At 63.4% G+C, this 226,305-nt stretch carries 215 protein-coding genes, 3 tRNA genes, 1 pseudogene and 3 riboswitches (1 of these 222 cut by a window edge); of the genes and pseudogenes, 104 read left to right on the top strand and 115 right to left on the bottom strand.

Annotation, left to right across the window (positions count from 1 at the left end; genetic code table 11):
* Nucleotides 1-97: 97 nt before the first annotated feature.
* From J7655_RS01355 to J7655_RS01340, 4 genes are read right to left on the bottom strand one after another with little or no spacing between them, the layout of a single operon-like run.
* Nucleotides 98-1,285, bottom strand: coding sequence for a hybrid sensor histidine kinase/response regulator (locus J7655_RS01355; RefSeq protein WP_230926233.1), 1,188 nt, complete (start codon nt 1,283-1,285; stop codon nt 98-100).
* Nucleotides 1,279-1,890: a chemotaxis protein CheB gene (locus J7655_RS01350; protein ID WP_230926232.1), complete on the bottom strand. Its 612-nt coding sequence runs from the start codon at nt 1,888-1,890 to the stop codon at nt 1,279-1,281. Before J7655_RS01350 ends, J7655_RS01355 begins: the two co-directional genes overlap by 7 nt.
* The gene (locus tag J7655_RS01345; protein ID WP_230926231.1) at nt 1,887-2,696 is read right to left on the bottom strand and encodes a CheR family methyltransferase; all 810 of its coding nucleotides are present in this window, start codon (nt 2,694-2,696) and stop codon (nt 1,887-1,889) included. The genes J7655_RS01350 and J7655_RS01345 overlap by 4 nt, the downstream gene beginning before the upstream one ends.
* The gene (locus J7655_RS01340) at nt 2,696-6,178 is read right to left on the bottom strand and encodes a response regulator (RefSeq protein ID WP_230926230.1); all 3,483 of its coding nucleotides are present in this window, start codon (nt 6,176-6,178) and stop codon (nt 2,696-2,698) included. Before J7655_RS01340 ends, J7655_RS01345 begins: the two co-directional genes overlap by 1 nt.
* A gap of 130 nt (nt 6,179-6,308) precedes the next feature.
* On the opposite strand from J7655_RS01340, the gene J7655_RS01335 reads away from it, so the two are divergent.
* The gene (locus tag J7655_RS01335) at nt 6,309-6,704 is read left to right on the top strand and encodes a response regulator (protein WP_230926229.1); all 396 of its coding nucleotides are present in this window, start codon (nt 6,309-6,311) and stop codon (nt 6,702-6,704) included.
* Nucleotides 6,705-6,765: 61 nt separating this feature from the next.
* Here the strand turns inward: J7655_RS01335 and J7655_RS01330 are convergent, their stop codons facing one another.
* Both J7655_RS01330 and J7655_RS01325 read right to left on the bottom strand, forming a co-directional pair.
* Entirely contained in the window at nt 6,766-7,548 is a 783-nt protein-coding gene (locus tag J7655_RS01330) for an N-acetylmuramoyl-L-alanine amidase (protein ID WP_230926228.1), read from the bottom strand.
* Nucleotides 7,545-8,135, bottom strand: coding sequence for a MarC family protein (locus J7655_RS01325; RefSeq protein WP_230926227.1), 591 nt, complete (start codon nt 8,133-8,135; stop codon nt 7,545-7,547). The genes J7655_RS01330 and J7655_RS01325 overlap by 4 nt, the downstream gene beginning before the upstream one ends.
* A 226-nt stretch (nt 8,136-8,361) precedes the next feature.
* Between J7655_RS01325 and J7655_RS01320 the strand changes: the two genes are divergently transcribed.
* A complete protein-coding gene (locus J7655_RS01320; RefSeq protein WP_230926226.1) occupies nt 8,362-9,873 on the top strand; it encodes a nucleobase:cation symporter-2 family protein in 1,512 nt (503 codons plus the stop codon).
* A 38-nt stretch (nt 9,874-9,911) separates the two neighbouring features.
* On the opposite strand, the gene J7655_RS01315 is transcribed toward J7655_RS01320, so the two are convergent.
* The 5 genes from J7655_RS01315 to J7655_RS01295 form a co-directional block, all read right to left on the bottom strand.
* Complete coding sequence (locus J7655_RS01315; RefSeq protein ID WP_230926225.1) at nt 9,912-11,726, bottom strand: GGDEF domain-containing protein; 1,815 nt, start codon at nt 11,724-11,726, stop codon at nt 9,912-9,914.
* 5 nt (nt 11,727-11,731) lie between these two features.
* Nucleotides 11,732-12,604, bottom strand: a complete 873-nt coding sequence (locus J7655_RS01310; protein ID WP_230926224.1) for an endonuclease/exonuclease/phosphatase family protein — start codon at nt 12,602-12,604, stop codon at nt 11,732-11,734.
* 19 nt (nt 12,605-12,623) lie between these two features.
* On the bottom strand, nt 12,624-13,250 hold the full coding sequence (locus J7655_RS01305) for a thiol:disulfide interchange protein DsbA/DsbL (RefSeq protein WP_230926223.1): 627 nt from the start codon (nt 13,248-13,250) through the stop codon (nt 12,624-12,626).
* Between the two features lie 153 nt (nt 13,251-13,403).
* Complete coding sequence (locus J7655_RS01300) at nt 13,404-14,009, bottom strand: c-type cytochrome (RefSeq protein WP_147811455.1); 606 nt, start codon at nt 14,007-14,009, stop codon at nt 13,404-13,406.
* 50 nt (nt 14,010-14,059) lie between these two features.
* The gene (locus J7655_RS01295) at nt 14,060-14,350 is read right to left on the bottom strand and encodes a c-type cytochrome (protein ID WP_230926222.1); all 291 of its coding nucleotides are present in this window, start codon (nt 14,348-14,350) and stop codon (nt 14,060-14,062) included.
* A gap of 417 nt (nt 14,351-14,767) precedes the next feature.
* Between J7655_RS01295 and yihA the strand changes: the two genes are divergently transcribed.
* Complete coding sequence (yihA, locus tag J7655_RS01290; protein WP_230926221.1) at nt 14,768-15,415, top strand: ribosome biogenesis GTP-binding protein YihA/YsxC; 648 nt, start codon at nt 14,768-14,770, stop codon at nt 15,413-15,415.
* Nucleotides 15,416-15,511: 96 nt separating this feature from the next.
* Here the strand turns inward: yihA and J7655_RS01285 are convergent, their stop codons facing one another.
* Both J7655_RS01285 and J7655_RS01280 read right to left on the bottom strand, forming a co-directional pair.
* Complete coding sequence (locus J7655_RS01285; RefSeq protein WP_230926220.1) at nt 15,512-15,727, bottom strand: hypothetical protein; 216 nt, start codon at nt 15,725-15,727, stop codon at nt 15,512-15,514.
* A gap of 107 nt (nt 15,728-15,834) precedes the next feature.
* Nucleotides 15,835-16,524, bottom strand: a complete 690-nt coding sequence (locus J7655_RS01280) for an energy-coupling factor ABC transporter permease (protein ID WP_230926219.1) — start codon at nt 16,522-16,524, stop codon at nt 15,835-15,837.
* A gap of 227 nt (nt 16,525-16,751) precedes the next feature.
* Here J7655_RS01280 and J7655_RS01275 point away from each other — a divergent pair, with 227 nt between their 5' ends.
* The 4 genes from J7655_RS01275 to J7655_RS01260 all read left to right on the top strand — a co-directional run bounded on the left by J7655_RS01275 (nt 16,752) and on the right by J7655_RS01260 (nt 19,493).
* Entirely contained in the window at nt 16,752-17,381 is a 630-nt protein-coding gene (locus tag J7655_RS01275; protein ID WP_230926218.1) for a DUF1780 domain-containing protein, read from the top strand.
* Nucleotides 17,378-17,926: an MOSC domain-containing protein gene (locus J7655_RS01270; protein WP_230926217.1), complete on the top strand. Its 549-nt coding sequence runs from the start codon at nt 17,378-17,380 to the stop codon at nt 17,924-17,926. The genes J7655_RS01275 and J7655_RS01270 overlap by 4 nt, the downstream gene beginning before the upstream one ends.
* A gap of 25 nt (nt 17,927-17,951) precedes the next feature.
* Entirely contained in the window at nt 17,952-18,125 is a 174-nt protein-coding gene (locus J7655_RS01265; protein ID WP_230926216.1) for a DUF3094 family protein, read from the top strand.
* Nucleotides 18,126-18,191: 66 nt separating this feature from the next.
* The gene (locus J7655_RS01260; protein WP_230926215.1) at nt 18,192-19,493 is read left to right on the top strand and encodes an NAD(P)/FAD-dependent oxidoreductase; all 1,302 of its coding nucleotides are present in this window, start codon (nt 18,192-18,194) and stop codon (nt 19,491-19,493) included.
* A 310-nt stretch (nt 19,494-19,803) separates the two neighbouring features.
* On the opposite strand, the gene J7655_RS01255 is transcribed toward J7655_RS01260, so the two are convergent.
* From J7655_RS01255 to J7655_RS01245, 3 genes are all read right to left on the bottom strand, one after another.
* Nucleotides 19,804-19,879: transfer RNA gene (locus tag J7655_RS01255), tRNA-Lys, on the bottom strand.
* Nucleotides 19,880-19,884: 5 nt separating this feature from the next.
* Nucleotides 19,885-19,961, bottom strand: a tRNA-Pro gene (locus J7655_RS01250).
* A gap of 9 nt (nt 19,962-19,970) precedes the next feature.
* Nucleotides 19,971-20,046, bottom strand: a tRNA-Asn gene (locus tag J7655_RS01245).
* A 204-nt stretch (nt 20,047-20,250) separates the two neighbouring features.
* On the opposite strand from J7655_RS01245, the gene J7655_RS01240 reads away from it, so the two are divergent.
* The gene (locus J7655_RS01240) at nt 20,251-22,587 is read left to right on the top strand and encodes a DUF1631 domain-containing protein (RefSeq protein WP_230926214.1); all 2,337 of its coding nucleotides are present in this window, start codon (nt 20,251-20,253) and stop codon (nt 22,585-22,587) included.
* Between the two features lie 9 nt (nt 22,588-22,596).
* Nucleotides 22,597-22,929: a PilZ domain-containing protein gene (locus J7655_RS01235; protein ID WP_230926213.1), complete on the top strand. Its 333-nt coding sequence runs from the start codon at nt 22,597-22,599 to the stop codon at nt 22,927-22,929.
* A 457-nt stretch (nt 22,930-23,386) separates the two neighbouring features.
* On the opposite strand, the gene polA is transcribed toward J7655_RS01235, so the two are convergent.
* Nucleotides 23,387-26,182 carry a DNA polymerase I gene (gene polA, locus J7655_RS01230; protein WP_230926212.1) on the bottom strand — a complete coding sequence of 932 codons (2,796 nt, stop codon included), beginning with the start codon at nt 26,180-26,182 and terminating at the stop codon, nt 23,387-23,389.
* A gap of 75 nt (nt 26,183-26,257) precedes the next feature.
* Here polA and J7655_RS01225 point away from each other — a divergent pair, with 75 nt between their 5' ends.
* A complete protein-coding gene (locus tag J7655_RS01225; protein ID WP_230926211.1) occupies nt 26,258-26,542 on the top strand; it encodes a DUF2782 domain-containing protein in 285 nt (94 codons plus the stop codon).
* A gap of 16 nt (nt 26,543-26,558) precedes the next feature.
* On the top strand, nt 26,559-27,509 hold the full coding sequence (locus J7655_RS01220) for a homoserine kinase (protein WP_230926210.1): 951 nt from the start codon (nt 26,559-26,561) through the stop codon (nt 27,507-27,509).
* A gap of 105 nt (nt 27,510-27,614) precedes the next feature.
* Here the strand turns inward: J7655_RS01220 and znuA are convergent, their stop codons facing one another.
* Complete coding sequence (znuA, locus tag J7655_RS01215; RefSeq protein WP_230926209.1) at nt 27,615-28,565, bottom strand: zinc ABC transporter substrate-binding protein ZnuA; 951 nt, start codon at nt 28,563-28,565, stop codon at nt 27,615-27,617.
* Nucleotides 28,566-28,631: 66 nt separating this feature from the next.
* Between znuA and zur the strand changes: the two genes are divergently transcribed.
* The 7 genes from zur (at nt 28,632) to J7655_RS01180 (ending at nt 33,845) form a co-directional block, all read left to right on the top strand.
* Entirely contained in the window at nt 28,632-29,117 is a 486-nt protein-coding gene (gene zur / locus J7655_RS01210) for a zinc uptake transcriptional repressor Zur (protein WP_230926208.1), read from the top strand.
* Nucleotides 29,114-29,902 carry a zinc ABC transporter ATP-binding protein ZnuC gene (znuC, locus tag J7655_RS01205; protein ID WP_230926207.1) on the top strand — a complete coding sequence of 263 codons (789 nt, stop codon included), beginning with the start codon at nt 29,114-29,116 and terminating at the stop codon, nt 29,900-29,902. The genes zur and znuC overlap by 4 nt, the downstream gene beginning before the upstream one ends.
* Nucleotides 29,902-30,690 carry a zinc ABC transporter permease subunit ZnuB gene (znuB, locus tag J7655_RS01200; RefSeq protein WP_230926206.1) on the top strand — a complete coding sequence of 263 codons (789 nt, stop codon included), beginning with the start codon at nt 29,902-29,904 and terminating at the stop codon, nt 30,688-30,690. Before znuC ends, znuB begins: the two co-directional genes overlap by 1 nt.
* Before the next feature lie 109 nt (nt 30,691-30,799).
* Nucleotides 30,800-31,168 carry a hypothetical protein gene (locus J7655_RS01195; protein ID WP_230926205.1) on the top strand — a complete coding sequence of 123 codons (369 nt, stop codon included), beginning with the start codon at nt 30,800-30,802 and terminating at the stop codon, nt 31,166-31,168.
* 166 nt (nt 31,169-31,334) lie between these two features.
* Complete coding sequence (locus J7655_RS01190; protein ID WP_230926204.1) at nt 31,335-32,342, top strand: methionine ABC transporter ATP-binding protein; 1,008 nt, start codon at nt 31,335-31,337, stop codon at nt 32,340-32,342.
* Nucleotides 32,342-33,010, top strand: a complete 669-nt coding sequence (locus J7655_RS01185; protein ID WP_074676952.1) for a methionine ABC transporter permease — start codon at nt 32,342-32,344, stop codon at nt 33,008-33,010. The genes J7655_RS01190 and J7655_RS01185 overlap by 1 nt, the downstream gene beginning before the upstream one ends.
* A 64-nt stretch (nt 33,011-33,074) precedes the next feature.
* Nucleotides 33,075-33,845: a MetQ/NlpA family ABC transporter substrate-binding protein gene (locus tag J7655_RS01180; RefSeq protein ID WP_230926203.1), complete on the top strand. Its 771-nt coding sequence runs from the start codon at nt 33,075-33,077 to the stop codon at nt 33,843-33,845.
* Nucleotides 33,846-34,132: 287 nt separating this feature from the next.
* On the opposite strand, the gene J7655_RS01175 is transcribed toward J7655_RS01180, so the two are convergent.
* Nucleotides 34,133-34,990 carry a LysR family transcriptional regulator gene (locus tag J7655_RS01175; protein WP_230926202.1) on the bottom strand — a complete coding sequence of 286 codons (858 nt, stop codon included), beginning with the start codon at nt 34,988-34,990 and terminating at the stop codon, nt 34,133-34,135.
* Nucleotides 34,991-35,134: 144 nt separating this feature from the next.
* Between J7655_RS01175 and J7655_RS01170 the strand changes: the two genes are divergently transcribed.
* Entirely contained in the window at nt 35,135-35,560 is a 426-nt protein-coding gene (locus tag J7655_RS01170; protein WP_230926201.1) for a VOC family protein, read from the top strand.
* Between the two features lie 33 nt (nt 35,561-35,593).
* Here J7655_RS01170 and J7655_RS01165 read toward each other — a convergent pair whose 3' ends face one another.
* Entirely contained in the window at nt 35,594-38,476 is a 2,883-nt protein-coding gene (locus J7655_RS01165) for an EAL domain-containing protein (protein ID WP_230926200.1), read from the bottom strand.
* A 290-nt stretch (nt 38,477-38,766) separates the two neighbouring features.
* Here J7655_RS01165 and uvrD point away from each other — a divergent pair, with 290 nt between their 5' ends.
* The 5 genes from uvrD (at nt 38,767) to J7655_RS01140 (ending at nt 45,176) form a co-directional block, all read left to right on the top strand.
* Nucleotides 38,767-40,950 carry a DNA helicase II gene (gene uvrD, locus J7655_RS01160; RefSeq protein ID WP_230926199.1) on the top strand — a complete coding sequence of 728 codons (2,184 nt, stop codon included), beginning with the start codon at nt 38,767-38,769 and terminating at the stop codon, nt 40,948-40,950.
* Between the two features lie 23 nt (nt 40,951-40,973).
* A complete protein-coding gene (locus J7655_RS01155) occupies nt 40,974-42,068 on the top strand; it encodes a TRAP transporter substrate-binding protein (protein WP_230926198.1) in 1,095 nt (364 codons plus the stop codon).
* 230 nt (nt 42,069-42,298) lie between these two features.
* Complete coding sequence (locus J7655_RS01150) at nt 42,299-43,381, top strand: TRAP transporter substrate-binding protein (RefSeq protein WP_230926197.1); 1,083 nt, start codon at nt 42,299-42,301, stop codon at nt 43,379-43,381.
* A 181-nt stretch (nt 43,382-43,562) separates the two neighbouring features.
* Entirely contained in the window at nt 43,563-44,144 is a 582-nt protein-coding gene (locus J7655_RS01145) for a TetR/AcrR family transcriptional regulator (RefSeq protein WP_230926196.1), read from the top strand.
* 177 nt (nt 44,145-44,321) lie between these two features.
* On the top strand, nt 44,322-45,176 hold the full coding sequence (locus tag J7655_RS01140; RefSeq protein WP_230927647.1) for a Tim44 domain-containing protein: 855 nt from the start codon (nt 44,322-44,324) through the stop codon (nt 45,174-45,176).
* Between the two features lie 124 nt (nt 45,177-45,300).
* Here J7655_RS01140 and J7655_RS01135 read toward each other — a convergent pair whose 3' ends face one another.
* Nucleotides 45,301-45,771: a GNAT family N-acetyltransferase gene (locus J7655_RS01135; protein WP_230927646.1), complete on the bottom strand. Its 471-nt coding sequence runs from the start codon at nt 45,769-45,771 to the stop codon at nt 45,301-45,303.
* A 114-nt stretch (nt 45,772-45,885) separates the two neighbouring features.
* On the opposite strand from J7655_RS01135, the gene J7655_RS01130 reads away from it, so the two are divergent.
* Nucleotides 45,886-46,293, top strand: coding sequence for an SMI1/KNR4 family protein (locus J7655_RS01130; RefSeq protein ID WP_084341232.1), 408 nt, complete (start codon nt 45,886-45,888; stop codon nt 46,291-46,293).
* A 107-nt stretch (nt 46,294-46,400) separates the two neighbouring features.
* Here J7655_RS01130 and J7655_RS01125 read toward each other — a convergent pair whose 3' ends face one another.
* Nucleotides 46,401-47,054 carry a GntR family transcriptional regulator gene (locus J7655_RS01125; protein ID WP_230926195.1) on the bottom strand — a complete coding sequence of 218 codons (654 nt, stop codon included), beginning with the start codon at nt 47,052-47,054 and terminating at the stop codon, nt 46,401-46,403.
* 240 nt (nt 47,055-47,294) lie between these two features.
* Between J7655_RS01125 and J7655_RS01120 the strand changes: the two genes are divergently transcribed.
* From J7655_RS01120 to J7655_RS01105, 4 genes are all read left to right on the top strand, one after another.
* Entirely contained in the window at nt 47,295-48,686 is a 1,392-nt protein-coding gene (locus J7655_RS01120; protein WP_230926194.1) for an aspartate aminotransferase family protein, read from the top strand.
* Between the two features lie 189 nt (nt 48,687-48,875).
* The gene (locus J7655_RS01115) at nt 48,876-50,243 is read left to right on the top strand and encodes a glutamine synthetase family protein (protein ID WP_230926193.1); all 1,368 of its coding nucleotides are present in this window, start codon (nt 48,876-48,878) and stop codon (nt 50,241-50,243) included.
* Between the two features lie 142 nt (nt 50,244-50,385).
* A complete protein-coding gene (locus J7655_RS01110; RefSeq protein WP_230926192.1) occupies nt 50,386-50,883 on the top strand; it encodes an acyl-CoA thioesterase in 498 nt (165 codons plus the stop codon).
* Nucleotides 50,884-50,989: 106 nt separating this feature from the next.
* Nucleotides 50,990-51,382, top strand: coding sequence for a DUF3301 domain-containing protein (locus tag J7655_RS01105; RefSeq protein ID WP_147811480.1), 393 nt, complete (start codon nt 50,990-50,992; stop codon nt 51,380-51,382).
* Nucleotides 51,383-51,418: 36 nt separating this feature from the next.
* Here the strand turns inward: J7655_RS01105 and J7655_RS01100 are convergent, their stop codons facing one another.
* Both J7655_RS01100 and J7655_RS01095 read right to left on the bottom strand, forming a co-directional pair.
* Nucleotides 51,419-52,297, bottom strand: coding sequence for an alpha/beta fold hydrolase (locus J7655_RS01100; protein ID WP_230926191.1), 879 nt, complete (start codon nt 52,295-52,297; stop codon nt 51,419-51,421).
* Between the two features lie 37 nt (nt 52,298-52,334).
* A complete protein-coding gene (locus J7655_RS01095) occupies nt 52,335-53,312 on the bottom strand; it encodes a CobW family GTP-binding protein (RefSeq protein ID WP_230926190.1) in 978 nt (325 codons plus the stop codon).
* Between the two features lie 83 nt (nt 53,313-53,395).
* On the opposite strand from J7655_RS01095, the gene J7655_RS01090 reads away from it, so the two are divergent.
* On the top strand, nt 53,396-53,746 hold the full coding sequence (locus tag J7655_RS01090; protein WP_230926189.1) for an NADH:ubiquinone oxidoreductase: 351 nt from the start codon (nt 53,396-53,398) through the stop codon (nt 53,744-53,746).
* Between the two features lie 242 nt (nt 53,747-53,988).
* Here the strand turns inward: J7655_RS01090 and J7655_RS01085 are convergent, their stop codons facing one another.
* From J7655_RS01085 to dksA, 3 genes are read right to left on the bottom strand one after another with little or no spacing between them, the layout of a single operon-like run.
* Complete coding sequence (locus J7655_RS01085; protein ID WP_230926188.1) at nt 53,989-54,633, bottom strand: DUF1826 domain-containing protein; 645 nt, start codon at nt 54,631-54,633, stop codon at nt 53,989-53,991.
* Nucleotides 54,633-55,841 carry a zinc metallochaperone GTPase ZigA gene (gene zigA / locus J7655_RS01080; RefSeq protein WP_230926187.1) on the bottom strand — a complete coding sequence of 403 codons (1,209 nt, stop codon included), beginning with the start codon at nt 55,839-55,841 and terminating at the stop codon, nt 54,633-54,635. Before zigA ends, J7655_RS01085 begins: the two co-directional genes overlap by 1 nt.
* A gap of 15 nt (nt 55,842-55,856) precedes the next feature.
* Nucleotides 55,857-56,279, bottom strand: coding sequence for an RNA polymerase-binding protein DksA (gene dksA / locus J7655_RS01075; RefSeq protein ID WP_230926186.1), 423 nt, complete (start codon nt 56,277-56,279; stop codon nt 55,857-55,859).
* Nucleotides 56,280-56,350: 71 nt separating this feature from the next.
* Between dksA and folE2 the strand changes: the two genes are divergently transcribed.
* From folE2 to J7655_RS01055, 4 genes are all read left to right on the top strand, one after another.
* Nucleotides 56,351-57,241, top strand: coding sequence for a GTP cyclohydrolase FolE2 (gene folE2 / locus J7655_RS01070; RefSeq protein WP_230926185.1), 891 nt, complete (start codon nt 56,351-56,353; stop codon nt 57,239-57,241).
* 137 nt (nt 57,242-57,378) lie between these two features.
* Nucleotides 57,379-59,298: a DUF294 nucleotidyltransferase-like domain-containing protein gene (locus J7655_RS01065; protein WP_230926184.1), complete on the top strand. Its 1,920-nt coding sequence runs from the start codon at nt 57,379-57,381 to the stop codon at nt 59,296-59,298.
* Entirely contained in the window at nt 59,295-60,002 is a 708-nt protein-coding gene (locus tag J7655_RS01060) for a 3'-5' exonuclease (RefSeq protein ID WP_230926183.1), read from the top strand. The genes J7655_RS01065 and J7655_RS01060 overlap by 4 nt, the downstream gene beginning before the upstream one ends.
* Before the next feature lie 60 nt (nt 60,003-60,062).
* The gene (locus J7655_RS01055; RefSeq protein WP_017676211.1) at nt 60,063-60,224 is read left to right on the top strand and encodes a DUF2986 domain-containing protein; all 162 of its coding nucleotides are present in this window, start codon (nt 60,063-60,065) and stop codon (nt 60,222-60,224) included.
* 204 nt (nt 60,225-60,428) lie between these two features.
* Here the strand turns inward: J7655_RS01055 and J7655_RS01050 are convergent, their stop codons facing one another.
* Nucleotides 60,429-61,331, bottom strand: a complete 903-nt coding sequence (locus tag J7655_RS01050) for a LysR family transcriptional regulator (RefSeq protein ID WP_230926182.1) — start codon at nt 61,329-61,331, stop codon at nt 60,429-60,431.
* 182 nt (nt 61,332-61,513) lie between these two features.
* On the opposite strand from J7655_RS01050, the gene J7655_RS01045 reads away from it, so the two are divergent.
* Nucleotides 61,514-62,902 (top strand): L-serine ammonia-lyase, encoded by a 1,389-nt coding sequence (locus J7655_RS01045; protein ID WP_230926181.1) that lies wholly within the window; start codon nt 61,514-61,516, stop codon nt 62,900-62,902.
* Nucleotides 62,903-63,072: 170 nt separating this feature from the next.
* Here J7655_RS01045 and J7655_RS01040 read toward each other — a convergent pair whose 3' ends face one another.
* The 6 genes from J7655_RS01040 to purE form a co-directional block, all read right to left on the bottom strand.
* Nucleotides 63,073-63,540: an FAD/FMN-containing dehydrogenase gene (locus J7655_RS01040; RefSeq protein ID WP_230926180.1), complete on the bottom strand. Its 468-nt coding sequence runs from the start codon at nt 63,538-63,540 to the stop codon at nt 63,073-63,075.
* A gap of 18 nt (nt 63,541-63,558) precedes the next feature.
* On the bottom strand, nt 63,559-64,095 hold the full coding sequence (locus J7655_RS01035) for a DUF3299 domain-containing protein (protein WP_230926179.1): 537 nt from the start codon (nt 64,093-64,095) through the stop codon (nt 63,559-63,561).
* 64 nt (nt 64,096-64,159) lie between these two features.
* Nucleotides 64,160-64,405 carry a GlsB/YeaQ/YmgE family stress response membrane protein gene (locus J7655_RS01030; RefSeq protein WP_230926178.1) on the bottom strand — a complete coding sequence of 82 codons (246 nt, stop codon included), beginning with the start codon at nt 64,403-64,405 and terminating at the stop codon, nt 64,160-64,162.
* Between the two features lie 62 nt (nt 64,406-64,467).
* Nucleotides 64,468-65,235 carry a substrate-binding periplasmic protein gene (locus J7655_RS01025; protein WP_230926177.1) on the bottom strand — a complete coding sequence of 256 codons (768 nt, stop codon included), beginning with the start codon at nt 65,233-65,235 and terminating at the stop codon, nt 64,468-64,470.
* A gap of 56 nt (nt 65,236-65,291) precedes the next feature.
* Nucleotides 65,292-66,377: a 5-(carboxyamino)imidazole ribonucleotide synthase gene (locus J7655_RS01020; protein WP_230926176.1), complete on the bottom strand. Its 1,086-nt coding sequence runs from the start codon at nt 66,375-66,377 to the stop codon at nt 65,292-65,294.
* Nucleotides 66,377-66,868 carry a 5-(carboxyamino)imidazole ribonucleotide mutase gene (gene purE / locus J7655_RS01015; RefSeq protein ID WP_230926175.1) on the bottom strand — a complete coding sequence of 164 codons (492 nt, stop codon included), beginning with the start codon at nt 66,866-66,868 and terminating at the stop codon, nt 66,377-66,379. The genes J7655_RS01020 and purE overlap by 1 nt, the downstream gene beginning before the upstream one ends.
* A gap of 276 nt (nt 66,869-67,144) precedes the next feature.
* On the opposite strand from purE, the gene adhP reads away from it, so the two are divergent.
* The 3 genes from adhP (at nt 67,145) to J7655_RS01000 (ending at nt 70,155) form a co-directional block, all read left to right on the top strand.
* Complete coding sequence (adhP, locus tag J7655_RS01010; protein ID WP_230926174.1) at nt 67,145-68,167, top strand: alcohol dehydrogenase AdhP; 1,023 nt, start codon at nt 67,145-67,147, stop codon at nt 68,165-68,167.
* 119 nt (nt 68,168-68,286) lie between these two features.
* Complete coding sequence (locus J7655_RS01005; RefSeq protein WP_230926173.1) at nt 68,287-69,081, top strand: hypothetical protein; 795 nt, start codon at nt 68,287-68,289, stop codon at nt 69,079-69,081.
* Between the two features lie 81 nt (nt 69,082-69,162).
* Complete coding sequence (locus J7655_RS01000) at nt 69,163-70,155, top strand: AraC family transcriptional regulator (RefSeq protein WP_230926172.1); 993 nt, start codon at nt 69,163-69,165, stop codon at nt 70,153-70,155.
* A gap of 308 nt (nt 70,156-70,463) precedes the next feature.
* Here J7655_RS01000 and J7655_RS00995 read toward each other — a convergent pair whose 3' ends face one another.
* The 5 genes from J7655_RS00995 to J7655_RS00975 are packed head-to-tail and all read right to left on the bottom strand — an operon-like array spanning nt 70,464 to nt 74,981.
* Nucleotides 70,464-72,500: an LTA synthase family protein gene (locus tag J7655_RS00995; protein ID WP_230926171.1), complete on the bottom strand. Its 2,037-nt coding sequence runs from the start codon at nt 72,498-72,500 to the stop codon at nt 70,464-70,466.
* On the bottom strand, nt 72,497-73,087 hold the full coding sequence (locus tag J7655_RS00990; protein WP_230926170.1) for a hypothetical protein: 591 nt from the start codon (nt 73,085-73,087) through the stop codon (nt 72,497-72,499). Before J7655_RS00990 ends, J7655_RS00995 begins: the two co-directional genes overlap by 4 nt.
* Nucleotides 73,080-74,357 (bottom strand): sialidase family protein, encoded by a 1,278-nt coding sequence (locus tag J7655_RS00985; RefSeq protein WP_230926169.1) that lies wholly within the window; start codon nt 74,355-74,357, stop codon nt 73,080-73,082. Before J7655_RS00985 ends, J7655_RS00990 begins: the two co-directional genes overlap by 8 nt.
* A gap of 10 nt (nt 74,358-74,367) precedes the next feature.
* Nucleotides 74,368-74,670 (bottom strand): PepSY domain-containing protein, encoded by a 303-nt coding sequence (locus J7655_RS00980; protein WP_074859864.1) that lies wholly within the window; start codon nt 74,668-74,670, stop codon nt 74,368-74,370.
* Nucleotides 74,671-74,711: 41 nt separating this feature from the next.
* Complete coding sequence (locus J7655_RS00975) at nt 74,712-74,981, bottom strand: PepSY domain-containing protein (RefSeq protein WP_104727203.1); 270 nt, start codon at nt 74,979-74,981, stop codon at nt 74,712-74,714.
* 210 nt (nt 74,982-75,191) lie between these two features.
* On the opposite strand from J7655_RS00975, the gene J7655_RS00970 reads away from it, so the two are divergent.
* From J7655_RS00970 to J7655_RS00960, 3 genes are all read left to right on the top strand, one after another.
* On the top strand, nt 75,192-76,220 hold the full coding sequence (locus J7655_RS00970; protein WP_230926168.1) for a histone deacetylase family protein: 1,029 nt from the start codon (nt 75,192-75,194) through the stop codon (nt 76,218-76,220).
* Nucleotides 76,221-76,269: 49 nt separating this feature from the next.
* Nucleotides 76,270-77,364, top strand: a complete 1,095-nt coding sequence (locus J7655_RS00965) for a polyamine ABC transporter substrate-binding protein (RefSeq protein WP_230926167.1) — start codon at nt 76,270-76,272, stop codon at nt 77,362-77,364.
* Nucleotides 77,365-77,471: 107 nt separating this feature from the next.
* On the top strand, nt 77,472-78,572 hold the full coding sequence (locus J7655_RS00960; protein WP_230926166.1) for a restriction endonuclease: 1,101 nt from the start codon (nt 77,472-77,474) through the stop codon (nt 78,570-78,572).
* Between the two features lie 56 nt (nt 78,573-78,628).
* Here the strand turns inward: J7655_RS00960 and J7655_RS00955 are convergent, their stop codons facing one another.
* Complete coding sequence (locus tag J7655_RS00955) at nt 78,629-79,534, bottom strand: LysR substrate-binding domain-containing protein (protein ID WP_230926165.1); 906 nt, start codon at nt 79,532-79,534, stop codon at nt 78,629-78,631.
* A gap of 179 nt (nt 79,535-79,713) precedes the next feature.
* On the opposite strand from J7655_RS00955, the gene J7655_RS00950 reads away from it, so the two are divergent.
* Together J7655_RS00950 and J7655_RS20765 are read left to right on the top strand one after the other, a co-directional pair.
* Entirely contained in the window at nt 79,714-81,138 is a 1,425-nt protein-coding gene (locus J7655_RS00950) for an aspartate ammonia-lyase (protein ID WP_230926164.1), read from the top strand.
* Between the two features lie 12 nt (nt 81,139-81,150).
* Nucleotides 81,151-81,279, top strand: coding sequence for a hypothetical protein (locus tag J7655_RS20765; RefSeq protein WP_255311661.1), 129 nt, complete (start codon nt 81,151-81,153; stop codon nt 81,277-81,279).
* 256 nt (nt 81,280-81,535) lie between these two features.
* On the opposite strand, the gene J7655_RS00945 is transcribed toward J7655_RS20765, so the two are convergent.
* Entirely contained in the window at nt 81,536-82,354 is an 819-nt protein-coding gene (locus tag J7655_RS00945) for a helix-turn-helix domain-containing protein (RefSeq protein ID WP_230926163.1), read from the bottom strand.
* Between the two features lie 160 nt (nt 82,355-82,514).
* Here J7655_RS00945 and J7655_RS00940 point away from each other — a divergent pair, with 160 nt between their 5' ends.
* The 3 genes from J7655_RS00940 to J7655_RS00930 all read left to right on the top strand — a co-directional run bounded on the left by J7655_RS00940 (nt 82,515) and on the right by J7655_RS00930 (nt 85,481).
* Nucleotides 82,515-83,954 carry an alanine/glycine:cation symporter family protein gene (locus J7655_RS00940; RefSeq protein ID WP_147810058.1) on the top strand — a complete coding sequence of 480 codons (1,440 nt, stop codon included), beginning with the start codon at nt 82,515-82,517 and terminating at the stop codon, nt 83,952-83,954.
* Nucleotides 83,955-84,020: 66 nt separating this feature from the next.
* Nucleotides 84,021-85,010, top strand: coding sequence for an asparaginase (locus J7655_RS00935; protein WP_230926162.1), 990 nt, complete (start codon nt 84,021-84,023; stop codon nt 85,008-85,010).
* Between the two features lie 27 nt (nt 85,011-85,037).
* Complete coding sequence (locus J7655_RS00930) at nt 85,038-85,481, top strand: GNAT family N-acetyltransferase (protein WP_230926161.1); 444 nt, start codon at nt 85,038-85,040, stop codon at nt 85,479-85,481.
* Nucleotides 85,482-85,555: 74 nt separating this feature from the next.
* On the opposite strand, the gene glsB is transcribed toward J7655_RS00930, so the two are convergent.
* Complete coding sequence (gene glsB / locus J7655_RS00925) at nt 85,556-86,464, bottom strand: glutaminase B (protein WP_230926160.1); 909 nt, start codon at nt 86,462-86,464, stop codon at nt 85,556-85,558.
* Between the two features lie 284 nt (nt 86,465-86,748).
* Between glsB and J7655_RS00920 the strand changes: the two genes are divergently transcribed.
* A complete protein-coding gene (locus J7655_RS00920; RefSeq protein ID WP_230926159.1) occupies nt 86,749-87,678 on the top strand; it encodes an AEC family transporter in 930 nt (309 codons plus the stop codon).
* Here the strand turns inward: J7655_RS00920 and J7655_RS00915 are convergent.
* On the bottom strand, nt 87,668-88,309 hold the full coding sequence (locus J7655_RS00915; protein ID WP_230926158.1) for a hypothetical protein: 642 nt from the start codon (nt 88,307-88,309) through the stop codon (nt 87,668-87,670). The genes J7655_RS00920 and J7655_RS00915 overlap by 11 nt on opposite strands.
* A 403-nt stretch (nt 88,310-88,712) precedes the next feature.
* Between J7655_RS00915 and coxB the strand changes: the two genes are divergently transcribed.
* Genes coxB through J7655_RS00895 form a run of 4 tightly spaced genes read left to right on the top strand, consistent with a single transcriptional unit; the run spans nt 88,713 to nt 92,892 of the window.
* Nucleotides 88,713-89,837, top strand: a complete 1,125-nt coding sequence (gene coxB / locus J7655_RS00910; RefSeq protein WP_125873546.1) for a cytochrome c oxidase subunit II — start codon at nt 88,713-88,715, stop codon at nt 89,835-89,837.
* A 4-nt stretch (nt 89,838-89,841) separates the two neighbouring features.
* Nucleotides 89,842-91,425: a cytochrome c oxidase subunit I gene (ctaD, locus tag J7655_RS00905; RefSeq protein WP_230926157.1), complete on the top strand. Its 1,584-nt coding sequence runs from the start codon at nt 89,842-89,844 to the stop codon at nt 91,423-91,425.
* A gap of 10 nt (nt 91,426-91,435) precedes the next feature.
* Complete coding sequence (locus tag J7655_RS00900; RefSeq protein WP_230926156.1) at nt 91,436-91,984, top strand: cytochrome c oxidase assembly protein; 549 nt, start codon at nt 91,436-91,438, stop codon at nt 91,982-91,984.
* Between the two features lie 11 nt (nt 91,985-91,995).
* Nucleotides 91,996-92,892, top strand: coding sequence for a cytochrome c oxidase subunit 3 (locus J7655_RS00895; protein ID WP_230926155.1), 897 nt, complete (start codon nt 91,996-91,998; stop codon nt 92,890-92,892).
* Between the two features lie 6 nt (nt 92,893-92,898).
* Here the strand turns inward: J7655_RS00895 and J7655_RS00890 are convergent, their stop codons facing one another.
* Nucleotides 92,899-93,102, bottom strand: coding sequence for a twin transmembrane helix small protein (locus J7655_RS00890; protein WP_230926154.1), 204 nt, complete (start codon nt 93,100-93,102; stop codon nt 92,899-92,901).
* Nucleotides 93,103-93,173: 71 nt separating this feature from the next.
* On the opposite strand from J7655_RS00890, the gene J7655_RS00885 reads away from it, so the two are divergent.
* The 5 genes from J7655_RS00885 to J7655_RS00865 are packed head-to-tail and all read left to right on the top strand — an operon-like array spanning nt 93,174 to nt 97,119.
* Nucleotides 93,174-93,905 (top strand): SURF1 family protein, encoded by a 732-nt coding sequence (locus J7655_RS00885; protein WP_004423013.1) that lies wholly within the window; start codon nt 93,174-93,176, stop codon nt 93,903-93,905.
* The gene (locus J7655_RS00880) at nt 93,880-94,458 is read left to right on the top strand and encodes a hypothetical protein (protein WP_230926153.1); all 579 of its coding nucleotides are present in this window, start codon (nt 93,880-93,882) and stop codon (nt 94,456-94,458) included. The genes J7655_RS00885 and J7655_RS00880 overlap by 26 nt, the downstream gene beginning before the upstream one ends.
* Nucleotides 94,459-94,512: 54 nt before the next feature.
* Nucleotides 94,513-95,559, top strand: coding sequence for a COX15/CtaA family protein (locus tag J7655_RS00875; protein ID WP_230926152.1), 1,047 nt, complete (start codon nt 94,513-94,515; stop codon nt 95,557-95,559).
* Nucleotides 95,560-95,578: 19 nt separating this feature from the next.
* On the top strand, nt 95,579-96,478 hold the full coding sequence (cyoE, locus tag J7655_RS00870; RefSeq protein ID WP_230926151.1) for a heme o synthase: 900 nt from the start codon (nt 95,579-95,581) through the stop codon (nt 96,476-96,478).
* Nucleotides 96,479-96,486: 8 nt separating this feature from the next.
* Nucleotides 96,487-97,119 (top strand): SCO family protein, encoded by a 633-nt coding sequence (locus J7655_RS00865; RefSeq protein WP_230926150.1) that lies wholly within the window; start codon nt 96,487-96,489, stop codon nt 97,117-97,119.
* 179 nt (nt 97,120-97,298) lie between these two features.
* Here J7655_RS00865 and J7655_RS00860 read toward each other — a convergent pair whose 3' ends face one another.
* The 13 genes from J7655_RS00860 to cbiE form a co-directional block, all read right to left on the bottom strand.
* Nucleotides 97,299-97,706 carry a DUF1850 domain-containing protein gene (locus J7655_RS00860; protein WP_230926149.1) on the bottom strand — a complete coding sequence of 136 codons (408 nt, stop codon included), beginning with the start codon at nt 97,704-97,706 and terminating at the stop codon, nt 97,299-97,301.
* Nucleotides 97,703-99,730, bottom strand: coding sequence for a TRAP transporter permease (locus J7655_RS00855; RefSeq protein ID WP_230926148.1), 2,028 nt, complete (start codon nt 99,728-99,730; stop codon nt 97,703-97,705). Before J7655_RS00855 ends, J7655_RS00860 begins: the two co-directional genes overlap by 4 nt.
* Nucleotides 99,731-99,864: 134 nt before the next feature.
* Complete coding sequence (locus tag J7655_RS00850) at nt 99,865-100,818, bottom strand: TAXI family TRAP transporter solute-binding subunit (RefSeq protein WP_230926147.1); 954 nt, start codon at nt 100,816-100,818, stop codon at nt 99,865-99,867.
* A gap of 499 nt (nt 100,819-101,317) precedes the next feature.
* On the bottom strand, nt 101,318-102,658 hold the full coding sequence (locus tag J7655_RS00845) for a sigma-54-dependent transcriptional regulator (protein ID WP_230926146.1): 1,341 nt from the start codon (nt 102,656-102,658) through the stop codon (nt 101,318-101,320).
* A 137-nt stretch (nt 102,659-102,795) separates the two neighbouring features.
* A complete protein-coding gene (locus tag J7655_RS00840) occupies nt 102,796-103,776 on the bottom strand; it encodes an IS110 family RNA-guided transposase (RefSeq protein WP_230925834.1) in 981 nt (326 codons plus the stop codon).
* A 268-nt stretch (nt 103,777-104,044) separates the two neighbouring features.
* Entirely contained in the window at nt 104,045-105,796 is a 1,752-nt protein-coding gene (locus J7655_RS00835; protein ID WP_230926145.1) for a sensor histidine kinase, read from the bottom strand.
* A gap of 52 nt (nt 105,797-105,848) precedes the next feature.
* Nucleotides 105,849-106,856: a FecCD family ABC transporter permease gene (locus J7655_RS00830; protein ID WP_230926144.1), complete on the bottom strand. Its 1,008-nt coding sequence runs from the start codon at nt 106,854-106,856 to the stop codon at nt 105,849-105,851.
* Nucleotides 106,853-107,824, bottom strand: a complete 972-nt coding sequence (locus J7655_RS00825; RefSeq protein ID WP_230926143.1) for an ABC transporter substrate-binding protein — start codon at nt 107,822-107,824, stop codon at nt 106,853-106,855. Before J7655_RS00825 ends, J7655_RS00830 begins: the two co-directional genes overlap by 4 nt.
* On the bottom strand, nt 107,824-108,594 hold the full coding sequence (locus J7655_RS00820) for an ABC transporter ATP-binding protein (protein ID WP_230926142.1): 771 nt from the start codon (nt 108,592-108,594) through the stop codon (nt 107,824-107,826). The genes J7655_RS00825 and J7655_RS00820 overlap by 1 nt, the downstream gene beginning before the upstream one ends.
* The gene (locus J7655_RS00815; RefSeq protein ID WP_230926141.1) at nt 108,594-110,705 is read right to left on the bottom strand and encodes a TonB-dependent receptor; all 2,112 of its coding nucleotides are present in this window, start codon (nt 110,703-110,705) and stop codon (nt 108,594-108,596) included. Before J7655_RS00815 ends, J7655_RS00820 begins: the two co-directional genes overlap by 1 nt.
* Nucleotides 110,706-110,817: 112 nt before the next feature.
* A riboswitch (cobalamin riboswitch) is annotated at nt 110,818-111,011 on the bottom strand.
* 102 nt (nt 111,012-111,113) lie between these two features.
* Nucleotides 111,114-111,812, bottom strand: coding sequence for a (2Fe-2S) ferredoxin domain-containing protein (locus J7655_RS00810; RefSeq protein WP_230926140.1), 699 nt, complete (start codon nt 111,810-111,812; stop codon nt 111,114-111,116).
* A 201-nt stretch (nt 111,813-112,013) separates the two neighbouring features.
* Entirely contained in the window at nt 112,014-112,730 is a 717-nt protein-coding gene (locus J7655_RS00805; RefSeq protein WP_230926139.1) for a cobalt-precorrin-6A reductase, read from the bottom strand.
* Nucleotides 112,727-113,929 (bottom strand): precorrin-6y C5,15-methyltransferase (decarboxylating) subunit CbiE, encoded by a 1,203-nt coding sequence (cbiE, locus tag J7655_RS00800; protein WP_230926138.1) that lies wholly within the window; start codon nt 113,927-113,929, stop codon nt 112,727-112,729. Before cbiE ends, J7655_RS00805 begins: the two co-directional genes overlap by 4 nt.
* 56 nt (nt 113,930-113,985) lie before the next feature.
* A riboswitch (cobalamin riboswitch) is annotated at nt 113,986-114,192 on the top strand.
* Nucleotides 114,193-114,291: 99 nt separating this feature from the next.
* Between cbiE and cobG the strand changes: the two genes are divergently transcribed.
* From cobG to cobJ, 4 genes are all read left to right on the top strand, one after another.
* Nucleotides 114,292-115,629 carry a precorrin-3B synthase gene (gene cobG / locus J7655_RS00795; protein ID WP_230926137.1) on the top strand — a complete coding sequence of 446 codons (1,338 nt, stop codon included), beginning with the start codon at nt 114,292-114,294 and terminating at the stop codon, nt 115,627-115,629.
* Entirely contained in the window at nt 115,622-116,248 is a 627-nt protein-coding gene (locus J7655_RS00790) for a precorrin-8X methylmutase (RefSeq protein ID WP_230926136.1), read from the top strand. Before cobG ends, J7655_RS00790 begins: the two co-directional genes overlap by 8 nt.
* Nucleotides 116,245-116,988: a precorrin-2 C(20)-methyltransferase gene (locus J7655_RS00785; protein WP_230926135.1), complete on the top strand. Its 744-nt coding sequence runs from the start codon at nt 116,245-116,247 to the stop codon at nt 116,986-116,988. The genes J7655_RS00790 and J7655_RS00785 overlap by 4 nt, the downstream gene beginning before the upstream one ends.
* Before the next feature lie 211 nt (nt 116,989-117,199).
* The gene (cobJ, locus tag J7655_RS00780; protein ID WP_230926134.1) at nt 117,200-118,855 is read left to right on the top strand and encodes a precorrin-3B C(17)-methyltransferase; all 1,656 of its coding nucleotides are present in this window, start codon (nt 117,200-117,202) and stop codon (nt 118,853-118,855) included.
* 98 nt (nt 118,856-118,953) lie between these two features.
* On the opposite strand, the gene J7655_RS00775 is transcribed toward cobJ, so the two are convergent.
* A complete protein-coding gene (locus tag J7655_RS00775) occupies nt 118,954-119,934 on the bottom strand; it encodes a GlxA family transcriptional regulator (RefSeq protein ID WP_230926133.1) in 981 nt (326 codons plus the stop codon).
* A 95-nt stretch (nt 119,935-120,029) separates the two neighbouring features.
* Here J7655_RS00775 and J7655_RS00770 point away from each other — a divergent pair, with 95 nt between their 5' ends.
* From J7655_RS00770 to J7655_RS00760, 3 genes are all read left to right on the top strand, one after another.
* Nucleotides 120,030-120,641, top strand: a complete 612-nt coding sequence (locus J7655_RS00770) for a LysE family translocator (protein ID WP_230926132.1) — start codon at nt 120,030-120,032, stop codon at nt 120,639-120,641.
* Between the two features lie 166 nt (nt 120,642-120,807).
* Entirely contained in the window at nt 120,808-122,955 is a 2,148-nt protein-coding gene (locus J7655_RS00765) for a TonB-dependent receptor family protein (protein ID WP_230926131.1), read from the top strand.
* Entirely contained in the window at nt 122,955-123,461 is a 507-nt protein-coding gene (locus J7655_RS00760) for a GNAT family N-acetyltransferase (RefSeq protein WP_230926130.1), read from the top strand. The genes J7655_RS00765 and J7655_RS00760 overlap by 1 nt, the downstream gene beginning before the upstream one ends.
* A 104-nt stretch (nt 123,462-123,565) precedes the next feature.
* Here the strand turns inward: J7655_RS00760 and cobF are convergent, their stop codons facing one another.
* The 6 genes from cobF to cobW form a co-directional block, all read right to left on the bottom strand.
* Nucleotides 123,566-124,327 (bottom strand): precorrin-6A synthase (deacetylating), encoded by a 762-nt coding sequence (cobF, locus tag J7655_RS00755; RefSeq protein ID WP_230926129.1) that lies wholly within the window; start codon nt 124,325-124,327, stop codon nt 123,566-123,568.
* Complete coding sequence (locus tag J7655_RS00750; RefSeq protein ID WP_230926128.1) at nt 124,324-125,091, bottom strand: vWA domain-containing protein; 768 nt, start codon at nt 125,089-125,091, stop codon at nt 124,324-124,326. Before J7655_RS00750 ends, cobF begins: the two co-directional genes overlap by 4 nt.
* On the bottom strand, nt 125,016-126,023 hold the full coding sequence (locus J7655_RS00745; protein WP_230926127.1) for a magnesium chelatase ATPase subunit I: 1,008 nt from the start codon (nt 126,021-126,023) through the stop codon (nt 125,016-125,018). The genes J7655_RS00750 and J7655_RS00745 overlap by 76 nt, the downstream gene beginning before the upstream one ends.
* Before the next feature lie 98 nt (nt 126,024-126,121).
* Nucleotides 126,122-127,102 carry an IS110 family RNA-guided transposase gene (locus tag J7655_RS00740; protein ID WP_230925834.1) on the bottom strand — a complete coding sequence of 327 codons (981 nt, stop codon included), beginning with the start codon at nt 127,100-127,102 and terminating at the stop codon, nt 126,122-126,124.
* A gap of 362 nt (nt 127,103-127,464) precedes the next feature.
* Nucleotides 127,465-131,211 carry a cobaltochelatase subunit CobN gene (cobN, locus tag J7655_RS00735; protein ID WP_230926126.1) on the bottom strand — a complete coding sequence of 1,249 codons (3,747 nt, stop codon included), beginning with the start codon at nt 131,209-131,211 and terminating at the stop codon, nt 127,465-127,467.
* Nucleotides 131,212-131,281: 70 nt separating this feature from the next.
* Nucleotides 131,282-132,334: a cobalamin biosynthesis protein CobW gene (gene cobW / locus J7655_RS00730; RefSeq protein WP_230926125.1), complete on the bottom strand. Its 1,053-nt coding sequence runs from the start codon at nt 132,332-132,334 to the stop codon at nt 131,282-131,284.
* Nucleotides 132,335-132,428: 94 nt separating this feature from the next.
* Nucleotides 132,429-132,624, bottom strand: a riboswitch (cobalamin riboswitch).
* Between the two features lie 86 nt (nt 132,625-132,710).
* On the opposite strand from cobW, the gene J7655_RS00725 reads away from it, so the two are divergent.
* A complete protein-coding gene (locus tag J7655_RS00725) occupies nt 132,711-133,148 on the top strand; it encodes a cobalamin biosynthesis protein (RefSeq protein WP_230926124.1) in 438 nt (145 codons plus the stop codon).
* Complete coding sequence (cobM, locus tag J7655_RS00720) at nt 133,145-133,900, top strand: precorrin-4 C(11)-methyltransferase (RefSeq protein WP_230926123.1); 756 nt, start codon at nt 133,145-133,147, stop codon at nt 133,898-133,900. The genes J7655_RS00725 and cobM overlap by 4 nt, the downstream gene beginning before the upstream one ends.
* A gap of 222 nt (nt 133,901-134,122) precedes the next feature.
* Here the strand turns inward: cobM and J7655_RS00715 are convergent, their stop codons facing one another.
* Entirely contained in the window at nt 134,123-134,353 is a 231-nt protein-coding gene (locus J7655_RS00715) for a hypothetical protein (RefSeq protein ID WP_230926122.1), read from the bottom strand.
* Between the two features lie 187 nt (nt 134,354-134,540).
* Between J7655_RS00715 and J7655_RS00710 the strand changes: the two genes are divergently transcribed.
* On the top strand, nt 134,541-134,753 hold the full coding sequence (locus tag J7655_RS00710; RefSeq protein WP_039965463.1) for a ParD-like family protein: 213 nt from the start codon (nt 134,541-134,543) through the stop codon (nt 134,751-134,753).
* Complete coding sequence (map, locus tag J7655_RS00705) at nt 134,750-135,529, top strand: type I methionyl aminopeptidase (RefSeq protein WP_230926121.1); 780 nt, start codon at nt 134,750-134,752, stop codon at nt 135,527-135,529. The genes J7655_RS00710 and map overlap by 4 nt, the downstream gene beginning before the upstream one ends.
* 52 nt (nt 135,530-135,581) lie before the next feature.
* On the opposite strand, the gene glmS is transcribed toward map, so the two are convergent.
* The 22 genes from glmS to rpmH form a co-directional block, all read right to left on the bottom strand.
* The gene (glmS, locus tag J7655_RS00700; protein WP_230926120.1) at nt 135,582-137,432 is read right to left on the bottom strand and encodes a glutamine--fructose-6-phosphate transaminase (isomerizing); all 1,851 of its coding nucleotides are present in this window, start codon (nt 137,430-137,432) and stop codon (nt 135,582-135,584) included.
* A gap of 10 nt (nt 137,433-137,442) precedes the next feature.
* Entirely contained in the window at nt 137,443-138,213 is a 771-nt protein-coding gene (locus J7655_RS00695) for a DeoR/GlpR family DNA-binding transcription regulator (protein ID WP_230926119.1), read from the bottom strand.
* Between the two features lie 73 nt (nt 138,214-138,286).
* Nucleotides 138,287-138,898 carry a LysE family transporter gene (locus J7655_RS00690; RefSeq protein WP_230926118.1) on the bottom strand — a complete coding sequence of 204 codons (612 nt, stop codon included), beginning with the start codon at nt 138,896-138,898 and terminating at the stop codon, nt 138,287-138,289.
* A gap of 56 nt (nt 138,899-138,954) precedes the next feature.
* Nucleotides 138,955-140,313 carry a bifunctional UDP-N-acetylglucosamine diphosphorylase/glucosamine-1-phosphate N-acetyltransferase GlmU gene (gene glmU, locus J7655_RS00685; protein ID WP_230926117.1) on the bottom strand — a complete coding sequence of 453 codons (1,359 nt, stop codon included), beginning with the start codon at nt 140,311-140,313 and terminating at the stop codon, nt 138,955-138,957.
* A 125-nt stretch (nt 140,314-140,438) separates the two neighbouring features.
* On the bottom strand, nt 140,439-140,873 hold the full coding sequence (locus J7655_RS00680; protein WP_012020330.1) for a F0F1 ATP synthase subunit epsilon: 435 nt from the start codon (nt 140,871-140,873) through the stop codon (nt 140,439-140,441).
* 79 nt (nt 140,874-140,952) lie between these two features.
* A complete protein-coding gene (atpD, locus tag J7655_RS00675; RefSeq protein WP_230926116.1) occupies nt 140,953-142,329 on the bottom strand; it encodes a F0F1 ATP synthase subunit beta in 1,377 nt (458 codons plus the stop codon).
* A gap of 30 nt (nt 142,330-142,359) precedes the next feature.
* A complete protein-coding gene (gene atpG / locus J7655_RS00670; protein WP_059391034.1) occupies nt 142,360-143,223 on the bottom strand; it encodes a F0F1 ATP synthase subunit gamma in 864 nt (287 codons plus the stop codon).
* 48 nt (nt 143,224-143,271) lie between these two features.
* Nucleotides 143,272-144,816, bottom strand: coding sequence for a F0F1 ATP synthase subunit alpha (gene atpA / locus J7655_RS00665; RefSeq protein ID WP_230926115.1), 1,545 nt, complete (start codon nt 144,814-144,816; stop codon nt 143,272-143,274).
* Nucleotides 144,817-144,831: 15 nt separating this feature from the next.
* Nucleotides 144,832-145,368 carry a F0F1 ATP synthase subunit delta gene (locus J7655_RS00660; protein WP_084341359.1) on the bottom strand — a complete coding sequence of 179 codons (537 nt, stop codon included), beginning with the start codon at nt 145,366-145,368 and terminating at the stop codon, nt 144,832-144,834.
* Nucleotides 145,369-145,380: 12 nt separating this feature from the next.
* Nucleotides 145,381-145,851 carry a F0F1 ATP synthase subunit B gene (locus J7655_RS00655; RefSeq protein WP_024306123.1) on the bottom strand — a complete coding sequence of 157 codons (471 nt, stop codon included), beginning with the start codon at nt 145,849-145,851 and terminating at the stop codon, nt 145,381-145,383.
* Nucleotides 145,852-145,937: 86 nt separating this feature from the next.
* A complete protein-coding gene (atpE, locus tag J7655_RS00650; protein ID WP_003241387.1) occupies nt 145,938-146,165 on the bottom strand; it encodes a F0F1 ATP synthase subunit C in 228 nt (75 codons plus the stop codon).
* 65 nt (nt 146,166-146,230) lie between these two features.
* Entirely contained in the window at nt 146,231-147,049 is an 819-nt protein-coding gene (gene atpB / locus J7655_RS00645; RefSeq protein ID WP_230926114.1) for a F0F1 ATP synthase subunit A, read from the bottom strand.
* 24 nt (nt 147,050-147,073) lie between these two features.
* Nucleotides 147,074-147,463, bottom strand: a complete 390-nt coding sequence (locus tag J7655_RS00640) for a F0F1 ATP synthase subunit I (RefSeq protein WP_230926113.1) — start codon at nt 147,461-147,463, stop codon at nt 147,074-147,076.
* 130 nt (nt 147,464-147,593) lie between these two features.
* Complete coding sequence (locus J7655_RS00635) at nt 147,594-148,463, bottom strand: ParB/RepB/Spo0J family partition protein (RefSeq protein ID WP_230926112.1); 870 nt, start codon at nt 148,461-148,463, stop codon at nt 147,594-147,596.
* Between the two features lie 11 nt (nt 148,464-148,474).
* Nucleotides 148,475-149,263 (bottom strand): ParA family protein, encoded by a 789-nt coding sequence (locus J7655_RS00630; protein ID WP_230926111.1) that lies wholly within the window; start codon nt 149,261-149,263, stop codon nt 148,475-148,477.
* A gap of 12 nt (nt 149,264-149,275) precedes the next feature.
* A complete protein-coding gene (gene rsmG, locus J7655_RS00625) occupies nt 149,276-149,923 on the bottom strand; it encodes a 16S rRNA (guanine(527)-N(7))-methyltransferase RsmG (RefSeq protein WP_230927645.1) in 648 nt (215 codons plus the stop codon).
* On the bottom strand, nt 149,920-151,812 hold the full coding sequence (gene mnmG, locus J7655_RS00620; RefSeq protein WP_230926110.1) for a tRNA uridine-5-carboxymethylaminomethyl(34) synthesis enzyme MnmG: 1,893 nt from the start codon (nt 151,810-151,812) through the stop codon (nt 149,920-149,922). Before mnmG ends, rsmG begins: the two co-directional genes overlap by 4 nt.
* A gap of 690 nt (nt 151,813-152,502) precedes the next feature.
* A complete protein-coding gene (gene mnmE, locus J7655_RS00615; protein ID WP_230926109.1) occupies nt 152,503-153,870 on the bottom strand; it encodes a tRNA uridine-5-carboxymethylaminomethyl(34) synthesis GTPase MnmE in 1,368 nt (455 codons plus the stop codon).
* Between the two features lie 97 nt (nt 153,871-153,967).
* On the bottom strand, nt 153,968-155,713 hold the full coding sequence (gene yidC, locus J7655_RS00610) for a membrane protein insertase YidC (protein WP_230926108.1): 1,746 nt from the start codon (nt 155,711-155,713) through the stop codon (nt 153,968-153,970).
* A 2-nt stretch (nt 155,714-155,715) separates the two neighbouring features.
* The gene (yidD, locus tag J7655_RS00605) at nt 155,716-155,961 is read right to left on the bottom strand and encodes a membrane protein insertion efficiency factor YidD (RefSeq protein WP_147811214.1); all 246 of its coding nucleotides are present in this window, start codon (nt 155,959-155,961) and stop codon (nt 155,716-155,718) included.
* Complete coding sequence (rnpA, locus tag J7655_RS00600; protein WP_230926107.1) at nt 155,954-156,358, bottom strand: ribonuclease P protein component; 405 nt, start codon at nt 156,356-156,358, stop codon at nt 155,954-155,956. The genes yidD and rnpA overlap by 8 nt, the downstream gene beginning before the upstream one ends.
* 13 nt (nt 156,359-156,371) lie before the next feature.
* Entirely contained in the window at nt 156,372-156,506 is a 135-nt protein-coding gene (gene rpmH, locus J7655_RS00595) for a 50S ribosomal protein L34 (protein WP_230926106.1), read from the bottom strand.
* 517 nt (nt 156,507-157,023) lie between these two features.
* Between rpmH and dnaA the strand changes: the two genes are divergently transcribed.
* The 11 genes from dnaA (at nt 157,024) to J7655_RS00540 (ending at nt 170,544) form a co-directional block, all read left to right on the top strand.
* Complete coding sequence (dnaA, locus tag J7655_RS00590; protein WP_147811212.1) at nt 157,024-158,514, top strand: chromosomal replication initiator protein DnaA; 1,491 nt, start codon at nt 157,024-157,026, stop codon at nt 158,512-158,514.
* A 31-nt stretch (nt 158,515-158,545) separates the two neighbouring features.
* Entirely contained in the window at nt 158,546-159,649 is a 1,104-nt protein-coding gene (dnaN, locus tag J7655_RS00585; RefSeq protein WP_230926105.1) for a DNA polymerase III subunit beta, read from the top strand.
* Nucleotides 159,649-160,752, top strand: a complete 1,104-nt coding sequence (gene recF, locus J7655_RS00580; protein ID WP_230926104.1) for a DNA replication/repair protein RecF — start codon at nt 159,649-159,651, stop codon at nt 160,750-160,752. The genes dnaN and recF overlap by 1 nt, the downstream gene beginning before the upstream one ends.
* Nucleotides 160,753-160,756: 4 nt before the next feature.
* The gene (gene gyrB / locus J7655_RS00575; protein ID WP_230926103.1) at nt 160,757-163,177 is read left to right on the top strand and encodes a DNA topoisomerase (ATP-hydrolyzing) subunit B; all 2,421 of its coding nucleotides are present in this window, start codon (nt 160,757-160,759) and stop codon (nt 163,175-163,177) included.
* Between the two features lie 392 nt (nt 163,178-163,569).
* The gene (locus J7655_RS00570) at nt 163,570-164,043 is read left to right on the top strand and encodes a hypothetical protein (RefSeq protein ID WP_230926102.1); all 474 of its coding nucleotides are present in this window, start codon (nt 163,570-163,572) and stop codon (nt 164,041-164,043) included.
* Nucleotides 164,044-164,249: 206 nt separating this feature from the next.
* Nucleotides 164,250-165,749 carry an IS21-like element ISPst3 family transposase gene (gene istA, locus J7655_RS00565; protein WP_230927644.1) on the top strand — a complete coding sequence of 500 codons (1,500 nt, stop codon included), beginning with the start codon at nt 164,250-164,252 and terminating at the stop codon, nt 165,747-165,749.
* Complete coding sequence (gene istB, locus J7655_RS00560) at nt 165,742-166,545, top strand: IS21-like element ISPst3 family helper ATPase IstB (protein WP_010454871.1); 804 nt, start codon at nt 165,742-165,744, stop codon at nt 166,543-166,545. Before istA ends, istB begins: the two co-directional genes overlap by 8 nt.
* 225 nt (nt 166,546-166,770) lie before the next feature.
* Entirely contained in the window at nt 166,771-167,172 is a 402-nt protein-coding gene (locus J7655_RS00555) for a glycine-rich domain-containing protein (RefSeq protein WP_230926101.1), read from the top strand.
* Between the two features lie 429 nt (nt 167,173-167,601).
* On the top strand, nt 167,602-167,841 hold the full coding sequence (locus J7655_RS00550; RefSeq protein WP_084314717.1) for a type II toxin-antitoxin system RelB/DinJ family antitoxin: 240 nt from the start codon (nt 167,602-167,604) through the stop codon (nt 167,839-167,841).
* Nucleotides 167,831-168,118 carry a type II toxin-antitoxin system RelE family toxin gene (locus tag J7655_RS00545; RefSeq protein WP_230926100.1) on the top strand — a complete coding sequence of 96 codons (288 nt, stop codon included), beginning with the start codon at nt 167,831-167,833 and terminating at the stop codon, nt 168,116-168,118. The genes J7655_RS00550 and J7655_RS00545 overlap by 11 nt, the downstream gene beginning before the upstream one ends.
* A gap of 38 nt (nt 168,119-168,156) precedes the next feature.
* On the top strand, nt 168,157-170,544 hold the full coding sequence (locus J7655_RS00540; protein WP_230926099.1) for a TOTE conflict system archaeo-eukaryotic primase domain-containing protein: 2,388 nt from the start codon (nt 168,157-168,159) through the stop codon (nt 170,542-170,544).
* A 683-nt stretch (nt 170,545-171,227) separates the two neighbouring features.
* On the opposite strand, the gene J7655_RS00535 is transcribed toward J7655_RS00540, so the two are convergent.
* From J7655_RS00535 to glyQ, 7 genes are all read right to left on the bottom strand, one after another.
* On the bottom strand, nt 171,228-172,160 hold the full coding sequence (locus J7655_RS00535; protein ID WP_230926098.1) for a phosphatidate cytidylyltransferase: 933 nt from the start codon (nt 172,158-172,160) through the stop codon (nt 171,228-171,230).
* A gap of 1 nt (nt 172,161) precedes the next feature.
* Nucleotides 172,162-172,782 carry a lysophospholipid acyltransferase family protein gene (locus tag J7655_RS00530; protein WP_230926097.1) on the bottom strand — a complete coding sequence of 207 codons (621 nt, stop codon included), beginning with the start codon at nt 172,780-172,782 and terminating at the stop codon, nt 172,162-172,164.
* A 110-nt stretch (nt 172,783-172,892) separates the two neighbouring features.
* Nucleotides 172,893-173,498: a CDP-alcohol phosphatidyltransferase family protein gene (locus J7655_RS00525; protein ID WP_230926096.1), complete on the bottom strand. Its 606-nt coding sequence runs from the start codon at nt 173,496-173,498 to the stop codon at nt 172,893-172,895.
* 264 nt (nt 173,499-173,762) lie between these two features.
* A complete protein-coding gene (locus J7655_RS00520) occupies nt 173,763-174,530 on the bottom strand; it encodes a lysophospholipid acyltransferase family protein (RefSeq protein WP_230926095.1) in 768 nt (255 codons plus the stop codon).
* A gap of 13 nt (nt 174,531-174,543) precedes the next feature.
* Entirely contained in the window at nt 174,544-175,074 is a 531-nt protein-coding gene (gmhB, locus tag J7655_RS00515; protein WP_230926094.1) for a D-glycero-beta-D-manno-heptose 1,7-bisphosphate 7-phosphatase, read from the bottom strand.
* A gap of 69 nt (nt 175,075-175,143) precedes the next feature.
* Complete coding sequence (gene glyS, locus J7655_RS00510) at nt 175,144-177,198, bottom strand: glycine--tRNA ligase subunit beta (protein ID WP_230926093.1); 2,055 nt, start codon at nt 177,196-177,198, stop codon at nt 175,144-175,146.
* The gene (gene glyQ, locus J7655_RS00505; protein ID WP_230926092.1) at nt 177,195-178,142 is read right to left on the bottom strand and encodes a glycine--tRNA ligase subunit alpha; all 948 of its coding nucleotides are present in this window, start codon (nt 178,140-178,142) and stop codon (nt 177,195-177,197) included. The genes glyS and glyQ overlap by 4 nt, the downstream gene beginning before the upstream one ends.
* Before the next feature lie 171 nt (nt 178,143-178,313).
* Between glyQ and J7655_RS00500 the strand changes: the two genes are divergently transcribed.
* The 8 genes from J7655_RS00500 to J7655_RS00465 all read left to right on the top strand — a co-directional run bounded on the left by J7655_RS00500 (nt 178,314) and on the right by J7655_RS00465 (nt 186,538).
* Entirely contained in the window at nt 178,314-178,868 is a 555-nt protein-coding gene (locus tag J7655_RS00500) for a DNA-3-methyladenine glycosylase I (RefSeq protein ID WP_230926091.1), read from the top strand.
* Nucleotides 178,865-179,473, top strand: coding sequence for a pyridoxamine 5'-phosphate oxidase family protein (locus J7655_RS00495; RefSeq protein WP_230926090.1), 609 nt, complete (start codon nt 178,865-178,867; stop codon nt 179,471-179,473). Before J7655_RS00500 ends, J7655_RS00495 begins: the two co-directional genes overlap by 4 nt.
* Nucleotides 179,474-179,527: 54 nt before the next feature.
* Complete coding sequence (locus J7655_RS00490; RefSeq protein ID WP_230926089.1) at nt 179,528-180,415, top strand: lysophospholipid acyltransferase; 888 nt, start codon at nt 179,528-179,530, stop codon at nt 180,413-180,415.
* Nucleotides 180,416-180,541: 126 nt separating this feature from the next.
* Nucleotides 180,542-180,808 carry a PilZ domain-containing protein gene (locus J7655_RS00485; protein WP_230926088.1) on the top strand — a complete coding sequence of 89 codons (267 nt, stop codon included), beginning with the start codon at nt 180,542-180,544 and terminating at the stop codon, nt 180,806-180,808.
* Nucleotides 180,809-180,925: 117 nt separating this feature from the next.
* Nucleotides 180,926-183,562, top strand: a complete 2,637-nt coding sequence (mprF, locus tag J7655_RS00480; protein ID WP_230926087.1) for a bifunctional lysylphosphatidylglycerol flippase/synthetase MprF — start codon at nt 180,926-180,928, stop codon at nt 183,560-183,562.
* Nucleotide 183,563: 1 nt separating this feature from the next.
* Nucleotides 183,564-184,829: a virulence factor family protein gene (locus J7655_RS00475; protein WP_230926086.1), complete on the top strand. Its 1,266-nt coding sequence runs from the start codon at nt 183,564-183,566 to the stop codon at nt 184,827-184,829.
* 321 nt (nt 184,830-185,150) lie between these two features.
* A complete protein-coding gene (locus J7655_RS00470) occupies nt 185,151-185,657 on the top strand; it encodes a C40 family peptidase (RefSeq protein WP_420850902.1) in 507 nt (168 codons plus the stop codon).
* A 230-nt stretch (nt 185,658-185,887) separates the two neighbouring features.
* Nucleotides 185,888-186,538, top strand: coding sequence for a 7-cyano-7-deazaguanine/7-aminomethyl-7-deazaguanine transporter (locus tag J7655_RS00465; RefSeq protein WP_230926084.1), 651 nt, complete (start codon nt 185,888-185,890; stop codon nt 186,536-186,538).
* A gap of 152 nt (nt 186,539-186,690) precedes the next feature.
* On the opposite strand, the gene J7655_RS00460 is transcribed toward J7655_RS00465, so the two are convergent.
* The 5 genes from J7655_RS00460 to def all read right to left on the bottom strand — a co-directional run bounded on the left by J7655_RS00460 (nt 186,691) and on the right by def (nt 191,598).
* Nucleotides 186,691-187,017: a tetratricopeptide repeat protein gene (locus J7655_RS00460; RefSeq protein WP_230926083.1), complete on the bottom strand. Its 327-nt coding sequence runs from the start codon at nt 187,015-187,017 to the stop codon at nt 186,691-186,693.
* A 79-nt stretch (nt 187,018-187,096) separates the two neighbouring features.
* On the bottom strand, nt 187,097-188,470 hold the full coding sequence (trkA, locus tag J7655_RS00455) for a Trk system potassium transporter TrkA (protein ID WP_230926082.1): 1,374 nt from the start codon (nt 188,468-188,470) through the stop codon (nt 187,097-187,099).
* Nucleotides 188,471-188,631: 161 nt separating this feature from the next.
* A complete protein-coding gene (gene rsmB / locus J7655_RS00450; RefSeq protein ID WP_230926081.1) occupies nt 188,632-189,939 on the bottom strand; it encodes a 16S rRNA (cytosine(967)-C(5))-methyltransferase RsmB in 1,308 nt (435 codons plus the stop codon).
* Complete coding sequence (gene fmt, locus J7655_RS00445) at nt 189,936-190,880, bottom strand: methionyl-tRNA formyltransferase (RefSeq protein ID WP_230926080.1); 945 nt, start codon at nt 190,878-190,880, stop codon at nt 189,936-189,938. Before fmt ends, rsmB begins: the two co-directional genes overlap by 4 nt.
* Before the next feature lie 211 nt (nt 190,881-191,091).
* Nucleotides 191,092-191,598, bottom strand: a complete 507-nt coding sequence (gene def, locus J7655_RS00440; RefSeq protein ID WP_230926079.1) for a peptide deformylase — start codon at nt 191,596-191,598, stop codon at nt 191,092-191,094.
* 153 nt (nt 191,599-191,751) lie between these two features.
* Between def and J7655_RS00435 the strand changes: the two genes are divergently transcribed.
* The 3 genes from J7655_RS00435 (at nt 191,752) to tsaC (ending at nt 194,623) form a co-directional block, all read left to right on the top strand.
* A complete protein-coding gene (locus tag J7655_RS00435) occupies nt 191,752-192,789 on the top strand; it encodes a LysM peptidoglycan-binding domain-containing protein (protein ID WP_230926078.1) in 1,038 nt (345 codons plus the stop codon).
* Nucleotides 192,790-192,871: 82 nt separating this feature from the next.
* Nucleotides 192,872-193,990 (top strand): DNA-processing protein DprA, encoded by a 1,119-nt coding sequence (gene dprA, locus J7655_RS00430; protein WP_230926077.1) that lies wholly within the window; start codon nt 192,872-192,874, stop codon nt 193,988-193,990.
* Between the two features lie 75 nt (nt 193,991-194,065).
* Nucleotides 194,066-194,623 (top strand): L-threonylcarbamoyladenylate synthase type 1 TsaC, encoded by a 558-nt coding sequence (gene tsaC, locus J7655_RS00425; protein WP_230926076.1) that lies wholly within the window; start codon nt 194,066-194,068, stop codon nt 194,621-194,623.
* A gap of 86 nt (nt 194,624-194,709) precedes the next feature.
* Here the strand turns inward: tsaC and J7655_RS00420 are convergent, their stop codons facing one another.
* Complete coding sequence (locus tag J7655_RS00420; protein ID WP_230926075.1) at nt 194,710-195,687, bottom strand: NADPH:quinone reductase; 978 nt, start codon at nt 195,685-195,687, stop codon at nt 194,710-194,712.
* Between the two features lie 146 nt (nt 195,688-195,833).
* Between J7655_RS00420 and hemF the strand changes: the two genes are divergently transcribed.
* From hemF to J7655_RS00400, 4 genes are all read left to right on the top strand, one after another.
* Nucleotides 195,834-196,742, top strand: coding sequence for an oxygen-dependent coproporphyrinogen oxidase (hemF, locus tag J7655_RS00415; RefSeq protein ID WP_230926074.1), 909 nt, complete (start codon nt 195,834-195,836; stop codon nt 196,740-196,742).
* 207 nt (nt 196,743-196,949) lie between these two features.
* Nucleotides 196,950-197,771, top strand: a complete 822-nt coding sequence (gene aroE, locus J7655_RS00410) for a shikimate dehydrogenase (protein ID WP_230926073.1) — start codon at nt 196,950-196,952, stop codon at nt 197,769-197,771.
* Nucleotides 197,768-198,136 (top strand): DOPA 4,5-dioxygenase family protein, encoded by a 369-nt coding sequence (locus J7655_RS00405; protein ID WP_230927643.1) that lies wholly within the window; start codon nt 197,768-197,770, stop codon nt 198,134-198,136. The genes aroE and J7655_RS00405 overlap by 4 nt, the downstream gene beginning before the upstream one ends.
* A gap of 175 nt (nt 198,137-198,311) precedes the next feature.
* The gene (locus J7655_RS00400) at nt 198,312-199,730 is read left to right on the top strand and encodes a DASH family cryptochrome (RefSeq protein ID WP_230926072.1); all 1,419 of its coding nucleotides are present in this window, start codon (nt 198,312-198,314) and stop codon (nt 199,728-199,730) included.
* A 245-nt stretch (nt 199,731-199,975) separates the two neighbouring features.
* Here J7655_RS00400 and J7655_RS00395 read toward each other — a convergent pair whose 3' ends face one another.
* A complete protein-coding gene (locus J7655_RS00395) occupies nt 199,976-200,707 on the bottom strand; it encodes a substrate-binding periplasmic protein (RefSeq protein ID WP_230926071.1) in 732 nt (243 codons plus the stop codon).
* Between the two features lie 123 nt (nt 200,708-200,830).
* Nucleotides 200,831-202,270 (bottom strand): cardiolipin synthase, encoded by a 1,440-nt coding sequence (gene cls / locus J7655_RS00390; protein WP_230927642.1) that lies wholly within the window; start codon nt 202,268-202,270, stop codon nt 200,831-200,833.
* A gap of 292 nt (nt 202,271-202,562) precedes the next feature.
* Between cls and J7655_RS00385 the strand changes: the two genes are divergently transcribed.
* On the top strand, nt 202,563-204,224 hold the full coding sequence (locus tag J7655_RS00385) for a BCCT family transporter (protein WP_230926070.1): 1,662 nt from the start codon (nt 202,563-202,565) through the stop codon (nt 204,222-204,224).
* A 175-nt stretch (nt 204,225-204,399) separates the two neighbouring features.
* On the opposite strand, the gene J7655_RS00380 is transcribed toward J7655_RS00385, so the two are convergent.
* The 3 genes from J7655_RS00380 to J7655_RS00370 all read right to left on the bottom strand — a co-directional run bounded on the left by J7655_RS00380 (nt 204,400) and on the right by J7655_RS00370 (nt 207,311).
* Entirely contained in the window at nt 204,400-205,299 is a 900-nt protein-coding gene (locus J7655_RS00380; protein WP_230926069.1) for a D-hexose-6-phosphate mutarotase, read from the bottom strand.
* A 97-nt stretch (nt 205,300-205,396) separates the two neighbouring features.
* Nucleotides 205,397-206,773 carry a TRAP transporter large permease gene (locus tag J7655_RS00375; protein ID WP_116617584.1) on the bottom strand — a complete coding sequence of 459 codons (1,377 nt, stop codon included), beginning with the start codon at nt 206,771-206,773 and terminating at the stop codon, nt 205,397-205,399.
* Nucleotides 206,766-207,311 (bottom strand): TRAP transporter small permease subunit, encoded by a 546-nt coding sequence (locus J7655_RS00370; RefSeq protein WP_230926068.1) that lies wholly within the window; start codon nt 207,309-207,311, stop codon nt 206,766-206,768. Before J7655_RS00370 ends, J7655_RS00375 begins: the two co-directional genes overlap by 8 nt.
* 244 nt (nt 207,312-207,555) lie before the next feature.
* Between J7655_RS00370 and J7655_RS00365 the strand changes: the two genes are divergently transcribed.
* Entirely contained in the window at nt 207,556-208,656 is a 1,101-nt protein-coding gene (locus J7655_RS00365) for a TRAP transporter substrate-binding protein (protein ID WP_230926067.1), read from the top strand.
* Nucleotides 208,657-208,734: 78 nt separating this feature from the next.
* Here J7655_RS00365 and J7655_RS00360 read toward each other — a convergent pair whose 3' ends face one another.
* The gene (locus tag J7655_RS00360) at nt 208,735-209,139 is read right to left on the bottom strand and encodes an acyl-CoA thioesterase (protein WP_039964119.1); all 405 of its coding nucleotides are present in this window, start codon (nt 209,137-209,139) and stop codon (nt 208,735-208,737) included.
* A 392-nt stretch (nt 209,140-209,531) separates the two neighbouring features.
* Here J7655_RS00360 and J7655_RS00355 point away from each other — a divergent pair, with 392 nt between their 5' ends.
* The 3 genes from J7655_RS00355 (at nt 209,532) to J7655_RS00345 (ending at nt 211,559) form a co-directional block, all read left to right on the top strand.
* Nucleotides 209,532-209,696 carry a DUF1328 domain-containing protein gene (locus tag J7655_RS00355; protein WP_017676339.1) on the top strand — a complete coding sequence of 55 codons (165 nt, stop codon included), beginning with the start codon at nt 209,532-209,534 and terminating at the stop codon, nt 209,694-209,696.
* 13 nt (nt 209,697-209,709) lie between these two features.
* Complete coding sequence (locus tag J7655_RS00350) at nt 209,710-210,171, top strand: inhibitor of vertebrate lysozyme family protein (RefSeq protein ID WP_230926066.1); 462 nt, start codon at nt 209,710-209,712, stop codon at nt 210,169-210,171.
* Nucleotides 210,172-210,329: 158 nt separating this feature from the next.
* A complete protein-coding gene (locus J7655_RS00345) occupies nt 210,330-211,559 on the top strand; it encodes a nucleoside recognition domain-containing protein (protein WP_230926065.1) in 1,230 nt (409 codons plus the stop codon).
* A 22-nt stretch (nt 211,560-211,581) separates the two neighbouring features.
* Here J7655_RS00345 and J7655_RS00340 read toward each other — a convergent pair whose 3' ends face one another.
* The 4 genes and pseudogenes from J7655_RS00340 to J7655_RS00325 form a co-directional block, all read right to left on the bottom strand.
* The gene (locus J7655_RS00340) at nt 211,582-211,770 is read right to left on the bottom strand and encodes a hypothetical protein (RefSeq protein WP_230926064.1); all 189 of its coding nucleotides are present in this window, start codon (nt 211,768-211,770) and stop codon (nt 211,582-211,584) included.
* Nucleotides 211,771-211,872: 102 nt separating this feature from the next.
* Nucleotides 211,873-212,163 (bottom strand): hypothetical protein, encoded by a 291-nt coding sequence (locus tag J7655_RS00335; protein ID WP_230926063.1) that lies wholly within the window; start codon nt 212,161-212,163, stop codon nt 211,873-211,875.
* 134 nt (nt 212,164-212,297) lie between these two features.
* Nucleotides 212,298-212,513: pseudogene (locus J7655_RS00330) on the bottom strand (dodecin).
* 70 nt (nt 212,514-212,583) lie between these two features.
* The gene (locus tag J7655_RS00325; protein ID WP_230926062.1) at nt 212,584-213,483 is read right to left on the bottom strand and encodes a LysR family transcriptional regulator; all 900 of its coding nucleotides are present in this window, start codon (nt 213,481-213,483) and stop codon (nt 212,584-212,586) included.
* Nucleotides 213,484-213,607: 124 nt separating this feature from the next.
* Between J7655_RS00325 and trpB the strand changes: the two genes are divergently transcribed.
* Nucleotides 213,608-214,822 carry a tryptophan synthase subunit beta gene (gene trpB / locus J7655_RS00320; protein WP_230926061.1) on the top strand — a complete coding sequence of 405 codons (1,215 nt, stop codon included), beginning with the start codon at nt 213,608-213,610 and terminating at the stop codon, nt 214,820-214,822.
* A complete protein-coding gene (gene trpA / locus J7655_RS00315) occupies nt 214,819-215,628 on the top strand; it encodes a tryptophan synthase subunit alpha (RefSeq protein ID WP_230926060.1) in 810 nt (269 codons plus the stop codon). The genes trpB and trpA overlap by 4 nt, the downstream gene beginning before the upstream one ends.
* Before the next feature lie 103 nt (nt 215,629-215,731).
* Here the strand turns inward: trpA and J7655_RS00310 are convergent, their stop codons facing one another.
* The 3 genes from J7655_RS00310 to pbpG form a co-directional block, all read right to left on the bottom strand.
* Nucleotides 215,732-217,174 (bottom strand): SulP family inorganic anion transporter, encoded by a 1,443-nt coding sequence (locus J7655_RS00310; RefSeq protein WP_230926059.1) that lies wholly within the window; start codon nt 217,172-217,174, stop codon nt 215,732-215,734.
* Nucleotides 217,175-217,294: 120 nt separating this feature from the next.
* Nucleotides 217,295-219,022, bottom strand: coding sequence for a cation:proton antiporter domain-containing protein (locus tag J7655_RS00305; protein ID WP_230926058.1), 1,728 nt, complete (start codon nt 219,020-219,022; stop codon nt 217,295-217,297).
* Nucleotides 219,023-219,462: 440 nt separating this feature from the next.
* On the bottom strand, nt 219,463-220,365 hold the full coding sequence (gene pbpG, locus J7655_RS00300; RefSeq protein WP_230926057.1) for a D-alanyl-D-alanine endopeptidase: 903 nt from the start codon (nt 220,363-220,365) through the stop codon (nt 219,463-219,465).
* A gap of 238 nt (nt 220,366-220,603) precedes the next feature.
* On the opposite strand from pbpG, the gene J7655_RS00295 reads away from it, so the two are divergent.
* Nucleotides 220,604-222,175 carry a SulP family inorganic anion transporter gene (locus J7655_RS00295; protein WP_230926056.1) on the top strand — a complete coding sequence of 524 codons (1,572 nt, stop codon included), beginning with the start codon at nt 220,604-220,606 and terminating at the stop codon, nt 222,173-222,175.
* A gap of 28 nt (nt 222,176-222,203) precedes the next feature.
* Here J7655_RS00295 and J7655_RS00290 read toward each other — a convergent pair whose 3' ends face one another.
* Nucleotides 222,204-222,995 carry an AraC family transcriptional regulator gene (locus tag J7655_RS00290; RefSeq protein WP_230926055.1) on the bottom strand — a complete coding sequence of 264 codons (792 nt, stop codon included), beginning with the start codon at nt 222,993-222,995 and terminating at the stop codon, nt 222,204-222,206.
* Nucleotides 222,996-223,076: 81 nt separating this feature from the next.
* Here J7655_RS00290 and J7655_RS00285 point away from each other — a divergent pair, with 81 nt between their 5' ends.
* The 3 genes from J7655_RS00285 to J7655_RS00275 all read left to right on the top strand — a co-directional run bounded on the left by J7655_RS00285 (nt 223,077) and on the right by J7655_RS00275 (nt 226,067).
* Entirely contained in the window at nt 223,077-224,066 is a 990-nt protein-coding gene (locus tag J7655_RS00285; protein WP_230926054.1) for a bile acid:sodium symporter family protein, read from the top strand.
* A gap of 61 nt (nt 224,067-224,127) precedes the next feature.
* Nucleotides 224,128-225,189, top strand: coding sequence for a PA0069 family radical SAM protein (locus J7655_RS00280; RefSeq protein ID WP_230926053.1), 1,062 nt, complete (start codon nt 224,128-224,130; stop codon nt 225,187-225,189).
* Between the two features lie 149 nt (nt 225,190-225,338).
* Complete coding sequence (locus J7655_RS00275; protein ID WP_230926052.1) at nt 225,339-226,067, top strand: carbonic anhydrase; 729 nt, start codon at nt 225,339-225,341, stop codon at nt 226,065-226,067.
* A gap of 168 nt (nt 226,068-226,235) precedes the next feature.
* Here the strand turns inward: J7655_RS00275 and J7655_RS00270 are convergent, their stop codons facing one another.
* Nucleotides 226,236-226,305: the end of a P-II family nitrogen regulator gene (locus J7655_RS00270; RefSeq protein WP_230926051.1), read on the bottom strand. It continues 233 nt past the right edge of the window; only the last 70 of its 303 coding nucleotides appear in the window; the start codon falls outside the window, past its right edge — the gene reads right to left on this strand; it ends in the stop codon at nt 226,236-226,238.

The raw sequence follows: 226,305 nt of genomic DNA, 5'->3' as shown, positions 1-226,305 counted from the left end.
AAATATCGTTATAAATCAAATACTTAAACTATATTCACGACAGCGAAACCATGCACTTTGCAAGATGCATGATTTGCGATGCATGCAATTTGCACGATCAGCGCTGGCGCGGCAGCACCACGCTGAAGCAGGAACCCTCACCAAGCCGGCTGCTGAGTTCGATACGCCCGCCATGGGCCTGGACGATCTGCTCGCTGATGAACAGGCCAAGCCCCAACCCCTGGGCGACATGGGTGCCGGAAACGCGCTCGAACTGTTCGAACACCCGTCGCTGATCGGCCTCGGAAATACCCAGCCCCTGGTCACGCACCTCGGCACGCACCACATCGTCCAGCACCCGTACACGCACCGACACGGGCTTCCCTTCCCCGTAGCGCAGGGCATTGGTCAGCAGGTTGGCCAGTACCTGCTCGATGCGAAATTCGTCCATCAGCACCGGCGCCGGCCCCTCGACGTGCAGCTCGAGGTGGCTGCCGGTATGGGTGAACTGCGCGGCCAGCCCCTCGACCACGCTACCGGCCAGTTCACCGAGATCGCCCGGCTCAGGGCGCACGGACAGCTTGCCGGTGCGAATACGGGAGACGTCCAGCATGTCGTCGATCAGGCGGCTGAGGCTGCGAATCTGCCGCTCGTCACGGCGGATCATCTCCTGCAGCTTGTCGGCGCTGAAGGCGTCCATGCGCCCCTGCTCCAGACGCAGCCGGCGCAATTGCACGTCGAGGATCAGGCCATTGAGCGGGGTGCGCAGCTCGTGCGAAACGATGGACATGAACGCGTCACGCATCTGCACGGCTTTCTGCAATTCGGCCTGGGTCTCACGCAGCTCGGCAAGCAGCGCCTCCTGCTCACGGCGCGCCGCCTCGACCACCTCCAGTTGCAGGCTCAGCGCCTTGCGGTGGCGATACAGCTCGACGAACATCGCCACCTTGCTGCGCACTTCGAAGGGCGACAGTGGTTTGTGCAGGAAGTCCACCGCGCCGCTCTCGTAGCCACGGAAGGCGTAATCCATGTCACGCCCGACGGCGCTGACGAAGATGATCGGGATGTGCTTGGTCTTCTCCGTGCCGCGCATCAGCTCGGCCAGCTCGAAACCGTTCATGCCCGGCATCTTCACGTCGAGAATGGCCAGGGCAAATTCGTGCTCGAGCAGCAGCGACAGTGCTTCGTCGGCGCTGCTGGCCTGGAACAGGCTGCGATCCTCGCTCTTGATCAAGGCCTGCAGTGCCAGCAGGTTTTCCGGCAGGTCGTCGACGATCAACACCTTGGCTTCAATCTTCCTCAGCATGGCAGGGCATCCAGTTCGGCCAGCAGCAGGCGCATGGCGGTGATGGGTAGGAGAAAATCCGGTTCGAGCAATGCCAGCGCGGCGGCCGGCATGGTCGGCACCAGCGCATCGGCCGGTTCCTGTATGAGGGTCAGGCCACCGGCCTGTTGCACGGCCAGCAGGCCGGCTGCGCCATCCTCGTTGGCGCCAGTCAACAGCGCCGCCGCCAGTTGCTCGCCATAGGCATCGGCAGCGGACTCGAAGAGAATGTCGATCGACGGTCGCGAGAAATGCCGGGGCTCCTCACGGCTGAGGGAAAAGCTGTGGTCGCTTTCGATGGACAGGTGATAGCCAGCCGGCGCCACGTAGACCACACCAGGGCGCAGGTATTCCTTGTCCTCGGCTTCCTTGGCCGTCAGTTGCAGGCGCCGCTGCAGCAGGTCGGCGAGCAGGCTGTCGTTGCGATCCGGCACGTGCAGCAGGCACACCACCGGCAATCGATAGTCTGCCGGCAGGCCGTCGAGAAGGCCCAGCAGTGCTTCCACACCACCCGCCGAAGCGCCAATCAGCAGCGCCTGCAACGGCGCGCGAACCTGCCCACGCAGGTTGATGGATGGCCCGCTCATCGCTTGCGAAAAATCCGCTCGGGGCGCGACAGCGCCTCGAACTGCTGTGCGTAAGCGGAGAAGTCCAGACTTTCCTTGCTGCCCAGGCCGAGGAAGCCACGGTGGCAGAGCGACTCATGAAACAGGCCGAGGGCACGGTCCTGCAGGTCGCGGTTGAAGTAGATCAGCACATTGCGGCATGACACCAGATGGGTTTCGGCGAACACACTGTCGGTGGCCAGGCTGTGGTCGGCGAAGGTCACGTTGGCCCGCAGAAACTTGTCGAACAGCACCCGGTCGTAAGCCGCCGAGTAGTAGTCGGAAAACGCCCGCTTGCCGCCGGAGCGCTGATAATTCTGGGTATAGGTGCGCAGGTGGTCGAGGGCGAAGATGCCTTGCTCGGCCTTTTCCAGCGAGTGTGGATTGATGTCGGTGGCGTAGATCATGCTGCGTTCGAGCAGGCCTTCCTCATGCAGCAGGATGGCCAGCGAATACACCTCCTCGCCAGTGCTGCAGCCCGCTACCCAGATCTTCAGCGACGGGTAGGTGTGCAGCAGCGGCACCACCTGCTCACGCAGGGCAAGGAAGTATTCCGGGTCGCGGAACATCTCGCTGACCGGGATGGTGAGGTACTGCAACAACTGCATGAAGGCCTGCGGCTCGTGCAGGATGCGTTCCTGCAGCGCCGAGATGGTCGGGCAGTCGAGTTGCGTCTGCGCCTGACGCACACGGCGCTTGAGCGAGGCTTTCGAGTAGTCACGAAAGTCATAGCTGTAGCGCAGGTAGATCGCTTCGATCAGCAGGCGCAACTCGATCTCGTCCGGCATCAGAGACGCTCCAGTTTGGGCATCCACACGCGGATCAGGGAGAACAAACGATCCAGGTCGATGGGCTTGGCCAGGTAGTCATTGGCGCCGGCCTCGCGGCAGCGCTCCTGGTCATCCTTCATCGCCTTGGCGGTCACGGCGATGATCGGCAGGTTCTTCCAGCGTGGCTGCTGGCGGATCAGCCGGGTGGCCTCGTAGCCGTCCATCTCCGGCATCATCACGTCCATCAGTAACAGGTCGATGTCGTCGTGCTCGCGCAGCTTGGCCAGCGCCTCATGGCCGTTGCGCGCCACTTCCACCGAGGCGCCCTTCTGCTCCAGCGCGCTGGACAGGGCGAAGATGTTGCGCACATCGTCATCGACCAGCAGCAGGCGCCGACCCTCGAACAGCTTGTCGCGGCTGCGCGCGGTCTTGAGCATCTTCTGATGCTCGCTGGACAGCTCGGCCTCGACCTTGTGCAGGAACAGGGTGACCTCGTCGAGCAGGCGCTCCGGCGAGCGCGCGCCCTTGATGATGATCGAGCGCGAATACTTGAGCAGCTCGGCCTCTTCATCGCGGGTCAGGTTGCGCCCGGTGTAGACGATCACCGGCGGGAAGGAGCAGATGTCCTCCTCGGCCATGCGCCGCAGCAGCTCGTTGCCCTGCATGTCGGGCAGTTTGAGGTCGATGATCATGCAGTCGAAGACGGTCGTGCGCAGCTTCTCCAGCGCTTCGCCGGCCAGGGCCACGGCGGTGATCTCGATGTCTTCGTCGCCGATCAGGCGGGCCACGCTGTCGCGCTGCAGCGGGTCATCCTCGACCAGCAGCACGCGTTTGACCTGCTGGTTGAGCTTGGCCTCGAGCTTGCCGAACACGTCCTTGAGCTGGTCGCGGCTGGTAGGCTTGAGCGCGTAGCCGACGGCGCCCAGGTGCAGGGCGGCCTCGCTCTGATCCTCCACCGAAACGACGTGCACCGGAATATGCCGGGTCTGGGCGTCGTCCTTCAGACGCTGCAACACGCCGAGGCCGGAGCCGTCAGGCAGGCGCATGTCGAGCAGGATGGCGTCCGGGCGGTACTGCCGCGCCAGCTCCAGGCCTTCGTCGGCACAGGTGGCGACCAGGCAGGCGTAGCCCAGCTCGTGCGCCAGATCGAAGAGGATGCGGGCAAAGCGCACTTCGTCTTCGACCACCAGAATGCGGCGACCGCCACGCTCGTCGAGCTGTTCGCGATCATCGGCAAACGGCGCCGGGGTACGTGGCATGGGCGGCGCAGCAGGTGCTGGCGCGGGTTCGACCGCAGGCAAGGGCGCAGCGGACGGCAGGCTGACGGTGTTGGCCGGGCCCATGCGCTCAGGCAGCAACAGGGTGAAGGTACTGCCCTCACCCGGCACGCTGCTGACCGTGATCGAGCCACCCAGCAGCCTGGCCAGGTCACGCGAGATGGACAGCCCCAGGCCGGTGCCGCTGTAGCGACGATTGGTGGTGCCATCCGCCTGGCGGAAGGCCTCGAAGATCGCCTGCTGCTGATCCGCCGCAATGCCGATGCCGCTGTCGCGCACGGCGAAAGCCAGGGTCTGCTCATCCTGCCGCGACACGCTGAGCGTCACGCCACCACGGTCGGTGAACTTGAAGGCGTTGGACAGCAGGTTGCGCAGAATCTGCTCGGCACGCTGGCGATCGGTGAACAGTACCTGCGGCAGCTCGCCCTGCTGCACGATCTCGAAGTTCAGGCCGCGCTCGCCTGCCAGCGGCACGAACACATCGCGCAGGCCTTCCAGCATGCCCGCCAGCGGCGTGCGTTCCGGGCGCACCTCCAACTTGCCGGCTTCGACCTTGGCGATGTCGAGAATGTCATTGATCAGGTTGAGCAGATCGTTGCCGGCCGAGTAGATCGACTCGGCGAACTTGACCTGTTCCGCGTTGAGATTGCCCTCGGCGTTCTCGGCCAGCAGCTTGGCCAGGATCAGCGAGCTGTTGAGCGGCGTGCGCAGCTCATGACTCATGTTGGCGAGAAACTCGGACTTGTAGCGGCTGGCGCGCTGCAACTCTTCGGCACGCTCCTCCAGCTGCACCTGGATGCGACCCAGCGTGGTGTTGCGCTGGTCCAGCTCGTCACGCTGGTCAGCCAGGGTCTGCGCCTGTTCGGCGAGCTTCTCGTTGGTCTGCTCCAGCTCGGCCTGCTGAATTTCCAGATGCGCCTGGGACTCCTTGAGCACCCGCGCCTGCTGCTCCAGCTCCTCGTTGGCGGCGCGCAGTTCTTCCTGCTGGGTCTGCAGCTCCTCGTTGAGCTGCTGGGTCTGCGCCAGCACTTCCTGCAGGCGCTGGCGATAGCGCGCGGCCTCCAGAGCCACGCCGATATGGCTGGCGATGGCCTCGAGAAACTCGCGCTCACGGGGCTCCAGTACGCGCATGAAGGCCAGCTCGATCACGCCGTTGACCTGATCCTCGGACTGCAGCGGCAACAGGGCAACGCTTATCGGCTGGCCCTCCCCCAGACTCGAAGCGACCTTGATGTAATCGGCCGGCAGGTTATCCAGACAGACCAGACGACGACTGCGCGCAGCCTGGCCAACCAGCCCTTCACCACGATAGAAGTGCGCCCTGAGACTGGCATCGGCACTGAATCCGTAGCCGGCTAAACGCTGCAGATCACCGCTGCGGGCATCACGCAGGTACAGCGCACCGACGACACAATCGAGGTAGTCGGCCAGGAAGGCCAGGGAACGGTCGGCCAACTCCTGAACCTGCGGCTGGCCAAGCAGACGCTCCGACAGTTGCGTCTGGCCATCCCCCAGCCAGACCCGCCTGCGCTGCTGTTCGGCGTATTCGTCCTGCCTGGCCTTGGCCTGCGCATAGGTGTGCGAGAGGTTGAGCAGCTCGCGCCGGCCGAACAGGGCCAGCAGGGCGCTGAACAGGATGCTGACCACCAGATAGGTGCCTGCGCCCCAGAGCGTTCCGGTACTGACTTCACTGTTGCGCTGTTGGCGCAGCTCGCGCTCGCTGTTGATGAAGGCATCCAGCCCGCGGCGCATGCCATCGGTGAGGTTCTTGCCGCGCCCGCGCCCGACTTCAATCTGATAATTGCCACCCGCGCGCCGCTTTTCGATGACGTCCTGAGCGAACAGATCCCACTCTTCCTGCAGTGCCAACAGACGTTCGAGACGCTGCATCTGGGCCGGGTTGTCATCGACCATACCGATGAGCTGCTCGATCAGCGGGCGATACTTGCCACGCGCCTGCTCATAGGGCGCCAGGTAGTCCTCCTCGCCACTGAGCAGGTAGCCGCGCATGCCGGTTTCCAGATCCAGGGTCAGCTTGTACACCTCGCTGGCCCGGTTCAGCACCTGGTCCGTGTGCTCGACCCAGCGCACCACGTTCAGCAGGTAACCGATCAACAGCGCAAAGAACAGGGCACCCGCCAGCCCCAGGGCAAGCGGCAAGCCGACGTTACGATTGAGAATGCGGCGAAAACCCTGTTCGTCCATGGCGGACTCATTCGACATTGCACTGTCCATTGGCTGGTATCTCGCTTCTTCTTGTCGGTCCGGGGATGGCCTATGGCACACTCAACGCGCACCAACGCCGAAGTTTGCCAAACATTCGCGCATTCTGCGCACAGAAACAGAGAACCCCATGAGCGAAATCGACGCCCTCCCTGCCAAGACCATCCTGCTGGTGGAGGATGATCATGTGGTGCGCGAATTGACCACGGAAGTGCTCGCAGAGTTCGGTTATGGCGTGACGGCCCAACGCGACGCCGCCAGTGCGCTGGAACGGCTGCGCAGCGACCAGCATTTCGATCTGCTGATGACCGATATCGGCCTGCCCGGCATGGATGGTCGCGCCCTGGTCGCGGCGGCGCGGCAACTCAGGCCGGCTCTGCCCGTGCTGTTCGCCAGCGGCTATTACGAGCAGGAACTGCTCGACGAGGTGCGCGCACGCGACGCGAGCGCAGCGACCGACAGCATCGTCAAACCCTACGACTTCGGCCTGCTGGCCCAGCGTCTGAATGCGCTGCTGAACCAGTGAAACGCGCGCCGTCGATGCCGGCCTGCGCAGGCATGACGCCCCTGTCAGTGCTCCGTTCGGCTCAACCGGCAGCCTGCAGATTGAGCACCAGCAGGCGCGCGGCGGTTTCCGCATCCGGCTGGCCGTCATGGTTGGCTGGGCGATACTTCATCTGAAAGGCGGCGATGACGTTGCGTGTCGCTTCGTCCAGCTCACCATGCTGCGGCACCGTGTAGCCCTGCTGCGCCAGTTGTTCCTGGAACCACTGCACGCTGGGCAGGCTGGCGCTGAACAACGCCTGCTGGCGCGCCACGGCGTCCTCATCCGGCCAGGGCACCAGCCCTTCGTCAGCCAGACGCTTCCAGGGGAACAGCGGGCCCGGATCGACCTTACGCTGCGGCGCCACATCGCTGTGCGCGATGATCGAACCCAGCGGCAGCTGGTGGCGCTGGACGATATCCTTGAGCAGCACGATCAGGGTATCGATCTGCTGCGGCGAGAACGGCTGCCAGTAACGCCCGGCCGGCGTCTGGTAGTAGCCCTGGTTGACCAGCTCGATACCGATCGTGGTGCTGTTGAGCCAGGTGCGGCCCTTCCATTCGCTGACGCCAACATGCCAGGCGCGACGGTTCTCATCGACCAGACGATAGACGGTCGGCGGTGCATCACCGATCAGGTAGTGGCTGCTCACCTCGGTCTGCGTCAGCAGCTCGAGCGAGCGCTGCAGATCAGCGGAGGTGTAGTGCAGCACGACGTACTGCACGCGGCTGTTCTGGCCCGTCGCGGTGTGGCTGTCATCGATACGCAAGCCACCGCTACAGCCGGCAAGCAGAACGAGGGCAAGGGCAAGGCAAAGAGATTTCATGCGTGACCGAATACGCTCTGCAGGTTATCCAGCAGCATGTCGACGCTGAGCATGATCAGCAGCATGCCCATCAATCGTTCCACCGCCATCAACCCGCGATTACCGAGAAAACGCTGCAGGAACGACGCCTGCAACAGGATGAATGCCGTCGCCGCCCAGGCCAGGATCAGCGCCAGGTAAAGTTCCCAGAGCGGTCCGGTGTGGGTGTTGCGCAGGGTCATCAGCACTGCCAGGGCCGAAGGCCCGGCGACCGCCGGTGTAGCCAGCGGCACCAGCATCGGCTCACCGTCCGGTACATCACCGAGCAGGCCTTGCGGGCTGGGGAAAATCAGGCGCATGGCGATGACGAACAGGATGATAGCGCCGGCAATCGCCGTTGCCTCGCGTGACAACCCGAGGCTGCTGAGGAATTTGTCACCAAAGGTGAGGAATAGCAGCAGCAGGGCAAGGGCGAACAGCAGCTCGCGCGCGGCGATCCACAGGCGGCGACGCGGCTCGACGTTCTTCAGCGCGGCGATGTAGATGGCGATATTGCCAAATGGGTCGGTGACCAAAAAGATCAGCACGGCGATGCTGAAAATGTCCATGGGTATCTCCGCTGACAGGTGGACATAGTCTAGAGCCTGCGGGGGTCACCTCGCGAGTCGCACGCGTATTGGACTTGGCATTTTCAGCCGGCGTGAAATCTTAATGACCGAAAACGCAGCGACGGTCATGGGAACGACCATTCGTAAAATTGTATACAAAGTAGTAGCCAAGACAGCCACAAAATGTCTACATTGACCGCACAAGAACAACAGCGAGTAGTTTCCCATGACCTCCAACGCTCAGCGCCCCGAGGACGAGAACCTCGGTATCGGCTCCAATCTGCTCTATGGCCTGCAACACGTACTGACCATGTATGGCGGTATCGTCGCCGTGCCACTGATCGTCGGCCAGGCGGCTGGCCTGTCGCCGGCCGATATCGGCCTGCTGATCGCCGCCTCGCTTTTCGTCGGTGGCGCTGCCACTTTGCTGCAGACCATCGGCTTGCCGTTCTTCGGCTGTCAGTTACCGCTGGTGCAGGGCGTGTCGTTCGCCAGCGTCGCCACCATCGTGGCGATAGTCGGCGCCAATGGCGGTGAAGGCGGGCTGCCGGTGGTATTCGGCGCGGTGATAGGCGCAGCGGCGATCGGGCTGCTGATCACGCCGATCTTTTCCAAGATCACCAAGTTCTTCCCACCGCTGGTGACCGGCATCGTCATCACCACCATCGGCCTGACGCTGATGCCTGTCGCCGCGCGCTGGGCCATGGGCGGCAACAGCAGTGCAGCCGACTTTGGCAGCATGGCCAACATCGGCCTGGCCGCCTTCACCCTGACCACCGTGCTGCTGCTGAGCAAGGTCGGCAGCGCCACCATCTCGCGCCTGTCGATCCTGCTGGCCATGGTGATCGGCACCCTGGTGGCGGTGGCATTCGGCATGGCCGACTTTTCCAAGGTCAGCGAAGGGCCGGTGCTGGCCTTCCCGGCACCGCTACATTTCGGCATGCCGGTGTTCGAGGTGGCAGCGATCATCTCGATGCTGATCGTGGTGATGGTGATCCTGGTGGAAACCTCGGCCGACATCCTCGCCGTCGGCGACATCATCGACACCAAGGTCGACTCCAAACGCCTCGGCAACGGTTTGCGCGCGGACATGATCGCCAGTGTCGTTGCGCCGCTATTCGGCTCCTTCACCCAGAGCGCCTTCGCCCAGAACGTCGGCCTGGTTGCCGTGACTGGCGTGAAGAGCCGCTACGTGGTCGCCACCGGCGGGCTGATTCTGGTCACCCTTGGCCTGCTGCCCATCATGGGCCGGGTAATCGCTGCCGTGCCGACCTCGGTACTCGGTGGTGCCGGCATCGTGCTGTTCGGCACGGTCGCTGCCAGCGGTATCCGCACCCTGGCCAAGGTGGACTACCGCAACAACATGAACCTGGTGATCGTCGCCACCTCGATAGGTTTCGGCATGATTCCGATTGCCATGCCCAGCTTCTATCACCACTTCCCGGCCTGGTTCGAGACCATCTTCCACTCCGGCATCAGCTCGGCGGCGATCATGGCGATTCTGCTCAACCTGCTGTTCAACCACCTCACCGCGGGCAATTCCGACCAACAGTCGGTATTCGTCGCCGGCACTGAACGCAGCCTGCGTTACCGCGATATCGCCGCCCTGCACGACGGCGACCACTTCATCGGCGGCAAGCTGTATGACGCACAGGGTAATGAGGTGCCGCTGCGCGACGATGATGAGCACACGGCACCGGCGCGCACCAGCAGGACGCGAGCCGAGGTAACGACCTGAGCACGCCGGGCAGTTGATGGCGAACCGCAGCCGGGGGCTTAGGCCTGTTCGATGCGGTTACGCCCGGCGCCCTTGGCGCGATACAGCGCCTGATCGGCACGCTCGAAGGCCGCTTCGGGCGTTTCGCCATCGCGAAACTCGGCGATACCGGCAGAAAGGGTAATGGTCACCGGCTCGCCCTTGAAATGGAACGGGCAGGCCTCGATTGCCGCGCGCAGGATTTCCAGCAGCTGTACGCCACCCGCCAATGGCGTTGCCGGAATCAGCAGGACGAACTCCTCACCACCGAAGCGGGCCATGAAGTCGGTCTTGCGCAAACGCTTGCTGAGCTCGCCGGCGATGATCTTCAGCACCCGATCACCGGCCAGGTGACCATAGCCATCGTTGATGCGCTTGAAGTGATCGATATCCAGCACCGCCAGCAGCAACTGCCCGCCATAGCGCTGGCGCCGGGCAACTTCCAGCTCCAGCCGCTCGATCCAGGCCGCACGGTTGGGCAGCCCGGTAAGCGGGTCAAGCAAGGATTTCTGCCGCTGCTCCTCGATATGCTCGCGAAACTGCTGCGCCTCCTGCTCCATCTCGGCGACACGCCTGACCAGCCCCTGCAGACGCTCGGCCACCTCCGCTTCACTGCTGTCGCGCTGGCGCTGATGGTTGCTGACACTCTGCAGCAGGCCTTCCAGACGCTGCTCCAGCGCCTGTTTGAGAGATTCCAGATCGGACGCTTCCTGCACGCTGCTTTGCAGGTCACTGACCTGATCACGCAGTTGCTGGTTGAAGCTGCGCGTGCTTTCCAGCGATGCGCTGTAACCCTCGCTGGCGGCATTGAGTGTGCCGATGAAGACGGCCAGGCGCTCGTTGAGCTGCTTGAGATAACCGGCAAACTCACGCTGACCGCTGTCACTGACCGCCAACACCAGCACGGCCAGGTCATCGAGCACCGGTACCAGTTCATACCAGTTGAGGTTGCCTTGCAGGCGCAGGCGCAGGGCTTCGCCTTGCGGCTGGTGGCGCGCCGGCAGCTCGAGCTCATCCAGCAGATTGCGCAAGCTGCCGGCGATGTGCGGGGCGACCGCACTGTACCCAGGCTCACTGCTGGGCAGGGAAAACGGGCTGTCACCCGGCTCCTGCTGCGGCACCAGGCCAGGCGGCAGCGGCAAACTGTCGAGCGCAGGAGGGGCGTCAGGTAACGGGCGCGGAGCCGGCTCGCGAGTCAGCACAGCGGCACTGGCAGGCAACTGACTGGCGGGCGCCGAGGTCTCCGGGGTAGAAGCCAGCTCAGCGACCTCATCCGCCGCCTGCGCGCTGCTCTGCTCGTCGTCGCTGCTCTCGGCGCGCGCACCGAACAGCCGCTGCAACAACCCGGGCTGTTCCTGAACCGGGCTTTGCAGCACGGTCAGCGCCTGTCCTTGCAGATTGCTCAGCTGACTGAGCAGGGCCGGCAACAGATACTGATGACTGGTGGCATCCTGCAGTTGCTTGCCGAGGGACTTGAGCGCCTTACGTACTTCACGCGGCGGCTGCAGACGTTGCAGTTGCTCGATCAGCCCGGCCAGGGCCGTAGCCGCTTCACCGGCACGCTGCTGACGGCGCTGCTCGGAATCCAGCACGGCCTTTTCCAGACGCGGGATCAGCCCGCCGAGCGCGGCGTCCATGTCATCGCGGCGCAGGATTTCACGCATTTCCTGCATGCACTGATCAACCGCCTTGTCCGCACCCTCGGCCGCCAGAGTGCTGCGCACCAGGCCACGGCGCAGCAGATCCAGGCGCAACTCCCAACGGCGCTCGAGCTTTTCCTGCTGCTCAAGGCTGCTCAGGTACTTGTCTTTCCAGCGTTGCGCGTCATCGCTCATACGGCTTACTCGGGAGATGGCGTTTTCAGCATAGGCAGTTGCGCAGCATTCTGTGCTGCCGGCAAGCGAATTTCCACGGCTACCGGCAGGTGATCGGAAATTGGCTGGCTGAGTACGTCGACACGCCCCAGTTCAAGTTCGGAACTGAGCAGGATATGGTCAAGACAGCGCTGCGGTCGCCAACTCGGGAAGGTCGCCTCAACCTGCGGCGCGAGCAGGCCAAGATCACGCAGCGGCGAATTTTCCAGCAGGTCGACGGCATGGGTATTCATGTCGCCCATCAGCACCAGATGGCGAAACTCGCTGACCCGCTCACGGATATAGGCCAGTTGCCGGGTGCGGGTACGAGCGCCCAGGGCCAGGTGCATCATCACCACCCCCAGTGCGTGCTCGCCCTCTCCCAGCCGCAGAAAGATCGCACCGCGCCCAGGCGGCCCGGGCAGTGGATGATCTTCCAGCAAGGTGGGACGCAAGCGGCTGAGTACGCCGTTGCTGTGCTGGGCGAGGCGCCCGAGATTGCGATTGAGCTGTTGGTACCAGAAGGGAAAGGCGCCCTGCTGGGCCAGGTACTCGACCTGATTGATATAACCCGAGCGCAGGCTGCCGCCATCGACCTCCTGCAACGCCACCAGATCGAAATCGGCGAGCAGATCACCGATGCGCTGAAGATTGCCGGCACGCCCGGCATGAGGCAACAGATGCTGCCAACTGCGCGTCAGGTAGTGGTGGTAACGCTGGGTATTGATGCCGACCTGAACATTGAAACTGAGCAAGCGCAATAGGCCGTCAGCTGGCCAGTCGGCATGGGGCGAGGAGTACGGGTTGATCTGCGGGTCGCACAGACCAACCGCACGTGTCTTTCGCCAGCGGCGCAACATGCTTCGCGCCTGCGGCCGCTTAGAGCGCGGCACGCTCCTTGGCGATCAGGTGATCGGCGACTTCCAGCGTCTGCTGCGGGCCACCGGCCGAACCCAGGTCAAAGCGGTACTTGCCACCGACGATCATCACCGGCACACCCGTGATCTGGTAGGCCATGGCCAGTTTCTTGGCCTTTTCCATCTGGCCTTTGACGGCGAAGGAATTGAAGGTCTTGAGGAAGGCTTCGCGATCGACACCCTGAGTGGCGACGAAATCGGCGAACTCTTCAGCCGAGGCCAGTTTCTTCTTCTCCTGGTGGATGGCGGTGAACACGGCGTCATGCACCTTGTGCTCGACCTTCATGCTTTCCAGGGTGATGAACGCCTGACCGTGGACGTTCCAGATCCCACCGAACAGCGCCGGCACACGAACGAAGTTGACGTCATCCGGCAGTTTTTCGACCCAGGGGTTGAGGGTCGCTTCGAACTGGTAGCAATGCGGGCAGCCGTACCAGAACAGCTCGACCACTTCGACCTTGCCAGGCTTGGACACCGGCACCGGGCTCTTCAGCTCGACATACTGCTGGCCGGCCACCGGCTCGGCATGGGCAGTAAGACCGAACAGGCTGCTGATCGCCAGAGCGGCGCCAAAAATCAGGTTACGCATGGGGTACTCCTCAACTGGATAAGCGTCGCCCTGGTGGCGATTCGAGACTATGACTCGCTACCGCTGAGCCGGTTCCGCCCATTGTAGCCATCACGCCTATGAAAAAGGGTGGCCGCAGCCACCCTTTGTCTTGCCAAACGCAACAGCGGTCTATCAGTGCAGACCCTGGATAAAGCTGGCCAGCGCCTCGATATCCTTGTTGCTCAGCTTGGCCGCAATGGAACGCATGATCATCGCGTCGCCATCGTTGGTGCGGTTGCCTTCACGGAAATCGGTCAGCTGCTTGGCGGTGTACTGCGCATGCTGACCACCCAGGTGCGGGTAACCAGCGGCGGCAAGACCGGCACCGTTAGGCGCATGGCAACCAATGCAGGCCGGCATGCCTTCTTCCAGCTTGCCGCCACGGAACAGCGCTTCACCACGCTCGACCAGCTTGGGATCGGCAGCGCCGACGCTCATCTTCTGGCTGGCGAAATAGGCGGCGATGTCAGCCATGTCCTGATCGCTGAGATTGTCCAGCATACCGGTCATTTCAATGATCGGACGGGCGCCGGACTTGATGTCGTGCAGCTGCTTGAGCAAGTAACGCTCGCCCTGACCGGCCAGCTTGGGAAAGTTTGGCGCAGGGCTATTGCCATCGACACCATGGCAGGCACCACAGACAGCAACTTTGCCCTGACCGGCTTCGGCATCGCCAGCAGCCTGTGCCACGCCGGTGAGGCCCAGGGTCAACAGCAGACTCACGAGTACTTTGTTCATCAGCTAATCCAATTACGGCTAAGAGAGAAAGGGTTATCGGGCGGGATTGCTCATTCGGTCATCAACTTGATGACCGCCTGGTAATCCTCGGCCGAGCAGTCCATGCACAAACCACGCGGCGGCATGGCGTTCAAACCATTGGTGACGCTCTGCACCAGTGCATCCATACCCTTGGCCAGACGTGGTTCCCAAGCGGTCTTGTCGCCCTTCTTGGGCGCCGTGGGAATCTGGCCGTTGTGGCATACACCACAGGAACGGTCATACACAGCTTGCGCATCCTGTGCAGCATGGCCACTCAAGGACAGGGTCATGAGGGTAGCGGCGAGCAGCAGTTTCTTCATCAGATCAACCTCATCAGGGTGGGAACGTCCTGCTTTCTATCGAGCAGAGAGTTGATCGCTCCCGAAATTGGGTTCCTGCGGGTGGGACAAAGCGCACACAAAATCTGCGGCATTATATACTGGCAACACTGAAACGGAAACGACGCCACCTGCCGCCCCACCACCAGTGCAGCAGGTGCGCGGAAATGTCGCAAGCCCTGAACAGCACAAGAGCACGTCCAAATCCAGGCAAGGCAGTCAGCATAGCGCGCAACGATCAACGGCAATTACCATCAGGGTAGAGCTCGGCTGATACCGGCGCCGCGAGTTGGCCAACACCTCCACCTCATCACCAATACATGGCGCTGAGCGAGTATTTACCCTAGCACCGCCCCTGGCTGGTTTGGCAAAGCCCCTGACACATCACCGGATACCCCCATGCTCCCGAAGAACCCCATCATCGGCCTGTGCCAGCAGGCCAGCTTTCTCATCAGCGCTGCCAAGGTCGATCAATGCCCCGAGGACAGCGGCCTTGAGGTAGCCTTCGCCGGTCGCTCAAACGCCGGCAAGTCCAGCGCGCTCAATACTCTGACCCACGCCAGCCTGGCGCGCACCTCGAAGACGCCGGGGCGCACGCAGTTGCTCAACTTCTTCCGCTTAGATGACGAACGTCGTCTGGTCGACCTGCCGGGTTACGGCTATGCCAAGGTACCGATCCCGCTCAAGCAGCACTGGCAGAAACATCTGGAAGCGTATTTGGGCAGCCGCGAGAGCCTCTGCGGCCTGGTGCTGATGATGGACATCCGCCACCCACTGACCGAGTTCGACTGCATGATGCTCGACTGGTCGGTGGCCAGCGGCATGCCACTGCACATCCTGCTGACCAAGGCCGACAAGCTGGCCTTCGGCGCAGCGAAGAATGCGCTGCTCAAGGTACGCCAAGACATTCGCAAGCAATGGGGCGAAGGCATCAGCATCCAGCTGTTCTCGGCACCCAAGCGCATGGGCGTGGAAGAGGCGCAGATGGTCCTGGCCGGCTGGCTGGATCTGTTGCCGGGGGAAGATGAAGAAACCCCGGCGCAGTGAGTCGCAAGGTGCGCTGCGCGCAGCAAGCCCTTACGAGCATAGCCTCAATTGGCAGGAGCCCCGCCCCGGAGCGAAGCTCCGGGGCTCGACACTGACTCAGGGGCGCATGAAGCTGTAGTCGCGATCATCGTCGAGGTTGTCGGCGAGAAACTGCAATTCGCTGGCCAGCTCCTGGGGGTCACGCAGCGCCTTGTTCTGCTGCACGATTTCCGCCAGCAGCGCACGCAATACCATCAGGCGCTCGAAACCCTGGGCTTCGCCGTCGCGCAAATCATCGTGCAGGGCGTTTCTGGCCCAGCTGTGAATACTCATGTTCAAGTCCCTCGTAGGCGTTTTGCACAGCATGCCGGCAGGCCCGTTGCGACCCTTGATCCGGATCAATCCGACCAGCGCCATTCAACCGAGCAATACAACGCCATTCATGCGTCTCGATCGTTCTCCTTCCAGGGCGCCTGCAGGTAGCGGCTGCGATTGAAGGTTTCCAGCCAGTCTGGGTAGAACACCACCAGCGCGGTGACGATGGTGCCGTTGATAAAGGCTTCAGGGAACGCCACCAGCCACAGGTAGCCGGCGAAATCGTCGAGCCAGGGCGGCATTGGGAACAGCCCATCCATCCATAGCAGGGCAAGGCCGCCGAGCAGCGTCAGCAGCGTGGCCAGCGCCGCCGGGAAAAAGCCACAGAAGAAGATGTAGACAAACAGGTTGCGCGACTGTGCGCGCTCGACACGGATGGCGCACAACTCGGTAACCAACACGGGGATCAGCACCAGTAGCACGCCGTTGATACCGAGCGAAGCCAGGTCCATGCGTCCGACAGCCAGCAGGCCGAGCTGCGCGGCCAGACCGGCGAGCACGGCCAGTGGCCAGTCGAGCAGCAACGTCACAGCGGTCATGCCGATGAAGTGATAGGAGAGCCCGGAGTCGAAATCGCGACGCACCAACCACAGCAGAAACAGCGCCAGCATGGTGCCGAACAGCAGATGCTGGCGGCGCAAATCACTGAACAGCTCGACCCAGGGCGCCCGCGCCACCGCCCAAAACAGCGCCAGCCCGTAGATCAACCAGCCCCCGAGCAGGGTGGAGAAGGCCAGCAGGTTGGAAGCGATCATGCGTACGCACCCTTTTCTTCATTCGTTGGCGTGCCGGGCAGTTTACACCGGCCTCGTGGCGAAACGGACCGCCGCACAAACAGCACCCGGGAAACCGGCTCTGCCATTGCACTGTGCCGTATGGCTACCTGCCTGATTCGTCCCTGCACGGAAGTGACGCTGGTCTTCGGCGCTCAAGCCCCGCCGAGCACTGGCACGCAATGCAGCGCTGCGGCTAAGCTTTGGCCATGGACGACTCCGACTACCTGCGCCTACTCACGCATCAGGCCGAACAGGCCAACGCCTTCCTTTCCAACGCGAAGAAATGGGAGCGCGAACGCTGGGTTTGTCAGCGCCTGCTGCAAGCGCTGAACGTGCGCCATCATCACGACGATTTCGCCCCCAGCAGCCAGGAGCCGCCGGACGTGCTGTTTCGTGATGCCAATTTCGAGGTGTTCTTCGTCCTCGATGAAGGGCGGCGCCTCAATGACGAATGGCGTGCCGAACTGGAACGACGCCGCAGCGCCTTCTCCCTGAGCCAACTGGTGCGCCGCGAGGCCCGCCCCCGGCGGATTGCCGCCAGCGAAATGCAGGCACGCCTGGCGCCCACCTTGCGCAAGAAGGCGCATAACTACCGCGAGCGCGGCATCGATCCAGGCGAACTCGATCTGGTCGCCTTCGTCAGCCTCAAGCGCGCGGTGCTCGACTGCAACAGCCATTTCCCGCCACCCACCGAGTACCTGCGTCAGGGCTGGCGCTCGCTGTCACTGGTTGGCCCGCGCTTCGCCCGTGTGCTGTTCGCCCACCCGGATGCCCCGGATTTTCTGCGCCAGAACCTCGGCCGCAGCCTGCTGTTCGATATTGGTATCGGCCTGTGAGTATACTGCCGCAATTGCTCGCCGACGTACCGCAAGTCGGCCAGGTGCGCTGGCTGGGTGTACGCCCCAGACCACGCGAGGCGATGCTCGAAGTCGAGGCCGTGGAAGCCCGCCGCGAGGCCGGCCTGACCGGCGACCACAGCCGCCCCGGAGCGCGCAATGCACGACAGGTGACCCTGATTCAGTGGGAACACCTGGCCGTGGTCGCCGCCCTGCTCGGTCGTGGTGCGCCCATGCCGCCCGGCGAGCTACGCCGCAATATCGCGGTTGCCGGCATCAACCTGTTCAGCCTCAAGGGCCGGCGCTTTCGCATCGGCCAGGCGCTATTGGAAACCACTGGCTGGTGCCAACCCTGCGCAAAACTGGAGGAACGCCTGGGGCGCGGCACCTTCCAGGCCATGCGTGGCCATGGTGGCATCACGGCACGGGTGATCGAGGGCGGCATCATCCGCCTGCACGACAGCATCAGCGTACACCCCCTGCATGCACCCCTTGACCTGCAGGACAGCAGCGCTCGCCAAGGCTGGCGACCACGCCTAGAATGAGCGCATCACTGCAGAGGCCCTCCTCATGACCAGCCGCCTGAGCCCCGAAGATCAGCAGAAAGTCGACCAGTACCTGAGTGCACCGCAGCACCAGGTGGAGCGTCAGCCCTTTCGCGTCTGGCGCCTGCTCGGCGTGGTGTTGCTCATCGTCATCGGCCTGGGCCTGCTGAGCCGTTTTCTGAGTGGATTGGTGCTATGAGCTGCCTTGCGCTCGCCCTCTCGCACTCACACCGCCTTTATCAAAGCCTTGTGAGCATCATCATCCATGTCCCATCGTATCGTGATTGTCGGCGGCGGCGCCGGCGGCTCGGAGCTGGCCACCCGCCTGGGTAGAACACTCGGCAAGCGTGGCGCCGCGAAGATCATCCTGGTCGACGCCAACCTCACTCACATCTGGAAACCGCTGCTGCACGAAGTCGCTGCCGGCTCGCTGAACTCCTCGGAAGACGAACTGAACTACGTGGCCCAGGCCAAGTGGAATCATTTCGAGTTTCAGCTTGGGCGCATGTCCGGGCTCGACCGTGCCAGCAAGACCATCACCCTGGCGCCCACCCTGGACGATGACGGCCAGGTATTGGTGCCTGAACGGCGCATTCCCTATGACAGCCTGGTGCTCGCCGTCGGCAGCTCGACCAATGACTTCGGCACGCCAGGCGCCGCCGAGCACTGCATCTTCCTCGATACACGGGCGCAGGCCGAGCGCTTTCACCGGCGCATGCTCAGCCACTACTTGCGGGCGCATGCCAACGAAGGCACGAGTGGCTCGCAGATCGATATCGCCATCGTCGGCGCGGGCGCCACGGGCGTCGAACTGGCAGCCGAACTGCACCATGCCGCCAAGCAGCTAGCCGCCTATGGGCTCAACCGCATTCGCCCCGAGGACATGCGCATCACCCTCATCGAGGCCGGCCCGCGCGTGCTGCCGGCGCTACCCGAACGCATCGCCCGTCCAGTCCACCAGACCCTGGAAAAACTCGGTGTCACCGTACTGACCGGCGCAGCCGTCAGCGAGGTGACGGCCGAAGGCTTGCATACCGCCGACGGCAATTTCATCCCGGCCAGCCTGAAAGTCTGGGCTGCCGGTATTCGCGCCCCTGGCTTCCTCAAGGATCTCGATGGCCTGGAAAGCAACCGCATCAACCAGCTGCAGGTACGCCCAACCCTGCAAACCACGCTGGATGACGATGTATTTGCCTTCGGTGACTGCGCAGCCTGCCCACAGCCAGGCCAGGAAGGTCGCAACGTGCCGCCACGCGCCCAGGCCGCTCATCAGCAGGCATCGTTACTGGCCAAATCGCTGCGCCTGAAGATCGCCGGCCAGGCATTGCCGGAATATCGCTATCGCGACTATGGCTCGCTGATCTCGCTGTCGAGCTTCTCGGCAGTCGGCAACCTGATGGGCAACCTGACCGGTAGCGTGATGCTCGAAGGCTGGCTGGCGCGGATGTTCTACGTGTCGCTGTACCGCATGCACCAGATGGCACTGTATGGCGTACCTCGCACCCTGCTGCTGATGCTCAGCGACCGCCTCGGACGCAGCACCGAACCGCGCCTGAAGCTGCATTGATAGCGGCCGCCATGCGGCCTTCTGATGCCCGCCTCCCCCGTCCCGCAAGCGATAGAAGGGAAACAAGCAAGTCTCGTAGGGTGGGCTTCAGCCCACGTCCACCACAGCGGGTGGGCTAAAGCCCACCCTACGAGCTGAAGCGTCCGCACGGAGAATGTTGGAATTGCCGCTGCAGACAGTCGGTTGCCCGTGGTGCGCATGGCGCACCTAGGCGAAGCAGCCAGCGCGGCCGCGGCAATGCGAGGCGGCCTGTACCGCGTGAAACACAGAAACGACGAAGCCCGCACTAGGCGGGCTTCATCGTTGTATATGGTGGGTCGTGTAGGATTCGAACCTACGACCAATTGGTTAAAAGCCAACTGCTCTACCAACTGAGCTAACGACCCAAAAATGGTCGGGGTAGGGGGATTCGAACTCCCGACATCTTGCTCCCAAAGCAAGCGCGCTACCGGACTGCGCTATACCCCGATTGGAAGTTGGCTCCGCGACCTGGACTCGAACCAGGGACCCAATGATTAACAGTCATTTGCTCTACCGACTGAGCTATCGCGGAACTTCGGTCTTCCAGCTCTGCTGCGTTTGGCTTTCGCTTTACCGCATTAGAGGCGCGCCATTTTACGTAGCAAATTCCCCCTGTCAACCCCTGCAAACTGCTTTTATGACAATGCTTTGCAGCCAGACTATGAACTACTATAGATAGCATCGAACTGCAGCACGACGCAGGACGCGCCAGCCGACGACGTAGCCAGGACAGTCCATGAGCACCCAGGGCAAGCCCCCATCAGACCCCAAGGTAGTCAGCCTCGCCAGCCGTGGCATACAGCCACGCTTCAGCGATCTGGTGCAGGTCTGCCGCAAGCTGGTGATGAACCGCCTGGCAGAACACCTCGGCGGCGTGTTCGGCCAGGTCGACGACACCCTGTTCGAATGCGCGGAAAAGGCCGAGAACAACAAGGTGCAAACGCTGTTCTTCGACAACATGCGCGAAATTCGTCGCCAGCGTCCGCAGATCGAGCGCAGCTACCATCAGACCATCGCCAACAACTTCTCCAGTTTCCTCGACGGCAAATTGCAGCACCCGGCTGTAGCGAACAGCGACCCGGAACAACTGACGCTGGTCCAGAACGACGATTATGAAGAGACCCTGCAGGTCACCAATATGGTCAGCCGGGTCAAGGCGCGCTGTACGCAGCAGTTGTTCGCGCTGGATCAACGCCTGGCCTTGCTCAACAATGGCCAGAAGCTTGGCGAAGACAGCAATCCCTTCGGCCCACAGGCCATCGCCCAGGCGTTTCGTGATGCCCTGGCGCCCTGCCCCTTTCCCCTGCAGATCAAGACCATCCTCTACATGCTTTTCGACCGGCATGTGATGCAGAGCCTCGATGCGCTCTATGCCGCACTGAATCAGCGCCTGATAGACGCCGGCGTACTGCCGAACCTCAAGTACAGCGCACAACTGAAAGCGAGCCCAAACCGTCCGCAACCCGGTGGGAGCGAACCTCAGACGCCTCAGGCTGGCGCACAGAGTCAGACTCAGCCACGAGGCACATCCGGCCATCCGGTCGTCGATACGCCGCGATCTGACCTGGATCTCAGTGCACCGCCACCAAGCGACCCAGGCGCACTGTTCAGCGGCCTGTCCAGCCTGCTCGACGAACATCGCCACAGTCACCCGGATGCGCCACTGCTGGGTGGCACACGCAGCATCGTCAGCTTCTCCCCGCGCGAAGCCAGCCGTACCTACAGCGCCAGCGAGCTGCTCGCGGCGCTCAACCGCATGCAGCAGCAATCGGCCAGTGATCTGGCCCAGCGCCTGCACAAGCCGCAGGCCGTGGAGGGTCTCAAGGCCGATCTGCAACAGCAGCTCGAAGCCCACAGCAGCCTGCCAGGCGACAGCAAGGTGTCCGACCAGGAAGCCGACGTGATCGATCTGGTCGGCATGCTGTTCGACTTCATCCTCGATGACGAGAACCTGCCGGATGCCTGCAAGACCACGCTCTCGCACCTGCATACGCCTTATCTGAAAATCGCCCTGCAGGACAAGGCACTGTTCACCCAGCACCATCATCCGGCGCGGCGTCTGCTCAACAACATGGCTCAGGCCGGCGTCCTGTATGGCAGCGAGGGCGATGAACGCGGGCTGCTGGCCAAGATGCAGTGGGTGGTCGAGCGGGTCATACATGGCTTCAGCGGCGACCTGGGACTGTTCGACAGCCTGATCGAGGAATTCAACGAGTACGTCGAAACCCTGCGCCACAAGGTCGAATTGCGCGAGCGTCGCGCGGTCGAAGCGGCCAAGGGCCGGGATCGCCTGCTTGGTGCTCGCGAGCAGGCGCTGGAAGTGGTGCGCCAATGCGTCGAGCAACGCGACCTGCCCGCCATCATCCGCAATTTCCTGGAATTGACCTGGGCCGACGTACTGGTGTTCGTCCTGCTGCGCCATGGCGAGCAAAGCCCAGAATGGCAACGCGCTGGTGAATTAGCCGAACAACTGGCCTGGAGCGGCATGCCGCTCGGCGACGACGACAGGCAGCGCCTGCAGGAAATACGCGTGCCCATGCTCAGCGACCTGCGCAAAGGCCTGGAGCTACTGGGCGGTTACCACGAAGACGGAATTCGCCGTCTGCTGCAGGACATCGTCGCCTGCCAGCATGCGGTACAGGCCAAGCAGCCGCAGCTGGCGGCACAACTCAAACCGGAACTGCCGCAGAGCCCGCTCGGCGCCATGCTCGGTGAGGACGTCGACCTCGCGCGCCAGGCGCCTTCACGCAGCAAGCTCTCGGCGCGTGCGCAAACGCTGGCCAAGGAACTGGCCACTGTCGAGTTCGGCACCTGGTTCGAATTCGTCGGGGGCAGTAGCAGCCGCGTACTCAAGCTCTCCTGGTTCAGCCCGACCACGCACAACTACATGTTCGTCGACAACAGTGGTCAGCGTGTAGCGATCAAGCCACTGACCCTGCTGGCCAGCGAAATGGAAAAGGGCCTGGCCCGCATCGTCACCCCCGAACGCGCGACACCCCTGGTCGATCGCGCGCTGACTGCCATCTACCGTGTGCTGCAGCGTTTCACCGGGCGCACGGCCGAACCCCGCTGAGGAATTTCCATGGAAGAGCGTCGCCAACACAGCCGCCATGGCACCGAGATGCAGCTGGAGGTTTTCGACCTCAACAGCGGGCAACGCCTGGGGCGTATCGTCGACCTGTCTGCCGATGGTTTCATGCTGTTCAGTGATACGCCGCATAAGGTCGATGCCGTGCTGGAATGCCGCCTGGTCTGTACATCCGGCGATATCGACGCCCAGGAAGTACACCTGGGTGCAGACTGCCTGTGGAGCCGCCCCGGCGCCGATGGTCAGCATTGCTGGGCCGGTTTCCACATCATCGACCTGGCCGACGATCAGGCACGGGCACTGGAAAGCCTGCTGGCCAGGCTCTGAGCAGGCCAGCCCGTATGACACCCACTGAAAGCTGGTAATCACCCCCCCCCCCCTCGGGCAAAGCCGTTTTGACAACATTCGATGCCCAAGGCACATCCCATTAAGCTGCTACTCCGTTTTGACTTGAGAGCGAATCCAAGAAACGCTCTCCAGCCCCTCGGCAGAACATTTATCCGGCACTTTTCTCCAGGCAAAAAAAACCCCGAGCTTCGTATGGGGAGGGGGAAGTTCGGGGTTCAAGGTCTGAACCGCTAGGGCGGGGTTCAGATGTCTGCCAACACTTAACACAACAAAGGAGCATTGAAGGGCTTAACGGCCATTCATGAACTCTGACCGGGCGGCTTCGCGGAAAGTTCAGGATTTTTTTAAAAACCATTTGCAATAAGAAACCGCCTGTTGATTACCCGAAAGCCCAGCCTTAGAGCTGCCGCAGCGTTGCGCTGCGGCAACCGGGGCATCAGTGGGCTTCATCCCAGTTGGCGCCAACGCCGACTTCCACCAGCAGTGGCACGTCCAGCTCCGCTGCGCCGCTCATCAACCCCTTGAGTTGGGCGCTGACTTCGTCGATCAGGTCTTCACGCACTTCCAGCACCAGTTCGTCGTGCACCTGCAGGATGATGCGCGCGTCGATGCCGCTGTCCTGCAGCCAGTTGTCCACTTTGATCATGGCGCGCTTGATGATGTCAGCTGCAGTGCCTTGCATCGGCGCGTTGATCGCGGCGCGCTCGGCGCCCTTGCGCATGGCCTGGTTTTGCGCATGGATCTCCGGCAGGTACAGGCGGCGACCGTAGACCGTCTCCACGTAGCCCTGCTCGGCGGCCTGGGCGCGGGTGCTTTCCATATAGGTCAGCACGCCGGGATAGCGGGCGAAGTAACGATCGATATAGGCCTGCGCTTCCTTGCGTTCGACGTCGATCTGCTTGGCCAGGCCGAAGGCGCTCATGCCGTAGATCAGGCCGAAGTTGATCGCCTTTGCCTTGCGCCGCTGATCGCTGGTCACCTCCTCCAGCGCCACGCCAAACACCTCGGCGGCAGTGGCCCTGTGTACGTCCAGGTCATGGCGGAAGGCATCCAGCAGGCCTTCGTCCTTGGCCAGGTGGGCCATGATGCGCAGCTCGATCTGCGAGTAGTCCGCCGCCATCAGCTTGTAGCCCTTGGGCGCGACGAAGGCCTGGCGGATACGCCTTCCTTCGGCGGTGCGGATCGGGATGTTCTGCAGGTTCGGGTCGCTCGACGACAGGCGGCCAGTGGCAGCCACCGCCTGGTGATAGCTGGTGTGAATACGCCCGGTGCGCGGATTGATCTGCTCCGGCAGTCTATCGGTGTAAGTGCTCTTGAGCTTGCTCAGGCTGCGGTACTGCATCAGCACCTTAGGCAGCTCGAAGTCCTGCTCGGCCAGTTCGGCGAGCACCGCTTCGGCGGTGGACGGCTGGCCCTTGGCGGTCTTGCTGATCACCGGGTAGCCGAGTTTTTCGTAGAGGATCACGCCCAGTTGCTTGGGTGAGGCCAGGTTGAACTCTTCATCGGCGATCTCGAACGCCTTGCGCTCCAGCTCCACCAGTTTCTCGCCCAGCTCCACGCTCTGCTCGCCGAGCAGCTTGGCATCGACCAGCGCGCCATTGCGCTCTATACGCGCCAGCACCGGTACCAGTGGGATTTCGATGTCGCGCAGCACCTTGGCCAAGGAGGGTACGGCTTCGAGGCGACTCCACAGCTCCTGGTGCAGGCGCAGGGTCACGTCGGCGTCCTCGGCGGCGTAGGGGCCGGCCTGTTCCAGGGCGATCTGGTCGAAGGTCAGTTGCTTGGCACCCTTGCCAGCGATGTCCTCGAAGCGGATGGTGCTGTGGTTCAGGTACTTCAGCGCCAGGCTGTCCATGTCGTGACGAGTGGCGGTGGAGTCCAGCACGTAGGATTCGAGCATGGTGTCGAAGGCCACGCCCTGAACGGTAATCGGTGTGCTGGCGTTGGCCAGGACGTTGATGTCGTACTTGGCGTGCTGGCAAACCTTGGCCTTGGCCGGGTCTTCGAGGATCGGCTTGAGCGCCTTGAGCACTGCATCACGATCCAACTGCTGCGGCACGCCCATGTAGCTGTGGGCCAGCGGCACGTAGGCGGCCTCACCAGCCTTGACTGCGAAGGACAGGCCGACCAGTTGCGCCTGTTGGGCGTCGATGCTGGTGGTCTCGCTGTCGAAGGCGATCAGCTCGGCCTGTTCCAGCTTCTGCAGCCAGGCGTCGAAGTGCGCCTGCTCCAGCACCAGCTGGTAATCACCAACACTGGCTGGTTCTGCCTCTGGCGCTTGCTCGGTGGCTTCGCCAGCAGGCTCGGCGAACAGATCGCCAGCCGGCGCGGCAGCCTTGGCCGCCAGCGCCTTGTTCTGCCGCAGCAGGTCATCCAGCCAGTTCTTGAATTCCAGCTCGCCGTACAGCTCGACCAGCGCAGCCAGATCCGGCTCGCCGGGATGCAGCGAGTCGATCTCGATATTCAGCGGCACGTCGGTCTTGATGGTCGCCAGTTGATAGGACAGGTAAGCCATTTCGCGGTGTTCCTCGAGCTTGGCCGGCAAACCCTTGGCGCCACGGATCGGCAGCTCGGGCACCTTGTCGAGGTTGGCGTAGATCACGTCGAGGCCACCGCCGACACCGACCAGCAGGCCGAGCGCGGTTTTCTCACCCACACCGGGCACGCCGGGAATGTTGTCGACCTTGTCGCCCATCAGCGCCAGGTAATCGATGATCAGCTCAGGCCCGACACCGAATTTCTCTTTCACGCCATCGGCGTCGTAGACGCTTCCGGTCATGGTGTTGACCAGCGTAACGTGCGGGCAGACCAGCTGCGCCATGTCCTTGTCGCCGGTGGAGATGACCACATCGCGCTTTTCCCCGGCGGCCTGGCGCGCCAGGGTGCCGATCACGTCATCGGCTTCGACGCCTTCGACGCACAGCAGCGGCAGGCCGAGGGCACGCACGCTGGCATGCAGCGGCTCGACCTGGACGCGTAACTCGTCCGGCATGGACGGGCGATTGGCTTTGTATTCGGCGAACAGCTCGTCGCGAAAGGTGCCGCCCTTGGCGTCGAAGACCACCGCGAAGGGGCTGTTCGGGTACTGCTTGCGCAGGCTCTTGAGCATGTTCAGCACACCCTTCACCGCTCCGGTGGGCATGCCCCTGGAGGTGGTCAATGGCGGCAGGGCGTGGAAGGCGCGGTACAGATACGAGGAACCGTCGACCAGAACGAGAGGGGCTTGGCTCATGCGCGGGATCAACCTTTTCGGCGGGTGCAGCGGTAGAATGGCTGCATCGGTAAAAAACGAAGGAGCAAGGTTACCATGGGTACAGTCAATCGCTTGTTGCTGGTCGGCCTGCTGGCCTGTGTGTCACTTGCCGCTCACGCCGAAGATCCGGTGTCTGCCGATCCCGATGTGACTATCCGCCAGGACGGCGACCGCACCATTCAGGAATACCGGGTCAATGGCTTCCTCTATGCCATCAAGGTGATCCCGAAGAACGGCAAACCCTATTTTCTCGTGCGCGCCGATGGCAGCGACGGCAACTTCGTACGTTCGGACGATCCGGACATGCTGATCCCCTCGTGGGAAATCTTTAGCTGGTAAGTCATTAAGGTCTGATATGTCGGTATTCACCCCCCTGGAGCGTCATCAGCTCGAAGTCTTCCTGGCGCCCTATGGGCTTGGCCGCTTGCGTGACTTCCAGGGCATTGCGGCGGGCAGCGAAAACAGCAACTTCTTCGTCAGTCTGGAACAGGGCGAGTACGTCCTGACCCTGGTCGAACGCGGCCCGGTGGCCGACCTGCCGTTTTTCATCGAACTGCTCGACGTACTCCACGATGCCGGCCTGCCGGTGCCCTACGCCCTGCGCACGCAGGACGGCGAGGCGCTGCGCAGCCTGGCGGAAAAACCGGCGCTGCTGCAGCCAAGGCTGTCCGGCAAGCATGTGCGCGAGGCCAACGCCCATCACTGTCAGGAGGTGGGTGGCCTGCTGGCACGGATTCACCTGGCCACCCGTGACGCGCCCATCGAGCGGCGCAGTGACCGTGGCCTGGACTGGATGCTGGCCGAAGGCCCGAGCCAGGCACTGAAGCTCGATGACGAGGCTCAGCCACTATTGCGTGATGCACTGGCCGAGATCGCCGCGTCGAAGCCGCGCATCCTCGCATTGCCCCGGGCCAATCTGCATGCCGACCTGTTCCGCGACAACGCCCTGTTCGACGGCAACCACCTGGCCGGGGTGATCGACTTCTACAATGCCTGCTCGGGGCCGATGCTCTACGACCTGGCGATCACCCTCAACGACTGGTGCTCGCACGAAGACGGCAGCCTCGATGGCGCCCGCGCCCGCGCACTGCTCGGCGCCTATGCGACGCTGCGCCCCTTCACCGCAGCCGAAGCGGAGCTGTGGCCGGTCATGCTGCGCGTGGCCTGCGTGCGTTTCTGGCTGTCACGCCTGATCGCCGCCGCGTCATTCGCCGGGCAGGAAGTGCTGATTCATGATCCGGCTGAATTTCAACGGCGCCTGGCGCAACGCCAGCGGGTCGACCTGCCACTGCCGTTTGCCCTGTAGCGGGATCGGCGTGATTCGTCGCGACTTACCCGCTCAACACAGATAAACGCGTCACCCCTGAACACGGACGCAGGGCGAAGCGTATCTGGATGCCCTGCAGAGGCCTTACAGGCTATTGAGGCACTGACCAAGACCGGCAGCCAGGTTTTCCAGCAGTTGTTCGTAACCGCTGGCGTTGACCGGCAAGGTGCCACCCAACGCATCCAGCTCGGCCAGTTTTACCGGCAGCCCGGCAGTCAGGGTTTCTGCCAGGCGTGGGCGCAGCGGCGGCTCGCTGAACACGCAGCTCGGGCCAGCCTGTTGCAGCGTCTTTCGCATGGCCGCGACGTGTCGGGCACCCGGCTGCACTTCGGTCAGCACGCTGAACACCCCGGCGTGCTTGAGGCCGTAGGCAGCCTCGAAATAATCGAAGGCCTCGTGGAAGACGAAGTAGGGCTTGCCCTGCAAAGCGGCCATTTGCGGGCGAATGCGGCCATCGAGCGCCTCCAGGCGTGCCTCGAAGGCTTGCAGATTGGCGGCGTAGCGGTCGGCGTTGGCGGCATCCAGCTTGGCCAGGTCTGCCGCCATGCGCGCGGCGATTACCTTGGCATTGTCGGCGGCCAGCCACAGGTGGGCATCCAGACTGCCCGGACGATGATCGTGATCATGCCCCAGCTCATCGCCGGCATGTTCGTGGCCATGATCATGCTCGTCATGGTCATGGTCATGATCGTGTTCGTCGTGGCTATCGCCGAAGTGGCGCAGGGTAATACCGGGCAGGTTCTGCACTGCCACCTGTGGCTTGTCGCGGCTTTCCAGCACGCGCGGTAGGAAACCTTCCATGTCCGGGCCGATCCAGTACAGCAGGTCGGCATCACGCACGCGCCGTACGTCGGATGGGCGCAGCGCGTAGTGGTGCGGTGAGGCGCCCGGCGGAAGCAGCACGTCAGGTTCGCCGACACCGTCCTGCACCGCTGCGGCAATCAGTTGCAGCGGCTTGATACTGGTCAGGACACGCACCTCGGCTTGGGCGCTGGCGACGAAAAACAGGGTAATGAAACAGAAAACACGCAACACGGGGCATACTCGGATGGAAATGAACAGGTAACATAATAACGTCTCTTGCCAACGCCGTCCTTGCCCATGACCGACACTCCACTGGCTGCACGCCCTCACGATCACTCCCGCTGCGTCAGCCATGCGCTGGCTGAAGCCGAAGCCATCTGTGCGCGCCAGGGTCTGCGCCTGACTGCCCTGCGCAAGCGCGTGCTGGAGCTGGTCTGGGCCAGCCACAAGCCGCTCGGCGCCTATGACATCCTCGGCGTACTGAGCGACGAAGACGGTCGCCGCGCCGCGCCGCCCACCGTTTACCGCGCGCTGGACTTCCTTCTGGAAAACGGCCTGGTGCACCGCATCGCCTCGCTCAATGCCTTCGTCGGCTGCAGCCACCCGGAGCACGCGCACCAGGGCCAGTTCCTGATCTGCCGTAGCTGCCATGCGGCGACCGAGCTGGAGCAACCGGCCATCAGCCAGGCCATTGTCGACGGGGCCGCCGGTGTCGGTTTCGCCGTGGAAAGCCAGACCGTGGAAGTGGTTGGCCTCTGCGCAGGCTGCAAGGGCGCGGCATGAGCGAAGCATTGATCCGGCTCGACGGCGTCGCTGTCAGCTTCAATGGCCAGGCGGTGCTGGACGACGTGCAGCTGAGCGTACAACCCGGTGAGATCGTCACCCTGATCGGCCCCAACGGCGCCGGCAAGACGACTCTAGTGCGCGTGGTGCTCGGCCTGCTCCAGCCCGACAGCGGTAACGTGCGCCGGGCGCCACGCCTGCGCATCGGCTACATGCCGCAAAAACTGCATGTCGACGCCACCCTGCCGCTGTCGGTGCTGCGCTTCCTGCGCCTGGTACCGGGTGTGGATCGCCAGCGGGCGCTGGCAGCGCTGGCTGAAGTCGGCGCCGAGCAGGTGATCGACAGCCCGCTGCAGAGCATTTCCGGGGGCGAGATGCAGCGCGTGCTGCTGGCCCGCGCGCTGCTGCGCGAGCCGCAGTTGCTGGTGCTCGACGAGCCGGTGCAGGGCGTCGACGTCGCCGGTCAGGCCGAGCTGTACCGGCTGATCTCGCGGCTGCGCGAACGTCACGGCTGCGGCGTGCTGATGGTCTCGCACGACCTGCATCTGGTGATGAGCGCCACCGATCAGGTGGTCTGCCTCAACCGCCATGTCTGCTGCTCCGGCCACCCGGAGCAGGTCAGCGGCGACCCAGCCTTTATCGAACTGTTCGGCCAGGACGCCAAGAGCCTGGCCGTCTATCACCACCATCACGACCACGATCACGACCTGCATGGCGGCGTGGTCAAGCCCGGCCTGACCATTCACGGCCCGGCCCACGTCCACGGCCCGAACTGTAAACACTGATGCCTGACTTTCTCCTCAACGCCCTGCTCGCCGGCCTGGCGCTGGCCCTGGTGGCTGGCCCGCTCGGCTCCTTCGTGGTCTGGCGGCGCATGGCCTATTTTGGCGACACCCTGTCCCATGCCGCCCTGCTCGGCGTGGCGCTGGGGCTGATGCTCGACGTCAGCCCAACCCTGACGGTAACCGTCGGCTGCGTACTGCTCGCCGTGCTGCTGGTCACCCTGCAGCAGCGCCAGCCGCTGGCCTCCGACACCCTGCTGGGTATCCTTGCCCACAGCACCCTGTCGCTGGGCCTGGTGGCGCTGAGCTTCATGCATGACGTGCGCATCGACCTGATGAGCTACCTGTTCGGCGACCTGCTCGCCGTCAGCCCCACCGATCTAGCTTGGATCATCGGCGGCAGCGCCCTGGTACTGGCGCTGCTGGCCTGGCTGTGGCGACCGCTGCTGGCGATCACCGTGCACGAGGAACTGGCACGGGTCGAAGGCCTACCGGTGGCGGCGATTCGCCTGGCCCTGATGCTGCTGATTGCCGTGGTGATCGCCGTGGCGATGAAGATCGTCGGCGTACTGCTGATCACCTCGTTGCTGATCATCCCCGCCGCTGCTGCCCAGCGCCACGCGCGCACACCGGAACAGATGGCCGTGGGCGCCAGCCTGCTCGGCCTGCTGGCGGTGTGCTGCGGCCTGGCGCTGTCCTGGTATCAGGACACGCCGGCCGGGCCATCCATCGTGGTCAGTGCCGCTGCGTTGTTTCTGGCCAGCTTCGCCCTGCCCAAGCGCAACGGCTGATACTTGACCGCACGGCTCCGGCCGCCCGACGCTCGCCTAGGGCGGCGTGAAATCAGTGGGGTAACGCTGTATGATTGCGCATTTTTTGCACAACCTGAGACGTAGACGCATGAAGTCGTTCGTTTTTAACGGCCTGCTGATCGGCCTGGTACTGCTGCTGGCCGCTTGCCAAAGCACATCGTCCGGCATCGACACACTGACGCCCGCCTTCCAGCAGATCGAACAACGCCTCGACGCAGCCGACCTGGACGGTGCCCGTGAGCAGCTCGTTGCGCTTGAGCCGCGCGCCGGCCAGGACGAACGCCTGCTGCAGTATCAACGACGCCTGGCCGATGCCTACATGCTGCAAGGGCGCGAAGCGTTGCAGCGCGGCGATCTCGACGCCGCTGGCAAAGCCTTGAGCCAGGCACGCAGCCTGTTGCCTGACGCCCCCGCACTGGGCAGCGATGTGCGCCAGACGCTGGAACAGGCACAGTAATAAACCCGGCTTATTAATGCCATTTTGTAATAACCATAGGCCAACAAAGATTTTCTCGGCCTAAACAGCGCCGGGTAGACTAGCGGCCTTTTGCGCCCATCCGGCGCTGATCGGCCGCTTCAACCACCCAGACCCCGGCCCTGAACACACCCAAAAGGTCGTTCGCGTGATTCAGTTTCAATCCGTTCACAAAGCCTACCGCGTCGCCGGTCGCGAGATTCCGGCGCTGCAGCCCACCACGCTGCAGATCGGCAGCGGCCAGGTGTTCGGCATCATCGGCCACTCCGGCGCGGGCAAGAGCACCCTGCTGCGCCTGATCAACCGCCTGGAAGAGCCCACCGGTGGACGCATCGAGATCGACGGTGTCGATGTCACCGCCCTCGATGCCAATGGCCTGCGCCGCTTCCGCCAGCAGGTCGGGATGATCTTCCAGCACTTCAACCTGCTGTCGTCGAAGACCGTCGCCGACAACATCGCCATGCCGCTGCGCCTGGCCGGCGAGCTGAGCCGCGCCGAGATCGACGCCCGCGTCGCCGAACTGCTGACCCGCGTCGGCCTGCAGGATCACGCCAACAAATACCCGGCGCAGCTCTCCGGCGGGCAGAAACAGCGTGTCGGCATCGCCCGTGCGCTTAGCACGCGGCCAAAGATCCTCTTGTGCGACGAGGCCACCAGTGCCCTCGACCCGCAGACCACCACCGCCGTGCTGCAACTGCTGGCCGAGATCAATCGCGAGCTGGGCCTGACCATCGTGCTGATCACCCACGAGATGGACGTGATCCGCCGCGTCTGCGACCGCGTGGCGGTGATGGATGCCGGCGTCATCGTCGAGGAAGGCCCGGTGGCCGAGGTGTTCCTGCATCCGCGGCACCCGACAACCAAGCGTTTCGTGCAGGAGTCCGAGCACGTCGACGAGAACGACCAACGCGATGACTTCGCTCATGTTGAAGGCCGCATCCTGCGCCTGACCTTCCAGGGCGAAGCCACCTACGCCCCGCTGCTGGGCACCGTGGCCCGCGAAACCGGGGTGGACTACAGCATCCTGGCCGGGCGTATCGACCGCATCAAGGACACCCCCTACGGCCAGCTGACCCTGGCCCTGACCGGCGGAGACATCGACGCCGCGCTGGCGCGCTTCGAAGCCGCCGACGTGCATCTGGAGGTACTGCGCTGATGCTCGAACAACTGCTGCCCAACGTGTTCTGGCCGGAAATCTGGCAGGCCAGTCTCGACACCCTGAACATGCTGCTCGGCTCGATGCTGTTCACCGTGCTGCTCGGCCTGCCGCTCGGCGTGCTGCTGTTTCTGACCGGCCCGCGCCAGCTGTTCGAACAGAAGGCCCTGTATGGCGCGCTGTCGCTGGTGGTGAACATCCTGCGCTCGGTGCCCTTCGTCATCCTGCTGATCCTGATGATTCCCTTCACCGAGCTGCTGGTCGGCACCTCGCTGGGCGTCGCCGGCGCCATCCCGCCGCTGGTGGTGGGCGCCACGCCGTTCTTCGCGCGCCTGGTGGAAACCGCCCTGCGTGAAGTCGAGCGCGGCATCATCGAGGCGACCCAGGCGATGGGCGCCAGCACCTGGCAGATCATCACCCGCGCGCTGCTGCCCGAGGCGTTGCCCGGCCTGCTCGCGGCCACCACCGTCACCGCGATTACCCTGGTGTCCTACACCGCCATGAGCGGCCTGATCGGCGGCGGCGGCCTCGGCGACCTGGCCGTGCGCTACGGCTACCAGCGCTACCAGCCGGACGTGATGGCCGTGACCGTGATCCTGCTGTTGATCCTGGTGCAGGTGCTGCAGATGGTCGGTGATCGGCTGGTGGTGCATTTTTCTCGCAAGTAATCCCAACAAGCGACGACTCGCCACCCGCGAGAGCCGCGCCAACCTTCCCAAAAGGAATCTTGAAATGAAGAAGCTGCTGACTGCCATCGCCGCCTGCGCGGCCTTCTCGGCCCAGGCCGAAACCCTCAGCGTCGCCGCCACCCCGGTGCCGCACGCGGAGATCCTCGAGTTCGTCAAACCGGCCCTGGCCAAAGAAGGCGTGGAGCTGAAGGTGCGTGTGTTCACCGACTACGTGCAGCCCAACCTGCAGGTGCAGCAAGGCAACCTCGACGCCAACTTCTTCCAGCACCAGCCGTACCTGGACGAGTTCAACGCCAGCCGCAAGACCGAGCTGGTCAGCGTTGCCGGCGTGCACGTCGAGCCCTTCGGCGCCTACTCCAGCAAGATCAAGAACCTGAGCGAGCTGGCGCAAGGCGCTACCGTGGCCATCCCCAACGACGCCACCAACGGCGGCCGCGCCCTGCTGCTGCTGCAGAAAGCCGGCGTGATCACCCTCAAGCCGGAAGCCGGCATCCTCGCCACGCCGAAGGACATCGCCGAAAACCCGAAGGCGATCAAGGTGCGTGAACTGGAAGCAGCTACCCTGCCGCGCGTGCTGAGCCAGGTCGACCTCGCCCTGATCAACACCAACTACGCCCTGGAAGCCAAGCTGAACCCGACCCAGGACGCCCTGGCCATCGAAGGCAGCGACTCGCCGTACGTCAACATTCTGGTGACCCGCGCCGACAACAAGGACAGCGACGCCGTGCAGAAGCTGGTCAAGGCCCTGCACAGCGCCGAGGTCAAGCAGTTCATCGAAGAGAAGTACAAGGGCGCCGTCGTTCCGGCGTTCTGATCGCCGCCGACCGCTCTTGCTGTAACCAATGCCGCGCCGCTGCAAAGCCGCGCGGCATTTTTATGTGTGGAACCTAGGTTCTGTACGAAAAGTCGTCGAGCGAAAGTCAGGCGAGGCAAAAATGGGTGGGGAAGCGGAGTTTACGAGCTGTAAATGAGCATTCCGAACCTATTTTTAACGAAGCATCACCGAGCGCAGGCACTTTTCGTACAGAACCTAGCGGCCAGTCCCCCGCGATCCATAGCGCTCACCTGGCACCGCCGCCAGCGCCCCGGATTGCATCCGGGCTACAAGCGCCGCAAACACTCCAGCAGGCAATCCAGCGCCGGCTGGCGCTGCGCCCGCCGCACCAGGGCGACCAGTTCGCGATGGAAGGTCAGCGCGCCCAGCTCGATCACCCGCAGGCGCGTCGGCCGTTGCAGCCACAGGCCGGCGCGTGGCACCAGGGCGACGCCCATGCCGTTCTCCACCAGACGTACGATGGCTTCCAGCTCATCCAGCTCCAGTGCCTCGCGCACGTTCAGCTGCTGTTCACGCAGAAAGCGGATCACCTGGCGCCCACCGAACGAGGCGCGGTCGTAGCGCACGAAGGGTTGCTCGACCAGCAGGCGCAGCGGGTCGTCGCCGGTCACGTCCTGCGGCGCGATCAGCACGAAGGGCTCGCATGCCAGCGGCACCTCCAGCAGCTCCTTGGGCAGGGGGAACGGCGGCTTGATCAGCAGTGCCAGATCCAGCTCGCCGGCATCCAGCTGGCTGAACAGCTGCAAGGACACGCCCGGCACCAGCTTCAGCTCGACCAACGGCGCCAGTTGCCGAAAGCGCGGCAGCGCCTCGGCCAGCAGGCCGGTCTGCAGGGTGGCGATGGCGCCGACGCGCAGCTCGCCCTGCCACTGATCGGCCGCCTGCGGTAGCGCCATTTGCGCGTACAGCGCGAGCATCTGCTCGGCTAGCGGCAGGGCATGCCGGCCGGCCGCATTGAGCACGGCAGCGCGACCACTGCGGTCGAACAAGCGCACGCCGAGGTGCTGCTCCAGTACGCGCATCTGCGCGCTGACGGCAGATTGGGTCAGCCCCACTTGTTGACCGGCAGCGGCGAAGGTGCCCAAACGGGCGACGGTGATAAAGGTTTTCAGTTCACGCAGCATCGACGCCTCGAATGATCGAAATTATTTGAGCTTGTGCGAAAGAATATTCGCTTTTCGACAATTTCGCTGTTGATAGGCTGGAGCAACGAACATCGATGGCGGGGTTGCACCCGCCCTACCCACAACAATCAGAGGTAATCCGTGATGGCCCTTGCACCCTTTCACCTGGCGATTCCCGTGTACGACCTGGCTGCCGCGCGGCATTTCTACGGCGAGGTATTCGGCTGTGCCGAAGGCCGCAGCAGTGAGCACTGGGTGGATTTCGATTTCTTCGGCCACCAGTTGGTGATCCACGAGGCCCCGAAGATGGCTTATCAGGAAGCAGCCGCCAGCAACCCGGTGGACGGCCATGACGTGCCGGTGCCGCATTTCGGCGTGGTGCTCGCCTGGGACGATTGGGAGGCGCTGGCCGAGCGCCTGAGCAGCCGCAAGACGAAGTTCGTCATCGAACCCTATGTGCGTTTCAAGGGCCAGGTCGGCGAGCAGGCCACCTTGTTCCTCCTCGACCCCTGCGGCAACGCGCTGGAGTTCAAGGCGTTCAAGGACATCGGCCAGCTGTTCGCCAAGTAAGCGCACGCTGCCCGGGTAGCGAGCAAGCGCCGTTCAATCCAGTGGGTTGTCGATCTGCGCCCGCAGCAGCTCGGCGAAGGCACTGGCCTCCACCGGACGGCTGATCAGATAGCCCTGGATCTCGTCGCAGTTCTGGCTCTTGAGGAAATCCATCTGCGCCTGGGTTTCCACGCCCTCGGCCACCACCTTCAGTTCCAGGCTGTGGGCCATGGCGATGATGGCGCGGGTGATCGCCGCATCCTCGCCGCCGGGCGACAGGTCGCGGATGAAGGTCTGGTCGATCTTCACGTAATGCACCGGGAAGCGCTTGAGGTAACTGAGCGAGGAATAGCCGGTGCCAAAGTCGTCGATGGCCAGCTTGACCCCCAGTTCGCGCAGCTGGCGGAAGGTGACGATGACGCTGTCGACGTTGTCCAGCAGCTGGCTTTCGGTCAGCTCCAGTTCCAGATATTGCGGCGCCAGGCCGGTCTCTTCGAGCACCTGACGCACCAGGCTGGTGAGGTTGCCCTGGCGCAGCTGATGCACCGAGATGTTCACCGACACACGGATTTTCGCCAGCCCCTGACGCTGCCATTCACACGCCTGCTGGCAGGCCTGACGCAGCACGAACTCGCCAATCGGTGCGATCAGCCCGGTTTCCTCGGCCAGACCGATGAACTCGCTCGGCGGCACCATGCCCTGTTGCGGATGGCGCCAGCGCACCAGCGCCTCGGCAGCATTGAGCTGGTCGTCGGCGAGGTTCAGTTTGGGCTGGTAGAACACCTCCAGCTGGCCTTCGTCGATGGCCTTGCGCAGCTGGTTCTCCAGCTGCAGGCGCTCCAGGGTGCAGGCCTGCAGGTTATCGGTGAAGAACTGGAAGGTGTTGCCACCCAGGTGCTTGGCATGTTGCACGGCCATGTTGGCCTGGCTGATCAGTGCGCTGATCTCGCGGGCGTAGTCCGGCAGCAGACTGATGCCCAGCGAGGCACTGATCACCAGCTCGTGCCCGCCGACGGTCATCGGCACGCGCAACTTGGCCAGCAGCCGACTGGCAACCCGCGCCAGGCTGGAAAGGCTGCCATAGGCATCGAGGATGATGGCAAATTCATCAGCCGACAGCCGCGCGATGCAGTCGGCCTCGGGTACAGTCTGGGTCAGGCGGCGGCTTATCTGGCGCAGCAACTGGTCCGCCACCTCATGCCCGAGGCTGTCGTTGAGCAGCTTGAAGCGATCCAGATCGATGTGCACCAGGGCGATGCTGCGGCCACTCTGCCGTGCGCGCTGGCTGGCTTCATGCAGACGCTCCTTGAACAGGCTGCGATTGGCCAGGCCGGTGAGGTCGTCGTAGTGCGACAGGTAGCGCAGACGTTCCTCGGCCTCGCGCCGCGCGGTCAGGTCGGCGAAGAAGCCGACGATATGGCTGGGCCGCCCGCTGGTATCGCGCACCAGATTGAGCTGCAGCCATTGCGGGTAGAGCTCGCCGCTCTTGCGCGTCTCGATCAGTTCGCCCTGCCAGGTGCCGCTGCCGTCCAGCTCCTGGCGGATCATCTGGTATTGCCGGCTCATCTCACGACTGCCGAACAGGCTGGTCACCCTGCGCCCGACCACTTCCTCGCTGCTATAGCCGGTCACCGCGCTGAAGGCGCGGTTGACCGCCAGCACGCGGTAGTCGGGGTCGAGAATGAAGATGCCTTCGCTGGCCGCCTCGAACACGGTGGCGGCCAGAAGTTGCTGCTGCTCCTGCTGACGCCGCGCGCTGACGTCACGTCGCGTGCCGAGCATACGCCGTACACGGCCGGCGGCGTCGCGCTCGACGGCGCGGCCACGGTCTTCGACCCAGACCCAGTGGCCATCGACATGGCGCACGCGGTACTCGATCTGATAATCCTCGCTGCGCCCCTTGAGGTGCTGGACCAGCGCCCGCCGCAGCCGTGGCAGATCGTCCGGGTGCAGACGCGGGGTCAGGTCGCGCAGCATCACCTGCACCTGCTCCGGCTCCAGGCCGAACAGCTCGCGCAGGTGCGAATGGTGCACCTGGTCGCTGTCCAAGTCCCAGTCCCACAGGCCCAGCTCACTGGCCTCCAGGGCCAGGGCCAGGCGCGCCTGGCTCTTGCCCAGGGCGTGGGTCGCCTCGTCCAGTTCCAGCGTGCGCTCGGCCACGCGCATTTCCAGCGCGCCATGGGCGCCGCGCAATTCGCGTTCGGCACGACGGCGCTGCTCCACCTCGCGCGCCAGCTCCTCGTTGAGCCCCTCGGCACGCTGCTTGGCATGTTCCAGGTTGCTGATCAGCGCCAGGTTGTGAAAACGCTGCAGCAGGCTGCGCTGCACCAGGCGATTGACCTGCCAGGCCACCACCAGCAGGGCGAGAAACAGAATCACCCCGAGCAAACCCCAGCCGCGTTGCATGCTGTTGTCGGCCAGCAGCAGGAAGGCCGCCGAAGGCACCAGGCAGGGCAGGGCGAAACTCAGAAAGGCGGACAGGCTGACGGCATAGGCCACGCTGGCCGAAAGAATCGCCGCGGCGATCAGGCCATAGACCAGTGCCTGCTGATAGAACACTTCGGCCGGCACCAGCACGATCACGGCGAAGGCCAGGGTCAGGCCGGAGGCTCCGGCACCGAAGAGGAAGATGCGGCGCCAGTAGGGTTCGGCCTGGCGACTGGGCAGCGCCTGGTTGAAGGCATTCACCTGAGTCAGGCGCAACAGCACCAGCAACACCACCCAGCCCAGCCAGGCCGCAAGCAATGGCGCACTCTGCTGACTCCACAGCAAGAGGCTGCAGGCCAGCCCGACCAGCAGCATGAGCAAAGTGGGCAGACGCGAGCCCTGAAACAACAGTCGGGTACGCTCGACGGCAATATCCGTGGCGAACTGACGTTCAGCCTGATGCGGGTCCAGCGTCACCTCTTGAACTACGGCGCTAGTCGTGGCGGTCATAGGCGATGTTCTTGTAATGGTTGCCTAAGGGTGTGCGAGAGAACTATCGGCGCCCTCAACCCTGACGTCGCGGGAGAATACCCGAGACAGACGCTGTGCCCAACAAAGATGTGGGCAATTTCACAGCTTGGTGCCCAACTTTTGGTGAGCCCCTACCAGCCATAATGGCCTTTGGCCGCCAGACGCGCACCTCTGCGCCCTGACCTGCCGGTCGTCGGTTGCATCCGGCCGGTTTCGCTTCACCTGGCCGACGGTTTGCCCTCCCCTGCCCAGCCCCCTAGAATGCCGCGATGCAAAACGACCCCGAACTCCTCCTCGCTTCGCTCAACGACGCCCAGGTCCAGGCCGTGGCCGCTCCGCTCGGCCGCCAGCTGGTGCTGGCCGGCGCCGGCTCGGGCAAGACCCGCGTGCTGGTGCACCGCATCGCCTTCCTGATCCAGGCGATGGGCGCCTCGCCTCATTCGATCCTGTCGGTGACCTTTACCAACAAGGCAGCCGCCGAGATGCGCCACCGCATCGAACAGATGCTCGGCCACAACCCGGCCGGCATGTGGGTCGGCACCTTCCACGGCCTGGCCCATCGCCTGCTGCGGGCGCACTGGCAGGAAGCCGGGCTGGCCGAGAACTTCCAGATTCTCGACTCCGACGATCAGCAGCGCCTGATCAAGCGGGTGATTCGCGAGCTGGGCCTGGACGAACAGCGCTGGCCGGCCAAGCAGGCGCAGTGGTTCATCAACGGTCAGAAGGACGAAGGCATCCGCCCGCAGGGTATCCAGGCCAGCGGCGACCTGTTCCTGGCCACCATGCGCGGCATTTATGAAGCCTACGAGGCGGCCTGCGCGCGCACCGGCGTCATCGACTTCGCCGAACTGCTGCTGCGCGCCCTCGACCTCTGGCGCGACAACCCTGGCCTGCTGGAGCACTACCAGCGCCGCTTCCGCCATATCCTGGTCGACGAATTCCAGGACACCAACGCCGTGCAGTACGCCTGGCTGCGCATGCTCGCCAAGGGCGGCGAGAGCCTGATGGTGGTGGGCGACGACGACCAGTCGATCTACGGCTGGCGCGGGGCGAAGATCGAGAACATCCAGCAGTTCGACCAGGACTTTGCCGATGCCGAGATCATCCGCCTGGAGCAGAACTACCGCTCCACCGCCAACATCCTCAATGCCGCCAACGCGCTGATCGCCAACAACCAGGGGCGCCTCGGCAAGGAGCTGCGCACCGACGTCGGCGACGGCGAGCCGCTGGCCCTGTACGCCGCCTTCAACGAGCACGACGAAGCGCGCTACGTGGTCGAGACCATCGAGGACGCCCTGCGCAAGGACGGCCTCAAGCGCAGCGAGATCGCCATTCTCTATCGCTCCAACGCCCAGTCGCGGGTGCTGGAAGAGGCATTGCTACGCGAGAAGATCCCCTACCGCATCTACGGTGGTCAGCGCTTCTTCGAGCGTGCCGAAATCAAGAACGCCATGGCCTATCTGCGCCTGCTCGACGGGCGCGGCAACGATGCGGCGCTGGAGCGAATCATCAACGTGCCGGCGCGCGGCATCGGCGAGAAGACCATCGAGACCATCCGCGAGTACGCCCGCGCCCATGACGTGCACATGTGGGAGGCGATCCGCCTGATGCTCGCGGTCAAGGCGCTGCCCGCCCGCGCCTCGGGCGCCCTGGCCGGCTTTATCGAACTGATCGACAACCTGGCCGAGCAGGTGCTGGCCATGCCCCTGCACCAGATGACCCAGGTGGTCATCGAGAAAAGCGGCCTGCTCGCCTATCATGAGGCGGAAAAGGGCGAGAAGGGCCAGGCCCGGGTGGAGAACCTGGAGGAACTGGTCAGCGCCGCGCGCGCCTTCGAGAATGACGAAGACGACGAGCTGACCCCGCTGCAGGCCTTCCTCACCCACGCCTCGCTGGAGGCCGGCGACACCCAGGCCGCCGAGAACGAAGACAGCATTCAACTGATGACCCTGCACAGTGCCAAGGGCCTGGAATTTCCGCTGGTGTTCCTGGTGGGCATGGAAGAGGGTCTGTTCCCGCACAAGATGAGCCTGGAAGAACCGGGCCGACTGGAAGAAGAACGCCGCCTGGCCTATGTCGGCATTACCCGTGCCATGCAGAAGCTGGTGATCAGCTACGCCGAAACCCGGCGTCTCTACGGTAGCGAGACCTATAACAAGGTGTCGCGCTTCGTCCGCGAAATCCCCGCACCGCTGATTCAGGAAGTACGCCTGAGCAACAGCGTCAGCCGCCCGGTGAGCACCAGCTCGATGGGTGGCGGCAGTCTGTTCGCCGGCAGCGCCGTACCGCAAACGCCCTTCAACCTGGGCCAGCGCGTACGTCACAGCCTGTTCGGCGAGGGCACCATCCTCAATTTCGAGGGTTCTGGCGCCCAGGCGCGGGTTCAAGTGAATTTCGAAAACGAAGGCAGTAAGTGGCTGATGCTGGCGTACGCCAAGCTGGAAGCCTACTAGCACACCGTATCTGGAGAGAATCGATGAATCGCCGCAATCTGTTCGGCGCCGCCGTGGCACTGATCGCCGCCATCGGCCTGGTTGGCTGCAAAGAAGACAAGGCCGCCAGCGAACAAGCCGCTGCCAAGCCGGCAGAAACCTTCCACTGGAAGATGGTCACGTCCTGGCCGAAGAACTTCCCCGGTCTGGGCACCTCTGCCGAGCGCCTGGCCGAGCGCATCAACGCCATGAGCGCCGGGCGCCTGACCGTCAAGGTCTACGCCGCCGGTGAGCTGGTTCCCGCTCTGGAAGTGTTCGATGCCGTCTCGCGCGGCACCGCCGAGATGGGTCACGGTACGCCGTACTACTGGAAGGGCAAGGTGCCGGCCGCGCAGTTCTTCAGCAGCGTGCCATTCGGCCTGTCCACCTTGGAAATGAACGCCTGGTTGAGCAAGGGCGGCGGTCAGGCACTGTGGGACGAAACCTACGCACCTTTCGGCGTGAAACCGCTGTCGGCCGGCAACACCACCATGCAGATGGGCGGCTGGTTCAACAAGGAAATCAACAGCCTGGCCGACATCAAGGGCTTGAAGATCCGCATGCCGGGCCTCGGCGGCGAAGTCTGGAGCAAGCTCGGCGCGATCACCGTCAACCTGCCGGGTGGCGAGATCTTCACCTCCCTGCAGACCAGCGCCATCGATGCCACCGACTGGGTCGGCCCTTACAACGACCTGGCCTTCGGTCTGCACAAGGCGGCCAAATACTACTACTTCCCGGGCTGGCAGGAGCCGCAGGCCGTGGTCGAATCCATGGTCAACCAGAAAGCCTTCGACGCCCTGCCGGCCGACCTGCAGGCCATCGTCGTCGAAGCCGCGCGCGCCGCGACCCTGGACATGATGGACGACTACGTCTTCAACAACGCCAAGGCGCTGCAGAGCCTGAAGAGTGAAGGCGTGCAGTTCAAGCGCCTGCCGGATGAGGTACTGCAAGCCATGCGTGAGCAGTCCAACCTGGTGCTCGAAGCCCTGGCCGCCGAGAACGACCTCAACGGTCGCATCTGGGCCTCGCAGAAGGCCTTCCTCGAAGAGGCCAGCGCCATGCAGGCGCTGACCGAGAAAGAGCTGTACAACTGGCGTTGATTCAACAAGAGAGTCCCTTCAGGCTAGGCTCCCAACGCATTATTGTGTGTGGGAGCCCCGCCTCGGGGCGAAGCTTGTACCGCCCGCCATCGGCGCAACGATAGCCAAGAGCGCTCCTGGCGTTGTTTCGAGTCCTGGTTCGCGGCGAGGCGCCGCTCCAGACCCGGCGCGTAGCTTGACTAACAGGTATCGACCACCAAGAGCCCCGTTCTTCCTCAGGGATTCTGCCCATGCGTCTTCGCTCTCTGCTCCTCCTGCCCCTGCTCGCCCTCGGCCTGATCGGCTGCAAGGACGACTCCGCACCGGCCGACCAGGCCGCAGCCCCCGCCCAGACCTTCCACTGGAAGATGGTCACCACCTGGCCGAAGAACGCACCCGGCACCGGCACCGCGGCCGAACGCCTGGCCGAGCGCGTCAACGCCATGAGCGCCGGGCGCCTGACCATCAAGGTTTATGCCGCTGGCGAGCTGGTGCCGGCGCTGGAGGTGTTCGACGCGGTGTCGCGCGGCACCGCCGAACTCGGCCACGGCACGCCCTATTACTGGAAGGGCAAGGTGCCGGCCGCGCAGTTCTTTGGTGCGGTGCCCTTCGGCCTGTCCACCCTGGAAATGAACGCCTGGCTCAGCAAGGGCGGCGGTCAGGCACTGTGGGACGAAGCCTACGCGCCCTTCGGCCTCAAGCCGCTGACGGCGGGTAACAGCACCATGCAGATGGGTGGCTGGTTCAACAAGGAAATCAACAGCCTGGCTGACATCAAAGGCCTGAAGATCCGCATGCCGGGCCTCGGCGGCGAAGTCTGGAGCCGCCTAGGCGCGACCACCGTGGTAATGCCGGGTGGCGAAATCTTCACCTCGCTGCAGACCGGCGCCATCGACGCCACCGACTGGGTCAGCCCCTATAACGACCTGGCCTTCGGCCTGCACAAGGCCGCTAAGTACTATTACTACCCGGGCTGGCAGGAGCCGCAGTCGGTGCTCGAGCTGCTGATCAACCAGAAGGCCTTCGACGCCCTGCCCGCCGACCTGCAAGCCATTGTCAGCGAAGCGGCGCGCGCGGCGACCCAGGACATGATGGACGACTACGTCTACCACAACGCCCTGGCGCTGGATGAGCTGAAGCAGAGCGGCACGCTGCTCAAGCGCTTCCCCGACGAGGTGCTGCAGGCCATGCAAAAGGAGAGCGAACAGGTGCTCAGCGAGCTGGCCGCGCAGAGCGAGCTCAACGGCCGCATCTGGGCCTCCATGCAGGCCTTCCAGGCGCTGGCCATGCCGATGCAGGCCGTATCGGAAAAAGAGCTGTACGACTGGCGCTGAGCCGTTCAGCGCTATAGCCCTTGGCCTTGTCTTGTGGGAGCCCCGCCCCGGGGCGAAGCTTTTATTACTCAAGGTTCGCGGCGGGGCGCCGCGCCTACCCGCTCAGCGTGACGGCGTCGGTCTGCGGGCTCCGTTTGTCGTGCCAGGCCGCACCTCATGCCCTGGCGGCCATACTTCACGGATGAAGAACAAGCCAACCGACCCTGCCCAGATCCTCGACAGCGCCCTGCAACTGGCCGACCTCTGCGGCTGGGAGCGCCTGCACCTGTTCGACGTCGCCGCCGCGCTCGACATTGGCCTGGACGCTATCGCCCGTCACTACCGCGACAAGGACGATCTGGTGGAAGCCTGGTTCGACCGCGCCGACCTGGCCCTGCTCGCCCACGCCAGCAATCCCGACTTGCACGGGCTGAACGCCGAACAGCGTCTGGAAAGCTGTCTGCTGGCCTGGCTCGACAGCCTGGCGACGCATCGCGCGGTGACCGGGCAGATGCTGCTGTACAAGCTCGAACCCGGGCATATCCACCTGCAGGTGCTCGGCCTGATGCGCATCAGCCGCACCGTGCAGTGGTGGCGCGAAGCCGCTGGCCGACAAAGCCTGCACCTGCATCGCATCGCCGAAGAAACCCTGCTCACCGCTGCCTACCTGCGCAGCTTCATCCACTGGCTGCGCCACCCCGACGAAGACGCAGCCACCTTCCGCGCCTACCTGCGCCGCCAACTGCGCGCTGGCCCGCTGCCTCTGCTGCTGCAACGCCCGTAGCCCGGATGAAATCCGGGGCCATGGTTGCGGGCCTTCCCGGATTGCATCCGGGCTACGCGGACAAATCGCAGAATGGCCGCCCTGGCAGGCAAAAGCCGGAAACATTCTGTCACTGGTCATGTCCACCCATGACGGGCAAGATGCCGACCAAGCTTTTCCACAAGAGAGAAAACCGTGATGCAGCGTTTCCTCAGTATCGCCATGGTGCTGTGCCTGGCACTGACCTTCAGCTTCGAAGCCCACGCCAAACGTTTTGGCGGTGGCAAATCCTTCGGCTCCGCGCCCAGCCACCAGACCCGTCAGGCTACGCCGCCGGCACAGTCGGCTGCCCAGGCGCCAGGCCGTCAGCAACCTGCTGCTGCCGCCAGCGGTGCTTCGCGCTGGCTCGGCCCGCTGGCCGGTCTGGCCGCCGGTGGCCTGCTGGCCTCGATGTTCATGGGTGACGGCTTCGAAGGCCTGCAGATCATGGACATGCTGATCTTCGGCCTGATCGCCTTCCTGCTGTTCCGCTTCCTTGCCGCCCGCCGTGCACGCCAGCAGCCGCAAATGGCCGCTGCCGGTGCGCCGTACCAGCGTGAAATGCCGACCGCCGACAACGCGCCGGCCGCTGGCAGCAATATCTTCGGTGGTCGCCTGGCTTCGGCCGCTCCGGTGATCAACGCCCCGGCCTGGTTCAACGAGCAAAGCTTCATCGCCGCCGGTCGTGAGCACTTCATGAACCTGCAGCAGCACTGGGACGCCAACGAGATGGACAAGATCGCCGAGTTCGTCACGCCGCAGCTGCTGGACTTCCTCAAGCGCGAGCGCGCCGAACTGGGTGACGGCTTCCAGTCCACTTATGTCGATAACCTCGACGTGCAACTCGACGGTGTCGACGACAACGCCGAGAAGACCATCGCCACCCTGACCTTCAGCGGCGTGTCGAAAACCTCGCGCTTCGACCAGGGCGAGCCGTTCAACGAAAGCTGGCGCCTGGAGCGTGCCCAGGGCGACAACCAGCCGTGGCTGATCGCCGGCATTCGCCAGAACTGATCGCGACGACGCACAAGAAACCCGGGCTTGCCCGGGTTTCTTCATTTTAGCATTGGCTCGCCATCGCAGTTGAAGCCGCTCCCACGATCTGATCCGTGGGAGGCGCTTTAGCGGCGACGCCCCATTACGACAGATCAGTAGCCGCCCGGCGCATGCCGATATGCGCGATACCGTCCTCCAGATACACCTCGGTCACCGCCACGAAGCCATAGCGCCCGTAGTAACCCTGCAGGTGCGCCTGTGCCGACAGATACACCGGCACGCCCGGCCAGCGCCGGCTGCACTCGACCAGAGCATGCTCCATCAGCCGGTGACCCAGCCCGCTGCCGCGTGCCCGCTCGGCGGTCAGCACGCGACCGATCACCACCTCGCCGCTCATGCGCTGCGGATCGAGCAGGCGCAGATAGCCCACCAACCCCGACTCGTCGCGTACCAGCAGGTGGCAAGTGTCACCAATCAGATCCTGACCATCGGTTTCCAGGTAGGGGCAGTTCTGCTCGACCACGAACACCTGGGTGCGCAGCGCCAGCAGCTCATAGAGGGTGGCGGTATCGAGTTCGCGGTGGTGCAGGCAATGCCAGGTGACAGATGACAGATGACATGGGAAGGCTCCGCAAAAGCGCCACTATCCGATGGCGGCGACATGTTTACACTCGGCCCGCCAGCTACTGTATAAAGCCGATCCCACCACTGATGAGGAGCCGACGCCGTGGAAGAAGTCATCGAACAGCTGCGCGAACTCAACGAGCCGGTACCGGTACCGCTGGAGCTGCCGGAAGAAGAGACCCTGGTGGAGATTCAGGAGCAGATTCTCATCCACCTGCCGTTCGAGCTGCGCGAGTTCCTGCTCAAGGTCAGCGACGTGGTCTATGGTCGCCTGGAGCCGGTCACCGCCAGCGACCCGCACTCGCACACCTACCTGCCGGAAGTCGCCTCGGTGGCCTGGGACCTCGGCCTGCCGCGCGATCTGGTGCCGCTGTGCCAGGACGGCCGCAATTACTACGCGGTGGATGTGGAAGGTCAGGTCTGGCTATGGGACGGCGACGAAGGCGAGCTGACCGACGAAAGCTGGGACTCGGTCTGGCACTGGTGCCGTGACGTCTGGCTGGAGAGCTGACGGCAACGCCTTGTCGCCGCTGAAGCGCCGCCCACAGTTGGCAGTCACACGTGACCCGTGGGAGGGGCTTCAGCCGCGACCGGCACAACACATCAGCCAAACCCGGCTCACGCCTCACCCTGCTCCAACGCCAGCAGGTTGAGCAAAAAGCGCGCGAAGTAGATCAGATCCTGCTCCATGGCCTGGCGCGCGCCCTTGGCATCGCCAGCCTCGATGGCAGCAAAGGCATCTTCATGAAAGTCATTGAGCCGCAGCGACAGATCGGCTTCAGTGAACAGCCGATTGAAGAATGGTCCGATCTGCAACCAGAGCGATTCGATCGAACGCAATAACACCGGATTGCCGCAGGCGCCGTAAAGGTGCAGGTGAAACTGGCTGTTGGCGTTGAGATAAGCCTGCACCTGGCGCTGCTCGATAGCGCTGTCCATGCTGTTGACGCACTCGCGCAGCGTGGCCAGATCATCGGCCGTAAGACGCGGCGTCGCCAGTTCGACGGCCAGCCCCTCCAGTGCCAGGCGTACCTGAAAAATGCTTTCGTATCGCTCGCGGGTCATCGACGGCACGCGTACCGAGCGTTGCTGCTCACCCTCCAGCGCGCCCTCGGCCACCAACCGTTGCAGAGCCGCGCGCACCGGCATCGGGCTGGTGCCCCACTCGGCCGCCAGGTCGCGGATCTTCAAGGCTTGCCCCGGCTGGAAACGCCCGGCCAGCAATCCCTCACGAATACGTTGGTACAGCTGTTCCTGCAGATTATCGCTCATGGTTTCAACACCCCTTTGGCGGTGCAGGAAGCTGGGACAGGGTAAGCAGGCAGTCACGCATGAGTTTCTCCATTGAACGAAGATCGGGCCGACAGGAACGCGTGATCGCCGTTCGTCTGTTCCGATTATTTGTGATCACATAGTCAGGCAAATACTAACTTATATGAGTTCAATAAGTGGATATTGCGATTTCTGTGATCACAAAATATGATGTGCGGAAATTCGAACGAGGTGTTCAACATGACTGCCAGTGGTATCGCCGCAACCGCCGTGGAAACCTTCGCTGCCCGTGAGCGCGCGCGCTTCCTCGAACGCAACCCGAAGTCGGTGGCCCTGGCCGAGCGCGCCCGCCACTCGCTGTATGGCGGCGTGCCGATGCACTGGATGGCCGACTGGTCGACGCCGGTGCCACTGTTCGTCGAACGCGCCAAAGGCGCGCGCTTCTTCGACGTGGACGGTCACGAGTACGTCGATTTCTGCCTGGGCGACACCGGCACCATGTTCGGCCACTCGCCCGACCCGGTCGCGCGTGCCCTCACCGAGCAGGCCAACAATGGCCTGACCACCATGCTGCCCGGCGAGGATGCCGTGGTCTGCGGCGAGCTGCTGGCCAAGCGTTTCGGCCTGCCTTACTGGCAGGTGACCGCCACCGCCACCGACTCCAACCGCTACGTGCTGCGCTGGGCGCGCGCGATTACCCAGCGCAAGACGCTGCTGGTGTTCGACGGCTGCTACCACGGCACCGTCGACGACGTCATGGTGCGTCATCGCGATGGCCAGACCGTGCACCGCTCGGGCCTGGTCGGCCAGGCCTATGACCTGACCGAGCACAGCCGCGCCATCCCCTTCAACGATGTCGAGGCGCTGGAAACGGCGCTGGCGCAAGGCGATGTCTGCGCCCTGCTCTGCGAGCCGGCGATGACCAACATCGGCATGGTGCTGCCCGATCCGGGCTTCATGCACAAATGCCGCGAGCTGACGCGCCAGTACGGCAGCCTGCTGATCATCGACGAAACCCACACCATCTCCACCGACATCGGCGGCTGCACGCGCCTGTGGGGCCTGGATCCGGACTTCTTCGTGGTCGGCAAGCCCATCGCCGGCGGTGTGCCGTGTGGCATCTTCGGCTGCAGCGCAGCAATGGCCGATGCAATGACCCAGGCCCGCCAACGCGCCAGCGCAGAAAGCCACGGTCACGGCCACAGCGGCATGGGTACCACCCTGTCGGCCAACGCCCTGGCCATGCACTGCATGCGCGCCAACCTGGAACAGGTGATGACCCAGGCCGCCTACGACCACATGCTGCCGCTGGCCGCACGCCTGGCCGAGGGCTTCCGCCGGTTGATCGGCAAGCACGACCTGAAGTGGTCGGTGACCGAGCTGGGCGCGCGTTGCGAATTTCAGTTCTGCGCCACCCCGCCGCGCACCGGCGCCGATGCCGAAGCGGCATTCCATGACGAGCTGCAGATGGCCCTGCACCTGTACCTGATCAACCGCGGCATCCTGATCACGCCGTTCCACAATATGACCCTGTGCTGCCCCGCGACGACCGAGGCCGATGTGGACCAGCTAATCGCCACTCTGGATCAGGCCCTGGGCGAGCTGCTGGCCATTCCCGACGCGCGCGAATAACGCTTGATCGTCTTGATCGTTCCCACGCTCTGCGTGGGCATGCAGCCCCAGACGCTCTGCGTCTGCGGGGCGCGGAGCGTCCCTGGATAGGTTCCCACGCAGAGCATGGGAACCACCAAACCCGTAGAGTGCGCCGTGCGCACCGCTAACCCCCTGGTGCGCACGGCGCACCCTACGCGAGACTGAATCATGCAATTTGCCGATCCCCAGGAAGCCCGCGACTTCCTCGAACGCCATCCCGAGGTGCGCAGCATCGAGCTGATGCTGATCGACGCCAACGGCATTCCACGCGGCAAGCTGCTGCACCGCGACGAGTTGCTGGCCATCTACGAGAACGGCCGGCCGCTGCCCAGCTCCATCCTGTCGCTGACCATCCAGGGCGAGGACGTCGAGGAAAGCGGCCTGGTCTGGGAAGTGGCCGACGCCGACTGCTGGACGTATCCGCTACCCGGCAGCCTGACCCTGCAACCCTGGCGCGCGGTGCCCACCGGGCAGTTACAGGTGAGCATGCACCCGACCCAGGGCCTGCCGGCCACGCCGGGCGACCCGCGCCATGTGCTGGTGCGCGCCATCGAGGCGCTCAAGGCCGACGGCTACCACCCGGTGATGGCGGTGGAGCTGGAGTTCTACCTGCTGGACAAGCAACGCGACGCCAATGGCCGCCCGCAGCCGGCCGTGCAGATGAACGGCGTGCGCCCACAGGCGCCGCAGGTCTACGGCGTGTACGAGCTGGAGCAGGTACAGCCATTCCTCGACGACCTCTACGCCGCCTGCGAGGCGCAGGGCCTGCCGGTGCGCACGGCGATCTCCGAATACGCGCCGGGCCAACTGGAGCTGACCCTGGAGCACCGCTTCGATGCGCTGCAAGCCGTAGACGAAGGCGTACGCTACAAGCGCCTGGTCAAGGGCGTGGCCAATAAGCACGGCCTGCAGGCCTGCTTCATGGCCAAGCCATTTGGCGACCTGGCCGGCAGCGGCATGCACATGCACGTGTCACTGGCCGATGCCGAGGGCAACAACCTGATGGCCAGCGAAGATCCGCATGGCACGCCACTGTTGCGCCACGCCATCGGCGGCATGATGGCCACGCTCAATGACGCCCTGGCGATCTTCTGCCCCAACGCCAACTCCTTCCGCCGCTTCCAGGCCAACAGCTACGCGCCGCTGGCCAAGAGCTGGGGGGTGAACAACCGCACCGTATCCTTCCGCGTGCCGGGCGGGCCGGCGGGCAGCCGCCACGTCGAGCACCGCATCTGCGGCGCCGATGCCAACCCCTACCTGGCCGCAGCGGCGATTCTCGCCGGCATCCACAAGGGCATCCGCGAGCAGATCGATCCAGGCGAGGCCATCGTCGGCAATGGCTACGAGCAAGCCCGCGAAACCCTGCCCACCGCCTGGCTCACCGCCCTGCGCAACTTGGAAGGCTCAGCCTGGGCACGCGAAGCACTGGGCGAGGACTTCCTCAAGGTATTCCTGGCGATCAAGTGGGCCGAGTTCCGCCAGTTCATGGGCGAAGTGGGCGAGCAGGATTGGCGCTGGTACCTGAATCACGCCTGACCCAGCACTGCAGCGGTATAGAGCTGCCCGCCCATCGCGTGCAGCTCTGCTTCAACCGACGGTCACAGGCTTGTGCCATCATCTGTGGCACCAGCAGGCTTCTTGCATGCCCTGCGTTCTCCCCCATGCCTCTGGAGCATCCATGGAAGCCGGAACCGCACACCTGACGATGACCGTACTGATGACCCCGGACATGGCCAACTTCTCCGGCAATGTCCACGGCGGCACCTTGCTCAAGTACCTCGACGAAGTCGCCTACGCCTGCGCCAGCCGCTATGCCGGTTGCTACGTAGTGACCCTGTCGGTGGATCAGGTGATGTTTCGCGAGCCGGTACACGTCGGCGAACTGGTCACCTTCCTTGCCTCGGTCAACCACACCGGGCGTACTTCGATGGAGATCGGCATCAAGGTGATCACCGAGAACATCCGCGAGCGCTCGGTGCGCCACACCAACAGTTGCTTCTTCACCATGGTCGCGGTGGATGGCGAGGGGCGCCCGGTGCCGGTACCGGAGCTGCAACCGCACAGCCCCGATGGCCTGCGCCGCCAGCGCCAGGCCAAGCAACGCCGGCAGATTCGCGAGGAGTTGCAACAGCGTTATCAGGCGTTGAGCGAGGAGAAGAACCACCTGCAGGCCTGATGCTGGACTCAGCACGAACCAAGGAAAGCCCGACACACGGATCTGCCATGTGCTGAGAACTGCATGGCAGATAGGCTAATCTCTATCTCCCGGAGCCGGAGTCGCCATGATCAACCTGTTCGATGTCTTTCTGCTGATGCTGTTCGCTGCCGCCTGCGCCTGGTTGTGGCGCGGCCATGGCATTCGTGAGCGGGCCTTGGCATTCGCCAAGCAGCACTGCGCCAAACTCGACGTGGAGCTGCTCGATGGCGCCGTGGCCCTTCGCCGTCTGGCCATCCAGCGTGATGCCCGGGGTCATCGGCGTCTGGCACGACTGTATGATTTCGAATTTACCGTGACCGGCGAGCAGCGCCTGCGCGGCCAGATCAGCATGTTCGGTGCGCAGCTAGGGCGCATCGAGCTGGAACCGCATCCCGTGCTAGAGCCTCAGCCCGAGCCGGTATCGGTGCAGAGCCAGGGCAACGTGATCCACCTCGAAGACTGGCGCCGCAAGGCGTAACCCGCGAGGATGGCAGGTTTCACCCGCCCTACTCGATCAACTGCGCTGCAACAGGAAGTCCGCGACCCGTGCCGCGCTGTCTACCGGCTGCTCCTGCATGAAGCAGTGCCCACCCGGCACCACCTGACTGCGCACATGCGCGTTACTCGCACACCAACGCGCTACCGAACGGGCGACGAAGGGATAGGTGGTTGTGCCGTAAATCACCTCGGTGGGCGTCACGACCTTCGCCAGCGAAGGCCACAGGCGGCGCGGGAACGAGCCGAAGATATCCGCCTCACGGCTGGGCCGGCACTTGAGCTCGACACCGCCCTCGACCTCCTTCAGTGCATGCTCGATATAGGCGTCGAACGCGGCCTCGTCCCAGCCCCGGAACATGCCGCGGCCATGCAGCGCGGCATGTGCGCTGGCACGGTCCGGCCATTGCCGGCGGCGCTTCTGCGCCTTCTTCGCCATGCCGGTGCGCTGCGCCAGACCGACCACATCGGACAGCGCCATCACCCCGATCATCGCTGGGCTGAACAGCACCGGATCGAGCAGTACGGCGCGGCGGAACAGCTCGGGATGGCGCGCCAGAATCAGGCTGGTAAGTACACCGCCGAAGCTGTGGCCGAGGGCGAAGCGCGGCACATCGCCGAACGGCCCGCGCAGGGTGTCGAAAGCCTCCACCGCCAGCTCGGCGCTACGGTTCCAGCCATGGAAGCGGCCGCCATGGTCGCTGTCGCCATGGCCCTGCACGTCGCACAGCCAGAGATCGAAGTCCTCGGCCAGCAGCGCCAGCATCGGCGTGTAGACACGCCCGCAATAGCCATTGCCGTGCAGGAAATGCAGCAGCGGCTTGCCCGACGGCGGCGTGTGCCAGCCGCGCAGGGTGAAATCGGCAGAGGTGTCATGAGACCAAGGCAGCAGTTGCATTGAGGTTATCCACAGCGACGAAAGCGCGGCGAGTTTATCAGTCTGTCGCAGGGATTCGGCAGGTGGCGAAGGAGGTCGTCAGCACGTCGACGTTCTGTGCCTGATCGAAGATCAACTCCAGCCGTGAGTCCTTGCGCCATTCGCTCGGACTCCAGGCCGCCAACGCTTGCCCCTGCAAGGCATTCAACGAATGCCAGCCTTCAGCGCCATGCAGCACGGCCTTGGCCCTGCGCCAACCCAGGCTTTGCAGCCAGCGGCTGACCTGCTCGAGGTCGAAACGCTGGCTCGGGTGCCAGCGCCAGCCGATGCTCCAGCCTTCGACCTGGTCCTGCACCTGGCAGACAGGCTCGGCGGCGTTGCGCCAGATCTGCGCCAGGCCAGGTGCAGTTGTGGGTAACTCGGCGCTCACCTCGATGGGCGAGGCCTGCGCTGCCAGGCCCGGCAACAGGGCCAGGTCGAGCCGACCCTGCGCGGTCCAGTGCAGCGGCACGGATGGCAGATCGGTAGCAATCCGCGCTCGCGTTTCGGCGTCCAAGCCTTCGCTCTTGTTCAACAGCAGCAAGCCGGCCTCGTCCAGCGCCTGACGCTGCACGTCCGGCAGCAGCTGACCGCTAGCCAGCGCGGCAGCATCCAGCACCATCAGTGCCGGTTGCACGGCCAACACACCGCGCCAAGGCGGCTGACGCAACTGTGCCAGCAACTGCGCCGGATGCCCCAGGCCGGACGGCTCGATCAGCAAGCGGTCGGGCCGCGCCTTGCGCAGCAGACGGCCGAGGCCAACCTGAAACGGCGCGCCATTGACGCAGCACAGGCAACCACCGGCCACTTCGGCCAGGGCAATGCCGTCGTCGCCCTGTTCCAGCAGGGCGGCGTCCAGGCCGATCTGGCCAAATTCGTTGATCAGCACCGCCCAGCGCTCGTGCGCCGGTTTCTGCGCCAGCAACTGACGGATCAGCGTGGTCTTGCCGGCACCGAGCGACCCGGCAATCAGGTGAGTGGGGATTTGACTGAGCATGGGCCTATGGTCGGTGGTTCCGTACACAGACTGCAACGGGGCGGCATGCTAGATTCGCCAACTGTTTTTCTGGAGCCAACAAGATGCGTGCGTGGTTACTGCTGCTCTCTCTATTGCCCGGCCTGGCCCTGGCCGAAGCCTGCGTGGTGCATAGCCAGGCCGAGCGCCTGGACGTGAAGGTCTGCCAGGAAAATCGCAACATTCCCGCCACGCTGTTCCGCGAGGGCTTCTGCCAGCCGCAGTTGCAGGGTCAGACGGTCGAGGTGGAGTTCGTCGAGCAGTGCCCCAAGGGTGCCCATGGCATCTGCCAGAACGCCCGCGCCGGTAGCGGCATGTACCTGCAGGACATCCACTACTACGGCGTGGCCAGCGACGCGTTGTACCTGGAGCCGGCCTGCAAGACGCAGTATCAGGGCCAGTGGATCAAGCCCTGACATCAAAGCGTCATCCAACAAGCGCTTAATGACCGCGGGTACCTCACATGACCCTCATGTCGAGTCACGCGTCGACATGATCTCTTGGTGCTTAAGGCCGGGGCAGTCGCTCCGGCCTATTTTTTAAGGGCTTGCCGCTATCCGTAGGGTGTCGCGGGGCCGCCTAGGCTGTGCGCACCAGCAAGCGCCTCGGTGTTCGCGGTGCGCACAGCGCACCCTACGCAACTACGGTTTCGCGCGGCTCAGGCCAGCCAATCCAGGGTCAACAACAAGCGTCGCTCACCCGCTGGCAGCTGCGGCGAACGGTGAATCAATCCACGCCCTTCGTTACCCTGCCATTTCTCGCCCTTGGCCAGCGCCACATGGCCGGCGTCGAGATGCTGGATCAACACCTCGTCCTGCGGCTCGGCGCCCGGTTGACCGAGCTTGCTGCGCGGCATCGCGCTCTCCTCCAGCCAGTCGCTGCCGACACCGGCATAGCTGGTGATCAGCCGCACCGGCACGTGGTCGACGTGAAAACGCGGGCACATGGCCTTGTCCAGCGCGCGCAGGCGCAGGCCGATGCGCTGCGCGTCGAGCAGGCAGGCGTAGGCCCGCACCAGCCAGGCAACGTCGGCGAGAAAGGCCGTCTGGCCCGGCAGATCGGCGTACTGCGCCACCAGGCCATCGAGGTTCGGCTCGCTGCCGGCACGCGGCAGCTCCAGGGTGATGGACTGCGCCAGCGGCTCACCTTGCGCCAGTAGCGCGTCGGCGAAGTCGGCGATCTGTGCCGGCAGGAGACGCTGCCAGACGGCCAGATTGACGCCGTCATGCAGTACGTCGGTGAGCACCTGCATGTCTTCGCCCAGCACCTGACGCGGCGCGGGCGGCAGTTTGAGCGCGTACATCAGGCGGCCTCCTGCTGTTGCCAGGGGCCGAAGGGGTCAGCGAGCAGGCGCCAGGCCTCCGGGCCGCCGGCCATCTCCGCATCGGTGAGCAGGCAGTCGTCTAGCTCGCGCACCAGGCGGCCAAAGTCGATGTTCTGACCGATGAACACCAGCTCCTGGCGGCAGTCGCCCACTTCGGCGCTCCAGTGCTTCATGACCTCACGCAGGCCTTCCTCGTCCTGCGGCCAATGCTGCTTGGGCACGAAGCGCCACCAGCGTCCGGCCAGGCCATGGCGCATCAAGCCGCCAGCCTGCGACCAACTGCCGGCCTCCTGATATTTACTGGCCAGCCAGAAGAAGCCCTTGGAGCGCAGCAGGCGGCCATTCGTCCATTCCTGTGAGAGGAAGTCGAAGAAGCGCTGCGGATGGAAGGGCCGGCGCGCGCGGTAGGCGCTGGAGGCGATGCCGTATTCCTCGGTTTCCGGCACGTGCTCGCCGCGCAGCTCCTTGAGCCAACCCGGCGCCTGCGAGGCGCGCTCGAAATCGAAACGGCCGGTGTCAAGGATCGTGTCCAAAGCGATCTGGCCCATGCTCATGGCCTGGATCTCGGCATGGGTGTTGAGGCCACGGAGGATGGCCATCAGCTCCTCGCGCTCGGCCTGGCTGATCAGGTCGATCTTGCTGATCAGGATGACGTCGGCGAACTCCACCTGCTCGATCAGCAGGTCGGTGATCGAGCGTTCGTCTTCTTCGCCCAGTGTTTCGCCACGGCTGGCCAGGCTCTCGGCCTCATGGAAATCGCGCAGGAAGTTCACCCCGTCGACCACCGTGACCATGGTATCGAGCCGCGCCAGGTCGGACAGGCTGCGCCCCTGTTCGTCGCGGAAGGTGAAGGTCTCGGCCACCGGCAGCGGCTCGCTGATGCCGGTGGACTCGATCAGCAGATAGTCGAAGCGGCCGTCTCTGGCCAGGCGGGCGACCTCCTCGAGCAAGTCTTCACGCAGAGTGCAGCAGATGCAGCCGTTGCTCATCTCCACCAGTTTCTCTTCGGCGCGATTGAGGCTGACGTCGCGCTGCACTTCGCTGCCGTCAATATTGATTTCGCTCATGTCGTTGACGATCACCGCGACCTTGCGGCCTTCGCGGTTCTTCAGCACATGGTTGAGCAATGTGCTCTTGCCGGCACCGAGAAAGCCGGACAGCACGGTAACGGGTAGACGCTGATTCATGGGGGTGTTCCTCGTTCACTCACGGTCACGCTGATGTTTTTCGCGCTGCTCCTGACGCTCCTTGGCTTCGATGCACAGGGTCGCAGTCGGGCGCAGCAAGAGGCGTTTCAGGCCAATCGGTTCACCGGTCTCGGCGCACCAGCCGTATTCACCACGCGCCAGGCGTTGGAGCGCCTGGTCGATCTTGTCCAACAGCTTCTTCTCCCGCTCCAGCAGGCGCAGCTGCCACTGGCGCTGCTCCTCGGCGGCACCGATGTCGGCCACGTCGCTGCTGATCTCAGGCTGGCGCAGCTCGGTGAATTCCTCCTCGATACGCGCCTGCAACTCGGCTCGCTGAGTCAGCAGCAGCTCGCGAAAGAACTGCTGTTGGGCATCGTTCATGTAGTCATTGGCTGGCTGGGCCAGCAGCTCGGCTTCGGTGGTCGCGGTCAGGGTCATGGCAAATCGGCTAGCTTGTTTTAATCGTTATAACATAACATTTATTTCTGACCGCTACTCACGGATTTGCGATGAACGAACAGCCTCTGCCGGATATTGCCGCCCAAGCCACCCACCATGAGCTGCCGCTGGACTGGGTCGGCATGGCCGGCATCGCCCTGCCCATTCGTCTGGCGGACGCCGTCGTGACCGCCAGCGTCGATATCGGCGTGAGCCTCGACGATGCCGGCGCGCGCGGCATCCACATGTCGCGCCTATACCTGGCGGCGCAGCGGCTGGTGCATCAGCCATTGAACGTGCCGGCGGTGTTGCAGGTGCTGGACGACTGCCTGAGCAGTCACCAGGAGCTGTCCGACAGCGCCACCCTGACTCTGCGCGGCGAGGTACCACTCAAGCGTCCGGCGCTGGTCAGCCCGTTGAGTGGTTGGAAGGGCTACCCCTTCGAATTGCACGCCCGGCAGGATGGCCGGGGAGTGAACATCGAGCTGCAGGTCGAGGTCAGCTACTCGTCCACCTGCCCTTGCTCTGCCGCACTGGCACGGCAGCTGATCCAGCAACGCTTCGCCTGGGACTTTCCCGACCAGCAGGTGGATTACTCGAGCGTGCTCGACTGGCTCGGCTCGACCCAGGGCATCCTCGCCACACCGCACAGCCAGCGCAGCACGGCGACCCTGCAACTGCGCCTGGCGCCAGGCTGCGTCGACCTGCCCGTGTTGGCACTGATCGACAGCGCCGAACAGGCCCTCGGCACACCGGTGCAGACGGCAGTGAAGCGCGCCGACGAACAGGCTTTCTCCCTCGCCAACGGACAGAACCTGATGTTCTGCGAAGACGCCGCACGCCGTTTGCACCGCGCCCTGCGCCAGTTGCCGCAGGCCAGCGCCTTCCGCCTCAAGGTCGTCCACGCGGAAAGCCTGCACGCCCACGACGCGGTGGCCGAAAGCTGCTGGAATTGGTGTTGAACAGGCATGCGGTGGGCGCTGTGGCTATCCTGAACGGGTAACGGCCATTCCCGGAGCGGCTGCTTGATCGGCCTGGAACCGGGCAAAGCCGGCGGCGTCTGTGCTTAGATAGACGCCCACGCTGTAAAGGACACCGCATGCAGATCGAACTGATCGAGATCCGCGACCACCTGAATCGCTACGCCCCCTTCGACAACCTGCCGGAACAAACTCTCGACGAGATCGCCCGCCAGGTGCAGGTGGGCTACTTCAAGGCCGGTAGCGAAATCCTCGCCGTCGGTGCGCCGATCCACGAGCTGCATTACGTGCGCAGCGGCGCGGTGGAAATCCACCGGCGTGGCGGCGAACTGCACAACCGCCTCACCGAGGGCGACATCTTCGGCCAGGCCGGCCTGCTGCGCGGCAACAAGGTACGGCTGGGTGCCACCGCGATCGAAGACAGCCTGATCTACTTCATCCCCGGCGCGCTGTTCCATCAGCTCTGCGAGCAGTTCGACAGCTTCGCCGACTTCGTCGAGGCCGAAGGTCAGTCACGGCTCAAGTCCGCGCTGGAAGACAGCCACGGCAAAGCCAGCGAGTTGATGAAGATCAAGGTGCGCAAGCTGATCTCGCGTGGTGCGGTCAGCGTGCCGCTGGATACGCCGATCCAGCAGGTGGCGCAGGTGATGACCGAGCACAGTGTGTCCTCGGTCATCGTCGTCGATCCCGGCACGCGCTGGCCCGACCCGCACCAGGTGGACGTGACCGAGCAACAGACCCAAGTGATGGCCGGCATCCTCACCGACCGCGACCTGCGCACCCGCGTGGTCGCCGCCGGCCTGCCCAGCGACACCCCGGTCAGCCAGATCATGACGCCCAACCCCATCACCCTGCAGGCCGACGACTCGGTGTTCGAGGCCATGCTGTGCATGCTGCGCAACAACATCCACCACCTGCCGGTGCTGCATCGCCGCCGCCCGGTGGGCGTGGTGGCGCTGGCCGACATCATCCGCTACGAGTCGCGCAGCAGCCTGTATCTGGTCAACAGCATCTTCAACAAGACCTCGGTGGAGGGGCTCAAGAGCCTGCTGCCGGATCTACATGCCACTTTCGTGCGCATGGTCGCCGACGACGCCAGCGCACATATGGTCGGCAGCGCCATGAGCGGCATCGGCCGCGCCTTCAGTCAGCGCCTGCTGGAATTGGCCGAACAGAAGCTCGGCCCGCCACCGGTACCCTACTGCTTCATGGTCGCCGGCTCCATGGCCCGCGACGAGCAACTGCTGCTCACCGACCAGGACAACGCCCTGGTGCTCGACGACCGCTTCGATGCCGACGAACACGACGCCTACTTCGCCGAACTGGCGCAGTTCGTCAGCGACGGTCTGGCCGCTTGTGGCTACAGCTACTGCAAAGGCGGCATCATGGCCACCAACCCCAAGTGGCGACAGCCGCTGAAGGTGTGGCGACAATACTTCAGCGAATGGATCGAGCGGCCCAACCCGCAAACCCTGCTCAACGCCAGCATCTTCTTCGACCTCGACGGCCTCTACGGCGAAACCGAACTGGTGGAGAACCTCAAGGATCTGCTCGCCGCAAAAGCCAGCGCCAGCCCCGCTTTCCTCGCCGCACTGGCACGTAACGCGCTCAACCGCACGCCGCCGCTGGGCTTCTTCCGCACCTTCGTGATGGAAACCGACGGCCGCCACCGCAACATCATCAACCTCAAGGGCCGCGGTACTGCGCCGCTTACCGACCTGATCCGCGTACACGCCCTGGCCTGTGGTTCCAAGGCACAGAACTCGCTGGATCGTCTCGACGCCATCGCTGCCACCAAACTGCTGCCCAAAGAGGCACTGGAGCACCTGCGCTATGCCTTCGAGTTCCTCAGCCTGGTGCGCGTGCGCCACCAGGCCCGTGAAGTCGAGGCCGACAACGCGCCGAGCAACTACATCGAGCCGGAACAGTTCAGCTCCAGCGAACGCCACCACCTCAAGGAAGCCTTCCAGGTAGTGAGCAACGCCCAGAAATTCCTGCGTTTCCGCTACCCGGCCCAGCCCCTGCCTCGCCCGCAATGACCATGTATCAGAATCAGGACTGGCCGCAGCTCTTTGCTGAACGTGCCACCAGCAGCCAGGACGAACGCCTGCGCGCCTATTACCGCGCCGGTTGCATAGCCGCCGACACCCCGCTGGAGGATGCGCCGCTGGTCGCCCTGGACGTGGAGACCACCGGCCTCGACCCGCGTGAACATGCCATCGTCAGCCTTGGCCTGGTACCGCTGAACCTGCAACGCATCCGCTGCGCCGAGGCCCGTTACTGGGTGGTCAAACCCACCAGCGAGCTGAGTGCCGAATCGGTCACCTTTCACCACATCACCCACAGCGACATCCGCCACGCCCCGCGCCTGGCCAGTGTGCTGGACGAGTTGCTCGAAGCCCTGGCGGGCAAGGTGGTGGTGGCGCACTACCGCAACATCGAGCGCAGCTTCCTCGACCAGGCCGTGCGCCAGCACCTGGGCGAAGGGCTGATCTTCCCCATCATCGACACCATGGAACTGGAAGCCCGCCTGCACCCCAAGCGCACCGTAAGCTGGTGGGAGCGCCTGCGCGGCCGTGAACCCATCTCCATCCGCCTGGCCGACAGCCGCCTGCGCTACGGTCTGCCGCTGTACTCGGCGCACCATGCGCTGACCGACGCGCTGGCTTGTGGAGAGTTGCTGCAGGCGCAGGTGGCGAGTCACTATCCGGCGAATACACCGATTGGCGCGCTCTGGAGCTGAACGCCAACCTCCCACGCAACCCGTTGGTACCACTGAACCAGGACAAGCAGACACCCGCCCATGAATCGCCGCAAGAAGATCAAACAACTGCTCGAAGCCCACGCAAAAAAGGCCAATGCCAAGCTCGCGCCTAAAAGCAACAAACCCAAGTACATCAGCAAAGCCGACAGGGCGAAGTTGGAAGCTGAAGCGGCTCAAGAGCCCGTCACGCCCGCTGAGTAGAAGTCGGTTGATCGTTCCCACGCTCCGCGTGGGAACGCAGCCCAGGACGCTCTGCGTCCCGTCGCAGTTTAGGCAGAGTCCGCCGACGCAGAGCGTCTCGAAAAGAGGTGCCCACGCAGAGCGTGGGTACCATCGGCATAAAGAGCCAAAACATCGCGGCTAAAGCGGACTGCCGCCCAGCCGTTCCTACCCGGCGAGATGGCGTTAGCCGAGGACTTTGTCGGCGGTGTACACCGCCTCGTCGAGAAACACGTTCACTGCCGGGTGATCGCGCTCGCCCTTGCGGTAGGCGAGAAAGACGCCGCGCTGGATGTCCGGCAGCAGCGGCACAGCGGTGACGCCGGGTAGCGGTCGCACCAGACGCAGGCCGGAGACGATGGAGATGGAGTTGCCAGAGGCGACCATGGCCGCAACCATCTCGAAGCCGGCGCAGTGGGCGTTGATACGCGGCGCATAGCCCGAGCGCCGGCACAGGTTGGTGATGAATTCGCCGAACGAGCTGCCGGTGGAGTCCAGCGCCCAGGCTTCGTCGCGCAGCTCGGCGATGGTCAGGCTGTCACGCCGCGCCAGGGCATGGTCGATGGGTAGCAGGACGTGCAACTGATCCTGAGTCAGGGGAATCAGCGCGTAGTGTTCGCGGTTCTCGTCGGGCTGCACGGCCAGGTCGTCGATCACCGCCACGTCGATCTGCCAGGCGCCGAGGGCACTGAGGCTTTCCTGCGGCTCCAGCTCCAATACCACCACGTTCAGCCGCGGGTAGGCGCTGCGTAGCGCACGCACGGTTTGCGCGATCACCGCCACGGCAATCGAGGGGAAGGCGGCCACGCGCAATTCACCGGCGATTTCCCCGCGCAGCAGCGCCAGCTCCGAGCGCGCTTCGTCGAGCACCATGAGAATGCGTTCGGCATGCGCCACCAGGCGCTCGCCAGCCGGGGTGAGCACCACGCCGCGCCCGCGTCGCTCGATCAAAGCCATGTCCGCCTCGCGTTCGAGCTGGGCCACCTGCTGTGAGACGGCCGAAGGCGTCAGGTGCAGCGACTCGGCAGCCGCCGCCATGGTGCGGCAGCGCGCCAGTTCACGCAGGGTGCGCAGACGGGTGATGTCCATGGCGCGCTCTCAATAGTTAAGGATCGCTAACGAATAGGTTAAAAATAAATCAGTATACATAATGATATGGCCGGCCTTAGATAGAGATATCCACACGCGCTGAACCGGGCGCGTGGTTCACCCACATACAGGCATCGCTGAAACCCGGTTTTCAGCCGTGCCCACAGAAGAAGAATCTCGCCATGGCTATCAGCGTTTTCGACCTGTTCAAAGTCGGTATCGGCCCCTCCAGCTCCCACACCGTCGGCCCGATGCGCGCGGCCGCACTGTTCACCCACGCGCTGGAAAACCACGGCCATATGCCGCAGGTGACCCGCGTCGCCGCCGAGCTATATGGTTCGCTGGGCGCCACCGGCAAGGGCCACGGCAGTGACAAGGCAGTGTTGCTCGGCCTCAGCGGCCATGAGCCAGATACGGTCAACGTCGATCAAGTGCCCGAGTACATCGAGGCCATCCGCCGCGACAAGCGTATCGTCCTGGCCGGCAAGCATGCCGTGGCTTTCGACGAGAAAGCCGATCTGAAGATGTTCCGCAAGGCGCTGCCACTGCACGCCAACGGCCTGCGCTTCGCCGCCTTCGACGCCGCCGGCATACAGCTGCACGAGGCCACCTATTACTCGGTGGGCGGCGGTTTCGTGGTCAGCGAGGCGATTCTCGCCGACGGCTCCAAGCACAAGGTCATCGCCCCGGACGCCACCAGCCTGCCGCTGCCGTTTCGCAGTGGCGCCGATCTGCTGCGCCTGAGCCGCGAACACGGCATTGGCATCGCCGAAATCATGCGCCGTAACGAACGCCACTGGCGCAACGACGAAGAGACCGAAGCCGGCCTGCTGGAGATCTGGAAGGTGATGCAGGCCTGCGTGGAGCGAGGCTGCCGCACCGAGGGCATTCTCGCTGGCGGCTTCAAGGTGCGCCGCCGCGCGGCGATTCTGGCGCGCAAGTTGGGCGGCTTCCAGCGTAGTTACCTGGAAGACCCGCTGCGCATGCTCGACTGGGTCAACCTCTGGGCACTGGCGGTGAACGAGGAGAACGCCGCCGGGGGACGCGTGGTGACCGCGCCGACCAACGGCGCCGCCGGCATCATTCCGGCGGTGCTGCACTACTACGCCAACGCCATTTCCGGCGCCAGCGAGCGCGGCATCATCGATTTTCTGCTGACTGCCGGCGCCATCGGCATCCTCTACAAGGAAAATGCCTCGATCAGCGGCGCTGAAGTCGGCTGCCAGGGTGAAGTCGGCGTGGCCTGTTCGATGGCCGCCGGGGCGCTATGCGCGGTGCTCGGCGGCACCCCGGAGCAGGTCGAGAACGCCGCCGAAATCGGCATGGAGCACCACCTGGGCCTGACCTGCGACCCGGTCGGCGGCCTGGTGCAGATCCCCTGCATCGAGCGCAACGCCATCGCTTCGGTGAAAGCCATCAACGCCGCGCGCATGGCGCTGTACGGCGACGGCTCGCACTACGTCAGCCTGGACAAGGTGATCAAGACCATGCGCGAAACCGGCGCCGACATGCTGACCAAGTACAAGGAAACCGCCCGTGGCGGCCTGGCGGTGAACATCATCGAGTGCTGATGCTCCATTGCTGGATGTGAAAACGCCGCGAACCTGTGCAGGTTCGCGGCGTTTTCATGTGGGAAGCGATGATCGGACGCTGAAAGCCCCCTGATGCCTGTCAGTCAAACGTCGCCGCTGCGAAGGCGTAGGGGCGGGGCGCCTACGCAGGTTGGTGGCCTGCCAGCTCTTCATGGCACCTGCCCCTCCAGGGCTTGCCGCAGATCGTCTGCGCGAGTGAAGACCTGCTGCGCGACGATCTGCAGACCATCGAGTTGCAACCACAACACCTCCCCCTCGCCTGCCGGGTAGCGCGGCGCGATACGTGCGTCGCGGTCGAGGAGGATGCGGTAGTTGTAGTCGCGCATCTTCGGCAGGGCGAAGAGCGTGGCGATCACGCCAGGCATGCGGCTGACGTCGGCGAGGAACACCGCCTGGCGCTCGTCCAGGTAGCCCTTCGGCTTGCCCTGCAGAGCAGCATTGACCCGCTTGGCACCGTCCATGTCGCGGGCGACCAGCAGGATACGGGTCTCGTCGTTGAGGGTATAAGGCGCGTCGAACTGATCCAGCAGCGTCCAGGATGCCAGACGCTCGCCGGGCTCCAGAGCGAGCGCAGCGGTGGACAGCAGGCAGAGCAATAACAGGGCTGCAGCTTTCATGGGTGAACTCCGGTGCGCTCAGTAAAGGTCTTCGTCAGTTACCAGGCGCACTTCGCCTGCGTCCATGGCATAGGCGGCGTCGGCCAGGTCGTTGCTGACCTGCTCTACCTTCAGTTCGCCACTGACCCACAGCGGGGCGTAGATATCGTCGATGGCGATGCCCTTGGGGTAGCGCACCAGCACCAGTTGATTAGGCGGCGGTGGCGGCACGTGGATGCAGGCGCCCGGATAGGGCACCAGGAAGAACAGGGTGCTGTTGCCTTTCGCGTCGTTTTCCAGCGGTACCGGGTAGCCGCCCAGGCGGATGGCCTTGCCATCGAGTTCGGCCACGGTCTTGGCGGAATACATCACGGCCGGCAGATCCTGATCCTGCTGGCGCAGGCCGCCCTCGCCGTAGAAGGTGCTGTCACCTTCCGGGCTGTCGTGGCTGATCTCGGGCATCTCTTCGAGCGCCTTGCGGTCTTCGGGCGGCATCAGGTCGAGCCAGTCGGTTTCCGGCAATTCGGCGTGGGCCAGACCGGTGAACAGTAGCAGGGCAAGCAGCAGGTGGCGCATGGGGGATGGCATCTCATGACGGCGTATACGAGGGGCCGACAGTTCGGCCCCTGAGACGGGCGGGTCAGCCCTTCTTGATCGCGCCGTAGATTACCAGCAGAACGATGGCGCCGATCACTGCGCCGATAAAGCCGGCGGCCTGCCCGGCCTGGTAGATGCCCAGCGCCTGACCACCGTAGGTAGCGGCGATGGAGCCACCGATGCCGAGCAGGATGGTCATGATCCAGCCCATGCTGTCATCACCGGGTTTGAGAAAGCGTGCGATCAGACCAACGATCAGACCGATGAAAAGGGTGCCGATAATGCCCATTGGCGTATCTCCTGATGAGTGCTGCTCGTGCAGCAGGCCCGACATGAGACAGGTCGATGCGGCTATCGGTTCGCCTCATCGGGCGGCAGCACTTCATAGCGGCGGTAAATCAGTGCGACTTCACCCGTCTCGCGCATGCGCTCCAATTCGGCACCCAGGCGGTCATACAACGCTCGGCGGTCGCTCCGGTAGCGCTTGAGCGAGGCGCCGAAGTGGTTGCCCAGTGTTTGCTGATGAACGTACCGGGCATAGCTGTAGTCGCGAAACCCCATTGCCCTGAATTGCGCTTCCATGGGAATGCGGTCGAGCACGGCAATGGTATCGAGGCGCCCCGCGCGAAACATGCCCGCCAACTGTTCATCGTCGCTGGCGTAGACGCGCCCGAGCAGGCCGTCGCTATCGAACGGCTCGAAATACGCCGTACCACGCTTGACCCCCAAGGCCAGCTCGTACAGATCCTCGTAACGGCTCAGCCGCGCTTCCTGCCCGGGGCGCACGACGAAGCGCACATGCAACGGCTGATTGCCGATGCTGGGCAGGTAGTGGATGTATTCGCGGCGCTTCTCGGTCATGAGCACACGCGGCACCAGGTCGATGCGCCCGGAGCGCAGATCGTCGAGGCTGCGCAGGAAGGGTGCCTGGCGCCAGTGCAGCTCGACACCGACACGCTGGGCAGCGGTTTCCAGCACGCTGACCAGCGGCCCGCTGGGCAAGCCGTCAACCACGCGCATCTCTGGCGTACGCTCGCGGAAATCGACGCGTAGTACGTCGTCCGCCGCGTTGCAGGTCAGCGCGAATATCAGGGGCAGCAAGGCAGACAGGTACTTCATGCGGGACGCTCTTGAATGACTGCCATCATTCAAGAGCGTAGTCGCAAAATGCCGGCTCAGCCTTGTGCGATCAATGCCTGCACGGCCTTGATTGCAACATCCAGACTGGCGCGATCAGCACTGCGAAGCGTGGCATGCCCGACCTTGCGCCCGGCCTTGAAGGCCTTGCCGTAGTGGTGCAGATGGCAGTCGGCGATGCTGATCACCTGCTCCACCGGCGGTACTGCACCAATGAAGTTGAGCATCGCGCTCTCGCCCAGCTTGGCGGTGGAACCCAGCGGCAGGCCGGCGACGGCGCGCAGGTGGTTCTCGAACTGGCTGCACTCGGCACCTTCGATGGTCCAGTGCCCGGAGTTGTGCACGCGCGGGGCGATCTCGTTAGCCTTGAGGCCACCGTCGACTTCGAAGAATTCGAAGGCCAGCACGCCGACGTAGTCGAGTCGGTCCAGCACGCGACCGACGTAGTCCTCGGCCAGCGCCTGCAGCGGGTGATCGGTGCTGGCGATGGACAGGGCGAGGATGCCGCTGTCATGGGTGTTGTGCACCAGCGGGTAGAAACGGGTTTCGCCGTCACGGGCGCGCACGGCGATCAGCGACACCTCGCCAGTGAAGGGCACGAAGCCTTCGAGGATGCACGGCACGCTGCCCAGCTCGGCGAAGGCGCCGGTGACGTCTTCCGGCTTGCGCAGGACCTTCTGGCCCTTGCCGTCGTAGCCCAGGGTGCGGGTCTTCATCACCGCCGGCAGGCCGATGCTGGCTACTGCGGCGTCGAGGTCGGCCTGCGACTGGATATCGGCGAACTCGGGGGTGGGAATGCCCAGCTCGCGGAACATGGATTTTTCGAACCAGCGGTCACGGGCGATGCGCAGGGCTTCCGCGCTCGGGTAGACCGGCACGAACTGCGAGAGGAAGGCCACGGTCTCGGCCGGCACGCTCTCGAACTCGAAGGTGACCAGATCGACTTCGTCGGCCAGGTGGCGCAGGTGATCCTGATCGCCGTAATCGGCGCGGATATGCTCGCCGAGCGCCTGGGCGCAGGCGTCTGGCGCCGGGTCGAGGAAGGCGAAGTTCATGCCCAGCGGCGTACCTGCCAGGGCCATCATGCGGCCCAGCTGGCCGCCACCGATCACGCCGATCTTCATTACTGCGCCCTCGGGTCCGGATTTTCCAGCACGGTGTTGGTCTGCTCCTCGCGGAACTGCTTCAGCGCCGCGTGAAACTGCGGGTGCTGGTGACCTAGGATGCTGGCGGCGAGCAGGGCGGCATTGACCGCGCCGGCCTTGCCGATGGCCAGGGTGGCGACCGGAACGCCGGCCGGCATCTGCACGATCGACAGCAGCGAGTCGACGCCCGAGAGCATGGACGACTGCACCGGTACGCCAAGCACCGGCAGATGGGTCTTGGCCGCGCACATGCCCGGCAGGTGAGCGGCGCCACCGGCACCGGCGATGATCACCTGGATGCCACGGGCTTCGGCCTCTTCGGCGTACTGGAACAACAGGTCCGGGGTGCGGTGGGCAGAAACCACCTTGACCTCGTGGGGAATGCCCAGCTTGTCCAGCATCTCGGCGGTGTGGCTAAGGGTGAACCAATCGGACTTGGAGCCCATGATCACGCCAACCAGTGCGCTCATCGTCGTGCCTCTTCTCTCGGGCGCCTCGCGGCGCGTCAAAAACCAACAAGCCACGCGGGCGGGCCAGCGTGGCTTGTCATGATTCGTTGGCCGGGTGCTGCCGGCCGAAGGCCGCGCAGTATAACGCAAAGCCGCCGCTGGCGGGCAGTGGCGATGACCGTTTGTCACGCCGGCCGTGACCATGCGGCAAAAACGCCTAAACCTTGCTCTGGAGCAATGTAGGCGCGGGCTACGCACGCACACTGGCCTGACAATCGCAGGGAAGAGGAACAGCCCATGAACCCGACCATGAAAGCCGCCGTCGTCCACGCCTTCGGGCAGCCGTTGCGTATCGAGGAGGTGAACACCCCACTGCCCGGCCCCGGGCAGATTCTGGTGAAAATCGAGGCCTCGGGCGTGTGCCATACCGACCTGCACGCCGCCGAGGGTGACTGGCCGGTGAAACCGAGTCTGCCGTTCATCCCCGGTCACGAGAGCGTTGGCTACGTGGCGGCGGTCGGCAGTGGCGTGACCCGGGTGAAGGAAGGCGACCGCGTCGGCGTGCCCTGGCTGTACACCGCCTGCGGCTGCTGCGAGCACTGCCTGACCGGCTGGGAAACCCTGTGCGAGAGCCAGCAGAACACCGGTTATTCGATCAACGGTGGCTACGCCGAATACGTGCTGGCAGACCCGAACTATGTCGGTATCCTGCCGAAAAACGTCGATTTTCTGGAAATTGCGCCGATCCTTTGCGCCGGTGTAACGGTGTACAAGGGCCTCAAGGAAACCGGGGCACGCCCCGGCCAGTGGGTGGCCATCTCCGGTATCGGCGGCCTCGGCCACGTCGCCGTGCAATACGCCCGCGCCATGGGCCTGCACGTCATCGCGGTGGATGTCGACGACGCCAAACTGGAGCTGGCGCGCAAGCTTGGCGCCAGCCTGACCATCAACGCGCGCAAGGAAAATCCGGCCGAGGTGGTGCAACGCGATATCGGTGGCGCCCATGGCGTACTGGTCACGGCCGTATCCAACGCCGCCTTTGGCCAGGCCATCGGCATGGCGCGCCGGCACGGTACGGTGGCGCTGGTGGGCTTGCCGCCGGGTGACTTCCCCACGCCGATTTTCGACGTGGTGCTCAAGGCCATCACGATCACCGGCTCCATCGTCGGCACCCGCGCCGATTTGCAGGAGGCGCTGGATTTTGCCGGCGAAGGCCTGGTCAAGGCCACGGTGCACAGCGACAGCCTGGACAACATCAATGGCATCTTCGAGCAAATGCGCGGCGGGCAGATCGAGGGGCGCGTGGTGCTGCAGTTCTAATGCGACAGGGGCCACGGATTGGCAACTTTCCTACAGAACGGACGCCGACGGGCGCACAGATCGCCGCCAGACGGCTGGCTATACTGTGCGCCTCTTCATCCGTACAAGGACGTGTCGTCATGAAACAGTACGTTTCGCTCGTTGCTCTCTCCCTGCTCTCTCTTCAAGCCGCTGCACTGGATCTGGCCAAGCATCCGCAGGTCTTCGATGCCGGCCAGGGCGTGAGCCTGGCCATCGCGCCCACTGCCGATGGCAAACAGGCACTGGTACAGGTTCGCGGCATCAACCACCCGCTCGACGAAGTGGTGTTCCTGACCAACGTCCGCGAGCTGGGCAACGAGCAGCGCGACTATGGCATCCGTCTCGATGGCCGCGACTACAACCTGCTGAACAAGCGCCGCGCCTGGAGCGGCGAGAGCTACCAGCTCAACCTGCCGAACACCCAGGGCTTCGAGCTCAGCTACGACGAGGACAAGACCAAGGCGCTGAAGCCGAAGGATCTCCTGGCGATTTACCAGAAGCAGGAGAAGGATGGCCTGCAGGCGCGCCTCGCCGCCTTCGACCGCAAGCAGCGTGTTGCCGATTACAGCGCGCGCCTGCAGGAGATCGACGGCGAAGCCTCCAAGGCCTGCGCCACCCCGCTGAGCACCAAGGTGGACTGGAGCGCGATGTCCGATGAGCAACTGATCGGCCTCAGCGTGCCGAGTTTCTGCGGTGAAGTGGTCAACCAGATGGCCTACCTGTGTGACAAGGACGACCGCTACAAGGCTGAGGCCAAGACCCTCAAGGGTGTCGACTGCCGTTTCGGCGAGAGCATGAAGTTGCGCGAGCAGGACGGCCAACTGCAGTTCACCACCCTCAAGGACGAACCGAATCAGGGCGACTTCATCAACGCCATTCTGCGTAATCGCTGATCCTCTCGGGCGGGCTACGGCCCGCCGTCTCGCGGCATATTTCTTGCGTTCCTTTGCCTGATCACGCTTACGGAACGCATCATGCTGCACGCCCCACTGACCACCCTGCATGTGGTGTCCCTGATCCTCCAGCGCTTTGCCGAGCAGCCCGAGCTACACCCGCAACTGCTGGCCGGAAGCGGCATTGCTGCGGCTGACCTGGACAATGCCGACGCGCGCATCACCCGGGTGCAGGAGCTGCAAGTCTGTGCCAATGCTCTGACCTTGCGCGCCGACCTGGGCCTCGAACTGGGGCGCAGCCTGCATGTTTCCTCCTACGGGCTGCTCGGTTACGCCGCGCTGTCGGCTGCCACCTTTGGTGACGCCTGGCGCCTGCTGCTGCAGTACCCGGCACTGCTCGGCACCTATTTTCGTCTCGAGCTGCAGGTGGAAGGCGAGTGGGCCTGGATCAGCGCCAGCGGTTACCGCGATGCCGAGGCGCTGGAAGTGTTCAACGTGGAGATGTGCCTGGCGTCGCTGAAACTGATCGGCGACGAACTGCTGCGCCAGCCGCTGCCCCTGGCGAGCGCCGAGTTCACCTACGCCCGGCCAGACTACGTCGCGCGCTATGCACAGAGTTTTCCCTGCCCGCTGCGCTTCACGGCGCAGCGCAATGCCTTTGCCTTTCCCGCCGCGTTGCTGGAACAGCGCCTGCCGCTGGCCGACAGCGTGACCCACGGTGACATGGTGGAGCGCTGCCGCCGTCTGAATGCCGAGTTCAGCAGCCGTCAGGCCTGGCTGGAGCGGGTGCGTCAGTTACTCGCCGCGCAACTGGCCGAACCGCCGGGGCTGGAGAACCTGGCGCAGCAGATGCACTGCTCGCCGCGCACCCTGCGCCGTCATCTGCAGGAGCTGGGCACCAGCTACCAGGGCTTGCTCGACGAGCTGCGCTTCGAGCGCGCCAAGGCGTTGCTCAATGATGCGCAATGGCCGGTGTACCGCATCGCCGAGGTGCTCGGCTTCAGCGAAACCGCCAGCTTCCGTCATGCCTTTCAGCGCTGGAGCGGCGTGCCGCCAAGTCGCTTTCGCGCGTAGCTCGGATGTAATGCGGGAATATCCGTAATGCTCTTCATTTAAGGCGGCACACGCTTAGCTCCCCTCTCCCATTTATGGGAGAGGGGCTGGGGGAGAGGGTTGGAACGCAGCGGAACCGCCAATTTCCCCCTCTCCCTAACCCTCTCCCCGGAGGGGCGAGGGGACTGATCGCGTTTCCACCGCTTCTTATCGGACAGTATTGGGGAATGACCGTCACCTTTCCCCGGATTACATCCGGGCTACCGGCGATCATCACGATAAAGGCTCGTCGCTGAAGCGACTCCTACCCTACGCGGAAGCTGTGATCCTCATTCCTCCGCCTGCACGTTGCGATACATCTGCAGCCGCGCGGCTTCATGCAGGCCCCGGCTCAGCGCCAGCAGGCGCTGGAACTCTTGCGGGTGCTGCGCGGCCACGTTGTCACGCGGGGTCGGCGAGTGCAGGTCGTGCAGGGTTGGCGAGCTGCCGTCGTGCTGCATCTGCACGAGAAAATCTCGGGTTACTGCGCCGATCACCGGGAAGGTACCTTCCTGCAACACCAGCGGCACAACACGCTCGCCTTCCGGCGCCGGCAGTTGCAGGTCGCGACCAAGGCCGCCGTTGTCGAAGGGCACGCCGACCATGCCGGCCACGGTCGGCAGCAGGTCAGCCAGGCCCACGGCCGCATCGAACTCGCGCGGCGCCAGCCATTTCGGCGCGTGGATCAGCAGCGGCACGTTGTTGCTCTCCAGCCCCAGCTGCTCGAAGGCCGGCGCCATGTGCGGGATCTGACTGATGCGGGTGTTGTGGTCGCCGAAGAAGACGAAAATGGTGTCGTCGTAGAAGCCCTGCTCCTTGGCCAGCTCCATCAGGCGGCCGATGTTGAAGTCCAGCAGGCGCACCGCGTTGTACTGCTCGACGCTGCGCGAGCCGGCCTGCTGCACCTGTTCCAGCGGCAGGTCGAGCGCCTCGAAACCGTCGTTATCCTTGGGAATGGTGAAGGGCCGGTGGTTGCCGGAGGTCTGCAGGTAGGCGAAGAACGGCTTGTCCTTGGGCAGAGCGCCGAGAATGCGCGTGCTTTCCTTGAAGAAATCCAGGTCGGAGATACCCCACACGTCCACCTGGGGCGACTGCCAGTCACGCTCTTCATAGAGTTGCACGCCGTCGATGCTCTGGCGGATCAACGCATTGATGTTGGCCCAGCCGGCGTTGCCGCCGATCATGTAGAACTTCTCGTAGCCGTCGAGCGCGTTGATCAGCGTGCGCTGGCGGGCGATCAGCGGGTTGCGCGTGGCGGTCTCCTGGCGCGACACGTCAGGGATGCCGGTGATGCTCGCCCACACCGTCTTGGCGGTGCCGGTGACCGGCACGTAGAAGTGACGGAAGAACCAGCTTTCCTGAGCCAGACGATCCAGATTCGGCGTCGGGTTCAGCGGGTTGCCGTAGGCACCCACGGCGCTGGTGCCGAGCGATTCGAGCATGACGAAGACCACGTTGGGCTGGCGCTCGGTCTGGATGCGGTGCGCCTGCACAGGCTGATGACGGAAGAAATTCAACCCCTGCGCATCACGCTCGCTGACGCCCAGGTAATCGGCCACCACCTCGTAATGCTCGCGCGTGGCGGCTTCGTCGAAGGCGGCAGGCTCCAGCTTGAGGGTGTCGAAGAGAAACAGCGCCGGATTGATCCCGAGCGCACCGACCTGACTGTTACCGCTGTAGAAGGCATCGCTCCAGCGCAGCGGCACCGGGTTCTCCAGGTTCAGCGCGCTGGCGCGGCCGAGCAGGCCGAAGAACACCAGCACACCGACCACTGCCGCACCGCCGAGGGCCGGCAACACACCGACCTGCTGAGCCTGCGGCCGGTCCAGGGTCGCGCGCTCCAGGCGCAGCAGCGCCCAGGCCGACAGCGCTACACCGGCCAGCCAGGCCAGGGTTATCCACAGCACCGGGTAGGTCTGCCAGAGCATGCCGGCGGAGATCTGCGCGTCGCCGGCAAAGCGCAGCACCGTGGCGTTGAGGCGCACGCCCAGGTAGGCATAGTGGCCGAAGTCGATGATGTACAGCAGGCCCAGTGCCGCCACGGCCAACACCAGGTAACCGCGCAGCAGCCAGCGCATGGCACGAAAACGCGCCAGGCGCAGCTTGGGCAGCGCCAGCAGAATGCCGACCGGCAGCATCAGCAGCAGGGCCAGGCGCAGGTCGAAGCGCAGGCCGATGCCAAGCGTGGGCAACACGTCCGGGTCGCTGATGCTGTCGACAGCGGAAAAGCCCAGCAGGAACAGCATGCGCAGGGCGGCGAAGAGGACGAACAGCAGTACCGTCAGGCCTGCCAGGTAATGCAGGCGGCGGGATTTCAGCCAGCTCATGCGAGTTTCCTTGTCGGTCGGGCCAGCAGCCAGCGCACAGCGGCACTCAGCAGCGCACCCAGGCTATAGAGGGCCAGGTAGGGGTCGATCAGGTAGTCCCAGTAATTTTCCGAGGCGCCCAGGCGCAGGGCGAAGGCCAGGGTTGCCAGCACCAGCGCCAGGGCGCCGAGCCAGCTGCGCTGGACGATCAGCACCGCGCACAGCAAGCCCAGCACCAGCAGCATCGGCCGGGGTTCGAAGCCCAGCTGGTAGGGGTCGGCATAGCTCAGGCCGAGTGCTGCCGGATAGAGCAGCACGGCCAGACCGGCGAACAGCGCCAGGCTGGCCAGCCGATCACGCGAGCTGGCAGGCGCCAGGCCAAAGCGGCTCAGGGTCGCCCAGCCCAGCAGCACCAGGCTGGCCACCGACAGATCGCCGATATAGGTACGCAACTGCAGCGCCAGGCTGATGCCCTGCACCGGCAGCAGGCTGAGCAGCAGGCAGCCCGCCAGCAGGATGCCGCGCTGCAGGGCAGTACGCGCCAGCCGGGTGAAGATCAGGAACAGCAACAGGGTAAAGGCCAGGTGTGGCAGCCAGAAATCAGTCATGCGGGTGGCGCTCCGAGACCCAGGCCTCGTTGAAGGTCAGGTGCTTGATGAACATGTCGTTCCACGAATAGACCAGGTGATAGGCACCCTCGCGATCACGGACGAAGTAGGGATATTCGTAGTCGAAGGAACAACCGTCGTCGCTGCACATGCGCGCGGTCACCCGCTCGAGGAAAGTCGCCTGCTGCTCGGGCTTGCCGCCGCTGGCCAGGTATTTCTCACTGACCACGGCGGGAAATTCGTCCCGCGTGATCGGCTCGCCCCAGGGGTTGGGGCTTTCGTCGAGCTCACCCAGGTTACGCCAGTTGCTCAGGTTGGCGTCGGTGGCATAGAGCGTCAGGCGAAAGCGCCCGTCTTCAAGGTCATTCATCGCCACCAGCAGGCTGCCGTCCGGGCGACCGACCGCCGCCAGCGAAGAGTTGGGGTTGCTCGGTTCCACCGGCTCGGGCTGGCTCCAGTTGCGCCCGGCATCTTCGCTGTAGCTGGCCAGCACGCGATGGTGCTCCTCGCCGGCATAACGCAAGAGGGCCACGGCACGCTTGTCGTCCAGCGCCACTACGGTGGGCTGCAGCGAGTAGCGGCCCTTGCCGATACGGTGCTTGCCCAGCACTTCACCGTTCGCGCTCAGGTGCAGGTACTCGGGAAACTTGCCGAGAAACTCGTGATACACCGGCAAACCGATGCTGCCGTCGGCATGGAACACGGGGGTGGCACGTACCAGGGTGCTGATGTTGAGGAATGGGCTGGTGACCAGTTGCCGGGGCGTCGACCAGGTGACCCCGAAATCATCGGACACCATGGCGTTGACCGCACTGCCGGCCCAGCCGCCAATCGACACCGAGACGTAGAACAGCCACAGGCGATTGTCCGGTGCCAGGCTGATCACCGGGTTGCCCAACTTGCGGATGTGCTTGCCCACGGCCCGCTGGGTCGACTCGCGGCTGGCCAGCACGCGCTCGGCGCTCCACTGGCCACTGACGGCATCGAAGCGTGCGGCGCGGATCTGCACATCGGCGGCGCCTTCGCGTGTGCCGGCGAACCAGACCGCCATCAGATCACCGCCAGGCAGGTCGGTGATGGAGGCGGAATGAACGAAATCCTCCAGATCGGAGGAGGCAAAATGTGCCGCCATGGCGGGTGTCGTATTGCCCGGCAGCGCGGGGGCGCGGGCAAAGGGCGCCAATTCGTGCGAGCTGCCGGCGAGCCAGGCGTAGGCGAACACGGAGGCAGCGCCCAACAGCAGGGCGCAGGTCTTGAAGGTTGAGGCCATGGTCGCGGATTCAGGGATGTCGGGGCAATGCCAGCTGTGCGCTGGCCACGTCTTCTACAGGCTGGGCATCGACCGGATCGTAATAGATTTCCAGCTTGCGACCCTCACGGTCGAAGCCATAGATCTCGTAGCAATTACCGGGAGTGATGCGGAACTTGGTGATCTGCACGCCCTGGCGCTTCATCTGCTCGCGGAACTGCGATTCGGGCATCCAGGCGCTGCGATCAGGGCGGGCGCATTCGGTATCGGCCAGTAACGGTGTGGCGCACAGCATCAGCAGGCTGCCCAGTACGGCTCGGGCTAAACGGGGCATGGCAGATTCTCGTCAAGAAGGCATAACGCCTGGGGTGATGATCAGTCTTTGCTCTCGGTCTTCACGGCGTTGCCGCTGACCGGGTCATGGTAGATCTCGACTTTACGGCCTTCTCGATCAAAACCATAGATCTCGTAGCAATTGCCTTCGGTGATCTTGAACGTGTTGATTCTGTAACCATCGGCCACGAGTTTGGCCTGAAACTGCTCGGGGTCCTGCCAGGTTGAACGCTCGGCCGTGGTGCATTCGGTCTTGGCCAAGGCCGGTGCGGCGCATGCCAGCAGAACGGGAACGAGCAGTAGACGACGCATGAGAAGGCTCCTGATGTGGTGCGGTGGCGTCACTCTCGGCACAAAGGCTTAACGAAAACTTAAGACTCATACCGCGTTACATCTTCCAACCCCGTGCCGGTGACAAGGCAATTTGGCCATTTCGATCCCCTTTTGGCCGTTGCCAATGTTCTCGACGCTGGTCAGGCAGGCGAACAATGCAGGCACAACAACGAGCCTGGAGCGCTTTGCATGCTCACCTACTACAGCGACGACCACCATCTGCACCACGGCAAATGCGAGCTTATCGACGGGCAACTGATGCCCTGCTTCGAGAAGCCGCAGCGCGCTGACCATATCCTCGCCCGCGTCAAGGCTCGCCAGCTTGGCGAGGTTCGCGCACCCGGGGATTTCGGCCTGGCGCCCATCGCGCGCATCCACAGCAAGGCCTACCTGGAGTTCTTTCAGGGCGCCTGGGCGCGCTGGCAGGAACAGGGCGGCACCGGTGATCTGCTGCCCTTCACCTGGCCGGCGCGCACGCTGCGGCGGATGATCCCCAGTGACCTGCACGGCCAGCTCGGCTATTACAGCTTCGACGGCGGCGCGCCGATCACTGCCGGCACCTGGCAAGCCGCCTACAGCGCCGCCCAAGTCGCGCTCAGTGCCCAGCAGGAAATCGCCAACGGCGCCCACAGCGCCTTCGCCCTGTGCCGGCCGCCAGGCCACCATGCCGCCAGCGACGTGATGGGCGGTTACTGCTACCTGAACAACGCCGCCATCGCTGCCCAGGCCTTCCTCGACCAGGGACGCAGGAAGGTGGCCATCCTCGATGTCGACTACCACCACGGCAACGGCACCCAGGACATCTTCTACCAGCGCAACGACGTGCTGTTCGCCTCCATCCATGGCGACCCGGCCGAGGAATTTCCGTTCTTCCTCGGTTATGCCGACGAACTGGGCGAGGGCGCCGGCGAGGGCTGCAACTTCAACTACCCGTTGCCCATGGGCAGCGCCTGGGACACCTGGAGCGCGGCCCTGGAGCAGGCCTGCCAGCGCATCGCCGAGTACGGCGCGGAAGTCGTGGTGGTATCGCTGGGCGTGGACACCTACATGGAAGACCCGATCTCGCAGTTCAAACTCGACAGCCCGGACTACCTGGCCATGGGCCGGCGCATCGCCGCGCTGGGCCTGCCGACGTTGTTCATCATGGAAGGCGGCTACGCCGTGGAGGCCATCGGCATCAACGCGGTCAACGTGCTGGAAGGCTTCGAGGGCGCCTGAGCGGCGATCAACCTGCCAAACAAGAGCAACATTTCAGGGGTGAGAAACGATGAAAGCCATCAAACAGATGCTCGGCGTCGCCCTGTGCGGCGCCACCCTGCTCAGCGGCGCGGTGCAGGCCAAGGAGCTGCGCGTATACAACTGGGCCGACTACATCCTCCCGGAGGTGCCCAAGGATTTTCAGAAGGAGTCCGGCATCCAGATCACCTGGGACACCTTCGAGACCAACGAGGCGCTGGAGGCCAAGCTGCTCACCGGCAACTCCGGCTATGACCTGGTGATCCCGTCCAACCAGTTCCTCGAAACCCAGATCAAGGCCGGCGTATTCGCCCCGCTGGACAAGTCCAGGCTGCCCAACTGGAAGAACCTCGACCCGGCGCTGCTCAAGCTGCTGGAGACCAACGACCCCGGCAACCAGTACGGCGTGCCCTACATGTACGGCACCGTGCTGATCGGCTACAACCCGGACAAGGTCAAGGCCGCACTCGGTGAGGATGCTCCGGTGAACAGCTGGGATCTGGTGTTCAAACCCGAGAACATGGAGAAGCTGAAAGCCTGCGGCGTGGCCATGCTCGACTCGCCCACCGAGATCATCCCCATCGCCCTGCACTACCTGGGCCTGGACCCCAACAGCAGCAACCCGGCTGATTACGAAAAAGTCACCGAACTGCTGCTGAAAGTGCGCCCGTACGTAGCCTACTTCCATTCGGCCAAGTACATGACCGACATCGCCAACGGCGATATCTGCGTGGCCATTGGCTACTCCGGCAGCTTCTACCAGTTCGCCAACCGCGCCAGGGAAGCCGGCAACGGCGTGGTGGTCAACTGGCGCCTGCCGAAAGAAGGCGCGCCGATCTGGTTCGACACCTGGGCCATCCCCAAGAGCGCGCAGAACGTCGATGAGGCGCATGCCTTCATCAACCACCTGCTCGAACCCAAGGTCATCGCGCCGATCAGCGATTTTCTCGGTTACCCCAACCCCAATGTGCCGGGCATGCAACTGGTGGGCGCGGAAATCGCCGCCGACCCCGACCTGACGCCGACGCCGGAGCTGCAGAAGTCGCTGTACGTGGTGCAGCCGCTGCCGCAGAAGATCGAGCGCGTGCGTACGCGGGCGTGGACGTCGATCAAATCGGGCAAGTGATTCGTCGCTGACGGCTCGCGGCTGAAACGGCATGCCGCCCACGACGCTCTTTGTATCGATGGTGCCCACGCTCTGCGTGGGCACCTGCGTTTGTGGGGCTGCGCGTTATGCCTGGCTGCGCTGGTGACTATGAAGGTCGTACGGGCGCAGAGCGTCTTAGTCTGTGGTGCCGCGCGGAGCGTTGGAGCAATACAAAAAAGCAGCTTGCAGCCAATTATGGCCAGTGGTTATTGTGCGGTGAAAGACGCCGACTCCTTGGCCTCTATAACTGGAAAATACTACGCTTTGCATGTGTGCTACAACGCTGCAGAAGGCCGAGAATTAAAATGGATTTGCCAAAGTTTAATGAAACATTCATACCGATACTAGAAATACTGAGAGATGGCAAGATCATAAAGGGCCGAGAGTTAATAAGGCGCGTGGAGGAAAACTTCTACTCGCACTTACCTTATGAGCTACTACAACAAACAACTAAAAGCGGCGACAGGGTCATAGAAAATAGAATCGCCTGGGGAAAGTCTTACTTGAAAAAAGGCGGACTGGTTCATTACCCGCAGCGAGGGTTCGTCCAAATAACAGATAAAGGACTTTTTACAAAAGCAGAAAACATAACACTTCCTGAAATACAGGCTGACGTTATAAATTTCTATCAACCTGAAAATAGCAAACCTGAGAAACTTCTTATAGAAGAGGAAAGCGCTAGTCCACAGGATCTAATAGACACTGGCTTTGAGCGGATTGAACGCGAAATTAAAGACGAACTTCTATCAAAGTTGAAAACAATTGACCCATATGCCTTTGAAAAAATAATACTAATCCTTTTAAAAAAAATGGGCTATGGAGAATTCATTGAAACCTCTAAATCCGGCGATGGCGGCATTGATGGGATCATAAACGAGGATCAATTAGGGCTGGAAAAAATATATATCCAAGCCAAACGCTACAATGAAAACAAAGTCCGTGAAACGGACATTCGCAACTTTATTGGCGCAATGAGTGGCGACACACATAAAGGCATTTTTGTTACAACGTCATCGTTTGATGAAAAAGCTAAAAATAAAGCTCGCGACGCACACCATAAGATAATTTTACTTGATGGGTCAAAGCTTGTAGACCTCATGCATAAGTACAACGTAGGTGTTCAAGTAAAAAACATCTATGAGGTTAAAGCTGTTGATAATGATTTTTTCGACTCTGAAGATATATAACTCCTAAATCAGATGCACTCCGAAAGACAGGTGCAGAGCGCGAGCATGGCTAAAAATCAGCCCCCCACCTCCCCCGTCTCCAGCTTGCGCCACAGCAAGCGCACCGCCGCCTTGCGCGACATGCTCCAGCGGTACAGGCGGATCTCCAGTGGGATATACCAGTGCTCCTTGCCGCATACCACCAGTTCGCCACGCGCCAGTTCGGCAGCCATCGAAAGTCGTGGCACCCAGGCTACGCCGAGGCCTTGCAGGGCCATGGCCTTGAGACTGTCGGCCATGGCCGTTTCATGCACGGTGGTCGAGCGCAGGGCGCGTTGGCGCAGCAGCAGGTTGACCGAGCGACCGAGGAAGGTGCCGGCGCTGTAGGCTAGCAGCGGCACGCTCTGCCCGGAGTCCAGGTCGAACAGCGGCGCGCCGTCTTCATCCACGGCGCATACCGGCAGCATCTCGCTGTGCCCCAGGTGCAGGGACGGGAACATATCCGGCGCCAGTTGCACGGCGGCGTCCTGGTCGTGATAGGCGAGGATCAGGTCGCAGGTGCCCTCGCGCAGCGAGTGCACCGCCTCGCCGACGTTGGTGGCCACCAGGCGAGTGGTCAGTGGCAGGCCGTCTCGGCGCAGGCGGGCGATCCATTCCGGAAAGAAGCTGAACACCAGCGAATGCGCGGCCGCGATCTGCAGCGCTTCACCCTGTTGGCCTTCGAGGTGGTGCAGGTGGCGTACCACCTCGCCCAGTTGCTCAACCATACTGCGGGCGGTGAGCAGGAACAGCTGGCCGGACTCGGTCAGTTCGACTGGCGTGCGTGAGCGGTTGACCAGCGTCAGCCCCAACGCAGCTTCGAGACTCTGGATGCGCCGGCTGAATGCCGGCTGGGTGACGAATCGTTTCTGCGCCGCCTGGGAGAAGCTGCGGGTGGCGGCCAGGGTGACGAAGTCTTCCAGCCATTTGGTTTCCAGATTCACAGGGACATCCTCCACTCATGCCGGCGCCATGCACACGTTTGGTGCAATTCTGCGGTCACATCAACATTATGCCGATTGTGCATAGGACAGCAAACAACAGCATTGGCCACCAAAGGAGTGAAATCCTTAATCTATAGGTATCGCGGCACCTGCCGCACTTCCCGAGAGTCATCTCCATCATGTCCGCTGCTGCATCCTTCCGTGTCGAAAAAGACCTGCTTGGCACACTCGAAGTCCCTGCCGATGCCTATTACGGTATCCAGACCCTGCGCGCCGTGCAGAACTTCCGCCTGTCCGGTGTGCCGCTGTCGCATTACCCGAAGCTGGTAATCGGCCTGGCCATGGTCAAGCAGGCCTCGGCGGACGCCAACCGCGAGCTGGGCCATCTGTCCGCCGCCAAGCACACGGCAATCAGCACCGCCTGCGCACGCATCATTCAGGGCGAGTTCCACGAGCAGTTCGTGGTCGACATGATCCAGGGCGGCGCCGGCACCTCGACCAACATGAACGCCAACGAGGTCATCGCCAACATCGCGCTGGAGGCCATGGGCTTTGAGAAAGGCCAGTACCAGCACCTACACCCGAACAACGATGTGAACATGGCGCAGTCGACCAACGACGCCTACCCGACTGCCATTCGCCTGGGCCTGCTGCTCGGCCATGACAGCCTGCTGAGTGCGCTGGACAAGCTGATCCAGTCGTTCGCTTCCAAAGGTCTGGAGTTCGGCCACGTACTGAAGATGGGCCGCACCCAGTTGCAGGACGCCGTGCCGATGACTCTGGGTCAGGAATTCCACGCCTTCGCCACCACCCTGGGCGAAGACCTGCAGCACCTGAAGATGCTCGCCCCGGCGCTACTCACCGAGGTCAACCTGGGCGGCACCGCCATCGGTACCGGCATCAACGCCGACCCGAAATACCAGGCCCTGGCGGTCAAGCGCCTGAGCGTGATCAGCGGTCATCCGCTCAGGCCGGCGGCCGACCTGATCGAAGCCACCAGCGACATGGGCGCCTTCGTGCTGTTCTCCGGCATGCTCAAGCGTACCGCGGTGAAGCTGTCGAAGATCTGCAACGACCTGCGCCTGCTGTCCAGCGGCCCGCGTACCGGCATCAACGAAATCAACCTGCCACCGCGTCAGCCGGGTAGCTCGATCATGCCGGGTAAGGTCAATCCGGTGATCCCCGAGGCGGTCAACCAGGTGGCCTTCGAAGTGATCGGCAACGACCTGGCGCTGACCATGGCGGCCGAAGGCGGCCAGCTGCAGTTGAACGTGATGGAGCCGCTGATCGCCTACAAGATCTTCGACTCGATCCGCCTGCTGACCCGCGCCATGGACATGCTGCGCGAGCTGTGCATCGACGGCATCACCGCCAACGAAGCGCGCTGCCGCGAACTGATGGAAAACTCCATCGGCCTGATCACCGCGCTGAACCCTTACATCGGCTACGAGAACGCCACGCGCATCGCCAAGGTCGCCCTGGAAAGCGGGCGCGGCGTGCTGGAACTGGTGCGCGAGGAGCAGTTGCTGGATGAGGCCACCCTGGCTGACATCCTGCGCCCCGAGAACATGATCGCCCCACGCCTCGTGCCCCTGCAGCAGTAACGGAGAACGACCATGCAACCGTCACAGCCCCCCAGCGTCAAGTTCCTGTTCCGCACCCTGCATCCGCCGCGTCGCTTCTGGCCGGGCCTGGCGGGTTTCTACACTGGCGCGAGCCAGGCACCAGCCCGTCAACGCAGCTGAGCGTCTTTCATAGGAGGCATCACCAGCCTCGATCTTCAGGGATGGCTCGGCCATCCCTTTTTTTGACCTGCCACTCGGGAAAAGCTGCCGGCGGGTACACCGCCGCTCGACCGGCTTTCAGCGCCCGCACCCGGCATAGCCCCGGCACCGTCTGGACGATCTGCGCCAAGGGCATTGCGGCGGCCGCCAATCCGCATGATCGCGAGCTGACTGCACAGACGATGCATGGCCTGCGCGAAGGCAAACGCCGCAGGCCTCACTCCATCTCGAACAATCCACCCCGCAGCTGCGCGCCGCCCAGGCGCTGACGAATGTCGTCGTCGATGCGTGGGTCGTCGGGGGAGTAGAGCATCAGTTGGCGATAGGCGTTAACCCGGTTGATCTCGTTGCCCAGGTACTGCCAGACCACGCGGGTGCAGGCCGGCGTGCGCCGGTCGCCGCTGGAGACGCCGGTCTTGATGCCGTTGAGGCGGATGATGCGGCTCTTGAAGCTGGGGATGAGGATGGTCTGGCTCATCTCGTTGCCGGTGAGCGACTCGTAGTCCACCAGAAACAGGCGATCCTGCAGGAAGAACGCCGTGCCCAGGTAGCGACAACGCACCCAGTCCTCACTGCCGCCACGCGTGGGTTCCTGGCGCTCCTGGCGTTCCTGGCGCTCGAACAGGTAGTTGCCGCGCTCTTCGCGCAGGTGCACCAGTGACAGCAACACATGCCCCGGTACCGACATGCAGTTGGAGTACTCGAAGTAGTAGCCGCAATAGCGCTCCATCGGGCTGGCCTGACGGCGCAACGGGGCGAGCAGCTCCAGCAACGGGTCGCTGCCGCCGTGCGGTTGCGCGGCGCCGCTGCGTGCACCAATCAGGCGGGTGAACTGCTCGGCCGGCATGGCCAGCTCGAAGGGCTCAACGCCGAAGAAATCGCAGATGCGTTTGAGGTTGTGCGTGGTCGGCCGACTTTGCCCGGCCAGGTAGCGGTTGAACTGCGCACGGTTGATCGACAGCTTGCGACACACCTCGGCAATCGAGCGGTAGTGGCTGCAGAGCAGTTTCAGGTTGCTGCCGAGGGAATCGGACATATGACCGCTCCGGATGATGCGAATGACGCGATTCTAGCATCAACTCGCATCAGCTTGCCGCGACCTGCGAAATTGTCCGGCGAGGCCTCTATCACGAACTATTCCGCAATCCGCCCACAGCGGCGTATTCCCATTCAGAACAACAAGAGAGAAAGCCTCCATGCTCGATCTTCTCAATGACTTCATCTGGAGCAAGCTGCTGATCGTGATGCTGATCGGCCTTGGTCTGTACTTCACCGTCGCCTCGCGTTTCGTCCAGTTTCGCTACTTCAGCAGCATGTTCCGCATCTTCGGTGAGGCGTTCAAACGCCAGCCGGGTCAGCTCAGCTCGTTCCAGGCACTGATGCTGTCGGTGGCAGGCCGCGTCGGCGCCGGCAACATCGCCGGTGTATCCGTGGCAATCATGCTCGGTGGCCCGGGCGCCATCTTCTGGATGTGGGTCGTGGCGCTGGTCGGCATGGCCACCAGCTACTTCGAGTGTTCCCTGGCGCAGCTGTACAAGCGTCGTGAACCGGATGGCACCTACCGGGGCGGCCCGGCTTTCTACATCCAGCACGGCCTCGGCCAGCGCTGGCTGGGTATCGTCGTGTCGATCCTGCTGCTGGTGACCTTCGGCTTTGGCTTCAACGCTGTGCAGTCGTTCACCGTGGCCAGCTCGCTGCATGACACCTTCGGCCTGCCGACCATCGTCAGCGGCCTGATCCTGACCGGGGTGATCGGCGTGATCATCTTCGGCGGCATCAAGCGCATCGCCAGCATGGCCGACGTGCTGGTGCCGATCATGGCGTTCTCCTACATCGGTATGGCGCTGGTGGTGATCGGCATGAACCTGAGTGAGGTGCCGGCTACCTTCGCCATGATCTTCAAAGCGGCCTTCGGCCTGGAGCCGGCCTTTGCCGGCGGCATCGGCGCGGCCATCATGATGGGCGTCAAGCGCGGCCTGTTCTCCAACGAAGCCGGTCTGGGCAGCGCGCCGAACGTGGCGGCGGTGGCCGAGGTCAAGCACCCGGCGGCGCAGGGCATCGTGCAGGCGCTGAGCGTATTCATCGACACCCTGCTGGTGTGCACCAGCACCGCGCTGATCATCCTGCTCTCCGGGGTTTACCAGCCGGGCAGCGAAATGGCCGGTGTCGTCCTGACCCAGACCGCCCTGGCGGCCGAAGTCGGCGAGTGGGGCCGGGTGTTCGTCAGCATCGCCCTGCTGCTGTTCGTCTTCACCACCCTGATCTACAACTACTACCTGGGTGAAAACGCCCTGGGCTTCTTCAGCCAGAAACGTGGCCCGGTGGTGATCTACCGCGTGCTGGTGGTGGCCCTGGTGTTGTGGGGCTCGGTGCAGGATCTGGGCACCGTATTCGCCTTCGCCGACGTGACCATGGGCCTGCTGGCGATCTGCAACCTGATTGCCCTGGCACTGCTGTTCAAGGTGGGCCTGCGCCTGATGCGCGACTACGATGCTCAGATCAAGGCCGGGGTCGAGTCGCCGGTGTTCGATCCGCAGAAGTTCGCCGACCTGGATCTCGATCCCAAGGCCTGGCAGGCTCCGGCAGATGCTCCGGTAACCCACGCCGAACTGGGTGATCGCGTTTACCAGCGCTGATAGCCCCTGCTCGAAGAAGGGGGCGCTGCCCCCTTTTTTATCGCCCGCATTTCCCGAGGAGAGCCCATGGCGACCCCAGAAAAACTCCTGGTGCTGTACACCGGCGGCACCATCGGCATGCAAATGAGCGCAGATGGCCTGGCACCCGCCTCGGGTTTCGAGGCGCGTATGCGCACTCAGCAAGCCAGCGAGAACGCCAGCGAGCTGCCGCAGTGGAGCTTTCGCGAGCTGCTGCCGCTGATCGACAGCGCCAACATGAACACCGGCCACTGGCTGACGCTGCGCGACGAAATCGTCAGTGCCGTGCAGCACCACGGCCACGATGCCGTGCTGGTGCTGCACGGCACCGACACCCTGGCCTACAGCGCCGCGGCGCTGAGTTTTTTGCTCCTCGGCCTCGACGTGCCGGTGGTGCTGACCGGCGCCATGCAGCCGGCCGGCGTGGCCGGTGGCGATGCCTGGCCCAACCTGTTCGGCGCCATGCGCGCGCTGCATCGCGGTGTGGCGCCAGGCGTGCACCTGTACTTCAACAGCCAACTGCTGCATGGCGCGCGTTGCTCGAAGCTGCGCAGCGATGCCTTCGATGCCTTCCAGGTGCTGCCGCGTCAGCGTCAGGCCGAGCGGGCAGAGGTCACTGCACGGATCGACTATCGCCAGGCACGCAAGGCCGTGAACCTTGCCGTGTTGCCGCTGCATCCGGCCATGCAGGCCGGGCATCTGCACGCCCTGCTGGCCAGCGGCGTGCAGGGGCTGTTGCTGGAGTGCTACGGCAGCGGCACCGGCCCGGCCGGTGACGCGCACTTGATGAGCGTGCTGCGTGAGGCGCACCAGCGCGGCGTGGTGCTGGCGGCGATCAGCCAGTGCCCGCAAGGCCACGTGCAGTTCGGCGTGTACGCCGCCGGCAGCCGTCTGGCCGAGGTCGGCCTGGTCTCCTGCGGTGGCATGACCCGCGAGGCGGCGCTGGGCAAGCTGTTCGCCCTGCTCGGTGCCGGATTGACGCAGGCCGAGGTGGAGTACTGGCTGGCGCGCGATCTCTGTGGTGAGATGAGCGACTGATCCACCTGCCCAAACAGAGGAAGGACGATGAGTATCGACATTCGCCCTGTAGTCGCTGCCGATCATGCCGCCTGGCTGCCCTTGTGGCAGGGCTACCAGCGCTTTTACATGACCGAGATACCCGCCGAGACCGGCGCCGTCACCTGGCAGCGCTTTCTCGACCCCGCCGAACCCATGGGTGCCGCCCTGGCCTGGCAGGGTGACCAGGCCATTGGCCTGGTGCACTGGGTCATCCACCGCTCGACCTGGACCACCGGCGACTATTGCTACCTGCAGGACCTGTTCGTCGCCAAGGGCCAGCGCAGTGGCGGCGTTGGTCGTCAGCTGATTCAGCATGTCTACGAGCAGGCGCGTGCTGCCGGCTGTTCACGGGTGCACTGGCTAACGCACGAGACCAACAGCCAGGCCAAGCTGCTGTACGAGCGCATCGGTGAGCGCTCGGGCTTCGTGCAATACCGCAAGCTGTTGTAAGGCCTCGCATCACGTGCGGGCGGCGATTGGCCGCCCGACAGGGCGCGCCGTGCGCAGCAGCACTTATGCGCGGCTCAAAACACCGACCAGCCGATGCGCTCGCTGAGCAGCTCCAGCGCCTTGATCCCGGCCAGGGAGTTACCCGCAGCGTTCAACTCCGGTGACCACACGCACACACTGAACTGCCCGGGGACGACCGCGACGATGCCGCCGCCCACACCGCTCTTGCCCGGCAGGCCAACGCGGTAGGCGAAGTTGCCCGCTTCGTCATACAGGCCGCTGGTGGCCATGATGGCGTTGATCTGCTTGGTCTGGCGGGGCGACAGCACCTGCTCGCCGCTGTGCTGACAGAACCCCTGGTTGGCCAGGAAGCCGAAGGCGCGCGCCAGGTCGACGCAGCTCATGCGCAGCGCGCAGCAACTGAAATAGCTGCGCAATACCGCCTCGACTTCGTTATGAAAATTACCGAACGACTGCATCAGGTAGGCCGCTGCGGCATTGCGCGCGCGGTGCTGGTATTCCGACTCGGCGACGTGGTTGTCCACTGTCACATCCGGATTGCCCGACAGGCGCCGGACGAAATCGCGCATCGACAGCGCCGGTGCGGCATAGCGCGACTGGTTGATGTCGCAGATCACCAGGGCGCCGGCATTGATGAACGGATTGCGCGGCTTGCCCCGCTCGAACTCCAGCTGCACCAGCGAGTTGAACGGCTGCCCGGACGGCTCGTGGCCGAGGCGCTGCCAGATGCTTTCGCCGCTGTGGCCGATGGCCTGGACCAGGCTGAACACCTTGGAAATGCTCTGGATGGAAAACGGCGTGCGCGCATCGCCAGCGACATGCACCTGGCCGTCATTGCCGTACACGGCGATACCCAGTTGCTCGGGCACCACGCTGGCCAGCGCCGGGATGTAATTGGCCACCTTGCCCTGGCCGATCAGCGGGCGGACTTCATCGAGAATTTCGTTCAACAGCGCTTGCATGCGTAGAGCCTGTTCAAAGTCTCGCGAGCTAGAGCCATGCAAGGCAAAGACAGGCGAGGAAGCGGAGTTTACAAGCTGTAAATGAGCATTCCGAGCCTGTTTTTAACGCAGCATGGCCGACGCGCAGCAGACTTTGGGCTGGCTCTTCGGCTCGCGGCAGCGCCGGGTGCTTCCCGGCAGGTCAGTGCTAGACGCTTGCGAGCGCTGCGGAATCACAGCGCGCGGCTTGCTCTGCACGGTTCTGCGCCCTAGTCTCGGCCTCTTCCTGTCGACGGCGTAGCCTGATGTCCACCGTTCTCAACGTCCTGTTGCCGATCTTCGGTCTGATTCTGATCGGCTTCATCTGCCGGCGCAGCAATCGCCTGGGGCCGACCGCCGCCTCGGAAATGAATCGCTTCGTGGTCTGGCTCGGCCTGCCGGCCCTGCTCTTCAGCCTCACGGCCAAGGCCGACTGGGCGCAGATCTGGCAGCCCGGCTTTCTGCTCGCCTTCACCGGCGGCATGCTCGCGGTGTTTCTGCTCACCCTGGCGTATCGCTGGAAAACCACCGGCAGCCTGGTCGACGCCAGCATCGACGGGCTCAGTGCCGGTTATGCCAATACCGGCTACATCGGCATTCCGCTGTGCGTACTGGTGCTGGGCGAGGACGGCATGGCGCCGGCATTGATCGCCTCGCTGCTGGTGGTCTGTGTGCTGTTCGGCCTGGCGCTGGTATGCATCGAGGTGGGCCTGCATAGCAAGAAGGGGCTGGGTGGCGCCATCGTGCAGGTGGTCACCGCGCTGCTGAAGAACCCACTGGTGGTGGCCCCCCTGCTCGGTGCGGCCTGGGCAGTGGGCGGCATGCAAATGCCGGCAGCACTGGATGAATTCCTGCGCCTGCTCGGCGCCGCTACGGTGCCCTGCGCCCTGGTCTCACTGGGCTTGTTCCTGGCGCAGCGACAAAGTGGGCCGAGTGAGGGGGTATGGCCGCTGGTGGCACTCAAGCTGGTGCTGCAACCGCTGGTGACCTGGTTCATCGCCTTCGTGCTGCTCGACCTGCCGCCGTTCTGGGCGCATGCCGCCTTGCTGCTCAGCGCACTGCCCACCGGCACCGGGCCGTTCATGCTGGCCGAGTATTACCAGCGCCAGGCGGCGCTGGTGTCGCGGGCGATCCTGTTATCCACCCTCGGTTCGCTGCTGACCCTGTCGCTGATCCTGCTGGCGATCAGCCCTTGAGCTGCAGTTCCACGCCCAGTTGCTGTGACAGGCAGGGCCAACGCTGCCAGGCCGATGCGGTATCCGGCGCCGCCAGGCGCTCACGGTAGGCCTGCACCGAGGACTGGTCGAAGCTGGCGTCATCGAGCATGCCGGCCAGGGCGTGATGCACTGCTTCGTCGAGCTGGTTGGCGAAGGGTTCACCGATCAGTTGATGGGCGATCAGGTTGGCACGCGTGGTGTCCAGCGGGATCAGCGGCTGGCCGAAATGGGCGATGTAGCGGTCATTGACCTCCTCCACCAGGCGATGCGCCAGATAGGCTTCGTCGAGCAGACCCACGAGCCCTTCATGGCCTTGCATCAATGCCGGCGGCTGCAGGAAGAAATGCTCGGCGATCTTCAGCACGGGTTTTACCGCCGCCTCGATCCCCGCCTCCTGCGCCACCTTGGCAGCGGCATCGAGCACATCCGGCACCTGCTCGATATAGGCGATGACGAAAGCCGTCAGCGCATCCGGGGCAGCGTCCTGCGGCAAGCGGATGGCGGGGTGCAGACCATCCAGCTGAGCCTGCAGCATGCGCGCGAGCGCCTGGCTGCCATGTTCCTGCTGGCGCGCCTGGGCGATCAATTGACGAATGGCGACGGTGTTCATGACTACTCCTACATGCCTGGACATGGACGTGAACCTTAGCCGGCCGTTGTGGCGTGCTAAGACGCGATTGTCATAACTTTTTCATACTTATGCGAGTCCGCTATATCCAACTGTTTCAGAATAGCTACACCCCGCATCAGCCGTGGGGTTTAGGACAAAGCTTGCGCGTCTTCAGCCATTTTTGTCTGAACGTTGCGAGGTAAACCTCGCTGTCTATACTCGATTTCGAAAGGCAGTACCTGATGGAACCGGACGGGCTTTGGCACGGGAGGTTTCGGCAGCAGTCGCCAGCAGTCGAGCGTGGCCCGCGGACAGTGATTCCGCCGTACAGGCTCATGGCAGTCGATCCCTTAGCCGCAGGCTCAGCCGGCGGGATAACAAGAACAATCAAGGGGAACCCGCAATGATGCGACATCCACGAGTCTGGATGGGCCTCCTGCTGTGGCTGGCATTGGGCTCGGCGCATGCCCAGTGGACGGTCAACATGACGCCCGGTGTCACTGACGTCAGCCGCTCCGTCTTCGATCTGCACATGACCATCTTCTGGATCTGCGTCGTGATCGGCGTGATCGTGTTCGGCGCCATGTTCTGGTCGATGATCATGCACCGCCGCTCCACTGGCCAGGAGCCTGCGCACTTCCACGAAAGCACCACCGTCGAGATTCTCTGGACCGTGGTTCCCCTGGCCATCCTGGTGGTGATGGCGATTCCGGCGACCAAGACGCTGATCGAGATCTATGACACCTCGGAGTCCGAGCTGGATATCCAGGTCACGGGCTACCAATGGAAGTGGCACTACAAGTACCTGGGTCAGGACGTCGAGTTCTTCAGCAACCTGACCACGCCGCGTTCGCAGATCAACAACCACGAGGCCAAGGGCGAACACTACCTGCTGGAAGTCGACGAGCCGCTGGTGGTGCCGGTGGGCACCAAGGTGCGCTTCCTGATCACCGCCGCCGACGTCATTCACTCCTGGTGGGTGCCGGCACTGGCGGTGAAGAAGGACGCCATCCCCGGCTTTATCAACGAATCCTGGACACGCATCGAGGAGCCCGGCATCTACCGTGGCCAGTGCACCGAGCTGTGCGGCAAGGATCACGGCTTCATGCCGGTGGTGGTCGAGGCCAAGTCCAAGGAAGACTTCGCCGTCTGGCTGGCCGAACGCAAGGAGGCCGCTGCCGCCGAGCGCGAGCTGACCAGCAAGGAGTGGACCATGGACGAGCTGATGGCACGCGGCGAGAAGGCCTACACCACCGCCTGCGCGGCCTGCCACCAGCCCAATGGTGAAGGCTTGCCGCCGATGTTCCCGGCGCTCAAGGATTCGGCCATCGCCGTCGGCCCGGCCGAAGGGCATATCGACATCGTCTACAACGGCAAGCCGGGCACTTCCATGGCCGCTTTCGGCAAGCAGCTGTCGCCGGTCGACATGGCCGCCATCATCACCTACGAGCGCAACGCCTGGGGCAACAATGTCGGTGACATGGTCACGCCCAAGGACATCCTCGATTTCTCCAAGGCGCAGGAGTAAGGACATGAGTGCAGTGATCGACCACGGTCATACTGACCACCACCATGGCCCGGCCAAGGGCCTGATGCGCTGGGTGCTGACCACCAACCACAAGGATATCGGCACGATGTACCTGTGGTTCAGCTTCGCCATGTTCCTCCTCGGCGGCTCGATGGCCATGGTGATTCGCGCCGAGCTGTTCCAGCCGGGCCTGCAGATCGTGCAGCCGGAATTCTTCAACCAGATGACCACCATGCACGGCCTGATCATGGTCTTCGGTGCGGTGATGCCGGCCTTCGTCGGCCTGGCCAACTGGATGATCCCGCTGATGATCGGCGCGCCGGACATGGCCCTGCCACGCATGAACAACTTCAGCTTCTGGCTGTTGCCGGCGGCCTTCGGCCTGCTGGTCAGTACGCTGTTCATGGAGGGTGGCGGGCCGAACTTCGGCTGGACCTTCTATGCGCCGCTGTCGACCACCTACGGGCCGGAGAGCACCACCTTCTTCATCTTCGCCGTGCACCTGATGGGCATCAGCTCGATCATGGGGGCGATCAACGTGGTCGCCACCATCCTCAACCTGCGCGCCCCCGGCATGACCCTGATGAAGATGCCGCTGTTCGTCTGGACCTGGCTGATCACCGCCTTCCTGCTGATCGCGGTGATGCCGGTACTGGCCGGCTGCGTGACCATGATGCTGATGGATATCCATTTCGGCACCAGCTTCTTCAACGCCGCCGGTGGTGGTGACCCGGTGCTGTTCCAGCACGTGTTCTGGTTCTTCGGCCACCCCGAGGTGTACATCATGATCCTGCCCGCCTTCGGTGCGGTCAGCTCGATCATCCCGGCCTTCGCGCGCAAGCCGCTGTTCGGCTACACCTCGATGGTCTACGCCACGGCGGCGATCGCCTTCCTGTCGTTCATCGTCTGGGCGCACCACATGTTCACCGTCGGCATTCCGCTGACCGGCGAGCTGTTCTTCATGTACGCCACCATGCTGATCGCCGTACCCACCGGGGTGAAGGTGTTCAACTGGGCCAGCACCATGTGGCAGGGCTCGATGACCTTCGAGGCGCCGATGCTGTTCTCGGTGGCCTTCGTCATCCTGTTCACCATCGGTGGTTTCTCCGGGCTGATGCTGGCCATCGCCCCGGCGGACTTCCAGTACCACGACACCTACTTCGTGGTGGCGCACTTCCACTACGTGCTGGTACCCGGTGCGATCTTCGGCATCTTCGCTTCGGCCTATTACTGGCTGCCCAAGTGGACCGGCCACATGTATGACGAAACCCTGGCCAAGCTGCATTTCTGGATGAGTTTCATCGGCATGAACCTGGCGTTCTTCCCGATGCACTTCGTCGGCCTGGCCGGCATGCCACGGCGCATCCCCGACTACAACATGATGTTCGCCAACTTCAACATGGTCTCCAGCATCGGCGCCTTCATGTTCGGCGCCACCCAGTTGCTGTTCCTGTTCATCGTCATCAAGTGCATCCGTGGTGGCAAGCCGGCCCCGGCCAAACCCTGGGACGGTGCCGAAGGCCTGGAGTGGACGGTGCCGTCACCGGCGCCCTACCACACCTTCAGTACACCGCCGGAAGTGAAGTAGGAGGTCTGCCGTGAGCGAGGTCATTGCGACTCGTCGTCTGGTTAGCCGTCTGCTGGTCGTGGTGGTGGTGATGTTCTGCTTCGGCATCTTCGTCCTGCCGCCTTTCTACGACGCCATGTGCCGGGTATTCGGCATCAACGGCAAGACGGCAGGGGCCTACCAGGGTGAGCAGATCATCGACGTGGCTCGAGAGGTGCGCGTGCAGTTTCTCGCCACCAATTCGGCCGGGATGATCTGGGAGTTCGGCCCGCAAGCGGACGAAATAGTGGTTCACCCGGGCGAAGCACGCGACATGTTGTTCGTCGCCTACAACCCCAGCGACCAGCCGATGATGGCGCAGGCCGTCCCCAGCGTATCGCCATCGCGGGCGGCGGCCTTCTTTCACAAGACCGAGTGCTTCTGTTTCACCCAGCAGGTGCTGCAGCCAGGCGAACGCATCGAAATGCCGGTGCGCTTCATCGTCGACCGTGACCTGCCACAGGACGTGAAGCACCTGACGCTGGGCTACACGCTGTTCGATATCACGGCGAGCAAACCGCCAGTGGCACAGGCTCCATAAGGAGAACAACAATGTCGAGTCATGAAAGTCACGAGAATTATTACGTACCGGCGCAGAGCAAATGGCCCATCGTTGCCAGCATCGGTCTGTTGGTCAGCTTCTACGGTGTCGGCACCTGGTTCAACGATCTCTCGGCAGAGCGCGAGGGCTCCAACGGCCCACTGATCTTCTTCGTCGGCGGGCTGATTCTGGCCTGGATGCTGTTCGGCTGGTTCGGCAACGTCATCAAGGAAAGCCGCGCCGGCCTCTACAGTGCGCAGATGGATCGCTCGTTCCGCTGGGGCATGAGCTGGTTCATCTTCTCCGAGGTGATGTTCTTCGCCGCCTTCTTCGGCGCCCTGTTCTACATCCGCACCTTTGCAGGCCCCTGGCTCGGCGGCGAAGGTGACAAGGGCGTCACCAACATGCTCTGGGAAGGTTTCGAATACAGCTGGCCGCTGCTGCAAAACCCTGATTCCAAGCTGTTCACGCCACCCAGTGGGGTGATCGATCCGTGGCACCTGCCACTGCTCAATACCATCCTGCTGGTGTCATCGAGCGTCACCATCACCTTCGCCCACCATGCCCTGAAGAAGAACCACCGTGGCCCGCTCAAGGCCTGGCTGGCCGCGACCATCGTGCTGGCCCTGGCGTTCCTGTTCTTTCAGGTCGAGGAATACATCGAGGCCTACACCGAGCTTGGGCTGACCCTGGGCTCGGGCATCTACGGTGCGACCTTCTTCATGCTCACCGGCTTCCACGGTGCGCATGTGACCTTGGGCACCATCATCCTGATCGTGATGCTGATACGCATCATGCGCGGGCATTTCGCCCCTGATCAGCACTTCGGTTTCGAAGCCGCCGCCTGGTACTGGCACTTCGTCGACGTGGTCTGGCTGGGGCTGTTCATCTTCGTCTACGTCCTGTAGCGGGGGCTACCAGGTAACGTGGGATACCAGTTGCCCTGAGTAGAAGCCCCAGGCGATCAGGGCAACGGTGATACCGGTCAGGCCGACACGGACAGTCAGGGCGCCGACCACGCGGGAACCATGGCCTTCATCCCTGACCAGGAAGAACAGGCCGCTGAACAGGCTGACGAGAGTGGCCAACAGCATGAGGACGATCGCGGCCTTGAGCATGCGAGACTCCGGGGGATTGACGTGATGCACTGCAGTATAGCCAGCAACCCCAACCACAACGGCAGGCAGCCATGAACGCCTTCCGCCCCGGCTGGCTGCCCAGCCTGCTGGTCGCCCTGTTGCTGCCGGGCCTGCTCTGGCTGGGTGTCTGGCAATTGCAGCGCGGCGAGGAGAAGCGCCAGCTGCTGGCCAGCTTCGAGGCACGGCGGCAAGCCGAGCCGATCAGCCTCGAGCAGCTCGAACCCATGCCGGACCCTGCCTACCGCCGCGTCCAGCTGCGTGGTTTTCTCGACAGCGAACACAGCCTGCTGCTCGACAGCCGTATCCGCGATGGCCAGGCCGGTGTCGAGTTGCTGCAACCCTTCTATGACCAGCCCAGCGGACTCTGGGTATTGCTCAACCGTGGCTGGCTACCCTGGCCGGACCGGCGTACGCCACCACGCTTCGAGACCCCCGAAGGCATGCTGCAGCTCACTGCCTGGGTCTACGTGGCACCCGCCGCTGGAATGAACCTGGGCGCAGGTACAGCCTCCGAAGGCTGGCCACGGCTGATCACCCGGGTCGAGGCCGACAGCCTCTGGCAGCAGTTGGGCCGTGGCGGCCTGTCTTTCGAAACGCGCCTGCAGCCAGGCCCGGCCAGCTACCGCGTCGACTGGCCGGTGGTGGCCATGAGCCCGAGCAAACATCTCGGCTATGCAGTGCAGTGGTTCGCCCTGGCGGCCGCACTGCTGGGCCTGTTCATCTATCTCGGAATTCACAATGCACGGGAGCATCGTCATGAACCCAGCCATCGCCATGCCTGAAACGCAGCGCAAGGGGCGCGGGCGCCTGCAGCTTCTGCTGATTCTGGCCATCGCCATCGGCCCGATGTTTCTCGCCAGTGCCATGTATCAGTGGCGCTTCTGGGTGCCGGAAACGCGCAGCTACCACGGCGTACTGATCGGTGACGGGCGCACCCTGGCCGACCTCGGCGTGCAGGGTGAGGTGGCACCCCGCTGGCAGATTCTGGTCACGGCGCCGGGTGCATGCGAGGCGGACTGCCAGCAGTTGGTGTACCTGGCGCGGCAGATTCAGATCGGCCTCAACCGCGAGACCGCCCGCGCCAGCCACGGCCTGGCACTGGCCGAACCGCTGAACGCCGACTACGACGCCACACTCAAGCGCGAGTACCCGCAACTCGGTCGCTATCAGCTGGATCTGCAAGCCTATGCCAGGGCCGCCGAGGCCGCGCCGGGCGCACAACTGTGGCTGGTCGACCCGCACGGCAATCTGGTGCTGCGCTACCCGGCCGGCAGCAAGGGCAAGGCCATTCTCGATGATCTGCGCTACCTGCTGAAAATTTCCCTGATCGGTTGACGGCGTGCGCTGCCCCGAGAGGCAGAGCGCCGGCCCAGAGCCCAAGGAGTCGACATGCACAAGCCCGGTTACCGTCTAGCCTTGTTCGCCACCCTCCTGACCGTGGTGGTGGTGCTACTGGGTGCCTACACCCGCCTGACCCATGCCGGCCTGGGCTGCCCGGACTGGCCCGGCTGCTATGGCTTTCTCGGCGTACCGATGAGCGAGCACAAGCAGGCCATCGCCGAGGCACGCTTCCCCGATGCCCCGGTGGAAGTCGCCAAGGGCTGGTACGAGATGATCCACCGCTACTTCGCCGGCGCCCTGGGCCTGGTGATTCTCGTCATCGCGGCCCAGGCCGTGCGCCGCCGCACCGAGCCAGCCCAGCCGCTCAAGCTGCCGCTGGCGATTCTGGCGCTGGTGATCCTGCAGGGCGCATTCGGCATGTGGACGGTCACCCTGCAGCTATGGCCGCAGGTGGTTACCGCGCACCTGCTCGGCGGTTTCGCCACGCTCAGCCTGCTGACCCTGCTCACGCTGCGCCTGTCCGGACGCTTCGCCCCGCTGCAGTTGCCGGCACGCCTGCGCACATTGGCGGCAGCGTGTCTGCTATTGGTTATCGGGCAGATCGCCCTCGGCGGCTGGGTCAGCTCCAACTATGCGGCCGTGGCCTGCGTCGACCTGCCCACCTGTCACGGCGAGTGGTGGCCGGCGATGGATTTTGGCAAGGGCTTTCACCTGACCCAGCACATCGGCCCCAACTACCTGGGCGGGCAGCTCGACAGTGACGCGCGCACCGCCATTCACATGAGCCACCGCATCGGCGCGCTGCTGGTCACGCTGGCGCTGCTGGTGCTGGCCTGGCGGCTGCATGTGGCCGGGCTGTCGCGCCTGGCTGGCCTGCTGCTGCTGGCGCTGGCCGGGCAGGTGGGCCTAGGTATCAGCAACGTGATCTTCCACCTGCCGCTGCTGGTGGCGGTGGCGCACAACGCTGGCGGCGCGGCCCTGCTGCTGAGCATGGTGCTGATCAACTATCGCCTGCGTACGGCAGGTGAGCGCAGGCATGCCGTGCATGCCCACGCAGCTCTGGCGTCCAACGGCCTGCTGCAGGCCGGTAAATAACGAATCAGGGAGAAATGCCATGGCGACCATCCTGCAAGCCCATGCCGAACATGCCACCTGGCGCGATTATCTGGAGCTGACCAAACCTCGGGTGGTGCTGCTGATGCTGATCACCTCGCTGGTCGGCATGTTCCTCGCTACCCGTGCCGGGGTGCCCTGGACGGTGCTGCTGTTCGGCAACCTCGGTATCGGGCTGTGTGCCGGCGCGGCGGCGGCGGTCAACCATGTGGTGGATCGGCGTATCGACTCGATCATGGCGCGCACGCACAAACGGCCGGTCACCGCCGGGCGCGTCTCGCCCGCCGCCGCACTGACCTTCGCCCTGCTGCTGGCCATCGCCGGCATGAGCCTGCTGCTGCTGTTCACCAACGAACTAGCCGCCTGGCTGACGCTGGCCTCGTTGCTCGGCTATGCAGTGATCTACACCGGCTTTCTCAAGCGCGCCACGCCGCAGAACATCGTCATCGGCGGCCTGGCAGGCGCTGCGCCGCCGCTGCTCGGCTGGGTCGCGGTTACCGGCCACCTGAGTGCCGAGCCGCTGCTGCTGGTGCTGATCATCTTCGCCTGGACACCGCCGCACTTCTGGGCGCTGGCCATCCACCGCAAGGCCGAATACGCCAAGGCCGACATCCCCATGCTGCCGGTGACCCACGGCGAGCACTACACCAAGGTGCACATCCTGCTCTACACCCTGGTGATGTTCGCGGTAACCCTGCTGCCCTACGCCATCCACATGAGCGGGCCGCTGTACCTGGCCTGCGCCGTGCTGCTGGGCGTGCGCTTCCTGCATTGGGCCTGGGTGCTGTACCGTGACAGCAAACCGCACGCGGCGATCAACACCTTCAAGTACAGTATCTGGTATCTGTTCCTGCTGTTTATCGCGCTGCTGGCGGACCATTACCTGCTGCTGAATATCTAAGGTTTTTCATGACGCGTACCCACACAACGGTTTTCGTTCTTGTCGCCATCGTCGCCCTGGTGCTGGGGCTGACCGTCAACAAGGTGCTGAGCAGCAAGGGCCAGGGCGACCCGGCCGCGCTGCTCGACGCCGGTATCGTCCTGCTGCCGCAGAACCGCAGCCTGCCGGCGCTGAGCCTGATCGATCAGGACGGCCAGACCGTCGCGGTTGATCAGCTCAAGGGCAACTGGAAGCTGTTGTTCTTCGGCTACACCTTCTGCCCGGATATCTGCCCGGCCACCCTCGCCCAACTGCGCCAGTTGCAGACCCAACTGCCGGAAGAAACCCGCGCGCGACTCGAGGTGGTGATGGTCAGCGTCGATCCGCATCGTGATACGCCGGAGCAGCTGAGCAAGTACCTGGGCTTCTTCAATGCCGGCTTCAAGGGGCTGACCGGCGAAGAGGAAACCCTGCAGAAGTTCGCCAACTCGGTAAGCATTCCCTACATTCCGGCGGACACCAGCAAGGAAAACTACACCGTCGACCACAGCGGCAACCTGGTAATCATCGGCCCAGATGGCACCCAGCGCGGTTTCATCCGCGCACCGATCAACAACGCCAAGCTGGCCGAACAATTGCCGGGGCTGATTTCCGGCAGCTAAGTGTGGCTGTCGCTGACGTCCATCGCAGGTCCGCTCACGCAGAATCGGATTCGGCTGGCGCCAGGCGTGATACCCAGGGCGCACATGAACAAAACCCCCACAGGCTCGCGCCGCATGGGGGTTTCCTTCTTTTGATCCGGCACTTGTGGCACCGGGAGCCTGAGTCCGCTCGGGCGAACCTAACCCGCGTCGGCCGCAGGGGTGCTCAGCTCACAGCTCCAGAGTTCCAACGCCGGCTGGCTCGCTTTTGGCGGGCCGAGCCAGTCGCTCATCGGGCGACAACGCTGGTCAATACACAGTTGGTAATCCCCGGCTTCGGGCGTACGCCCGACTCGCAGGGGTTGCAAAGGCGGTAGCTGACGCTGGTAGTGCCAGCTGCCATTGCGCAGTTCGGCGCCGTCGGGAATCTCCATGCCGGCACCGGAACCCTTGACCCGCGCCTCACCGAGCAGCAGCCCCTCGGTGGTGACGCGGTAATCCTCTTCCCAGCGAACCTTTTCGATGCTGTGCGTCCAGGCCAGGGTGAAGGCCGGCGTGGGCAGCTCTGCCCACACCGCACCGGCCAAGCCCAGACACAGGCCGATCACGCTGTCGCGACCTCGGCGCGGCGAGCGCGCCAGAAGTGCTGAGCGATGAAGATGGCGCTGAGGGCAAAGCCGATTTCGTCACTGATCGGCGTGGCCAGGATCAGGCTGGCGCCAGCAGCGAAACCGAGAATGCGCTCCCACCAGCTCAGTTTGGCCTGCAGGAAGCCGGTGAACACCGCACCCCAGATGCCGATGGCCAGCAACGCCTTGAGACCGACGTAGACGGTTGCCAGCAGACTATCACCCTGCAGCATCAGCGCCGGCGAATACACCGCCATGTAGGGCACGACGAAACCGGCCACGGCGATACGCACGGCCCAGAAACTGATCTTCAGCCCGCGCTCCTTGGCAATCGGCGCGGCAGCGAAGCAGGCCAGTGCCACCGGTGGGGTGAGGTCGGCCATGATGCCGAAGTAGAAGACGAACATGTGCGAGACGATCAGCGGTACACCCAGTTCCAGCAGGGCCGGCGCAGCGATCGAGCTGGTGATGATGTAGTTGGGGATGGTCGGAATACCCATGCCCAGCACCAGGCAGGTGAGCATGGTCAGCACCAGCGACAGGAACAGGTTGTCCTGGCCAATGGCGAGGATGTAGCCGGCGAAGGTGGAGGCCACCCCGGTCAGCGACACCACACCGATGATCACGCCGACCAAGGCGCAGGCGATACCGACCGGCACCGCATGACGCGCACCTTCGACCAGCGCATGCAGGCACAGGGTCAGGGTTTCACGGCCACCCTTGACGAACCAGCAGATCGCCACCAGCGCGGCGATAACGCCAAACACCACGCCGATACCGAGCTGGAAGAAGCCGGCACAGAGTACGCCCAGGGCAATCCAGAAGGCGAAGCGCATGGCCTTCGACGACACCCGCAGGATGATCGCCGAGCCGAGGATGACCATGGCGGTCAGCGCCAGGCCGACAGTACCGGAGAACAATGGCGTGCGGCCAGAGAACAGCAGGTAGATAAGGATGAACAGCGGGATCAGCAGGAACCAGCGCTCACGCACGGCTTTCCACGGATTCGGGCATTCGTCCTTGGGCAGGCCGCGCAGGTTGGCACGCTTGGCCTCCAGGTGAACCATCCAGAATACCGAGCCGAAGTAGAGCAGCGCCGGGATCAGCGCGGCCTTGGCCACCTCGAAGAAGGGTACGTTGATGGTCTCGGCCATGATGAAGGCCACGGCGCCCATGATCGGCGGCATGATCTGGCTGCCCATCGACGAGGTCGCCTCGACGCCACCGGCGAAGGCCGGCTTGTAGCCGAAGCGCTTCATCAGCGGGATGGTGAACTGCCCGGTGGTAACCACGTTGGCCACGCCGGAGCCGGTGATGGTGCCCATCAGTGCCGAGGACACCACCGACACCTTGGCCGGGCCGCCGACCTTGTGGCCGAACAGGCCCATGGCGAAGTCGGTGAACAGCTTGATCATCCCGGCCTGCTCGAGGAAGGCACCAAACAGGATGAACAGGAAGATGTAGGTGGCCGAGACGTAGGTCGGCGTGCCGTACAGGCCTTCGGTGCCGAACGACAGCTGGTTGACGATCTGGTCGAGGCCGTAGCCGCGATGCATCAGATCACCCGGCAGATACTGGCCGAAAAGGCCATAAACGAGGAAGCAGGCACAGATGATCGGCAGGGCGATCCCCATGACCCGGCGCGCGGCTTCGAATACCAGCACGATCAGGGTCAGGCCGACGATCATGTCGCCAGTGGTCAGGTCACCGGAACGCTGAATCAGGTCCGCCTCGAAGTACCACTGGTAGATGGCCGTGGCCATGCCAGCCAGGCCCAGCAGCCAGGCCAGCGGTTGCCACGGACGCCCCTTGCCGAGGGCCGGGAAGCTGATGAACACCAGCAACAGCAGAAAGCCGACGTGTACCGCACGCAACACCTGAGTGGATACCGGATGGAAAGCGGCAGTAACGATCTGGAAGATGGAGAACAGCAGCGCAACGGCAAAAAGCGCCTTCGGCCAGTCAGACGGGCTGGCCGCCAGGCCGTTGTTTTGTTCACTCATGGAGTGCACACCTCATGACTACTTCGATTGCGGTGACAGAGTCGCCAACAAAACCCACCGCCAGCGGGCGACGGTTTTATTCGCGCTTCTGTGAGAGCCGGACCGCGACGGACTCGTCGCGGCCCGTGTCGTAATTACAGTGCGCCGGCTTCCTTGTAGAAGCGCTCGGCACCCGGGTGTAGCGGAATCGGCAGGTTCTTGGTAGCGCTTTCCAGCTTGATGTCCTTGGCCGCAGAGTGAGCGGTGCCCAGGCGGTCAAGGTTGTCGAACATCAGCTTGGTCATCTGGTAGGCCACTTCGTCGGAGACGCCCTCGTGAGTGACCAGAATGTTGTTGATCGCCACGGTGGGCACATCGGCGTCCTGACCATCATAGGTACCGGCCGGGATGGTGGCAGCCTCGTAGGCAGCGTTGTCGATCTTCGCGGTCACTTCGGCCGGAATGGCGACGAAGCTGATCTTCATGGTCGAAGCCAGATCACGAATGGCCGCCATGCCCAGACCGGAGGACTGCAGAGTGGCGTCCAGCTGACGGTTCTTGATCAGCTCGACCGACTCGGCATAGGGCAGGAACTCGACCTTGCCCATGTCCTGGTAGCTCAGGCCAGCGGCTTCGAAGATGGCGCGGGCGTTCAGCTCGGTGCCGGACTTCGGCGCGCCGACGGAGATGCGCTTGCCCTTGAGGTCTTCCAGAGTCTTGATACCGGATTCGGCGTTGGCGACGATCTGGATGTAGTTCGGGTAGGTGCCGGCAATGGCGCGGATCTTCTTCAGCGGCGTCTTGAAACCAGCGTCTTCGACACCGTTCCAGGCATCACCGACCGAGTCACCGAGGGCGAACGCCAGCTCGCCACGACCGGCCTGCAGCAGGTTGAGGTTCTCTACCGAGGCCTTGGTCGCCTGCACCGAGGTCTTGGAGCCTTCGATACCGTTGCTGTACAGCTGTGACAGGGCTACGCCAATCGGGTAGTAAACACCGCTGGTGCCGCCGGTAAGGACGTTGATGAAAGTCGGTGCGGCGAGCACGGCGGTGCTGGCAGTGATGGCCGCAGCAGCGGCAAACAGGCTGATTTTCTTGGTCAGACGCATGGAAGTATCTCCGTCGTTGTTATGGCTTTATGCAGAGTTTCACTTTAGACGACGCTACAAGGGCGACGTCGGCGTTACGCGATCAGCCGCGCAGGGCGCGACACAGGACAAGAGCCGCGACAGACGCGGTGGGGAGACGGCCCATGCACGGCAACGAGTGCGGCATGGCGCGAGGGACATGGCTGTTCATGGGCTGACCTCTTGTCATTGTTATGGTCGCCGCGTCGGCAAGGTGCTGCGCGGCTATATCTGCCGTAGCAGATGCCGTGCCAGAGCTGAAAAGCCCGAGATAGAGGGGGTTTATCCAGAGATCGCGCGGTCACTGAGCGGTAAACCGCCTACATCCGTGACAGAGTCGGCAAAAATCCGCTTATTGAGGTACGCACCCTGTAGGAGTCGCGCCTCGCGGCGAATTGCAGCCATCGCGAAATAGCAAAAGCTTCGCCCTGGGGCGGGGCTCCCACAGGTCAAGCCGGCTACCACACCGGCAGGCGGTACGTCATTCCTCTCCACCCGGCAGATAATCACCGCGCGTCAGGCCATGGCGCTGCATCTTCTCATTGAGGGTGCGACGCGGTAGCTGCAGCATCTCCATCACCGCCGTGATGTTGCCCTGACAGTGCAGCAGGGCGTTGTGCAGGCATTGCGCCTCGAAGGCCTCCATCTGCTGTGCCAGTGCCTGGCCGGCGAAGCGCTCGGCCGGCGGCGGGCTGGACAGCCCCAGGGCATGACGCTCAGCGGCGTTGATCAACTCGCGGACGTTGCCCGGCCAGTCATGCCCGAGCAGACGCGCCAGCTCGCTCGGCGCCAGCGGTGGCGCTTCGCGGCCATGACGCAGCGCCGCCTCATGCGCGAAGTGCTCGAACAACAGCGGGATATCCTCGCGGCGTTCGCGCAGCGGTGGAATGTGCAGGGTGGCGACGTTCAGGCGATACACCAGATCCTCGCGGAAACGTCCGGCCTTCACTTCATCGAGCAGATCCGGCTTGGCCGCGCTGATCACCCGTAGATCGACCTGAATGCTCTTATTCGAGCCGAGCCGTTCCAGGGTTTTTTCCTGCAGCACGCGCAGCAGTTTGACCTGCTGCGCCAGCGGCATGCTTTCCACCTCGTCGAGGAACAGGGTGCCGCCGTCGGCATGCTCGATGCGGCCGATACGTCGCGCCTGGGCACCGGTAAAGGCGCCGCTCTCGTGACCGAACAGCTCGCTTTCGAAGATGCTCTCGGGAATCGCCGCGCAGTTGAGCGCGGCAAAGGCCTTGCTCGCGCGCGAACTGAAGTCGTGCAGGCAGCGCGCGACGCGCTCCTTGCCGCTGCCGGTCTCCCCCCGGATCAGAACGTTGACCGAAGTACCGGCCAATTCGAGGATCTGCCGGCGCAGGTTTTCCATCGGCCGGGAAATACCGATCAACTGACTCTCGATACGCCCCTTGTCAGCCACCTGCTGGCGTAGCTGGCGGTTCTCACAGACCAGGCGGCGCTTGTCCAGGGCACGGCGCACGCTGTCGAGCAGGCGCTCGGGGGTGAAGGGTTTCTCGATGAAGTCATAGGCGCCCTGACGCAGTGCCTGCACGGCCATGGGCACATCGCCATGCCCCGTGACCAGGATCACCGGCAGGTCGGTATCGATCTGCAACAGCTTGTCGAGCAATTGCAGGCCATCAGTACCGGGCATGCGCACATCGCTGACGACGATGCCGGGGAAGTCACGGTCGACCAGGGCCAGGGCTTCGGCTGCACTGGCGCAGCTGCGCACCTCGAAACCGGACAGCTCCAGCCACTGCTGCACCGCTTCGCGAATCGCCGCTTCGTCGTCGACCACTATGACCTGAGCGCTCATGCCACCTCCTCTCGAGAACAGGCCGCAGTGTAGCCCGGATGAAATCCGCAGAGGCAACCCGCAGCCTAAGGATGAGAACCCGTAGGAGCGGCTTTAGCCGCGATGGCCGAGCCTGCAAACCCTGGTCGTAGATACTGTTATCTGGCGCAAGCGACATGGAGTTCGGGGTCGAACTTTCGTCCGGACTTCAGCACGCCAAAGGCCACATGCACGAGTTTGCGCATCATGGCACCGATGATGACTTTGGCTGGCTTGCCGTTACCGGCAAGCCGGTCACGATAGCGACGCCCCCAGTCGGTTCTGTACAGAGCCACCATCGCGGGCATGTACAGCGCACTGCGCAGCCGTGAGTGACCGACCTTGGACATCCGCGGCTTGCCCCTGACGCTGCTGCCAGACTCATACGCACGCACGCTCAAGCCGGCAAAGGCAACGAATTGGCGCGCCTTGTCGAAGCGTTCTCCTCCCAGGCCGTAGGCCAATAGAACGGATAAGGTGCGTTCCCCAAGACCAGGGATGGAGATCAGCAGCTCACGCTTGCCTCGTAACGTCGGGTCATCATCAAGCGTCTGGGATATCTGCAGTTCAATACGCTTGATCTCTTCGTCGAGCCATTGCAGGTGCTTGTCCAGACTTTCACGCACCGAGTCACGGGCCGACTCGATCCGGTTCTTTTCCTCGGTGCGCATGGTCACTAGGCCTTGAAGGCGCAGTACCAGCGCTTTTAACCGCTGCTCCGAAAGTGATGGAGCAACCCAAAGGGCAGGTTGTCGTTGCCGACAATAATCAGCCAACGCCTTTGCATCGATTGCATCAGTCTTGCTACGCAGACCCAGCGATTGAGCATGGGCTTTGGCCAGGGCTGGATTGATGACACTGACGCGATGCCCCGCATTGGCCAGATGTACAGCCACTGCCTCCCAGTAGATGCCCGTAGCCTCCATACAGATGTGCACTGTTGCTTGGGCGTGCTGATCGATCCAAGCGCACAACCCGACAAACCCTTCGGGGTTATTGGCGAAGACCTTGTTCTTGAATTTTGCACCCAGCATCAGGGCGCAATCGATTTTCTTCTTGGATATGTCGATTCCCAGAGGGATGAAGTCAAAAGAGCTCATGGCTTGCGCGATCCACCTTGTGAATGCTGACTCACGGCTTGGCCGGGTCGAAGATACTGTCCGATCTCTGGCAAGTTAAAGCAGGCAAACCGGTGCGAAATCTACATCACGGCCTTGTCGCCAAGGGTGGATACGGCATCCGGGTGCCTTGTGCTCAAGAGCGACTTGAGCAAAAACAAAATACAAGGGTGGATGACGCTGTTTTCATCCACCAAGATTGGGGGCCATCGGTGGATGGGTGAAGCGTCATCTACCCTACGCCACGGTATCAAGGCGCGGCCGGCAGCCTCATGGTGAATACCGCACCCCGTTCACCGTTGTGCGCCTCCAGGCTACCGCCCAGATCACGCACGATACCGTAGGACACCGCCAACCCGAGCCCCAGACCCTGCCCCACCGGCTTGGTGGTAAAGAAGGGCTCGAACAGGCGAGCCAGGGTTTCCTCGGCGATGCCGCCGCCGCTGTCCTCGACGCTGAGCAGGCAACCATTGCCTGCCCGGGCGATACGCACCAGCAACATGCGCGAATCGCTCTCGGCCATGGCATCGAGGGCGTTGTGCAGCAGGTTGAGAATCACCTGTTCGATGCGAATGGCATCGCCAAGCACTTCGACCTGGTCATCGATCTCTGTACGCAGCTCCACCTGCTCGCTGCGCATGCGCGGCGCCAGCAGTTGCAGCGCCTGCTCCAGTACGTCACCCAGGCACAGGCGCTCACTGAGGCCGGCCGGTGTCTTGCGGGCGAAGGTCTTGAGGTGGCTGGTCAGCGCGGCCATGCGCTGCAGCAGGCCATCGATACGCTGCAAGCCATCACGTGCGGCTTCCGGGCGGCCGCTGTCGAGCAAAAGGCGCAGGCTGCCGAGCTGCATCTGCAGGGCGGTCAGCGGCTGGTTGATCTCATGCGCCAGGGCCGCCGACATTTGCCCCAGGGCCGCCATCTTGGCGGCATGCACCAGGCCATCCTGGGCTTCACGCAGTTCGGCAGTGCGCAGCGCCACCTCACGCTCCAGGCGTTCGCGGATGCCGGCCTGCAAGCGCTGGTTCTTGCGCCGCTGGAAGAGAAACAGCAACAGAAAGGCGAAGGTCATCCACACCCCGGCAGCCGCCAGACGGTAACTGCGCATACTGTCGGCCAGGCCCAGCGGCTCGCTGAGCAGGTGCAGGGTCCAGCCCTCCTCGGGCAGGTGCAGGCGCTGCCAGAGATAATCCGCTGTACCGTCAGGGCCGTCGAAACCGGCCCAGTCGGCATCATCATCGACATGCCGGTGTACCTGATGCGCCAGCGGCTGCAGCGCCTGCTCGGCATAGCGGCGCACCTCCACCAGCTCGTCCCGCGCCCGCTCGTCGAGCGGCTGCAGGGCGCGGAAACGCCAGGCCGGCTTGTTGCTGAGAATCACCACCTGATAGCTGTCGGCGACCAGCAGCACACCGGGTTGATCGACCCATTGGCGCTGCAGCTCTTCCAGCTCCAGCTTGACCACCAGCACGCCAAGCAGCTCGCCGTCATCATCGCGAACCACATGCGACAGGAAGTAACCGGGAATGCCGGTGGTCACGCCCACCGCGAAGTAACGCGCGCCGCCTTCACGAACCGCGTTCTGGAAGTACGGACGGAAGGCGTAGTTGTTGCCGACGAAGCTGCTCCAGTCGCGCCAGTTGCTGGCCACCAGGGTTTCACCACGGGCATCGAGCAGGTACAGCACGGTGGAGCCGGCCGCCGCATTGAGCCGTTCCAGCCGCTGGTTCAGGGCCAGGCGCAGTTGGCGATCCTGTGGTGCGCGCAGCAGGCTGCGGATGTCACTGTCCAGCGCCAGCACCTCGGGCACCGAACTGAAGCGCTCGACCAGGGTGCGAATGGACTGCGCGTACAATTGCAGTTGCCCACGCGCCTCGACGCTGCGCTCATCCCAGGCGCGTTCCTCGGCATAGCGGCCACCGAGCCAGAGACTCAGCAGCAAGCCGGCGACAATGGCCAGTACGGTCAGCAGAACGCGATAGCGGGGGCGCTGCGGCAGGGGCATGAGCGGCTCGACTGATAGAAGACGAGCTGCATCTTACTGCATCGGGCCAGCACTAACGGCGCCGCAGCATCGCCAGGAAAAACACCCCGCCGATGGCCGCGGTGACGATGCCGATGGGCAAATCCTGCGGCGCCAGCCAGGTGCGCGCAGCGACATCGACCCAGACCAGGAACAGCGCCCCCAGCAGCGCCGCCACCGGCAGCAGGCGGCGATGCTCGGCGCCGACCAGAAAGCGCGCCACGTGCGGCAGCATCAGCCCGACGAAGCCAATGGCGCCGGACAGCGAGACCAGCACCCCGGTGAGCAAGGACGCTACCACGAATACCACGAGGCGCACGCGGCGCGGCTCCAGGCCCAGGCTCACCGCACTCTGCTCGCCGGCCATCAGCGCGTTCAGCGCGCGGCCCAGGCCGAGCAACACGGCCAGCGCCAGCACCAGGCACAGCGCCGGCAGCCAGAGCAGTTCCCAGCGCGCCAGGCCCAGGCCGCCGAGCATCCAGAACAGCACCGAGCTGGCCGCATGCGGGTTGCCCAGGTACAGCAGCAGGTTGCTCGCCGCCATCATCACGAACGACACCGCCACCCCAGCCAGCAGCAGGCGGTCGCTCTCCAGGCGCCCGCCCCGACTGGCGATGGCCAGCACCAGCAGCATGCTCGCCAGGGCGCCGATGAAGGCCGCCAGCGGCAGGCTGAGCAACCCGGCGAACTCGCCCAGGTAGAGCACCACAATCACCGCACCGAAGGCCGCACCGGAGCTGACACCGAGCAGATGCGGATCAGCCAGCGGGTTGCGCGTTACCGCCTGCAGCGCCGAGCCCACCAGCGCCAGCCCGGCGCCGACCAGCGCACCGAGCAACACCCGTGGCGCGCGCAGTTGCCAGACGATGCTGGCCTGACCGACGCTGACTGGCACCTCGGGCGCGATACCGAACAGGTGCTGGCCGAGAATCGCCCATACCCGTTCGAGCGGCACCTGCGCCGCGCCGAAAGCCAGCGACAGCGCACAGGACAGCGCCAGCAGCACGCCCAGGCCAAGCAGCAACAGCCGAAAACGCGTCAAGGCGCAAAGACCTCGGGATGCAGCGCAGTAGCCAGGGTTTCGACGGCGGCGGCGTTGTCCAGGCTCGGCGTGACGGCCAGATAGGGCAGCACCACAAAGCGCTTTTCTCGTATCGCGGTCACGCCCTGCAACGCCGGGTGCTGCAACAGGAAGTCGCGCTTCTGCGCCGCCGTGCGCTCGCCGTAGTCGACGATCAGGATGACCTCGGGGTCTTGCTCGACCACCGCCTCCCAGCCCACCTTGATCCAGCTGCCGGCCACACCATCCATCACGTTGTGCCCGCCGGCCGCCTCGATCAGCGGCTGCGGCATGCCCAGGCGCCCGGCGCTGAAAGGCAGGTCTTCGCCGCTGTCGTAGACGAACATCCGCGGTCGAGCGGGCTGCTCGCCCAGGCGCGCCTGCACCGCCGCCACCCGCATCTGCATGCCCTGCACCAAAGCCTCGGCGCGCGCCTCGACGGCGAAGATGCGGCCCAGATTGCGCAGATCGTTGTAGACATCCTCGAGACTGGCGACGCGGCCCGGTATGACGTGGGCGCAGGACTCGCTCAGCTCGTATACCGGGATGCCGAAGCGCGCCAGGCTGGTCGGGGTGATCTCACCGCCGATGCGCATGCCGTAGTTCCAGCCGGCAAAAACGAAGTCGGCGCCGGCACCCAGCAGGTTTTCCAGCGACGGATAACGCGCGGCCAGTTCAGGCAGGCCATCGAGCTGCTCGCGCATGCTCGGATCGAGGGTCTTCCAACCGCTGATGCCGGTGTAGCCGACCATACGCTCGCGCAAGCCGAGGGCCAGAAGCATGGCGGTCATGTTGACGTCATGGCTGACCGCGCGCTGCGGCGGCTGGGCGACGCTCACCTGACGGTCGCAACTGGTGACGGTCACGGCCCAGACGGGGCTGACCAGCAGCAGCGTAGAGAGCACGAGCGTGTGTAGGAGCGGCTTCAGCCGCGAATGGCACAGAGTCATCAAACAATCCAGGTAATACGCGGATGCCCCGCCAGTGGATGGGTATCGACCAGCGCCTGCACGCCAAACACCTGCTGCAGCAGCTCGGCGGTCAGCACTTCGGCAGGCGTACCAACGGCCACCAGGCGGCCCTGGTCGAGCACGCAGAGACGGTCGCAAAAGGCCGCCGCCAGGTTCAGGTCATGGAAGCTGGCCAGCGTTGCCAGGCCCAGCGATTTGATCTGCCGCAGCAGTTCGAGCTGATAGCGCGGGTCGAGGTGGTTGGTCGGCTCGTCGAGGATCAGCAGTTGCGGCTGCTGCACCAGGGCGCGGGCGAGCAGGGCGCGCTGCTTCTCGCCGCCCGAGAGGCAGGCGAAGGGCTGCTGCGCCAGGTCGCTCAGGCCAACACGGGCCAGCGCCTGATCCACCAGGCGCTGGTCCTCAGCATCGTCGCCATCGAACAGGCCCTTGTGCGGCGTACGGCCCATGGCCGCCACCTCGTGCACGCGCAGGCCGAAGTCCTGCGGAAATTCCTGCAGCAGCACCGCCACGCGCTGCGCGCTCCAGCGCGGCGGGCGCTGCCACAGCGCCTCGCCGTCCAGTTCGACCTGGCCACTGCATGGTCGCTGGAAACGGTAGGCGCAGCGCAGCAGGCTGGTCTTGCCGCTGCCGTTGGGGCCGATCAGCCCCAGCAGCTCGCCGTCGCCGACGTCCAGGTCGATGCCGTCGAGCAGCGGACGCTGGCCATCGGGCGACCAGGCCAGCGCCTTGATACGCAAACGCGGGGTCATCAGAAGCTGTAATCCGCCGTGACGAAGAACGAACGCGGCGCGCCCAGGTACCACTGCTCGCCGTCGCCGCTGGCGCTGGTGGCGTACTGGCGGTCGAACAGGTTGTTCAGCTCAAGGCCCAGGCGCACATCCGGCAACACCTGCCAGGCGATGTTGGCGTCGACCACGGTGTAGCCGGGCACCTTAGCGGTATTGGCGTTATCGACATAACGCGCATCGACATAACGCGCGCCGATGCCGGCCTCCACGCCGCCACCGAGCGCCTTGTTCAGCCACAGGTTGGCGGTGCGCCGCGGCACGTCGGTCGGGCGATTGCCGCTGCGGTCGCCGCCGCCATCGATGAAGTCGTCATACTCGGCGCGCACCAGGGCGGCGTTGGCCGACACCTGCCAGCCCTGACCCAGCGCCAGTTCCAGGGTGGCCTCCAGGCCATCGGACGACTGCTGGCCGATCTGCTCGGTGGGCGAGGTCGGCGTTTCGCGGCTGAGCAGCTTCTTCTTGACGATGTGATAGGCCGCCAGCGACCACTCGCCCTGGCCATTCCAGAACATCTGCTTGAGGCCGATTTCGCTCTGCCTGGCTTCGCTAAGGTCGAACTGCTGCTGAGTCGGGTTGAGGGTCAGCAGGTTGCTCACGCCCTCGGTGCTGGTGGCGTACTGGCCGTACAGCGACAGTTCCGGGGTCAGGGTGAAGACCAGGCCGGCGCGCCAGTTGTCGCCGCTGAGGCTGCGGTCGGCGCTGCTGCCATCGATCAGGTTGTCGCGCTGCAGATGCACCTGGTCGCGGCGCACGCCGGTGACCAGCGACAGGCGCTCGGTCAGCTGGGTGCGGTTCTCGGCGAACAGCGAGAACTGCCGCGCCAGGTTGCGCTCGCGCGGGCCGTAGCCGAGCGGATCGGTACTCTGGTACTGCCCGCCGTCGGAGCCGGCCAGCGGCACGCTGTCGCTGAAACTGCTGGAAAAATCATGCTGGCGGGCGAAGTGGATGCGGTTGTAATCCACCCCGGCCACCGTGCGGCTGTCGAGGCCGAACAGGGTGTGATCGAGGGTGAAGGTCTGGCGGTCGCCGACCTGTTCCTGCGTGTGCTTGATCCGGTAAAACTCGCCGCGCTCGACCGTATCGCCCGGCTGCCAGCGATAGGCCTCGGCATTGCGCCAGTAGCGCTGGGTCTTGATGTAGTAGAGCTGGTTGCTGGCGCTGAGCGTGTCGTTGATGCGCCAGTCCGTCACCAGGCGGGTGATCTGGTCGTTGTAGCGGATATCCGCGTCGGCGACGTTGTAATTGCGCTCGCGGATGCTCTCGCGGTACTTGCCTGCCACCAGCGGCGTGCCGAGATAACGCATCGGGCTCTGATCGCCATGGTCGTGGGACAGGGTGAAGCTCAGGTCGTCATTGGCGTCCCAGCGCAGGGCGGCGCTGAGCGCCAGGCTATCCGAATCACCCCGGTCGACCCAGCCATTGCTGGCCTGCTGATTGATGTTGAAGCGGTAGCTCAGTTCGTCACTCAGCGAACCGCCGCTATCCAGCGCGGCCTGGCGGCGGTCATCGCTGCCATAGCCGAGGCGCAGCTGGTTGCGGATCTCGCCGGCGAAGGGCTTCTTCGGCACCACGTTGATCACCGCGCCGGTGGCGCCCTCGCCGTAGAGCACCGAGGCCGGGCCGCGCAGCACGTCGATACGCGCCACCGACCAGGTGTCCACCGGGAAGGTCACGGTGCCGGCGCCGACGTACTGGCGAGTACCGTCGTATAGCTGCATGGTCGCCGCATGGCCGGTGAAGCCGCGCGCCGACAGCGCGGTGCCGCCATTGCCGGGCGAGCCGATGCTGCTGATGCCCGGTGTGCGGGTCACGGCGTCCTGCACCGAGAGGTTGTTGCGCCCACGTACCTCGGCGCCGCTCAGGCTGCTGGTGCTGGCCGGGGTTTGCAGGGCCGACAGCTGCAGGCGCGAGCCGGACGTGGTGGGTGTATGCAGATCGCTCTCGCCTTCCTCGGCAGCGTGCGCCTGGACGGTGACGTCAGGCAGATCGACTGGAGAGGCGCTGGCCATGGCTGAAGCAGCCAATAGCAACGCGAACGATGCACAGGTTTGGAACAGGGGATAGCGCGCCATATTGCTTCCATCGCAAAGAGAAAAGGCACGGCAATCCGATGGAAATGCGCAACAGCAGACAGGGGCACGGCGGCGCCCTACTGGAGTCAACGCCCGCCCACCGCGGGTTGCCAGACACAAACGACTCCAGGCCGGTCTCCGGGCTTGCGAGGGTCATGAACGCATCACCTTCCCATGCGCGTGGCGCACAGTGGCATCTCGATGCGGTCGCTCGCTTACCGTTGCGGGGGCAGCGTCGGACTTCAACCGACTTCCCGTTTCACCTCACGCGCGGCGGCGTGAGACACCTGAAGCGGGGCGGATATGACCACCCGCACCCGCTCAAGTCAAGGCGCGGGAACAATTGTGGGAGGCGCTTTAGCGGCGACTTCTCGTAGCCTGGATTGGCCGCAGGCGTAACCCGGATGCCTACTTGCCGCCCTGCTCATCGATCCGCAACTCCGGCAGCGCCTGGCCTGCCACCAGACGCTCATCGACCAGGCGAATCACCGCAGCCTCGTCGGCGATGCCGTACCACTCGCCCTGTGGATAAAGGCTCGCGGTCGGCCCCAGATCGCAAGGGAACTGACACTGACTGCGGGTGATATGCACACCGCCCTCGCACTCCAGCTTGCCGGCGGCCTTGAGCCGCTGGCGCAGGGTTTTCCACAGGCCCAGCGCGCCCTTGCGCGTGCAGCGCGGGCCGTTGCACAGCAGCAGGCGCTGCGCATGCGGCGGGATCTGCGACCAGGCGTGGTGTTCCGGTACAGGCGGCACGTCGCTGCAGGAAAGATGCGCTTCGCAATTCGCCAACAGCGCGCTCAGGCCATCGAGCCAGGTATCTTCAAGCGCCGTGCAGACCACGAACACCTCGGCTCCGTCACCGCGTTCGACGATACACTGGCGCAGCCAATCGCGGTGCGCAGCATCGGCGCGCGGCTCCAGATCCACTACCAGCAGTGGTCGCGGCGCCTGGTCGATGGCCTGCCAAAAATCGTCCTGCTCAATGTCGTGCAGGTGCGCTTCGCCCAGCAGCGCGGTGATGCGCTGTTGCAAGCGCTCGGACGAAGCTCCACGACCCAGGCCGGGGCCGATAAACAGGATGCGGGCGTAGGGGGCTTGGCTCATCAGCGGGCTCCGAAAGGGCCGGCAGTCTAACAGTCAGCCGTAGCCCGGATGCAATCCGGGGCGGTTTTACGGACGGAGGCAAGCCCGGTGCGCACGGCGCACCCTACGGAACTCGCGCGGCCCTCAGGGTGGATATCGCTTTTTACATCCAGCGCAACGGTGGATCGATGCATCGTCCCGTCATCGCGCTATTCACCCGCCCTACGACAGTGCCTGCCATAGGCTGTCCAGGTCCGCGAACTCGCGCGTTACCGCCGGCAACTGCGGGCGACGCACCAGCAAAACCGGCAATCCAAGCTCACGGGCGACCTGCAGCTTGGGCTCGGTGGAGGCGCTGCCGCTGTTCTTGCTCACCAGCACGTCGCAGCGGATGCGCGCGAATAGCGCGCGTTCCTCGTCCAGCGAGAACGGCCCACGCGCGCCGATGATCTCGGCACGTGGCGGCGCCGGCTCGGCCTGCAGGCAGCGCACCGTCCAGTGCTGGTGCTCGGGAATCTCGTGCAGATGGGCCAGCGGCTCGCGCCCCGAAGTGAAAAACGGCCGCTGGAACGGCGTCAGCGCACGGATCAGTTCATCCCAGTTATCCACCTCGCGCCAGTCGTCATCCGCGCCCGGCTGCCAGCCGGGTCGGCGCAGGGCCCAGCAGGGCACGCCGGCAATCTCCGCGGCGCGGGCGGCGTTATGGCTGATCTGTGCGGCATAGGGGTGAGTCAGATCCAGCAGTAGTTCGATGCCTTCGTCGGCGACAAAGGCTGCCAGGCCTTCAGCACCGCCAAAGCCGCCGACGCGCACGTGGCACGGCAGATCGTCCGGCACCCGGCCCAGCCCAGCCAGGCTGTAGATCGTCTCTGGCCCAAGCCGGCGCGCCAGGCGCAGCGCCTCAGTGGTGCCGCCGAGCAGCAGGATCCGCGCACTCATGGCTTGCGCACCGTCAGCAGGGTGATCGGCAGCGCCGCGCGCCAGGTGTCGAAGCCGCCCAGGGGCTGTGCCTGGGCCACGGTCAGGCGCAACAGCTCGCCGCCGTGCTGCTCGCGGAAACTTACCAGCGCCGCCTCGCTCTGGATGGTCACGGCATTGGCCAGCAGACGCCCGCCCGGCTTGAGCGCAGCCCAGCAGTCATCCAGCACACCGGGCACGGTGACGCCACCGCCGATAAAGATCGCGTCCGGCGCCGGCAGCCCCGCCAGCGCCTCGGGCGCATGCCCCGCGACCAGTTGCAGGGCCGGCACACCGAGGGCATCACGGTTGTGGCGGATATGCGCCTGGCGCCCCTCGTTGGCCTCGATGGCGATGGCGCGGCAGGCCGGGTGCGCGCGCATCCACTCGATGCCGATGGAGCCGCACCCCGCGCCGACATCCCACAGCAGCTCGCCAGGCAGCGGCGCCAGGCGCGCCAGGGTCACGGCACGCACGTCGCGCTTGGTCAGTTGGCCGTCGTGGCGGTAGGCGTCGTCCGGCAGGCCGCAGGTCGGCGGCAGCAGTTGTGCCCCGGCGTCGGCCAGGCACTCCACCGCCAGCAGGTTGAGATCGGCGCCGCGTGGCAGGTTCCAGCTCGCGGCCAGGCCATCGACACGGCGCTCATGCGGCCCGCCAAGGTGCTCCAGCAGGGTCAGGCGACTGGCGCCGAAACCACGTGCGCTGAGGGCTTCGGCGACCTGCGCAGGGGTATCGCCATCGGCGCTCAATACCAGCAGGCGCACGCCGGGGTAGAGTTTGCCGTTGAGCGTGGCCAGCGGCCGGCCAACCAGGGAGACCACCTCCGTCTCCTGCAGCGGCCAACCCAGACGCGCCGCCGCCAGCGATACCGAGGACGGCGCCGGCAATACCAGCAGCTCATCGGCCGGCACCTGGCGCGCCAGGCTGGCACCGACGCCGTAGAACATCGGGTCGCCACTGGCCAGCACGCACACCGCCTCGCCACGCCACGCCAGCAGTGGCTCAAGGTCGAAGGGGCTGGGCCAGCTTTCCCGCTCGCCACTGATGCACGGCGGCAGCAGCGCCAGTTGCCGTGGCGCACCGACGATGCGCGTGGCCGCCAGCAACGCACGACGTGCGGCCTTGCCCAGGCCCGAGTAGCCGTCTTCGCCAATGCCCACCAGGGTCAACCAGGGCTTCATCCAATATCCTCGCACAGGCCCGACAGACCGCCTGTCCGCGCTCCGGGCAAAGCGGGCATAATAGCGCCTTCGTCGGTGCCCTTGAGTCGATATGACTCTGCAACGGGCCTAAGAGGGAATCCGGAGCGATCATCGATCGTGACCGAGCTGCCCCCGCAACTGTAAACAGCGAGTCTGTCGCCACTGTGCCACTGGGAAACCGGGAAGGCCGCGCCAGATGAAGACCTGTCAGCCAGGAGACCTGCCGACGAACGCTGGTCGCGAGTGCCAACATCGGGCGGGGTGTACCGATGCCATTGAATTCCCCTGTCCCAGGGCGATTTCTGCTGGTTCGGTCGCCGCGCCTTAGTTTGGTGATTACCGTGCGCGACCGTCCAACCCGTGTTCATTTTCCCGTCCCGCGCCACAGTGCGTGTCCCGGTCTGCTGCGCATCGTCCCCGCGCTGGATGGCGGTATCTGCCGCATCAAGCTGCCCGGTGGCGTGCTGCGCAGCGCCCAGGCGCGAGCGATTGCCGAAGCGGCGCGGCAGCATGCCAGCGGCATGCTGGAGCTGACCAACCGCAGCAACCTGCAGATCCGGGGCGTCTTGCCCAGCCAGGAAAGCGCGCTGATCGATGCCCTGCTGAGCGCCGACCTTGGCCCACGCGTGGCCGCCGCCGATGACGTGCGCAATCTGCTGCTCAGCCCCGCCGCCGGCCTCGATCCGCAGGCGCGGATGGACGTGCACCCGCTGGCCGACCAGTTGCTCGACCTGCTGCAGGACACCCCGGCGTTGCATGCCCTGTCGGCCAAGTTCGCCCTGCAACTGGATGGCGGCGAAGCCCTGGCCATGCGCGAACACCCGCACGACCTGTGGCTCGCCGCCGAAGACGACCAGCACCTGCTGCTGGGCCTGGCCGGCTGCCCCGTTGACACGCCGCTGGCGCGTATCGATGTGACACAGACCATCGAATTGGTGCGCCAGCTGCTGCTGCTGTTCCTCGAACTGGCCACGCCCGAACAAACGCGCATGCGCCAGTTATTGGCACAGATCCCGGCCCGCGAGCTGTTGCAACGCCTGCAGACGCGTCTGGACTTTACCTTGCAGCCGGCACCGAGCAATTGGCAGGCTGTGGCGGTGATCAACCGGCCACCTGCCGGTATTTATCCACAGGCGCAAAGCGACCTGTGCATGGTCGCAGCCGGCGCCCGGTTGGGCCGCCTGTATGCCGAACAACTCCTGGTCCTCGCCGATCTGAGCGAGCGCCACGGCGACAGCGAGCTGCGCCTGACGCCCTGGCAGGGCCTGCTGCTGGGCAACATCCCAACAGCACGGGCCGCTGAGCTGCTGGCAGCGTTGAACACTCTGGGCCTGCTGACCCATGCCGACGAACCGCTGCTCGGCCTGGTCGCCTGCACCGGTTCGGCAGCGTGCGCGCGCGGCCTGGCCGACAGCAAGCAGCATGCCCTGCACCTGGCCGAACTGCTGCGCGCAAGCGGTGCTCGCCCGCAGGTGCACCTCAGCGCCTGCCCGCGCAGTTGCGCCAGCGCCCGCGTGCAGCCCTACACCCTGCTGGCCAGCACGCCCGAGCATTACCAGCTCTACCAACGTACGCCCGAGGCACCCGGTTTCGGCCGTCTGCTGGTGCCGGCCATGACCATCGACGAGGCCGGCGCCTGGTTCGCCCGCCACCACAGCGCAGGAACCCCCGATGCTTGATTACATCCGCGACGGCCAGGAAATCTACCGCCGCTCCTTCGCCACCATCCGCGCCGAAGCCAACCTCGACGGCATCCCCGCCGATATGGAAAAACTCGCCGTGCGGGTGATTCACGCCTGCGGCATGGTCGATGTGGTCGAGGATCTGCGCTTCTCCCCCGGCGCCGGCGTAGCTGGCCGCGCCGCGCTGCTGGCTGGCGCGCCGATCCTCTGCGACGCACGCATGGTTGCCGAAGGCATCACCCGCCCGCGCCTACCAGCGAACAACGAGGTGATCTGCACCCTGCACGACGCCGGCATACCGGAGCTGGCCCGTGAAGTCGGCAACACCCGCTCGGCGGTGGCCCTGGAGCATTGGCGCGAGCATCTGGAAGGCAGCGTGGTGGTGATCGGCAACGCCCCCACCGCGCTGTTCTACCTGCTGGAAATGCTCGATGCCGGCGCGCCGAAGCCGGCGCTGATCATCGGCATGCCGGTAGGCTTTATCGGCGCGGCGGAATCCAAGGACGCGCTGGCCGCAGACAGCCGTGGCGTACCCTACGTCATCGTCCGTGGCCGCCGTGGCGGCAGCGCCATGGCGGTGGCCGCAGTCAACGCCCTCGCCTCGGAGGTGGAATGATGGCGGGTCATCTGCTTGGCCTCGGCGTCGGTCCCGGCGACCCCGAGCTGCTCACCCTCAAGGCGCTGCGCCTGCTCAAATCGGCCCCTGTGGTGGCCTATTTCGTGGCCAAGGCCAAGCACAATGCCGGTCACGGCGGGAATGCCTTCAGCATCATCGAGCAGCACCTGAGCGATACCCAGCAGCGCCTGCCGCTGGTCTACCCGGTAACCACCGAGAAGCTCGCTCCGCCGCTGAGCTACGAGGATGTGATCGCCGATTTCTACGATACCTGCGCGCAACAGATCGCCGAGTTGCTCGATGCCGGTCAGGATGTGGCGGTGATCTGCGAAGGCGACCCGTTCTTCTACGGCTCCTACATGTACCTGCACGACCGCCTGGCCGAGCGCTACGAGGTGGAGGTGGTACCCGGCGTGTGCTCCATGCTCGGCTGCGCCTCGGTGCTCGGCACGCCGCTGGTGTACCGCAACCAGAGCCTGAGCGTGCTCTCCGGCGTGCTGCCGGAAGAGGAGCTGGAGCAGCGTCTGCGCGACGCCGAAGCAGCGGTGGTGATGAAACTCGGGCGCAACTTCGACAAGGTACGCCGCGTGCTGCGCAAGCTCGGCCTGGACGACCGCGCCCACTACGTCGAACGCGCCACCATGGCCAGCCAGAAGATCGTGCCGCTGGACGAGGTGGAGCCGATGGATTCGCCCTATTTCTCGATGATTTTGGTGCCCGGGCAGAAATGGCGGGGGTGAACACTCTCTTCCCCTGTAGGAGCGGCTTCAGCCGCGAAGCGCTTTCGCGGCTGAAGCCGCTCCTACAGTTCATAGGGAGAATGAAAACCCGTCACCACGCGCCCTACCCAATCGTTGCTGGGGCATCGTGGGAGGCGACAGTCGCCGCTAAAGCGCCTCCCACGGTTCGCGCCCATTCCCCGGATTGCATCCGGGCTACAGGATTTACCGCATGAACATCGTCATCCTCGGCGCCAGCGCGTTGGCCACTGCACAGCGCCTCAAGGCACTTTATCCACAGGCCGTAATCCATGGTCTGCGCGGGCGCGCCGACGGCGCAGAGCGCCACTACGACGAGTTCGGCGAACATCTGCGCGCCCTTTATCGCGCCGGTCAACCGCTGCTGGTGCTGTGCGCCACCGGTATCGTCATCCGCAGCCTGGCCGCACTGCTGGCGGAAAAAGGCGCCGAGCCGCCAGTGCTGACCCTGGCCGAAGACGGCAGCGCCGTGGTGCCGCTGCTTGGCGGCCTGGCCGGGGTCAACCGCCTGGCACGCGAGATCGCCGCATACCTGGGGGTAATGCCAGCCATCACCACCAGCGGCGAGCTGCGATTTGGCACCTGCCTGTTAGAACCACCGGCCGGCTACGTGCTGGCCGATCTACAGCAGGGCAAGCGCTTCGTCAGCGACCTGCTCGGCGGTGAAGCGGTACGTATCGAAGGCCAGGCGCCCTGGCTGCAAGCCGCGCAATTGCCTGTGGATAACGCCGCCCGCCGGGTCATCCACATCACGGCGCAGGCGCGTCCGGCGCAAGCCGACGAGTTGCTGATCCACCCGCGCTGCGCCGCTGCGCTGATCGAACGCCCCGGCGCCGACCTGTCGGCACGGCTGCAACAGGCGTTGAGCAGCGCCAACCTGGCGCCGCAAGCGCTGGCCTGCCTGCTGGCGGACAAAGGCTGGATGGTCAACGCCGAGCTACACGCCGTCACAGACGAGTTGAAGCTGCCGCTGCGCTTTATCCACAGCACGTCCGAACTGCCGCCCGAATACCATGCTGGCGACGGCCTGTGCCTGCTGCTGAGTGAACAACCACTGGATATCGAGCGCCTCGGCCAACGCCGTGGCCGCCTCAGCGTGGTCGGCCTGGGACCCGGTGCAGCAGAGCATATGACCCCCGCCGTGCGCCGCGCCCTCGACGAGGCCGAAGACCTGCTCGGCTACGACACCTACGTGAAGATGGCCGGCCCGCTGCGCGCCGATCAATGCCTGCATCCCAGCGATAACCGCGAGGAGCTGCAACGTGCCGCCCACGCCTTCGAACTGGCTGCCACGGGCCGCCGGGTGGTGATGATTTCCTCGGGCGATCCCGGCGTATTCGCCATGGCTGCCGCCGTGATGGAGGCGCTGGAAAGCCCACAGAACGAGGCCTGGCAAGGTGTCGAACTAGAAGTGCTGCCAGGCGTGTCCGCCGCCCTGGCCACCGCCGCCAAGGCCGGCGCGCCGCTGGGTCATGACTTCTGCCTGATCTCCCTGTCCGACAACCTCAAGCCCTGGGCGGTGATCGAGAAACGCCTGGAGCACGCCGCCATCGCCGATCTGGCCATGGCCTTCTACAACCCGATCTCCAAATCCCGCCCCTGGCAGCTCGGCCGCGCGCTCGACTTGCTGCGCCAGCACCGCACACCGCAAACCCTGGTAGTGCTGGGCCGCGACATCGGCCGCCCCGCCGAGGCGCTGCGCAACCTCACCCTCGGCGAGCTGACGCCAGAGATGGTCGACATGCGCACCCTGGTGATCATCGGCTCCAGCCAGACCCGCCGCTTCCCGCGAGCCGACGGTGGCGAGTGGGTGTATACGCCGCGCTGGTATCCCGATATCGAGTCATGATCCTCTCTGCCGCTGTCATCCCTGTTCCGTAGGCGCGTCGCCCCGGCGCGAAGCAATTGCAGCCGGCTATTCGCCACATTCGCCGCGAGGCGCGGCTCCTACAACGCGCCACCCTGACGGCGAAACGCGCCAGGCGCCACACCAAAGCGCTGGCGAAACAACTTGCCCAGGTGGCTGGTATCGCTGACGCCGACTTCATCGGCGATCTGCGCCAGGCTGTGGCTGGAATTGAGCAGGCGCCAGCGTACGTGCTGCAGACGCAGCTCGTTCCAGTATTCGCGCGCACTCATGCCCTGACTGGCGTGGAACAGACGGTCGAGCTGACGCCGGCTGATGCCGACGCTGGCCGCCAACTGCTCGATGCCGTCGGCGCTGGCCAGGCCGTGGCGCATCAGGGCGATGGCGCGGTCGACATGGCGCTCGCCGCTCGGTGTGCCATGCAGCGAACGTAGCGCGTGCTGGCCGCTGCGCGTCTCGTCCACCAGCATGTCGGCCAACCCCTTGAGCGCCCGCGCGCGGCCACTGCCCTGGGCCAGCAGCTCCACCGCCAGGTCGATGGCAGCCGTACCACCGGCGCAGGAGCTCCGCGTGCCATCGATGCAATACAGGCGCTCGCGAGCCAGGCGCAGATGAGGAAAGCTGGCACGAAATTCCGCCTCATGACGCCAGTGCACCGCCACCCGATGACCATTGAGCAGACCACAGGCGGCCAACAGGAAGCTGGCATTGTCGATCGCTACCAGCTTCACCCCGGCGCGGGCCGCACGACGCAGCAGCGGCTGGTAGAGCGGCGCCAACGCGGCGCTGGCCTGCGCGTTGCGCCCACCAAACAGCACCAGGTAGTCGTAGTCGGCCAGCGTCAGCTCGTCCGGCGTAGCCTCGATACGCAGCGCCGCGCCACTGCTGGACAACACATGCCCCGGCTGCAGACCGGCAATCGTCCAGGCGCAGTAGCGCTGGCGGCTGTAATCCTCGTCATCGGCGCTGAAGCGCAGCTTGTCGAGAAAGCCACCGAAGGGCAGCAGGGCGAACTCCGGCAGTGGCAACAGGAGAAAACGCAGATCAGGGCTTTCGCTCATAGCCATGTCCAAAATCAGCCCTTTAATGACCAGAATCTACCTTATTCACAACCCTGCCGCTGACTAGACTGGCCGCGCATTCACAGGAGATCCGCATGGCCCTCGAACTTTGGCTCGTCTACTTCGTCGCCACCCTCGGCCTGGCGCTGACGCCCGGCCCCAACAGCCTGCTGGCACTGACTCACGGCGGGCTGTACGGCGCACGCCTGGCGCTGGCCACCATCCTCGGCGGTGTGGTCGGCTTCAGCACGCTGATCGCCCTGGCCATGTTCGGTCTCAGCGCCCTGCTCAAGACCGCACCCGGCGCCTTGCTGGCGCTGAAGTGGCTCGGCGGCGCCTACCTGATCTGGCTGGGCATACAACTGTGGCGTTCGCCACCGCTGAACCTGACCCTGGCCGACAGCGGCACCCGCCCCAGCGCCGGCCGACTGTTTCGCCAGGGCCTGCTGTCGGCGCTGTCCAATCCCAAGGTGATTCTGTTCTACGGCGCCTTTCTGCCGCAGTTCGTTGACCCGCAGCGCGGCCTGGCCGTGCAGTTCGTGGTGATGGCCGCGACCTTCGCCGTGGTCGAGTTTCTCGTCGAGCTGCTGCTGGCGCTGCTGGCCTTCCGCGTGCGGCCCTGGCTGCAGCGCGGCGGACACGCCTTCAACCGCAGTTGCGGTGCACTCTTCGTATTGATCGGCGTGGCACTGCCGCTGGCGCGCTGAGTCGCCGCCGCCTGCCTCGGCCGCTTAGCCGCCTGCTACACAGCCTCGCACTGCACTGCACCGGCAAAACCGGCATGATGTGCCCCGCGCCAGCGCCTTGCTGGCGTGACGAAACCTCGTCGGCTTCCATCAGACACACTCGCCGCCCGCTCAACGGAGCCCTTGCATGCCGCCCCTGCCGTTTGCCCGCCTCACCCTGCTGACCCTTGCCAGCCTGAGCGTTCCCAACGCCCTGGCCGATGAGCCCGTGCAACTCGATCCGTTGCACGTCAGCGGTGTACGGATGAGTGAAGAGCACGTGGCGCGTGAAGACCTCGAAAAGCTACCCGGCGCCAGTAATCTGGTGAACATGAAGCAGGTCGAGCAGGGCCGCGTAGCCGGCACCGCCGACGTGCTGGCTTATCAGCCCGGCGTCTACGCCCAGTCTCCCGGCAACGAAGGCGTGAAGATCAGCGTGCGCGGCTCGGGCATCAACCGCGGCCCCGGCTCGCACGCCTCCGGCACCCATATCATGCTCGACGGCCTGCCACTGACCGGCTCCGGCGGCACGCCCTACGAACTACTGGAACCGCTGTGGATAAGTCGCGCCGAGGTGCTCCGTGGCGCCAATGGCTTCGACCGCGGCTCGCTGGCTCTGGGCAGCGCCATCGACTACATCACCCACACCGGCTACACCGCGCCCAAGCTGCAACTGCGCTATGAAACCGGCAGCCATGGCTACCAGAAGCGCAACATCGCATCGGGCCAGGTACTGGGCGATTTCGACTACTACCTGGCGCTGACCGACAGCCACACCGACGGCTATCAGGATCAGGCCTCCGGCAAGGGCAAAGGCATCGCCGCCAACTTCGGCTATCGGCTCAACGAGAATCTGGAAACGCGTTTCTACCTGCGTTACCGCGAGACCGCGCACGAAACGCCTGGCCGCCTGACCAAGGCTCAGCTCAAGGACGATCCGCGTCAGGCCGCAGCCAATAACCTGCTTATCGACGCCCACCGCGACCAGCCCGGCAGCACCTGGCTGGCCAACAAGACCACCTGGCAGATCGACGACGACTCGACCCTGGTCGCTGGCCTGGCTTACCACCACTACCCGATGGATATCACCGAGACCTTCTATCGAAGCGGCGCCTATCGCATCCGTGTGGACTACAGCGATATCAGTGGCACGCTGAACTACACGCGCCGCCATACCCTGTTCGGCCTGAACAGCGTGACCACCCTTGGACTGCGCAGCACCACCAACCTGCCGAGCAGCAAATCCAAAGAAACCGTGGCGCTGCCAATCACCGTAACACCAGTTGCTGGAACCCCAGTCACCTATCCCGCCGGCACCCTGATGCGCGACTACGAGCACCTGGGTTCGGACAACGTGCTGCACTTCAGCAACGACACGGAGCTGATGCCAGACCTGTGGCTGACCAGCGGCCTGGCGCTGATCTACACCCGCCGCGAAGCCGAAGTGACCTGGCCGGCCACCGACGACAGGCTCAGCGAACACACCTGGGACTACGCCCCGCGCCTCGGCCTGCGCTACCAGCTCAACCCCGACGTGCAGCTATTCGGCAATATCAGCCGCTCGATAGAACCGCCGCATGCCTGGTCGATGCTCTGGAGTTCGCCGCTGCGCTTCTCCAGCACCATCACAGAGCCCTATGCCGCTCGCCAACGCGCCGCCATCAGCCTGGATAACCAAACCGCCACCACCTTCGAGGTCGGCGGGCGGGGCGACTCCGCGCTCGGCCAGTGGGAACTGACCTACTACTACTCGCAGGTGCTCCACGAGCTGCTCACGGTCGAGATCGAGCCCAGCGTCTTCGCCGAATCCAACGCCAGCCCCACCGTGCACCAGGGCATCGAAGCCGGCCTAACCAGCCTGCTCTGGCAAGGCGGCGCCGCCGGCGCCCTGATCCTGCGCCAGGCCTACACTTTCAGCGACTTCCACTACCGTGACGATGATACCTTCGGCGACAACCGCCTGCCCGGCCTGCCGCGCCACTACTACCAGGCCGAGGTGCGCTACGACCACCCGAGCGGCTTCTACGCTGGCCTCAACACCCAGTACGCCTCCAAGGTGGCGGTGGACTACGCCAACTCCTACTACGCCGATGCCTACGCCACCTTCGGCGCCACCCTCGGCTACGCCTCACCCAAGGACGACTGGCAAGCCTGGCTCGACCTGCGCAACCTCACCGACAAACGCTATGCCGCTACTGTGACGCCGGGCTATGACGACAAAGGTGCGGATATAGCGCGCTCCACGCCTGGGGAAGGGTTTGGGGTGTATACGGGGGTTTCTTGGAGTTGGCTCTGATGGCGCAGACGTACACCACGTACTACCTGGAGATGACCTCGCCGGACCAGCTGAAGGCCAAGCCTCAGCGCAGCAACCTGCAAATCGTCGAATGCGAAGAGCCGCAACCGGCACTCAACCGTTTCCTCTATCAACTGGTCGGCTCGACCTGGAAATGGGGTGACCTGGACGACTGGAACGACGAACAGTGGCGCACCATGGTGGAAAACCCAGCACACCGAACCTGGGTCGCCTTCCACCGGGGTGCCATCGCTGGTTACTACGAGCTGTTCCGTCCTGACGGTCACAATGCGGAGATCCGCTACTTCGGCTTGGCTCCGCAGTTTCTCGACCGGGGCTTCGGCGGCGCTCTGCTCAGCCATGCCATTGAATCAGCCTGGCGGTGGCCAGGTACAGAGCGTGTTTGGGTACACACCTGCACCTTCGATCACCCAGCTGCACTGGCCAATTATCAGGCGCGCGGCATGCAGGTTTATCAGGAAGAAATCTGCGAATTACCCAGCTGAAGCAGATTTTTAACCATCTTCCGATACTGCTGCATCATCGGGGTGTGAACGATTGCAGGTAGGGTGGACAACGCTCTTCTTGTCCACCGCTTCTGACCTCAGCCCTACGCCGTACCTTCCTTGCGCAGCAAATAACTATCCATGATCCACCCATTGCGCTTCCGCGCCTCGGCGCGGGTCGTGGCGATGCGTTCGGCCACTTCGTCCAGCGGGCCGGCAATCAGGATTTCATCGGCCGTGCCGACGTAGGCGCCCCAGTAAATATGCAGGCCCTGGCCGACGAAGCGGCGGTAGGTGTCCTTGGCGTCGAGCATGACCGCAACGCTGTCCACGCCCTGCGGCCAGCCTTCGGCGAGCAGGCGACCGGTGGTGATTTCCACGGCGCGGCCGATGCTGTTGAGCGGGATGCGGTGGCGTGCGGTCAGCGCCTGCAGGCTGGTGATGCCGGGGATCACGTCATAGACGAAGTCGCTGCGCCGCGCGGCGATGGCCTCGATGATGCGGATGCTGCTGTCGTACAGCGATGGGTCGCCCCAGACCATAAAGGCCGCCGTTTCGCCATCGGCCATCTGCTCGTCGATCAGTTGCTCGAACACCGCCTGCTTGTCGCGGTTGAGCTCGTCGACGCTGGCACGGTAGTCCGCTGCCTCGCGTTCGCGCTCCGGTTGCAGGCCTTCGGCGAAGCGCGGCGTGTGGCCTTCGAGAAAGCGTGTGCAGATCTCGCGGCGCAGGGCGTTGAGCTTGTGCTTGGCCGCGCCCTTGTCCATCAGGAAGATCACGTCACTGCGGCGCAGCGCCTTGATTGCCTGGTAGGTGATGTAGTCCGGGTCGCCGGCGCCAATGCCGACCAGCAGCAGGGTTTTCATGAGGTTCTCCAGGTGCGTCCTGGCACGCCGGGCGCCAGGTCGTCGATATGGTGGTAGTCGGCCTGTAGCGCCTGCGCCAATTGACGCGCGCGGCCCAGACGGATGGGCGCGCGCTCGGTGTCGAGCAGCAGGGTTGGGCATGGCAGCGGCGTCAGATTTGGCAGGTCACGCAGGCGACCGTCGGTGAGGATCAGCAGGCGCTGGCGTTCGCTTGGTTTCGCTCGTTGCCGACGCAACAACCAGTCACCCGCCTGATTCAGCGCATCGAGCAACGGCGTGCCACCACCAGCACCCAATTCTTGAAGCCAGCGATGCAGCTCAGCACTGGCCTTGCGCCCCTGCCACAGCCATTGCGCCTCACGGCCACCGGCCTGCAGCACGGCCAGGCACGCGCGCTGGCGATAGGCGCTGTCGAACACTTCGGCGAGCACGCCTTTGGCTCGGCTCAAGGCACTGTGGCGGCGGGTCGAGGCGGAAGCATCCACCAGCACCAACCACAGCTCGTCGGCCTGCTGACTGCGCGGGCGCAACACCAGCTCTTCACGGCGTTGCGGTCTTCCCTGGCGCAGGGTCGCCGGCCAGTCGATACGCCCGTGCGCGCCCGTACGCGCAGCGCCACGCAGTCCACCGCCGAGTCGTCCAGGCCGGTTGCGGGCATCCGCGCCTGTGGCTGTGCGCGGGCGGATGCTCAGGGCTTTTTTGGCCAGCGCGGCGGTACGCGTCGTTCGCCCATGGCCTGCGGCTGCGCCGGCAGTTCGCCCCATTGGCCTTCAGCCTGATTCTGTTCCTGCGCCTGCTGCGGCGCCTGATTCTGCTCGGGCGGTGTGGCAGCCGGCGGTTGTGGCTGGCGACGGCGATGGCGCAGGACAAAGTCCTCCACCGCGTCGATATCCACAGGCTCGATGCCCGCCGCACCACGCCAGGCCGCATGAGCACGAGCGGCGCGCAGCCAGACCAGATCGGCACGCAAGCCGTCGACACCAGCGGCAAAGCAACGCTGGCTGATCTCACCTAGGGCGGCGTCATCCAGCGGGATATCGGCCAGGCGCTGGCGGGCGTTCTGGCAACGGGACGCGAGGGCAGCCTGCTCGGTTTGCCAACGTTGCAGGAAGGCGGCGGGATCAGCATCGAAGGCCAAACGGCGACGGACGATCTCGGCACGCTCAGCCGGTTGCGGCTGACCGTCCAGCGCCAGGTTGAGGCCGAAGCGATCTAACAGTTGCGGGCGCAGCTCGCCTTCCTCGGCGTTCATGGTGCCGATCAGCACGAAGCGCGCGGTATGCCGATGGGAAATGCCGTCACGCTCGACATGGTTGACGCCGCTGGCGGCGGCATCGAGCAGCAGATCGACCAGATGATCGGGCAGCAGGTTGACCTCATCGACATACAGCACGCCGCCATCGGCGCGGGCCAACAGGCCGGGAGAGAACTGCGCGCGGCCCTCGCCCAGCGCAGCGTCCAGATCCAGGGTGCCGACGATGCGCTCCTCACTCGCCCCCAGCGGTAGGGTGACGAAGCGCCCGCCATCGAGCAGATCGGCCAGGCCACGGGCCAGGGTCGACTTGGCCATACCGCGCGGGCCTTCGATCAGCACACCGCCGATGGCAGGATCGATGGCCGCCAGGCACAGCGCCAGCTTCAGCGAATCGGCGCCGACCACGGCGGCGAGGGGGAAGTGATGTTCGGTCATGGACATGATCCGTGGGTATGGACGTAGCCCGGATGCAATCCGGGGCCTTGGGGCGCGCAATTCCCGGATTGCATCCGGGCTGCGCGCTCGAACCGTAGATACTGTTATCTGGCGCAAGCGACATGGAGTTCGGGGTCGAACTTTCGTCCGGACTTCAGCACGCCAAAGGCCACATGCACGAGTTTGCGCATCATGGCACCGATGATGACTTTGGCTGGCTTGCCGTTACCGGCAAGCCGGTCACGATAGCGACGCCCCCAGTCGGTTCTGTACAGAGCCACCATCGCGGGCATGTACAGCGCACTGCGCAGCCGTGAGTGACCGACCTTGGACATCCGCGGCTTGCCCCTGACGCTGCTGCCAGACTCATACGCACGCACGCTCAAGCCGGCAAAGGCAACGAATTGGCGCGCCTTGTCGAAGCGTTCTCCTCCCAGGCCGTAGGCCAATAGAACGGATAAGGTGCGTTCCCCAAGACCAGGGATGGAGATCAGCAGCTCACGCTTGCCTCGTAACGTCGGGTCATCATCAAGCGTCTGGGATATCTGCAGTTCAATACGCTTGATCTCTTCGTCGAGCCATTGCAGGTGCTTGTCCAGACTTTCACGCACCGAGTCACGGGCCGACTCGATCCGGTTCTTTTCCTCGGTGCGCATGGTCACTAGGCCTTGAAGGCGCAGTACCAGCGCTTTTAACCGCTGCTCCGAAAGTGATGGAGCAACCCAAAGGGCAGGTTGTCGTTGCCGACAATAATCAGCCAACGCCTTTGCATCGATTGCATCAGTCTTGCTACGCAGACCCAGCGATTGAGCATGGGCTTTGGCCAGGGCTGGATTGATGACACTGACGCGATGCCCCGCATTGGCCAGATGTACAGCCACTGCCTCCCAGTAGATGCCCGTAGCCTCCATACAGATGTGCACTGTTGCTTGGGCGTGCTGATCGATCCAAGCGCACAACCCGACAAACCCTTCGGGGTTATTGGCGAAGACCTTGTTCTTGAATTTTGCACCCAGCATCAGGGCGCAATCGATTTTCTTCTTGGATATGTCGATTCCCAGAGGGATGAAGTCAAAAGAGCTCATGGCTTGCGCGATCCACCTTGTGAATGCTGACTCACGGCTTGGCCGGGTCGAAGATACTGTCCGATCTCTGGCAAGTTAAAGCAGGCAAACCGGTGCGAAATCTACATCACGGCCTTGTCGCCAAGGGTGGATACGGCATCCGGGTGCCTTGTGCTCAAGAGCGACTTGAGCAAAAACAAAATACAAGGGTGGGTTAGCGGCGCTGAACGCCGATCCTGCAGCCGCGCAGGAGAGCCGCGCGCCGCGTAACCCACCAGGCGATATACCGTGTGGCGCCGATGGTGGGTTACGCCGTACCCGCTTCGGAGCGAAACCTAGGCATTGCAACAGGCGGCTAACCCACCCTACGGGAACGGGTCGCCTCATGATTCCTCACTATCGAGCAGCAAGTTTTCCAGCGCTTCGCGGTAGTCGCCGGGATTCTCCCACAAGCCGCGTTGCTGGGCTTCCAGCAGGCGTTCGAGGATATCGTTGAGCGCGCCGGGATTGTGCTGCTGGATAAAGTCGCGGGTGTCTTTGTCGAGCAGGTAGGCATCGGTCAGCAGCGCGTACTGGTGGTCGTCGACCAGTTCGCTAGTGGCGTCGAAGGCGAACAGGTAGTCGATGGTCGCGGCCAGCTCGAAGGCGCCCTTGTAGTCGTGGCGCTTCATGCCCTCGATCCACTTGGGATTGGCGGCGCGAGCCCGTACCACGCGGTTGAGTTCTTCCTTCAAGGTGCGAATGCGCGGCGTATCCGGCTGGCTGTTATCGCCGTGATAGCTGGCCACCTTGAGCCCACGCAGGGTTTCCACTGCCGCCAGCATGCCGCCCTGAAACTGGTAGTAGTCGTTGGAATCGAGGATGTCGTGCTCACGGTTGTCCTGATTGTGCAGCACCGCCTGCATCTGCTCCAGGCGCTCGACGAAGCGCTGCCGCGCAGGCAGCCCCTCGGCGCCGCTGCCGTAGGCGTAGCCGCCCCAGTTCAGGTACACCTCGGCCAGATCCGCACGGCTTTGCCACAGCCGCTCCTCGATGGCGTTCTGTACCCCGGCGCCATAGGCGCCCGGTTTGGCGCCGAACACCCGCCAGCCGGCCTGGCGCCGCGCTTCGGCTTCATCCAGACCGTCGTCCTTGAGTGTCAGCGACTCGCGCCAGACCCGCGCCGACAGCGGATTCATGTCTTCCGGCTCGTCCAGCTCGATCACCGCCTGCACGGCCTCGTCGAACAGGCGAATCAGGTTACTGAAGGCATCGCGGAAGAACCCCGACACGCGCAGGGTGACGTCCACCCGTGGCCGACCGAGCTGTTCCAGCGATAAGACCTCGAAGCGTTCGACACGCTGACTGCCCGGCTGCCAGACCGGGCGCACGCCCAGCAGTGCCAGGGCCTGGGCGATATCGTCGCCACCGGTGCGCATGGTCGCCGTACCCCACACCGACAGGCCGAGCTGACGCAGGTGGTCGCCTTCATCCTGCAGATGGCGCTCCAGCAGGCGATCCGCCGCCTGCACGCCGAGGCGCCAGGCGGTGGGCGTGGGCAGGTGGCGCACGTCGACGGTGAAGAAGTTACGCCCGGTGGGCAGCACATCCAGACGCCCGCGACTCGGCGCGCCGCTCGGCCCGGCAGGGACGAAACGCCCCTCAAGCGCCGCCAGCAAGCCACCTATCTCGGCGTCGCCGCAGGCATCCAGCAGCGGCGCAACGTGCTCGGCCAGACCATCGAAGATCAGCGCCACCTCGGCGCCGAAAGCCTCGATGCGCTCGCCTGCCAGGCGCTGCTCGATCAGCCTCAGCGTCAACAGCTCCAGGCGTTCGCGGGTATCGCCGACGGTACGCCACAGGCTGTTATCCACAGCCTGCAAGGCCTGTGGACGCAGCCCTTGCCAGAGCTGGCCCATATCGCAATCCAGCGGATCGAGGCCCAGTTCCAGGCCACGGGCTAGCGCGCGCAGCAGGCTGGCATTGGCGCCCTGGCCATCGCCACGGGGGATGCGCAGCAGCGCTAGCAGGGTGTCACGGCGCAGTTGCCCGGCGGGTGACTCGCCAAACACATGCAGGCCATCGCGAATCTGCGATTCCTTGAGGTCGCACAGGTAGGCGTCGAGCTGCGGCAACCAGCTATCGGCATCGTCGTTGAGTTGCAGGCCCAGTTCGCGGTCGAGGCTGGCTTCGCGCACCTTGGCCAGAATCTCGCCACGCAGCTCAACGGCGCGGCGCTGGTCGAGCTGGCTGGCGTCGTAATACTCGTCGGCCAGCCGCTCCAGATCGCGCAGCGGGCCGTAGCTTTCGGCGCGGGTCAGCGGTGGCATCAGGTGATCGATGATCACCGCCTGGGTACGCCGCTTAGCCTGCGCGCCCTCGCCCGGGTCGTTGACGATAAAGGGGTAGACGTTGGGCAGCGGGCCGATCAGCGCCTGCGGCCAGCAGCCCTCGGAGAGGCCGACACTCTTGCCCGGCAGCCACTCCAGATTGCCGTGCTTGCCGACATGGATCAGCGCATCAGCAGCGAACGCTTTACGCAACCAGGCGTAGAAGGCGATATAGCCGTGTGGCGGCACCAGGTCGGGGTCGTGGTACACCGCCGCCGGGTCGAGCTGATAGCCGCGCGCCGGCTGGATGCCGACGAAAGTCAGGCCGAAGCGCAAGCCGGCCACCATCATCCGCCCGCTGCGGAACATCGGATCGTCCTGCGGCTCGCCCCAGCGCTCACGCACCGCCTGCTGGTTGGCCAGCGGCAGGCTGTGGAAAAACGCCAGATAGTCGTCCAGCGCCAGGCTTTGCGTACAGGGGCGCGTATCCAGGCCGTCCAGGTCGTTGGTAACGCCGCCGAGCAGGCTGTGGACAAGTGCGGTGCCGCTCTCCGGCAGGTTATCCACTGGATAGCCCTGGGCCTGTAGCGCGCGGAGAATATTCAGCGCAGCAGCCGGTGTATCCAGGCCGACGCCGTTACCAATGCGGCCATCGCGGGTCGGGTAGTTGGCCAGGATCAAGCCGATTCGCTTCTGATCGTTGCTTTTGATCGCCAACTGGCACCAGTTCCGCGCCAGTTCCGCGACATAAGCCATACCCTGCTCATGCGCCTGGTAGCACACCACGTCGCTCTGGCTGCGCTCGCTACGCCAGGCAAGCCCCTTGAAGCTGATGGCGGTGCCTATCAGCCGTCCATCCAGCTCAGGCAGCACCACGTGCATGGCCAGGTCGCGCGAACCCAGGCCCTGGGCGCTGGCCTGCCACTGCGCCTGGTTTTCCAGCGAGCAGATGGCCTGCAGCACCGGGATATCGCGACGGAACACCCGCGCCTGTGGCGCCTCGGGGTTGGACAGGGCGAAGCCGGTGGTATTGATGATCAGCGCAGCGCTGGTTTCGTCCAGCCAGGCCTGCACCTGATCCAGGCAGGCAGGCTCCTTGAGGCTGGCCACGGCAATCGGCAGCGGGTTGAGGCCCTGACTAACGAGGTGCGCGCAGAAGGTATCGACGAAGGCGGTGTTCGCCGATTGCACATGGTTGCGGTAAAACAGCAGCGCCACCACGGGCGCATCCGGCTGCCATTGCACCTGCCAGTCAGCCAGCTTCGCCGGGCTGCGCTGGGGGTGGTAAAGGCCGACACGCGGCAACGGCTGCGGCTCCTGCCACGTGTCATCACGCCCCAGCCAGCGGTTGCCGATGCAGCGGAACAACTGGCGGGCATTGTCCAAGCCGCCCTGGCGCAGGTACTGCCAGAGGCGTTGGCTGTCTTCTTCGCTGACATTACCGAGCGCATTCAGCTCCGGATCGGGCTTGTCGTCACCCGGCACCATGATCACCGTGGCACCGCGCGCGCCCAGCTCCACCAGGCGCTCGACGCCATAGCGCCAGTAACTCACCCCACCATGCACCGAGATCAGGATGACCTTGGCATGCTGCAGCACCTGCTCGACGTAGAAATCGATCGAGGCGTTGTTGCTCAGTTGCGCCGGGCTGGCCAGGCGCAGGCTGGGGTAGTCGTCCGGCAGTTGCCGGGCGGCTTCGGCCAGCAACGACAGGTGCGAATCCCCCGTGCACAGCAGCACCAGCTCGGCAGGCGTCTGGCCGAGGTCGGCGATGCTATCGGCCGGCAGTTGGGCGCCGGGCTGAGTGCGTAGTAAGTGCATCTACGAATCCAAGCACATCGCCCGCAAGCGGGCTCCTACAGGGTGTGTGGAGCCCGCTTGCGGGCGATCATTATCGAGCCAGCGCCGCTTTCAGCTCGGCCTCGATGGCCGCACGGTCGAGCTGCTGGCCGATCAGCACTAAGCGGCTTAGGCGAGGCTCGTCGGCTTGCCAGGCGCGGTCGAAGTGGCGGTCAAAGCGCTGGCCCACACCCTGCACCAGCAGGCGCATGGGCTTGCCCGGGATCGCCGCGAAGCCCTTAACGCGCAGGATGCCGTACTTGGCCACGGCGTCCTTCAACGCGGCGAGCAGGCGCGGCTCCTCGGTTTCCGGTAGTTCCACGTGGAACGAGTCGAATTCCTCGTGATCGTGATCCTCGTCTTCATCGTCGTGGTGGGTACGGCGGCTGTCGATGTGCAGCTCGGTTTCGCTGTTCAGGCCCAGCAGCACGCTGATGGGCAGATCACCGCCATGCGCCTCGATCACCTTGACCGCTGGCGGCAGTTCCTCGGCCACCTCGGCGCGCACGGCAGCCAACGCCTCGGCATCGAGCAGGTCAGCCTTATTGAGGATCACCAGGTCGGCGCTGGCCAACTGGTCGGCGAACAGTTCGTGCAGCGGCGATTCGTGATCCAGGTTAGGGTCGAGCTTGCGCTGCTCGTCCACTTGGTCGGGGAAGGCGGCGAAGGTGCCGGCAGCCACGGCCGGGCTGTCGACCACGGTGATCACCGCGTCGACCGTGCAGGCGTTGCGGATTTCCGGCCAGTTGAAGGCCTGCACCAGCGGTTTGGGCAGCGCCAGGCCACTGGTCTCGATCAGGATGTGGTCGAGATCGCCACGACGCGCCACCAGCTCGCGCATCACCGGGAAGAACTCTTCCTGCACGGTGCAGCACAGGCAGCCGTTGGCCAGCTCGAAGACGCGGCCCACAGCCTCTTCCTCGCTGCAGCCGATGGAACACTGCTTGAGGATCTCGCCATCGATGCCCAGCTCGCCGAATTCGTTGACGATCACCGCGATACGGCGGCCGCCGGCATTGGCCAGCAGGTGGCGCAGCAGAGTGGTTTTGCCGGCACCGAGAAAACCGGTGACGATGGTGACAGGCAGTTTGGCGAGGGTTTTCATCAGGGGTCCCGTGGCGTCGGTAAGTTCGGCGAACGGGTACGCGCAGACAGGCACGCAAGGGCATGCTGGCCGCGTCGGATCACCCCGTCCGAGCAGTTGGCTGATTATCGAGGCAGGTCTCCTGGCTCACGGTCTGCGCGTTGCGCGCCCTTCACCTTCCCGCTGTTGAGCAGTGGTGTATCGAAGGGTTTAAGACCGTTTACAGTTGCGGGGGCAGCCAGGGCATCGACCCTGTTCCCTCTTAGCTCCCCGGCGGCTAGCCGGGAAGAACCTCGAAAACGAGAAGGCTACGCAGGCCGCAGCGGCCGGTCAATCGCGGTTGACCGCTGGCAGGTGCCATGATGAGCTAGGCCACCGCTCAAGCCGAATGCCGCTCATGTTGCCAACCGCCTCTGATCGCCCATCCACCTCACCGATAAAGGTTGTTGCCGGGTTGGGGTGTCGCCGTGGCTGCAGCCAGGACGAACTGCTCGACCTGCTTATCCACAACCTGGTTCAACATGAGCTGACGGTGGACAACTTAGCCGGCCTGGCCAGCATCGCCCACAAGCGTAACGAAGCCGGCCTACATGGTCTGGCCGAGCATCTGGGCCTGGAGTTGGTGTTCTTCGCACCCGAGCAACTGAGTACCTATCAGGCCATGGCAATCGGCAATGCATTGACCTTGGCAGCTACAAGCAGCCCTGCCGTAGCCGAGCCTTGCGCCCTCGCACTGGCGGCGCGTATGGGCGCATCGCCCTGCCTGCTCGGCGAGAAAAACCGCAGTGCCAGCGCCACCTGTGCGCTGGCCACATTCGATAGAGAATCCGCATGACCGTCTACTTTATCGGCGCCGGCCCCGGCGACCCCGAACTGATCACCGTCAAAGGCCAGCGGCTTATCCACAAATGCCCGGTGATTCTCTATGCAGGGTCGCTGGTTCCCGAAGCCGTGTTGCAGGGCCACAGCGCCGAGCAGGTGGTGAACACTGCCGAACTGAATCTGGGCGAGATCATCACACTGCTGCACCAGGCCCATAAGCGTGGCCAGGACGTAGCCCGCGTGCACTCCGGCGACCCCTCGCTGTACGGCGCAATCGGCGAGCAGATTCGCGAGTTGCGCGCGCTCGATATCCCTTTCGAAATCATCCCCGGCGTCACCGCCACCGCTGCCTGCGCGGCGCTGCTGGAAAGCGAGCTGACCCTGCCGGGCATCGCCCAGACGGTGATCCTCACCCGCTACGGCAGCACTTCGCCGATGCCCGAGGGCGAGCAATTGCATGACCTGGCGCGACACCGCGCGACCATGGCCATCCACCTCGGCGTACGCCATCTGCCGGCCATCGTCGATGAACTGCTGCCACACTATGGCGCCGACTGCCCCATCGCGGTTATCCACCGAGCAAGCTGGCCGGATCAAGACTGGGTACTGGGCACCCTGGCCGATATCGAAGAAAGGGTCGCCACCAGGGATTTCCGCCGTACGGCGTTGATCCTGGTCGGGCGCGTGCTCGATCCGGGCGCCTTTGCCGAGTCGGCGCTGTACGACGCAGCCCATCGGCACCTCTATCGTCCCGGTCGTGACTGACCTGGCGATAAACTGCACAAATCGCTGAAAGCCCTGCCCGCAAAGGCTTTCGGCAACTTATCAACAAGAAAGTACGGAAGTTATCCCAGCATACTGTGGATAGCCATTCACTGCGGCTCAGTTTTTGTACAAATGCCTGAAGGCCCCAGCATCAGAGGGTTCCAGCCGGCTATCACCAGGATATCCACAGGATGATCCACGCCAATTGTTAGCAACTCTGGATCAGAGCTGTACCTCGACCCGCTTGATCCCCAACGCACGCAACTCCACCATCAGTTTGTTCAGGTTGGAGAAACTCTCCACCTGCTCGGCTTCGTCCACCAGAAAGAAGCTGCGACCTGCGTCTTTCTTGAAGAACACGATCCATTCGGCCGTATTGGCCGGATTGACCATGACCTGGGTGTCGAACAGCACCCCTTGGTCCGATCTGCGTTTCACATCTGCGCGCTTCATCCTTTCTCCTCTACACATGACTCCAGCGAGCCGACTCTGAACCGGGCCAGTCAGCGGATTTACCGCCCAGTTTAAGGGATCGAAGCACTAAGCGGCGCTGACGGCCATCAGACTCAGCGCATACCGGATGAAATTTACGGGTAAGCTCTATATGATTCATATACGAAACATATACGAGGAAGTTTCCATGGGCATCGTCAATATCGATGACGAACTGCATGACCAAATCCGCCGGGCGAGCAGCGTCTCCAGCCGTTCCATCAATGCCCAGGCAGGCTTTTGGATTCGTATCGGCATGCTCTGCGAGATGAACCCGACCCTGAGTTTCAACGAGGTCATGGCCGCCGAGATGCGTGCCGCCGGCCTGGTGGTTCCGCCAAGAATGGCGGATGCGTCATGAGAAAGACGCCCGCGCAGATTGCCCTGATGGCGGAATCCGGCCGGCTGCTGGCGTCCGTCTTCGGTTATCTGGATCGTCTGGATCTGCTCGGCATGTCCACTCTGCAGGTCAATAACCTTGTGGATAACTACATCGTGAACGAACTCAAGGCACGTCCGGCGAGCAAGGGGCAGTATGGTTTCGCCTACGCCATGAACACGTCGCGCAACGAGGTGGTGTGCCATGGCGTACCCAGCACCGACGATATCCTGCGCGATGGCGATCTGGTGAATTTCGACATCACCCTGGAAAAGAACGGCTATATCGCCGATTCGAGCAAGACCTACCTGATCGGCGAGGTCTCGGACCAGGCGCGTCAGCTCACTCGCGTGACCTATGAAGCGATGTGCAAAGGCATCGCAGCCGTCAAACCCGGCGCCCGCCTGGGCGATATCGGTCATGCCATCGAACGGCACGCTCGCGCCCACGGCTATACGGTGGTTCGCGACTACTGCGGCCACGGCATCGGCCAGGAAATGCATGAACCACCCGAAGTCCTGCACTGGGGCAAACCCGGCACCGGCCTGACGCTACGCGAAGGCATGACCTTCACCATCGAACCCATGCTCAACCAGGGCAAGGCGGACGTACGCACCCTGCGCGACGGCTGGACGGTGGTGACGCGCGACGGCCAGCTCTCGGCGCAGTTCGAACATACCGTGGCGGTCACCCGCGACGGTGTGCGCGTGCTGACGCTGCGCCCCGAGGAACTGCACCTGAGCAGCATTTCGGCATGACAGAAACGCAAAAGCCCGTCCATCTGGACGGGCTTTTTCTTCCCAGGCGGTCTTATTCGACCGTGACGCTCTTGGCCAGGTTGCGCGGCTGGTCGACGTCGGTGCCCTTGAGCACGGCGACGTAGTACGACAGCAGCTGCAGCGGCACGGTGTAGAGAATCGGCGCGAGCAGGTCGTGGATATGCGGCATGGCCACCACATGGGTGCCCTCGCCGTTGCTCATGCCGGCCTGCTGGTCAGCGAAGACGATCAGCTCACCGCCACGGGCGCGCACTTCCTGCAGGTTGGACTTGAGCTTTTCCAGCAGCTCGTTGTTCGGCGCCACGGTGACCACCGGCATGTCGGCATCCACCAGGGCCAGCGGGCCGTGCTTGAGCTCACCAGCCGGGTAGGCCTCGGCATGGATGTAGGAGATTTCCTTGAGCTTGAGCGCCCCTTCCATGGCCACCGGATACTGCGCGCCACGGCCGAGGAACAGGCTGTGGTGCTTCTCGGCGAACAGCTCGGAGATTTTCTCCACGGTCTTGTCCATGGCCAGCGCTTCACCCAGGCGGGTCGGCAGGCGACGCAGTTCTTCCACCAGTTCGGCAGCCAGCGGCTTGTCCAGCGTTCCATGCACTTGGCCGAGAGCCAGGGTCAGCAGCATCAGGCCGACCAGCTGGGTGGTGAAGGCCTTGGTCGAGGCCACGCCGATTTCCGGGCCGGCCTGGGTCAGCAGGCACAGGTCGGATTCGCGCACCAGCGAGCTGGTGCCGACGTTGCAGATCACCAGGCTGGCCAGGTAGCCACCCTGCCCCGGCGCCTTCTCCTTGGCGTTGCGCAGCGCGGCCAGGGTGTCGGCGGTTTCGCCGGACTGCGAGACGCTGACGAACAGGGTATCCGGCTGCACCACCACCTTGCGGTAACGGAACTCGCTGGCCACTTCGACCTGGCAGGGAATCCCGGCCAGCTCTTCCAGCCAGTAACGGGCGACCATGCCGGCGTGGTAGCTGGTGCCGCAGGCGACGATCTGCACGTTCTTCACCTTGGCGAACAGCTCGGCCGCCTGCGGGCCGAAGCCCTGCACCAGTACATGGTCGCTGCCCAGACGACCTTCCAAGGTGCGCTGCACCACCTTGGGCTGCTCGTGGATTTCCTTGAGCATGAAGTGGCGGTACTCGCCCTTGTCGGCGGCTTCGGCGCCTTCGTGGTACTGCACGGCTTCACGCTGCACCGGATTGCCGGCGGCGTCCCAGATCTGCACGCCGTCGCGGCGGATCTCGGCGATATCACCTTCTTCCAGGTACATGAAGCGGTCGGTGACCTGGCGCAGGGCCAGTTGATCGGAGGCAAGGAAGTTCTCCCCCAGACCCAGGCCGATCACCAGCGGGCTGCCACTGCGCGCGGCGAGCAGGCGATCCGGCTGCTTGGCGCTGATTACCGCCAGGCCGTATGCGCCGTGCAGCTCAGGGATGGCGGCCTTTAGAGCGGCGGTCAGGTCGCCGAGCTGCTGCAGCTTGTGCTCGAGCAGGTGGACGATGGTTTCGGTGTCGGTGTCGGAGCTGAACACGTAGCCAAGGCCCTTGAGGCGCTCGCGCAGTGCTTCGTGGTTCTCGATGATGCCGTTATGCACCACGGCCAGCTCATGGCCGGAGAAGTGTGGGTGGGCATTGCGCTCGCTCGGCGCGCCATGGGTGGCCCAGCGGGTGTGGGCGATGCCCAGACGCCCGGCCAGCGGCTCGGCCTGCAGGGCGGCCTGCAGTTCGCTGACCTTGCCCACGCGGCGGCGGCGATCCAGCGCGCCCTGCTCGGTCAGCAGCGCCACGCCGGCGCTGTCATAGCCGCGGTACTCCAGGCGCTTGAGGCCTTCGACCAGGACCGGGGTGATATTGCGCTCAGCGATGGCGCCTACGATTCCGCACATGGGGCTCTCCTTAGTTTTCCAGCGGCGCGAGGAACAGCTGGATGCCACGCGCGCGTATCTGTTCGGCGGCCTGGGCATCCAGGCGCTCGTCGGTAATCAGGGTATGGACGCTGCCCCAGGGCAGTTCCAGATTGGGAATGCGCCGACCGATCTTGTCGCTTTCGACCATGACGATGACTTCGCGAGCCACCTCGGCCATGACTCGCGACAGGCCGAGCAGCTCGTTGAAGGTGGTGGTACCACGCTCCAGGTCGATGCCGTCGGCGCCGATGAACAACTGGTCGAAGTCATAGGAACGCAGCACCTGCTCGGCCACCTGGCCCTGGAAGGATTCCGAATGCGGATCCCAGGTGCCACCGGTCATCAGCAGCACCGGCTCGTGCTCGATATCGCGCAGGGCGTTGGCTACGTTGAGCGAGTTGGTCATCACCACCAGCCCGGGCTTGTAGCCAAGCTGTGGGATCATCGCTGCCGTGGTGGTGCCGCTATCGATGATGATCCGCGCGTGCTCGCGGATGCGCGTCACACCGGCGCGGGCAATTGCCTGCTTGTACGGGGAGACAGCCTGCGTCGGCTCACTGAACAACTCCTGCGGCACCGGCACGGCACCGCCGTAACGACGCAATAACAGGCCGTTCTTTTCCAGCGCAGCAAGATCCTTGCGGATGGTCACTTCGCTGGTGGCAAAGTGCTGCGCCAGGGCGTCCACGCTCACTTCGCCCTGCTCGGCGAGCAGGGCGAGGATGGTGTGGCGACGTTGCGGCGTGTTGCGCTTCGACATGCTTAAGTTTCGATTCGAAAGATAACGGCGCGAATCAAAACATATGATCGAAAGCTCCGCAAGATTCCGTCGATCAGTTCAATGTCAGTTTGACCCCGAAGCCGACCAGGCACAGCCCCGCCAGCTTCTCGAGACCACGAGCGATACGCGGGTTGGCGCGCATACGCTCGGCGAGAAAGTGCGTCAGCAGTACGACGAGCAGGCCGTAGAGAAAGGTCAGCGCCATGATGGTCACGGCCATGAAAGCGAACGTAGTCAGTCCCTGATGCTTTTGCGGATCGATGAACAGCGGGAAGAAGGCCATGTAGAAAATGATGGCTTTGGGGTTGAAGACCGTGATCACCAGGGTTTGCCACAGGTACTGCCGCGGCTTGATCTCCAGTGTCGGCGCCGCCCCCGGCTTGGCCAGAATCATGCGCATGCCGAGGTAGACCAGGTAGGCCGCACCGAGCCACTGCACGACATGGAACGCCGCCGGATAGGCCTTGAGCAGCGCAGCAACGCCGGCCACCGCCAGCCACAGCAGCACCTGGTCGCCGAAGATGATACCGAAGGTCGAGGCCAGTCCGCCGCGAATACCGCCCTTGCCGGTGGAGAGGATCAACGCCAGGTTACCCGGGCCAGGAATGGCCAGGAGGATGATGAAGGCCACCACGAAGGCGGCGTAATCCGTCACACCGAGCATACAGAGCTGCCTCCGGCAGGTTATCCACAGGCCCGGTCACCCAGGCCCAATCGGGTTCACTTCTTGGTGGGGCGCTTCCAGCCTTCGATATTGCGCTGCTTGGCCCGACCCACTGCCAGCGTATCGGCCGGCACGTCGCTGGTCACCACCGAGCCGGCGCCCGTGGTGGCGCGGTCGCCTAGCGTTACCGGGGCCACCAGCGCACTGTTGGAGCCGATGAACACATCCTCGCCCATGACCGTGCGGAATTTGTTGGCACCGTCGTAATTGCAGGTGATGGTGCCGGCACCGATGTTGGTGCGGGCACCTATCTCGGCATCGCCCAGGTAGCTCAGGTGGCCGGCCTTGGCGCCCTCGCCCAGCACGGCGTTCTTCAGCTCGACGAAGTTACCCACATGGGCCTTGGCACCCAGCTTACTGCCAGGACGCAGGCGGGCAAACGGGCCACAATCGGCGCCCTCGCCCATCTCGGCGCCGTCCAGGTGGCTGTTGGCCTTGACGATGGCGCCTTTGCGCAACACCGAGTCCTTGATCACGCAGTTCGGGCCGATCTGCACATCGTCCTCGATGATCACCTTGCCTTCGAGGATGACGTTGATATCGATGGTCACGTCGCGGCCAACGCTGACTTCGCCGCGTACATCGAAGCGATGCGGATCGCGCAGGCTGACGCCCTGAGCCATCAGGCGACGGGCCATGCGCTGCTGGTAGTGGCATTCGAGCTGCGCGAGCTGGATGCGGTCGTTGGCACCGAGCACTTCCATTTCGTCCGCGGCACGCTCGGTGGCCACGGTCAGGCCATCGGCCACGGCCATGGCGATCACGTCGGTGAGGTAGTACTCACCCTGGGCGTTGCTGTTGGACAGACGGCCCAACCAGTCAGCCAGGCGCTTGCCGGGCACGGCGAGGATGCCGGTGTTGCCTTCGCGGATCTGCCGCTGCGCGTCGCTGGCGTCCTTGTGTTCGACGATGGCCTGCACCACACCGCTGCCATCGCGCACGATACGGCCGTAACCGGTCGGATCGGCCAGTTCGACGGTAAGCAGGCCCAGCTGGTTGTCGCTGACCAGCGCCAGCAGACGCTGCAAGGTAGCCGTTTCGATCAGCGGCACATCGCCGTAGAGGATCAGTACGGTATCAGCGCTGAGCTGCGGCAGCGCCTGAGCCACGGCATGACCGGTACCCAGCTGCTCGGCCTGGATGACGAAATTCAGGTCATCGGCGGCCAGGCGCTCACGCACGGTGTCGGCGCCATGGCCGATCACCACCTGGATGCTCTGCGGCTGCAGGCTGCGCGCGGTGTCGATGACATGCCCGAGCATGGGTTTGTCGGCGACCGGGTGCAGCACCTTGGGCAGCGCCGAACGCATCCGCGTGCCCTGGCCGGCGGCCAGAATGACGATATCCAGACTCATAGAAAGCTCCTTGCTGGGCAGAATGTGGCGGCGGCGGGAAAGAGCCGCAGACGAAAAACGCTATTTTGCCAGAAACGCAAAGGGGCGACCTAAGTCGCCCCTTTGCGTGATACCGCGATACGCGATCAGCGGCTGCGGCCGCCAAACTTCTTGCGCATCTCTTCGATGGTGCGCAGCTGGGCAGCAGCCTCGGCCAGGCGTGCTGCCGCACTGCCGTAGTCGAACTCGGTGCCCTTTTCGCTCAGCGCCTTCTCGGCCGCCTTGCGCGCCTCGATGGCAGCGGCTTCATCCAGGTCGCCGGCACGAACGGCGGTGTCGGCAAGTACCTTCACCATGCTCGGCTGAACTTCCAGGAAGCCACCGGAGATGTAGAACACCTCCTCGGTGCCACCCTGCTTGATCACTCGCACCGGACCCGGCTTGAGATCGGTCAGCAGCGGGGTGTGGCCCGGCAGGATACCCAGGTCACCGAGGTGACCGTGGGCGATGACCATTTCCACCAGCCCCGAGAACAGCTCTTCTTCCGCACTGACGATATCGCAGTGGACTGACATAGCCATAACAATGCCTCGGTTGAGAGGCCGGATCAGGCTGCAGCCCTATCCGGCCCGGACGCCCTCTGGAGGGCGCACCCGTTACTTACAGTTTCTTGGCTTTCTCGATGGCTTCGTCGATGCCGCCTACCATATAGAACGCTTGTTCTGGCAGGTGGTCGTAATCACCGTTCAGGATACCGCCGAAGCCACGAATAGTGTCTTTCAGGGAAACGAACTTACCTGGTGAACCGGTAAATACTTCAGCAACGAAGAATGGTTGAGACAGGAAGCGCTGGATCTTACGAGCACGAGCAACAACCAGTTTGTCTTCTTCAGACAGTTCATCCATACCCAGAATTGCAATGATATCTTTCAGTTCTTGGTAACGTTGCAGAATAGACTGAACGCCACGAGCGGTCTCGTAGTGCTCCTGGCCGATCACGTTCGGGTCCAGCTGACGGCTAGTAGAATCCAGAGGGTCAACCGCTGGGTAGATACCCAGAGATGCGATTTGACGGCTCAGTACAACAGTGGCGTCCAAGTGGGCGAAGGTGGTCGCCGGGCTCGGGTCGGTCAGGTCGTCCGCAGGTACGTAGACGGCCTGGATCGAAGTAATGGAGCCTTTCTTGGTGGAGGTAATACGTTCTTGCAGAACACCCATCTCTTCCGCCAGCGTTGGCTGATAACCTACCGCTGATGGCATACGACCTAACAGTGCTGATACTTCAGTACCTGCTAAGGTGTAACGATAAATGTTGTCAACGAACAGCAGTACGTCACGACCTTCGTCACGGAATTTCTCAGCCATAGTCAGACCAGTCAACGCAACGCGCAGACGGTTTCCTGGTGGCTCATTCATCTGGCCATAAACCAGTGATACTTTATCCAGAACGTTTGAGTCGGTCATTTCATGATAGAAGTCGTTCCCTTCACGAGTACGCTCACCAACACCCGCGAACACTGAGTAACCTGAGTGCTCAATCGCGATGTTACGGATCAGTTCCATCATGTTTACTGTTTTACCAACACCCGCACCACCGAACAGACCAACTTTACCGCCCTTGGCGAACGGGCAGACCAGGTCGATTACCTTGATGCCGGTTTCCAGCAGGTCGTTGCCACCGGCTTGCTCGGCGTAGCTCGGTGCAGCGCGGTGGATTTCCCACTGCTCTTCTTCACCGATGGGGCCGGCTTCGTCGATCGGGTTGCCCAGCACGTCCATGATCCGGCCCAGGGTCGCTTTACCGACCGGTACGGAGATGGCCTTGCCAGTGCTGTTGACGTCCAGGCCACGCTTGAGGCCTTCGGTCGAACCCATGGCAATGGTACGCACCACGCCGTCGCCCAGCTGCTGCTGAACTTCGAGGGTGGTTTCAGCGCCCTGTACCTTCAGGGCTTCGTATACGTTCGGCACCTGATCGCGCGGGAATTCCACGTCGATAACGGCGCCGATGATTTGAACGATACGTCCGCTACTCATCTTTGGTTCCTCTGAATATTTGAACCGTTCTTAAACCGCGGCAGCGCCGCCGACGATTTCCGAAATTTCCTGGGTGATCGCTGCCTGACGCGCCTTGTTGTAAACCAGCTGCAGGTCTTTGATGAGCTCACCGGCGTTGTCGGTTGCGTTCTTCATCGCGATCATCCGCGCAGCCTGTTCGCACGCGCTGTTCTCGACCACGGACTGATAGACCTGCGACTCGATGTAGCGTACCAACAGGGCATCCAGCAGTTGCTGGGCGTCCGGCTCGTACACGTAGTCCCACAGACCTTTCTGTACACCCTGCGCATCGCTGGCGGCCAGCGGCAGCAACTGCTGCACTTCCGGCTTCTGCGTCATGGTGTTGACGAACTTGTTCGACACCAGATACAGGCGGTCGATACGGCCCTCGGCGTAGGCATCCAGCACGACCTTGACGCTACCGATCAGGTCGTTGATGGACGGCTCTTCACCCAGCTTGCTGATGGCGGCAACCACGTTGCCCCCGTTGCTGCGGAAGAAGCTCGCGCCCTTGCTGCCCACCACGCAGAAATCGGCCTCGACCTTCTGGTCGCGCCATTCCTTCAGGCTTCTCAACAACGCCTTGAACAGGTTGATGTTCAAGCCACCGCACAGACCACGATCCGAGGTCACCACGATATAACCGACGCGCTTTACATCACGCTCCACCATAAACGAGTGGCGGTATTCCGGGTTCGCCTTGGCCAGGTGACCAATCACCTGACGAATACGCTCGGCGTAGGGGCGACCGGCAGCCATGCGCTGTTGAGCCTTGCGCATTTTGCTGACCGCCACTTTTTCCATGGCGCTGGTGATCTTTTGCGTGCTTTTGATGCTCGCAATCTTGCTGCGAATCTCTTTTGCGCCTGCCATTTCACACCTTTTGGTTCAAGCAGGCGGGGGCCGAAGCCCCCGCTGCGGTTACCAGGTTTGGGTGGCCTTGAACTTCTCGATACCGGCTTTCAGGCCAGCGTCGATCTCGTCGTTGAAGTCACCTTTCTCGTTGATCTTCGCCATCAGGTCGGCGTGATCACGCTTGAAGAAGGCGATCAAAGCCTGCTCGAAGCTGATGACCTTGGCGACTTCGACGTCCTGCAGGAAGCCACGCTCGGCTGCATACAGGGACACCGACATTTCGGCAATGGACATCGGCGCATACTGCTTCTGCTTCATCAGCTCGGTAACGCGCTGACCGTGCTCGAGCTGCTTGCGGGTGGCTTCGTCCAGGTCAGAAGCGAACTGGGCGAAAGCAGCCAGTTCACGATACTGAGCAAGTGCAGTACGGATACCACCAGACAGTTTCTTAATGATTTTAGTCTGAGCAGCACCACCAACACGAGATACTGAAATACCTGGGTTAACCGCTGGACGAATACCAGAGTTAAACAGGTTAGATTCCAGGAAGATCTGACCATCTGTAATCGAAATTACGTTTGTTGGTACGAATGCAGAAACGTCACCAGCTTGGGTTTCAATGATAGGCAGAGCCGTCAGCGAGCCAGTCTTGCCCTTCACGGCGCCATTGGTGAACTTCTCGACATACTCTTCGGAAACGCGGGAAGCGCGCTCCAGCAGACGGCTGTGGAGATAGAAAACGTCACCAGGGTAAGCTTCACGTCCTGGTGGACGACGTAACAACAGTGAAATTTGACGGTATGCAACAGCCTGTTTAGACAGGTCATCGTATACGATCAGTGCGTCTTCACCGCGGTCACGGAAATATTCACCCATGGTGCAGCCGGCGTACGGCGCCAGGAACTGCAGCGCAGCGGATTCAGAAGCCGAGGCTGCAACCACGATGGTGTTGGCCAGGGCGCCAGCTTCTTCCAGCTTGCGTACCACGTTGGCGATGGTCGATTGCTTCTGACCAATGGCGACGTAGACGCAGCGGATGCCGCTGTCTTTCTGGTTGATGATTGCGTCGACGGCCAGAGCAGTCTTACCGATCTGACGGTCACCGATGACAAGCTCACGCTGACCACGGCCTACCGGGATCATGGCATCGACCGACTTGTAACCGGTCTGCACCGGCTGGTCGACCGACTTACGCCAGATCACGCCCGGCGCAACCTTTTCAACGGCGTCGCTAGCGGCGGCGTTGATCGGGCCTTTGCCATCGATCGGGTTACCCAGTGCGTCGACCACACGACCCAGCAGTTCCGGACCAACCGGGACTTCCAGGATGCGGCCGGTGCACTTGGCGCTCATGCCTTCGGCGAGGGTCAGGTAGCTACCCAGTACCACGGCACCCACGGAGTCTTGCTCCAGGTTCAGGGCCATACCGTAGACGCCACCAGGGAATTCGATCATCTCGCCGTACATAACGTCGGCGAGGCCGTAAATGCGCACGATACCGTCGGAAACGCTGACGATGGTGCCTTCATTACGGGCTTGAGCGGTTACATCAAGCGACTCAATGCGCTGCTTGATGATTTCGCTAATTTCGGAAGGATTCAGTTGCTGCATGCCAGTTCCCTCAAATCAGGATTTCAACGCTTCGGCCAGCTTGTTCAGCTTGCCGCGGACCGAACCGTCGATGACCAGGTCACCTGCACGAATGACAACGCCGCCGATCAGGGCGGGATTGACTACGGGCTTGGGCTGGACGGTGCGATCGAGCCGCTTGGAAAGGGCGGCAGCCAGAGTTTGCAATTGTTCGGCATTAAGCTCGAAAGCCGACTCGACCTCGACATCGAGGGCGCGTTCGGCTTCAGCCTTCAGCACGGCGAATTGTTCGCGTACCACCGGCAACAGCGACAGTCGGTCGTTGCTGCCCAGCGAACGCAGGAAGTTGCTGAACGAAGCGTCGATGTGACCGGCACAAACCTGCGCCAGTACATTGACTTTCTGCTCATCGGTCAACGCCGGGTTGACCAACTGCTGAGCCACGGCCGGCGTCTGAACGGCAGCTGCCGACAACGACAGCATGTTCAGCCAGGCATCGGCCTGCTGTGCAGCACTGGCAAACTCAAACGCGGCTTTCGCGTAGGGCCGAGCGAGCGTGTTGGTATTGATCATCGCGAGCCTCGCTTAGAGTTGAGAGGCCAGTTTTGCGACCAGATCGTTGTGCGCAGCGCCGTCCACGGAGGACTGCAGGATCTGCTCGGCGCCGGTGACAGCCAGAGCTGCTACCTGCGAACGCAGTTGATCCTTGGCACGGTTCACTTCCAGATCGATTTCGGCTTTGGCGCCAGCGATCAGCTTTTCACCTTCGGAGCGGGCCTGAGCCTTGGCTTCTTCGACGATTGCGTTGGCGGTCTTGTTCGCCCGGTCGAGAATCTCGGCAGCTTGCTCTTTGGTTTCACGAAGCATCTGGGCAGCGCGTTCCTGGGCCAACTGCAGATCGCGCTCGGCGCGCCCGGCAGCATCCAGACCTTCTGCGATTTTCTTCTGGCGTTCCTGCATGGCCTGCGTCAGCGGCGGCCATACGAACTTCATGCAGAACCAGACGAAAATAGCGAAGGCAATCGTTTGACCGAACAGGGTCAGGTTAATGTTCACAGCGATTTACCTCGTGCTATCTCGTGTTCAGGGAAGAAAAGCCTGAAGAGGCAGCACTCATCATGCTGCCTCGAACTCAGGAACTCTTAACCCGCGACAACGAAGATCAGGTACATCGCGATACCCACACCGATCATCGGAACGGCGTCGAGCAGACCAGCCATCAGGAAGGTCTTGGTTTGCAGCTGCGGGCCCAGCTCAGGCTGGCGAGCGGTGGATTCCAGCAGCTTGCCGCCCAGCAGGGCGAAGCCGATACCGGTACCCAGGGCACCCAGACCGATCATGATGGCAGCGGCGATGTAGACGAGTTCCATAGTTAGCTCCAGAGTTTTTAGAGGTTAAGGTTACGAGTTAGGGGTTTTCGGGTTTTCGATGTCGATCAGTGGTGATCTTCGTGCGCAGCACTCAGATACACCACGGTCAGCACCATGAAAATGAACGCCTGCAGCGGGATTACCAGGATGTGGAAGATAGCCCATGGCACGTTGAGACCCCACTGAACGTAGAAGGGCAGCAACGCGATAAGGATAAACACCACTTCACCGGCATACATGTTGCCGAACAGACGCAGGGCCAGGCTCAGCGGCTTGGTCAGCAGGCCGATGATTTCCAGGAACAGGTTGAAAGGAATCAGCGCCCAGTGATTGAACGGGGTGAACGACAGTTCCTTGGTGAAGCCACCGATGCCCTTGACCTTGATGCTGTAGAAAATGATCAGCAGGAACACGCCCAGGGAGATACCGAAGGTACCGTTAGGGTCAGCGGTGGGAACGATCTTGAAGTACGGCAGGCCCAACAGCGAAGCCAGACCAGGAATGTAGTCGACCGGGATCCACTTCAGGCTGTTCATCAGGAACACCCAGACGAAGATGGTCAGGGCCAGCGGCGCAACCAGCGGGTTCTTGCCGTGGAAGGTGTCCTTGACGATACCCTGGACGAATTCGATGCACATCTCGGCCATGTTCTGCAGGCCGGTCGGCACACCAGTCACCGCGCGCTTGGCAGCCATGCGGAACAGGGTGACGAAGATCAGGCCCATGAACAGGGACCAGCCCAGGGTGTCCACGTGGACGGCCCAGAAGCCCATCGCTTTCACTTCTTCCGGGGTCTGGGCAATGATCCAGCCCTTGTCCGGATGAGCGCCGTAGACCAGGTTCTGCAGGTGATGCTGGATATATTCTGCTGGGGTATCAGCCATAAACGCCTCAAACGGTCCAATGCTTCAGAAAACTTTCATGAGCAGGGGTGCACAGGCTGCTGCCAACAGGGCCAGCAGATAACCGATGAACAGCTGCATCGGTGCAAGTGGTTCAACCCCTACGAACGCCAGTGCAAACAGCACTGCCGTGATAATCCATTTACCCATGGCCCCGGCCCAGATCGACTGGACGATGGCTCGGGCCGAACGCGCGCCAAAATAACGAAAGGCCTTGAATGCAAAATACGCGTTGGCCAACAGAGCGATCAGCCCACCCAACAATGCCGAATAGGCCGCAACCCATCCGCCACTGATGGCAAAAACCACTGCAATTACAGCCGTCACGATGGCCTGAAAAATCAGGATCGGAAAACCAGGCTGACGATGAAACGGGGCCTTACTCGGGATGCCCATCGACCTCTCCCATAAAGCCGCCGAATCTCGGCTCACAGCCGACAAAATTGCGCGGGGAGTATATGGGCCTGCCTACGCCTGATCAACCGTGCTGTAGTAGCAGTGGACCAGGACTACAGGCTGAATTGTTTCAACGAATGTGCGCCAGTACGCCCTGCAATTCGTCGAGTGAGCTGTAGCGAATTACCAGCTGCCCTTTGCCCTTGCTACCGTGCTTGATCTGTACCGGCGAGCCCAGACGCTCTGCGAGCTTCTGTTCCAGGCGGCTGATGTCCGGATCGGCCTTGGCCTTGACCGGGGCCGGTTTGGCACTCAGCCACTGGCGCACCAGCGCCTCGGTCTGACGAACGGTAAGGCCGCGTGCGACAACGTGTCGCGCCGCTTCGACCTGCTGTTCCAGGGGCAAACCGAGCAGCGCACGGGCATGGCCCATTTCCAGATCGCCATGAGCGAGCAGGGTCTTGATCTCTTCGGGCAGGGCGATCAGACGCAGCAGGTTGGTGATGGTGACGCGGGATTTGCCGACGGCATCGGCGACCTGCTGCTGGGTCAGCTCGAATTCCTGCTGCAGGCGCTGCAGGGCCACGGCTTCCTCGATGGGGTTGAGGTCTTCGCGCTGGATGTTCTCGATCAGCGCCATGGCGATGGCGGCTTCATCGGGCAGCTCACGGACCATGGCCGGGATCTTGTCCTGACCAGCCAGTTGGCTGGCCCGCCAACGGCGTTCACCGGCAACGATCTCGAAACGGCCGTTACCGATGGGACGCAGCACGATAGGTTGCATCACGCCCTGGGCGCGGATGGAGGCGGCGAGTTCTTCCAGCGCAGTCTGGTCCATGTCGCGACGCGGCTGGTACTTGCCTCGCTGGATCAACTCCAGCGGCACGTATTGCAGCTCACGGGTGTCGGCCTGGGCGGCTTCTTCCTGCAGTGCGCTGACGGTGTTGCCGCCAAGCAGGGCGTCTAGACCTCGACCCAGACCTCGTTTCTTCGCAGCCATGCGGATGTTCCTTAAGCGGTAGCGGTTTTCGCGGCGGCGCGCTGACGGCGCACCAGCTCGCCGGCCAAAGCCAGGTAGGCGATGGCCCCACGGGATTGTTTGTCGTAGACCAGCGCCGGCATGCCGAAGCTCGGCGCCTCGGCCAGGCGCACATTGCGCGGAATCACGGCGTCATACAGCTTGTCGCCGAAGTGTTCCTTGAGCTGAGCCGTGACGTCGTTGGTCAGGCTGATGCGCGGGTCGTACATGGTGCGCAGCAGACCTTCGATCTGCAGCTTGGGATTGAGCAGCTGGGCGATGCGCTGGATGCTGTTGACCAGATCGGACAAGCCCTCGAGCGCGTAATACTCGCACTGCATGGGAATGATCACGCCATCGGCGGCGACCAGGGCGTTGATGGTCAGCATGCTCAGCGACGGTGGGCAGTCGATGAGGATGTAGTCGTAGTTCTCGCGGATCGGCGCCAGGGCGTAACGCAGGCGGCTTTCCTTCATCTTCATTTCCAGCAATGCCACTTCCGCAGCGGTCAGATCGCGGTTGGCCGGCAGCAACTGGTAGCCGCCGTGCTCGGAAAACTGCATGGCCTGGCTCAGGTCGCATTCGCCGATCAGCACGTCGTAGATCGAGTGCTCGAGGGCGTGCTTGTCGATGCCGCTGCCCATGGTCGCGTTGCCCTGCGGGTCGAGGTCGATCAGCAGCACGCGGCGCTTGGTCGCTACCAGTGAAGCAGCCAGGTTGATGCACGTCGTGGTTTTGCCCACGCCGCCTTTCTGATTGGCGATCGCGAATACCTTGGCCATCTTCCTTTCCCCTTAGACCGAGCGACGCAGTATCAACAGATGGCGCTGGCCTTGGCAACCGGGAACCCGCAACACGTGCGTGGCACTGAGACGGAAGTCCGCCGGCAGCGCCTGCAGCTCGTCATCCGGGTGCACGCCCTTCATCGCCAGCCAATGGGTATCGGCGTTACCGAGGTGGCGCGTCCAGTTGCTGAAATCTTCCAGGCTGCTGAAAGCCCGCGAGCTGATGCCGTCGAAAGGCTGCTCTGGTCGATACGCTTCGACCCGGTTGTGGACAACCTCGAGGTTGGCGAGTTTCAGCTCCAGCTTCACCTGGACGAGAAAGCGGGTCTTCTTGCCGTTGGAGTCGAGCAGGGTGAAGTGGCGCTCGGGGAACATGATCGCCAGCGGAATACCGGGCATGCCGCCGCCGCTGCCGACGTCCAGCCAGTTGTCCCCACGTTCGGCCACGAACGGCACCACCGACAGGCTGTCGAGCAGATGGCGAGAGACCATCTCGTCCGGATCGCGCACGGCGGTCAGGTTGTAGGCCTTGTTCCACTTGATCAGCAGGCCCAGGTAGGCGAGCAGTTGTTCCTGCTGCAACGGGCTCAGCTCGATACCCAGTTCGCGGGCGCCCTGGAGCAGTTCTTCGGCGTGACGTTGAGTGACCGACATCAGGCGCTCTGCTCCAGTTTCTGACCCGCACTGCGCTTTTTCAGATTAATCAGCAACAGCGAGATGGCTGCCGGGGTAACGCCGGGGATGCGCCCAGCCTGACCAAGGGTGGCGGGGCGGGTATTGCCGAGCTTGAACTGGATCTCCTTGGACAACCCGGAAATGCTGCCGTAGTCCAGGTCTTCCGGCAGCTTGGTGTCCTCACTGGCGCGCAGCTTGGCGATTTCTTCCTGCTGACGGTCGATGTAACCGGCGTACTTGGTCTTGATCTCGACCTGTTCGGCCACCTGGTTATCCACAGCCGGGGAATCGGTGATCTGCGCCAGGGTGGCGTAATCGATCTCTGGGCGTGCCAGCAGGTTGAGCAGGTGGTATTCATGGGCCAGCGGCGTGCCGAAACGCGCGGCGATGGCATCACCCTGCGGTGTGCCCGGGCGCACCCAAGTGCTCTTCAGGCGCTGCTCTTCCTGAACGATGCCTTCGCGCTTGGCCTCGAAGGCTGCCCAGCGTTCATCATCGATCAACCCCAGCTCGCGGCCTTTTTCGGTCAGGCGCAGGTCGGCGTTGTCCTCGCGCAGGATCAGCCGGTATTCGGCGCGCGAGGTGAACATGCGGTAGGGCTCCTGAGTACCGAGGGTAATCAGGTCATCGACCAGGACACCGATATAGGCTTCGTCACGACGCGGGCACCAGGCTTCCTTGCCCTGTGCACGCAGCGCGGCGTTGCAGCCGGCCAGCAAGCCTTGGGCCCCGGCTTCTTCGTAGCCGGTGGTGCCATTGATCTGTCCGGCGAAGAACAGGCCGGCGATGACCTTGGTCTCCAGGCTGTACTTCAGGTCACGCGGATCGAAGTAGTCGTATTCGATGGCGTAGCCCGGGCGCACGATATGCGCATTCTCCATGCCACGGATGCTACGTACGATCTGCAGCTGCACATCGAACGGCAGTGAAGTGGAGATGCCGTTGGGGTACAGCTCATGGGTGGTCAGGCCTTCCGGCTCGATGAACACCTGATGGCTGTCCTTGTCGGCAAAGCGGTGGATCTTGTCCTCGATCGACGGGCAGTAGCGCGGGCCAACGCCTTCGATCACCCCGGAGTACATCGGCGAACGGTCGAGGTTGGCGGCGATGATCTCGTGGGTACGCGCGTTGGTATGAGTGATCCAGCAGCTGATCTGCTGCGGCTGGTGCTCACGCTTGCCAAGGAAGGACATCAGCGGCGTTGGTGTATCGCCTGGCTGCTCGGTCATCACCGAGAAATCCACGGAGCGGCCGTCGATGCGTGGCGGCGTACCGGTCTTCAGGCGACCGACACGCAGCGGCAGCTCACGCAGGCGATGCGCCAGAGCGATGGAAGGTGGGTCGCCAGCACGACCACCGGAGTAATTTTGCAGGCCAATGTGGATAAGTCCGCCGAGGAAGGTGCCTGTGGTCAACACCACGGAATCCGCATGGAACCTGAGGCCCATCTGGGTGACCACGCCTTTGACTTCGGCGTTTTCCACAATCAGGTCATCGGCTGCCTGTTGAAAAATCCACAGATTGGCCTGGTTTTCCAGAATCTGGCGAACAGCTGCTTTGTAGAGCACGCGGTCGGCCTGCGCACGTGTGGCACGCACGGCTGGGCCCTTGCGGCTGTTGAGAATACGGAACTGGATGCCGCCCTTGTCGGTAGCCGTGGCCATGGCGCCACCCAGGGCATCGATTTCCTTGACCAGGTGGCTCTTGCCGATCCCACCGATGGCCGGGTTGCAGCTCATCTGGCCGAGGGTCTCGACATTATGGGTGAGCAGCAGCGTCTTCACGCCCATGCGTGCTGCAGCCAGGGCTGCTTCGGTACCGGCATGACCGCCACCGATCACGATCACGTCAAAACGGGAAGGGAAATCCACCACGCACCTCGTGCCTGTTGAGAAGGGGTCTGAAAGAAAGGCGGCAAGTATAGGGACTTCAGCCTGCTGAATGAAGCCTTCTGCACAAAAAATAGCCAACCGGATAGCACGGGCCTTTCCCATCGACCTCCTTACCTGATCACCCTCCGCACCGTGAGAAATACGCTCAGGCTTATAAAGAATAGATAGAGAGAATTTTTATAAAGCTTGTTCTTTATGTTTATGTATAGAGCAAGCCATTTCTGTGGATAACCTTCTACAGCCCTTGCTGTTAGAGGTGTACAGCGAATGATAAGCCTGTGTCGATCCTGCTCACTTCCACTGAGAAAGCTGCTGAACCACTGTGGATGGAAGTGCCAGTTACCCACAGGGGTAGTTACGCCCAGCTTTGTCATAGGGTTATGGGCAGGGTTCAGGGGCGGTTTTCCACAGGGTTTATTTCGCTATGAATAACTCATCAGCTCAGCCGGATTCCGACTGAAAACCAGGCAATGTCAGCCCTTAATGCGTCGTAAGTTGATGAAAGGTGTGCAGAGTGATGCGGCCAGGGGGGCTGGCCTGCAGTTCGTAGCCCGGATGAAATCCGGGGAGGCAGGAAGAAAAGGATCAGTGGCGCGACCAGCGATGCCCTTTTCGCGGATGAATGCGCGCCTACAGGCGCGCTGTGGCCAAGGGCATGCTGGCGAAGGTTTACTTGCCGATGCAGAAACTGGAGAAGATCCGCCCCAGCAGGTCGTCGCTGCTGAAGGCGCCGGTGATCTCGCCCAGTGCCTGTTGCGCCATGCGCAGGTCTTCGGCCAGCAGCTCGCCGGCGCCCATCAGGGTGAGCTGGTTGCGGCCGTGCTCGAGGTACTGCTCGGCCTGATGCAGCGCCTCCAGGTGGCGGCGGCGGGCGCTGAAGCCGCTTTCTGCGGTCTGTTGATAACCCATGCAGGCTTTCAGGTGTTCGCGCAGCAGCTCGAGGCCTTCGGCGGACTTGGCCGACAGGCTGAGGGTGACATGGCCATCGGCACTGGTTTCTAGTGTCACTGCCTCGCCGGACAGGTCGGCCTTGTTGCGGATCAGGGTGACTCGTGCTGGATCCGGACGCTGCTCTAAAAACTCTGGCCAGAGGGCAAAGGGATCGGCGGCTTCCGGCGCAGTGGAGTCCACTACCAGCAGCACGCGATCCGCCTCGCTGATGGCCTTGAGCGCGCGCTCCACGCCGATACGCTCGACCTGGTCGTCGGTGTCGCGCAGACCGGCGGTGTCGACTACGTGCAGTGGCATGCCGTCGATGTGGATATGTTCACGCAGCACGTCACGGGTGGTGCCGGCGATATCGGTGACGATGGCTGCTTCGCGTCCAGCCAGGGCATTGAGCAGGCTGGATTTGCCGGCATTGGGGCGGCCGGCGATAACCACGGTCATGCCATCGCGCAGCAGGGCACCCTGACCCGCTTCACGCAGCACTGTGGATAAATTGGCACGCACGCCATCGAGCTGGTTCAGTACATGGCCATCGGCAAGAAAGTCGATTTCTTCCTCGGGGAAGTCGATGGCGGCTTCGACATAGATGCGCAGCTGAATCAGCGATTCGGTCAGCGCATGCACACGCCTGGAGAACTCGCCTTGCAACGAACGCAGGGCATTGCGTGCGGCCTGTTCGGAGCTGGCTTCGATCAGGTCGGCGATGGCTTCGGCCTGGGCCAGGTCGAGCTTGTCGTTGAGAAACGCACGCTCGCTGAACTCACCGGGCCGAGCCAGGCGTGCACCCAGCTCCATGCAACGGCGCAACAGCAGGTCGAGCACCACCGGGCCGCCATGGCCCTGCAACTCCAGCACGTCTTCGCCGGTGAAGGAGTTGGGGCCGGGGAAGTAGATGGCCAGGCCTTCGTCCAGCGTCAGTCCCTGTTCACCGAAGAAAGGGCCGTGATGGGCGAAGCGCGGCTTCAACTCGCGCCTGCAGATGGCCTGTGCCAGTTGTCCCGCCAATGGCCCGGATACGCGCACGATGCCCACACCGCCCCGACCTTGGGCAGTAGCGACAGCGGCGATGGTGTCTCGGGCATGGTTCATGGGGCTTCTCGCTACAGGTGAAGGTGTTGGCATTGTGCCGGATAGCAAAACGCCCCAATCATGGGGCGTTTGCTTGATGCTTGGAAGCCTTGGCGAATCAGGCGTTGGCCGTTTTCGCTGCTGCTTCGATCTTGCGCGTAATGTACCACTGCTGGGCGATGGACAGGATGTTGTTGACCACCCAGTACAGCACCAGACCAGCCGGGAACCACAGGAAGAAGAAGGTGAAGATGATCGGCATCAGCTTCAGCACACGGGCCTGCATGGGGTCCGGCGGAGTCGGGTTGAGCTGCTGCTGAATGAACATGGTCGCGCCCATGATGATCGGCAGGATGAAGAACGGATCCTTGATCGACAGGTCGGTGATCCACAGCAGCCAGGGCGCCTGACGCATCTCGACGGATTCCAGCAGCACCCAGTACAGGGCGAGGAATACCGGCATCTGCACCAGAATCGGCAAGCAGCCGCCCAGCGGATTGATCTTCTCTTTCTTGTACAGCTCCATCATCGCCTGGGACATCTTCTGGCGATCGTCACCGAACTGTTCCTTCAGCGCCTGCAGTTTCGGCGAGACGGCACGCATACGGGCCATCGAGCGGTAGCTGGCAGCCGACAGCGGGAAGAAGATCAGCTTGATGATGATGGTCAGGAAGATGATCGACCAACCCCAGTTACCGAGCAGACCATGGATCACTTCCAGCAGCCAGAAGATCGGCTGTGCGAGGAACCACAGGAAGCCGTAGTCAACAGTCAGCTCCAGGCCTGGAGACAGGGTGCCGAGATGTTCCTGCAGTTTGGGGCCAGCATACAGAATGGCGCCGGTTTCGCCCTGGGCGCCGGCAGCGATCTGCACGGACGGGCCGGTGAAACCAACGATGTAGTTACCCTGGCTGTCCTTGCGGGTCTGTACCAGGTTGGTGCTGTCCTTGCTCGGCACCCAGGCGGTGACGAAGTAGTGCTGCAGCCAGGCAACCCAGCCGCCCTGTACGGTTTCCTTGAAGGACTGCTTGTCGATGTCCTTCATCGACACCTTCTTATAGGGCTCTTCGCTGGTCCACAGCGCGGCGCCCAGATAGGTGGCGGTGCCAGTGGCGGTGGTCGAGGACGGATCACCACTGTTGTCGCGCTTGAGCTGGGCGAACAGATTGCCGCTCCAGGCCTGGTCGCTCTGGTTGTCGATCAGGTAACGCACGTCGACCTGGTAGGCGGACGGATCGATGCAGCCAGGTTTCTTCAGCTCTTGCTCGCGTGCCGAGCACTGCGGGTTGAGACCACGCTTGAAGCTGTAGCGCTTGATGTAGCTGACGCCATTTTCGCTGTAGGTCAGGTCGACCACCAGGCTGTTCTGGTCAGCCGCCATTTCATAGCTTTGCTTTTCGCTCGACCACAGGGCACGACGGCTGGAGCTGTCTGGTGCGTTCTGGCCGATCAGGCCGCTTTGCGCCAGGTAAGTCCGCTCGTTGCCGTTGTCGAACAGCTGGAAGGGGACGTCCGGACGATCCTGGCGACGCGGGTACTGCGGCAGACGCAGTTGCACGATATCGCCACCACGCGGGTCGATGGCCAGATCGAGCACGTCGGTTTTGACACGAATCAGCTCATCGCTGGCTGCGGCAGTCGGTGCAACGGCTGCTGCAGTTGGCTCGGCCACGGCAGTAGGAATGTCGTCGCTACCGGTGCTGGCGGTTGCAGCAGGTGTGTCGGGCAGAGCGGGCGTCGCAGCGGTCGAGGTACTAACCTCGGCTGGCAGGGCAGCCTGGCCATAGTCCTCATTCCATTGCAGGACCATGAGGTAGGACACGACTGCCAGGGCGACGATCAGGATCGAACGTTGGATATCCATGATTATTCGGCCATCGAAGGGGAACGGGATGTTTTAACGGGTGGAACCGGATCGTAACCGCCGGCATTCCAGGGGTGACAACGACCAAGACGGCGCGCTGTCAGCCAGCCACCACGCAGGAAGCCATGTTGCTCGATGGCTTCATAGGCATAGCAGGAGCAGCTGGGGTAGAAACGGCAGTGACTGGCCATCAGTGGGCTGATGGCGTAGCGATAAACCTGGATACAGGCAAGAGCCGCTTTACGCATGGGGATTGTCGCTTGTCCCGGAGGATAAGTCAGCGTCGCGACTGGGCCGGCTTCGGGCCAAGCGTTTCCAGAGTTTGCCGAACTGCTGAGCGAGTTCGCCATTCTCAAGATCGCCTAGCCCTTTGCGGGCGACCACCACGATGTCCCAGCCTGTCAGGTTGTCCTGATTGAGGCGGAAGGACTCGCGGATTTGACGCTTGATGCGGTTGCGCTCGACGGCGAGCTTGACGCTCTTCTTGCCGATCACCAAACCTAGCCGGGGATGATCAAGCTGGTTATCGCGCGCTAGCAGCAGGACATTCTTGCCCGGCGCCTTACCGCTTGGGGAGTCGAAGACTGCCTTGAATTGCCTGGGAGTCAGCAGTCGCTTGTCCCGGCCGAAGTCTCGACTCACCACCTGTCTGGATCAATTAGACAGTCAGACGCTTACGGCCCTTGGCGCGACGACGCGACAGGACGGTACGGCCGTTCTTGGTGGCCATGCGGGCACGGAAACCGTGGGTGCGAGCGCGCTTGATGGTGCTGGGTTGGAAAGTGCGTTTCATGGTGCGTTACCTGGGTGATCGACTAGGGTCGGAATGACCCCGGTTTTAAGAGACCAACAATTCTAGAGAAAGCCACGCGGCAGGTCAATTTCCAACCAACCTTATTCGTCGGATAGATAAAGAAAGAAGAGAAAGAATTTAAAGCTCTTTTTCTGTGTTTATGTTGATTAGCAGCGCCCCGATCTGTGGACAACCTGCTGACAGCATTGCTACCAGTGTCCTTGTCGGGATGATAACCCTGTCGAAAAGACGTGCTGCGCTTGTGCGATGCCTGCTTGGAAGCTGAGGATGGAATGCCCTTTTACCCACAGGCTGGTTATCCGTGGGCTCATCCCCAGGGTTTTACAGAGACTTGCAGGCGGATTATCCACAAGGTTTATTGCCCAGCTGATAAGCCTTGTGAATGTAACTAAGACTTTGATTTTGCGTGTCCATTGAGTTCAAGCTGTGTGGATAACTCAGTCATGGGCCGGTACAATGGCGGCTGTTTTTGCATCGCCGCCCAAGGGGATAGTCAGTGTCAGTGGAACTATGGCAGCAATGTGTCGAGCTTCTGCGCGATGAGTTGCCGGCCCAGCAATTCAACACCTGGATCCGTCCTCTGCAGGTCGAAGCCGAAGGCGATGAACTGCGCGTCTATGCGCCGAATCGCTTCGTTCTCGATTGGGTCAACGAAAAGTATCTGAGCCGCTTGCTCGAGCTGATTGGCGAGCGCGCCAACGGTATGGTGCCTGCGCTGTCCTTATTAATAGGTAGCAAGCGTGCCGCGACTGCCCGCGTTGCGCCAACCGCACCACTGCCGGCTGCCGCGCGTGCGGCTCAGGTACAGGTTGCCGCTGCCGTGAGCAAACCGTTGCCGCCTCCGGCGCAAACAGAACCTTCGCGGGCCAGCTTCGATTCGATGGCCGGTGCCGCACCGCAACCACCGACGCCAGCGGTTGCCCCGCGTACCGAACGCTCCGTGCAGGTCGAAGGTGGCCTCAAGCACACCAGTTACCTCAATCGTACCTTTACCTTCGATAACTTCGTCGAGGGCAAGTCGAACCAGTTGGCCCGTGCGGCTGCCTGGCAGGTGGCGGACAACCCCAAGCATGGCTACAACCCGCTGTTTCTGTATGGCGGTGTCGGCCTGGGCAAGACCCACCTGATGCATGCTGTGGGCAACCACCTGCTGGCGAAGAATCCCAATGCCAAGGTGGTGTACCTGCATTCCGAGCGTTTCGTCGCCGACATGGTCAAGGCGTTGCAACTCAACGCCATCAACGAGTTCAAGCGCTTCTACCGTTCGGTGGACGCACTGCTGATCGATGACATCCAGTTCTTCGCCAAGAAGGAACGCTCTCAGGAGGAGTTCTTCCACACCTTCAACGCATTGCTCGAAGGTGGTCAGCAGGTGATTCTCACCAGCGACCGTTACCCGAAGGAGATCGAAGGCCTGGAAGAGCGTCTCAAGTCGCGTTTCGGCTGGGGCCTGACCGTGGCCGTGGAACCGCCGGAACTGGAAACCCGTGTAGCGATCCTGATGAAGAAGGCCGACCAGGCCAAGGTCGATCTGCCGCACGATGCCGCTTTCTTCATCGCCCAGCGCATCCGTTCCAACGTGCGCGAGCTGGAAGGTGCGCTGAAGCGTGTGATCGCCCACTCGCATTTCATGGGGCGCGACATCACCATCGAGCTGATTCGCGAATCGCTCAAGGATCTGCTGGCCCTGCAGGACAAGCTGGTCAGCATCGACAACATCCAGCGCACCACGGCCGAGTACTACAAGATCAAGATCACCGATCTGCTCTCTAAGCGCCGCTCGCGTTCGATTGCTCGGCCGCGTCAGGTGGCCATGGCGTTATCCAAGGAACTGACCAATCACAGCCTGCCGGAAATCGGTGTGGCCTTCGGCGGTCGCGATCACACCACGGTGTTGCACGCATGCCGTAAGATTGCTGAACTTAGGGGATCCGATGCGGACATCCGCGAGGATTACAAGAACCTGCTGCGTACGCTTACAACCTGATTCGCAGCTCCACGAGGCAAGGGACTAGACCATGCATTTCACCATTCAACGCGAAGCCCTGTTGAAACCCCTGCAACTGGTCGCCGGTGTCGTGGAACGACGCCAGACGCTGCCGGTTCTGTCCAATGTGCTGCTGGTCGTCGAAGGCCAGCAATTATCGCTGACCGGTACCGACCTCGAAGTCGAACTGGTAGGTCGTGTGACGCTGGAAGACGCTGCCGAGCCGGGCGAGATCACCGTGCCGGCGCGTAAGCTGATGGACATTTGCAAGAGCTTGCCGAGCGATGCGCTGATCGACATCCGCGTCGATGATCAGAAGTTGCTGGTCAAGGCAGGCCGTAGCCGCTTTACCCTGTCCACCCTGCCGGCCAACGACTTCCCCACCGTCGAGGAAGGCCCGGGTTCGCTGACCTTCAACCTGCCGCAAGCCAAGCTGCGTCGCCTGGTAGAGCGCACCAGCTTCGCCATGGCCCAGCAGGACGTGCGCTACTACCTCAACGGCATGCTGCTGGAAGTGCAGAGCGGCCTGTTGCGAGCCGTGGCTACCGATGGTCACCGTCTGGCCATGTGCTCGATGGAGGCTGTGATTCAACAAGAAGGCAAGCATCAGGTCATCGTGCCGCGTAAAGGTATTCTTGAACTGGCGCGCTTGCTCACCGAGCAGGACGCTGAAGTCAGCATCGTACTGGGTCAGCATCACATCCGTGCCAACACCGGCGAGTTCACCTTCACCTCGAAGCTGGTAGATGGCAAGTTCCCGGATTACGAGCGTGTGCTGCCACGCGGTGGCGACAAGCTGGTACTGGCGGATCGTCAGGGCCTGCGTGAAGCCTTCAGCCGTACGGCGATTCTCTCCAACGAAAAATACCGTGGCATTCGCCTGACTCTGGCGGCTGGTCTGCTGAAAATTCAGGCCAACAACCCGGAACAGGAAGAGGCCGAGGAAGAAATCGTTGTCGACTATAACGGCGGTGGTCTGGAGATTGGTTTCAACGTCAGCTATCTGCTGGATGTACTGGGCGTAATGGGGACCGAGCAAGTGCGCCTGATCCTGTCCGATTCCAACAGCAGTGCTCTGTTGCAGGAAGCCGACAACGATGATTCTGCCTACGTTGTAATGCCGATGCGCCTTTAATGTCACTGAGCCGTATCACGGTCACCGCGGTGCGTAACCTGCACCCGGTGACCCTCTCCCCCTCCTCCCGCATCAACATCCTCCACGGCGACAACGGCAGCGGCAAGACCAGCGTGCTGGAAGCGATCCATCTGCTCGGCCTTGCCCGCTCCTTCCGCAGCACTCGCTTGCAGCCGGTGATTCATTACGAGCAACCGGCTTGTACCGTTTTTGGGCAGGTGCAATTGGCCGAGGGCGGCTCCAGCAATCTGGGCATTTCCCGTGATCGTCAGGGCGAACTGCAGATTCGTATCGATGGGCAGAACGCGCGCAGTGCTGCACAACTGGCTGACTTATTGCCACTTCAATTGATCAACCCGGATAGTTTTCGTCTGCTCGAAGGTGCGCCGAAGATCCGCCGGCAGTTTCTCGATTGGGGCGTGTTCCACGTGGAACATCGCTTTCTCGGCGCCTGGCAGCGCCTGCAGAAAGCCCTGCGGCAGCGGAACTCATGGCTGCGCCATGGTACACTTGACAGTGCTTCGCAGGTCGCGTGGGATCGCGAATTGTGCAGTGCGAGTGAGGAAATCGACACCTATCGCAGAGCCTACATTCAGGCGTTGAAGCCGGTGTTCGAACGAACTCTTGCCGAGCTGCTGCAGTTGGAAGGTCTGACCCTGAGTTACTACCGAGGTTGGGACAAGGATAGAGAGCTGAGCGAGGTGCTCGCCACTTCCCTGTTCCGTGACCAGCAACTCGGGCACACCCAGGCTGGCCCACAGCGCGCAGATTTGCGTCTGCGCCTGGCGGGGCATAACGCGGCAGAAATCCTGTCGCGAGGGCAACAGAAACTCGTGGTGTGTGCGTTACGCATCGCCCAGGGCCACTTGGTCAATGAAGCCAAGCGTGGCCAATGTATCTATCTGGTGGACGACCTACCGTCGGAACTGGATGAACAGCATCGACAGGCACTGTGCCGGTTGCTGGAAGATTTGCACTGCCAGGTGTTCATCACCTGTGTGGATCATGAATTGTTGAGGGAAGGCTGGCAGACGGATACGCCGGTTGCTGTGTTCCACGTGGAACATGGCCGTATCACCCAGACCCAAGACCATCGGGAGTGAAGGCATGAGCGAGAACCAAACGTACGACTCCTCCAGCATCAAAGTGCTGAAAGGACTGGACGCCGTACGCAAACGTCCCGGGATGTACATCGGTGACACTGACGATGGTAGTGGTCTGCACCACATGGTGTTCGAGGTGGTCGACAACTCGATCGACGAAGCGCTGGCCGGCTATTGCAGCGAAATCACCATTACCATCCACCCTGATGAGTCGATCAGTGTGCGCGATAACGGCCGTGGTATCCCGGTCGATGTGCACAAGGAAGAAGGTGTATCTGCAGCCGAGGTCATCATGACCGTGCTACATGCCGGCGGTAAGTTCGACGACAACAGCTACAAGGTGTCCGGCGGCCTGCATGGTGTGGGTGTGTCGGTGGTCAACGCCCTTTCCAAGGAACTGATTCTGACCATTCGCCGTAGCGGCAAGATCTGGGAACAGACCTACGTGCATGGTGTGCCGCAAGCCCCCCTAACTGCTGTAGGTGATACCGACAGTACCGGCACGCAAATCCACTTCAAGCCCTCCGAAGAAACCTTCGCCAACATTCACTTCAGCTGGGACATCCTGGCCAAGCGTCTGCGTGAGCTGTCCTTCCTCAACTCCGGTGTGGGCATCCTGCTGCGTGACGAACGCACCGGCAAGGAAGAGCTGTTCAAGTACGAGGGCGGCCTGAAAGCCTTCGTCGAGTACCTGAACACCAACAAGACCGTGGTCAACCAGGTGTTCCACTTCAATGTGCAGCGTGAAGAAGACGGTGTTGGTGTCGAAGTCGCCCTGCAGTGGAACGACAGCTTCAACGAGAACCTGCTCTGCTTCACCAACAACATTCCGCAGCGCGACGGTGGTACTCACCTGGCGGGCTTCCGCTCTGCCCTCACCCGCCACCTGAACAACTACATCGAGTCCGAAGGGCTGGCGAAAAAGTTCAAGGTGTCCACCACCGGTGACGACGCCCGCGAAGGCCTGACTGCAATTATCTCGGTCAAGGTGCCGGATCCTAAATTCAGCTCGCAGACCAAGGACAAGCTGGTCTCCAGCGAGGTGAAAACCGCAGTCGAACAGGAAATGGGCAAGTACTTCTCCGACTTCCTGCTGGAAAACCCCAACGAAGCCAAGGCCGTGGTCGGCAAGATGATCGATGCTGCCCGTGCCCGTGAGGCCGCGCGTAAGGCGCGTGAGATGACCCGCCGCAAGGGTGCGCTGGACATCGCCGGCCTGCCCGGCAAGCTGGCCGACTGCCAGGAAAAAGACCCGGCGCTGTCCGAACTCTACATCGTGGAGGGTGATTCCGCGGGCGGTTCTGCCAAGCAGGGCCGTAACCGCAAGACCCAGGCGATCCTGCCGCTCAAGGGCAAGATCCTCAACGTCGAACGCGCGCGTTTCGACCGCATGATTTCCTCGCAGGAAGTCGGCACGCTGATCACTGCGCTCGGCTGTGGTATCGGCCGTGACGAGTACAACATCGACAAGCTGCGCTACCACAACATCATCATCATGACCGATGCTGACGTCGACGGTTCGCACATCCGCACCCTGCTGCTGACCTTCTTCTTCCGTCAGTTGCCGGAGCTGGTCGAGCGCGGCTACATCTACATCGCCCAGCCGCCGCTGTACAAGGTGAAGAAAGGCAAGCAGGAGCAGTACATCAAGGACGACGATGCCATGGAGGAATACATGACCCAGTCGGCCCTGGAGGACGCCAGCCTGCACGTCAACGAGAACGCCCCGGGCCTGTCCGGTGGCGCACTGGAGAAACTGGTCGGCGAATACCGTGGCGTGATGAAGACCCTTGATCGTCTGTCACGCGTCTACCCCAAGGACATCACCGAACACTTCGTCTACCTGCCGCGCATCGCTGTCGAGCAACTGGCTGACCAGGCGTTCATGCAGAACTGGCTGGAAGGCTTCGCGGCACGTCTGAAGACCATCGAAAAATCTGGCCAGACCTACTTCGCCAGCCTGCGTGAAGACCGCGAGCGCCACCTGTGGCTGCCGGAGGTCGAGGTCAAATCGCACGGTCTTGCTAGCTACACCACCTTCAACCGCGACTTCTTCGCCAGCAATGACTACAAGACCGTCACTACCCTGGGCGACCAACTGAACAATCTATTGGAAGAAGGCGCCTTTGTTCAGCGTGGCGAGCGCAAGAAACCGGTCAGCACCTTCAAGGAAGCGCTGGACTGGCTGATGGCCGAAAGCACCAAGCGTCACAGCATCCAGCGCTATAAAGGTCTCGGTGAGATGAACCCGGATCAGCTGTGGGAAACCACCATGGACCCGGAAGTGCGGCGCATGCTCAAGGTAACCATCGAAGACGCCATCGCCGCCGACCAGATCTTCAACACCCTGATGGGCGACGCCGTGGAGCCGCGCCGCGACTTCATCGAGTCCAACGCCCTGGCGGTGTCGAACCTGGACTTCTGATACGCATGTCGACGGGCAGATAAATTGTCATGTTTGTGCAAGTTATTGTCATGACAATTTCTGTCACTACCCCGGCCTAGAGCCGGGGTTTTTCTTTTTGTATCAGTGGATTAGCCGAAGAAACGGAGCCCGCCACTGGTAGGGTTTGTAGTGAAGCTACAGAGAATGCTGGAAAATCTCGTGCTGGCGGGGCCGGAATCTGGGAGATTCTGAGGGGGAGCCGGAGCTCTGCAATTCATGGCATCCAAAGCAGCGCGACCCATCGGGGATGTTGCTCGAACGAATTTTCTTGCGGCTGTAGGTGCGCACTAGGCCCTTTTCCGTGCTGTTAGACTTAAGCGATATCAATGGAGCGCTTTTGCTCCAAATCGCACCTAACAGGAAGTACGTGTATGACAAGACGTGTTGTCGGCATTGTGGTCGTAGGGCAAAGCGCTACGGTTGTGGACACAGAAGTCCCAGACGATCAAAGCCAACCGATCACAATCATTTCTGACTCGACGTGGAATCTACAAAAAGGTGACCGAGCGCCTGCGCTCTCTGTGCTGCATCAGCGCTGTTCTGATTACGTTCGTGAGAACAAGGTTGACCGTGTCGTCGTCAAGGGAAGCGCCCTCCCCACGGGGGCTGCGAAATTGGCACTACTTGAGAGTGCTGAGGTAAGGGGGGTAGTAATCGCAGCGGCAGCATCGTCATCAGAGGTCTTCATACTTTCGAAGGCTGTAATCAGCCGTACCTTTGGTGACCGGAAGGTTGACGAGTACTTACGAGACGATGGGTTCTGGAATGGTCGCATCGATGGCGCCAATCTGAGAAAGACCAGTCGGGAGGCAGCAATGCTCATTCTTGCGGCGAGGAATCGTTGATGGTTGGGGTAGTCCCAGATCTTCATGTCGGGCGTAAGCTTGGAAATGGCCACTTCGGCGAGGTCTTTCTCGGCGAAGATGGAGTCCATGGTGTTGCCGCTGACCGAAAACTGACCCAGTAGAGGCTGTTCTGCCGACTGAAAACTGACCCAGGTGTTCAACTGCTTCTGCTCAATTTTTGAGCAGGAGAACACAGGGTGATCAGTATGGAAATGATGGGCAAAATTCGGCGGATGTATTTCCGCGACAAGCTGTCGCTGCATGAGATAGCCAAGCGCACCGGGCTGGCGCGCAACACGATTCGCAAGTGGGTCAGAGCACCTGAGGCCAAGCAGCCGGTGTACCAACGCCGCGCGATCTTTAACAAACTCAGCCCTTTTCACGCCACGCTAGAGCAGGCGCTAAAAGCCGATTCGCTGCGCCCCAAGCAACAGCGGCGCAGTGCCAAGGCGCTGTTGGCGCAAATCAAAGCCGATGGTTATGACGGTGGCTACAGCCAGCTCACCGCGTTTATCCGTGCCTGGCGAGGGGGACAGGGCAAGGCGTCGCAGGCCTTTGTGCCGCTGACCTTTGCTCTTGGCGAGGCGTTTCAGTTTGACTGGAGCGAGGAAGGCTTGCTGGTCGGCGGCATTTACCGGCGTATGCAGGTGGCACATCTGAAGCTGTGTGCCAGCCGTGCGTTCTGGCTTGTGGCGTATCCGAGCCAGGGCCATGAGATGTTATTTGACGCCCATACACGCTCGTTCGGCGCCTTGGGCGGCGTGCCGCGCCGGGGCATCTACGACAACATGAAGACCGCCGTCGACAAGGTCAATAAGGGCAAAGGCCGGGCGGTGAATGCACGCTTTGCGGTGATGTGCGCGCATTACCTGTTCGATCCGGACTTCTGCAACGTCGCCGCTGGTTGGGAAAAGGGCATCGTTGAAAAGAACGTGCAAGACAGCCGCAGGCGTATCTGGCTAGACGCCCACGACTGCCAGTTTCACTCCTTCGAGGAACTCAATGCCTGGCTGGGCCAGCGCTGCCGCGCGCTTTGGAACGAGCTGACGCACCCTCAATACAGCGGGCTGAGTGTAGCCGAAGTGCTGGAGTTGGAGCGCGCTGAACTGATGCCTGTGCCAGCGCCATTCGACGGTTACGTCGAGCGGCCTGCGCGGGTCTCCAGCACCTGCCTGGTCAGCGTCGGGCGCAACCGCTACTCGGTGCCATGTGAGTACGCGGGTAAGTGGGTCAGCAGCCGTTTGTATCCGACGCGAATCGAGGTGGTGGCTGACGACGCGCTGATCGCCAGCCATGTCCGCTTGCTGGATCGCGACCAGGTCAGCTATGACTGGCAGCACTACCTCCCGCTGATCGAACGCAAGCCCGGTGCGCTGCGCAACGGCGCGCCCTTTGCTGATCTGCCGGTGCCGCTGCGTCAGCTTAAGCACGGCCTGGGGCGTCATGCCGGCGGTGACCGGATAATGGCGCAAGTCCTGGCTGCCGTACCGGTCGCCGGACTCGATGCCGTGCTGGTAGCCGTTGAGCTGGTACTGGAGAGCGGCAGCCTGAGCGCCGAACACATCCTCAATGTCGTGGCACGGCTGACAGCATCCGAACCACCACCCAGCGTCGAAACCCACTTGTCGCTCAAGGAAGCCCCCGTCGCTAACACGGCGCGCTACGACCGCCTGCGTGGCCAGGCCGAGGAGGTCGGTCATGCGTGATTTGATGGCGGAACTCAAGGAACTGCGCCTGCACGGCATGGCCACGGCCTGGGCGGAGTTAACTGCACAGGGTGAGTCGAACACAGCCTCGTCCAAGTGGCTGCTCGAACACCTGCTGGAACAAGAGCACACAGATCGCGCCATGCGCTCGGTGAGCCACCAGATGAACATGGCCAAGCTGCCGATGCACCGCGATCTGGCCGGCTTCGACTTCAGCGCCTCCAGCGCCGACGCACGCCTGATCAGCGAGCTGGCCAGCCTGGCCTTTACCGACACCGCGCAGAACGTGGTGCTGATCGGTGGGCCAGGCACCGGTAAAACCCACCTAGCCACCGCGCTGGCCGTGTCCGGCATCACCCGGCATGGCAAGCGCGTGCGCTTCTACTCCACGGTCGATCTGGTCAATCTGCTGGAGCGCGAAAAACACGACGGCAAAGCCGGGCGGATCGCCCAGGCACTGCTGCGCATGGATCTGGTCATCCTCGACGAGCTGGGGTATCTGCCCTTCAGTCAGGCCGGTGGCGCGCTGCTATTTCACCTGCTGTCCAAACTGTACGAGCACACCAGCGTGGTGATCACCACCAACCTGAGCTTCGCCGAATGGTCGAGCGTGTTCGGCGACGCCAAGATGACCACCGCCCTGCTGGATCGGCTGACCCACCACTGCCACATCGTCGAAACCGGTAACGAGTCCTATCGCCTGCAACACAGTAGCTTGGCGGCCCAGGCCAAGATCAAATCACGGGAGCGAAAGCGTAAGGGCGGCCAGGAACCGGAGGACGATGAGCCGTTCTGATGTCATGGTGACGACGGCCTGCTGCATGGCTGCATGTCGCAGGTCTTCAACAGCTGAACTGGGACAGCGAGGGAGTGGGTTCAAAAGCAGCTGCGCTGGTAGACTTATCCACAGTTGCTGGTAACAAAATCAGCAATCCGCCCTGGGTCAAATTTCAATCGGCAGGGTGGGTCAATTTTCCATCAGCGCCAACAGCATAAGTACACCGAGTCTTCGGAAGCGGAAATGTCGGCGGCGGAGTGGGACTTTGCTGAGCAGGAGTACCGCCGCTTTCTGACTCTGAAGTGCTTTTATCCCTCGGTAGCCTTGGTGCCTAGCAAGATGGTGGATGCCATTTGGCACGCCCATATTCTGGATACCCGCGCTTATCGTGAGGATTGCCAGCAGGTCTTCGGTCGCTTCATTGACCACTACCCCTACTTCGGCATCTACGGCAAGGACGACTATCAGGAGTTGAAAAGCGCCTTTACCCAAACCGTGGCGCTGTATGAGAAGCACTTTGGTGCGTATCCGGGCGGTGGCAGTGAAGCTCAAGCCATGCGCTGCAAGGATCACGCGTGTCACGTCGAGTCTAAGTGTGCATGCCGTGTTGAGGGTGCATGCAAAGACGATGTAGCGGCCTATTAAATCTGGAGGTGGATATGAGTAAGCAGCCTAAAAGCCCTTCCGGCCAAACACCCAAACCAGCTCCTCGCCCGGTCGTCCCCAATTTGCCCAGCACCACGGGGAACAAATCGGGAGGTGGTCGCGGTAATTACCCACCAGCGAAGTCGAAGTAATTGAATAAGGTCAACAGGCTCATCAATGGGCCTGTTGACCTATCGCACAGGTGGAGCCTACCTCTGCCAGCTTGCAGCCCTGCTGGATCCCTGTATGCCCTGGGTCAAATTTAGTCGGCAGAGTGGGTCGAGATTTTCTTAACAGGATTGTTAATAAATTCCTGAGCAACGCGGCGGCAGGCATCAACCCATGCCCGTCAATCGTGAACGAGCGGTTGCCAAATAAGCGAAAGAATGCCATCGTAATGACGAATGTCTTTACATGGAGGCAGTCCCCATGGCTTCGATCAATATCCGCATCGACGACGAGCTGAAAGTCCGCGCGTACCGGGAACTGGAAAAGCTTGGCGTCACTCCTTCTGAGCTGATGCGCCAAGCTCTGCAATACGTGGCCGAACGCGGTCAGCTGCCCTTCCGTCCGGTACTGATGACCGAGGAAGATGAGGCCCTGATCGCCACTGTGCGTGAGCGCCTTGCTGCTCCCCAGCGCGTGAAGGTTTCGCTGGATGACCTATAGCCTCGAATTTGATGCGCGGGCGCTGAAGGAGTGGCACAAGTTGGGGGATACCGTCCGGGAGCAGCTCAAGAAAAAGCTCGCGGAGGTGTTGGTCAATCCGCGTGTTGAGGCAAATCGCCTTCATTCACTTCCCGACTGCTACAAGATCAAACTGCGCAGCAGCGGTTATCGCCTGGTGTATCAGGTGATCGACCATGAGGTGGTGGTGTTTGTCGTGGCCGTGGATCGGCGTGAACGCGAGCAGGCCTATCGCAAGGCCGCTGAGCGGCTCAAATAACGAGCTGCCTGCGTCAGACAGAATCGGGTTTCAATGCGATGAGTGATGGCGATCTGTTGGAGCAACTGCGGGCTGAGAATGCTCGTCTGATCGCATTGCTGGAAACGCATGGCATTGAGTGGCGGCTACCGGCTGAGCGGCCAAAGCCTGAGCAGGCCGTGGCGCTGCCACCGCTAGTCCCGGTTCTGGATACCAATGAGAAGCTGGCGCTGTTCAATCGTCTATTCCGGGGGCGTGCCGATGTCTTTCCCCTGCGCTGGGAAAGCAAGACCGGAAAGACCGGCTACTCACCTGCGTGCGCTAATGAATGGCGCCCAGGTGTTTGTGAGAAGCCACGGATTAAATGTGGCGATTGCTCGTACCGACAGTTACTACCGCTGACCGACCAGGTGCTCTACAAGCACTTGGCCGGAGAGATTGTCGTCGGCGTTTACCCACTGCTGCCGGATGACACCTGCTACTTCCTGGCTGTGGACTTTGATGAAGCCGACTGGCGTGAAGATGTCACGGCGTTTGCCCAGTCATGTCGCAAGTTAGGCGTGCCGGTCGCGCTGGAGGTTTCTCGCTCCGGAAACGGTGCTCATGCCTGGATATTCTTCGAGCACAGCGTCCCGGCGGCTGAGGCACGTCTGCTTGGCTCCGCGATCATCAGCCATACCTGTGAACGTACCCGGCAGCTGACGCTGGGCTCTTACGACCGGCTGTTTCCAAACCAGGACAGCATGCCCAAGGGTGGTTTCGGAAATTTGATTGCGTTGCCCTTGCAGAAGAGGGCCCGAGCACAAGGTGGCAGTGTTTTTGTCGATGAGACGCTGATGCCCTATCCCGATCAGTGGGCATTTCTGGCCAGTGTCCAACCCATGCAGGTGAGGGACATTTCACCGGCCACTCTGCGGGCTAGCGGCGGTCGCCATCCGTTGGATGTCGCTGACCTAACAGATGATGAAAGCGCGAAGCCCTGGCAGCGCACGTCGGAAAAGACTCAGAAACTGACCTTTTCGTTACCAGCGTCGGTAAGCGTGACCCTGGCCAACCAGATCTATTTCAGCAAGTCCGAACTACCCCAGCCATTGGTCAACAAGCTCATTCGGCTGGCGGCATTTCAGAATCCCGAATTCTATAAGGCTCAAGCCATGCGGCTGCCGGTATGGAATAAGCCCCGGATCATCGGCTGTGCCGAAAACTATCCGCAGCACATTGCCCTGCCGCGAGGATGCCTGGATGACGTCCGGGCACTGTTGGGCGAAAACAAGGTAGAGCTGGTGCTGCATGATGAGCGCTTCGCTGGGGAGCCCATCGATGTCCGCTTTGTGGGAAAACTTCGTTCGGATCAGGAGGCTGCACTGGCGGGTATGCTGGGGCACGACACCGGCATCCTCTACGCTCCGACTGCATTCGGCAAAACGGTCACTGCTGCTGCCCTGATTGCGCAGCGTGGCGTGAACACGCTGGTGCTGGTTCACCGAACGGAACTGCTCCAGCAGTGGAAGGAACGGTTGCAGGCGTTTCTGGGGGCAGACAAGAAGACTGTTGGCAGCATCGGTGGAGGTAAGGCCAAGCCGACCGGCATCATCGATGTGGCGGTTATGCAGTCGCTATCGCGGCAAGGTGAGGTCAGCGAACAGGTAAAGAACTACGGGCAAATCATCGTGGATGAATGCCATCACCTGTCGGCGTTCTCCTTTGAGGCCCTTCTCAAGGCTGCCCCTGCGAGATATGTGCTGGGGCTGACCGCTACACCCATTCGGCGCGATGGCCAACAACCGATTATTTTCATGCAGTGCGGGCCGATTCGGCATACCGCCTCTCGGCCTGAGAGTGCCCCGGCAGAGTTGAGGGTAATTCCCAAGTGGTTGTTCCGGCCTATCGTCATGCCAGAAGGAGCCGGTATTCAGGATGTTTTCTTGCAGGTGTGCAGCGATGCGGAACGGACAGACAAGATTGTGTCTGAGGTCGAAGCAGCTTTTGGCCAGGGGAGAAAGATTCTGCTGCTGACGGAGCGAACTGATCACCTCAGTGCTATTGAGGAAAGGCTAGTTGGGCGAGTCGAAAGCCTGTTTACCCTGCACGGGCGGCTGTCCAAGAAACAGCGCGCCGCGCTAATCGGTGAACTGGAAGCGCTGTCGCCCGATGCAGCCAGGGTGATCCTGGCCACTGGGAAACTGGTAGGTGAGGGGTTCGATCATCCTGCGCTGGATACCTTGGTGCTGGCCATGCCGGTTTCCTGGAAGGGCACCCTCCAGCAGTATGCAGGTCGCCTGCATCGGGAGCATGCTGATAAGGCAGATGTCCGCATCATCGATTTCATCGACTCGGGGCATCCAGCCTTACTGCGTATGTGGAGCAAGCGCCAGGCTGGCTATAAGGCCATGGGCTACGAGTTTGCCGACGCACCCAGCTCAATGGAGCTTCTGCCGCAGGATTGATAAAGCCTTGAAACCTGCGACGGATGGGGATTCCGCTAAGTCAGGAACCCCGCTACGCTGCGTTCAATTGACAGGTTGGCAATCCGTTCAGCCCATTGCCCACGTGGCTTAGTGGCTGCGGTTTATCAGGCTTGTAGTGCCCGGAAGGCAGGGCATACGGAAAATGCCATTTATTCCGGTCATTTCGACGGAAAATGCCACTTTATCTGGCTCAATCATGCCAATAATGGCGCCCATTTTTCGCGTAAGTCATTGATTTTTATAGGATGGTGAATGCCACGTTTATCGCCCGTCGACATGGGTTGTCGCTGTGATGCGAGCCAGGTCAGGCCTTCAGGCATGGAGTTATGGCAAAAGGCTTACACGGCGAGGCGCAATGGGCCTCTGCCCTGGCCTGAGAAGCCTGGCTAATCTACACACACGTACCGGGAACTGGATGTCCCGGGTCAAGGAAGACAGACCGCGCCAGGATGGCAAACGACAGGATGTCGGAAGGTCTTAAAAACCCGCTTCGGCGGGTTTTTTGTTGCTTGCGTAAAAGGCGTGCTGCCAGAGCTAATGCCGATCAGATAAGGCTGCCAAAGCAGCCTTTCGTAGGAGCCCCGCCCCGGGGCGAAGCTATTCAATTGCGCATCGCCCCGGTTTGCGGCGGGGCGCCGCTCCTACGCATTCGCCGCCTGACGTCAGGCCCACCAGTAGCGCACCATATGGAAGAACACCGGTGCAGCGAAGCACACCGAGTCCAGGCGGTCGAGCATGCCGCCGTGGCCTTCGATCATATGGCCCCAGTCCTTCACGCCACGGTCGCGCTTGATCGCTGACATCACCAGGCCACCGGCAAAGCCGAGCAGGCACACCAGCAGGGCGATCAGCGCCGCCTGCCAGAAGGCGAACGGGGTGATCCAGCACAGCATCGCGCCAATCAGCGTGGCCAGTGCCACGCCGCCGATGAAGCCTTCCACGGTTTTCGAGGGCGACAGGTTGGGCGCGATCTTGTGCTTACCGGCCAGCTTGCCGCAGACGTACTGCAGCACGTCGGAGAGTTGCACGACGATGATCAGCCAGGCGATCAACAGCAGGTTGCGCCCCTCGTAGCCGGGGATGTCCAGCGTCAGCAGCGCCGGTACGGCGGAGATGCAGAACACGGCGATCATCAGCCCCCATTGCACCTTGGCCGCGCGCTCGAGGTAGCGGGTGGTATCGCCGCCCAGCGAGGCGAGAATCGGTAGGAGGAGGAACAGGTAGACCGGGATGAAGATGGCGAACAGGCCGTACCAGTCCAGGGCGATCAGCAGGTACTGCATCGGCAGGGCGAAGTAGAAGGCTGCTACCAGCGCCGGGTAGTCGCTGCGCCGGGTCGGTGCCAGGGTCATGAACTCGCGCAGCGCATAGAAGGACACGAAGTAGAACAGCACGATGACGCCGATGTTGCCGAACAGGAAGGCGATGCCGATGACCAACACCATCACCCACCAGGCGTTGATCCGTGCGTTGAGGTTGTCGACCACCGGGTTGGGCTGATCGCCACTGCGTTTTTTCAGAACGAAGCCGATCAGACTGGCCAGCAGGAGCAGGGCACCGATACCGGCGAACAGCAGCAAGGTGTTGGTATCCATCTCAGGCCTCCTCAGGCGCCAGTGCCAGCAGAGCGTTACGTGCGCGTTCGAGGAAGTCGCCTTTGCCCTCCCCCTCGATGCGCTCGAGCGCAGCGCCGAAGCTCAGGGTGCACAGCAATGGCAGCGGCAGCGCCCTGCCCTTTGGCATCACCCGGTTGAGGTTGGCTATCCACACCGGCACCAGTTCCACATCCGGGCGGGCTTGTGCCAGGTGATAAAGACCGCTCTTGAAGGGCAGCAATGGTTCGTCGCCGAGGTTGCGTGTGCCTTCGGGGAAGATGATCAGCGAGTCGCCGCCGTCCAGCGCATCGAGCATCGCCTGCAGCGGGTTGCTGCCTTCCTTGCGCTCGCGGTCGACCAGTACGCCGTTGAAGACCTTGTTGATCAGGAAGCTGCGCACGCCCGGTTTCTGCCAGTAGTCGGCGCCAGCCACCGGTCGGGTGCGTTTGCGCAGCTCCGGCGGCAGCGAGGCCCAGAGCAGGACGAAATCGCCGTGGCTGCTGTGGTTGGCGTAGTACAGGCGTTGCGTTGGCTGTGCGGTGCTGCCGAGCCACAGGGCGCGGGCGCCAGTGAGCAGGCGTGCGGCCGAGGTGATGGCAAAAGCGGTCAATGCAGCGAGCATGGCGACTCCTTAACCAAGACGAGGCAGGGGTTGTGGGCATCTACAGATCGTGGATGCTGTGATCGTCCAGTAATGCCGAGCATGGAATCTCCTTATTCCGCATCAAGGGCTCAGGTGGCTTCGGCCAACCCGTGACGAACGCGGTTATAGAGGGTACGGAGCAGCAGGGCGAGGATCAGGCCCAGCAGCAGATTGATCCACAGTGCTGGCAGCAGGCCCGTGGCGACGCCTGCACCGATCACGCCGAAGCAGAAGGCGCGATCACTCTTGCCCATCGGCCCGTCATAGCGCCGCGAGGCGCCGACCATGGGGCCGAGCACGCCGGCGTATTCGCTGATCACGGCCATCACCACCACCAGGATCACCAGCAGCGGCGAGACACCTGGCAGCAGGGCGAAGGGCAGGTACAGCGCGCTGTCGGCGACCACGTCGCAAAGCTCGTTGAGGTAGGCACCCAGCTTCGACTGCTGGCCGAACTCGCGGGCGAGCATGCCGTCGACGGCGTTCAGTGCCATGCGCAGCAGCATCCACAGGGGGATCAGGGCGAACAGCCAGGCGACATGGCTACAGGCGGCGAGCAGTGCGCCGAGCAGCACGGAGACGAGGGCTGCGGCCAGCGTCACCTGGTTGGCGGTGACGCCGCGGGCATGCAGGCGCTCGACGCCGGGACGCAGCAGATTCTGGAAAGCGGGTTTGAGCTGGTAGATCGATGGCATGGCAGTGAATTCCCTTTACTGATCCAATCATCGGCCAAGGCCGCAGATGAGACTGTGAACTTATCGAGTTCCTGCGGATTCGTCGACGGCCTGCATGTTGCCGCTACCCCGGCAGCAGTTTACACGCGAAGCAACTTGCTCCTGCATGACAACTTATACCCTGCTGTTAAGCTTCCTTCGCGCGGGAAAAGTGTATTTAAAATCAATTGGTTATGCGTAGATAATGGCTTTCTGATGGTATTCCATGCACAGCTTATCCACAGATCAGGCGGTTTCACCCAGGCGGCTCAGCTGCGGCGCTTCGCCACTCAGTTCGGTTTGTTGCTGGCAGACCCACTGGAAAGCACGTTCGTTGAGTTCGGCGATGGCGCGCGGGCCTTCGCCCTCGGCATACATCGGTTGGCCAATGATCACCTGGATGGTGCCTGAGCGCTTGCTCCAGCCAGCCTTGGGCCAGAATTCGCCGGCGTTGTGGGCGATGGGCAGTACCGGCAAGCCGGCATTTACCGCCAGGGCGGTGCCGCCGCGAGAGAACTTGCCGATCTGCCCTGGCGGAATGCGTGTGCCTTCGGGGAATACCAGCACCCAGGCGCCCTGCTTGAGGCGTTCGTCGCCCTGCTTGGCCAACTGCTTGAGCGCGGCCTTGGGGTTGCTGCGGTCGATGGCGATGGGCTTGAGCAGCGCCATGCCCCAGCCGAAGAACGGTACGCGCAGCAGTTCGCGCTTGACCACCTGGCTGAGTGGTTCGAAGTAGGCGGAAAGGAAGAAGGTTTCCCAGGTGCTCTGGTGGTTGGCGAGGATCACGCAGGGGCGCTCGGGGATGTTCTCCACGCCACGCACGTCATAGCGGATCCCGACGATCACCTTGGCCAGCCACACGGCGCAGCTGCACCAGGCCTGGATGACGAAGCGATAGCGCTGGCGATACGGCAGCAAAGGTGCGACCAGCAGGCTGATCAGGCACCAGAAGAACGAGCTGGACGACAGCAGCAGGTAGAAAAGCGTGACTCTGAATGCCTGCAGGATCGCCATTGAATTTCACACCTTATGAAAGCAGTTGATCGGCAACAGCCGCCAGATCATCGAATACCAGGGTTCCCGGCGGCAACGGTTTGGCCAGGGTTCGTTCGCCCTTGCCGGTTTTCACCAGCACAGGCTGACAATCGACGGCCAGCGCCGCCTGCAGGTCACCGCTGGTATCGCCGACGAACCAGACACCTGTCAGATCCGTGGTGTAGTGCGCAGCAATCTGGTTGAGCATGCCAGGTTTCGGCTTGCGACAGTCGCAGCCATCGTCCGGGCCGTGCGGGCAGTGGACGATCAGGCCGACCTCACCGCCCTGCTCCGCCACCAGCTGGCGCAGGCGCGCGTGCATCGACTCCAGGGTCGCCAGGTCGTAATAGCCACGGGCGATACCGGACTGGTTGGTGGCCACGGCCACCGTCCAGCCCGCTTGCGACAGGCGTGCGATGGCGCTGATCGACGACGGGATCGGAATCCACTCGTCGAGCGTCTTGATATAGGCGTCGGAATCCTGGTTGATGACACCGTCGCGGTCGAGAATCAGCAGTTTCATGCAGCCACGCCACAAGCAGAGATGGAAACGACCGCTGGCCGCGAAAAGCTTCGCGGCCAGCGCCTGGCGTCAGCCCAGTACCGAGATGTCCGCCACACCGAGGAACAGCCCGCGCAGGCGAGCCAGCAGGGCGTAACGGTTGGCACGCACGCGTGCGTCCTCGGCGTTGACCAGCACCGCCTCGAAGAAGGCGTCCACCGGCTCGCGCAGGCTGGCCAGCTTGGCCAGTGCTTCGTTGTACTGACGGGCGGCGGCAAGCGGTTGAACGGCCTGGTCGGCCTGCTGGATGGCAGCGTGCAGGGCGAACTCGCTGGGGTTGTCGAAGTAGTGCGCTTCGACCTGGGCGGCGACGCCACCTTCGGCCTTGCTCAGCAGGTTCGACACACGCTTGTTGGCAGCGGCCAGGGCAGCGGCCTGCGGCAGCTTGCGGAAGGCCTGCACGGCCTGCACGCGCTGGTCGAAGTCCAGCGGCGAGGTCGGGCCCACCGCACGCACGGCCTGGTACACGGCGACTTCGATGCCTTCGTCTTCGTAGCGCGCACGCAGGCGGTCGAAGATGAACTCCAGCACCTGAGCTGCCAGACCGTCGGTCTTGATCTTGCCGGCGTACTGGGCGACGGCGAAGTCGACCGCAGTGGCCAGGTCCAGATCCAGGCCCTTCTCGATCAGGATGCGCAGCACGCCGAGGGCGGCGCGACGCAGAGCGTAGGGGTCTTTAGAGCCGGTCGGCAGCATGCCGATGCCGAAGATGCCGACCAGGGTGTCGAGCTTGTCGGCCACGGCCACGGCAGCACCGGTCAGGGTGCTCGGCAGTTCGGCACCAGCACCGCGCGGCATGTATTGCTCGTTCAGGGCCAGGGCGACGTCCTGCGGCTCACCGTCGTTGAGCGCGTAGTAGTAGCCGGCGATGCCCTGCATTTCGGGGAATTCGCCAACCATCTCTGTGGCCAGGTCGCATTTGGACAGCAGACCGGCACGGGCGGCGCGCTGGGCGTCGCCACCGACTTCGCGGGCGATAAAACCGGCGAGCGCCGATACCCGTTGGGCTTTTTCAAATACCGAACCCAACTGGGCCTGGAACACCACGTTGGCCAGGCGCTGGTTGAAGCCTTCGAGCTTCTGCTTCTTGTCCTGCTTGAAGAAGAACTCGGCGTCGGTCAGGCGCGGGCGCACGACTTTCTCGTTACCCGAGACGATCTGCGCCGGGTCCTTGGACTCGACGTTGGCCACGGTGATGAAGCGCGGCAGCAGCTTGCCGTTGGCATCGAGCAGGCAGAAGTACTTCTGGTTGTCCTGCATGGTGCTGATCAGCGCTTCCTGCGGCACTTCCAGGAAGCGCTCCTCGAACGAGCAAACCAGCGGCACCGGCCATTCGACCAGGGCGGTGACTTCGTCCAGCAGCGCCGGCGGCACGATGGCGCTGCCCTGCTCAGCGGCGGCCAGTTCGTCGACGCGGCGGCTGATGAGCTCACGACGCTCGGCGAAGTCGGCCAGCACGTAGGCGCTGCGCAGGTCTTCGGCGTAGTTGGCCGGGCTGCTGATGCGCACCTCACGGTTGGCGTGGAAGCGGTGACCACGAGACACGCGACCGGCCTTCTGCGCGAGGATTTCGCAATCGACCACGGCGTCGCCGAACAGCATCACCAGCCACTGGGTCGGGCGCACGAACTCGTCACGACGGGCAGCCCAACGCATGCGCTTGGGAATCGGCAGGTCGTTCAGCGAATCCTGCACGATGGTCGGCAGCAGGTTCACCGCCGGCTGACCAGGGATGTGCTGGGCGAAGCGCAGCTTCGCGCCGCTGCGGTCGATCTCGGCGATATCCACGCCGCACTTGCGGGCAAAACCCAGGGCGGCCTGGGTCGGGTTGCCGTCAGCGTCGAATGCGGCCTGGATGGGCGGGCCGTCGAGGTTCATGCTGCGGTCGGCCTGCTGCTCTTCGAGCTGCTCGACCAGTACGGCCAGGCGCCGTGGCGCGGCGTATACACGGCTGGCGGTGTAGCTCAGGCCGGCGGCCTTGAGGCCTTTCTCGATACCGGCGAGGAAAGCATCACCGAGGCTTTTCAGCGCTTTCGGTGGCAGCTCTTCGGTGCCCAGTTCGACCAGAAAATCTTGTGCACTCATGCTTGCGCCTCCAGCTTGGCCAGTACTTCGTCACGCAGTTCGGGGGTGGCCATGGGGAAGCCGAGTCGGGCGCGGGCCTGCAGGTAGCTCTGCGCCACGGCGCGGGCCAGGGTGCGCACGCGCAGGATGTACTGCTGACGTGCGGTCACCGAGATGGCGCGGCGGGCATCCAGCAGGTTGAAGGTGTGCGAGGCCTTGAGCACCATTTCGTAGGTCGGCAGCGGCAGTTCCAGCTCGATCAGGCGATTGGCTTCGCTCTCGTAGAAATCGAACAGCTCGAACAGCTTCTCGACGTTGGCGTGCTCGAAGTTGTAGGTGGACTGTTCCACTTCGTTCTGGTGGAACACGTCGCCGTAGGTCACGGTGCCGAACGGGCCGTCGGTCCAGATCAGGTCGTAGACCGAGTCGACGCCCTGCAGGTACATGGCCAGGCGCTCCAGGCCGTAGGTGATCTCGCCGGTCACCGGGTAGCACTCGATGCCACCGACCTGCTGGAAGTAGGTGAACTGGGTGACTTCCATGCCGTTGAGCCAGATTTCCCAGCCCAGACCCCAGGCGCCGAGGGTCGGCGACTCCCAGTTGTCTTCGACGAAGCGGATGTCATGCACTTCCGGGTCGAGGCCGATGGCCTTGAGCGAACCCAGGTACAGCTCCTGGAAGTTCTCCGGGTTGGGCTTCAAGACCACCTGGAACTGGTAGTAGTGCTGCAGGCGGTTGGGGTTTTCGCCGTAGCGGCCGTCGGTCGGGCGGCGGGACGGCTGCACGTAGGCGGCGTTCCAGGTCTCCGGGCCGACGGCGCGCAGGAAGGTGGCGGTGTGGAAGGTGCCGGCGCCCACTTCCATGTCGTAGGGTTGCAGCACCACGCAGCCCTGCTCGGCCCAGTAGTTCTGCAGGGCCAGGATCAGGTCCTGGAAGGTGCGCACGGCAGGCTTGGTCTGGCTCACGAAAAAATCACCTGTGGAGGCTTGCGAGGGAAAGCAGGTGAGTATATCGAAACTCGGCGCAGGCCGCAGGGTACGGCACATCGGCATCATTCGGCTTCTCGATGGCTGTATTTATATCCAGTTATTGTGCCGCTATAGTCGCCGTTTCGACCCTGACCGAGGTTCACGACCATGCCCCGCTGCTTCTGGTGTACCGACGATCCGCTGTACCAGGCCTATCACGACGAGGAATGGGGGGTGCCGCAGCGCGATCCCCGGCATCTGTTCGAGATGCTGCTGCTCGAGGGCGCGCAGGCCGGCCTGTCGTGGATCACCGTGCTGAAGAAGCGCGAGCGCTATCGGCAGGTGCTGCATGGATTCGATGCCGAGCGTCTGGCGCGTCTCACTGACGACGAAATCGAGGCGCTGATGCAGGATCCAGGCATTATCCGTAACCGCCTCAAGCTCAAGGCCGTGCGGCAGAACGCCCAGGCCTGGCTGAAACTGGACGACCCGGTGACGCTGCTCTGGTCGTTCGTTGGCGGCACGCCGAAGATCAACCATTTCAGCGAACGCAGCCAGGTGCCGGCGCTGACGCCCGAGGCCGAGGCGATGAGCAAGGCGTTGAAAAAGGCCGGCTTCACCTTCGTCGGCCCGACCATCTGCTATGCCTTCATGCAGGCCACGGGTATGGTGATGGACCACACCACAGACTGCGACCGCTACGCGCAACTGAAGGGCTCATGACCACCATCACCACCCTGGACGAACTGCAGGCACTCTACGGCGAAAGCCACGAGCGCTCGCGGCGCAAGGAGCTGCCGCACCTGATCGAACCTTATCGTGCGCTGATCCAGGCCTCGCCCTTCGTGGTGTTGGCCAGCGCCGGTGCGGATGGCCTGGATTGTTCGCCGCGCGGTGATACGCCGGGCTTCGTGCAGATTCTCGACGAGCAGACCCTGCTGCTGCCGGATCGTCCCGGCAACAACCGCATCGACAGCCTGCGCAATATCGTCCTCAATCCGCAGGTGGCGCTGCTGTTCCTGATTCCCGGCGTTGGTGAGAGTCTGCGGGTCAATGGCCGCGCGGAAATCTCGCTCGATCCCGAGTTGCTCGAGCTGGGCCGCGTTCAGGGCAAGCTGCCGCGCAGCGTGCTGCGCATTCAGGTGCAGAGTTGCTATTTCCAGTGTGCCAAGGCGGCGCTGCGTTCGGGGCTATGGGATGCCGCGCGCCAGGTCGAGCGCGGTAGTCTGCCCAGCGCCGGTGATATCTTCCGCTGCATCGATGAAACCTTCGATGTCGCGGCCTATGAGCGCGACCTGCAACAGCGGCAGCGCACCAGCCTGTACTGACTGCATGGGCTCACGCCGTTACACTTGGCGCTTTTCTGAGCGGTGGAGTCTGTCGTGGAAAAACTCAAGGGCGCTCTGGTGGTGGGTTTCCTGCGCCTCTTCGCACTGCTGCCCTGGCGTGCGGTGCAGGCCGTGGGCAATGCCATCGGTTGGCTGATGTGGAAGCTACCGAACAGCTCGCGCGACGTGGTGCGCATCAACCTTAGCAAGTGCTTCCCTGAACTGAGCGAGGCCGAGCGTGAGCGTCTGGTCGGGCAGAGCCTCAAGGACATCGGCAAGACCCTGACCGAAAGTGCCTGCGCCTGGATCTGGCCGGCGCAGAAGTCGCTGAAGCTGGTGCGCGAAGTGGAAGGCCTGGAAGTGCTGCAACAGGCGCTGGCGTCCGGCAAGGGCGTGGTCGGCATCACCAGCCACCTGGGTAACTGGGAAGTGCTCAACCACTTCTACTGCAACCAGTGCAAACCGATCATTTTCTACCGCCCACCGAAGCTCAAGGCGGTCGACGAACTGCTGCAGCAGCAGCGCGTGCAGATGGGTAACCGTGTCGCGCCGTCGACCAAGGAAGGCATCCTCAGCGTCATCAAGGAAGTACGCCGTGGCGGCGCCGTGGGCATTCCGGCCGATCCGGAGCCGAGCCGTTCGTCGGGTGTTTTCGTGCCCTTTCTCGGCACCACCGCGCTGACCAGCAAGTTCGTCCCCGGCATGCTCACCGGCGGCAAGGCGGTCGGCGTGTTCCTGCATGCGCTGCGCCTGCCGGATGGCAGCGGCTACAAGGTGATCCTCGAGGCCGCTCCCGAAGGCATGTACAGCGAGAACGTCGAAGAAGGCGTGGCGGCGATGAGCGAAGTGGTGTCGCGCTACGTGCGCAGCTACCCGAGCCAGTACATGTGGAGCATGAAGCGCTTCAAGAAGCGCCCGGACGGTGAGGCCAAGTGGTACTGACGTACCCGTCACTGAGCAAGATGTAAGTAAGGCGCCTCGATGGCGCCTTTTTTCTGCCGCCTGCTGGGCGCCAACGCGCGAATAGGCTATTAAAGGCGACATTGCTCGCCCAATCATGGAGCCGTCATGCCCAACCAGCGCCAGCAGGTGCGTACCCCGATGAAGTGCCGGATCAAGATCAGCCACCCCAGTTTTGGTGAGCTGCTGGCGCAGACCCGTGACCTGTCCGACAGTGGTGTCTACGTGAAGCACCCGGACATGGCTGGCCTGGCGGTTGGCACCGAAGTGATTGGCCAGGTGCAGGATCTGCCCTTCCCCGCGCCGGTATTGAAGATGGAAGTGATGCGCGTGGATCCCGAAGGCGCTGGTCTGCGGTTTCTCGGCGAGGCCTGAGCGATTCGCATCGGTTTAACTTCCAATAAATGTTTCGGATAAATGGAACATTTTGTTACATCTACACTCTGATCAAGGCCTCGCTCCGAGGTGGCGTCCATCAGAGGCGTTTTCGACATGAGTCGAGCGGTACCCGAACTTCCCGTCCAGGGCGCTGATGCGCCTGATCTGCTTACTTCCTCTCAACCTGGCTGGCTGCAACGCAACCGCCACCTGATCGGCCTTGCTCTGTCGCTGCTGTTGTTCGGCCTGGCGCTGGTCGCCTGTTGGCATCTGGTGCGCGAGATCAACCCGGATCAGGTGCGCGAGTCGCTCGCAGCCGTGCCGCCGCAGGCATTGCTCGGCGCCCTGCTGGCCACTGTGCTGGGTTTTGCGGTGATGCTCGCCTACGAGTGGTCGGCCAGCCGCTATGCCAACGTCGATCTGCCGCCGCCGACCCTGGCGCTGGGCGGCTTCTGCGCCTTCGCCATCGGCAATGCCGTGGGCCTGTCGGCGCTGTCCGGCGGTTCGGTGCGCTACCGTCTGTACGGGCGCAATGGCCTCGGTGCGGGCGATGTGGCGCGCATGAGTCTGTTCGCCAGCCTGTCGCTGGGCGTCAGCCTGCCGATTCTTGCGGCACTGGCCGCTTTGTTCGATTTGCGCGATGCGTCAGCTGCACTGCGTCTGCCTGAGCCCGTGCTGGCGGTACTGGCCGTTGTGATATTGCTTGCGGCGCTGGTCGTGGGACTGCTGGTCAGCCGCAAACGCCTGGCCGAGCGTCCTGCTCCCGGTTGCTGGCAGGTCGATCTGGGGCGCTTCAGCCTGCGTCTGCCTGGCCTGCGCATGAGCCTGACGCAACTGCTGATCAGCAGCCTGGACGTGCTGATCGCCGCCAGCGTGCTGTACCTGCTGCTGCCCGAGGCGCCGCCTTTCTCCAGCTTCGTGCTGGTCTACATGCTGGCCCTGGCCGCTGGTGTGCTGAGCCATGTGCCGGGCGGTGTCGGGGTGTTCGAGGCGGTGCTGCTGGCGGCCTTTTCCTCGCGTATCGACCCGGCCGGTCTGGTTGCGGCGATGCTGCTCTATCGCCTGCTCTATGTGATTCTGCCGTTGGTGGCGGCTGGGCTCCTGCTGTTGGCCAGCGAAGCGCGTCGCCTGTGGTTCCCGCGCCAGGTGGCGCGCATGGCCAGTGGCATGGCGGTGCCTGTGCTGGCGCTGCTGGTGTTCTGCGCCGGCACGGTGCTGCTGTTCTCCGGGGTAACGCCGACCGTGGACGAGCATCTGGAAGCGCTGGGCTTTCTCATGCCGCCGCAATTGATCGCCGCCTCGCACCTGGCGGCCAGCCTGGTCGGTACGCTCTGCCTGTTGCTGGCGCAAGGGCTGCGCCGGCGCCTGTCGGCGGCCTGGGCGCTGACCCTGGTGCTGCTGTGCCTGGGCGTGGTGCTGTCGTTGCTCAAGGGCTTCGACTGGCTGGAGTCACTGGCGCTGGCGATTGTCGCCGGATTGCTGGCGCTGTTTCGCCGCGAATTTTACCGGCGTAGCCGGCTGATGGATGTGCCTGCCTCGGGTCTGGCGCTGGCGGCGACGGTCGGGGTGATCGCGACGTCGGTGTGGCTGTTGCTGTTTGCCTATCAGGATGTCGCCTATAGCCATCAGCTGTGGTGGCAGTTCGAACTGGATGCCAATGCCCCGCGAGGCCTGCGTGCAGCGCTGGGTAGTGCCCTGGTGCTGCTGGCAGTCAGCCTGACCTGGCTGCTGCGTGCCACGCCGCCAAGTATCAGCCTGCCGGACGAGGATGCGTTGCTGCGCGCGCGGGCCATCGTCCAGGCCTCACGGCAACCCGAAGGTGGCCTGGCGCTGAGTGGCGACAAAGCCCTGCTGTTCCATCCTGATGGCGAAGCCTTTCTCATGTATGCGCGGCGAGGGCGCAGCCTGGTGGCGCTGTTCGACCCCATCGGCCCGCCCGCCGCACGTGCCGAGCTGATCTGGCAGTTCCGCGACCTGTGCGACCGCCACCATGCGCGGCCGGTTTTCTACCAGGTGCGCGCGGAGAATCTGCCCGGCTATATCGACATCGGCCTGACCGCGCTGAAGCTCGGCGAAGAAGCGCTGGTGGATCTGAAAACCTTCGACCTGGCCAGCAATGGCAAGGAGATGAAGGCCTTGCGTTACACCTGGAACCGTGGCCAGCGCGACGGCCTGAGCCTGGAGTTCCACGCCCCCGGCCAGGTGCCGATGGCGGAACTACAGGCCATTTCCGATGCCTGGCTGCAGGGCAAGAATGTACGCGAGAAGGGTTTTTCCCTGGGCCGTTTCAGCCCTGAGTACCTGGCGCACTTCCGCGTCGTGGTGGTGCGTTTCGAGGGGCGTGCGGTGGCCTTCGCCAACTTGTTGGAATGCGAGACGCGCGCGGTGGCCAGCCTCGATCTGATGCGCGTACTGCCGGATGCGCCGAAGTCGACCATGGAGTTCCTCATGCTGGGGCTTATCCAGCAATTCCAGAGCGAGGGCTATGCGCGCTTCAGCCTCGGCATGGTGCCGCTGGCCGGCTTGCAGACGCGCAAGGGCGCGCCGCTGCCGCTGCGCCTCGGTGCACTGGTGTTCGACCGTGGCGAGAATTTCTACAACTTCCAGGGGCTGCGACGCTTCAAGGACAAGTTCCTGCCGCAGTGGGAGCCGCGCTACCTGGCCGTGCCGGCCGGGCTCGACCCCTGGGTGGCATTGGCCGACACCGCCGCGCTGATCGCCGGCGGCCTGGGTGGACTGGTGAGGCGTTGAGATGAGCAGGACGACAAGGAGGCTGGGTCTGGTGTTGCTGGTTGCAGCATTGGGCGCCGCAGCGTTGATCTGGTGGTGGTCGATGCAGACGGCCGTGCATTTGCAGACGCTGCAAATCCAGGGGCAACCGGTGCAGTTGCTCAGCCAGGGCGAGGCGCGCCAGCGCGTGCTGCTGATTGCACCGGCTGATCAGGCGCTGGATGAAGCCACGCTGCGCCGTCTTGCCGAAGCCGGTGATCTGCGTTTGTTGCAACTGCCCTTCCCGTCTGGCGACTGCCAGGCGCAACAGCAACTGATCCGTCAGGCCAGCGAACAACTGGGCGGTGCACCGACCCTGGTCGCCGGTATCGGCCCGGCGGCGGCCTCGGCCTGGCGCTGGCTGGCGGCGCAGCAGAGCGATGAGGCTCAGGCGTTGTCGGTCGGATTCGATCTGGCCAAGCCCGATTGCGCCGAGCCCTTGCCGAACAAGGCCGAGCACGGTCACTGGATCGCCCTGTGGAACGACAACCCTGGTGACGACAACGCCCGCTTCCTGCGTGAACAGGCTAACGGCGAGCCACGCATCGGCGCGCTGGGCACGCCGCTGCCAACGCCGCTGCCAACGCTGCTGGCCGAGCAGTTGCAGCATTTGCTCGCCGGACAGGGCGCGGCGATGCCGGTGATCGAGCACCCCTCGGCGCAAACGGCCGATACCCTGACCCTGTTCTATTCCGGTGATGGTGGCTGGCGCGATCTCGACCGCGCCTCGGCCGAACACATGGCCGCTGCCGGTTATCCGGTGGTGGGCATCGACACCCTGCGCTACTACTGGCAGCACAAGAGCCCGGAGCAAAGCGCCGCCGACCTGTCGCGGCTGATGCAGCAATACCGCGACAAGTGGCATATCAAGCGCTTCGTGCTGGCCGGCTACTCCTTTGGCGCCGACGTGCTGCCGGCGATCTACAACCGCCTGCCGGCCAGTGATCAGCAGCAGGTCGATGCCATGCTGCTGCTGGCCTTTGCCCGCAGCGGCAGTTTCGAGATCGCCGTCAGCGGCTGGCTTGGCAAGGATGGTGCGGAGGCGCCGACCGGCCCCGAACTGCGCGGGGTGCCGGCAGCCAAGGTGTATTGCATCTACGGCAGCGAGGAAGCGGCTGAAAGCGGCTGTACCGAAGCCGGTGCCCCGGGGGAGCAGCTGATGATCGAGGGCGGCCACCACTTCGACGGTGACTACGCCGCCCTGGCGCAGAAGATGCTGGCGGCGATCAAGGCGCGGCAGCCGCGTTAGTCTCGCGGGCGCATACCTACTAAACGCGGCGCAGAGGCCGTGGTAGTCAGTTCAATGGCGAGGCTGCGATTGTCTGTGGGCGGCTCCTGCGCAAGGTTGACCTGGCAGCTATCCGAGCAGTGTTGTGAGAGTAAACAGAGGCTATCTGGCGGCTATCCGCGCTGATCAGCGAAAAACCGTTCGTCGACCCGTGCTGCATGAAAATGAACTCAAGGCTTTTTCTGGCAGTCCGTCACCGGGACGGGCAGGAGGCTCGTTTCCGATGCAATGCCTTGATTGGGAAGGACTTCTGCACCAAGGCTGTCACCAGGGTCACCGCGTTTGAATAAGTTCTTCATGTCATTCTGTCTGGGAGGCGTTCTTTTACTGGGCATCTGCAGCCAAGCCTCTGCCTCTTTTCGCATGTACACCGTCCCCGCCAGCGCCCAGGCGGCCGAGCCAGAACCTGCCCGTGAAGTGATCGACCGTGCCCTCGGTGCACTGGGTACACCCTATCGTTGGGGCGGCACCAGCCCGCACCATGGTTTCGATTGCAGCGGTTTGGTGCAGTACGCCTTCAAGACCCAGGCAGATCTTGAACTGCCGCGCACCTCGCGCGAGCTGTCACGTCTGGATGCGCCCTCGGTGAAGCGTAGTGACCTGCAGCCGGGTGACTTGCTGTTTTTCCGCATTCGCAGCCGCTCGGTGGATCATGTGGCCATCTACATCGGCGACGGTCGTTTCGTCCATGCGCCACGTCGCGGTACCAAGGTGCGCATCGACCGCCTGAACAACGCGTATTGGCAGCGCCATTTCCAGCTGGCCAAGCGGGTCGTGGCGCAGGCTTGACTCTGCGATTGCGCGTTTGCGAGCGGGTGCTTGCTCCTTACCCCGGCAGGTGCGAGTGGGCTGATCCAATCAGCATGCGGTGAAGGCGTGACCTTTCATCCGGCCGCTTGGGTCTGGCGCCGGAAAACCTATCCCGCAAGTCAGGATGGCGCTAGAATGCGCGCCGCTCGCGGCCATGTCGGCGGCGGCAGTGGGTTCCCTAACCCCACTCTACGAAAAAGGACACAGACATGACCCTGATTCCCGCGTCGGTCAGCCGACTCGTGCTGGCCGGCCTGATCGCCTTCCACATCCTCATCATCATCGCCAGCAACTACCTGGTGCAGCTGCCGATCACCCTGTTCGGCTGGCATACCACCTGGGGCGCGTTCAGCTTCCCGTTCATCTTCCTGGCCACCGACCTGACCGTGCGCCTGATCGGCAAGCATGCGGCGCGGGTGGTGATTGCCCGCGTCATGCTGCCGGCTTTGGTCGCTTCCTACGTGGTATCGGTACTGTTCCATGAAGGCGCCTTTGGCGGCCTGGCGGCGCTGGGCGAGTTCAACCTGTTCGTCTTCCGCATCGCCGTGGCCAGCTTCCTCGCTTATGCCTTCGGTCAGTTGCTGGACATTCAGGTGTTCGACCGCCTGCGGCAGATGCGCCAGTGGTGGATTGCGCCGACCGCCTCGACCATCCTCGGCAACCTGCTCGATACCTACCTGTTCTTCTCGGTGGCCTTCTGGCGCAGCGACGATCCGTTCATGGCCGCCAACTGGGTGGAGATCGCCACAGTGGACTACGTGATCAAACTGGCCATCAGCCTGATCCTCTTCGTGCCGCTATACGGCATGCTGCTCAGCGCCATCGTGCGGGCTCTGCCGCAGCGTACCGCGACCGCCTGAGTCGCATCGCAACTGCGTAGCCCGGATGCAATCCGGGGACATACTGCCGGAACCGCCCCGGATTGCATCCGGGCTACGCGGCTGAGTCGGCCGTAAAATACTCGCCGCTGAAGCGCCTCCCACGGGGTATTAGAGAGCTTGTGGGAGGGGCTTTAGCCGCGATTGCTCGCCGGCTTGTCCAGCTTGCGCAGAAACACGCTCATTTCCTTCTCGGCCTGCTTGTCGCCTTTGGCCTGGGCGGCTTTGAGGCCTTGTTGCCAGGCCTGGCGTGCACCTTCGGCGTCGCCCTTGGCCTGCAGCGCCTTGCCCAGCAGTTTCCAGGCAGCGGAATAGCCGGGGTCGAATTCGACGCAACGTTGCAGGTGCTCGGCAGCCTGGGCGGCGTTACCACCATCCAGGTGGGCCTTGCCCAGGCCGAAGCGCAGCAGGGCGTTGTCCATGCCCTTGGCCAGCATCTTTTTCAGCGCATCTGTACTCATTTCGGCTCCTGCATCGTCATGGTGGGCCTCCCCGGATTTCATCCGGGCTACGCGCTGGTAGCCGGATGTAATCCGGGACTCAGAAGAAGGTCAGACCGGCCTGGAACAGGCGCTCGACATCGCGAATGTATTTCTTGTCGACCACGAACAGGATCACATGGTCGCCGGACTCGATCACCGTGCTGTCATGGGCGATCAGCACTTCCTCGTGACGGATGATGGCGCCGATGGTGGTGCTCGGCGGCAGGGCGATGTCCTCGATGGCGCGGCCGATCACCTTGCTCGATTTGGCATCGCCATGGGCGATCACTTCCAGCGCTTCCGCCGCGCCACGGCGCAGGCTGTGCACGCTTTCGATATCGCCACGACGGACGTGGGTCAGCAGGGTGCCGATGGTCGCCAACTGCGGGCTGATGGCGATGTCGATCTCGCCGCCCTGCACCAGGTCGACGTAGGCCGGGTTGTTGATGATGGTCATCACCTTGCGCGCGCCGAGGCGTTTGGCCAGCAGCGACGACATGATGTTGGCTTCGTCGTCGTTGGTCAGGGCGAGGAAGATGTCGGCGTCGTTGATGTTCTCTTCCACCAGCAGGTCGCGATCCGAGGCGCTGCCCTGCAGGACGATGGTGCTGTCGAGGCTTTCCGACAGGTAGCGGCAGCGCGCCGGGTTCATCTCGATGATCTTCACCTGGTAGCGGCTTTCGATGGCCTCGGCCAGACGTTCGCCAATATTGCCGCCGCCGGCGATGACCACGCGCTTGTAGCTGTCTTCCAGGCGGCGCATCTCGCTCATCACCGCGCGGATATGTGCCTTGGCCGCGATGAAGAACACCTCGTCATCGGCCTCGATGATGGTGTCGCCCTTGGGCATGATCGGCCGGTTGCGGCGGAAAATGGCGGCCACGCGGGTGTCGACGTTGGGCATGTGCTGGCGCAACTGGCGCAGCTGCTGGCCGACCAGCGGGCCGCCGTAGTAGGCCTTGACCGCCACCAGCTGGGCCTTGCCTTCGGCGAAGTCGATCACCTGCAGGGCGCCGGGGTATTCGATCAGGCGTCTGATGTAGTTGGTCACCACCTGCTCGGGGCTGATCAGCACGTCGACCGGAATCGCTTCGTTGTCGAACAGCGCCTCGCGGGTCAGATAGGCCGCCTCGCGTACGCGGGCGATCTTGGTCGGCGTGTGGAACAGGGTGTAGGCCACCTGACAGGCGATCATGTTGACTTCGTCGCTGTTGGTTACCGCCACCAGCATGTCGGCATCGTCGGCGCCGGCCTGGCGCAGCACCGTGGGGAACGAGCCCTTGCCCTGCACGGTGCGGATATCCAGGCGGTCGCCGAGATCGCGCAGGCGGTCGCCATCGGTGTCGACCACGGTGATGTCGTTGGCTTCGCTGGCGAGGTGTTCCGCCAGGGTGCCGCCCACCTGGCCGGCGCCGAGAATGATGATCTTCACCGATACGCTCCGTTGGAAATATTGGCAACCGTCACTCCCGCGAAGGCGGGAGCCCAGGTGCTTAGGTTATCTGCGTTCCCGCCTTCGCGGGACAGCGCTTGCGCTGAACGCACTTAAGTGCGGCCCGAATAGGGCGAGCGCAGCGAGTAATGACGACTATTTCAGAGTACCTGTGGCCTTTTGATCAGCTTGGCATAGTAAAAGCCGTCGTGGCCGTCCAGCTGTGGCAGCAACTGGCGGCCATGGCCGGGCTGCAGGCCGAAGTCGCCGGCGATGGCCACTTCCTGCGCGTCGGCGGTGCGGGCGAGAAAGGCGGCGATGGTCTCGCTGTTTTCCGTTGGCAGCACCGAGCAGGTGGCGTAAAGCAGGATGCCGCCGGGGGCCAGGGTCGGCCACAGGGCATCGAGCAGCTCACCCTGCAGGTGTGCCAGCGCGGGAATGTCCTCGGGCTTGCGCGTCAGCTTGATGTCCGGGTGGCGGCGGATCACCCCGGTGGCCGAACAGGGCGCGTCGAGCAGGATGCGCTGGAACGGCTGGCCGTCCCACCAGGCGCCAGTGTCACGACCGTCGGCGGCGATCAGGGTGGCGTCGAGTTGCAGGCGGTCGAGGTTTTCGCGAACGCGCGCCAGGCGTTTGGCTTCCAGATCGACAGCGACCACTTCGGCCAGCGCCGGTTCGACTTCCAGCAGGTGGCAGGTCTTGCCACCCGGTGCGGCACAGGCGTCCAGCACGCGTTGGCCGGGCGCCAGTTCGAGCAGGTCGGCGGCCAGTTGCGCAGCCTCGTCCTGCACGCTGACGCGGCCGTCCTTAAAGCCGGGCAAGGTGGTCACATCACAGGGCTGCAGCAGGCGCACGCCGTCGCGGCTATAGGTGCAGGGCTCGGCGGCGATACCGGCAGTGCGCAGCTCGATCAGATAGGCGTCGCGGCTGCCATGGCGGCGATTGACCCGCAGGATCAGCGGCGGATGGGCGTTATTGGCGGCGCAGATGGCTTGCCAGTGCTGTGGCCAATGCGCCTTGAGCGCTTTCTGCAGCCAGCGTGGGTGCGCGCTATGCAGCACCGGATCGCGATCCAGTTCGGCGAAAATCGCTTCATGTTCGCGCTGGGCGCGGCGCAGCACGGCGTTGAGCAGGCCCTTGGCCCAGGGCTTTTTCAGCGCGCCAGCGCAGCCGACCGTTTCGCCGATGGCGGCATGTTCGGGGATGCGGCTGTGCAGCAACTGATAGAGGCCGATCAGCAGCAGCGCTTCTACATCCTTGTCGGCGGCCTTGAAGGGCTTTTCCAGCAGTTTCTCGGCCAGCAGTTGCAGGCGCGGTTGCCAGCGCGCGGCGCCGAAAGCCAGGTCCTGGGCCAGGGCACGGTCGTGGTGTTCGACCTTGTCCAGCTGCGGCGGCAGGCTGCTGCCCAGCGAGGCCTTGCCGGACAGTACGGCAGTCAGGGCACGTGCGGCGGCCAGACGCGGGTTCATTGACCGAGCACCAGACCGGGGGCGAACTGCTCGCGACGGCTGTTGTACAGGTCACTGAAGGCCAGCGGCTTGCCGCCGGGTAATTGCAGACGAGTCAGGCGCAGCGCGCCGTCGCCGCAGGCCACGGTCAGGCCGCTCTTGTCAGCGGCGAGAATGCTGCCGGGGGCACCACTGCCCTCGCCCAGCTCTGCCGCATGCACCTTCAACGCCTCGCCGTTCAGCGTGGTGTGGCAGATCGGCCAGGGATGGAAGGCGCGCACCAGGCGCTCCAGTTCCACGGCCGGGCGGCTGAAGTCCAGGCGCGCTTCGTCCTTGTTCAGCTTGTGGGCGTAGTTGGCCAGGGCATCGTCCTGCACCTCACCTGTGAGCGTGCCAGCAGCCAGGCCCTCGATAGCCTGCAGCACCGCCTGCGGGCCGAGCTGGGCGAGGCGGTCGTGCAGGCTGCCACCGGTGTCGCTAGCGCTGATCGGTGTGCTGACCTTGAGCAGCATCGGCCCGGTGTCGAGGCCGGCTTCCATCTGCATCACGGTGACGCCGGATTCAAGATCGCCGGCCTGCACCGCGCGCTGGATCGGCGCGGCGCCACGCCAGCGCGGGAGCAAGGAGGCGTGGCTGTTGATGCAGCCCAGGCGCGGGGTGTCGAGCACCACCTGCGGCAGGATCAGGCCATAGGCGACCACCACCATCAGATCCGGCTTGAGCGCCGCCAGCTCGGCCTGGGCCTCTTCGTTGCGCAGGCTGGCCGGCTGGTAGACCGGGATGCCATGCTCGACGGCGAGTTGCTTGACCGGGCTCGGCATCAGCTTCTGGCCGCGACCGGCGGGGCGATCCGGCTGGGTGTAGACGGCGATGATATGGTGCCGACTGGCCAGCAAGGCCTTGAGGTGCTCGGCGGCAAATTCCGGAGTGCCGGCAAAGACGATACGCAATGAGTCAGACATGGGCGGTCACTAAAGAAAAAGGCTTGCCTGGCAGGTCACATGGAAACTACTGCGCTTGGTTAGGCCGCGTTGAAAACAGACTCGGACTGCTCATTTACAGCTCGTAAAGTCGAACGCGACTCCGACCGTTCCTCGCCTGTTTTCGCCTTGCCTAACCTTCGCTCGTGACGTTTCCATGCGACCTGCTACGCAAGCCCTAGGAATAAGTGGATCAAGCGCGCTGACGATGCTGTTTTTCCAGCTTCTTCTTGATGCGGTCGCGCTTGAGGTTGGACAGGTAGTCGACGAACAGCTTGCCGTTGAGGTGATCGCACTCGTGCTGGATGCACACGGCCAGCAGGCCTTCGGCGATCAGCTCATAAGGCTGGCCATCACGATCCAGCGCCTTGATCCGGACCTTTTGCGGGCGGTCGACGTTCTCGTAGAAGCCGGGCACCGACAGGCAGCCTTCCTGGTACTGGTCCATCTCGTCGGTCAGCGATTCGAACTCGGGGTTGATGAACACCCGTGGCTCGGACTTGTCCTCGGACAGGTCCATGACCACCACGCGCTTGTGCACGTTGACCTGCGTCGCGGCCAGGCCGATACCTGGTGCGTCATACATGGTCTCGAACATGTCGTCGACCAGTTGACGGATGGAGTCGTCCACGACGTCCACCGGTTTGGCGATGGTACGCAGGCGTGGATCAGGAAATTCGAGGATATTCAGGATCGCCATATGCGTTTGTGATGCACTTGTAGAATAAAGTCAAAATCCGCTGCTAAGATGATGAACAGCATTGAAAAACGGCTTCACGCCGCGGAATCAGCGGGTTTGGCACGCGGCGCTAGGGCGCTTCACGTGAAGGCACATAATAAAGGGATTCACCGTATGAGGAAATCACTACTCGCCCTGCTCTTTGCAGCCGGCGGAATGGCCCTGACCTGCCTGGCTCAGGCCGCAGTGCAACTCAAGGACGGTCACCCGGACCGTTACACCGTGGTCAAGGGCGATACGCTCTGGGACATCTCCGGTAAATTCCTCAGCCAGCCGTGGAAGTGGCCGGAGATCTGGCATGCCAACCCGCAGGTGGCCAACCCGCATCTGATCTATCCCGGTGACACCCTCAATCTGGTCTATATCGATGGTCAGCCGCGTCTGATGCTCAATCGTGGCGAGTCGCGCGGCACCATCAAGCTGTCGCCACAGGTGCGCAGTACGCCGATGGCCGAGGCGATCCCGACCATTCCGCTGGAGGCGATCAACAGCTTCCTGCTGAGCAACCGTATCGTCAACACGCCGGAGGAGTTCAACGGCAAGCCCTACGTTGTCGCCGGTAACGCCGAGCGTGTGGTCAGCGGCGCCGGTGATCGCGTTTACGCGCGTGGTCAGTTCGACGAGGCTCATCCGATCTACGGCATCTTCCGCCAGGGCAAGACCTACGTGGATCCGGATACTCAGGAATTCCTCGGTATCAACGCCGATGACATTGGCACCGGCGAAGTCGTCGCCGAGGAAGGTGATATCGGTACCCTCGTCCTGAGCCGTTCGACTCAGGAAGTGCGCATCGGTGACCGCCTGTTCCCTACCGAAGAGCGTGCGATCAACTCCACCTTCATGCCCAACGAGCCGACCAGCGAGATCAACGGTCTGATCCTCGACGTCCCGCGTGGCGTGACCCAGATCGGCCAGTTCGATGTGGTGACCCTGAATAAAGGTGCTCGCGATGGTCTGGAAATCGGCAACGTGCTGGCCATCTACAAGACCGGCGAAACCGTGCGCGACCGTGTCACCGGCGAAAGCGTGAAGATTCCCGACGAGCGTTCCGGCCTGCTGATGGTGTTCCGCACCTATGACAAGCTCAGCTATGGCCTGGTCCTGCAGGCCAGTCGCCAACTGGCGGTGATGGACAAGGTTCGCAACCCGTAATACCCAACGAGCCCCGCCCAGTGCGGGGCTTGTGTTTTCTGGCCGTCAGGATGGCGGCGTCACGTTTCAGGGAGGAGTCGCCATGTCCATACCCTCTCCGCTTGCTTTCTCCATCTCTCCTGCTGAGCTCGAAGCCCGTTTGCGTCTGCATCTGCTGCCGGAGCTGGGGCCGCGACGCTTTCGCAAACTGCTGAGTGCCTTCGACAGCGCTTCGGCGGCGCTTGCTGCACCGGCCAGCGCCTGGCGGGCGTTGGGCTTGCCTGCCATCTGTGCCGAGCAGCGGCGCAGTGAAAGCATCCGCGAGCGGGCGCGCGCGGCGCTGCAGTGGCTGGATGAGCCTGATCAGCAGGTGCTGCTGTGGGACGATCCAGCCTACCCCGCCCTGCTTGCCGAGTTGGCGGATGCACCGCCGCTGCTGTTCGTCGCTGGCGATCCCGGTGTGCTGGAGGCACCGCAACTGGCCATGGTCGGCAGTCGGCGCGCTTCGCAGCCCGGCCTGGATAACGCGCGGGCCTTTGCCCGCAGCCTGGCGGGCGGTGGTTTCGTCATCACCAGTGGCCTGGCGTTGGGCATCGACGGCGCCGCGCATCAGGGCGCGCTGGACGGCGGCGGCAAAACGATTGCCGTGCTGGGCACCGGCTTGCAATGCCTGTATCCGCGTCGGCATGTCGGGTTGGCGGCGCGGATCGTCGAACAGGGTGGCGCGCTGGTTTCCGAGTTACCGCTGGATTGTGCGCCACAGGCGAGCAACTTTCCCCGGCGCAACAGAATCATCAGCGGCTTGTCGCTGGGCGTGCTGGTGGTCGAAGCCAGCCCCTCCAGTGGCTCGCTGATCACCGCGCGCCTGGCCGCCGAACAGGGGCGCGAGGTCTATGCCATTCCCGGCTCCATCCATCACCCCGGTGCGCGGGGCTGTCACCAGTTGATCCGCGATGGCGCCACGCTGGTGGAAAGCATCGAGCATATCCTTGAAGCCCTGCGTGGCTGGCAGGCGCCCACTGTCGAATCCCGGGTGACGGCACCTGCTGGCCGTATCGAGCATCCATTGTTGGACTTGCTGCATGCCGCGCCGCACAGCACCGAAGCATTGGTGCAGGCCTGCGGTTGGCCGCTGACGCAGGTGCTGGCGGCCTTGACCGAGCTGGAACTCGACGGGCTGGTCTGCAACGAAGCGGGCCGCTGGTTGGCGCGCAGTCGTTAACCGCCTGTTGAGGCCGTGGCAGGCAATGATGGGCTTGGATAGACTGCCGGCCATCAGTTCCGCAGGAGACAGGTGATGGCCAGCAACTGGCAGATACAGCAAACGGCGCGAGTGGTACGTGAGGGGGGCGTGATTGCCTATCCGACCGAGGCAGTCTGGGGCTTGGGTTGCGATCCGTGGAACGGCGAGGCGGTGGACCGCTTGCTGGCGCTCAAGGAGCGGCCCATGCACAAGGGGCTGATTCTGGTGGCTGATGACATCGAACAGTTCGACTTCCTGCTCGATGATCTGCCGGAGATTTGGCTGCAACGTTTGGCCGGCAGCTGGCCTGGTCCGAATACCTGGCTGGTGCCACATCAGAACCGTCTGCCCGAGTGGGTTACCGGTGAGCACGACACCGTGGCCCTGCGCGTCAGCGATCATCCGCTGGTTCGCGCGTTGTGCCGCTACACCGGGCCGCTGATCTCCACCTCGGCCAACCCGGCGGGGCGCCCTTCGGCGCGTTCACGCTTGCGCGTCGAGCAGTACTTCCCCGGTGAGCTGGACAAGGTGCTCGGCGGCGCCCTGGGCGGGCGCAAGAACCCCAGCCTGATCCGCGACCTGCGTACGGGCGATGTGATTCGCCCGTCCTGATCACGTGCCCGGCTCGCTCGACTTCGTAGCCCGGCTGCAATCCGGGGGGCGGGATTGGCCCCGGATTTCATCCGGGCTACGGGCTCTCAAGGCAACAGAATGGTCGAGCCGGTGGTTTGCCTTGAGCTCAGCGCATCCTGCGCGGCGGCGGCGTCCTTCAGGGCGTAGCGGTTGCTGATTTCCACCTGCAGTTTGCCGCTGGCGATCATGCCGAACAGCTCGTCGGCCATGGCCTGCAGGCGCTGTGCGCTGGTGGCGTAGCCGGCCAGGGTCGGGCGGGTGACGTACAGCGAGCCCTTCTGCGCCAGGATGCCCAGGTTGACCCCAGTGACGGCGCCGGAGGCGTTGCCGAAGCTGACCAGCAGGCCGCGTGGCGCCACGCAGTCCAGCGAAGTTTCCCAGGTGTCCTTGCCGACGCCGTCGTAGACCACCGGGCACTTGGCGCCGTCGGTCAGTTCCAGCACGCGCTGCACGACGTTCTCATGGCTGTAGTCGATTGTCGCCCAGGCGCCCTGCTCCTTGGCCCGCGCCGCCTTCTCCGCCGAGCTGACGGTACCGATCAGCTGCACACCCAGCGCCTTGGCCCACTGGCAGGCGAAGGAGCCAACGCCGCCGGCAGCCGCGTGGAACAGGATGGTCTCGCCGCCCTTGAGTTCGTAGGTCTGGCGCAACAGGTACTGCACCGTCAGACCCTTGAGCATCACCGCAGCCGCCTGCTCGAAGCTGATGCTGTCCGGCAGTTTCATCAGCTTGTCGGCGGGCAATACGTGCAGCTCGCTATAAGCACCCAGCGGGCCGGTGGCGTAGGCAACGCGATCACCCACGGCAAAACCTTCGACCTCGCTGCCGACGGCCTCGACCACGCCGGCGCCTTCGGTGCCCAGGCTCGACGGCAGCGCCGGTGGCACATACAGGCCGCTGCGGAAATAGGTGTCGATGAAGTTCAGGCCAATGGCCTGGTTGGCGACGCGCACCTCGCGCGGGCCCGGAGCTGCCGGTTGATAGTCGCGGTACTGCAGCACGTCACTGCCGCCGTGCTGGCTGAACTCGATACGCTTGGCCATCTCGGAATCCTTGTTTGTTCAAGCCGCTGCACGCGGCGAAAGGGGCTATCCAAACCTCTCGATTGACCGACGTCAACTGCGGATGCCCCTGGCTGGATGCTATGCTGCCCGCCGATTTCGACCCGCTCCCCGATCAAGGTGCCGCCGTGACTGACCGTACCGAAGCCGTGAAGGCTTATCTGCTCGACCTGCAAGACCGTATCTGTTCCGCCCTGCAAGCCGAGGACGGCCAGGCCGTGTTCGCCGAGGACGCCTGGCAGCGTCCGGCCGGTGGCGGCGGGCGTACGCGGGTGATCGAGAATGGTGCGCTGATCGAAAAAGGCGGGGTGAATTTCTCTCATGTGTTCGGCGACAGCCTGCCGCCGTCGGCCAGCGCCCATCGTCCCGAGCTGGCCGGTCGTGGCTTCCAGGCGCTTGGTGTGTCGCTGGTGATCCACCCGGAAAACCCCTACGTGCCCACTTCGCACGCCAATGTGCGCTTCTTTAGCGCCGAGAAGGCCGGCGAAGAGCCGGTGTGGTGGTTCGGTGGCGGCTTCGACCTCACGCCCTACTACGCCAACGAAGAAGACTGCGTGCACTGGCATCAGGTCGCGCACGACGCTTGCGCGCCGTTCGGTTCCGAGGTCTATCCCAAGTTCAAAGCCTGGTGCGACCGCTACTTCCACCTCAAGCATCGCGGCGAGCCGCGTGGCATTGGCGGGCTGTTTTTCGACGACCTCAACGAATGGGACTTCGACACCAGCTTTGCCTTCATGCGCGCCATCGGCGATGCCTACCTCGAGGCCTACCTGCCCATCGTCCGGCGGCGCAAGCTGACGCCGTTCGGTGAGCGTGAACGTGAGTTTCAGGCCTTCCGTCGTGGTCGTTACGTGGAGTTCAACCTGGTGTTCGATCGTGGCACCCTGTTCGGCCTGCAATCCGGTGGGCGCACCGAGTCGATCCTCATGTCGCTGCCGCCGCATGTGCGTTGGGGCTATGACTGGAAACCCGAGCCGGGCAGCATCGAGGCGCGCCTGACCGAGTATTTCCTCACCGATCGTGATTGGCTGGCATAAGCTTTTTCGCGTAGCCCGGATGCAATCCGGGGCACTTATCGACCGCTCCAGGATTTCATCCGGGCTACGAATTCTTTTGTGGGAGCTGCGCCCCGCAGCGAATGACGGCGGCGTGTGCTACCGAGGTAAAGCAAAGGCTTCGCCCCGAGGCGGGGCTCCTACAAGACGGCGTTAGTTTCGTAGATTTCTACCGTTACAGGACTTTCCATGGATCGCTACTGCGTCTTCGGCAACCCCATCGGCCACAGCAAATCACCGCTGATTCACCGCCTGTTCGCCGAGCAGACCGGCCAGGCGCTGACCTACGATGCGCGCCTGGCGCCGCTGGATGACTTCGTCGGCGACGCCCGCGCCTTTTTTGCCGACGGTCTGGGCGGCAATGTCACCGTGCCGTTCAAGGAAGAGGCCTTTCGCCTGGCCGACGAGCTCACCGAACGCGCCCGCCGCGCTGGCGCGGTGAATACCCTGCAGAAACTGGCAGATGGCCGCCTGCTCGGTGACAACACCGATGGTGCCGGGCTGACCCGTGACCTGCAGGACAACGCCGGCTTTGCCCTGGCCGGCAAGCGCATCCTCGTGCTCGGTGCCGGCGGTGCCGTGCGCGGTGTGCTCGAACCCTTCCTGGCCCAGAAGCCGGCGGTGCTGGTGATCGCCAACCGCACCGTGGCCAAGGCCGAGCAACTGGTGCGTGAATTTGCCGACCTCGGCCCACTGGTGGCCACCGGCTTCGACTGGATCGACGCGCCGGTGGACCTGATCGTCAACGGCACGTCCGCCAGCCTCGGTGGCGAGTTGCCACCGATTGCGCCGAGCCTGATCCAGCCTGGGCATACGGTCTGCTACGACATGATGTATGCCAAGGAGCCGACCGCCTTCAACCGCTGGGCGGCCGAACAGGGCGCGGCGCGTTGCCTGGATGGCCTGGGCATGCTGGTCGAGCAGGCCGCCGAGGCCTTCGAGCTGTGGCGTGGCGTACGCCCGGATACTGCGCCAGTGCTGGCCGAGTTGCGCCGTCAACTGACGGGCTGAGGAGGCGCGATGACGGATACTGCGCCGCCGAGAATCAAGGCTACCACGCCCACGTCTATTACGACGCCGCTACGCTGCCGCAGGCTCGCGCCCTGTGCGAAGCAGCGGTGCAGCGCTTCCCGCTGAAAATGGGGCGTCTGCATCAGCAACTCGTCGGGCCACATCCCTGCTGGAGCTGCCAGCTAGCCTTCCGTCCCGAGCTGTTCGCCGAATTATTGCCCTGGCTGATGCAACACCGCGAAGGGCTCGACGTACTGGTGCACCCGATCACCGGCTTCGAGCTGCGCGATCATCGTGACTGGGCCTTGTGGCTGGGGCGTTCGCATCCTCTCGATCTCAGCGTGCTGGATGCCGACGTGGCCTGACGCTGCTGTCTTGCCGATGGTGCCACCGCCTTGCCCTCGGCCACTTGTCAGTGCGCGCCGCAGAGGCAGCAAGTGCCGCAACAAGGGCGAGCAGTCTGGGCGAAAGAGCCGCCCGCGGCCTTGCATCCGCCGACGATTCGTATATACCAGGGGCTCGTCCCTGAAGGAGTGAAGCATGCAGACCTCGCTGCTGTGGCTCAAACAGGATCTTCGTCTCGACGATAATCCGGCCCTGCAGGCAGGGCTCAAGAGCGAGCGCCTGTTACCGCTGTACGTGATCGACCCCCGCACATTGAGCTTGGGGCCCATGGGCACTCGGCGCCAGGGTGTGCATCGCACCCGCCTGCTGCTGGAAAGCCTTAGCGCGCTGGATGACGCCCTGCGTCAGCGTGGTTCTCGCCTGCTGGTGCTGCAAGGCGAGCCAGAGCGGGTGATCGCGCAACTGGTCGAGCGTCTGGGTGTGCAGGAGGTGCTGACGCATGCCGAGATCGCGCCTGAAGAGCGTGCCCTGCAGCGCCGCGTGCGTGATGCCCTGGGGGTGGTGCCGCTGCGTGAATGTCCCGGCAATGGTCTGCTGCGAGAGGCGGAGCTGCCCTGCCCGCCCGAGGATCTGCCGCATGTCTTCACGCGCTTTCGCGAGTTGTGCGAACGGCGTTCACGGGTGTTCCAGCCACACGCCGCGCCGTCGGCGCTGCCAGCGCTGCCCGATGCTGCGCTCGATCTGCTGCAGCCATTACCGACTCTCGCTCAGCTCGGCCTGAGCGAGCCGTCCAAGGTGCCTGCCAGCGCCTTCCCTTTCTCTGGTGGCGAGGCCGCCGCACAGGCCCGTCTGCGTGATTACCTGTGGAACAGCCAGGGCGTGCGGCAGTACAAGGACACCCGCAACGGCCTGGTCGGTACCGAGTACTCCACCAAGTTTTCCCCCTGGCTGGCCAATGGCTGTCTCTCGGCCCGGCGCGTGGTGGCCGAGTTGCAGCGCCACGAGTCGCAATACGGGCGCAACGATTCCACGCACTGGTTATGGGTGGAGTTGCTCTGGCGCGATTTCTTCCGCTGGACGCTGGTGCGCCATGGCAGTGCCTTGTTCAAGGCCGGCGGGCTGAAGGGTGCTGCCCGCACGCCGCGCAACCTCGATGAGCGCTTCCAGCACTGGTGTGCCGGGCGTACCGGCATGCCCTTCGTCGATGCCAACATGCGCGAACTGGCCGCCACCGGCTTCATGTCCAACCGTGGTCGGCAGGTGGTGGCCAGCTATCTGGTGCATGACCTGCAACAGGACTGGCGGCATGGCGCCGCGTGGTTCGAGGAGCACCTGCTCGACTACGACCCGGCGAGCAACTGGGGTAACTGGGCCTATCTGGCTGGCGTGGGTAACGATCCCCGGCAGAACCGTGTGTTCAACGTATTGCGCCAGGCATACCAGTATGACGCGGATGCGCGCTACGTGAGCCTGTGGATGCCGGAGCTGCATACGCTGCCCGCGCACCTGCGGCATACGCCCTTCCTGCTCCCGGCGCGGCAGCTGGAGGCCATGCGCTATCCACGCCTGGAGCAGATACCGGAGACCTGGCGGCCCTATCTGCCGGTCGTCTAACCCCGTCAGCTCGACCTGGTTGCGTCCCTCGGTCTTGGTACGGTAGAGCGCCTTGCCGGCGCATTCGAAGGAAAAAGAGCGACAGATTTATTGATGACGCAGGGCCGTCAGCCAAAAACAAATCTGTCTGCCTTTTTGCTGGCGAGCGGTTCCACTCGACCTAGTTCGGCGTTTACGGCGTCGGCTTCCACGAGCCGGGCCAGAAAGCGTCACTCGCCGGTGCAGGACAGCGCCAGCGCACCGCGTCACAGGCCATGGCGTAAACGTATCGCCGTGACCAGGTCGGCACGCTCTGCGAGGAAGCGATTGAACGCCTCGATCAGTTGCCGATGGCGAATGCTCGACAGGTAGTAGTGATCTTCCACATGCGGCAGCGTTGGGTCGTAAACCAGGCTGTCCGTCGCCATGCCCATCTGCCCGAGATGGTGCGCCACCACCTTGGGGTTGAGGTAGACCGCGTCGACGCGGTCGCTGCTGGCCATGCGCAGCAGGGATTCGATCTGGTTGGCCTGGATCAGGTGGATGCGCCCGGCGTGGATCTCCGTCAGGTAAGGCCAGGGTGTAAAACCGTTCTGCGTGCCGAGCCGCTCGATGCGCTGCATGCCCTGACCCAGGTATTGCGGCTTGAGCAGAATACCGTCGACGTAGGGTGCAGCCGGATCGCTGTAGTGGAGGGTATGGCCAGTTTTCTGATCGGCGTTCCACTGTGGATGGTCGGGGAACTTCAGGTCGACCCGGCCTGCGAGATAATCATTGAGCAAACGCCGCACCGGCAACGGTGTATAGACGAAGCGATAGCCATGCTCGGCGGCGAAGGCGTCCAGCAGATCACGGGCATAGCCACGGTATTCGCCCTCCACCACTTCGGAATAGGGCGCATAAGGCTGCAGTTCGACGCCGACGCGAATCTCTTCCAGGGCCAGGACGGGCATTGCGCACAGGAACAGACCAAGCAGCAGGGCAGAGCATCTATTCATGACGGGCAAGATCTCGCAGGCAGCGAACAAGCGTTGGCTTCGGTAACCATAGCTGCGTCTCTGCGCCCGTTCAAAGTTTCCGTGCTGCCCTGAGCAGGCGAACCCCGTTACCTGATCGCGGGCTCAGAGAATCGGCGAAATCAGCCGTGCTACGCGCATGCCCAGTTGCTGCAGGCGGTGCACGTTGCGCCGGTCGGCATTGACCAGTTCGCGCGAGCGGCTGAAATCATTCTCCAGCATGTTCGCCACCTGGGCGTTGAAGCTTTCGTCGAAGGTCAGCAGGCTGGCCTCGAAATTCAGGCGGAACGAGCGATTGTCGAGGTTGGCGCTGCCCAGCACGCAGGCGTCGTGGTCGATCAGCAGCGCCTTCTGATGCAGGAAGCCCGGTTGGTAGCGGAACACCCGCACGCCGGCGCGCAGCGCCTCGAAGGCGTACAGGCTGGAGGCAGCGAAAACGATGCGGTGGTCCGGGCGCGACGGCAGCAACAGACGCACATCGACGCCGCGCATCACGGCCAGGCGCAGCGCGGCGGACAGCGCCTCGTCGGGGATGAAGTACGGGCTGCTCAGCCACACTCGCTGGCGCGCGGCGTGAATCGCTTCGACGAACAGCAGCGAACAGGTTTCCTGCGCGTCGGCCGGGCCGCTGGCGATCACCTGGCAGAGCTGGCCGGGTTCGTCCTGCTTGCTTGGCAGCAGCAGAGGCGGCAGCGCCTGGCAGGCCCAGTACCAGTCTTCGGCGAAGGCTTCCTGCAGGCTGGCCACCACCGGGCCGCGTACTTCGACGTGGGTGTCGCGCCAGGGCGCCAACGGTGGCTTCTGGCCGAGGTATTCGATGCCGACGTTGAGCCCTCCGAGAAAGCCGATTTCGCCGTCGACCACGACGATCTTGCGGTGGTTGCGGAAATTCAGCTGAAAGCGATTGAACAACCCAGCGCGGGTGGGGAAGGCATGTACCTGCACGCCGCCCCGGCGCAGGCGCTCGATGAAGGCGGTGGACAGCGCATGGCTGCCGACGCCGTCATACAGCACATGCACCTGTACACCCGCAGCGGCGCGCTCCAGCAGCACGTCGCGCAGACGCCGACCGAGGCTGTCATCGCGGATGATGAAGAACTGCAACAGGATCACCTGCTGGGCGCTGGCCAGGGCTGCGAAGATCGCCGCAAAGGTGGCTTCGCCATCGATCAGCAGTTCGACGCGGTTGCCGGTCAGCCCCGGCAAATGCGACAGACGCGGCAGCGCGCGCAGGCGCTCGTAGGCCGGCGACAGGTGCGCGGCCTTGGCTTCCTCGACCCAGGGGCGCCAGTCCAGCGCGGCCATGGCGTGGTGCATTTGCTTGTCGGCCTGGCGCCGCGCCTTGACGTAGGCATCGAAGCGGCTGCGGCCGAAGATCAGGTATGGCAACAGCGTCAGGTAGGGCATGAAGAACAGCGACAGGCCCCAGGCCAGCGCGCCCTGTGCGGTGCGCACGGTCAGTACGGCATGGATGGCGGCCAGCACGCCCAGCGCGTGGACACCGGCGATGAGATAGGCGAACAGATGGGGAATGCCGAAATCCACAGGCATGCAGGCTCTTCCTTTGCACAGGTCGTGTGCTACTGACTACGGCGGTTGCAGAGCGTTCTGCATGCATCCTGCCATGGTGTTTCGCAGTGTGGCAGTGCCAGGCATATCGCCATGTGCCAGGGAATTATTCAGCTATTTCATGTGTCTGTAATTTTTGGTGAGCCAAATTCATGTGCTACCCTTGTCGGTTCGACCCGCTCGTGGGTCGTTTTCAATTGGAGGAGGGCATCCGTCCTGTTCACGTTCGGCTTAGCGAGCCCACAACACATCAAGGAGTACGCCACGTATGGGAAACGTCCCTTCACATGACACGACCCCGTCATCCACAGCACAGACCCACGAAGGCATCCCGGCGCCAACCGGCGAAGCCAACCTGATCGACACCGACTACGTCATCGGTCAGGACAACATCAAAGGTCAGTTTGTCCTTTCCCTCGACATTCACGGCAAGGTCTTCACCATTTCGGCCTTGGTCGCGGTGATCTTCGTCATCCTCACTCTCGCGCTACAGACCGAGGTCGAACCACTGTTCACCGCGCTGCGTGACTGGCTGACGCACCATATGGCCTGGTTCTTCCTCGGTGCGGCGAACATCTTCGTCCTGCTTTGCCTGGGGCTGATCGTCTCGCCGCTGGGGCGGGTACGCATCGGTGGTCGTGACGCGACCCCCGACTTTTCCTACCTGACCTGGTTCGCCATGCTGTTCGCCGCCGGCATGGGCATCGGCCTGATGTTCTACGGTGTCGCCGAGCCGGTATCGCACTTCAATGCCGCGATGGGCGGAGTGACCGTGGAGAATGGCGTGCGCACCGACTGGGCTCCTTTGGGGGGCGCCGCCGGCAATGCCGCCGAGGCGCAGAGCCTGGCCATGGCCGCGACCATCTTCCACTGGGGTCTGCACCCCTGGGCCATTTATGCCATCGTCGCGCTGGCCCTGGCGCTGTTCTCCTTTAACAAAGGCTTGCCGCTGGCGGTACGTTCGATCTTCTATCCGATTCTCGGTGAGCGCGTCTGGGGCTGGCCGGGCCATGTGATCGATATCCTTGCGGTATTCGCCACCCTGTTCGGCCTGGTGACCTCCCTCGGGATCGGTGCGGAGCAAGCGGCCGGTGGTATCGAGCACCTGTTCGGGATCGAGGCGAACAACGCCAGCAAGGTCCTGCTGATCATCGCCATCACCCTGGTAGCGCTGTGCTCGGTGGTGTCCGGCCTGGACAAGGGCGTGCGTCGGCTGTCGGAGATCAACATCTTCCTGGCCTTCCTGCTGCTCGCCTTCGTCGTCATCGCCGGGCCGACGCTGGCCATCGCCCTGGGCTTCTTCGAGAACCTGGGCGCTTACCTGATGCATCTGCCTGCCTTGTCCAACCCGGTCGGCCGTGAAGACGTCAACTTCACCCAAGGCTGGACGGCCTTCTACTGGGCCTGGTGGATCAGCTGGTCGCCGTTCGTCGGCATGTTCATCGCCCGTATCAGCCGTGGCCGCAGCGTGCGCGAGTTTCTCATTGCCGTGCTGCTGGTGCCGTCGTTGGTGTCGGTACTGTGGATGACCACCTTTGGCAGCAGCGCCTTCGAGCAGATCGGCGCCGGCTTGAACGGTGTCGCCGACGCGGCGCTGGAGCTGAAGCTCTTCGCTTTACTCGGTGAGCTGCCGTTGAGCGGCATCATGTCGTTCATCGCCATCGTCCTGGTGATCATGTTCTTCATCACCTCGTCGGACTCCGGCTCCCTGGTGATCGACACCATTACCGCAGGCGGCAAGGTCAACGCGCCTGTGGTGCAGCGGGTGTTCTGGGCCAGCATCGAAGGCGTCATCGCCATCGCCCTGCTGCTTGGCGGCGGCCTGGTGGCGCTGCAGGCCATGGCTGTGTCGACGGGGCTGCCGTTCACCCTGGTACTGCTGGTGGGTTGTATTTCCATCGTCAAGGGGCTGATGAGCGAGCCGCGTTAAGCGCGTCTACCCCCTCATCCGGGGCTTCGCGCCACCTTCTCCATTGAGGGCGGTGGCGCTGTGTCCCTCTCCCACTGATGGGAGAGGGACAATAGTTGCCAACACGGCCTTCGGTAGGCGCCCGGTTTGCGGCGTGCTTGCGATTCGCAGCGCCGCGCCACTGCGGATGCGATGTTTAGCCGATCAGCTCGCTTGAAAGGCGCAGCTCCAGACGATGCCGTTCGCCAGCGTTCAGCTGCACGACGTCCTCCAGCACATTGGCCGTTTCGATGCACAGCATGTTTTGCCAGGCGTCGGCGGGAAACTGCGAGAGGCGTCGGGCCTTGTCGATCCAGGGATTCCACAGCACGGCCGAGCGTGAACCACGGCTATCGAGGTGGATGCGTCGGCCCCAGCCCGGATCGATGATGCTCAGTCGTGCGGCGGTATCGAGATAGATGCGATCCGTCTCGGCGCTGAACCTCAGGTCGTCCTGCTGACGCAGCTCCTGCCAGTCCTGCAGGGTGTCGATATAGCGACAGGCCTGCAGCCCCTCGACTTTGACCTGGCGCACGTCACTGACGGCGAAGTAGCTGTGTAGCGCCTGGCTCAGGGTCAGTGGTGTGTTGCCGCGATTGTGAGTCTCCAGGCTCATGCCGAGGTCCTGCGCCACACGCACGACAAAGGTCAGGCCGGCGTCTCGGGGCCAGCCTTCCAGCGGCTGAGTGCGCGTGTCGTAGGCGAAGCGCAGGGTGACGGCGTCGTCCTCCTCCTCAATGCCCAGCAGCTCCCAGTCTAGCGTGCGCACCAGGCCATGAGCCGGCGCCTGCTCTAGGTGAAAGTGCGCCTGCACCGCCTGCGGATTGCGCCGCAGGTCACCGAACCAGGGCCAGCACAGCGGCACACCACCGCGCACGCTTTGTCCGCGTTGGTAGGCTGCCTGTGGGCTCAGCCAGATTAGCGGCGGCTGCTCGCCCTGTTGGTAACTGAGAATCTGCGCGCCCTGTTGAGCCACCAGCAATTCGCTGCCGGCAGCCCGAATGCGCCAGCAGGTCAGTTGATCCAGTTCCACGCGTTCGACTTGGGCGGTGCTCATGACGACCTCTCGCTGAGATAGATGACGGCTAATGTGACAACCCTGGAAGCAAAACGCCCGTCACAGGGACGGGCGTCTGCTCACTGCATGTTATGACCTACTTGCCATACACCTGTTCCGGCAGCCAGGTGATCAGGCCCGGGAAGATATAGGCGATCACCAGCAGCAACAGCTGGATCAGAATGAACGGCACCACACCTTTGTAAATGGTGCTGGTAGGAATGCTCGCCGGCGTCACGCCACGCAGGTAGAACAGCGCAAAGCCGAAGGGGGGCGTGAGGAAGGAGGTCTGCAGGTTCAGCGCGATCATCACGCCCAGCCAGATCGGGTCGAGACCCATGGCCAGCAGTACCGGCCCGACGATCGGCACCACCACGAAGGTGATTTCGATGAAGTCGAGAATGAAGCCGAGCAGAAAGATCACCAGCATCACCAGGAAGAACGCACCGAGCACGCCACCTGGCAGTTGCGCGAACACGTCCTCGATCAGCGCTTCGCCACCGAAACCACGGAACACCAGGGAGAACAGCGACGCACCGATCAGGATCATGAAGACCATGGCACTGATTTCGGTGGTGCCGTAGGCCACTTCCTTGAGTTGGCCGAAGTTCAGTTTGCCTTTGCTGAAAGCCAGCAGCATGGCGCCGACAGCGCCCAGGGCAGCGGCTTCGGTCGGCGTGGCGTAACCGGCGAGGATCGAACCGAGCACGGCGCCAATCAGCAGCATCGGCGGCACCAGTGCCTTGAGCAGGCGGCCCCACTCGACATCGCCCAGTTCTTCCTTGGACATGGCCGGCAGCTTCTTCGGCTGCACGACGGCAACCACGATGATGTACACGATGTACAGGCCAACCAGCAGCAGGCCCGGCAGCAGCGCACCGACGAACAGGTCACCGACCGACACGGTCTTGGGCGAGAAGATACCCATCTTCAGCTGCGCCTGCTGATAGGCGCTGGACATCACGTCACCCAGCAGTACCAGTACGATCGACGGCGGAATGATCTGTCCCAGGGTGCCGGTGGCGGCCAGGGTGCCGGTGGAGATGGCTGGGTCATAGCCGCGACGGAGCATGGTTGGCAGCGCCAGCAGACCCATGGTTACCACGGTGGCACCAACGATACCGGTGCTCGCTGCCAGCAGGGCGCCGACCACGCACACCGAGATCGCCAGGCCACCACGCAGCGTGCCGAACAGGCGCGACATGGACTCGAGCAGATCCTCGGCTACCCGTGATCGTTCCAGCATCACCCCCATGAACACGAACAGCGGCACGGCCAGCATGGTCTGGTTGTTCATGATGCCGAACAGGCGGTTGGGCAGTGCGCTGAGATAACCCGCATCGAAGGTGCCGGTCAGTACACCTACACCCGCGAACAGCAGAGATACGCCCGCCAGGGTGAACGCCACCGGATAACCGGCCATCAAGGCCATACAAATACCGATGAACAGCAGAATCGACATCAACTCAGCCATGTTTCACCTCCGGAGCAGGCAGGCGGCCAGTGATGACGTAGAGCGCCTTGATCAGATTGGAGACACCTTGCAGAACCAGGCTGATGACCAGCACCAGGATGATGCTTTTCTGCAGGTAGACGAATTTCAGGCCGCCAGATTCGCTGGATGCTTCCAGGGTCGACCAGGCGTTGCTGACGTAATCCCAGCTGGCCCAGCCGAGAAACAGCGCAACCGGTAGCAGGAACAGCAGGTTGCCGAGAATCTCCACCAGCGCCTGACGGCGGCCGCTGAACTTCTGGTAGAAGATGTCCACACGCACGTGGCCATTGCGTTGCAGCGTCCAGGCCGCTGCACCCATGAACACCAGTGCATGCGCGTAGAGCACCGCCTCTTGCAGAGCCGTGGCGCCGATGCCGAAGCCATAGCGCAGCACCACGACGACAGCGGTGCCGATTACCAGAAAAACCGTCAGCCAGGCACAGGCCTTGCCGAACCAGCTGTTGAGGGCATCGATCAGGTATGCAAGAGCGAGGGGAAATGAAGGCTTGTCGGACATAGTGAGTCCTTTATCGTTATGAGTAGGAGACAGGACAGCAAACCGGTTGGCCGCGCGTCACGCCACCTGTGTCCTTGTGGGGCGCAGGCCGGCGATTCTAGGCAGGCCTGCGGTCATGCAGCAATGCCCGTGCAACTTTAGTCGTATTAACTAGGCTTGTAGGTCACGACCCCCTATGTTATTCACGCCCGGTCTACCTTCGGCGATCCCGTGGTAAGACCAATACAACAAGAAGGAGCATTGCATGAAACGTCGCGACATACTCGCCGCAGCAGGCGTAGGCCTTGCAGCAACCGCCCTGGCCGGCTGTAAGGAAGATGCCAAGAGCGCCGCAGCACCTCAAGAGGGTTCGAGTTCCCAAACCTTCAACTGGAAGATGGTCACCTCCTGGCCGAAAAACTTCCCGGGCGTCGGCGTGGGAGCCGAGCGCTTCGCCAAGCTGGTCGATGAAATGAGCAACGGCCGCCTGAAGGTCAAGGTGTATGCAGCAGGCGAGCTGGTGCCGGCACTGGAAGTGTTCGATGCAGTCTCCCGCGGTACCGCCGAAATGGGTCACGGCGCGCCGTACTACTGGAAAGGCAAGGTGCCGGCCGCACAGTTCTTCTGCGCCTCGCCATTCGGCCCCAATGCTCAGGAAATGAACGCCTGGCTGCATCGCGGTGGCGGTCAGCAGCTGTGGGAAGAGGTGTACAAGCCGTTCGGCGTGCTGCCGATGGCCTGTGGTAACACCGGTGTGCAAACCGCAGGCTGGTTCAACAAGGAAATGAACTCGGTCGATGACTTCAAGGGCCTGAAGATGCGTACCCCTGGCCTGGGCGGCGAAGTGCTGACCAAGATGGGCGGTACCGTGGTCAACATGCCGGCCGGTGAGATCTTCACCGCCATGCAGACCGGTGCCATCGACGCCACTGAATGGATCGGCCCATACAACGACCTGGCCCTGGGTCTGCACAAGGCAGCCAAGTACTACTACACCCCGGGCTGGCAGGAGCCCAGCGTACTGTTCGAGCTGGACGTCAATCTGAAGGCCTGGGAAACCCTGCCGCCGGATCTGCAGGCCATCGTTCGCGCCGCTGCCCGCGACGTCAACGGCGACATGCTCGATGACTACAACGCCAAGAACATGGAAGCCATGGAGCAACTCAAGGCCGACGGTGTGGAAGTACGCCGCCTGCCGGACGAAGTCCTGGCCCGCCTGAAGGAAGTGGCGGCCGAAGTGGTCGAGGCCAGTGCGGCGGCTGACCCTGCCGCTGCCAAGGTCTGGGAGCACCAGAAGGCTTATCTGAAGCGGCTGTATGCCTACGCGGAAAGCAACGAGAAAGACATCTACAACATCCGTGGCTGATCACCCTGCACACAACCAAACGCCGGCCTGAAAGCCGGCGTTCTGGTTATTGCCGTGTGCTTTGCTGCGGGCTGAGCCTCAGCCGCGCCGCGGCGGCACCGGGCGGGTGCGGCCGCTGCCGTCGATGGCGACGAAGACGAATACCGCTTCGGTGACCTTGCGCCATTCATTGGACAGCGGATCGTCGCTCCACACCTCGACCATCATCTGGATCGAGCTGCGGCCAATTTCCAGCGCCTGAGTGTAGAAGGACAACTGCGCACCCACCGCCACCGGCACGAGGAAGGCCATGCGGTCGATGGCGACAGTGGCGACGCGGCCACCGGCGATCTTGCTGGCCATGGCCGTACCGGCCAGGTCCATCTGCGATACCAGCCAACCGCCATAGATATCTCCGAAACCATTGGTCTCACGCGGCAGCGCGGTGATCTGCAGGGCAAGGTCGCCCTGGGGAATCGGGTCTTCCTGTTCGTAGTCGTTCATGGTTTCGAGGCTCGTGGCGCGGTTGTTGTTCTGAGCGCGGAACCCGCATGGCACGCGGGCGCGACGAGTATACCGACTGTGCAGTCGGCGGGCGACCACTCTGGCGAGCCGTGGCCGGTGACTGATCGGGCAAAACGCACGATCAGGCCAGTGCCATTCGGGCAGGATGCCCGCCCTTACCTCTTCTCGATAATTTTCAACTCGATGATTTAAAAGGAATTTATCTAAATTTCAGGCCTGGCACGGGCTCTGCAACATTGTTCTCAGGCAGCCGGTCAGGAACGACCGGTACGGATAGCCGGACTTTCAGCCATCCGCCTATGAACCCGAGTAATGCGCAAGGTCATGGCCTGCCAGGGCCATTGACCACTGATCCATCGAGGAGAACGACCATGCTGAGTTGGGCAGTCACATTCCTGATCATCGCCATCATCGCCGCCGTACTGGGCTTCGGTGGTATCGCCGGCACCGCCGCAGGCATCGCCAAGATTCTTTTCGTGGTGTTCCTGGTGCTGTTCATCGTCTCGTTCGTCATGGGCCGTCGCCCGCGCCTGTAGGGAGGTGTCATTGATGAAGTCGATTTACCCCATCGCCGCCGCCCTGCTGCTGGGCGGCGCCCTGGCGGCTCAGGCCGCCGACCGCGATGCCAGTTTCCAGCCGGGCGAGTTGCTGGCCGGCAACGCCGAGTGTCGCCAGGCCTGGCAGGATCTGGTGCAAGACGAAGAGCGCCTGCCGGACTGGCTGATCAACCTCAGTGGCCTGTCCACCCCGATGCAGGCCGTGGAAGCCGACAGTGATCGCTACCTGGTCGGCCAGGTCTGCGAAGCGCAGCGTTGCTTCAGCCAGCGCCTCTATGTCGCTTTCGAGTGGGAAAACGATGACGCCTATGCGCTGTATGTGCAGGTGCCGGATGGCCTGCCGGAAGATCGCGTACCCAGTGAGCACGCCACCTTGCGCTGGCTGGGCGACCCGGACGAGGAGATTCGGCAGATGCTCATGGAGCAGCTGCGCAACGATCCGAACTGGTATTGAGTGACGGCAGTTTGCCGGCTGTCCCATAGTCACCGCCGGCACGTTATCATCCCCCGCCATAACGGCATCGCCTCCCTCGTCTGGCGCTTCGCGTCACCTTCTTGCGTGGGCAGAAGGGCATGCAGGCAGGTGTTGCTGGCCAATCTAGGGGGATCACAATGCTCAACGGCCTGTGGCTGAGCTTTTTTCTGGTGGCAGCAGTGGCGGGTTTTTCCCGCTGGCTGATCGGCGATGACCCGGCGGTGTTCGGTGCCATGGTCGAGAGTCTGTTTGCCATGGCCAAGCTGTCAGTGGAGGTGATGGTGCTGCTGTTCGGCACCATGACCCTGTGGCTCGGCTTGCTGCGTATCGCCGAGCAAGCCGGTCTGGTCGATGCCCTGGCGCGTGTACTCGGCCCGTTGTTCGCGCGATTGATGCCGGAGGTGCCGCGCGGCCATCCGGCGCTCGGGCTGATCACCATGAACTTTGCTGCCAACGGCCTGGGCCTGGACAACGCTGCCACGCCCATCGGCCTCAAGGCCATGCGCAGCCTGCAGGAGCTGAACCCGAACAAGCTGGCGGCGAGCAATGCGCAAATCCTGTTCCTGGTGCTCAACGCCTCGTCGCTGACCCTGTTGCCGGTATCGATCTTCATGTACCGCGTGCAACAGGGTGCGGAAGATCCGACCCTGGTGTTCCTGCCGATTCTGCTGGCCACCAGCGCCTCGACCCTGGTCGGCCTGCTGTCGGTGGCCGTGATGCAGCGCCTGCGTCTGTGGGACCCGGTGGTGTTGGCGTATCTGATTCCCGGTGCCCTGTTGCTGGGTGGCTTCATGGCCCTGCTCGCCGGGCTCAGCGCCACTGCCCTGGCGGCGCTCTCGTCACTGCTCGGCAATCTGACCCTGTTCGGTGTGATCCTGGCTTTCCTGCTGGTTGGTGCGCTGCGCAAGGTCAAGGTCTACGAACAATTCATCGAAGGTGCCCGTGAGGGCTTCGACATCGCCAAGAGTCTATTGCCGTATCTGGTGGCGATGCTCTGCGCGATTGGTGTGTTACGTGCTTCCGGCGCTCTGGAGTTCGGCCTCGACGGCATTCGCTGGCTGGTGGAAACCTTCGGTTGGGATACGCGCTTCGTCGATGCGCTGCCCACTGCGCTGGTCAAGCCGTTTTCCGGCAGCGCGGCACGCGCCATGCTGATCGAGACCATGCAGACCCATGGCGTCGACAGCTTCCCGGCGCTGGCGGCGGCGATCGTCCAGGGCAGCACGGAAACCACCTTCTACGTGCTGGCGGTGTATTTCGGCGCCGTCGGCATTCAGCGTGCGCGCCATGCGGTGGGCTGCGCCCTGTTGGCGGAGCTGGCCGGAGTCATTGCCGCGATCACCGTGACCTACTGGTTCTTCGGCTGAGCGTCTTCGGCCTGGGCGCTGCTCAGTCGCTGCCCAGGCCCAACGTGTTGCCCGCCCAGGTCAATATAGGGTCGCTGTGCTGGTATTCACGCAGTTGCAGCAGCTTGGGCGCGATGAATGCCTCGAAGTCTTCGGCCTGCTCGAAGTACACCCCGGTGAAAAGGGTGAACATCGATTTGTTGCCGACGGTGGCATAGAACAGGTTGCCCACCGGCTCGCCGTCCTGGGTCAGCAGCTTGAGACTGGCACGGCTGGCCAGCGTAGTTTCCAGCGGCAGATCCTCTTGTTCGAGCCCGCTGTGGCGCAGGCCGAATCAAGCGCCGAAGGTTTCGGCGTAGCTGGTCATCAGCGCATCGCCGGCACGTGGGTAGAGCGATACACCGCTATAGAGGTAGAACCAGTCGCTGCTGCGGCTCTCGAAATTGAGGTCGATGGTACGCGTGGCATAGGTCACCAGCTTCTGGTAACGACCCTCCTGCGGCGCCTCGTAATTGGCGAAGTCCTCGCCGCTGAGCAGCAGGCGACGTTCCTCGGCAAGCGGCGGCTCGTTGTCGACGCAGCCTGTGAGTGACAGCAGGCTGATCAGCAGCAACGGTCTGAACATGGCATTCCTCCCTGAATCGGCCCGGGCAGCTTGCCCGAACCCGCTGCGCCTCGCCAGCGACCGCGTTCATCACTGTGCGCGGCGCCACAGCCCTGTGCTTCGAGCGGCCGGCGGCTCGCTTGGCTGAGTGCCTGTCAGCTGCCGCTGAGACGAAAACCGACCTTGAGGGTGACCTGGTAATGGCCGACCTTGCCGTTTTCGATATGGCCACGGGTCTCGGTTACCTCGAACCAGTCCATGTTGCGCACGCTCTTGGCGCACTAGGCCAGGGCATTCTCGATGGCATTTTCGATACTGGTACGCGACGAGCCGACGATTTCGATCTTCTTGTAGGTGTGGTGGTCGGACATGATGAAGCTCCTGTGGTGTGAAAGGTCCTGTTAAGACTAGCCCGCCGTGCATGGGTTTCATAAGCGCGTGCTAACGCACCTGCGCCGCGCTGTCTGCCAACTCCTTACGCAGCCACTGCGCCAGGCGCTCGCTGCGCGGATCGGTGCGGCGTGTCCACAGCGCCAGACTGCCCGTGGTTTCGACGAAGCCCCAGGGCGCGGCCAGGCGGCCAGCGCGCAGGTCGTCGGCAACCAATGTCTGTGGCGCGATGGCCACGCCGAGACCCGCAGCGGCAGCCTCCAGCAGGTAATAGAGGTGTTCGAAACCCTGTCCCAGTTGCAGCCGTTCAGCTGCCAGTCCCTGCGCCTGTGTCCACTGCGGCCAGGCCTGCGGACGCGAGGTGGTGTGCAGCAGCGGCTCGGCATACAGCGCGTCGGCGCTGGCGGCGCTCAGTTGTGCATGATTGACATAACGCGGGCTGAGCACCGGGCCGATGCGCTCCTGCGCCAGCTCGAACACCTGCATATCCGCAGGCCACGGCGGATCGGTGAACAGCAGGGTGGCATCCACCTCGGCGCTGCGCGGGTCCAGCTCGCCCTGGCTGGCCGACAGTTGCAGGCGCAGTTCCGGCAGCTCGCGCTGCAGGCGATCCAGGCGCGGAATGAACCAGCGCGCCAGCAGGCTACCCGAGCAGCCGAGCACGAAGGGGCGATCTTCGGTTTCACGGCGCAGGGTGGCGCAGACGCTACTCAGACGCTCGAAGCACTCGGTGCTGACATCACGCAGGCGCAACCCGGCATCGGTGAGTTTCACGCCACGCCCGTCCTTGTCGAACAAGCTAACGCCAAGCTGTTCTTCCAGTGCACGAATCTGCCGGCTGATCGCGCCGTGGGTAACATGCAGCTCTTCCCCCGCCTTGCTGACGCTTTGCAGGCGGGCAGCGGCCTCGAAGGCGCGCAAGGCGTTGAGCGGGGGCAGTTCTCGGCTCATGAATATGTGACTTTTTCTGACGTGTTAGTGCAATCTAATCGCTTTTTTCCGCGTCGGCCAGCGGTAGAATGGCTCCATCACTCACTCGCCCTGCCAGCCCTGCGCTGTCGACAAGGAGCACGCCATGACCTCATTTCGCACCGGCCCCGACGCCCGCGGCCTGTTCGGCCGTTTCGGCGGTCAGTTCGTCGCCGAAACCCTGATGCCGTTGATCAACTCGCTGGCCGCCGAATACGAGAAGGCCAAGAGTGATCCGGCTTTCTTCGAAGAGCTCACTTATTTCCACCGCGACTTCATTGGTCGCGCTACCCCTCTTTATTACGCCGAGCGCCTGAGCGAGCACTTCGGCGGGGCGAAGATCTACCTCAAGCGCGAAGACCTGAATCACACCGGCGCGCACAAGATCAACAACTGCATCGGTCAGATCCTGCTGGCCAAGCGCATGGGCAAGCAGCGCATCATCGCCGAGACCGGCGCCGGCATGCACGGCGTGGCCACTGCCACCGTGGCCGCGCGCTTCGGCATGCAGTGCGTGGTGTACATGGGCGCCACCGACATCGAGCGCCAGCAGGCCAACGTCTTCCGCATGAAGCTGCTCGGCGCCGAGGTGATCCCGGTCACCGCCGGCACCGGCACCCTCAAGGACGCCATGAACGAGGCCCTGCGCGACTGGGTGACCAACGTTCACAACACCTTCTACCTGATCGGCACCGCCGCCGGCCCACATCCGTATCCGGCCATGGTGCGCGACTTCCAGTCGGTAATCGGCAACGAAGTGCGCGAGCAGATCCTCGAGAAGGAAGGCCGCCTGCCCGACTCGCTGGTAGCCTGCATCGGCGGTGGCTCCAACGCCATCGGCCTGTTCCACCCCTTCCTCGATGATGAAGGCGTGCAGATCGTCGGCGTCGAAGCCGCCGGTCACGGCGTCGACACTGGCAAGCACGCGGCGAGCATGGCCGGCGGCGCGCCGGGCGTGCTGCACGGCAACCGCACCTTCCTGCTGCAGGACGAGGACGGCCAGATCACCGACGCCCACTCGATTTCCGCCGGCCTCGACTACCCCGGCGTCGGCCCGGAACACGCCTGGTTGCACGAGATCAAGCGCGTCGAATACGTGCCGATCAGCGACGATGAAGCGCTCACCGCCTTCCACCAGTGCTGCCGCCTGGAAGGCATCATCCCGGCCCTGGAAAGCGCCCACGCGCTGGCCGAAGCCTTCAAGCGCGCACCCAAACTGCCCAAGGATCACCTGATGGTGATCAACCTGTCCGGTCGTGGCGACAAGGACATGCAGACCGTGATGCACCACATGCAGGACAACCAGGAGAAGCACGCATGAGCCGCCTGCAAAGCCGTTTCGCCGAACTGAAAGCGGAAAACCGCGCCGCGCTGGTGACCTTCATCACCGCCGGTGACCCCGACTACGCCACCTCGCTGAGCATCCTCAAGGGCCTGCCGGACGCCGGTGCCGACGTGATCGAACTGGGCATGCCGTTCACCGACCCGATGGCCGACGGCCCGGCCATCCAGCTCGCCAACATCCGCGCGCTGGCTGGCAAGCAGGGCATGCAGCAGACGCTGCAGATGGTTCGCGAATTTCGCGCTGGCAACCAGAGCACGCCGCTGGTGCTGATGGGCTACTACAACCCGATCTTCGTCTACGGCGTCGAGCGCTTCATCAGTGACGCCAAGGAAGCCGGTGTCGACGGCCTGATCGTGGTCGACCTGCCGCCGGAGCATAACGACGAACTGTGCGAGCCGGCGCAGAGCGCAGGCATGGACTTCATCCGCCTGACCACGCCGACCACCGACGACGACCGCCTGCCCACCGTGCTGGCTGGTAGCTCCGGCTTCGTCTACTACGTATCGGTGGCCGGCGTCACCGGCGCCGGTGCGGCAACCATGGATCACGTCGAGGAGGCCGTGGCGCGCCTGCGTCGCCACACCGACCTGCCCCTGTGCATCGGCTTCGGCATCCGCACTCCGGAGCACGCCGCCGAAGTGGCCAAGCGCGCCGAAGGTGCGGTGGTCGGCTCGGCACTGATCGACAAGATCGCCGAGGCACAAAGCCCGCAGCAGGCCATCGACGGCGTGCTCGGTCTGTGCCGCGAACTGGCCGAAGGGGTGCGCGGCGCTCGGCGCTGATACCCGCTCTGGCATACGAAAAAGCCGCTGGCGGAGCGATCCGTCAGCGGCTTTTTCATGGTTTATCGCCTGGATTTCGCGTTGTGCTACCCACCCTACGCGATCAGTGTTCTGAGCCCGCCCGCTTGAGCAACTGCTTGCAACGCTCGGACAGGTGCACCACGCGCAGGTGCTTGCCGGCGCGTTCGTAGCGCTCGCGCAGGGTCTTCAGCGCGGCGATGGCCGAGTAGTCGACGAAGCTCAGGTGGCGGCAGTCGAGAGTCACCTGTTGCGGGTCGTCGGCTGGCTCGAACTGTGCCAGGAAGGTGGTGCAGGAGGCGAAGAACAGGGTGCCGTGGGCGCGGTACAGCTTGCTGCCGTCGGCCTGCATATCGCTGTCGGCGTACAGCTCGCGGGCGTGCTGCCAGGCGAAGTTGAGCGCGGCGATGACGATGCCGCAGAGCACGGCGGTGGCCAGGTCGGTGGCGACAGTGATGGCGGTCACCGCAACGATCACCAGCACGTCATTGGCCGGCACCTTGCCGGCGACGCGCAGCGAACCCCAGGCGAAGGTCTGCTGCGCCACCACGAACATCACGCCCACCAGCGCCGCCAGTGGGATGCGCTCGATCAGCGGCGAGAGGAACAGCACGAAAAGCAGGATCATCACCCCGGCGACCACCCCGGACAGGCGTCCGCGCCCGCCGGAGCTGAGGTTGATCACGGTCTGGCCGATCATCGCACAACCGCCCATGCCGCCGAATGCGCCGGAAACCATGTTGGCCGCACCGAGGGCGACACACTCACGATCCGGGTGGCCGCGCGTGGCGGTGATCTCGTCGGTGAGGTTCAGCGTCAGCAGGGTTTCCAGTAGGCCGACCAGGGCCATCAGCACCGCATAGGGAGCGATGATGGCGAGGGTTTCCAGGTTCCAGGGAATGTCCGGCAGCACCAGGCTCGGCAGGCCACCGGCGATCTGCGCCATGTCGCCGAGGGTGTGCGTGGGCAGATCGAGCAGGTAGACCAGCGCACCGATGCCGAGGATCGCCACCAGCGCTGGCGGCACCGCGCGGGTCAGGCGTGGCAGCAGGTAGACGATGAGCATGGTCAGCGCCACCAGACCGAGCATCAGGTACAGCGCCTTGCCCTGCAGCCAGTGACCGTCATGCTGGAAGTGCTCGAACTGGGCCAGGGCGATGATGATCGCCAGGCCGTTGACGAAACCCAGCATCACCGGGTGCGGCACCATACGGATCAGCTTGCCCAGGCGCAGCAGGCCGAACGCGAGCATGATCAGGCCGCCGAGCAGCACCGTGGCCAGCAGGTACTGCACACCGTGCTGCACCACCAGGGCGACGATCACCACCGCCATCGAACCGGCCGCACCGGAGATCATCCCCGGCCTGCCACCGAACAGTGCGGTGAGGGTGCAGATGATGAAGGCGCCGTACAGGCCCATCAGTGGGTTGACCTGCGCCACCAGGGCGAAGGCGATGCACTCGGGCACCAGGGCGAAGGAGGAGGTGAGGCCGGCCAGCAGGTCGGCGCGTAGGGAGGCGGGTTTCATCAGCGGCAGCGGGACAAGCGAATGGGCGCGCATGGTAACGCCCAAGGTTGCAGTCGTCATGCGCTGATAGGTAACAGCCGCTGCCGGGCTTACCGCCAGCGGCTTCTCAGGACGTTGCTGTCAGTGCCCGTGAGCAGGTGTATGGCCCTCGGTTTGCTGAGGGGCGAACCTGGAGAGAATGTGATTCTTCATGCCGCGCGCCAGTTCTTCCTCATCGAAGAACACTGCGCCGATGGCCTCACGACGGAAGATTTCCACTGCATCGGGGCTGTGCGTGCGGATCACCACGTCGATACCTGGGTTGAGCAGGCGCGCGGTTTCGACCATGCGCTGCACGTGCAGTGGATCGGGCGTGGCGATCACCAGCATCGCTGCCTTGGCGATATGGGCCTGGATCAGCGTACCCGGCTCGGCCGAATCACCGCTGACCGCAGCGATGCCCTGGCCCCGGATCTGCTCGACACGCTCACGATTCTGCTCGACCACGACGAAGGGAATGCCACGATCGAGCAGCGCCTTGGCGATACGCCGGCCCACGCGGCCGTATCCGACCACCACCACCTGTCCCTCGAGGTATTTGCGCTCGGTCGTCGCCGGTAGCACGGCCAGCGGGTCTTCGCGGTATTCGAGACGACGCGCCAGCGCCGAGCGGCGCAGCGCCAACTCCTTGAGCGGTTTGATGCAGGCGAATACCAGTGGATTGAGGGCAATGGAAATCAGCGCACCCGCCAGCACCAGACTCATGCCCTCGGCCGAGACCAGGCCAAGATCCTTGCCCAGACCGGCAAGGATGAAGGAGAACTCACCGATCTGCGCCAGGCTCGCCGCCACGGTCAGTGCCGTGCTCAGCGGGTAGCGGAAGGCCAACACCAGCAGCGCTGCGGCCAGCCCCTTGCCGAGGATGATGATGGCTACCACGGCCAGCACGTGCAGCGGCTCTTCGATCAGCACGGCCGGCTCGAACAGCATGCCGACGGAAACGAAGAACAACACCGAGAAGGCGTCACGCAGCGGCAGCGACTCCTCGGCCGCACGGTGCGAGAGGTCCGACTCGCGCATCACCGTACCGGCGAAGAAGGCGCCGAGGGCGAACGACACGTGGAACAGTACCGAAGCGCCGTAGGCGATGCCGATGGCCGCGGCGACGACGGACAGGGTGAACAGTTCGCGCGAGCCGGTCCTGGCGATCTGCAGCAGCATCCAGGGCAGTACGCGGCGCCCAACCACCAGCATCAGCGCAATGAAGCCGACCACTTGCAGCAGGGTCACGCCCAGTACCTGCCACAGCGGCGTAGCGGCATCGGCACCGATCACCTTGCCGCCGAGCATGCCGGCCAGCGGCGGCAGCAGTACCAGCACCAGTACGGTGGCGAGGTCTTCGACCACCAGCCAGCCCACGGCGATACGGCCATTCATCGAGTCGGTGATGCCGCGCGTATCCAGCGCCTTGAGCAGCACCACGGTACTGGCGCAGGACAGCGACAGCCCGAGCAGCAGGCTCTCGCCGAAGGTCCAACCCCACCAGCTGGCGACACCGAGGCCTAGTACGGTGGCCATGCTCATCTGCACCACCGCACCGGGCAGGGCGATCTTCTTCACGGCCAGCAGGTCTTTCAGGGAGAAGTGCAGGCCGACGCCGAACATCAGCAGCATCACGCCGATTTCCAGCAACTGCGGGGCCAGTTCCATGTCCGCGACCATGCCAGGCGTTGCCGGGCCGAGTGCGATGCCGGCTAAGAGATAACCCACCAACGCCGGCAGCTTCAGCTTTTCCGCCATGAATCCGAAGATCAGGGCAAGACCGAAACCACCGGCCAACATGGTAATGAGGGATATGTTGTGCTCCATCGCACCTCCTGTTGACGTGATTCTTCCTGCCGCGGCACCTGTGCCGCGATCAGATATTCTTTAATAGAATAACAATCGATTTTAATATCACGCCTTAGTTATTCCTACTGTTTCTGTCGGCTACTGGTTCAGCAAGCGCTTGGCAAAATACCTGCCGATGCCTGGAATAGACGCGAATGGTCGGCATCTACCACTCATCGGAAGAGACCCGCGTAGCGCGCACACGGCCAGTTCGGCAACCTGAATGCAGGCAGGACAAGACGCTTAGCCATGCGCAGAAACCTGCTGATTACCGCTGCCAGCCTGTGGGCAAGGCGGTTGGGGCGGATGCAGTGCGCTGCATGTGCAGCGCTTGCCTGAGATCACATCCGGGCTGCGCGGCAGAGGCCGCATGAAAAAGGGCGACTCATCGAGTCGCCCTTTTCTGCATCAGCGCCGGTTCACTGCCTGGCCTGCAGATTCCACTCGGCCAGCTTCTGCTGCTTGTAGCTCAGCGCTGCAGCCGGCACCGGGGTGACCTTGCCGGTTTCCATCCAGCGCTTGAGGCGGTTGGCGTCGGCCATGTGGGTGTACTTGCCAAAGGCGCCGAGTACCACGAAGGCCACCGGGCGGTTGGCGATGGTGGTGGCCATCACCAGGCAGCGGCCGGCGGCATTGGTGAAGCCGGTCTTGCTCAGGTCGATGCTCCAGTCGGGCTTGCGCACCAGGGCGTTGGTGTTACGAAAACCCAGGGTGTAGTTGGGTTTGCGGAAGGCAATGGTGGCTTCGGAGTCGGTGCTGAACTGGTGAATCAGCGGATACTGGTTGGCGGCTTTGACCATCAGCGCCAGATCACGCGCCGTGGCGACGTTCCGCTCGGACAGGCCGGTGGGCTCGACGAAGTGGCTATTGCGCATGCCCAGCGCCCTGGCCTTGGCATTCATCGCTGCGACGAATGCCGCGTGGCCGCCCGGATAGTGGTGCGCGAGGCTGGCAGCGGCGCGGTTCTCTGAGGACATCAGCGCCAGGTGCAGCATTTCGCGGCGGGTGATTTCGCTGCCGATGCGCACGCGGGAGAACACGCCTTGCATTTCCTGGGTGTCGCGTATGGTGATCGGCAGCCGCTCATCCAGCGGCAGCTTGGCGTCGAGCACCACCATGGCGGTCATCAGCTTGGTCACCGAGGCCACCGGCAGGCGCAGATCCGGGTTGCTGGAGTAGAGTTCCTGGCCGGTTTTCAGGTCGATCAGCAATGCACTGCCAGCGGCCAGTTCCTGCTTCGCCTGGGTCGGGGCGGCCTGAAGGTTCGAAACAACAAGGCTACCGCACAGCAGCAGGCCCAAAATCGAATGACGCAGTCTCACGGTTCATTTCACCGGTTGGAGTGTGGGAGTGCTGTCAGGCATGCAGCGATGACGACCTGAACAGCGACGCTCAGTATAAGGATCACGTCTGGCTATTGCAGTATGGCGCGCTCGGACGGTTATTGCGCGCAGAGAGGGTTATAGTCCTGTGCGGCGTTCATCCGCGCCGGGTAGCGCTCCAGGCGCGGGCCTGCGGCGCTTGCACTTCATCAATACGGACGAGTCAAACACGCCTGCCATGCACTTACCCGAGCTTCAGAGCCTGCTACCGTTTCTCCGCTGGTTGCCTGACACTGGCCGCAAGACCCTCGGCAACGACCTGCTGGTGGGCCTGGCCGGTGCCATCCTGGCCCTGCCGCAATCGCTGGCCTACGCACTGATTGCCGGCCTGCCCGCCGAATACGGCCTGTACGCCGCCATCGTGCCGGTGATCATCGCCTGCCTGTGGGGCTCGTCCTGGCACCTGATCTGCGGGCCGACAGCGGCTATCTCCATCGTCCTGTTCACCAGTGTCACGCCCATGGCGCGTATCGGCAGCGACGAGTTCATCGCGTTGATCCTGCTGCTGACCTTTCTCGCCGGGCTGTTTCAGTGGCTGCTGGGCCTGCTGCGTTTCGGCGCGCTGGTGAACTTCGTCTCGCAGTCGGTGGTGCTCGGTTTCACCCTGGGCGCGGCGCTGGTGATCGCCATCGGCCAGATGCCCAATCTGCTCGGCGTCGAGGTCGCCAACCAACCCACGGCCCTGACCAGCCTGCTGCTGATCGGCCAGCACCTGCCCGAAGCGCACTGGCCCAGCGTTGCCCTGGCCGCTCTGACCCTGCTGCTGAGCCTGACTGTGCGCAAGTGCTGGCCAAAGGCCCCCGCACTGCTGATCGGCCTGGTCTGCGGCAGTCTGCTGGCGTGGCTATTACCGGCACGTTTCACCGCTGACATCGCCCTGGTGGCACCGTTCGAAGGAGGCCTGCCGCCTTTGACCATGCTGAGTTTCGACCTCGACGACGTGCTGCGCCTGCTACCGGCAGCGGTGGCCTGCGGCATGCTCGGGCTGGTCACCAGCCTGTCCATCGCCCGCGCGCTGGCAGTGAAGTCACACCAGTTCCTCGACGCCAACCAGGAGGTGCGCGCCCAGGGTCTGTCGAACATGCTCGGGCCGTGGTTCTCTGCCTCGCTGTCAGCCGGCTCCTTCACCCGCTCGGCGCTGAACCTGCAGGCTGGCGCGCGTACGCCGTTGGCCGGGGTGTTCTCGGCGCTGCTGGTGGCGCTGTTCGCGGTGTTCGGCGCAGCGCTGCTGACGCATATCCCGCTGCCGGTGATGGCGGCCGGCATCCTGCTGATCTGTTGGGGGCTGGTGGATCTGCCGGCGATTGGCGCGCTGCGCCGGGTCAGCCGCGCCGAGTTCATGGTGATGTTGCTGACCTTCACCGCCACCCTGGTGCTGGAGTTGCAGACGGCGATCTACGCCGGCGTGCTGGCCTCGCTGTTCTTCTACCTCAAGCGTACCTCGCAACCGCGCGTGCGCCTGTGGCAGGACGGTGAGGATGAGGTGCTGCGCATCGACGGCTCGATCTTCTTCGGCGCCTGCCAGTACATCCAGCAACTACTGCAGCGCAGCCGTGGTCGGCGCCTGGTGATCGATGCACGGCACATCAACTTCATCGACTACGCCGGGGTAGCGATGCTGCATCAGGAGGCGCGCCGTCTGCAGGCGCTCAAGCGCAGCCTGGTGCTGCGCCAGGCGCGCCCGCAGGTGGTGGAGGAAATCCTCAAGCTGGAAGGTGCCGAGCACTGCCCGGTCGTGTTCGAAGAGTGAGTCAGGCTGCGACAGCGGTCTGCTGGCGCTACTGACGAAAGAACTCCCCGGGTGTTGCACCGAACTGATGGCGAAAGGCGGCGATAAAGGCCGACAGCGAGTCGTAACCACAGGCCAGCGCCACGTCGGTGACGCGCTCGCCCTGTTCCAGCGGGGTCAGCGCATCGAGCAGGCGCTGGCGCTGGCGCCAGGCGCGAAAGCTCAGGCCGGTTTCACGCAGGAACAGCCGACTCAGGGTCTTTTCCGAGACACCCAGGCGTTCCCCCCAGGCACTCAGGCCGAGCTGGCGCAGGTTGGCATCCTCCAATCCCTGGCAGACTTCGCGCAGGCGTGCGTCTTGCGCAAGCGGCAACATCAATGCCACTTCCGGTGCTGCCTGCAGCTCATCGAGCAACACCGCAGCCAGGCGGCCCGGCGCAGCCTGCTCGTCATACTCGGCCGGCAGGGCGCTGAAGCGGCGGATCAGTTCGCGCAGCAGCGGGCTGACTGCCAGCACGCGGCATTCGCCCGGCCCCCAGGGCACGGCGCTGCTGTCGATGTAGAGGCTGCGCATTTCGGTACGCGGTGAGCTGAAGACCCGATGCTCGACCCCCGCCGGTACCCATACCGCACGCTGCGGCGGGGCGACGAAACGGGCGCCGGCAGTCTGCACCTCGAGCACGCCGGCGATGGCGTAGGACAGCTGCACCCAGGGGTGCGTGTGGCGAAAGGTCAGCGCCCGGTTGGTCAGCGACTCGACCCGGCCATAGAGCGGCCGGGGCAGGCTGGGCAGCTCGGGCAGGCTACGGTAGACGGTGGCAGGATGTCTGTTTATCGACACTAGCTGGCTCTTTGGCGTTAGCCGGAAATTTTCACCGACGATAGTCTGGCGGCCTCCTGTATCGCAAGTCCGAGATTCGCCATGTTCCTGCGCCGTCTGCTGCCCGACAATTTCACCCTGACCCTGCTCGCCGTGGTGCTCGCCGCCACGCTGCTGCCTGCCCGCGGTCAGGCTGCGACGATCTTCGAGTGGATCACCAACCTGGCCATCGCCCTGCTGTTTTTCATGCATGGCGCCAAGCTGTCGCGCCAGACGATTCTTGCCGGCGCCGGGCACTGGCGCCTGCACCTGTTGGTGTTCGCCTGCACCTTCGTGCTGTTCCCGCTGCTCGGCCTGGCATTGCGTCCGCTGCTGGAGCCGTTGCTGGGGACGGAGCTGTTCATGGGCATGCTGTACCTGTGTGCCCTGCCGGCCACCGTGCAGTCGGCCATTGCCTTCACCTCGCTGGCGCGCGGCAATATCCCGGCGGCGATCTGCAGCGCGGCGGCGTCCAGCCTGCTTGGCATCTTCGTCACCCCCTTGCTGGTGGCGCTGCTGATGGGCGTGGAGGGCGACAACGGCTCGACCCTCGATGCCATTGGCAAGATCAGCCTGCAGCTGCTGCTGCCGTTCGTCCTCGGCCAGATCGCCCAGCGCTGGATCGGCGGCTGGGTCAACCAGAACAAGAGCTGGCTGAAATACGTCGACCAGAGCTCGATTCTGCTGGTGGTCTACACCGCCTTCAGCGCAGCGGTAATCGGCGGGCTGTGGCAGCAGGTGCCGCTCACCACCCTGCTGGCCGTGACCTTCGCCTGCTGCCTGTTGCTGGCTCTGGCTCTGCTGCTGACTCACCTGCTCGGGAAATGGCTGGGCTTCAGTCTCGAAGACCGCATCACCATCCTCTTCTGCGGCTCGAAGAAGAGCTTGGCCACCGGCGTGCCTATGGCCCAGGTGCTGTTCGCCAGTAGCAGCATCGGCATGCTGATCCTGCCGCTGATGCTGTTTCACCAGATCCAGCTGATGGTGTGCGCGGTGCTCGCGCAGCGTTATGCCAAGCGTGAGGACGCGTCGCAGATCGCCGTCGTGCGATAGACGGGGCTTGCTTGGACGATAAATAACTGTATTTTTATACAGTATATTTTGGAGTCCGAGCATGTCTGCCAGCCTGCCGCCACGTGGCCGTGGCACCGCCAGCAATCCACACAACCGCTATGCGCCGACCCGTTCGGAGCGCGAAGACGACGGCTGGTATCAGGACGCAACCCCGCCGAGCCGCGCCACCGAAGTGCGCAAGGAGCAGGCCAAGACGGCGATCACCCGCAACCACTCGCCGGATGTCGGCTTCGACCGCTCGGTGAACCCTTACCGGGGCTGCGAGCATGGCTGCATCTACTGCTTCGCCCGCCCCACGCATGCCTACTGGGACATGTCGCCAGGCATCGACTTCGAAACCCGCCTGATCGCCAAGACCAACCTGGCCGAGCGTCTTGAAGAGCAATTGCAGAAACCCGGCTACGTACCCCAGCCCATCGCCCTGGGCATCAATACCGATGCCTACCAGCCGATCGAGCGCGAACAGCGCCTGACCCGCCAGGCGCTGGAGATCCTGCTGCGCTACCGGCACCCGCTGAGCATCATCACCAAGGGTTCGCTGATCCTGCGTGACCTCGACCTGCTCAGCGAGCTGGCCAGGCATAACCTGGTCAGCGTGGCCTTCAGCCTGACCACTCTGGACGATGAGCTGAAGCGCATCATGGAGCCACGCACGGCCGCTCCAGCGGCGCGTCTGCGAGCCATGCGCACGCTGCATGAGGCTGGCGTGCCGGTCAGCGTGATGTGCGCGCCGATGATTCCGATGATCAACGACATGGAGCTGGAAGCGCTGCTCGAAGCAGCGGCCGATGCGGGGGCGCGCTCGGCCGGTTACGTGCTGTTGCGTCTGCCGTTGGAGATTGCCGAGCTGTTCGAGCAATGGCTGCGGGTGCACTTTCCCGAACGTGCCGAACATGTGCTGAGCCTGATTTGCCAGAGCCGGGGCGGCAAGCACTACGACAGCCGCTTCGGCAGCCGCATGCGTGGCGAGGGCCAGTTCGCCGAGCTGCTGGCTCAGCGTTTTCGCCTGGCCCGGCGCAGGTTTGGTCTGGATCAACGCGAGCGCGTGGTGCTGGACTGCTCGCAGTTCTGCCCGCCAGGTGGGCAATTGAGCCTGTTGTGAACATCCGCCGTGTGATGATTGTCCGTAGTCCGGTACGCACTGCACCGGTTGTCGCGTCATCTGCGTAACACGAGACATTGGCATGTGACTCGCATAGCCTGACGACAGTCGTTCTAGCAGCATTTTTCAGGTTCATTGAGGTTCAGAGCATGCCTTACAAACACCAGGCGATTCCGCTGCATACCCATGAGGGCAACGAAACCGCCGAGCAGGCCCTGCACAGCATCGTCGATGGCTTCAAGCGCTTTCGCCACGAGGTCTTCCCGCAGCAGGAAGAGCTGTTCAAGAAGCTGGCCACCGCTCAGAACCCGCGTGCCATGTTCATCACCTGCGCCGACTCGCGCGTGGTGCCGGAGCTGATCACCCAGAGCTCGCCGGGCGACCTGTTCGTCAACCGTAACGTCGGCAACGTGGTGCCGGCCTATGGGCAGATGATGGGTGGCGTTTCCACCGCCATCGAATATGCGGTGATGGCCCTTGGCGTGCAGCACATCGTCATCTGCGGTCACTCCGACTGCGGCGCGATGAAGGCGGTGCTCAATCCGGCTTCGCTGGAAACCATGCCCACGGTCAAGGCCTGGCTGCGCCATGCCGAAGTGGCGCGTACCGTGGTGGCGGAGAACTGCAACTGCGGCAACGATCAGGAAGCCCTGGCCGTGCTCACCGAAGAGAACGTGGTGGCTCAGCTCGATCACCTGCGCACCCACCCTTCGGTGGCGGCCAAGCTGGCGCGTGGTCAACTGTTCATCCATGGCTGGGTGTATGACATCGAAAGCAGTCAGATCCGCGCCTACGATGCCGAGCTGGGCAGCTTCCTGCCGCTCGATGGCGACAAGGTGCCGATGGCCACGCCGCGTGCGCGCTATCCGCAGGGCTGATACACAAGCTCGCGGCTAAAGCCCCTCCCACGGTCAAGGTGGGTCTTGTGGGAGGGGCTTTAGGCTCGGGCATCCTGCTTCGCTCTACCTCCTGCATCCATGCAGTCGTAGCCGCGATGTTCCATATGGGCTGCACGGCCCAGACGGCTCAGCCCGCCCTAGCTTGCTTCAGAAGCGTTCCCCGCGCAGCACTTCTACCTGCGCCAGGTAGCAGACCATGGCGAAGTGATCGTAGTAG

Origin of the sequence: Pseudomonas wenzhouensis, from assembly GCF_021029445.1 — a bacterium.
GTDB lineage: Bacteria > Pseudomonadota > Gammaproteobacteria > Pseudomonadales > Pseudomonadaceae > Aquipseudomonas > Aquipseudomonas wenzhouensis.
Note: the sequence above shows the minus strand (reverse complement) of the source record. Positions and strands in the feature narration are given on the sequence as shown.

Bases quoted from the DNA above. Each gene is read 5' to 3' on its own strand.
- def (WP_230926079.1), bottom strand. From the start codon at position 191,598: ATGGCGATCCTGAATATCCTCGAATTTCCTGATCCACGCCTGCGTACC.
- J7655_RS00920 (WP_230926159.1), top strand. From the start codon at position 86,749: ATGTCCACCGTTCTCAACGTCCTGTTGCCGATCTTCGGTCTGATTCTG.
- glmU (WP_230926117.1), bottom strand. From the start codon at position 140,313: ATGAGTCTGGATATCGTCATTCTGGCCGCCGGCCAGGGCACGCGGATG.
- J7655_RS00335 (WP_230926063.1), bottom strand. From the start codon at position 212,163: ATGTTCAGACCGTTGCTGCTGATCAGCCTGCTGTCACTCACAGGCTGC.
- J7655_RS01235 (WP_230926213.1), top strand. From the start codon at position 22,597: ATGGAAGAGCGTCGCCAACACAGCCGCCATGGCACCGAGATGCAGCTG.
- J7655_RS01060 (WP_230926183.1), top strand. From the start codon at position 59,295: ATGACCATGTATCAGAATCAGGACTGGCCGCAGCTCTTTGCTGAACGT.
- J7655_RS00885 (WP_004423013.1), top strand. From the start codon at position 93,174: ATGAACGCCTTCCGCCCCGGCTGGCTGCCCAGCCTGCTGGTCGCCCTG.
- atpB (WP_230926114.1), bottom strand. From the start codon at position 147,049: ATGGCTGATACCCCAGCAGAATATATCCAGCATCACCTGCAGAACCTG.
- J7655_RS01125 (WP_230926195.1), bottom strand. From the start codon at position 47,054: ATGAGCGATAATCTGCAGGAACAGCTGTACCAACGTATTCGTGAGGGA.
- yidC (WP_230926108.1), bottom strand. From the start codon at position 155,713: ATGGATATCCAACGTTCGATCCTGATCGTCGCCCTGGCAGTCGTGTCC.
- J7655_RS01110 (WP_230926192.1), top strand. From the start codon at position 50,386: ATGGAAGCCGGAACCGCACACCTGACGATGACCGTACTGATGACCCCG.
- J7655_RS01345 (WP_230926231.1), bottom strand. From the start codon at position 2,696: ATGCCGGACGAGATCGAGTTGCGCCTGCTGATCGAAGCGATCTACCTG.
- J7655_RS00940 (WP_147810058.1), top strand. From the start codon at position 82,515: ATGCTCGATCTTCTCAATGACTTCATCTGGAGCAAGCTGCTGATCGTG.
- J7655_RS00345 (WP_230926065.1), top strand. From the start codon at position 210,330: ATGCTCAACGGCCTGTGGCTGAGCTTTTTTCTGGTGGCAGCAGTGGCG.
- adhP (WP_230926174.1), top strand. From the start codon at position 67,145: ATGAACCCGACCATGAAAGCCGCCGTCGTCCACGCCTTCGGGCAGCCG.
- atpG (WP_059391034.1), bottom strand. From the start codon at position 143,223: ATGGCAGGCGCAAAAGAGATTCGCAGCAAGATTGCGAGCATCAAAAGC.
- J7655_RS00760 (WP_230926130.1), top strand. From the start codon at position 122,955: ATGGCGCAGACGTACACCACGTACTACCTGGAGATGACCTCGCCGGAC.
- rsmB (WP_230926081.1), bottom strand. From the start codon at position 189,939: ATGAACCCGCGTCTGGCCGCCGCACGTGCCCTGACTGCCGTACTGTCC.
- J7655_RS01105 (WP_147811480.1), top strand. From the start codon at position 50,990: ATGATCAACCTGTTCGATGTCTTTCTGCTGATGCTGTTCGCTGCCGCC.
- J7655_RS00805 (WP_230926139.1), bottom strand. From the start codon at position 112,730: ATGAGTGCGCGGATCCTGCTGCTCGGCGGCACCACTGAGGCGCTGCGC.
- J7655_RS00295 (WP_230926056.1), top strand. From the start codon at position 220,604: ATGCACTTACCCGAGCTTCAGAGCCTGCTACCGTTTCTCCGCTGGTTG.
- J7655_RS00465 (WP_230926084.1), top strand. From the start codon at position 185,888: ATGACCCTGATTCCCGCGTCGGTCAGCCGACTCGTGCTGGCCGGCCTG.
- J7655_RS00460 (WP_230926083.1), bottom strand. From the start codon at position 187,017: ATGAGTACAGATGCGCTGAAAAAGATGCTGGCCAAGGGCATGGACAAC.
- J7655_RS01120 (WP_230926194.1), top strand. From the start codon at position 47,295: ATGACTGCCAGTGGTATCGCCGCAACCGCCGTGGAAACCTTCGCTGCC.
- J7655_RS00635 (WP_230926112.1), bottom strand. From the start codon at position 148,463: ATGGCTGCGAAGAAACGAGGTCTGGGTCGAGGTCTAGACGCCCTGCTT.
- J7655_RS01350 (WP_230926232.1), bottom strand. From the start codon at position 1,890: ATGAGCGGGCCATCCATCAACCTGCGTGGGCAGGTTCGCGCGCCGTTG.
- J7655_RS00895 (WP_230926155.1), top strand. From the start codon at position 91,996: ATGTCGAGTCATGAAAGTCACGAGAATTATTACGTACCGGCGCAGAGC.
- J7655_RS01305 (WP_230926223.1), bottom strand. From the start codon at position 13,250: ATGCGTAACCTGATTTTTGGCGCCGCTCTGGCGATCAGCAGCCTGTTC.
- J7655_RS00530 (WP_230926097.1), bottom strand. From the start codon at position 172,782: ATGCTCGCTGCATTGACCGCTTTTGCCATCACCTCGGCCGCACGCCTG.
- J7655_RS01280 (WP_230926219.1), bottom strand. From the start codon at position 16,524: ATGATCGCTTCCAACCTGCTGGCCTTCTCCACCCTGCTCGGGGGCTGG.
- J7655_RS00725 (WP_230926124.1), top strand. From the start codon at position 132,711: ATGTTGCCAACCGCCTCTGATCGCCCATCCACCTCACCGATAAAGGTT.
- zigA (WP_230926187.1), bottom strand. From the start codon at position 55,841: ATGAATCAGCGTCTACCCGTTACCGTGCTGTCCGGCTTTCTCGGTGCC.
- J7655_RS00310 (WP_230926059.1), bottom strand. From the start codon at position 217,174: ATGAAACCCGCCTCCCTACGCGCCGACCTGCTGGCCGGCCTCACCTCC.
- J7655_RS01325 (WP_230926227.1), bottom strand. From the start codon at position 8,135: ATGGACATTTTCAGCATCGCCGTGCTGATCTTTTTGGTCACCGACCCA.
- J7655_RS00380 (WP_230926069.1), bottom strand. From the start codon at position 205,299: ATGAGCACCGCCCAAGTCGAACGCGTGGAACTGGATCAACTGACCTGC.
- J7655_RS00790 (WP_230926136.1), top strand. From the start codon at position 115,622: ATGCTTGATTACATCCGCGACGGCCAGGAAATCTACCGCCGCTCCTTC.
- polA (WP_230926212.1), bottom strand. From the start codon at position 26,182: ATGAGCCAAGCCCCTCTCGTTCTGGTCGACGGTTCCTCGTATCTGTAC.
- J7655_RS00935 (WP_230926162.1), top strand. From the start codon at position 84,021: ATGGCGACCCCAGAAAAACTCCTGGTGCTGTACACCGGCGGCACCATC.
- J7655_RS00960 (WP_230926166.1), top strand. From the start codon at position 77,472: ATGCCTGGCTGCGCTGGTGACTATGAAGGTCGTACGGGCGCAGAGCGT.
- J7655_RS00630 (WP_230926111.1), bottom strand. From the start codon at position 149,263: ATGGCCAAGGTATTCGCGATCGCCAATCAGAAAGGCGGCGTGGGCAAA.
- J7655_RS00280 (WP_230926053.1), top strand. From the start codon at position 224,128: ATGTCTGCCAGCCTGCCGCCACGTGGCCGTGGCACCGCCAGCAATCCA.
- J7655_RS00835 (WP_230926145.1), bottom strand. From the start codon at position 105,796: ATGCCCCTGCCGCAGCGCCCCCGCTATCGCGTTCTGCTGACCGTACTG.
- dnaN (WP_230926105.1), top strand. From the start codon at position 158,546: ATGCATTTCACCATTCAACGCGAAGCCCTGTTGAAACCCCTGCAACTG.
- J7655_RS00360 (WP_039964119.1), bottom strand. From the start codon at position 209,139: ATGAACGACTACGAACAGGAAGACCCGATTCCCCAGGGCGACCTTGCC.
- cobW (WP_230926125.1), bottom strand. From the start codon at position 132,334: ATGAAAACCCTCGCCAAACTGCCTGTCACCATCGTCACCGGTTTTCTC.
- J7655_RS01030 (WP_230926178.1), bottom strand. From the start codon at position 64,405: ATGGGCATTATCGGCACCCTTTTCATCGGTCTGATCGTTGGTCTGATC.
- dprA (WP_230926077.1), top strand. From the start codon at position 192,872: ATGTCCATACCCTCTCCGCTTGCTTTCTCCATCTCTCCTGCTGAGCTC.
- J7655_RS01300 (WP_147811455.1), bottom strand. From the start codon at position 14,009: ATGAACAAAGTACTCGTGAGTCTGCTGTTGACCCTGGGCCTCACCGGC.
- cyoE (WP_230926151.1), top strand. From the start codon at position 95,579: ATGGCGACCATCCTGCAAGCCCATGCCGAACATGCCACCTGGCGCGAT.
- J7655_RS00690 (WP_230926118.1), bottom strand. From the start codon at position 138,898: ATGCTCGGTGTGACGGATTACGCCGCCTTCGTGGTGGCCTTCATCATC.
- znuC (WP_230926207.1), top strand. From the start codon at position 29,114: ATGAGCGAAGCATTGATCCGGCTCGACGGCGTCGCTGTCAGCTTCAAT.
- map (WP_230926121.1), top strand. From the start codon at position 134,750: ATGAGAAAGACGCCCGCGCAGATTGCCCTGATGGCGGAATCCGGCCGG.
- gyrB (WP_230926103.1), top strand. From the start codon at position 160,757: ATGAGCGAGAACCAAACGTACGACTCCTCCAGCATCAAAGTGCTGAAA.
- mprF (WP_230926087.1), top strand. From the start codon at position 180,926: ATGAGTCGAGCGGTACCCGAACTTCCCGTCCAGGGCGCTGATGCGCCT.
- J7655_RS01315 (WP_230926225.1), bottom strand. From the start codon at position 11,726: ATGAGCGATGACGCGCAACGCTGGAAAGACAAGTACCTGAGCAGCCTT.
- J7655_RS01175 (WP_230926202.1), bottom strand. From the start codon at position 34,990: ATGCTGCGTGAACTGAAAACCTTTATCACCGTCGCCCGTTTGGGCACC.
- J7655_RS00815 (WP_230926141.1), bottom strand. From the start codon at position 110,705: ATGGCGCGCTATCCCCTGTTCCAAACCTGTGCATCGTTCGCGTTGCTA.
- J7655_RS00535 (WP_230926098.1), bottom strand. From the start codon at position 172,160: ATGGATACCAACACCTTGCTGCTGTTCGCCGGTATCGGTGCCCTGCTC.
- J7655_RS00975 (WP_104727203.1), bottom strand. From the start codon at position 74,981: ATGCGTCGTCTACTGCTCGTTCCCGTTCTGCTGGCATGCGCCGCACCG.
- istB (WP_010454871.1), top strand. From the start codon at position 165,742: ATGCGTGATTTGATGGCGGAACTCAAGGAACTGCGCCTGCACGGCATG.
- J7655_RS00350 (WP_230926066.1), top strand. From the start codon at position 209,710: ATGAAGTCGATTTACCCCATCGCCGCCGCCCTGCTGCTGGGCGGCGCC.
- purE (WP_230926175.1), bottom strand. From the start codon at position 66,868: ATGAGCGCACTGGTTGGCGTGATCATGGGCTCCAAGTCCGATTGGTTC.
- J7655_RS01025 (WP_230926177.1), bottom strand. From the start codon at position 65,235: ATGAAGTACCTGTCTGCCTTGCTGCCCCTGATATTCGCGCTGACCTGC.
- J7655_RS01155 (WP_230926198.1), top strand. From the start codon at position 40,974: ATGAATCGCCGCAATCTGTTCGGCGCCGCCGTGGCACTGATCGCCGCC.
- glyS (WP_230926093.1), bottom strand. From the start codon at position 177,198: ATGAGTGCACAAGATTTTCTGGTCGAACTGGGCACCGAAGAGCTGCCA.
- J7655_RS00325 (WP_230926062.1), bottom strand. From the start codon at position 213,483: ATGAGCCGAGAACTGCCCCCGCTCAACGCCTTGCGCGCCTTCGAGGCC.
- J7655_RS00820 (WP_230926142.1), bottom strand. From the start codon at position 108,594: ATGACCCCGCGTTTGCGTATCAAGGCGCTGGCCTGGTCGCCCGATGGC.
- glmS (WP_230926120.1), bottom strand. From the start codon at position 137,432: ATGTGCGGAATCGTAGGCGCCATCGCTGAGCGCAATATCACCCCGGTC.
- J7655_RS00305 (WP_230926058.1), bottom strand. From the start codon at position 219,022: ATGGAGCACAACATATCCCTCATTACCATGTTGGCCGGTGGTTTCGGT.
- J7655_RS00555 (WP_230926101.1), top strand. From the start codon at position 166,771: ATGTCGGCGGCGGAGTGGGACTTTGCTGAGCAGGAGTACCGCCGCTTT.
- cbiE (WP_230926138.1), bottom strand. From the start codon at position 113,929: ATGAAGCCCTGGTTGACCCTGGTGGGCATTGGCGAAGACGGCTACTCG.
- cobN (WP_230926126.1), bottom strand. From the start codon at position 131,211: ATGCACTTACTACGCACTCAGCCCGGCGCCCAACTGCCGGCCGATAGC.
- J7655_RS00775 (WP_230926133.1), bottom strand. From the start codon at position 119,934: ATGAGCGAAAGCCCTGATCTGCGTTTTCTCCTGTTGCCACTGCCGGAG.
- J7655_RS00370 (WP_230926068.1), bottom strand. From the start codon at position 207,311: ATGTCCGACAAGCCTTCATTTCCCCTCGCTCTTGCATACCTGATCGAT.
- J7655_RS01150 (WP_230926197.1), top strand. From the start codon at position 42,299: ATGCGTCTTCGCTCTCTGCTCCTCCTGCCCCTGCTCGCCCTCGGCCTG.
- J7655_RS00740 (WP_230925834.1), bottom strand. From the start codon at position 127,102: ATGAGCTCTTTTGACTTCATCCCTCTGGGAATCGACATATCCAAGAAG.
- J7655_RS01310 (WP_230926224.1), bottom strand. From the start codon at position 12,604: ATGTTGCGCCGCTGGCGAAAGACACGTGCGGTTGGTCTGTGCGACCCG.
- J7655_RS01275 (WP_230926218.1), top strand. From the start codon at position 16,752: ATGGACGACTCCGACTACCTGCGCCTACTCACGCATCAGGCCGAACAG.
- J7655_RS00785 (WP_230926135.1), top strand. From the start codon at position 116,245: ATGATGGCGGGTCATCTGCTTGGCCTCGGCGTCGGTCCCGGCGACCCC.
- J7655_RS00750 (WP_230926128.1), bottom strand. From the start codon at position 125,091: ATGGGGCGAACTGCCGGCGCAGCCGCAGGCCATGGGCGAACGACGCGT.
- J7655_RS00375 (WP_116617584.1), bottom strand. From the start codon at position 206,773: ATGGCTGAGTTGATGTCGATTCTGCTGTTCATCGGTATTTGTATGGCC.
- J7655_RS00855 (WP_230926148.1), bottom strand. From the start codon at position 99,730: ATGAGTGAACAAAACAACGGCCTGGCGGCCAGCCCGTCTGACTGGCCG.
- J7655_RS01195 (WP_230926205.1), top strand. From the start codon at position 30,800: ATGAAGTCGTTCGTTTTTAACGGCCTGCTGATCGGCCTGGTACTGCTG.
- yihA (WP_230926221.1), top strand. From the start codon at position 14,768: ATGCTCCCGAAGAACCCCATCATCGGCCTGTGCCAGCAGGCCAGCTTT.
- J7655_RS00990 (WP_230926170.1), bottom strand. From the start codon at position 73,087: ATGACTGATTTCTGGCTGCCACACCTGGCCTTTACCCTGTTGCTGTTC.
- J7655_RS00365 (WP_230926067.1), top strand. From the start codon at position 207,556: ATGAAACGTCGCGACATACTCGCCGCAGCAGGCGTAGGCCTTGCAGCA.
- istA (WP_230927644.1), top strand. From the start codon at position 164,250: ATGGAAATGATGGGCAAAATTCGGCGGATGTATTTCCGCGACAAGCTG.
- J7655_RS00825 (WP_230926143.1), bottom strand. From the start codon at position 107,824: ATGACTCTGTGCCATTCGCGGCTGAAGCCGCTCCTACACACGCTCGTG.
- J7655_RS00880 (WP_230926153.1), top strand. From the start codon at position 93,880: ATGAACCCAGCCATCGCCATGCCTGAAACGCAGCGCAAGGGGCGCGGG.
- J7655_RS01225 (WP_230926211.1), top strand. From the start codon at position 26,258: ATGGGTACAGTCAATCGCTTGTTGCTGGTCGGCCTGCTGGCCTGTGTG.
- J7655_RS00845 (WP_230926146.1), bottom strand. From the start codon at position 102,658: ATGAGCGCTCAGGTCATAGTGGTCGACGACGAAGCGGCGATTCGCGAA.
- J7655_RS01320 (WP_230926226.1), top strand. From the start codon at position 8,362: ATGACCTCCAACGCTCAGCGCCCCGAGGACGAGAACCTCGGTATCGGC.
- J7655_RS01145 (WP_230926196.1), top strand. From the start codon at position 43,563: ATGAAGAACAAGCCAACCGACCCTGCCCAGATCCTCGACAGCGCCCTG.
- J7655_RS01285 (WP_230926220.1), bottom strand. From the start codon at position 15,727: ATGAGTATTCACAGCTGGGCCAGAAACGCCCTGCACGATGATTTGCGC.
- atpA (WP_230926115.1), bottom strand. From the start codon at position 144,816: ATGCAGCAACTGAATCCTTCCGAAATTAGCGAAATCATCAAGCAGCGC.
- uvrD (WP_230926199.1), top strand. From the start codon at position 38,767: ATGCAAAACGACCCCGAACTCCTCCTCGCTTCGCTCAACGACGCCCAG.
- J7655_RS00875 (WP_230926152.1), top strand. From the start codon at position 94,513: ATGCACAAGCCCGGTTACCGTCTAGCCTTGTTCGCCACCCTCCTGACC.
- J7655_RS01220 (WP_230926210.1), top strand. From the start codon at position 26,559: ATGTCGGTATTCACCCCCCTGGAGCGTCATCAGCTCGAAGTCTTCCTG.
- cobJ (WP_230926134.1), top strand. From the start codon at position 117,200: ATGAACATCGTCATCCTCGGCGCCAGCGCGTTGGCCACTGCACAGCGC.
- J7655_RS00915 (WP_230926158.1), bottom strand. From the start codon at position 88,309: ATGAACACCGTCGCCATTCGTCAATTGATCGCCCAGGCGCGCCAGCAG.
- J7655_RS00275 (WP_230926052.1), top strand. From the start codon at position 225,339: ATGCCTTACAAACACCAGGCGATTCCGCTGCATACCCATGAGGGCAAC.
- aroE (WP_230926073.1), top strand. From the start codon at position 196,950: ATGGATCGCTACTGCGTCTTCGGCAACCCCATCGGCCACAGCAAATCA.
- J7655_RS00395 (WP_230926071.1), bottom strand. From the start codon at position 200,707: ATGAATAGATGCTCTGCCCTGCTGCTTGGTCTGTTCCTGTGCGCAATG.
- J7655_RS01000 (WP_230926172.1), top strand. From the start codon at position 69,163: ATGCTGCACGCCCCACTGACCACCCTGCATGTGGTGTCCCTGATCCTC.
- J7655_RS01240 (WP_230926214.1), top strand. From the start codon at position 20,251: ATGAGCACCCAGGGCAAGCCCCCATCAGACCCCAAGGTAGTCAGCCTC.
- J7655_RS00475 (WP_230926086.1), top strand. From the start codon at position 183,564: ATGAGCAGGACGACAAGGAGGCTGGGTCTGGTGTTGCTGGTTGCAGCA.
- J7655_RS00710 (WP_039965463.1), top strand. From the start codon at position 134,541: ATGGGCATCGTCAATATCGATGACGAACTGCATGACCAAATCCGCCGG.
- J7655_RS00930 (WP_230926161.1), top strand. From the start codon at position 85,038: ATGAGTATCGACATTCGCCCTGTAGTCGCTGCCGATCATGCCGCCTGG.
- J7655_RS00520 (WP_230926095.1), bottom strand. From the start codon at position 174,530: ATGGCGATCCTGCAGGCATTCAGAGTCACGCTTTTCTACCTGCTGCTG.
- J7655_RS01045 (WP_230926181.1), top strand. From the start codon at position 61,514: ATGGCTATCAGCGTTTTCGACCTGTTCAAAGTCGGTATCGGCCCCTCC.
- J7655_RS00540 (WP_230926099.1), top strand. From the start codon at position 168,157: ATGAGTGATGGCGATCTGTTGGAGCAACTGCGGGCTGAGAATGCTCGT.
- J7655_RS01090 (WP_230926189.1), top strand. From the start codon at position 53,396: ATGCGTGCGTGGTTACTGCTGCTCTCTCTATTGCCCGGCCTGGCCCTG.
- J7655_RS00715 (WP_230926122.1), bottom strand. From the start codon at position 134,353: ATGAAGCGCGCAGATGTGAAACGCAGATCGGACCAAGGGGTGCTGTTC.
- J7655_RS00840 (WP_230925834.1), bottom strand. From the start codon at position 103,776: ATGAGCTCTTTTGACTTCATCCCTCTGGGAATCGACATATCCAAGAAG.
- J7655_RS00545 (WP_230926100.1), top strand. From the start codon at position 167,831: ATGACCTATAGCCTCGAATTTGATGCGCGGGCGCTGAAGGAGTGGCAC.
- rpmH (WP_230926106.1), bottom strand. From the start codon at position 156,506: ATGAAACGCACTTTCCAACCCAGCACCATCAAGCGCGCTCGCACCCAC.
- atpE (WP_003241387.1), bottom strand. From the start codon at position 146,165: ATGGAACTCGTCTACATCGCCGCTGCCATCATGATCGGTCTGGGTGCC.
- dksA (WP_230926186.1), bottom strand. From the start codon at position 56,279: ATGACCCTGACCGCGACCACCGAAGCCGAGCTGCTGGCCCAGCCAGCC.
- J7655_RS00525 (WP_230926096.1), bottom strand. From the start codon at position 173,498: ATGCCATCGATCTACCAGCTCAAACCCGCTTTCCAGAATCTGCTGCGT.
- J7655_RS00400 (WP_230926072.1), top strand. From the start codon at position 198,312: ATGCAGACCTCGCTGCTGTGGCTCAAACAGGATCTTCGTCTCGACGAT.
- ctaD (WP_230926157.1), top strand. From the start codon at position 89,842: ATGAGTGCAGTGATCGACCACGGTCATACTGACCACCACCATGGCCCG.
- J7655_RS00485 (WP_230926088.1), top strand. From the start codon at position 180,542: ATGCCCAACCAGCGCCAGCAGGTGCGTACCCCGATGAAGTGCCGGATC.
- J7655_RS01115 (WP_230926193.1), top strand. From the start codon at position 48,876: ATGCAATTTGCCGATCCCCAGGAAGCCCGCGACTTCCTCGAACGCCAT.
- yidD (WP_147811214.1), bottom strand. From the start codon at position 155,961: ATGCGTAAAGCGGCTCTTGCCTGTATCCAGGTTTATCGCTACGCCATC.
- glsB (WP_230926160.1), bottom strand. From the start codon at position 86,464: ATGCAAGCGCTGTTGAACGAAATTCTCGATGAAGTCCGCCCGCTGATC.
- J7655_RS01140 (WP_230927647.1), top strand. From the start codon at position 44,322: ATGCAGCGTTTCCTCAGTATCGCCATGGTGCTGTGCCTGGCACTGACC.
- J7655_RS00965 (WP_230926167.1), top strand. From the start codon at position 76,270: ATGAAAGCCATCAAACAGATGCTCGGCGTCGCCCTGTGCGGCGCCACC.
- cobM (WP_230926123.1), top strand. From the start codon at position 133,145: ATGACCGTCTACTTTATCGGCGCCGGCCCCGGCGACCCCGAACTGATC.
- J7655_RS00865 (WP_230926150.1), top strand. From the start codon at position 96,487: ATGACGCGTACCCACACAACGGTTTTCGTTCTTGTCGCCATCGTCGCC.
- J7655_RS00970 (WP_230926168.1), top strand. From the start codon at position 75,192: ATGCTCACCTACTACAGCGACGACCACCATCTGCACCACGGCAAATGC.
- gmhB (WP_230926094.1), bottom strand. From the start codon at position 175,074: ATGAAACTGCTGATTCTCGACCGCGACGGTGTCATCAACCAGGATTCC.
- J7655_RS00980 (WP_074859864.1), bottom strand. From the start codon at position 74,670: ATGCCCCGTTTAGCCCGAGCCGTACTGGGCAGCCTGCTGATGCTGTGC.
- J7655_RS00950 (WP_230926164.1), top strand. From the start codon at position 79,714: ATGTCCGCTGCTGCATCCTTCCGTGTCGAAAAAGACCTGCTTGGCACA.
- J7655_RS01035 (WP_230926179.1), bottom strand. From the start codon at position 64,095: ATGCGCCACCTGCTGCTTGCCCTGCTACTGTTCACCGGTCTGGCCCAC.
- J7655_RS00550 (WP_084314717.1), top strand. From the start codon at position 167,602: ATGGCTTCGATCAATATCCGCATCGACGACGAGCTGAAAGTCCGCGCG.
- zur (WP_230926208.1), top strand. From the start codon at position 28,632: ATGACCGACACTCCACTGGCTGCACGCCCTCACGATCACTCCCGCTGC.
- J7655_RS00810 (WP_230926140.1), bottom strand. From the start codon at position 111,812: ATGAGCCAAGCCCCCTACGCCCGCATCCTGTTTATCGGCCCCGGCCTG.
- J7655_RS00745 (WP_230926127.1), bottom strand. From the start codon at position 126,023: ATGTCCATGACCGAACATCACTTCCCCCTCGCCGCCGTGGTCGGCGCC.
- J7655_RS00695 (WP_230926119.1), bottom strand. From the start codon at position 138,213: ATGTCGAAGCGCAACACGCCGCAACGTCGCCACACCATCCTCGCCCTG.
- J7655_RS01355 (WP_230926233.1), bottom strand. From the start codon at position 1,285: ATGCTGAGGAAGATTGAAGCCAAGGTGTTGATCGTCGACGACCTGCCG.
- J7655_RS00495 (WP_230926090.1), top strand. From the start codon at position 178,865: ATGACCACCATCACCACCCTGGACGAACTGCAGGCACTCTACGGCGAA.
- J7655_RS00770 (WP_230926132.1), top strand. From the start codon at position 120,030: ATGGCCCTCGAACTTTGGCTCGTCTACTTCGTCGCCACCCTCGGCCTG.
- J7655_RS01340 (WP_230926230.1), bottom strand. From the start codon at position 6,178: ATGTCGAATGAGTCCGCCATGGACGAACAGGGTTTTCGCCGCATTCTC.
- J7655_RS00850 (WP_230926147.1), bottom strand. From the start codon at position 100,818: ATGCGTCTGACCAAGAAAATCAGCCTGTTTGCCGCTGCTGCGGCCATC.
- J7655_RS01085 (WP_230926188.1), bottom strand. From the start codon at position 54,633: ATGTACGCGCTCAAACTGCCGCCCGCGCCGCGTCAGGTGCTGGGCGAA.
- J7655_RS01065 (WP_230926184.1), top strand. From the start codon at position 57,379: ATGCAGATCGAACTGATCGAGATCCGCGACCACCTGAATCGCTACGCC.
- J7655_RS20765 (WP_255311661.1), top strand. From the start codon at position 81,151: ATGCAACCGTCACAGCCCCCCAGCGTCAAGTTCCTGTTCCGCACCCTG.
- J7655_RS01185 (WP_074676952.1), top strand. From the start codon at position 32,342: ATGCTCGAACAACTGCTGCCCAACGTGTTCTGGCCGGAAATCTGGCAG.
- J7655_RS01335 (WP_230926229.1), top strand. From the start codon at position 6,309: ATGAGCGAAATCGACGCCCTCCCTGCCAAGACCATCCTGCTGGTGGAG.
- J7655_RS01265 (WP_230926216.1), top strand. From the start codon at position 17,952: ATGACCAGCCGCCTGAGCCCCGAAGATCAGCAGAAAGTCGACCAGTAC.
- trpA (WP_230926060.1), top strand. From the start codon at position 214,819: ATGAGCCGCCTGCAAAGCCGTTTCGCCGAACTGAAAGCGGAAAACCGC.
- J7655_RS01100 (WP_230926191.1), bottom strand. From the start codon at position 52,297: ATGCAACTGCTGCCTTGGTCTCATGACACCTCTGCCGATTTCACCCTG.
- J7655_RS01055 (WP_017676211.1), top strand. From the start codon at position 60,063: ATGAATCGCCGCAAGAAGATCAAACAACTGCTCGAAGCCCACGCAAAA.
- J7655_RS00995 (WP_230926171.1), bottom strand. From the start codon at position 72,500: ATGAGCTGGCTGAAATCCCGCCGCCTGCATTACCTGGCAGGCCTGACG.
- coxB (WP_125873546.1), top strand. From the start codon at position 88,713: ATGATGCGACATCCACGAGTCTGGATGGGCCTCCTGCTGTGGCTGGCA.
- J7655_RS00500 (WP_230926091.1), top strand. From the start codon at position 178,314: ATGCCCCGCTGCTTCTGGTGTACCGACGATCCGCTGTACCAGGCCTAT.
- fmt (WP_230926080.1), bottom strand. From the start codon at position 190,880: ATGTCTGACTCATTGCGTATCGTCTTTGCCGGCACTCCGGAATTTGCC.
- recF (WP_230926104.1), top strand. From the start codon at position 159,649: ATGTCACTGAGCCGTATCACGGTCACCGCGGTGCGTAACCTGCACCCG.
- J7655_RS01165 (WP_230926200.1), bottom strand. From the start codon at position 38,476: ATGACCGCCACGACTAGCGCCGTAGTTCAAGAGGTGACGCTGGACCCG.
- tsaC (WP_230926076.1), top strand. From the start codon at position 194,066: ATGGCCAGCAACTGGCAGATACAGCAAACGGCGCGAGTGGTACGTGAG.
- trpB (WP_230926061.1), top strand. From the start codon at position 213,608: ATGACCTCATTTCGCACCGGCCCCGACGCCCGCGGCCTGTTCGGCCGT.
- J7655_RS00435 (WP_230926078.1), top strand. From the start codon at position 191,752: ATGAGGAAATCACTACTCGCCCTGCTCTTTGCAGCCGGCGGAATGGCC.
- J7655_RS01170 (WP_230926201.1), top strand. From the start codon at position 35,135: ATGGCCCTTGCACCCTTTCACCTGGCGATTCCCGTGTACGACCTGGCT.
- J7655_RS00355 (WP_017676339.1), top strand. From the start codon at position 209,532: ATGCTGAGTTGGGCAGTCACATTCCTGATCATCGCCATCATCGCCGCC.
- folE2 (WP_230926185.1), top strand. From the start codon at position 56,351: ATGAACGAACAGCCTCTGCCGGATATTGCCGCCCAAGCCACCCACCAT.
- znuB (WP_230926206.1), top strand. From the start codon at position 29,902: ATGCCTGACTTTCTCCTCAACGCCCTGCTCGCCGGCCTGGCGCTGGCC.
- J7655_RS01180 (WP_230926203.1), top strand. From the start codon at position 33,075: ATGAAGAAGCTGCTGACTGCCATCGCCGCCTGCGCGGCCTTCTCGGCC.
- J7655_RS01020 (WP_230926176.1), bottom strand. From the start codon at position 66,377: ATGAAGATCGGCGTGATCGGTGGCGGCCAGCTGGGCCGCATGATGGCC.
- atpD (WP_230926116.1), bottom strand. From the start codon at position 142,329: ATGAGTAGCGGACGTATCGTTCAAATCATCGGCGCCGTTATCGACGTG.
- J7655_RS00680 (WP_012020330.1), bottom strand. From the start codon at position 140,873: ATGGCTATGTCAGTCCACTGCGATATCGTCAGTGCGGAAGAAGAGCTG.
- J7655_RS00570 (WP_230926102.1), top strand. From the start codon at position 163,570: ATGACAAGACGTGTTGTCGGCATTGTGGTCGTAGGGCAAAGCGCTACG.
- J7655_RS00285 (WP_230926054.1), top strand. From the start codon at position 223,077: ATGTTCCTGCGCCGTCTGCTGCCCGACAATTTCACCCTGACCCTGCTC.
- cobF (WP_230926129.1), bottom strand. From the start codon at position 124,327: ATGAAAACCCTGCTGCTGGTCGGCATTGGCGCCGGCGACCCGGACTAC.
- mnmE (WP_230926109.1), bottom strand. From the start codon at position 153,870: ATGAACCATGCCCGAGACACCATCGCCGCTGTCGCTACTGCCCAAGGT.
- J7655_RS00385 (WP_230926070.1), top strand. From the start codon at position 202,563: ATGGGAAACGTCCCTTCACATGACACGACCCCGTCATCCACAGCACAG.
- J7655_RS00640 (WP_230926113.1), bottom strand. From the start codon at position 147,463: ATGGGCATCCCGAGTAAGGCCCCGTTTCATCGTCAGCCTGGTTTTCCG.
- J7655_RS01260 (WP_230926215.1), top strand. From the start codon at position 18,192: ATGTCCCATCGTATCGTGATTGTCGGCGGCGGCGCCGGCGGCTCGGAG.
- J7655_RS00890 (WP_230926154.1), bottom strand. From the start codon at position 93,102: ATGCTCAAGGCCGCGATCGTCCTCATGCTGTTGGCCACTCTCGTCAGC.
- J7655_RS00660 (WP_084341359.1), bottom strand. From the start codon at position 145,368: ATGATCAATACCAACACGCTCGCTCGGCCCTACGCGAAAGCCGCGTTT.
- J7655_RS00765 (WP_230926131.1), top strand. From the start codon at position 120,808: ATGCCGCCCCTGCCGTTTGCCCGCCTCACCCTGCTGACCCTTGCCAGC.
- J7655_RS01330 (WP_230926228.1), bottom strand. From the start codon at position 7,548: ATGAAATCTCTTTGCCTTGCCCTTGCCCTCGTTCTGCTTGCCGGCTGT.
- J7655_RS01295 (WP_230926222.1), bottom strand. From the start codon at position 14,350: ATGAAGAAACTGCTGCTCGCCGCTACCCTCATGACCCTGTCCTTGAGT.
- J7655_RS01040 (WP_230926180.1), bottom strand. From the start codon at position 63,540: ATGAAAGCTGCAGCCCTGTTATTGCTCTGCCTGCTGTCCACCGCTGCG.
- J7655_RS00420 (WP_230926075.1), bottom strand. From the start codon at position 195,687: ATGGCCAAGCGTATCGAGTTCAGCCAGCACGGCGGCAGTGACGTGCTG.
- J7655_RS01095 (WP_230926190.1), bottom strand. From the start codon at position 53,312: ATGCTCAGTCAAATCCCCACTCACCTGATTGCCGGGTCGCTCGGTGCC.
- J7655_RS01005 (WP_230926173.1), top strand. From the start codon at position 68,287: ATGAAACAGTACGTTTCGCTCGTTGCTCTCTCCCTGCTCTCTCTTCAA.
- J7655_RS00985 (WP_230926169.1), bottom strand. From the start codon at position 74,357: ATGGCCTCAACCTTCAAGACCTGCGCCCTGCTGTTGGGCGCTGCCTCC.
- J7655_RS01050 (WP_230926182.1), bottom strand. From the start codon at position 61,331: ATGGACATCACCCGTCTGCGCACCCTGCGTGAACTGGCGCGCTGCCGC.
- J7655_RS00945 (WP_230926163.1), bottom strand. From the start codon at position 82,354: ATGTCCGATTCCCTCGGCAGCAACCTGAAACTGCTCTGCAGCCACTAC.